General features: G+C 62.5%; 221 protein-coding genes, 3 tRNA genes and 5 pseudogenes (1 of these 229 only partly in view). 132 read left to right on the plus strand and 97 right to left on the minus strand.

Features of this window, described 5'->3' with window-relative positions; genetic code table 11:
• The 4 genes and pseudogenes from NKI05_RS11060 to NKI05_RS11075 all read left to right on the plus strand — a co-directional run.
• Positions 1-254 (plus strand): annotated as a pseudogene (locus tag NKI05_RS11060) (hypothetical protein); the annotation flags it as partial.
• 965 nt (positions 255-1,219) lie between these two features.
• Positions 1,220-1,480, plus strand: a complete 261-nt coding sequence (locus NKI05_RS11065) for a metal-sensing transcriptional repressor (RefSeq protein WP_023684828.1) — start codon at positions 1,220-1,222, stop codon at positions 1,478-1,480.
• The gene (locus tag NKI05_RS11070; RefSeq protein WP_502898760.1) at positions 1,477-2,508 is read left to right on the plus strand and encodes a cation diffusion facilitator family transporter; all 1,032 of its coding nucleotides are present in this window, start codon (positions 1,477-1,479) and stop codon (positions 2,506-2,508) included. The genes NKI05_RS11065 and NKI05_RS11070 overlap by 4 nt, the downstream gene beginning before the upstream one ends.
• Before the next feature lie 39 nt (positions 2,509-2,547).
• Complete coding sequence (locus NKI05_RS11075; RefSeq protein ID WP_352792369.1) at positions 2,548-3,261, plus strand: HoxN/HupN/NixA family nickel/cobalt transporter; 714 nt, start codon at positions 2,548-2,550, stop codon at positions 3,259-3,261.
• Between the two features lie 1,116 nt (positions 3,262-4,377).
• On the opposite strand, the gene NKI05_RS11080 is transcribed toward NKI05_RS11075, so the two are convergent.
• From NKI05_RS11080 to NKI05_RS11090, 3 genes are all read right to left on the minus strand, one after another.
• Positions 4,378-4,671: a helix-turn-helix domain-containing protein gene (locus tag NKI05_RS11080; RefSeq protein WP_081725558.1), complete on the minus strand. Its 294-nt coding sequence runs from the start codon at positions 4,669-4,671 to the stop codon at positions 4,378-4,380.
• A gap of 323 nt (positions 4,672-4,994) precedes the next feature.
• On the minus strand, positions 4,995-5,294 hold the full coding sequence (locus tag NKI05_RS11085) for a DUF1236 domain-containing protein (protein WP_023669226.1): 300 nt from the start codon (positions 5,292-5,294) through the stop codon (positions 4,995-4,997).
• A gap of 1,255 nt (positions 5,295-6,549) precedes the next feature.
• Entirely contained in the window at positions 6,550-6,834 is a 285-nt protein-coding gene (locus tag NKI05_RS11090; protein ID WP_023694089.1) for a hypothetical protein, read from the minus strand.
• Between the two features lie 467 nt (positions 6,835-7,301).
• Between NKI05_RS11090 and NKI05_RS11095 the strand changes: the two are divergent.
• The 3 genes and pseudogenes from NKI05_RS11095 to NKI05_RS11105 form a co-directional block, all read left to right on the plus strand.
• Positions 7,302-7,495: pseudogene (locus NKI05_RS11095) on the plus strand (adenylate/guanylate cyclase domain-containing protein); the annotation flags it as partial.
• Positions 7,496-7,757: 262 nt separating this feature from the next.
• Entirely contained in the window at positions 7,758-8,048 is a 291-nt protein-coding gene (locus NKI05_RS11100; RefSeq protein ID WP_023690232.1) for a hypothetical protein, read from the plus strand.
• Positions 8,041-9,228 (plus strand): site-specific integrase, encoded by a 1,188-nt coding sequence (locus NKI05_RS11105; RefSeq protein ID WP_050587145.1) that lies wholly within the window; start codon positions 8,041-8,043, stop codon positions 9,226-9,228. The genes NKI05_RS11100 and NKI05_RS11105 overlap by 8 nt, the downstream gene beginning before the upstream one ends.
• 45 nt (positions 9,229-9,273) lie before the next feature.
• Here the strand turns inward: NKI05_RS11105 and NKI05_RS11110 are convergent.
• Positions 9,274-9,350: transfer RNA gene (locus NKI05_RS11110), tRNA-Asp, on the minus strand.
• A gap of 218 nt (positions 9,351-9,568) precedes the next feature.
• Here NKI05_RS11110 and NKI05_RS11115 point away from each other — a divergent pair.
• Positions 9,569-9,644 (plus strand) — tRNA-Val (locus NKI05_RS11115).
• Positions 9,645-9,686: 42 nt separating this feature from the next.
• On the opposite strand, the gene NKI05_RS11120 is transcribed toward NKI05_RS11115, so the two are convergent.
• Positions 9,687-10,547 (minus strand): toll/interleukin-1 receptor domain-containing protein, encoded by an 861-nt coding sequence (locus tag NKI05_RS11120; protein ID WP_023815067.1) that lies wholly within the window; start codon positions 10,545-10,547, stop codon positions 9,687-9,689.
• A 529-nt stretch (positions 10,548-11,076) separates the two neighbouring features.
• Positions 11,077-11,640 carry a hypothetical protein gene (locus NKI05_RS11125; protein WP_031203220.1) on the minus strand — a complete coding sequence of 188 codons (564 nt, stop codon included), beginning with the start codon at positions 11,638-11,640 and terminating at the stop codon, positions 11,077-11,079.
• 87 nt (positions 11,641-11,727) lie between these two features.
• Between NKI05_RS11125 and NKI05_RS11130 the strand changes: the two genes are divergently transcribed.
• On the plus strand, positions 11,728-12,549 hold the full coding sequence (locus tag NKI05_RS11130) for a M15 family metallopeptidase (RefSeq protein WP_023815068.1): 822 nt from the start codon (positions 11,728-11,730) through the stop codon (positions 12,547-12,549).
• Here the strand turns inward: NKI05_RS11130 and NKI05_RS11135 are convergent, their stop codons facing one another.
• The 5 genes from NKI05_RS11135 to NKI05_RS11155 all read right to left on the minus strand — a co-directional run bounded on the left by NKI05_RS11135 (position 12,550) and on the right by NKI05_RS11155 (position 17,496).
• Positions 12,550-13,320: an SDR family oxidoreductase gene (locus NKI05_RS11135; RefSeq protein ID WP_023731526.1), complete on the minus strand. Its 771-nt coding sequence runs from the start codon at positions 13,318-13,320 to the stop codon at positions 12,550-12,552.
• Between the two features lie 12 nt (positions 13,321-13,332).
• On the minus strand, positions 13,333-14,328 hold the full coding sequence (locus NKI05_RS11140; protein ID WP_023697543.1) for an ABC transporter permease: 996 nt from the start codon (positions 14,326-14,328) through the stop codon (positions 13,333-13,335).
• A 158-nt stretch (positions 14,329-14,486) separates the two neighbouring features.
• Complete coding sequence (locus NKI05_RS11145; RefSeq protein WP_023684845.1) at positions 14,487-15,527, minus strand: sugar ABC transporter substrate-binding protein; 1,041 nt, start codon at positions 15,525-15,527, stop codon at positions 14,487-14,489.
• Positions 15,528-15,568: 41 nt separating this feature from the next.
• Positions 15,569-16,333: an ATP-binding cassette domain-containing protein gene (locus tag NKI05_RS11150; RefSeq protein ID WP_023815069.1), complete on the minus strand. Its 765-nt coding sequence runs from the start codon at positions 16,331-16,333 to the stop codon at positions 15,569-15,571.
• Positions 16,330-17,496 (minus strand): ROK family transcriptional regulator, encoded by a 1,167-nt coding sequence (locus tag NKI05_RS11155; protein WP_023815070.1) that lies wholly within the window; start codon positions 17,494-17,496, stop codon positions 16,330-16,332. The genes NKI05_RS11150 and NKI05_RS11155 overlap by 4 nt, the downstream gene beginning before the upstream one ends.
• 212 nt (positions 17,497-17,708) lie before the next feature.
• Between NKI05_RS11155 and NKI05_RS11160 the strand changes: the two genes are divergently transcribed.
• Entirely contained in the window at positions 17,709-18,890 is a 1,182-nt protein-coding gene (locus NKI05_RS11160) for a M24 family metallopeptidase (protein ID WP_023815071.1), read from the plus strand.
• Positions 18,891-18,937: 47 nt separating this feature from the next.
• On the opposite strand, the pseudogene NKI05_RS11165 reads toward NKI05_RS11160, so the two are convergent.
• The 3 genes and pseudogenes from NKI05_RS11165 to NKI05_RS11175 form a co-directional block, all read right to left on the minus strand.
• Positions 18,938-19,194, minus strand: a pseudogene (locus NKI05_RS11165) (ABC transporter permease); the annotation flags it as partial.
• Positions 19,195-19,287: 93 nt separating this feature from the next.
• Positions 19,288-20,571: a M23 family metallopeptidase gene (locus NKI05_RS11170; protein ID WP_023690221.1), complete on the minus strand. Its 1,284-nt coding sequence runs from the start codon at positions 20,569-20,571 to the stop codon at positions 19,288-19,290.
• 165 nt (positions 20,572-20,736) lie between these two features.
• Positions 20,737-21,204: a peroxiredoxin gene (locus NKI05_RS11175; protein ID WP_023706427.1), complete on the minus strand. Its 468-nt coding sequence runs from the start codon at positions 21,202-21,204 to the stop codon at positions 20,737-20,739.
• A 184-nt stretch (positions 21,205-21,388) separates the two neighbouring features.
• Here NKI05_RS11175 and NKI05_RS11180 point away from each other — a divergent pair, with 184 nt between their 5' ends.
• A complete protein-coding gene (locus tag NKI05_RS11180; protein ID WP_352792370.1) occupies positions 21,389-24,775 on the plus strand; it encodes a YhdP family protein in 3,387 nt (1,128 codons plus the stop codon).
• A gap of 17 nt (positions 24,776-24,792) precedes the next feature.
• On the opposite strand, the gene tyrS is transcribed toward NKI05_RS11180, so the two are convergent.
• On the minus strand, positions 24,793-26,046 hold the full coding sequence (gene tyrS / locus NKI05_RS11185; RefSeq protein WP_023669134.1) for a tyrosine--tRNA ligase: 1,254 nt from the start codon (positions 26,044-26,046) through the stop codon (positions 24,793-24,795).
• Between the two features lie 254 nt (positions 26,047-26,300).
• On the opposite strand from tyrS, the gene NKI05_RS11190 reads away from it, so the two are divergent.
• The 4 genes from NKI05_RS11190 (at position 26,301) to NKI05_RS11205 (ending at position 29,970) form a co-directional block, all read left to right on the plus strand.
• Positions 26,301-27,035, plus strand: coding sequence for a glycosyltransferase family 2 protein (locus NKI05_RS11190; protein WP_023694104.1), 735 nt, complete (start codon positions 26,301-26,303; stop codon positions 27,033-27,035).
• Positions 27,028-27,360, plus strand: a complete 333-nt coding sequence (locus NKI05_RS11195) for a lipid-A-disaccharide synthase N-terminal domain-containing protein (RefSeq protein ID WP_023669132.1) — start codon at positions 27,028-27,030, stop codon at positions 27,358-27,360. The genes NKI05_RS11190 and NKI05_RS11195 overlap by 8 nt, the downstream gene beginning before the upstream one ends.
• Before the next feature lie 39 nt (positions 27,361-27,399).
• Positions 27,400-29,043 carry an ArnT family glycosyltransferase gene (locus NKI05_RS11200; protein WP_023815074.1) on the plus strand — a complete coding sequence of 548 codons (1,644 nt, stop codon included), beginning with the start codon at positions 27,400-27,402 and terminating at the stop codon, positions 29,041-29,043.
• 66 nt (positions 29,044-29,109) lie between these two features.
• Positions 29,110-29,970, plus strand: coding sequence for a phosphatase PAP2 family protein (locus tag NKI05_RS11205; RefSeq protein ID WP_245261796.1), 861 nt, complete (start codon positions 29,110-29,112; stop codon positions 29,968-29,970).
• Positions 29,971-30,008: 38 nt separating this feature from the next.
• On the opposite strand, the gene NKI05_RS11210 is transcribed toward NKI05_RS11205, so the two are convergent.
• Together NKI05_RS11210 and NKI05_RS11215 are read right to left on the minus strand one after the other, a co-directional pair.
• On the minus strand, positions 30,009-30,656 hold the full coding sequence (locus tag NKI05_RS11210) for an FMN-binding negative transcriptional regulator (protein ID WP_023690215.1): 648 nt from the start codon (positions 30,654-30,656) through the stop codon (positions 30,009-30,011).
• A 212-nt stretch (positions 30,657-30,868) separates the two neighbouring features.
• Positions 30,869-31,543: an alpha/beta hydrolase gene (locus tag NKI05_RS11215; protein WP_023816515.1), complete on the minus strand. Its 675-nt coding sequence runs from the start codon at positions 31,541-31,543 to the stop codon at positions 30,869-30,871.
• Between the two features lie 256 nt (positions 31,544-31,799).
• On the opposite strand from NKI05_RS11215, the gene NKI05_RS11220 reads away from it, so the two are divergent.
• The 9 genes from NKI05_RS11220 (at position 31,800) to sufA (ending at position 39,760) form a co-directional block, all read left to right on the plus strand.
• Entirely contained in the window at positions 31,800-32,963 is a 1,164-nt protein-coding gene (locus NKI05_RS11220; RefSeq protein WP_023816516.1) for a cysteine desulfurase family protein, read from the plus strand.
• Between the two features lie 188 nt (positions 32,964-33,151).
• Complete coding sequence (gene sufB / locus NKI05_RS11225) at positions 33,152-34,669, plus strand: Fe-S cluster assembly protein SufB (RefSeq protein WP_352792371.1); 1,518 nt, start codon at positions 33,152-33,154, stop codon at positions 34,667-34,669.
• Positions 34,670-34,975: 306 nt separating this feature from the next.
• Complete coding sequence (locus NKI05_RS11230) at positions 34,976-35,140, plus strand: hypothetical protein (protein WP_156033695.1); 165 nt, start codon at positions 34,976-34,978, stop codon at positions 35,138-35,140.
• Between the two features lie 4 nt (positions 35,141-35,144).
• The gene (locus tag NKI05_RS11235; protein ID WP_155929798.1) at positions 35,145-35,432 is read left to right on the plus strand and encodes a hypothetical protein; all 288 of its coding nucleotides are present in this window, start codon (positions 35,145-35,147) and stop codon (positions 35,430-35,432) included.
• Entirely contained in the window at positions 35,425-36,180 is a 756-nt protein-coding gene (gene sufC, locus NKI05_RS11240; protein WP_023684862.1) for a Fe-S cluster assembly ATPase SufC, read from the plus strand. The genes NKI05_RS11235 and sufC overlap by 8 nt, the downstream gene beginning before the upstream one ends.
• A 43-nt stretch (positions 36,181-36,223) precedes the next feature.
• Positions 36,224-37,492 carry a Fe-S cluster assembly protein SufD gene (sufD, locus tag NKI05_RS11245; RefSeq protein ID WP_023684863.1) on the plus strand — a complete coding sequence of 423 codons (1,269 nt, stop codon included), beginning with the start codon at positions 36,224-36,226 and terminating at the stop codon, positions 37,490-37,492.
• Positions 37,493-37,624: 132 nt separating this feature from the next.
• On the plus strand, positions 37,625-38,866 hold the full coding sequence (locus NKI05_RS11250; RefSeq protein ID WP_023684864.1) for a cysteine desulfurase: 1,242 nt from the start codon (positions 37,625-37,627) through the stop codon (positions 38,864-38,866).
• A 21-nt stretch (positions 38,867-38,887) separates the two neighbouring features.
• Complete coding sequence (locus tag NKI05_RS11255; protein ID WP_023684865.1) at positions 38,888-39,274, plus strand: SUF system Fe-S cluster assembly protein; 387 nt, start codon at positions 38,888-38,890, stop codon at positions 39,272-39,274.
• A 105-nt stretch (positions 39,275-39,379) separates the two neighbouring features.
• The gene (sufA, locus tag NKI05_RS11260) at positions 39,380-39,760 is read left to right on the plus strand and encodes a Fe-S cluster assembly scaffold SufA (RefSeq protein WP_013532156.1); all 381 of its coding nucleotides are present in this window, start codon (positions 39,380-39,382) and stop codon (positions 39,758-39,760) included.
• A gap of 86 nt (positions 39,761-39,846) precedes the next feature.
• Here the strand turns inward: sufA and NKI05_RS11265 are convergent, their stop codons facing one another.
• Complete coding sequence (locus NKI05_RS11265; RefSeq protein WP_023706439.1) at positions 39,847-40,344, minus strand: GFA family protein; 498 nt, start codon at positions 40,342-40,344, stop codon at positions 39,847-39,849.
• 83 nt (positions 40,345-40,427) lie between these two features.
• Here NKI05_RS11265 and NKI05_RS11270 point away from each other — a divergent pair.
• Positions 40,428-40,752 (plus strand): annotated as a pseudogene (locus NKI05_RS11270) (TfoX/Sxy family protein).
• 203 nt (positions 40,753-40,955) lie between these two features.
• Here NKI05_RS11270 and NKI05_RS11275 read toward each other — a convergent pair.
• Both NKI05_RS11275 and NKI05_RS11280 read right to left on the minus strand, forming a co-directional pair.
• Complete coding sequence (locus NKI05_RS11275) at positions 40,956-41,873, minus strand: pseudouridine-5'-phosphate glycosidase (protein WP_023684866.1); 918 nt, start codon at positions 41,871-41,873, stop codon at positions 40,956-40,958.
• A 70-nt stretch (positions 41,874-41,943) separates the two neighbouring features.
• On the minus strand, positions 41,944-42,888 hold the full coding sequence (locus tag NKI05_RS11280; protein WP_023709317.1) for a carbohydrate kinase family protein: 945 nt from the start codon (positions 42,886-42,888) through the stop codon (positions 41,944-41,946).
• Positions 42,889-43,170: 282 nt separating this feature from the next.
• Here NKI05_RS11280 and recA point away from each other — a divergent pair, with 282 nt between their 5' ends.
• Together recA and alaS are read left to right on the plus strand one after the other, a co-directional pair.
• The gene (gene recA / locus NKI05_RS11285) at positions 43,171-44,274 is read left to right on the plus strand and encodes a recombinase RecA (protein ID WP_023669117.1); all 1,104 of its coding nucleotides are present in this window, start codon (positions 43,171-43,173) and stop codon (positions 44,272-44,274) included.
• A gap of 271 nt (positions 44,275-44,545) precedes the next feature.
• The gene (gene alaS, locus NKI05_RS11290; protein ID WP_352792372.1) at positions 44,546-47,212 is read left to right on the plus strand and encodes an alanine--tRNA ligase; all 2,667 of its coding nucleotides are present in this window, start codon (positions 44,546-44,548) and stop codon (positions 47,210-47,212) included.
• A 116-nt stretch (positions 47,213-47,328) separates the two neighbouring features.
• On the opposite strand, the gene NKI05_RS11295 is transcribed toward alaS, so the two are convergent.
• The 3 genes from NKI05_RS11295 to NKI05_RS11305 are packed head-to-tail and all read right to left on the minus strand — an operon-like array spanning position 47,329 to position 49,731.
• Positions 47,329-47,880, minus strand: coding sequence for a demethoxyubiquinone hydroxylase family protein (locus NKI05_RS11295; protein WP_023816524.1), 552 nt, complete (start codon positions 47,878-47,880; stop codon positions 47,329-47,331).
• A 14-nt stretch (positions 47,881-47,894) separates the two neighbouring features.
• Positions 47,895-48,509: a glutathione S-transferase family protein gene (locus NKI05_RS11300; protein WP_352792373.1), complete on the minus strand. Its 615-nt coding sequence runs from the start codon at positions 48,507-48,509 to the stop codon at positions 47,895-47,897.
• 10 nt (positions 48,510-48,519) lie between these two features.
• Positions 48,520-49,731 carry an NADP-dependent isocitrate dehydrogenase gene (locus NKI05_RS11305; RefSeq protein ID WP_023669114.1) on the minus strand — a complete coding sequence of 404 codons (1,212 nt, stop codon included), beginning with the start codon at positions 49,729-49,731 and terminating at the stop codon, positions 48,520-48,522.
• 217 nt (positions 49,732-49,948) lie between these two features.
• On the opposite strand from NKI05_RS11305, the gene NKI05_RS11310 reads away from it, so the two are divergent.
• From NKI05_RS11310 to murI, 3 genes are all read left to right on the plus strand, one after another.
• Complete coding sequence (locus NKI05_RS11310; protein ID WP_023684872.1) at positions 49,949-50,797, plus strand: RNA methyltransferase; 849 nt, start codon at positions 49,949-49,951, stop codon at positions 50,795-50,797.
• An 81-nt stretch (positions 50,798-50,878) separates the two neighbouring features.
• Positions 50,879-51,487 (plus strand): DUF805 domain-containing protein, encoded by a 609-nt coding sequence (locus tag NKI05_RS11315; protein WP_023690201.1) that lies wholly within the window; start codon positions 50,879-50,881, stop codon positions 51,485-51,487.
• A gap of 145 nt (positions 51,488-51,632) precedes the next feature.
• Positions 51,633-52,421 (plus strand): glutamate racemase, encoded by a 789-nt coding sequence (gene murI, locus NKI05_RS11320; RefSeq protein WP_023684874.1) that lies wholly within the window; start codon positions 51,633-51,635, stop codon positions 52,419-52,421.
• Between the two features lie 84 nt (positions 52,422-52,505).
• Here the strand turns inward: murI and NKI05_RS11325 are convergent, their stop codons facing one another.
• Positions 52,506-53,888, minus strand: coding sequence for an RNB domain-containing ribonuclease (locus NKI05_RS11325; protein WP_023711500.1), 1,383 nt, complete (start codon positions 53,886-53,888; stop codon positions 52,506-52,508).
• 160 nt (positions 53,889-54,048) lie between these two features.
• Here NKI05_RS11325 and NKI05_RS11330 point away from each other — a divergent pair, with 160 nt between their 5' ends.
• On the plus strand, positions 54,049-54,237 hold the full coding sequence (locus NKI05_RS11330; RefSeq protein WP_023684876.1) for a DUF3008 family protein: 189 nt from the start codon (positions 54,049-54,051) through the stop codon (positions 54,235-54,237).
• Between the two features lie 83 nt (positions 54,238-54,320).
• On the opposite strand, the gene NKI05_RS11335 is transcribed toward NKI05_RS11330, so the two are convergent.
• Complete coding sequence (locus tag NKI05_RS11335; protein ID WP_023690200.1) at positions 54,321-54,521, minus strand: hypothetical protein; 201 nt, start codon at positions 54,519-54,521, stop codon at positions 54,321-54,323.
• A gap of 386 nt (positions 54,522-54,907) precedes the next feature.
• Between NKI05_RS11335 and rpsD the strand changes: the two genes are divergently transcribed.
• The 4 genes from rpsD (at position 54,908) to NKI05_RS11355 (ending at position 57,833) form a co-directional block, all read left to right on the plus strand.
• Positions 54,908-55,525: a 30S ribosomal protein S4 gene (rpsD, locus tag NKI05_RS11340; protein WP_023669107.1), complete on the plus strand. Its 618-nt coding sequence runs from the start codon at positions 54,908-54,910 to the stop codon at positions 55,523-55,525.
• Positions 55,526-55,632: 107 nt separating this feature from the next.
• On the plus strand, positions 55,633-56,520 hold the full coding sequence (ttcA, locus tag NKI05_RS11345; protein ID WP_023690199.1) for a tRNA 2-thiocytidine(32) synthetase TtcA: 888 nt from the start codon (positions 55,633-55,635) through the stop codon (positions 56,518-56,520).
• The gene (locus NKI05_RS11350; RefSeq protein ID WP_023816529.1) at positions 56,510-57,337 is read left to right on the plus strand and encodes an inositol monophosphatase family protein; all 828 of its coding nucleotides are present in this window, start codon (positions 56,510-56,512) and stop codon (positions 57,335-57,337) included. The genes ttcA and NKI05_RS11350 overlap by 11 nt, the downstream gene beginning before the upstream one ends.
• Positions 57,338-57,422: 85 nt before the next feature.
• A complete protein-coding gene (locus NKI05_RS11355) occupies positions 57,423-57,833 on the plus strand; it encodes a UCP034077 family protein (RefSeq protein WP_023669104.1) in 411 nt (136 codons plus the stop codon).
• Between the two features lie 63 nt (positions 57,834-57,896).
• On the opposite strand, the gene NKI05_RS11360 is transcribed toward NKI05_RS11355, so the two are convergent.
• Together NKI05_RS11360 and grxD are read right to left on the minus strand one after the other, a co-directional pair.
• Positions 57,897-59,165: a multidrug effflux MFS transporter gene (locus NKI05_RS11360; RefSeq protein ID WP_023684881.1), complete on the minus strand. Its 1,269-nt coding sequence runs from the start codon at positions 59,163-59,165 to the stop codon at positions 57,897-57,899.
• A 118-nt stretch (positions 59,166-59,283) separates the two neighbouring features.
• Positions 59,284-59,619 (minus strand): Grx4 family monothiol glutaredoxin, encoded by a 336-nt coding sequence (grxD, locus tag NKI05_RS11365; RefSeq protein WP_023669102.1) that lies wholly within the window; start codon positions 59,617-59,619, stop codon positions 59,284-59,286.
• Positions 59,620-59,779: 160 nt separating this feature from the next.
• On the opposite strand from grxD, the gene NKI05_RS11370 reads away from it, so the two are divergent.
• Positions 59,780-60,613: a phosphodiester glycosidase family protein gene (locus tag NKI05_RS11370; RefSeq protein WP_023816530.1), complete on the plus strand. Its 834-nt coding sequence runs from the start codon at positions 59,780-59,782 to the stop codon at positions 60,611-60,613.
• 12 nt (positions 60,614-60,625) lie between these two features.
• Here the strand turns inward: NKI05_RS11370 and NKI05_RS11375 are convergent, their stop codons facing one another.
• From NKI05_RS11375 to purL, 3 genes are all read right to left on the minus strand, one after another.
• On the minus strand, positions 60,626-60,859 hold the full coding sequence (locus tag NKI05_RS11375; protein ID WP_010909092.1) for a BolA/IbaG family iron-sulfur metabolism protein: 234 nt from the start codon (positions 60,857-60,859) through the stop codon (positions 60,626-60,628).
• 99 nt (positions 60,860-60,958) lie between these two features.
• Complete coding sequence (locus NKI05_RS11380; protein ID WP_023690196.1) at positions 60,959-61,483, minus strand: hypothetical protein; 525 nt, start codon at positions 61,481-61,483, stop codon at positions 60,959-60,961.
• A complete protein-coding gene (gene purL, locus NKI05_RS11385; protein WP_023816531.1) occupies positions 61,480-63,711 on the minus strand; it encodes a phosphoribosylformylglycinamidine synthase subunit PurL in 2,232 nt (743 codons plus the stop codon). The genes NKI05_RS11380 and purL overlap by 4 nt, the downstream gene beginning before the upstream one ends.
• 187 nt (positions 63,712-63,898) lie before the next feature.
• Here purL and NKI05_RS11390 point away from each other — a divergent pair, with 187 nt between their 5' ends.
• A complete protein-coding gene (locus NKI05_RS11390) occupies positions 63,899-64,063 on the plus strand; it encodes a hypothetical protein (RefSeq protein WP_023669098.1) in 165 nt (54 codons plus the stop codon).
• 30 nt (positions 64,064-64,093) lie between these two features.
• On the opposite strand, the gene NKI05_RS11395 is transcribed toward NKI05_RS11390, so the two are convergent.
• On the minus strand, positions 64,094-65,503 hold the full coding sequence (locus NKI05_RS11395) for an aminotransferase-like domain-containing protein (RefSeq protein ID WP_023816532.1): 1,410 nt from the start codon (positions 65,501-65,503) through the stop codon (positions 64,094-64,096).
• A gap of 93 nt (positions 65,504-65,596) precedes the next feature.
• Here NKI05_RS11395 and NKI05_RS11400 point away from each other — a divergent pair, with 93 nt between their 5' ends.
• Complete coding sequence (locus NKI05_RS11400) at positions 65,597-65,842, plus strand: DUF1127 domain-containing protein (RefSeq protein ID WP_023816533.1); 246 nt, start codon at positions 65,597-65,599, stop codon at positions 65,840-65,842.
• Positions 65,843-65,854: 12 nt separating this feature from the next.
• On the opposite strand, the gene NKI05_RS11405 is transcribed toward NKI05_RS11400, so the two are convergent.
• From NKI05_RS11405 to purC, 5 genes are all read right to left on the minus strand, one after another.
• The gene (locus tag NKI05_RS11405; RefSeq protein ID WP_023816534.1) at positions 65,855-66,499 is read right to left on the minus strand and encodes a Pr6Pr family membrane protein; all 645 of its coding nucleotides are present in this window, start codon (positions 66,497-66,499) and stop codon (positions 65,855-65,857) included.
• A 4-nt stretch (positions 66,500-66,503) separates the two neighbouring features.
• Positions 66,504-66,914: a hypothetical protein gene (locus NKI05_RS11410; RefSeq protein WP_023697575.1), complete on the minus strand. Its 411-nt coding sequence runs from the start codon at positions 66,912-66,914 to the stop codon at positions 66,504-66,506.
• Positions 66,915-66,955: 41 nt separating this feature from the next.
• Positions 66,956-67,624: a phosphoribosylformylglycinamidine synthase subunit PurQ gene (purQ, locus tag NKI05_RS11415; protein ID WP_023711489.1), complete on the minus strand. Its 669-nt coding sequence runs from the start codon at positions 67,622-67,624 to the stop codon at positions 66,956-66,958.
• A 1-nt stretch (position 67,625) separates the two neighbouring features.
• Positions 67,626-67,868: a phosphoribosylformylglycinamidine synthase subunit PurS gene (gene purS, locus NKI05_RS11420; protein WP_023669092.1), complete on the minus strand. Its 243-nt coding sequence runs from the start codon at positions 67,866-67,868 to the stop codon at positions 67,626-67,628.
• 88 nt (positions 67,869-67,956) lie between these two features.
• Positions 67,957-68,751 (minus strand): phosphoribosylaminoimidazolesuccinocarboxamide synthase, encoded by a 795-nt coding sequence (purC, locus tag NKI05_RS11425; RefSeq protein ID WP_013532127.1) that lies wholly within the window; start codon positions 68,749-68,751, stop codon positions 67,957-67,959.
• Between the two features lie 275 nt (positions 68,752-69,026).
• On the opposite strand from purC, the gene NKI05_RS11430 reads away from it, so the two are divergent.
• Both NKI05_RS11430 and NKI05_RS11435 read left to right on the plus strand, forming a co-directional pair.
• On the plus strand, positions 69,027-69,347 hold the full coding sequence (locus NKI05_RS11430; protein WP_023669091.1) for a DUF1476 domain-containing protein: 321 nt from the start codon (positions 69,027-69,029) through the stop codon (positions 69,345-69,347).
• A 127-nt stretch (positions 69,348-69,474) separates the two neighbouring features.
• Positions 69,475-70,248, plus strand: coding sequence for an HpcH/HpaI aldolase family protein (locus NKI05_RS11435; protein WP_023669090.1), 774 nt, complete (start codon positions 69,475-69,477; stop codon positions 70,246-70,248).
• Between the two features lie 19 nt (positions 70,249-70,267).
• Here NKI05_RS11435 and NKI05_RS11440 read toward each other — a convergent pair whose 3' ends face one another.
• Complete coding sequence (locus tag NKI05_RS11440) at positions 70,268-70,822, minus strand: RBBP9/YdeN family alpha/beta hydrolase (RefSeq protein ID WP_023690188.1); 555 nt, start codon at positions 70,820-70,822, stop codon at positions 70,268-70,270.
• A gap of 193 nt (positions 70,823-71,015) precedes the next feature.
• Here NKI05_RS11440 and NKI05_RS11445 point away from each other — a divergent pair, with 193 nt between their 5' ends.
• Positions 71,016-71,831 carry a VOC family protein gene (locus tag NKI05_RS11445; RefSeq protein WP_352792374.1) on the plus strand — a complete coding sequence of 272 codons (816 nt, stop codon included), beginning with the start codon at positions 71,016-71,018 and terminating at the stop codon, positions 71,829-71,831.
• Between the two features lie 15 nt (positions 71,832-71,846).
• On the opposite strand, the gene NKI05_RS11450 is transcribed toward NKI05_RS11445, so the two are convergent.
• From NKI05_RS11450 to NKI05_RS11465, 4 genes are all read right to left on the minus strand, one after another.
• Entirely contained in the window at positions 71,847-72,575 is a 729-nt protein-coding gene (locus NKI05_RS11450; protein WP_352792375.1) for a metallophosphoesterase family protein, read from the minus strand.
• A gap of 7 nt (positions 72,576-72,582) precedes the next feature.
• Positions 72,583-73,884, minus strand: a complete 1,302-nt coding sequence (purB, locus tag NKI05_RS11455) for an adenylosuccinate lyase (protein WP_031205978.1) — start codon at positions 73,882-73,884, stop codon at positions 72,583-72,585.
• A gap of 59 nt (positions 73,885-73,943) precedes the next feature.
• Entirely contained in the window at positions 73,944-74,363 is a 420-nt protein-coding gene (locus NKI05_RS11460; protein WP_245261990.1) for a hypothetical protein, read from the minus strand.
• Between the two features lie 101 nt (positions 74,364-74,464).
• The gene (locus NKI05_RS11465) at positions 74,465-75,190 is read right to left on the minus strand and encodes a DUF2259 domain-containing protein (RefSeq protein WP_023816540.1); all 726 of its coding nucleotides are present in this window, start codon (positions 75,188-75,190) and stop codon (positions 74,465-74,467) included.
• Positions 75,191-75,327: 137 nt separating this feature from the next.
• Here NKI05_RS11465 and NKI05_RS11470 point away from each other — a divergent pair, with 137 nt between their 5' ends.
• Positions 75,328-75,582, plus strand: a complete 255-nt coding sequence (locus NKI05_RS11470) for a DUF2171 domain-containing protein (protein WP_023690182.1) — start codon at positions 75,328-75,330, stop codon at positions 75,580-75,582.
• A gap of 7 nt (positions 75,583-75,589) precedes the next feature.
• Here NKI05_RS11470 and NKI05_RS11475 read toward each other — a convergent pair whose 3' ends face one another.
• Both NKI05_RS11475 and NKI05_RS11480 read right to left on the minus strand, forming a co-directional pair.
• Entirely contained in the window at positions 75,590-76,609 is a 1,020-nt protein-coding gene (locus tag NKI05_RS11475) for a P1 family peptidase (protein WP_023816541.1), read from the minus strand.
• Entirely contained in the window at positions 76,609-77,679 is a 1,071-nt protein-coding gene (locus tag NKI05_RS11480) for a branched-chain amino acid ABC transporter substrate-binding protein (RefSeq protein WP_023816542.1), read from the minus strand. The genes NKI05_RS11475 and NKI05_RS11480 overlap by 1 nt, the downstream gene beginning before the upstream one ends.
• Positions 77,680-77,859: 180 nt before the next feature.
• On the opposite strand from NKI05_RS11480, the gene NKI05_RS11485 reads away from it, so the two are divergent.
• The 8 genes from NKI05_RS11485 to NKI05_RS11520 all read left to right on the plus strand — a co-directional run bounded on the left by NKI05_RS11485 (position 77,860) and on the right by NKI05_RS11520 (position 85,676).
• Entirely contained in the window at positions 77,860-78,387 is a 528-nt protein-coding gene (locus tag NKI05_RS11485; RefSeq protein ID WP_031205980.1) for a flavin reductase, read from the plus strand.
• Positions 78,384-79,313: an AAA family ATPase gene (locus tag NKI05_RS11490; protein ID WP_023700847.1), complete on the plus strand. Its 930-nt coding sequence runs from the start codon at positions 78,384-78,386 to the stop codon at positions 79,311-79,313. Before NKI05_RS11485 ends, NKI05_RS11490 begins: the two co-directional genes overlap by 4 nt.
• A gap of 4 nt (positions 79,314-79,317) precedes the next feature.
• Positions 79,318-80,583: a vWA domain-containing protein gene (locus NKI05_RS11495; RefSeq protein ID WP_023816546.1), complete on the plus strand. Its 1,266-nt coding sequence runs from the start codon at positions 79,318-79,320 to the stop codon at positions 80,581-80,583.
• Between the two features lie 57 nt (positions 80,584-80,640).
• Entirely contained in the window at positions 80,641-80,979 is a 339-nt protein-coding gene (locus tag NKI05_RS11500) for an XdhC family protein (protein WP_023700845.1), read from the plus strand.
• Positions 80,980-80,981: 2 nt separating this feature from the next.
• The gene (locus tag NKI05_RS11505) at positions 80,982-81,686 is read left to right on the plus strand and encodes an XdhC family protein (protein WP_352792376.1); all 705 of its coding nucleotides are present in this window, start codon (positions 80,982-80,984) and stop codon (positions 81,684-81,686) included.
• On the plus strand, positions 81,683-83,293 hold the full coding sequence (locus tag NKI05_RS11510) for an NTP transferase domain-containing protein (RefSeq protein ID WP_023816548.1): 1,611 nt from the start codon (positions 81,683-81,685) through the stop codon (positions 83,291-83,293). The genes NKI05_RS11505 and NKI05_RS11510 overlap by 4 nt, the downstream gene beginning before the upstream one ends.
• 185 nt (positions 83,294-83,478) lie before the next feature.
• Positions 83,479-84,396: an alpha/beta hydrolase gene (locus NKI05_RS11515; protein ID WP_023816549.1), complete on the plus strand. Its 918-nt coding sequence runs from the start codon at positions 83,479-83,481 to the stop codon at positions 84,394-84,396.
• A gap of 74 nt (positions 84,397-84,470) precedes the next feature.
• A complete protein-coding gene (locus NKI05_RS11520; RefSeq protein ID WP_023816550.1) occupies positions 84,471-85,676 on the plus strand; it encodes an epoxide hydrolase family protein in 1,206 nt (401 codons plus the stop codon).
• A 36-nt stretch (positions 85,677-85,712) separates the two neighbouring features.
• Here NKI05_RS11520 and NKI05_RS11525 read toward each other — a convergent pair whose 3' ends face one another.
• Positions 85,713-86,771, minus strand: coding sequence for a DUF1176 domain-containing protein (locus tag NKI05_RS11525; RefSeq protein WP_023816551.1), 1,059 nt, complete (start codon positions 86,769-86,771; stop codon positions 85,713-85,715).
• Positions 86,772-86,895: 124 nt separating this feature from the next.
• Between NKI05_RS11525 and NKI05_RS11530 the strand changes: the two genes are divergently transcribed.
• A complete protein-coding gene (locus NKI05_RS11530) occupies positions 86,896-87,402 on the plus strand; it encodes a DUF1993 domain-containing protein (protein ID WP_023669071.1) in 507 nt (168 codons plus the stop codon).
• A gap of 75 nt (positions 87,403-87,477) precedes the next feature.
• Here NKI05_RS11530 and NKI05_RS11535 read toward each other — a convergent pair whose 3' ends face one another.
• Positions 87,478-87,642 carry a hypothetical protein gene (locus NKI05_RS11535; protein WP_023690170.1) on the minus strand — a complete coding sequence of 55 codons (165 nt, stop codon included), beginning with the start codon at positions 87,640-87,642 and terminating at the stop codon, positions 87,478-87,480.
• Positions 87,643-87,972: 330 nt separating this feature from the next.
• Here NKI05_RS11535 and NKI05_RS11540 point away from each other — a divergent pair, with 330 nt between their 5' ends.
• The 3 genes from NKI05_RS11540 to NKI05_RS11550 all read left to right on the plus strand — a co-directional run bounded on the left by NKI05_RS11540 (position 87,973) and on the right by NKI05_RS11550 (position 91,012).
• A complete protein-coding gene (locus NKI05_RS11540) occupies positions 87,973-88,515 on the plus strand; it encodes a hypothetical protein (RefSeq protein ID WP_023816553.1) in 543 nt (180 codons plus the stop codon).
• A 114-nt stretch (positions 88,516-88,629) separates the two neighbouring features.
• A complete protein-coding gene (locus tag NKI05_RS11545) occupies positions 88,630-89,697 on the plus strand; it encodes an aldo/keto reductase (RefSeq protein WP_023816554.1) in 1,068 nt (355 codons plus the stop codon).
• Between the two features lie 52 nt (positions 89,698-89,749).
• Positions 89,750-91,012, plus strand: coding sequence for a cysteine desulfurase-like protein (locus tag NKI05_RS11550; protein WP_023816555.1), 1,263 nt, complete (start codon positions 89,750-89,752; stop codon positions 91,010-91,012).
• Here the strand turns inward: NKI05_RS11550 and NKI05_RS11555 are convergent, their stop codons facing one another.
• From NKI05_RS11555 to NKI05_RS11575, 5 genes are all read right to left on the minus strand, one after another.
• Positions 91,013-92,044, minus strand: a complete 1,032-nt coding sequence (locus NKI05_RS11555) for a histone deacetylase family protein (RefSeq protein ID WP_023816556.1) — start codon at positions 92,042-92,044, stop codon at positions 91,013-91,015.
• The gene (locus NKI05_RS11560) at positions 92,041-92,553 is read right to left on the minus strand and encodes a GNAT family N-acetyltransferase (protein ID WP_023690165.1); all 513 of its coding nucleotides are present in this window, start codon (positions 92,551-92,553) and stop codon (positions 92,041-92,043) included. The genes NKI05_RS11555 and NKI05_RS11560 overlap by 4 nt, the downstream gene beginning before the upstream one ends.
• A gap of 204 nt (positions 92,554-92,757) precedes the next feature.
• Positions 92,758-93,687 carry a 3,5-dioxohexanoate:acetyl-CoA acetone transferase gene (gene kce, locus NKI05_RS11565; RefSeq protein WP_023816557.1) on the minus strand — a complete coding sequence of 310 codons (930 nt, stop codon included), beginning with the start codon at positions 93,685-93,687 and terminating at the stop codon, positions 92,758-92,760.
• A 10-nt stretch (positions 93,688-93,697) separates the two neighbouring features.
• On the minus strand, positions 93,698-95,071 hold the full coding sequence (locus tag NKI05_RS11570) for an aminotransferase family protein (protein WP_023816558.1): 1,374 nt from the start codon (positions 95,069-95,071) through the stop codon (positions 93,698-93,700).
• A gap of 1 nt (position 95,072) precedes the next feature.
• Positions 95,073-96,704 (minus strand): N,N-dimethylformamidase beta subunit family domain-containing protein, encoded by a 1,632-nt coding sequence (locus NKI05_RS11575; RefSeq protein WP_023816559.1) that lies wholly within the window; start codon positions 96,702-96,704, stop codon positions 95,073-95,075.
• A 169-nt stretch (positions 96,705-96,873) separates the two neighbouring features.
• On the opposite strand from NKI05_RS11575, the gene NKI05_RS11580 reads away from it, so the two are divergent.
• The 6 genes from NKI05_RS11580 to NKI05_RS11605 all read left to right on the plus strand — a co-directional run bounded on the left by NKI05_RS11580 (position 96,874) and on the right by NKI05_RS11605 (position 101,100).
• A complete protein-coding gene (locus tag NKI05_RS11580) occupies positions 96,874-97,122 on the plus strand; it encodes a ParB N-terminal domain-containing protein (RefSeq protein WP_008875526.1) in 249 nt (82 codons plus the stop codon).
• Between the two features lie 117 nt (positions 97,123-97,239).
• Complete coding sequence (locus tag NKI05_RS11585) at positions 97,240-98,196, plus strand: alpha/beta fold hydrolase (RefSeq protein ID WP_352444721.1); 957 nt, start codon at positions 97,240-97,242, stop codon at positions 98,194-98,196.
• 186 nt (positions 98,197-98,382) lie between these two features.
• Positions 98,383-98,781, plus strand: a complete 399-nt coding sequence (locus tag NKI05_RS11590) for a GFA family protein (RefSeq protein WP_031205988.1) — start codon at positions 98,383-98,385, stop codon at positions 98,779-98,781.
• A 116-nt stretch (positions 98,782-98,897) separates the two neighbouring features.
• Positions 98,898-99,095, plus strand: coding sequence for a hypothetical protein (locus NKI05_RS11595; protein ID WP_023816563.1), 198 nt, complete (start codon positions 98,898-98,900; stop codon positions 99,093-99,095).
• 281 nt (positions 99,096-99,376) lie between these two features.
• Positions 99,377-100,441 carry a glycoside hydrolase family 25 protein gene (locus tag NKI05_RS11600; RefSeq protein WP_023816564.1) on the plus strand — a complete coding sequence of 355 codons (1,065 nt, stop codon included), beginning with the start codon at positions 99,377-99,379 and terminating at the stop codon, positions 100,439-100,441.
• A gap of 152 nt (positions 100,442-100,593) precedes the next feature.
• The gene (locus NKI05_RS11605; RefSeq protein ID WP_023700830.1) at positions 100,594-101,100 is read left to right on the plus strand and encodes a DUF2314 domain-containing protein; all 507 of its coding nucleotides are present in this window, start codon (positions 100,594-100,596) and stop codon (positions 101,098-101,100) included.
• On the opposite strand, the gene NKI05_RS11610 is transcribed toward NKI05_RS11605, so the two are convergent.
• Positions 101,097-102,041 (minus strand): LysR family transcriptional regulator, encoded by a 945-nt coding sequence (locus NKI05_RS11610; RefSeq protein WP_050594137.1) that lies wholly within the window; start codon positions 102,039-102,041, stop codon positions 101,097-101,099. The two genes, NKI05_RS11605 and NKI05_RS11610, sit on opposite strands and share 4 nt — an antisense overlap.
• A gap of 65 nt (positions 102,042-102,106) precedes the next feature.
• On the opposite strand from NKI05_RS11610, the gene NKI05_RS11615 reads away from it, so the two are divergent.
• The 3 genes from NKI05_RS11615 to NKI05_RS11625 are packed head-to-tail and all read left to right on the plus strand — an operon-like array spanning position 102,107 to position 103,837.
• A complete protein-coding gene (locus NKI05_RS11615) occupies positions 102,107-102,319 on the plus strand; it encodes a hypothetical protein (protein WP_023731195.1) in 213 nt (70 codons plus the stop codon).
• A gap of 28 nt (positions 102,320-102,347) precedes the next feature.
• Entirely contained in the window at positions 102,348-102,956 is a 609-nt protein-coding gene (locus tag NKI05_RS11620; RefSeq protein ID WP_023694158.1) for a class I SAM-dependent DNA methyltransferase, read from the plus strand.
• On the plus strand, positions 102,953-103,837 hold the full coding sequence (locus tag NKI05_RS11625; RefSeq protein WP_023816566.1) for a DMT family transporter: 885 nt from the start codon (positions 102,953-102,955) through the stop codon (positions 103,835-103,837). The genes NKI05_RS11620 and NKI05_RS11625 overlap by 4 nt, the downstream gene beginning before the upstream one ends.
• A gap of 20 nt (positions 103,838-103,857) precedes the next feature.
• Here NKI05_RS11625 and NKI05_RS11630 read toward each other — a convergent pair whose 3' ends face one another.
• The gene (locus tag NKI05_RS11630; protein ID WP_023700826.1) at positions 103,858-104,799 is read right to left on the minus strand and encodes a phosphoribosylaminoimidazolesuccinocarboxamide synthase; all 942 of its coding nucleotides are present in this window, start codon (positions 104,797-104,799) and stop codon (positions 103,858-103,860) included.
• Between the two features lie 163 nt (positions 104,800-104,962).
• On the opposite strand from NKI05_RS11630, the gene NKI05_RS11635 reads away from it, so the two are divergent.
• From NKI05_RS11635 to NKI05_RS11645, 3 genes are read left to right on the plus strand one after another with little or no spacing between them, the layout of a single operon-like run.
• A complete protein-coding gene (locus NKI05_RS11635; protein WP_023726901.1) occupies positions 104,963-105,934 on the plus strand; it encodes a DUF3592 domain-containing protein in 972 nt (323 codons plus the stop codon).
• A gap of 13 nt (positions 105,935-105,947) precedes the next feature.
• Positions 105,948-106,463: a hypothetical protein gene (locus NKI05_RS11640; RefSeq protein WP_245261988.1), complete on the plus strand. Its 516-nt coding sequence runs from the start codon at positions 105,948-105,950 to the stop codon at positions 106,461-106,463.
• 24 nt (positions 106,464-106,487) lie between these two features.
• A complete protein-coding gene (locus NKI05_RS11645; protein WP_245261989.1) occupies positions 106,488-107,093 on the plus strand; it encodes a hypothetical protein in 606 nt (201 codons plus the stop codon).
• A 29-nt stretch (positions 107,094-107,122) separates the two neighbouring features.
• Here the strand turns inward: NKI05_RS11645 and NKI05_RS11650 are convergent, their stop codons facing one another.
• From NKI05_RS11650 to NKI05_RS11665, 4 genes are all read right to left on the minus strand, one after another.
• Positions 107,123-107,329 (minus strand): type II toxin-antitoxin system HicB family antitoxin, encoded by a 207-nt coding sequence (locus NKI05_RS11650; RefSeq protein ID WP_023816570.1) that lies wholly within the window; start codon positions 107,327-107,329, stop codon positions 107,123-107,125.
• Between the two features lie 475 nt (positions 107,330-107,804).
• Positions 107,805-108,518, minus strand: coding sequence for an ImmA/IrrE family metallo-endopeptidase (locus NKI05_RS11655; RefSeq protein WP_155929802.1), 714 nt, complete (start codon positions 108,516-108,518; stop codon positions 107,805-107,807).
• Positions 108,515-108,820 carry a helix-turn-helix domain-containing protein gene (locus NKI05_RS11660; protein ID WP_155929804.1) on the minus strand — a complete coding sequence of 102 codons (306 nt, stop codon included), beginning with the start codon at positions 108,818-108,820 and terminating at the stop codon, positions 108,515-108,517. Before NKI05_RS11660 ends, NKI05_RS11655 begins: the two co-directional genes overlap by 4 nt.
• 14 nt (positions 108,821-108,834) lie before the next feature.
• On the minus strand, positions 108,835-112,599 hold the full coding sequence (locus NKI05_RS11665; RefSeq protein WP_023816571.1) for a vitamin B12-dependent ribonucleotide reductase: 3,765 nt from the start codon (positions 112,597-112,599) through the stop codon (positions 108,835-108,837).
• 731 nt (positions 112,600-113,330) lie between these two features.
• On the opposite strand from NKI05_RS11665, the gene gltX reads away from it, so the two are divergent.
• The gene (gene gltX, locus NKI05_RS11670) at positions 113,331-114,704 is read left to right on the plus strand and encodes a glutamate--tRNA ligase (RefSeq protein ID WP_023684934.1); all 1,374 of its coding nucleotides are present in this window, start codon (positions 113,331-113,333) and stop codon (positions 114,702-114,704) included.
• On the opposite strand, the gene NKI05_RS11675 is transcribed toward gltX, so the two are convergent.
• A complete protein-coding gene (locus NKI05_RS11675) occupies positions 114,622-115,818 on the minus strand; it encodes a DUF2865 domain-containing protein (RefSeq protein WP_352792377.1) in 1,197 nt (398 codons plus the stop codon). The two genes, gltX and NKI05_RS11675, sit on opposite strands and share 83 nt — an antisense overlap.
• A 204-nt stretch (positions 115,819-116,022) precedes the next feature.
• Between NKI05_RS11675 and NKI05_RS11680 the strand changes: the two genes are divergently transcribed.
• Positions 116,023-116,643, plus strand: a complete 621-nt coding sequence (locus NKI05_RS11680) for a DUF1287 domain-containing protein (RefSeq protein ID WP_023816573.1) — start codon at positions 116,023-116,025, stop codon at positions 116,641-116,643.
• A gap of 5 nt (positions 116,644-116,648) precedes the next feature.
• Here NKI05_RS11680 and NKI05_RS11685 read toward each other — a convergent pair whose 3' ends face one another.
• Together NKI05_RS11685 and NKI05_RS11690 are read right to left on the minus strand one after the other, a co-directional pair.
• Positions 116,649-118,973 (minus strand): NADP-dependent malic enzyme, encoded by a 2,325-nt coding sequence (locus NKI05_RS11685; RefSeq protein ID WP_023816574.1) that lies wholly within the window; start codon positions 118,971-118,973, stop codon positions 116,649-116,651.
• Positions 118,974-119,132: 159 nt separating this feature from the next.
• On the minus strand, positions 119,133-119,912 hold the full coding sequence (locus NKI05_RS11690) for an SDR family oxidoreductase (RefSeq protein ID WP_023816575.1): 780 nt from the start codon (positions 119,910-119,912) through the stop codon (positions 119,133-119,135).
• Positions 119,913-120,032: 120 nt separating this feature from the next.
• Here NKI05_RS11690 and NKI05_RS11695 point away from each other — a divergent pair, with 120 nt between their 5' ends.
• Both NKI05_RS11695 and NKI05_RS11700 read left to right on the plus strand, forming a co-directional pair.
• Complete coding sequence (locus NKI05_RS11695) at positions 120,033-120,848, plus strand: UDP-2,3-diacylglucosamine diphosphatase (RefSeq protein WP_023669040.1); 816 nt, start codon at positions 120,033-120,035, stop codon at positions 120,846-120,848.
• A gap of 104 nt (positions 120,849-120,952) precedes the next feature.
• Complete coding sequence (locus NKI05_RS11700) at positions 120,953-122,167, plus strand: MFS transporter (RefSeq protein WP_352792378.1); 1,215 nt, start codon at positions 120,953-120,955, stop codon at positions 122,165-122,167.
• Here the strand turns inward: NKI05_RS11700 and dgcA are convergent.
• A complete protein-coding gene (gene dgcA, locus NKI05_RS11705) occupies positions 122,138-123,121 on the minus strand; it encodes an N-acetyl-D-Glu racemase DgcA (RefSeq protein WP_023690143.1) in 984 nt (327 codons plus the stop codon). The genes NKI05_RS11700 and dgcA overlap by 30 nt on opposite strands.
• 77 nt (positions 123,122-123,198) lie before the next feature.
• Here dgcA and NKI05_RS11710 point away from each other — a divergent pair, with 77 nt between their 5' ends.
• Genes NKI05_RS11710 through NKI05_RS11725 form a run of 4 tightly spaced genes read left to right on the plus strand, consistent with a single transcriptional unit; the run spans position 123,199 to position 127,273 of the window.
• Entirely contained in the window at positions 123,199-124,386 is a 1,188-nt protein-coding gene (locus NKI05_RS11710; RefSeq protein WP_352792379.1) for an MlaE family ABC transporter permease, read from the plus strand.
• Position 124,387: 1 nt separating this feature from the next.
• Complete coding sequence (locus tag NKI05_RS11715) at positions 124,388-125,206, plus strand: ABC transporter ATP-binding protein (protein WP_023684944.1); 819 nt, start codon at positions 124,388-124,390, stop codon at positions 125,204-125,206.
• A 14-nt stretch (positions 125,207-125,220) separates the two neighbouring features.
• Positions 125,221-126,594, plus strand: coding sequence for an MlaD family protein (locus NKI05_RS11720; RefSeq protein ID WP_023690141.1), 1,374 nt, complete (start codon positions 125,221-125,223; stop codon positions 126,592-126,594).
• A 37-nt stretch (positions 126,595-126,631) separates the two neighbouring features.
• Positions 126,632-127,273, plus strand: coding sequence for an ABC-type transport auxiliary lipoprotein family protein (locus NKI05_RS11725; protein ID WP_502881984.1), 642 nt, complete (start codon positions 126,632-126,634; stop codon positions 127,271-127,273).
• Between the two features lie 34 nt (positions 127,274-127,307).
• Here the strand turns inward: NKI05_RS11725 and NKI05_RS11730 are convergent, their stop codons facing one another.
• Together NKI05_RS11730 and NKI05_RS11735 are read right to left on the minus strand one after the other, a co-directional pair.
• Positions 127,308-128,060, minus strand: a complete 753-nt coding sequence (locus NKI05_RS11730; protein WP_023816580.1) for an RNA ligase family protein — start codon at positions 128,058-128,060, stop codon at positions 127,308-127,310.
• A 6-nt stretch (positions 128,061-128,066) separates the two neighbouring features.
• A complete protein-coding gene (locus NKI05_RS11735; RefSeq protein WP_352792380.1) occupies positions 128,067-134,276 on the minus strand; it encodes an apolipoprotein A-IV repeat region-like domain-containing protein in 6,210 nt (2,069 codons plus the stop codon).
• A gap of 313 nt (positions 134,277-134,589) precedes the next feature.
• Here NKI05_RS11735 and NKI05_RS11740 point away from each other — a divergent pair, with 313 nt between their 5' ends.
• The 3 genes from NKI05_RS11740 (at position 134,590) to NKI05_RS11750 (ending at position 136,542) form a co-directional block, all read left to right on the plus strand.
• Positions 134,590-134,928, plus strand: a complete 339-nt coding sequence (locus tag NKI05_RS11740; protein ID WP_023688665.1) for an Hpt domain-containing protein — start codon at positions 134,590-134,592, stop codon at positions 134,926-134,928.
• A 157-nt stretch (positions 134,929-135,085) separates the two neighbouring features.
• Positions 135,086-135,406: a 2Fe-2S iron-sulfur cluster-binding protein gene (locus tag NKI05_RS11745; RefSeq protein ID WP_023673507.1), complete on the plus strand. Its 321-nt coding sequence runs from the start codon at positions 135,086-135,088 to the stop codon at positions 135,404-135,406.
• A 104-nt stretch (positions 135,407-135,510) separates the two neighbouring features.
• A complete protein-coding gene (locus NKI05_RS11750) occupies positions 135,511-136,542 on the plus strand; it encodes an NAD(P)/FAD-dependent oxidoreductase (protein WP_023673506.1) in 1,032 nt (343 codons plus the stop codon).
• Between the two features lie 20 nt (positions 136,543-136,562).
• Here NKI05_RS11750 and NKI05_RS11755 read toward each other — a convergent pair whose 3' ends face one another.
• Positions 136,563-138,047: an MDR family MFS transporter gene (locus tag NKI05_RS11755; RefSeq protein ID WP_023685984.1), complete on the minus strand. Its 1,485-nt coding sequence runs from the start codon at positions 138,045-138,047 to the stop codon at positions 136,563-136,565.
• 231 nt (positions 138,048-138,278) lie between these two features.
• A complete protein-coding gene (locus NKI05_RS11760) occupies positions 138,279-138,899 on the minus strand; it encodes a DUF922 domain-containing Zn-dependent protease (RefSeq protein WP_023728091.1) in 621 nt (206 codons plus the stop codon).
• Positions 138,900-139,047: 148 nt separating this feature from the next.
• Between NKI05_RS11760 and folP the strand changes: the two genes are divergently transcribed.
• From folP to folK, 3 genes are read left to right on the plus strand one after another with little or no spacing between them, the layout of a single operon-like run.
• Positions 139,048-139,893, plus strand: coding sequence for a dihydropteroate synthase (folP, locus tag NKI05_RS11765; protein ID WP_023673503.1), 846 nt, complete (start codon positions 139,048-139,050; stop codon positions 139,891-139,893).
• A 17-nt stretch (positions 139,894-139,910) separates the two neighbouring features.
• Positions 139,911-140,270 carry a dihydroneopterin aldolase gene (folB, locus tag NKI05_RS11770; RefSeq protein WP_023673502.1) on the plus strand — a complete coding sequence of 120 codons (360 nt, stop codon included), beginning with the start codon at positions 139,911-139,913 and terminating at the stop codon, positions 140,268-140,270.
• Positions 140,254-140,772, plus strand: coding sequence for a 2-amino-4-hydroxy-6-hydroxymethyldihydropteridine diphosphokinase (gene folK, locus NKI05_RS11775; protein ID WP_023685987.1), 519 nt, complete (start codon positions 140,254-140,256; stop codon positions 140,770-140,772). Before folB ends, folK begins: the two co-directional genes overlap by 17 nt.
• Here folK and NKI05_RS11780 read toward each other — a convergent pair.
• Together NKI05_RS11780 and NKI05_RS11785 are read right to left on the minus strand one after the other, a co-directional pair.
• On the minus strand, positions 140,769-141,317 hold the full coding sequence (locus NKI05_RS11780) for a DUF924 family protein (RefSeq protein WP_023673500.1): 549 nt from the start codon (positions 141,315-141,317) through the stop codon (positions 140,769-140,771). The genes folK and NKI05_RS11780 overlap by 4 nt on opposite strands.
• Entirely contained in the window at positions 141,317-143,164 is a 1,848-nt protein-coding gene (locus NKI05_RS11785; RefSeq protein ID WP_023673499.1) for a monovalent cation:proton antiporter-2 (CPA2) family protein, read from the minus strand. The genes NKI05_RS11780 and NKI05_RS11785 overlap by 1 nt, the downstream gene beginning before the upstream one ends.
• A 160-nt stretch (positions 143,165-143,324) precedes the next feature.
• Here NKI05_RS11785 and NKI05_RS11790 point away from each other — a divergent pair, with 160 nt between their 5' ends.
• The 3 genes from NKI05_RS11790 to NKI05_RS11800 all read left to right on the plus strand — a co-directional run bounded on the left by NKI05_RS11790 (position 143,325) and on the right by NKI05_RS11800 (position 146,032).
• Positions 143,325-144,314: an AraC family transcriptional regulator gene (locus NKI05_RS11790; RefSeq protein ID WP_023673498.1), complete on the plus strand. Its 990-nt coding sequence runs from the start codon at positions 143,325-143,327 to the stop codon at positions 144,312-144,314.
• 59 nt (positions 144,315-144,373) lie between these two features.
• A complete protein-coding gene (locus NKI05_RS11795) occupies positions 144,374-145,582 on the plus strand; it encodes an MFS transporter (protein WP_023715852.1) in 1,209 nt (402 codons plus the stop codon).
• Between the two features lie 183 nt (positions 145,583-145,765).
• Positions 145,766-146,032 (plus strand): hypothetical protein, encoded by a 267-nt coding sequence (locus NKI05_RS11800; RefSeq protein ID WP_023685989.1) that lies wholly within the window; start codon positions 145,766-145,768, stop codon positions 146,030-146,032.
• A gap of 344 nt (positions 146,033-146,376) precedes the next feature.
• Here NKI05_RS11800 and NKI05_RS11805 read toward each other — a convergent pair whose 3' ends face one another.
• The 4 genes from NKI05_RS11805 to NKI05_RS11820 form a co-directional block, all read right to left on the minus strand.
• Positions 146,377-146,925 (minus strand): hypothetical protein, encoded by a 549-nt coding sequence (locus NKI05_RS11805; protein ID WP_023673495.1) that lies wholly within the window; start codon positions 146,923-146,925, stop codon positions 146,377-146,379.
• An 82-nt stretch (positions 146,926-147,007) separates the two neighbouring features.
• Entirely contained in the window at positions 147,008-148,069 is a 1,062-nt protein-coding gene (locus NKI05_RS11810; protein ID WP_352792381.1) for a YcjF family protein, read from the minus strand.
• On the minus strand, positions 148,066-149,544 hold the full coding sequence (locus NKI05_RS11815) for a YcjX family GTP-binding protein (protein WP_352792382.1): 1,479 nt from the start codon (positions 149,542-149,544) through the stop codon (positions 148,066-148,068). The genes NKI05_RS11810 and NKI05_RS11815 overlap by 4 nt, the downstream gene beginning before the upstream one ends.
• Before the next feature lie 86 nt (positions 149,545-149,630).
• A complete protein-coding gene (locus NKI05_RS11820; protein WP_023815810.1) occupies positions 149,631-150,134 on the minus strand; it encodes a SixA phosphatase family protein in 504 nt (167 codons plus the stop codon).
• A 69-nt stretch (positions 150,135-150,203) separates the two neighbouring features.
• Here NKI05_RS11820 and NKI05_RS11825 point away from each other — a divergent pair, with 69 nt between their 5' ends.
• Both NKI05_RS11825 and dksA read left to right on the plus strand, forming a co-directional pair.
• A complete protein-coding gene (locus NKI05_RS11825; RefSeq protein WP_023696495.1) occupies positions 150,204-150,383 on the plus strand; it encodes a hypothetical protein in 180 nt (59 codons plus the stop codon).
• Positions 150,384-150,388: 5 nt separating this feature from the next.
• Positions 150,389-150,805, plus strand: a complete 417-nt coding sequence (dksA, locus tag NKI05_RS11830; protein ID WP_023673491.1) for an RNA polymerase-binding protein DksA — start codon at positions 150,389-150,391, stop codon at positions 150,803-150,805.
• A gap of 175 nt (positions 150,806-150,980) precedes the next feature.
• Here the strand turns inward: dksA and NKI05_RS11835 are convergent, their stop codons facing one another.
• Positions 150,981-151,697 carry a flagellar biosynthetic protein FliO gene (locus tag NKI05_RS11835; protein ID WP_023706175.1) on the minus strand — a complete coding sequence of 239 codons (717 nt, stop codon included), beginning with the start codon at positions 151,695-151,697 and terminating at the stop codon, positions 150,981-150,983.
• Positions 151,698-151,902: 205 nt separating this feature from the next.
• Between NKI05_RS11835 and cckA the strand changes: the two genes are divergently transcribed.
• Positions 151,903-154,476, plus strand: coding sequence for a cell cycle histidine kinase CckA (gene cckA / locus NKI05_RS11840; RefSeq protein ID WP_352792383.1), 2,574 nt, complete (start codon positions 151,903-151,905; stop codon positions 154,474-154,476).
• Between the two features lie 84 nt (positions 154,477-154,560).
• Complete coding sequence (locus NKI05_RS11845) at positions 154,561-155,271, plus strand: purine-nucleoside phosphorylase (protein WP_023815808.1); 711 nt, start codon at positions 154,561-154,563, stop codon at positions 155,269-155,271.
• Positions 155,272-155,276: 5 nt separating this feature from the next.
• On the opposite strand, the gene NKI05_RS11850 is transcribed toward NKI05_RS11845, so the two are convergent.
• The gene (locus NKI05_RS11850; protein ID WP_023670924.1) at positions 155,277-155,579 is read right to left on the minus strand and encodes a ribbon-helix-helix domain-containing protein; all 303 of its coding nucleotides are present in this window, start codon (positions 155,577-155,579) and stop codon (positions 155,277-155,279) included.
• Between the two features lie 220 nt (positions 155,580-155,799).
• Here NKI05_RS11850 and NKI05_RS11855 point away from each other — a divergent pair, with 220 nt between their 5' ends.
• The 3 genes from NKI05_RS11855 (at position 155,800) to NKI05_RS11865 (ending at position 158,423) form a co-directional block, all read left to right on the plus strand.
• The gene (locus NKI05_RS11855) at positions 155,800-156,195 is read left to right on the plus strand and encodes a VOC family protein (RefSeq protein WP_023684616.1); all 396 of its coding nucleotides are present in this window, start codon (positions 155,800-155,802) and stop codon (positions 156,193-156,195) included.
• 80 nt (positions 156,196-156,275) lie between these two features.
• Entirely contained in the window at positions 156,276-156,800 is a 525-nt protein-coding gene (locus NKI05_RS11860; protein ID WP_023684617.1) for a twin-arginine translocation pathway signal, read from the plus strand.
• A gap of 51 nt (positions 156,801-156,851) precedes the next feature.
• Positions 156,852-158,423 carry a GMC family oxidoreductase gene (locus NKI05_RS11865; RefSeq protein ID WP_023752196.1) on the plus strand — a complete coding sequence of 524 codons (1,572 nt, stop codon included), beginning with the start codon at positions 156,852-156,854 and terminating at the stop codon, positions 158,421-158,423.
• A 65-nt stretch (positions 158,424-158,488) separates the two neighbouring features.
• On the opposite strand, the gene NKI05_RS11870 is transcribed toward NKI05_RS11865, so the two are convergent.
• A complete protein-coding gene (locus NKI05_RS11870) occupies positions 158,489-160,402 on the minus strand; it encodes a PhoX family protein (protein ID WP_023815807.1) in 1,914 nt (637 codons plus the stop codon).
• 117 nt (positions 160,403-160,519) lie between these two features.
• The gene (locus NKI05_RS11875; protein WP_023706180.1) at positions 160,520-160,915 is read right to left on the minus strand and encodes a hypothetical protein; all 396 of its coding nucleotides are present in this window, start codon (positions 160,913-160,915) and stop codon (positions 160,520-160,522) included.
• A 313-nt stretch (positions 160,916-161,228) separates the two neighbouring features.
• Between NKI05_RS11875 and urtA the strand changes: the two genes are divergently transcribed.
• The 6 genes from urtA (at position 161,229) to NKI05_RS11905 (ending at position 167,722) form a co-directional block, all read left to right on the plus strand.
• Positions 161,229-162,539 carry an urea ABC transporter substrate-binding protein gene (gene urtA, locus NKI05_RS11880; RefSeq protein WP_023684621.1) on the plus strand — a complete coding sequence of 437 codons (1,311 nt, stop codon included), beginning with the start codon at positions 161,229-161,231 and terminating at the stop codon, positions 162,537-162,539.
• 112 nt (positions 162,540-162,651) lie between these two features.
• Positions 162,652-164,268, plus strand: a complete 1,617-nt coding sequence (gene urtB, locus NKI05_RS11885; RefSeq protein ID WP_023742498.1) for an urea ABC transporter permease subunit UrtB — start codon at positions 162,652-162,654, stop codon at positions 164,266-164,268.
• A complete protein-coding gene (gene urtC / locus NKI05_RS11890; protein WP_352792384.1) occupies positions 164,265-165,497 on the plus strand; it encodes an urea ABC transporter permease subunit UrtC in 1,233 nt (410 codons plus the stop codon). Before urtB ends, urtC begins: the two co-directional genes overlap by 4 nt.
• Before the next feature lie 4 nt (positions 165,498-165,501).
• Positions 165,502-166,248, plus strand: coding sequence for an urea ABC transporter ATP-binding protein UrtD (gene urtD, locus NKI05_RS11895; RefSeq protein WP_023670934.1), 747 nt, complete (start codon positions 165,502-165,504; stop codon positions 166,246-166,248).
• A 69-nt stretch (positions 166,249-166,317) separates the two neighbouring features.
• A complete protein-coding gene (urtE, locus tag NKI05_RS11900; RefSeq protein WP_023815806.1) occupies positions 166,318-167,013 on the plus strand; it encodes an urea ABC transporter ATP-binding subunit UrtE in 696 nt (231 codons plus the stop codon).
• Positions 167,014-167,545: 532 nt separating this feature from the next.
• Positions 167,546-167,722 (plus strand): hypothetical protein, encoded by a 177-nt coding sequence (locus tag NKI05_RS11905; protein ID WP_023670936.1) that lies wholly within the window; start codon positions 167,546-167,548, stop codon positions 167,720-167,722.
• Between the two features lie 92 nt (positions 167,723-167,814).
• On the opposite strand, the gene NKI05_RS11910 is transcribed toward NKI05_RS11905, so the two are convergent.
• From NKI05_RS11910 to NKI05_RS11945, 8 genes and pseudogenes are all read right to left on the minus strand, one after another.
• Complete coding sequence (locus NKI05_RS11910) at positions 167,815-168,960, minus strand: GGDEF domain-containing protein (protein WP_352792385.1); 1,146 nt, start codon at positions 168,958-168,960, stop codon at positions 167,815-167,817.
• 315 nt (positions 168,961-169,275) lie between these two features.
• Positions 169,276-170,079 (minus strand): DUF72 domain-containing protein, encoded by an 804-nt coding sequence (locus NKI05_RS11915; RefSeq protein WP_023815805.1) that lies wholly within the window; start codon positions 170,077-170,079, stop codon positions 169,276-169,278.
• A 28-nt stretch (positions 170,080-170,107) separates the two neighbouring features.
• Positions 170,108-170,572, minus strand: coding sequence for a GNAT family N-acetyltransferase (locus tag NKI05_RS11920; protein WP_023688637.1), 465 nt, complete (start codon positions 170,570-170,572; stop codon positions 170,108-170,110).
• Between the two features lie 34 nt (positions 170,573-170,606).
• Positions 170,607-173,528 carry an excinuclease ABC subunit UvrA gene (gene uvrA, locus NKI05_RS11925; protein ID WP_023815804.1) on the minus strand — a complete coding sequence of 974 codons (2,922 nt, stop codon included), beginning with the start codon at positions 173,526-173,528 and terminating at the stop codon, positions 170,607-170,609.
• A gap of 783 nt (positions 173,529-174,311) precedes the next feature.
• The gene (locus tag NKI05_RS11930) at positions 174,312-174,533 is read right to left on the minus strand and encodes a hypothetical protein (RefSeq protein WP_245261915.1); all 222 of its coding nucleotides are present in this window, start codon (positions 174,531-174,533) and stop codon (positions 174,312-174,314) included.
• Between the two features lie 146 nt (positions 174,534-174,679).
• A pseudogene (locus NKI05_RS11935) lies at positions 174,680-175,289 on the minus strand (ATP-dependent Clp protease proteolytic subunit).
• Between the two features lie 29 nt (positions 175,290-175,318).
• On the minus strand, positions 175,319-175,786 hold the full coding sequence (locus NKI05_RS11940; RefSeq protein ID WP_023696505.1) for an SRPBCC family protein: 468 nt from the start codon (positions 175,784-175,786) through the stop codon (positions 175,319-175,321).
• The gene (locus NKI05_RS11945) at positions 175,783-176,097 is read right to left on the minus strand and encodes an ArsR/SmtB family transcription factor (protein ID WP_023670944.1); all 315 of its coding nucleotides are present in this window, start codon (positions 176,095-176,097) and stop codon (positions 175,783-175,785) included. Before NKI05_RS11945 ends, NKI05_RS11940 begins: the two co-directional genes overlap by 4 nt.
• Before the next feature lie 133 nt (positions 176,098-176,230).
• Here NKI05_RS11945 and NKI05_RS11950 point away from each other — a divergent pair, with 133 nt between their 5' ends.
• From NKI05_RS11950 to NKI05_RS11965, 4 genes are all read left to right on the plus strand, one after another.
• Positions 176,231-176,632: a hypothetical protein gene (locus tag NKI05_RS11950; RefSeq protein ID WP_023815803.1), complete on the plus strand. Its 402-nt coding sequence runs from the start codon at positions 176,231-176,233 to the stop codon at positions 176,630-176,632.
• Positions 176,633-176,842: 210 nt separating this feature from the next.
• The gene (gene ssb, locus NKI05_RS11955; protein WP_023715842.1) at positions 176,843-177,373 is read left to right on the plus strand and encodes a single-stranded DNA-binding protein; all 531 of its coding nucleotides are present in this window, start codon (positions 176,843-176,845) and stop codon (positions 177,371-177,373) included.
• Between the two features lie 37 nt (positions 177,374-177,410).
• The gene (locus tag NKI05_RS11960) at positions 177,411-177,809 is read left to right on the plus strand and encodes a DUF2306 domain-containing protein (RefSeq protein ID WP_023726685.1); all 399 of its coding nucleotides are present in this window, start codon (positions 177,411-177,413) and stop codon (positions 177,807-177,809) included.
• Between the two features lie 23 nt (positions 177,810-177,832).
• Positions 177,833-178,258 (plus strand): OsmC family protein, encoded by a 426-nt coding sequence (locus NKI05_RS11965; protein ID WP_023815802.1) that lies wholly within the window; start codon positions 177,833-177,835, stop codon positions 178,256-178,258.
• 10 nt (positions 178,259-178,268) lie between these two features.
• Here the strand turns inward: NKI05_RS11965 and NKI05_RS11970 are convergent, their stop codons facing one another.
• From NKI05_RS11970 to NKI05_RS11980, 3 genes are all read right to left on the minus strand, one after another.
• Positions 178,269-178,898 carry a MarC family protein gene (locus tag NKI05_RS11970; protein ID WP_023670949.1) on the minus strand — a complete coding sequence of 210 codons (630 nt, stop codon included), beginning with the start codon at positions 178,896-178,898 and terminating at the stop codon, positions 178,269-178,271.
• A 106-nt stretch (positions 178,899-179,004) separates the two neighbouring features.
• On the minus strand, positions 179,005-179,382 hold the full coding sequence (locus tag NKI05_RS11975) for a VOC family protein (RefSeq protein WP_023815801.1): 378 nt from the start codon (positions 179,380-179,382) through the stop codon (positions 179,005-179,007).
• Entirely contained in the window at positions 179,375-179,953 is a 579-nt protein-coding gene (locus NKI05_RS11980; protein ID WP_023815800.1) for a hypothetical protein, read from the minus strand. The genes NKI05_RS11975 and NKI05_RS11980 overlap by 8 nt, the downstream gene beginning before the upstream one ends.
• A gap of 86 nt (positions 179,954-180,039) precedes the next feature.
• Between NKI05_RS11980 and NKI05_RS11985 the strand changes: the two genes are divergently transcribed.
• Positions 180,040-180,891: a helix-turn-helix transcriptional regulator gene (locus tag NKI05_RS11985; protein ID WP_023750732.1), complete on the plus strand. Its 852-nt coding sequence runs from the start codon at positions 180,040-180,042 to the stop codon at positions 180,889-180,891.
• 223 nt (positions 180,892-181,114) lie between these two features.
• Positions 181,115-183,910, plus strand: coding sequence for a DNA gyrase subunit A (gene gyrA / locus NKI05_RS11990; RefSeq protein ID WP_023815798.1), 2,796 nt, complete (start codon positions 181,115-181,117; stop codon positions 183,908-183,910).
• Between the two features lie 49 nt (positions 183,911-183,959).
• Here the strand turns inward: gyrA and NKI05_RS11995 are convergent, their stop codons facing one another.
• Positions 183,960-184,106 (minus strand): hypothetical protein, encoded by a 147-nt coding sequence (locus NKI05_RS11995; protein WP_023670953.1) that lies wholly within the window; start codon positions 184,104-184,106, stop codon positions 183,960-183,962.
• A 194-nt stretch (positions 184,107-184,300) separates the two neighbouring features.
• Here NKI05_RS11995 and coaD point away from each other — a divergent pair, with 194 nt between their 5' ends.
• The 7 genes from coaD (at position 184,301) to tgt (ending at position 188,952) form a co-directional block, all read left to right on the plus strand.
• Positions 184,301-184,801, plus strand: coding sequence for a pantetheine-phosphate adenylyltransferase (gene coaD, locus NKI05_RS12000; protein ID WP_023696507.1), 501 nt, complete (start codon positions 184,301-184,303; stop codon positions 184,799-184,801).
• 168 nt (positions 184,802-184,969) lie between these two features.
• Positions 184,970-185,464 carry a peptidylprolyl isomerase gene (locus NKI05_RS12005; protein ID WP_245259922.1) on the plus strand — a complete coding sequence of 165 codons (495 nt, stop codon included), beginning with the start codon at positions 184,970-184,972 and terminating at the stop codon, positions 185,462-185,464.
• 43 nt (positions 185,465-185,507) lie between these two features.
• Positions 185,508-186,020, plus strand: coding sequence for a peptidylprolyl isomerase (locus tag NKI05_RS12010; protein ID WP_023696509.1), 513 nt, complete (start codon positions 185,508-185,510; stop codon positions 186,018-186,020).
• Between the two features lie 12 nt (positions 186,021-186,032).
• Positions 186,033-186,482: a DMT family transporter gene (locus NKI05_RS12015; RefSeq protein WP_023693398.1), complete on the plus strand. Its 450-nt coding sequence runs from the start codon at positions 186,033-186,035 to the stop codon at positions 186,480-186,482.
• The gene (gene queA, locus NKI05_RS12020; RefSeq protein WP_023815797.1) at positions 186,482-187,570 is read left to right on the plus strand and encodes a tRNA preQ1(34) S-adenosylmethionine ribosyltransferase-isomerase QueA; all 1,089 of its coding nucleotides are present in this window, start codon (positions 186,482-186,484) and stop codon (positions 187,568-187,570) included. The genes NKI05_RS12015 and queA overlap by 1 nt, the downstream gene beginning before the upstream one ends.
• Positions 187,560-187,829: a hypothetical protein gene (locus NKI05_RS12025; RefSeq protein WP_023815796.1), complete on the plus strand. Its 270-nt coding sequence runs from the start codon at positions 187,560-187,562 to the stop codon at positions 187,827-187,829. Before queA ends, NKI05_RS12025 begins: the two co-directional genes overlap by 11 nt.
• Positions 187,822-188,952, plus strand: coding sequence for a tRNA guanosine(34) transglycosylase Tgt (gene tgt / locus NKI05_RS12030; RefSeq protein WP_023815795.1), 1,131 nt, complete (start codon positions 187,822-187,824; stop codon positions 188,950-188,952). The genes NKI05_RS12025 and tgt overlap by 8 nt, the downstream gene beginning before the upstream one ends.
• A gap of 6 nt (positions 188,953-188,958) precedes the next feature.
• Here tgt and NKI05_RS12035 read toward each other — a convergent pair whose 3' ends face one another.
• On the minus strand, positions 188,959-189,381 hold the full coding sequence (locus tag NKI05_RS12035; protein ID WP_023670961.1) for a DUF4864 domain-containing protein: 423 nt from the start codon (positions 189,379-189,381) through the stop codon (positions 188,959-188,961).
• Between the two features lie 192 nt (positions 189,382-189,573).
• Here NKI05_RS12035 and NKI05_RS12040 point away from each other — a divergent pair, with 192 nt between their 5' ends.
• From NKI05_RS12040 to NKI05_RS12125, 18 genes are all read left to right on the plus strand, one after another.
• Positions 189,574-190,185 carry a DsbA family protein gene (locus NKI05_RS12040; RefSeq protein WP_023670962.1) on the plus strand — a complete coding sequence of 204 codons (612 nt, stop codon included), beginning with the start codon at positions 189,574-189,576 and terminating at the stop codon, positions 190,183-190,185.
• A 68-nt stretch (positions 190,186-190,253) separates the two neighbouring features.
• Positions 190,254-190,490, plus strand: coding sequence for an Lrp/AsnC family transcriptional regulator (locus tag NKI05_RS12045; RefSeq protein ID WP_023670963.1), 237 nt, complete (start codon positions 190,254-190,256; stop codon positions 190,488-190,490).
• Positions 190,491-190,797: 307 nt separating this feature from the next.
• Positions 190,798-192,210, plus strand: a complete 1,413-nt coding sequence (locus NKI05_RS12050) for a circularly permuted type 2 ATP-grasp protein (protein WP_023815794.1) — start codon at positions 190,798-190,800, stop codon at positions 192,208-192,210.
• Between the two features lie 122 nt (positions 192,211-192,332).
• Positions 192,333-193,274, plus strand: coding sequence for an alpha-E domain-containing protein (locus tag NKI05_RS12055; protein WP_023670965.1), 942 nt, complete (start codon positions 192,333-192,335; stop codon positions 193,272-193,274).
• Positions 193,275-193,359: 85 nt separating this feature from the next.
• The gene (locus tag NKI05_RS12060) at positions 193,360-194,154 is read left to right on the plus strand and encodes a transglutaminase family protein (RefSeq protein WP_023670966.1); all 795 of its coding nucleotides are present in this window, start codon (positions 193,360-193,362) and stop codon (positions 194,152-194,154) included.
• Positions 194,155-194,186: 32 nt separating this feature from the next.
• Positions 194,187-194,918 (plus strand): proteasome-type protease, encoded by a 732-nt coding sequence (locus tag NKI05_RS12065; RefSeq protein WP_023684646.1) that lies wholly within the window; start codon positions 194,187-194,189, stop codon positions 194,916-194,918.
• Positions 194,919-195,007: 89 nt separating this feature from the next.
• Entirely contained in the window at positions 195,008-196,423 is a 1,416-nt protein-coding gene (locus tag NKI05_RS12070) for a pyridoxal phosphate-dependent decarboxylase family protein (RefSeq protein ID WP_023815793.1), read from the plus strand.
• A gap of 14 nt (positions 196,424-196,437) precedes the next feature.
• Entirely contained in the window at positions 196,438-196,884 is a 447-nt protein-coding gene (locus NKI05_RS12075; RefSeq protein ID WP_023693406.1) for a hypothetical protein, read from the plus strand.
• Between the two features lie 115 nt (positions 196,885-196,999).
• On the plus strand, positions 197,000-197,767 hold the full coding sequence (locus NKI05_RS12080) for a DeoR/GlpR family DNA-binding transcription regulator (RefSeq protein ID WP_023670971.1): 768 nt from the start codon (positions 197,000-197,002) through the stop codon (positions 197,765-197,767).
• A gap of 117 nt (positions 197,768-197,884) precedes the next feature.
• Positions 197,885-199,405 (plus strand): glycerol-3-phosphate dehydrogenase, encoded by a 1,521-nt coding sequence (glpD, locus tag NKI05_RS12085; RefSeq protein WP_023815792.1) that lies wholly within the window; start codon positions 197,885-197,887, stop codon positions 199,403-199,405.
• Between the two features lie 38 nt (positions 199,406-199,443).
• Positions 199,444-200,523: an ABC transporter ATP-binding protein gene (locus NKI05_RS12090; protein WP_023684650.1), complete on the plus strand. Its 1,080-nt coding sequence runs from the start codon at positions 199,444-199,446 to the stop codon at positions 200,521-200,523.
• Positions 200,524-200,533: 10 nt separating this feature from the next.
• Entirely contained in the window at positions 200,534-201,625 is a 1,092-nt protein-coding gene (locus NKI05_RS12095; protein ID WP_023815791.1) for an ABC transporter ATP-binding protein, read from the plus strand.
• Complete coding sequence (locus NKI05_RS12100) at positions 201,626-202,492, plus strand: carbohydrate ABC transporter permease (protein ID WP_023670975.1); 867 nt, start codon at positions 201,626-201,628, stop codon at positions 202,490-202,492.
• Between the two features lies 1 nt (position 202,493).
• A complete protein-coding gene (locus tag NKI05_RS12105) occupies positions 202,494-203,408 on the plus strand; it encodes a carbohydrate ABC transporter permease (protein WP_023670976.1) in 915 nt (304 codons plus the stop codon).
• Between the two features lie 67 nt (positions 203,409-203,475).
• The gene (locus tag NKI05_RS12110; RefSeq protein ID WP_023670977.1) at positions 203,476-203,763 is read left to right on the plus strand and encodes a DUF2160 domain-containing protein; all 288 of its coding nucleotides are present in this window, start codon (positions 203,476-203,478) and stop codon (positions 203,761-203,763) included.
• Positions 203,764-203,840: 77 nt separating this feature from the next.
• Positions 203,841-205,568: an ABC transporter substrate-binding protein gene (locus tag NKI05_RS12115; RefSeq protein ID WP_023670978.1), complete on the plus strand. Its 1,728-nt coding sequence runs from the start codon at positions 203,841-203,843 to the stop codon at positions 205,566-205,568.
• Positions 205,569-205,657: 89 nt separating this feature from the next.
• The gene (gene glpK, locus NKI05_RS12120; RefSeq protein WP_352764598.1) at positions 205,658-207,151 is read left to right on the plus strand and encodes a glycerol kinase GlpK; all 1,494 of its coding nucleotides are present in this window, start codon (positions 205,658-205,660) and stop codon (positions 207,149-207,151) included.
• 22 nt (positions 207,152-207,173) lie between these two features.
• Entirely contained in the window at positions 207,174-207,650 is a 477-nt protein-coding gene (locus NKI05_RS12125) for a DUF6882 domain-containing protein (RefSeq protein ID WP_023670980.1), read from the plus strand.
• Between the two features lie 90 nt (positions 207,651-207,740).
• On the opposite strand, the gene NKI05_RS12130 is transcribed toward NKI05_RS12125, so the two are convergent.
• A complete protein-coding gene (locus tag NKI05_RS12130) occupies positions 207,741-208,232 on the minus strand; it encodes a BA14K family protein (protein ID WP_023700775.1) in 492 nt (163 codons plus the stop codon).
• Positions 208,233-208,553: 321 nt separating this feature from the next.
• Here NKI05_RS12130 and NKI05_RS12135 point away from each other — a divergent pair.
• Positions 208,554-208,629: transfer RNA gene (locus NKI05_RS12135), tRNA-Lys, on the plus strand.
• Between the two features lie 47 nt (positions 208,630-208,676).
• Here NKI05_RS12135 and NKI05_RS12140 read toward each other — a convergent pair.
• The 6 genes from NKI05_RS12140 to NKI05_RS12165 all read right to left on the minus strand — a co-directional run bounded on the left by NKI05_RS12140 (position 208,677) and on the right by NKI05_RS12165 (position 214,507).
• Positions 208,677-209,738, minus strand: a complete 1,062-nt coding sequence (locus NKI05_RS12140; protein WP_023700757.1) for an ABC transporter ATP-binding protein — start codon at positions 209,736-209,738, stop codon at positions 208,677-208,679.
• A gap of 37 nt (positions 209,739-209,775) precedes the next feature.
• Positions 209,776-210,597 (minus strand): carbohydrate ABC transporter permease, encoded by an 822-nt coding sequence (locus tag NKI05_RS12145; protein ID WP_023700756.1) that lies wholly within the window; start codon positions 210,595-210,597, stop codon positions 209,776-209,778.
• The gene (locus tag NKI05_RS12150) at positions 210,598-211,536 is read right to left on the minus strand and encodes a carbohydrate ABC transporter permease (RefSeq protein WP_023670984.1); all 939 of its coding nucleotides are present in this window, start codon (positions 211,534-211,536) and stop codon (positions 210,598-210,600) included.
• Positions 211,536-212,873 carry an ABC transporter substrate-binding protein gene (locus tag NKI05_RS12155; protein WP_023806080.1) on the minus strand — a complete coding sequence of 446 codons (1,338 nt, stop codon included), beginning with the start codon at positions 212,871-212,873 and terminating at the stop codon, positions 211,536-211,538. The genes NKI05_RS12150 and NKI05_RS12155 overlap by 1 nt, the downstream gene beginning before the upstream one ends.
• A 66-nt stretch (positions 212,874-212,939) precedes the next feature.
• Complete coding sequence (locus NKI05_RS12160; RefSeq protein WP_023688610.1) at positions 212,940-213,599, minus strand: GntR family transcriptional regulator; 660 nt, start codon at positions 213,597-213,599, stop codon at positions 212,940-212,942.
• A 23-nt stretch (positions 213,600-213,622) separates the two neighbouring features.
• Positions 213,623-214,507 carry a dihydrodipicolinate synthase family protein gene (locus tag NKI05_RS12165; RefSeq protein WP_352792386.1) on the minus strand — a complete coding sequence of 295 codons (885 nt, stop codon included), beginning with the start codon at positions 214,505-214,507 and terminating at the stop codon, positions 213,623-213,625.
• Between the two features lie 571 nt (positions 214,508-215,078).
• Here NKI05_RS12165 and NKI05_RS12170 point away from each other — a divergent pair.
• The 3 genes from NKI05_RS12170 to NKI05_RS12180 all read left to right on the plus strand — a co-directional run bounded on the left by NKI05_RS12170 (position 215,079) and on the right by NKI05_RS12180 (position 218,345).
• Entirely contained in the window at positions 215,079-216,221 is a 1,143-nt protein-coding gene (locus NKI05_RS12170) for a hypothetical protein (protein WP_352792387.1), read from the plus strand.
• Positions 216,222-216,888: 667 nt separating this feature from the next.
• Positions 216,889-217,671, plus strand: a complete 783-nt coding sequence (locus tag NKI05_RS12175; RefSeq protein ID WP_198020860.1) for a glycosyltransferase family 2 protein — start codon at positions 216,889-216,891, stop codon at positions 217,669-217,671.
• A gap of 17 nt (positions 217,672-217,688) precedes the next feature.
• Complete coding sequence (locus NKI05_RS12180; RefSeq protein ID WP_023688606.1) at positions 217,689-218,345, plus strand: TVP38/TMEM64 family protein; 657 nt, start codon at positions 217,689-217,691, stop codon at positions 218,343-218,345.
• Positions 218,346-218,353: 8 nt separating this feature from the next.
• On the opposite strand, the gene NKI05_RS12185 is transcribed toward NKI05_RS12180, so the two are convergent.
• From NKI05_RS12185 to NKI05_RS12195, 3 genes are all read right to left on the minus strand, one after another.
• Positions 218,354-219,679 carry a hypothetical protein gene (locus NKI05_RS12185; protein ID WP_023688605.1) on the minus strand — a complete coding sequence of 442 codons (1,326 nt, stop codon included), beginning with the start codon at positions 219,677-219,679 and terminating at the stop codon, positions 218,354-218,356.
• Between the two features lie 135 nt (positions 219,680-219,814).
• Entirely contained in the window at positions 219,815-220,534 is a 720-nt protein-coding gene (locus NKI05_RS12190; protein ID WP_352792388.1) for a Stf0 family sulfotransferase, read from the minus strand.
• Positions 220,531-221,844, minus strand: a complete 1,314-nt coding sequence (locus NKI05_RS12195; protein WP_352792389.1) for a glycosyltransferase — start codon at positions 221,842-221,844, stop codon at positions 220,531-220,533. The genes NKI05_RS12190 and NKI05_RS12195 overlap by 4 nt, the downstream gene beginning before the upstream one ends.
• Positions 221,845-221,894: 50 nt before the next feature.
• Here NKI05_RS12195 and NKI05_RS12200 point away from each other — a divergent pair, with 50 nt between their 5' ends.
• Positions 221,895-222,318: the 5' end (the start) of a hypothetical protein gene (locus NKI05_RS12200; protein ID WP_245263851.1), read on the plus strand. It continues 485 nt past the right edge of the window; the window shows 424 of its 909 coding nt (coding positions 1-424); the start codon lies at positions 221,895-221,897; the stop codon falls past the right edge of the window.

Raw genomic sequence — 222,318 nt, forward strand, 5'->3', positions numbered from 1 at the left:
GCAACGGTCACGAAGCCGGATACGTTTCGGCTGGCCTGGGCATTTCGATCACAAACGAGATCATCGCACGTGAGTACGCGGCGTTTCAGCTGGGAGTAAGGCCAGTGGAACCGTCCGCGCTCTATCACTACGTAGCGATTTGGCAGAGGGGCAGGACCTTTTCCAACGCCTTGAATGTATCGCTCGAGGCGATAATCACAGCGTTTTCGAAGACGCCGACGAGAGAGCAACAGTTTCTCCAGACGTCGTCCTAGCCGGCCATGGTCTATTTCGGTTGGGACGTGCCGCATAAGCCCAACCGGGAGGCTTTCTGCGAAGTGACGCGAATGGCTAGCCTGAACGGCCAAACCGATAGCGAGCGCTCCGCGAACGGCTGGATCGACGGCCCCTATCCGGCGCAGATGGTGCCGTTGGCCGTTCCCGAAGCGGTGCAGGAATTGGTGGCTTCCAGTCTAGAAGTCCAGTCTCGCCCAATGGGCGGCCCTACGCCGCCTTCAGCGCAGGCAATTGCGGGATTACGCTCACCAGGCAGGGTGCTGGTCTGGACTGGCACTGGCAATCCGAAAAGCGGACAGACCTCCCAGAGCGCCGGCAGCTTGTTGCAGAGCTTGCGCGCTCCACGCCGTCCTTTCATGGCGCGGCGAAGTTTCTGTGTCGCGCTCGCAGGGCAACAACTCGCCGCTCCCTGGATCCTTGGGGAGCGACGAGCGCGGGTTGCTACCGAACCTTCCGCCGTCGTTGAACTATGCTGGATGAGTCCAGCTACTCCAGATCGATTGCCCGCCGGCTCATGCTGGCGGGCTTTTTGCGTCAGCCGGGAACATTCCCGCTCCAAGGCAGTTCGGTCACACCCGGCTCGTTCTTCAGCGGTCCGGCCGGTGACCAAGATGCGTCCATGGTCGGCCCGCGCAGCCTCGGAAGCAGGCGCGGGCCATCCCCATCACAAAGCCCGCTGATCGGACCGACGGGCTTCTTCAGTTTCACCACGCAAAGAAAGGCCCGGTCGTGAACTGACCCCATAAAGTTGGACGGTTCATTGAGTTGGTAGGATTAATGGCTGGTTCCTGTATTGCACAGGGGCCAGCCCTTTCAAGCCCAGATTCCAATTTCCGGAACCATTCAGCGCCATAGGATACACGCTCTGCGGGGTGGCTGATCAAGAGCCGATCTGCGCTCACATCATACTTGACGCATCCTCCCTGGGGGGATACCGGTGGGCATGTCCGAAGGCATCCATAGTTCTCATCCGGCTATCGTGAAGCGCTTAAAGCGCGCACAGGGGCATCTTGCATCCGTGCTTGGCATGTTCGAGGCGCAGCGATCCTGCCTGGACCTGGCGCAGCAACTCCATGCAGTGGAGAGCGCCATCAGCAGCGCAAAGCGAGAACTGATCCACGATCATATCGAACATTGTCTGATCGACACGGAAGCGGGAGGCAACTCGCTGGCAGAGCTCAAGCAACTGGCGAAATACCTATGACCAGTATCGGCGCACGCGTCTTGGATTGGTTCGGCTTCGGGTCACATGATCATGACGCGCATGCTCATGACGATGGCTCGCACGGCCATACGCACGGGGTCATCGACGCAACGATTGCAACCACTGACCGCGGCATCTGGGCCATCAAATGGTCGTTCGTCATCTTGGCCATGACGGCGGCATTGCAGATGGCCGTGGTGTTGGTGTCACGCAGCGTGGCGCTGTTGGCCGATACGATCCACAACATAGGCGACGCCACAACCGCCATTCCGCTCTGGATCGCATTCATGCTGGCACGACGCAAGCCGTCACGGACCTTCAGCTACGGCCTTGGCAGGGTAGAGGATCTGGCCGGTATCATTATCGTGCTGATCATTCTGTTCAGCGCCATCGTCGCCGGGTACCAGGCTATCGAGCGCCTGGTCAGTCCGCAGGCAGTGACTCATCTCGGTTGGCTGACCGCGGCGGGCATTGTCGGCTTCCTCGGGAATGAGGCCGTCGCGGTGTTTCGCATCCGTATCGGCAGGGAAATCAACAGTGCGGCGCTCGTCGCCGACGGCTACCATGCCCGCACCGACGGGCTTACCAGCCTTGCAGTGGTCATCGGCGCCATGGGCGTCTGGCTCGGATTTCCACTGGCCGACCCGATCATCGGGCTTCTCATCACGGTCGCTATATTCGGTATCGTCTGGCAATCGGCGCGCTCAGTGCTCACCCGCATGCTCGACGGCGTCGAGCCGGGCGTGATGGCCGAAATTCAGCATGCCGCTGCGCATGTGCAGGGTGCTCGCGTTGTCGACGCCAAGGCCCGCTGGATTGGCCACAAGTTGCATGCCGACATCGCTATTGCAGCCGACGGAACCTTGCCTCTCTCAGAGGCAAACAAGATCACGGCGGCGCTGGAGAACGAACTGTTCGAACACATGCCGGCGCTCGCAGCTGCCAACATCCGGTTTTTGACCGACCAAGGTGAGCACGAGCATCCGCACTCTCATGATCAGGGCGAACATCACGGCCACCAGCACTGACAACTGCCGGAAACCACTCGCTTTTGCCGGTCTCGGCTGATGTTCCAGGCGCTTGTCGAATTTCAGCGCTCCATATACCTGGCGCTCGCAGATCAGATAAAGCTGCTGTCAGTTGGCGGTGATTGGCTTGCGTTCCTTGCCTTTCTGCCGATGGGCCTCCTGTTCGGTGCGGCACATGCTCTGACGCCCGGCCACAGTAAGGCTGTCTTGGCGACTTACCTTGCAGGTTCGGATGCGAAGGTTTCGCGCGGCCTCCTGGTGTCGATTACGCTGTCCTTCACTCACGTGGCGACAGCGGTGCTGATCGCCGTATTCTCCCTGCCGCTCGTCTCGATTGCATTGGGCAGCGTTGGACGCGCACCACTGCTTGAGGGTGTGAGTCGCGGTCTGCTCGGGCTGATCGGCGTCTGGATGCTTTGGCGTTCGGTGAGCCACGGCCACCATCACAAGCATGAGGGCGAGGCCGTTGGAGTCATGGCCGGTTTGATTCCGTGCCCGCTGACCTTTTTTGTCATGACCTTCGCGATTTCCAGAGGGGTGCCGGGAGCTGGAATTCTGTTCGCAATCACCATGATGGTGGGCGTGGCCCTAACGCTGTCCAGCGTGGCGGTACTGTCGATCTTGTTTCGGGAGCGCCTGGTGCATTTTTTCGACAGCAGGCCACGGCTGTTCGATACCATATCGCGAGCAATCGAAGGCGCAGCGGGCCTTGCCCTCGCCAGCGTAGCGGTCTGGCAACTTACAGCCGGATAGAGCCACAGCTGTCCACAGACCCTCTCCTTTCTTAGGAAAAGGCGATGAGAAGCTGCGGCACGCAAGGCTGCTGGATTTCTGGGAGGATGATGGAAATGGCCGTGCCTAAGAAATAGCGCGCCACCTACGCCTGGATGTACGGCGCCCAAGCGCGCAAGGATGGCAAGGAGCGCGATCGGGCGTCACGCGGCCGCGCACAATCGCCGTGACTGCGACCTCGTCGCCAACTTTGATACTTCCCCGAGCCATGCCCAAGACTTTGGAGCAGCCGGCGCCAGCGTCAAGATGAGGGGGAGCTAATAAAACCCCTCCGCGCCGCGATGCAACATCCAGCGCTAATGCGGATTCCACCTGAAAGATCGATTCCCCAGGTCTTATAATCCGTAATTAGCCTGTTGGAGGTGGAGGGAACTGCGATGGGCGGCACAGTTCAGAACACAAACTCAGACAGTGTGGAGTGGCCGAAGCCTGCTGAGAACGGCTGGTCCGCGTTATAGAGAAGGGCAAGGAAGACAGCCGATCGAGCTCGAATCTTATGCCATGGCCTCTGAGGAAGGCCAACGGATCCGTCTAATCTCGAGAAGTTCGGTCGCGAGGCTTTGCCGGTCCTGTCCCATTCCACTGGATGAACTGCGCGTTCTGGCCGGTGATACGAGCCTTTGAGCTACGGCCGAGTATGGTGAGGCCACGGAGACGATCCGGATCGAAGGGCAAGGAACAGCTTGCCTGCCCCCTTCAGCATTTGGACTTAGGTCTGATTGCTCCGCGTAAATGGCCGAAGCGGAAACATTTCTCCTTCTACTTTGTTGCAGTGGCCGTGCCGCTGAGGAGAACATGCACAGCGCCTCTATCAAATGAACTGCGCGACGTACCTTTAGAATTCCAATGCCCCTCCTGTTCACGCCGTATGGTGAGAAGGGGATCCTGGCTGAAAACGATTGCCGGTTTCAAATGCGATAGTTGCAGGTCCAGAGTGCGGATCGGCTACGAAGAGAAGCTGGCCATATTCGAGCGGCACCTTAGAAAGGTGAGCGCCAGCACAAAGTCAGTGAACAACCGCCCTTGTTAGCGGCCGCTTTAGAGATCGGGTGCAGTGGGTACACGGGCTTTTCCCCGCTATCCTTTTTTCTCCCGGCCCCGCCACCGTCTATTATCGGCGGCTAGGCCGCTATCACCTTCTGAGCGGGCTAGCGATGGAGTGCCTTGGACGGTGAAAACGATTCCGGCATCCTCAAACGCTTTGCGGATGGCGGCGATGTTGTGGGGCCGCGGTTTCCTGTATCCGTTCTCAAGATCGCTGATCACCATCTCGCTAAGATTGGCCTTGGCGGCAAGTCGCACACGCGGCCAGTTCAGTAGGGCTCGTGCTGCTCTGACTTGATCTGCTGAGAGTACGGTTCGGCTGTCCATAGCCAGTCGAACATTTAGTATCGCTAAACTGTTCCCCTTGACCTTCTGCGATTTCTAACGGTGTGAGGCCGGCCTGTCGCAAGCCGTCATCGATTGTGGCTGCAACCTTTCGGACGGTTGTTACCTCGGCACCAACAAGACGTGCTGCCTGCATTCTTGCTTGGAGATCAGCCAAGCGGGCAACCAGGGCTTGCGTCCTCTCGAGTTCAGGGTTCGTCATGTTCATTGTCCAGCTGAGTGGCAATTTGAATTGTCCGGCTGAGTAGCGTTTGAATGCACACACTCGCCACCCAAGGGTGGCGAGCGTGGGTTCGTTAGAAATCTCAGTCGTAAACTTTCACGATCTTGCGGGTGCCCGGATCTACCAGGACCGTGCGGTTGTCGACCACCACGTAACGGTATTTGACGTTCGGGACCTCGTGGATCTCCACAGTTTCCGGCAGAGCTGTCCCGACGTTCAATTCCACGCCGGGAAGGTTCACCGAAGCCAAGGGCTGCTTCTTGACATACTCACGGATGACCGTGTCCTGTTCCGGCTGGATGATAATGTCGTCAGCGGCGGCGGAGCCGATCCCCGCCAAGAGCAACATGGCTGCGGCGGTGTTCACAAAGTGCATCTTCATATCTTCTCTCCTGCAAGGACCGGCACACGACGACCATCGTCCCGCACTGCCCGGCAACCAACTTTGAACCGGGGTAAACGTTCCCGCCTACGCACCTTTGTCTAATCCGATTGGTCTAAAGTCCGACCGTACAACGCAATGGTCTTACCTTTGGACTAGGCGGAACGGATTAGGGCTTCAGCCAGTTGGTTCTCCACAACGGGAGAGAACAAATGGATCAAAGTGTTGGCCAGGCGCGATGGTTGCTCGCACCGATTTTTGCAACAGCCGTTACCTTTCTGGTAATGGCGGTCGTCCTTAGCTGACATGTCTTGGATCGGCGCAGCCAGGTCCCTTCCTGCGCTGATAGGATTCGCGAGTTGCTTGAGCGGCTGGCGAATCCTCTATTTTACCGTGCGCTGGGCCTGCTCCTTCAGCAGGCGGGGCGCTTCGTTCAGCTCATGTAACTTGGGAGGTTTACTATGGATCGGCGATCCTTTTTGACAGCGATATTTGGCGTTGCAGGGGCAGCAGCCTTTGCAAGCGCGGTCCGGCCTATCAACGCATTGGCCGGTGTTCCAGCGGCAAAAAGCGGCATTCTCGAAGAACTCGACGCGCCAGACGCCTTCGACAACGAAGGTACTCACGCGGAAGTGGAGCCGGTCAACCATCGGCGCTACTACGACCAAGATTACGACCAAGATTACGACCCGGACTACGACCCAGATTACTACCACCGGCGCCGCCGCCGCCGGCGCGGCTGGAGAAGAGTCTGCCGTAGTTACTGGCGACACGGGCGCCGTCGGGTCCGGTGCTATCGCCGACGTGGTCCTTCGGTCGTCTTGCGATTTTAGCCAGTTGGCTGCTTCTGCCCATGGCCCGTTCCGGCTGATGTGCTGAGAACGGGCCGGTACGATTCCTTTTTCGTGGCAAACGCAATCCATCTGTCCAAGGGCACTCATCAGCAGGGCCGATGGACCTGACTTACAGCTTGGTGGTGTCGCTGTGGTGCGCCAGGAGCGGTCTGACGATCCCTCTTCTGCAGCCCTTCGGCTGCCGCCAGCCTGGGAAAGCTTTTCGGAACGTTTGGTTCTGGCCGTTAGGCCACGGGGCCAAGCTCAGTCATCAGGACACCCCGCAAGCGATGAGCAGCGGGGCCTGGCAAGGCCCGGCGACCTCCTTTTGACATACGGGGAGAAACCAAGAAGGGCGCCGAGCCTAACCGGCGCTGCTTTCAGGGAGACGACGTCGGACGAGATGAGAGTAGGCGATAATGCTAATCTCTGCGAACCATGCGAATGAAGGAAAGCCGTGTGCGATTCTTCGCTATCCAGCCACGAACCTCTGCCTTTCGGACATGGCGGTCCGTCGCTCGATCGAAGATGAAGAACGCCTGATGTAGCTGCTCGACTTCGTAGAGCCCGACCCGGATCTCGAACCCTGTCTGGCCGGTGGCATCGAAGTCAACGGGACCGATGACAGGGAAGGCGACGACGATGGCGAAGCGGACGACGAGCGCGAAGCCATCGATGCCGAGTATGGCTTCATAGAGGGAGGGCAAGGCCTATAATTGTCCGGTCGAGAATGAATAGCCCGCTGCCTCACGGTGGCTGGCTTCAGTTTTTGTGTGGCACGATGTAGCGACTGCTCACCGCACCCGCCCCTGTGCCCCGCGTGACGACAATCGTGCTATACCCGGCTGGAACGGAACCTGTAGCGGAGGGATCAATCGAACTGCATCGCCCCACGATCTCCCCGTTGGGAGCGCCCTCGAGCCTCACGGCTAACGCCAACTCGCATGTCTCAAGGGATCCGAACATGGACGGTGATGTATCGAGTGGCTTGCAGACTCCCTGGGCGGGACTGCAAGAAAGCAAAATCATCACAGCTGCAGTTGCCGGATCCATTCGTGAAGCTCCGTTGTTCGACGAGCCTCAACGCGGAATAGCGAGCTTTGTTTCGCAGGTGCTAAAATATGAGTTTTCTGGTCTGGCTCACGGTGGCGGACTTTTCATTGTCACAGCTTTCGAGTTCAGCAGCGTTGTGGAAGCAGTCCGCTGCGCGCGTCAAAACGCTATTGCTAAGCACAGTGCCGGGGTGCCCGGTATCGTCGCATTGAGTTCCGGATTGGCATTCACCTGGGTGACGTCGTGCAGGAGCACGATGGCGACCTGATGGGTAGTGGCGTCAACATCGCCGAGGGTATCCGGGTTGCCCGGGCGTAGCGGCTTTGAAGCCGCCGATTATAAGTATTCTCGCCCTGTGGCCGCCGATTCTGCGAATTAAGGATTGGACGAATAGGCATGGGGGAAAAAGGCCGTTATTCTAAGTTCTCATTCACCCTCGATGCAGGAATAACGAGATCACGGAGTAGGAAAATCGCATGCTGTGCGGCGGAGGTGCTGACACGGGCGAAATTCACACCCGCTCAACGACAAGCGCCCATCCGCTGTCCCGATGGACGGTGGATAGAGTTTTGGTGCCATGAGCCAAACCCACACATTACAACCGTCATCTATCCGCTTCCCGGTACAGCCGCGGCTCGTGCCGGCGGTCAAGGCGGCGCGTTATCTCCACCTGACGCTGCGGGAATTCATGGAATTGCTGCCCGCGTTGCAGGATCAAGGCTTTCCCAAGGCCTGCCCAATCACCGGCAACTACGACATGGTTGCGATCGACTCCTGGCTCGATCGACGCTCGGGTCTTGCAGGATCGGGATCCGGCGGGCAGTCTAGCATTGACATTGCAAGAGCGAGGCTGGCGACGCTTGGGTAAGATCAAGTTGAAGCACTACGTCATCCGTAAGGGCAGGTACGGCTACTGGCTGCCGACGCCGAAGATGGTCGAAGCTGGCTTCAGATGCATTTCCTGTGGAATCGACGGGCCTGAGGCTTGGACGATAGCCAGGGAGTGGGAAGACCGCTGGCAGGAACTCCGCAAGGGCAAGGAGCCGTCGCGCCTGCATGTATGGCCAAAGGATTCCATCGGAGACGCCTTTGCACGCTATCGCCGCATGGATGCATGGAAGCGCAAGCCACCGCGCACCCGCGAGGATTGGGAACGCGGCTGGACCTTCATCGAGCCGTACTTCGCCGACCTGCCGCCAGCCGACATCACCCTCGAGCTGCTCGACGACTGGTATGGCCGTCTGCTCCGGGTCAAAGGTGTCGACATCGCCTACCGTGCCGTAAAGACGTGGCGTTCGCTCTATAATGTCATGGCCGGCATGAAGCTATGCCCGCCCGGCTCCGACCCATCGCAGGCGATCCGCCGCCAGACGCCACCACCGCGCCACCAGACCTGGACGGCAGGCGAGGCGGTGCGCATGGTCAAGGGCGCCTGGCGCGCCGGCTACCGCGGACTGGCCTGCGTCATCGCCGTTGCGTGGGACACGAGCTTCTCACCCGTCGACGTGCGCACGCTCACACCGGCGCAGGCAATGCAGACAGCACAGGAATGGGGTTTTCTGATTGCACGCAGCAAGAGTGGCGAGGCGGCTTTCGGCACGCTGTCGTCACGCACGCAGCGCCTGGTGCTGGCCTATGTCGAATCACTAGGCGTCACCCTGCTTGACGATGCGCCGATCTTTCGCTCGCGCGGTTTCGCGCCGGGCCCGAAGGGCGGCCGGCCGCGCGCCGGCGTGCCTTACACCAAGGATTCTCTGGTCGACGACTTTGCCGATCTGCGCACGCTGGTGTTCGGGACATCGGAGAAGCGGCGGCTGATGGACATGCGGCGTTCCGGCGCGGTCGAGGCAAATGCCGGAGGCGCGTCGGTCGAGGCAATCTCGGCCAAGATGGGCAATTCGATCGACGGGAACAAGGCGCTGCAGAAGACCTATATGCCGGTCAATCTGGCCGCCGTCCGCTCAGCTGACGCCAGCCGCCGCAAGGGCAGAAAGCTGCTTGGCCTGGAACGGAACGAATACAGAAAGTTGAAACTCTCCGCAGAATGAGAGTTGAAACTTTTCAAGGGGCGGTAGCTAACCCCTTGAAATTAATGGCGCGAGTGACGGGGCTCGAACCCGCGACCTCCGGCGTGACAGGCCGGCACTCTAACCAACTGAGCTACACCCGCGCATTGGACGAGCACGTGTCAGCCGTGTTCGTCGTTGGGGCGGTGGATAAGGGGTTCGCCACCGGGTGTCAAGCGCAGCTGGACAGCATAAACGCAAACAGGAGAAGGTTTTTTGACGGGCGGCACTTTGCCCGCGAAAACCACTGTGCGGCTAAGCTAGCAGCTGCTCATTTGGCCTTGCGAAGCCGGTTGCGACCGCTTAAAGGTCCGGCCGGAGCGGGCGATTAGCTCAGTTGGTAGAGCGCTTCGTTTACACCGAAGATGTCGGCGGTTCGAGCCCGTCATCGCCCACCACTCAATTTCTTGATAAATCGGTGCTTGCCCGGAGTTACGGTCTCATATCCGGTTGTATGCGTTGTCGGCATTCTGCTTCCTGGCCTTGTCGCGTTCGAAAGGGGTGACGCAGACCAAGTCGCTCTCGAACGCTTCACGCCAGACGTAGCCGTCGCGGCAGGTGCTGTCGCCGTAAGGTCCGCCGGTCGGCGAACGATTGTTGCGGGCATTGGCATTCTGCGCCTGCACCTCGCCGTAGTCGGCAGGACTCACGCACACGCTGTCGCCGAAGATCGCCGATCGCCAGACGAATCCTTCCTTGCACCGTTTGGCCTCGATCGCTGCGGGCTCGATAGGCGACGGCAAAGGGGAGGGCCTCGGCCACAACGCCACCGTTGTCCCGCCGATGCCGAGCGCGATCATCGCGACCAGCCCGTGCAGCAGCCAGAGCCTCGGCCGCCGCGCCGCTGGCTTCGCTATCGCCGACGCAATCGCCGCCATATCGTCGTTGAAGCGCTCGTGGCGGACCTCCATGGCTTGACGCTTGGCCAGGTCCTGCAGATCGGGTGGCAAGGCGCTTTTCTTTGGCATGCTGGCGCCGTTGACGAGCACGGGGATGACGCGCACCCCAGCCTGGAGTGCCGTACGGATCTCCTTGCGCACGAAGTCGTCGGGGGACTCCAGCCGAACCTGGCCCTGCTCATCGGCAAGCGCGGCCCACTGCGGCCCCACGATCGCCAGCATGATTTTGCAGCTGGCCAAACTGCGGGCAAGCGCCACCTCAAAGTCATCGCCGGGGTTGAGCTTGTCGACGTCCATGAAGATGGATGCATCAGGAAGCGCGCGGTTCAGATTATCGTAGACGCGGCCCGCCACGCCGGAATCGGTCTGCCGTCGGTAGTTGATGAATACGTCGCCAAGCAAGGCCCGCCTCTTCCCACATCAACGAGAAGGCCCCAAAATAGCATGAGCGGTGACCTCGCAGCTAGTCTGGCGATAGACTGGCCATTACTGCGGGTGCAGTCCGTTTCATGTCTCGCCAGAGGACACATGCACCGGCCCTTCGCGTCGCACGGTGGACTAAGTACAAGAGGCCACTACGGCGCGTCGCCAAAGCGGAATATACACAAATGTCTTCCGTCTGGATGGCAGCTGCAGAGCAAGTTCGACCCACGCCCGCGACGATCGGCTCCGCACTTCTTCCTGTTTCGGCTCGCCGATGCGGGCAAGCGTGTACTTGTCGACGTTGTTCGCATACGGCTTCGATATCGGCGTAGGTGCCGTGTCACCGTGCCGCGATAAGGGTTCACAGCGGTCGAGTTGACGATAGCGTTCTCAGCGAAGATGTCGGCGGTTCGAGCCCGCCATCGCCCACCATATCCGGCCCGCATATCCCGAATGCCGGGCGCGGCCGCAATGAGCCGCAGCCGCCGTTCTTTCCTGGCGCGCTAGTCTATCGCTTGACGTAGCAGTTCTTCTTCACGCGGCGGATGGGATCCTCGCCAAAGGCGTCGACGCTGCATGTGACGCCGTTCCTGAATACGCCCTGGACGTACTGGCCACGCGCCCCGTATCTCACCACTTTGCGGCCACGGAACTCGCAGAACCGCCCCTCCGAGGCGCAGGCCACCCATCTGCCGCGGCCCTGGCCGTAATCATTATCGCCGTAATTGTCATCATTGCCGTAATTGTCGTCGTCGTTGTCACCATAATCATTACCGCTATCGCGCCTCGCAATATAGCAGGCCTTGTCGCGGCCGGGCGCCGGGTCGCCGAAGACGCGATTCGAGCAAGGCACGGAACGACGATCGAAGAAGCGGGAGGTGGTCTGGCCGCGCGCGCCGTAGACCACTTCCGAGGGGTAGGGCAGGCGGCACGTGCCGCCTTCATCGGCGCATTTCTGCATGCGCTGGGCCGACGCGGTGGCGGGGAAAAGGATAGAAACTGACGAGGCCAGGCCGACCAGGCAAATGAATGTAAACGTCATCCGGATCAAAGCAGTGAAGGTTTTTGACATGATTTTGTCTCCCGTTCGATTCGACCAGCATGGTACAGCTGCCTTGTTAAATGCACGATGAACGAAAGCCCTCGCGGAGGCAGCACAATGATCGACCATCCACGGCGGCTGATGTTACAGCTGCTATTGGCGTTGGCAATCTCTGGTATTGGGCGCTTCGCCTATGCGGGGAATGTGGGCGACGGCGTCGACCAGCCCGCCGCCAAGGCAGCCTTGCTCAAGGCCTATCCCGGCCTTTTCACCATTTCGGGCAATGTCCTGACCTGGACCGACGGCACCACCATGGTGTGGAACGACGGCAAGGCGCGCGACGCCGACGCACTGCTGGAGAGCCCCGACATCGAAGACATGTTTCGCTACGCCTATCCCGGAGCAGCGGAGGGCGCGCTGGTCCCGGCCGAGGATTTCGACCCCGGCCGTATCCGCAACGAACCTTTCTTCGAGAAGCTTTACGGGGCAAGTGCCGCCGAGGTGGGCAAGCACATCGCCAACGTCAAATGGTTGCCGAAGCTCGGCAAGAAGACCGTGCAGGTCACCAGGATTTTCGGCATCAACGACCGGCTGGGCAAGGTCTCCGCTGCGCTTGAGGCGATGCCCGCGGAGCTGAGCCGTTACGGGCTCAAGCCCGGCGGCGGCTTTGTCTGGCGGCCGATCGCCGGCACCGACCGGTTGAGCGTTCACTCGTTCGGAGCGGCCTTCGATATCAATGTCGGCTTCTCCGACTATTGGTACAACAACAGGAACAAAACCAACCCGAAGGCCCACATTCCCTTCAAGAACCGGATTCCGCTGGAAATCGTGGAATTGTTCGAGAAAAACGGCTTCATCTGGGGCGGGCGCTGGTATCACTACGACACCATGCACTTCGAGTACCGGCCTGAGTTGCTGCTGTACAAGAAATCCGGCTGATCACGGCGGCAGCAGCCGGAAATCCTTGCCTTCGGGGAGCAACTGGCCGCCGTCGACGACGATGGTGGTGCCGGTGATGTAGCTGGCATCGTCGGAGGCGAGGAACAGGAAGGCGTTGGCGACGTCGCGCGGACTGCCGAGGCGTCCGAGCGGGATCGAATCCTCCATGTTCTTGATGTAGGCGGCGCCGCGATGCAGCTCGATCGCTTCGGTCAGGATGTTGCCGGGCTCGACGCCGTTGACGGTGATGCCGTAGCCCGAAAATTCCAGCGCCGCCGAGCGGATGAAGCCGTTGATGCCGGCCTTGCTGGCGGCATAGTGGCCGTGGCCGGGGCTGGTGACGTGCGGACCGGTGATCGACGAGGTGTAGAGCATGCGCCCGTAACCTTGCACCTTCATCGGCGCCAGCGCCGCCAGCGTGGCGTTGAACGTGCCGCGCAGATTGACCGCCATCACCCGGTCCCAGTCGTCCGGGCTGGTGTTTTCGATCAGCTGCCAGGGATAGATGCCGGCATTCTGCACGACGATGTCGAGGCGGCCATGGCGGCTCAGCGCCAGCGCCACCGCAGCTTCTGCATCGGCCATTTGCGAGATGTCGGTGCGAATGAAATCCGCGCCGAGCTCGTCCGCGGTCGCCTGGCCGGCTTCGGCCTCGCTGTCGGCCAGGACCAGCCTTGCGCCTTCCTCGGCAAAGCGCAGCGCAATGCCCTTGCCGATGCCGCGTGCGCTGCCGACGATAAGCGCGACCTTGTTCTCAAGCCGTCCTGTCATGCCAGCCGTCTCCTATGCCAGTCTTTGGCGAATGGTTTGCTTGAAGGCGTCGAGCAGCACGGCGGCGAGCACCAAAAGGCCATGGATCACCTGGGTGAAATTCGCCGGCAGGCCCATCAGATTGATCGCCGTGTTGATGGAGGAGAGCAAAAGCACGCCGGCATAGACCCCAGGCAAGGTGCCGACGCCGCCTTTCAGGCTCACGCCGCCGATGACGACGGCGGCAAAGGCGTTGAACAACAGCCCGGTGCCGAGATTGGCGGTGGCGCCCGAGGTGCGGATGGCGAGCAGCCAGCCGGCCAGGCCGGCAATGGCGCCGGCCAGCACGAAGGCGATGATCAAATTGCGGTTGACGCGGATGCCGGCGCGGAAGGTCGCTGTCTCATTGCCGCCGATCATCACGAGGTGGCGGCCGAACGGCGTCTTGGCCATGATCAGCGAGAACAGGACGAAACAGGCGACGGCGATCCAGGCGGTCAGCGGCAGGCCGGCCAGCCGCTGGATGCCGAACCAGCGGATGGCCGGCGCCAGATCCTGTGCCGAGCGGCCGCCGGAAATCACCAGCACCAGGCCGCGCACCCAGATGTAGGACGCCAGCGTAATGATAAAGGCGCTCATCTTCACCTTGACCACCAGATAGCCGTTGAAGGCGCCGATGAGGCCGCCGACGGCGAGCGCAACCAGCAGCGAAACCGGAACCATCAGCCACTGCGGATTGAGCTGTATGCCCATACCGATGCCCGACGAGCAGAACAGGATGCCGACGGTCATGGCGCTGAGTGCGGCCACCGATTCTACCGACAGGTCCATATGGCCGGCAATGATGACCAGCGACAGGCCGATCGACATCACGCCGAGAACGCTCGAGGCCTCGATGATGTTGGCGAAGATGCCGAGCTGGAAATAGTTGGGGACGAAGATGGAAAAGACAACCAGCACAAAGATCAGCATGAACCAGACGAGGTTGTCGAGAACGAACTCCAGGGCTTTGCGGCTGCGCGGGTTCATGGGCTGATCCGGTTGGCGCCCCCGAGAAAATCAGGCTGAGAAATCAACTCGATTTCGTCGGGTTCAGGCGCGGGTTTAGGTTCGCCACGGCGTCCTGGACGCGGCGTCGTGAAGGGCAGGCTCCGGGCCGCAATGGCCCGGAGCGCTTCGCTAAGCGACTATTCGACAGACTTGATCGTGTCCGTCGGCGGCTTCTGGTTGCCCCAGAAGGCCGGATTGTCGACGTTTTCCTTGGTGATGGCGGCGCCCGGGATCTTGATGTTGGGGCCCCAGCTCTCCTTGGTCACGGTCGACTTCAAGCCGAGCACGTCATACTCGCCAGGCTTGATTTCCTGCTTGCCGGCGATCTTGTCCATGAACATGGCGACGGCTGCGGCCTGCGCGTAGAGCGGTTGCTCGACTTCGACATTGAGCCAGCCCTTGCGGATCAGGTCGAGACCGACCGGAGCGCCGTTCGAGCTCATCAACATGACGTCGCCCGGCTTCTTGCCGGCGGCCTCGAGCGAGGCGACGGCTGCAACCGAGAGGTGCGCGGCATGGCTGAAGATCAGGTCGATATCGGGGTTGGCGAGCATCTGGTCGGCAACGATGGTGCCGGCATTGCTGGCTTCCCACTGCATGGCCGGCAGCGAGATGATCTTGACGTCCGGAAACGCCTTCAACTTCTCCTCGAAACCCTTCTGGATGTCGAGCGTGTAGGGATCGCCGGGATCGCCGAGCACCTGCAGGATCTTGCCCTTCACCGAACCGTTCTTGGCGGTCAGAAGTTTTTGCGCCTGCTCGGCCGCGACGTAGCCGATCTCGACCGTGCCCGCGACCGAGGTGAAATCGGATGGGGTCGAGGTGATCTGGCGGTCGAACTCGACCACCGGGATGCCGGCGGCGCGTGCCGCTTCGATGGATGGCTTCAGCGCGTTGAAATCGACGGCGGCCAGGATGATCGCCGCCGGCTTCAGCGCAATGACGTCGTTCATCTGCGATTGCTGCGCATCGGTCTTGTTGTCGGCGTTGAGTGTCTTCACCTCATAGCCGACCTGCTTGAGGAACAGCTCCAGTGCGCTCACCGAGCCGGTCTGGAATTCATCGAGCAGGGTCGGGACCATATAGTAGACGGTGCCCTTGGTCTGGGACATTGCCGGCGTGAGCGAGGCAAGAGCCAGTGCCAGGATACCGAAGACAAGAACAAGTATTCGCTTCATGTCGTTCGCTCCTCTTTTATACCGGACCCCTCTTTTGTCCCTCAACCTGCCGGTCCGGCACCGGCAAGCGTCTCACCGGTGATCATGTTGATCACCGCATCGGGACTTGTTTTGTTGCGTGCGACATCGCCGGCCACGACGCCTTGCCGGATCACCACGATCCGGTCGGCGACCTGGAAGGCCTGTTGCATGATGTGGGTGATGATGACGACGCCGATGCCCTGGTTGGCCACTTGGCGGATCATCTCGAGACCGCGCCGCGTCTGCTCGACGCCGAGGGCCGCGAACGGCTCGTCAAGCAGCACAAGCTTGCCGCCCCAGTGCACGAAGCGGTTGAGCTCGATGGCCTGGCGTTGGCCGCCCGAGAGATGCTCGACATTGGTGCGCAGCGACGGGATGCGGGTGCCGGCACTTGCCAGCGCCTTGCCGACGACGGCCTCCATGGCGCGCTCGTCGAGGATGGGGACACCGAGAACCTTGCGAGTGATTTCGCGGCCCATGAAGAAATTGGCGACGACGTCGACATTGGTGCAGAGCGACAGGTCCTGGTAGACGGTCTCGATGCCGGCAGCCTTGGCCTCGACCGGCGTCTTCGCCAGAAACTCCTTGCCCTCGAACAGCATGCGGCCGGAACTGGGTTCGAGGCCGCCGGCGATGATCTTGACCAGCGTCGACTTGCCGGCGCCATTGTCACCGAGCAGCGCCACGACTTCGCCCTTGCCGATCGAGAAGCTGATGCCCCTCAGCGCATGAATGGCGCCGTAATTCTTGGTGACGTTTTCGAGTACCAGCAGCGGTTCGGTCATGCCGCCACTCCCTTGCTGTGCATGAGGTCGGACCGGCGCTCGCGCTCGGCAATGAACATCTGGCCGAAGCGCGGCGACAGCACGCCCGAAACGGCTAATGCGGCAGCGCCGCGCAGCACCGAATGCTTGCCGCCGGTCGCCACCGTCACGCGCGGTGTCTTGCGGTCGCGCCGCGCCGAGACCGAATTGGGAAGCTGTCCCGCCGCGCCGACCAGCTTTTCGAGCAGGTCGGTGGGCGCAAGCCCGCCGAGGATGACGGTTTCCGGGTCGAACACATTCTCGATGGTGACGATGGCGTTGCGGAAGATCGGCGCGATCTCGGCCACCCAAGCGGCGTCGCTGATGTTGCGGCGGCGACGTGCTTCGAGCGAGAGATACCGTTCGAGGCAGCCGCTGTTACCGCATGGGCAAGGCTCGCCACCGGGAACGGCAGGGATGTGTCCGATTTCGCCGGCATTGCCCCAGGCGCCGCGCATCACCGCGCCGTCATGCACGATGACGCCGCCGAGGCCGACGCCGAAATAGAGGTAGTAGTATTCGGAATAACCGGAGCCGAGACCGTAAAGCCGTTCGCCCATGGCCGCCGCCGCCATGTCGGTTTCGAAGAAGGCCGGCAGCCCGGTCGACGCCGCCAGCCGTTCCGGCAGCGCGACATCCTTCCAGCCGGCCATGGTCGTCGGGCCGACGAAGCTCATCGACTCCACGCCGAACGGTCCAGGCAGCGCCATGCCGATGCCGAGCACGCGCCCGCCGGGCCGCAGCGCGGTCAACTCGGGCACCATCGCGCCGATCAGCTCGAAGGCATGGTCGGGCATCGCATGCGGCGCCTCGCGATGCATGCTCTCGATGACATCGCCGCTGAGATTGATGAGCGCCGCGTCGATCCCCAGCGGGGTGAGGTGGACGCCGACGGCATAGCCGCCCTCGGGGTTGATCCTGAGCGTCGCCGGCGGCAACCCGCGTCCGCGCGGCTCTTCGCGCAGCGACAGCACATAGCCATGCTCTTCGAGTTCGCGAACGATGGTTGATACGGTCTGGACGGTGAGGCCAACGCGGCCGGCAATGTCGCCGCGAGCTATGGGACCGTGAAGGCGGATGGACTCCAGCACGATGCGCCGGTTGTAAGGCCGCCCGAACTCCTGATTGGTTCCCCGCAGTGCCATGTCCCGCGCCCTTTAGGAAGGCTAAGACTTGCACAGGCAATTTATTCAGTCAAATGGAATTCAAAAATAATTCGGAATGGTTCCCAGACGCGGTGCAGGACCTGTCCCATGCGCCGCGCTGGCCGATTGCAGCCGGGCTGAAACCACCGCAATGGTGAATGACGTCAGGCGGGCGCGGGGCTCGCCCGACCAGTGATCCAGCAGGAAAACCGATGATCGAATTGCCTTTTGCGCGCGATGAGTACCAGCGGCGGCTCAAGAAGATCCGCGCCGAGATGGCGGCGCGTGGGCTGGAACTGCTGGTCGTCAACGATGTCGCCAACCAGCATTACATCACCGGCTATGACGGCTGGTCGTTCTACACGCCGCAGATCGTGCTTGTCCCGATCGAAAACGAGGCCGAGCCGGTCTGGATCGGCCGCGCCATGGATGCGGCAGGCGGCTTGCTGACGGCCTGGATGAAGCCGGAGAATGTGGTCGGCTTCCCCGAGGACCACGTGCAGCGCGCCGATCGCCATCCGATGGACTGGATAGCGGCCTGCATCGTCGCCAAGGGCTGGGGCGCGAGACATATCGGCATCGAGCTCGAAGCCTATTATTTCTCACCGAAGGCGCATGCCCGGCTCGTCGCCGGCCTGCCCAATGCGAAATGGCACGACGCCGATCTGCTGGTGAACTGGATCCGCGCCGTCAAATCCGCGCCCGAAATTGCTTATCTGCGCAAGGCGTCGACACTTGCCGAATCGGCGGTTTCGCGGGCCTTCGAAGTCATCGCGCCAGGCGTGCGCGAATGCGATGCGATTGCCGCGATCCAGGCGGCGCAGATTGCCGGCAGTCCAGACTTCGCCGGCGACATCACGGCACTGCCGCCGACCATCCTCGGCGGCGAGAATGCATCGGCTCCGCACATCATGTGGAGCGATCGGCGCTTCGGCAAGGACGAAACGATTGCGCTCGAACTTGCCGGTGTCTGCCGCCGCTATGCCGCAGGCCTCGCCCGAACGATGCAGCTCGGCAAGACGCCGGCCCGTGTCGCCGACACCGCAAAGGCGGTGATCGAAGGCATGGATGCGGTGCTCGACGCGGTCAGACCGGGGACCACAGCCGAAGCGGTCGAGGCCGCTTGGCGCAAGGTTATCCAACGCTACGGACTGAAGAAGGAATCGCGCATCGGCTATTCCATCGGCGTCGCCTATCCCCCGGATTGGGGCGAGCACACGATCAGCCTGCGGCCCGGCGACAAGACCGCGCTGCAACCCGGCAACGTCCTGCACTCCATTCTTGGCATGTGGATGGATGGCTGGGGCATCGAGATCAGCGAGACCATTCTGGTGACCGAGACCGGCCATGAGACGCTGACCAAATTCCCGCGAGACATCCACGTCAAATCGTGACCGGTCAGCCACGACGGACGCCACCGCGACCCGCCTGACGCATCTGCTCAATATTGGATCGTCCGGCGCTCGATCAGCACCACAAGACAAAACAGGACGATCGACAGGCCCGATGACAGCACATCGCCGCGTAGAGGCGGTCCGACTGGTAGTTGAAGGACGCCTGGACGATCAGCGCGCCAAGTCCTTGGTCGGAGCCGATCCATTCGCCGACAATGGCGCCGATCACGGCGGTGGCCGAGGCAATCCTCAGCGATGAGAACAGCATCGGCAAAGCGCGCGGCAGCCGCAGGCTCCAGAACGTGACGCCGGAGCACGCGATGTCGGATTGCCAAACAACAGGATGGTACAACGGGTGAAGGAGGCGGGGGCGTGCAACCAGCCGCCTGGCTTGACCCTACAGATACTGCTCGACCTTCTTGCCGACGGTCAGGAAGCGCAGCGGGTCGATGGCCTCGCCATTGTGGCGGACTTCGTAGTGCAGGTGCGGGCCGGTCGAACGGCCGCTGCTGCCGGTTTTGCCAATGATGTCGCCGGCTGCGAGTTTTTGGCCGACGGCAACGTCGATCTCGCTCAGATGGCCGTAGCGCGTGGCAAAGCCGTTGCCGTGATCGACCTCGACCATGCGGCCATAGCCGCCGTTCCAGCCGGCCTTGGTAACGATTCCGGCCGCCGTGACCTTGGCTGCCATGCCGACCGGCGCGCGGAAATCCATGCCCGAGTGCAGGGCAGCGGTGCCGAGGATGGGGTCAGTGCGCACGCCGAACGGGCTGGTGACGGAGTGGCCCGGCGCCGGGTTGGCGAGCGGCAGCCGCCGCGCCTCTTTCTTCAACTGGTCGAGCGTATCCAGCGCCTCGTCCAGTTCCTTGACCTTGCTGTCGAACATCATCGAGCTGTCAAGCGGGATCAGCGGTCCGCCGACATCGCTTTCGTTTTTGCCGAAATCACTGTCGACCGGCAGACCGGCCGCTTCCAGCGCCTGGGTGATGGCATCGGCGTTCTTGTAGGCGTTGTCGGCCAGGGTTTCGATGCGGGTGAGTTGCTGGCTTTCGATAGCCTTCAGTGAATCATTGATCGAGACGAACAATTTGTCGGCACGGTCCGCAGCCGTTTCGCTGGGCAGCGGATCGGAACGTGTCGACCACAGCGAGAATGGCCTGGTGTCGCCCGAACCAAGGCTGGCGACCGAATAGGCGAGTGGCTCGCCGCCAGTCAGTTCGGCATGTTCGTCGGGTTTTGTTGTCGCTGCGGCATCAGCGGTTGGCGGCGTCCCGACCTCGTTTTCGGCCCGCTCGAGAATCGGGCCGAGGCGGCCATGGCGCTGGCTGAGCTGGCTCTGCCGCTCGATCAATTCGCTGACCTTGGTCTCCATCAGTTTCTGGTCGAGAAGCTGGCGGCTGGTGATGCGGTCGACCTGCGCGCGAAGCGCCGAGATGCGATCCTCATAGGCCTGCTGCATGCGCGCCTGCCGGGCCGTGGTGGCGCCGATCAGATCGTCGCGCAGCACGAGATAGGAGGTCGCCAAGAGATAGCCGATGGCGATCGCCGCCAGTGCCGAGCCGAGAAAGGCGACGAGCCACGGCCGGATGGTGAAATGTCGTATTTCATTGCCCCGCGCAATGATGACCGTATGCGGCTCCTTGCGCCTGCCGAAGACCGCTGACTGACCGGTTAGGTTCACGGGACCAAGCTTTCGTTACGACACCAACGAAGCCCGATTACACATTATTAGGGTTAACAAAGTTTTGCCGTTCGCGGGCGCGCTAGTGACCAACGGTGTCAGCCAACCGCATATATGTCTTATGCCCCTAATGCACTGCGCGGCGTTGGCCAGATCGGTGGCGCCTCAGAGCGCGCGGACCGCCTCCAGCACTGCTTCGGCATGGCCTTTCACCCGGACCTTGCGCCAGATCCCGGCGATCCGCCCGTCCTTGCCGATCAGGAACGTCGCCCGCTCGACGCCCATATAGTTGCGGCCATACATCGTCTTTTCGACCCACAGATTGTAAGCCTCGATCACCTTGCGCTCCTCGTCGGCAACCAGGTCGACGGTGAGATCGTATTTGGTTTTGAACTTGTCGTGCTTCTTCACGCTGTCCGGCGACAGGCCGATCACCACGGCGCCGGCCTTTTCGAACTCCGGCTTCAGCTGCGAAAAGCTGATCGCCTCATTGGTACAACTTGTGGTGTCGTCCTGCGGATAGAAATAAAGTACAACGGGCTTCCCCCGCATCGAGGCAAGGCTGATCGAGCCGCCGCCGTCGCGCGGAAGATCGAATTGCGGCGCAACGTCGCCAACGTCGAGATCAGCCATATCGATGCCCTTGTTTGAGGTTACGCGGCCCTAAATCAAAGAGATAGAGCATGATGTCTGGACAAACGGAAACCGTTTGTCCGAGAAAACCGCCTCACACTTTTCGGCATCATGCTCTAGCCTGCGTCGTTATAGTGTCGGGCGGGGATTCGTCCACGATCGAATTCGCACAACGGAAAATTGCGTGGATCAGGAAGAACCGCAGCACGAGAAAATCCGGTTCAGGCGTGACGAGATCACCGACCTGGGGGCTTTCCCGTCCGCTTGCCGCGTGCCGCCGCTCGGCAAGGCACGGATCGGCCGCGGCTTTCGCATCCTTGCCCGGCTGTTTGCCGGCACTGGAGCCCTTGTGCTGCTGGCGGCGGCCGCCGTCTACGTCATCGGCGCCACCGGCATCGGCAGCGAACGGCTGCGGTTGGAAGCCGAAACGGCGATCGAGAAACTGGCCGGTTTCGACGTCAAAGTCGCCGTCGGTCCTGCCAGCCTGACACTTGACGGATCGAGCTTCATTGCGCTGCAGGTCAAGGATGTCAGCGTCGAGACGGCCGACGGCAAGCCGATGGCCGATGCCGGGCGCGTCCGCTTCGGCATCCGGCTGGTCCCGCTGCTTTCGGGCGAGGTTCGGCTGACCAGCGCCAGGATTTCCGACGCCCATATCGTCACCGCGGCAATGCCGTCGGGTGGTGACTGGATAGCGCGCCTGCGCAATCAAGACGGTCTCATCGATCCGGAAAAACTGGCCGCCGTCGTCTTCAGTGACGTCAATCGTGCACTCGATGCCGTGCGCGAGGATTCGATGCGCCGCATCGATCTCAAAAATGTCGCGTTCGAGCTGCCCGAGGCCGGATCGGTCAAGCTGGTCACGATCGCCAACGCCACGGTGCTGCAGTCAGGCCCCGGCAGCATGGAGTTCTCGTCCGAGGCGGATGTCGATGGCCGCGCGCTCACCGTCACGGCCACCGCCACCCGCGATACGAGCTCGATGCGCGTTACCGCCTTGAACGCCGCCATCGACATGGCGGATGTCGCGGAGACAACGCCGGCGGCCGGCGGGCGAACCGGCGCGATGGCTTTGAAGCTCACGGGATCCGAAGGCTCGGGCGAGACCGATTCGCGGCTGACGGGCTCGCTGTCGCTAACCGGCTCGGTGCTCGACCTCGGCACACGCGGGCTGTTGCCGGCCGATGTCGATGTCGACGCCGCCCTTGTCTCCGGCTCCAACAAGATCGATGTCGGCAGGCTGGTTCTAAAGACCGGGCGCTCGGCGTTCAATTTCGCCGGCTCGATCGGGCCAAAGCCGTCGACCGGCGCGGCCGGCGAGGAGCCTTCCTATCGTTACGACCTGACCAGCGACGGCTCGACGCTGGCGCCTTCGGAATCGCCCGAGCCGGCGCTGAATTTCTTCGCCCGCATCGCCGGCGTCTATCAGATCAAGAGCCGCAAGCTTGTCGCCGACCAGATCGGCATCAGGTCGGGATCGGGGGGCGAAGTGCTGGGAACCGCTGCGGTTTCCTTCATCGACAACGGACCGCCGGGTATCTCGGTGTCGCTCAACGTCCACGACATGGCGGTCTCGCACGTCAAGCAATTGTGGCCCTGGTTCTCGGCCAAGAACGCGCGGCTGTGGGTGCTGCAGAACCTGTTTGGCGGCCGCGTCGTCGATGCCAGCCTGCAGTTCCAGGTCGTGCCGGGGCGTCTCGGCAACGGCGTGCCGCTTTCGGCCGACGAGGTGTTCGGCCGCTTCCAGGTCGAGGGCTCGCGTTTCGACACCGCCGGCCGCATCCCGCCGATACGCGATGCCGTCGGCGTCGTTTCCTTCCACGGCAACGATGTCGACGTCGCGCTGTCCTCGGGCAGCGTCTATATGCCGAGCGGCCGCACCGTGGCGGCAAGCAATGGCACACTGTCGGTAAAGGCGGCAAACCACCCGCCGGTGATCGGCGCGCTCGACATCGACGTCGCCGGCGAGGCGCCGGCCATCGCCGAACTTGCCTCCTACGAACCGATCAACGCCATGCGCCATGTCGGCATCTTGCCGGACGACCTGTCGGGCACGGTGACCGGCCACGTCAAGGCCGACATTCCGTTGCAATCCGGCGTCGACACGTCGAAGCTCGATTGGCTGGTATCGCTCGACTACAAGGACCTGTCGCTCGCCAAGCCGTTCGAAGGCCAGATGGTGACCGATGCCGACGGCTCGATCGAAGTCGGGCCCGGCAAGGCGGTGATCTCTGCCAAGGCGCGGCTGAACGGCATTCCAGCCGAGCTCGATCTGGTCGAGCCGCTCAGGGATGGCGGGCCGCCGCGCAGCCGCAAGGTGGCGCTTGTGCTCGACGACAAGACGCGCGCCATCGCCATGCCTGGCCTGTCGCCGCTGATTTCCGGCACCATCAAGGTGACAATCGACAAGAGCGGCGAAGGCGGCAGCCAGAACGTCGACGTTGACCTGACGAGCGCCAGGCTGGACATTCCCTGGGCAGGCTGGAGCAAGGGGCCGGGCATTGCCGCCAATGCCACTTTTACCATGAGCAAGTCCGGCGATACCACGACGCTGTCCGACTTCGACCTCGACGGAAAGAGCTTTTCGGTCGAAGGCGATGTCGTCCTGGTCAAGGGCGCGCTGTCTTCGGCCCGCTTCAGCAAAGTCGCCTTGAACCGGGGCGACGATGTCGCCGTGACGGTGAAGCGGTCGGGCAAGGGCTTCGCAGTCGATGTCAGCGGCAACGCGCTCGATGCCCGCTCGCTGATCAAGCAGTTCACCTCCGATGTCGATACCGCCACCAAAACCACCGGCACGGACGCGGTTTCGGTTAGCGCCGACGTCAATTCGCTAAGCGGGTTCCATGACGAGGTCCTGTCCAATTTGAAGCTCGACTACAGTGCCGCCGGCTCCAGGGTGAACAGGCTCAAGGTCAGCGCCGCGGCAAGTTCCGGCGCCGCCATCACCATCAGCAATACGGCAGGCAATGGTGCTCGCGCGCTCACCATGAAGTCGGCCGACGCAGGCGCCATATTGCGCTTCCTCAACATCTACGAGCATATGGAAGGCGGATCGATCACGCTGGCGCTCAGCGGCGCAGCCGACGGCCCGATGCGGGGACAGGTCGATTCGAGCAACTTCTTCATCGTCAATGAACCGAAGCTTGCGTCCATCGTATCGACTACGCCAGCCGGCGACAGCCGCAGCCTGAACGAAGCGGTCAAGGGCAAGATCGACACTTCGCGGGTAAAGTTCGAGCGCGGCTTTACCGAGATCGACAAGGGGTCGGGCTATTTGAAATTGGCGAATGGCGTGCTGCGCGGCCCGCGCATCGGCACCACCTTCCAAGGCACGCTCTACGACCAGAACAACAATATGGACATGACCGGAACCTTCATGCCGGCCTATGGCCTCAACCGCATCTTCGGCGAGTTGCCGTTGGTCGGCGTTCTGCTCGGCAACGGCCGCGACCGAGGCCTGATCGGCGTCACCTACCGGCTTAAGGGCAACGCCAACAAGCCGGTGCTGGACATCAACCCGCTATCGGTAATCGCGCCGGGCATTTTCCGGTCGATCTTCGAGTATCGCTGAGGATCCCAGAAGACGGCTCAGGCAGGCCGCACAAGCACGTGCTTTTTCTTGCCCACTGAAAGCTTTGCGACGTTTTCCGGACTCAAATCCTGAGGCGTCACCATCCGCCGGTCGTCCGCCACCGGCTGGTCGTTGAGGCGCACGGCGCCGCCCTGGATATGCCGGCGCGCCTCGCCGTTCGACCCGGCAAGGCCCGCGGTGACCAGCAGCGACAGGATGCCGATGCCAGCTTCCAGCGCTGCGCCATCCACCTCGACGCTCGGCAGGGTTTCGGCCGTCACGCCTTCCTCGAACGTCTTGCGCGCGGTTTCCTCGGCCGCGAGCGCCGCCTCGCGGCCGTGCACGATGGCCGTGGTTTCTGTGGCCAGCACCTTCTTGGCCTCGTTGATCTCCGAGCCGCCAAGGGCGGCCAACCGCGCGATCTCCGAAAGCGGCAGCCGGGTGAAGATCTTCAGGAAGCGCTCGACGTCGGCATCCTCGGTGTTGCGCCAGTATTGCCAGAAATCATAGGGCGAGAAGAGGTCGCCGTTCAGCCACACCGCGCCCTTGGCCGATTTGCCCATCTTGGCGCCCGACGATGTCGTCAGCAGCGGCGTGGTCAGCGCATAAAGCTGCGGCGTGCCCATGCGGTGGCCGAGATCGACGCCGTTGATGATGTTGCCCCACTGGTCCGAACCGCCCATCTGCAGCCGGCAGTCGTGGCGGCGGCTGAGCTCGACGAAATCATAGCCTTGCAGGATCATGTAGTTGAATTCGAGGAAGGACAGCGACTGTTCGCGCTCGAGCCGCAGCCTGACGCTGTCGAAGGTCAGCATCCGGTTGACCGAAAAGTGGCGGCCGACATCGCGCAGGAACTCGACATAGTTGAGCTTCATCAGCCAGTCGGCATTGTTGACCATGATGGCGTCGTTGCCAGTGTCGCCGAAGCGCAGGATGCGGCCAAAAATTCGCTTGATGCCCTCGATGTTGGTGGCGATCGCCTCGGGCGTCAAAAGGCTGCGCTGGTCGTCACGGAAGGACGGGTCGCCGATCATCGAGGTGCCGCCGCCCATCAGTGCGATCGGCCGGTGGCCGGTCTCCTGCATCCAGTAGAGCATGGTCGCCGATATCAGATTGCCGATGTGCAGGCTGGTCGCCGTGGCGTCGTAGCCGACATAGGCGGTCACGGTTTCCTTCGCGAAAAGTTGATCCAGCCCGGTCTCATCCGAAATCTGGTGGATGAAGCCGCGCTCGCTCATGACGCGCAGGAAATCGGACTTGAAGGCGGGCATTGTTTCTTCCTGAAAGCGCCGGGTCCGAACGGCCCGGCATGGCCTGAACGCGGGCGTTTAGCATCCAAGCGCGTCAAGCAAAAGTGGTTTCCGATTTTGCGCCGGCATGGACAGCCTATTCTGCACTGCCGCGCATGCTTGCTTCATCCTGTCGGCTGGCGTAATGAGGCGCCGCGCCAACGGGTTCGATCCGCTGGAACGGCACCGCACGGCATCCACCGAATGCCATATCTTGTGACAGAGCCCGACGCGATATGCCGGACGCATTGATATCCATCGTCATTCCCTGCCGCAACGAGGCGGCGAACCTGCCGCTGCTGATCGACGAGATCGAGGCGGCGATGACCGGGCGCGACTTCGAAATCATCGTCGTCAATGACGGTTCGACTGACGACACCGCTTCGGTGCTTGCCGCTGAAGCCGCCACACGGCCGTTTCCGCTTCGGCAGCTTCGGCACGAAAAATCCGCCGGCCAGTCGCTTTCGGTGCGCTCGGGCGCCTGGGCGGCGCGCGGCTCGATAATCGCCACCATCGACGGCGACGGCCAGAACGACCCGCAATATATCCCCGTGCTGGTCGATGCGCTGCGTCGGGCAGGGCCCGATTTCGGCGCCGCGCAGGGGCAGCGGTTGAAGCGCCGCGACAGCAAGATCAAGCAATTGGCATCGCGTTTCGCCAACTGGCTGCGCGGCGCGATCCTGCATGACGACACCCGCGACACTGGCTGCGGCTTAAAGGCGATCCACACCGATATCTTGCGCAAACTGCCGTTTTTCGACGGTACGCATCGTTTCGTTCCGGCGCTTGTCATCCAGGAAGGCTACCGCGTCGTCCATTGCGACGTCGTCGACCGCTCCCGCCGCCACGGCAAGTCGAATTACGGCATCTTCGATCGCGGCCTGCAGGGCGCGCTCGATCTCGCCGGCGTCTGGTGGCTTCGGCGCCGGCGCCGCAGAATGCCAAAGGTAGAGGAAATCACGCATGGCTAACGTGTTTCAGGAATTGGCGACCTGGCTGCACCAGGTTTTCGTCAAGCAGTTCGACGCCTGGGTTCTGCTCGGCTTCGTTGCCCAGTTCTTCTTCACCATGCGCTTCCTGGTGCAGTGGATCGCTTCGGAAAAGGCCAAGCGCAGCGTCGTGCCGATCGCTTTCTGGTTCTTCTCGCTGTTCGGCGGCGGGCTGCTGCTGGTCTACGCCATCCAGCGTGAGGATCCGGTTTTCATCGCCGGCCAGGCCATGGGCATGGTGATCTATGTCAGAAATTTATGGCTCATCGCCAATGAGCGCAAGGCGGCGATGACCAAGGTCGACTGAGCCACCAGTCCCGCCGAATTCAGTCTGTCCGGTGTCGAAATGAGCAGGAACTACATCTTTCTCTTCCTGTTCAGCCTGATGATGACGGCGTCGGGACTGGCCTCTATGCCGCCGCTCGACCGCGACGAGCCGCGCTTCGTCCAGGCGACCAAGCAGATGACGGAGACCGGCGACTATGTCGACATCCGCTTCCAGGACGCGTCGCGCTACCAGAAGCCGATCGGCATCTACTGGCTGCAATCGGCGGCGGTGACGCTGAGCGGCCAGGGGGCACAGGCGCCGATCTGGATCTACCGGCTGGTCTCGGCGCTGGGCATCGCCATCGCCGTCGTCGCAATCGCCTGGACCGGGGCCAATCTGTTCGGCGCCAATGCCGGTCTTGCCGCCGGCCTGGTCATGGCGGCGATTTTCGCCACCGCCTTCGAAGGCCGCGACGCCAAGACCGACGCGATGCTGCTTGCCTGCTGCGTTCTGGCGCAAGGCGCGCTGGCGCAGATTTATCTGGCATCGCGCCGCGACGAGCCGGTCGCCGGCCATCTGCCGTGGATTTTCTGGGCTGCGCAGGGGGCGGCGATCCTCATCAAGGGGCCGATTGCACCGCTGCTATCGGCGCTGACGGTGCTCACGCTGGTTGCTTTCGAGCGCGACTGGCGCTGGCTGGCGAGGCTGAAAGCCGGGCGTGGGCTGATTCTGGTGCTGTTGATCGTGCTGCCTTGGCTCGCCCTCATCACCTGGAAGAGCAACGGCGCCTTCCTGCAGCAGGCCGTCGGCAAGGATATGCTCGGCAAGGTCGCGCAAGGCGAGGAGTCGCACGGCGTTCCGCCGGGCTTCTACGTGCTGACCTATTGCCTGTTCATGTGGCCGTTCGGCCTTGTGGCGCTCGGCGCTGGACTGCAGGCGCTCAACCGATTGCGCGACGATCCGCGCCTGCGTTTCTGCCTCGCCTGGTACGTTCCGTTCTGGCTCGTCTTCGAATTGATCCCGACGAAACTGCCGCATTATGTGCTGCCGGCCTATCCCGGCATGGCCCTGCTCATCGGCTGGCTTTTGACGCTGACGCCGCAAGAGGCAAATGCGCCGCTCAGGCGCTGGCAGACATGGCTGTGGTGGGCGACCGCATTCGGCACCGTTCTGGTGACAGTCGGTCTCGCCGTGCTTTGCGTCGGTGCGCCGATCTATCTCATGAAGACATTTTTATGGTGGAGCGTTCCGGCCGCCGCGGCAGCATTGGGCGCCGGCTACCTCGCTGTTTCGCGCCAGACGCTGGTGCCGCTGGTCCGCATCGGCGGGGCTGCGGTTTGCGCCGGTATAACCTACGCCCTGCTGTTCGGTGTCATCGTGCCGTCACTGAAACCGATTTGGATGAGCCGGGAAATCGAGGCTGCGGTTCGCGCCGATCGTCCCTGTGAGATGAGCGTGCTCGCCTCCGCGCAATATCACGAACCGAGCCTGGTATTTCTGGTGGGCACAAAGACGGTACTGACCGATGTCGACGGGGTTGCGCAACATCTGCTTGGCGATCCGGCCTGCGCGCTGGGCCTGGCGCCGGTCGGCGACGAAAAACGGCTGGATGACCTGCTGGCGGGGCAAGGCAAGAAGGCCAGCCGCGTCGCCGAGATCGACGGCATCAACTATTCGTCAGGTGATAAACTGTCGCTCGGCCTGTACCGTGTGGCGAACTGACACCTCTTCAATGATCGCGCCGAGATCCGCATGTTGATGAAGTCGCCATCACCGGCGCGTGCCGCTATGCCTGCCATGCTCCGGCAGTCTGTCGCCAATTTCCGCGATACTTTCGGGATTGTACGGCATCGCCTGGCGACGCGCCCGGCGCGCTACCCGAAAATCCTGTGGTCGGTCTGGGTCGTGGCCTGGCTTTTGCTGACGATCGCGGTGTCGCTCCGTTTCGACCATCTTGCAGGGACCATGGCGAGGGAGTGGGCTTCAGGCTCGACCAATGTCTTCCGCATCGCCGCGTTTTTTACCTTCTTCGGCCTCGGCGGCTGGTATCTTGTCCCGTCGGTACTGGTGCTGATTGCGGCGAATCTGACGGATTGGCGCAGCCTTTCCCGGCGCGCGCGGATGACCTTCTACAACTGGACCTGCTTTGCTTTCATGGTGCTGGGTTCGATCGGGCTCTCGGCCATGGTCGTCAACGCGCTGAAATATGGCGTGGGCAGAGCCAGGCCGATGAATTTCGACAAGCTCGGCGATCTGTCGCTGCATCCTTTTTCCATCGAGGCGCGCTTTGCCAGCTTCCCGTCCGGCCATGCCACGACCATGGGTGTCATTTTCGGCATTGCGCTGCTGTTGTTGCCCCAGCGTAGATGGGTGCTGCTGGCTGCAACCTTGTCGGTCGCATCGACCCGAATCTTTATCGGCGCGCACTATCCGAGCGACACTGTCGCCGGATTCGGCCTTGGCTGTGCTGTTGCCATCGTCTGCGCGATGGTGCTTGGCCGGCTGGGATGTATCTTCCGCTACACGGCGTCGGGGTTGCCGGTGGCAAAAACTACGTTCCGCCTATTCCGTCGGGCTCGCAAACCAAACCAAAACGATGCGCCGAGACAGACGAATTTCGGCATTGGAGCAGCGCCGGCAAGCAACTGAATTGCTGACGCCTTTGGAACCATCTAAGACCACCCCAGCTAGCTGTCGATGCCACCCCAACTCCGCACCAGCCGAGCCATGTCAGGCGCGCTGGCGGCTTCCTTCTCCAGCCCTTCGGCGACACCGACGCGGTCGGCGACAGGCCGGTTCTGGCTGACTTTCCACTTGCCGCTGATTTCGGCGATCTCGATCTCAAGCCCGACAATGCCCTTGATTTGCGACTGGATGAAGGTCGGCGGCGCATCGGTCACCGCCCAGGGTGCCTCGCGGGCGCCTTCCTGCGACAGCGTCAGTTCGGTGATCTGCTGTGCGATCCAGGCGGAATCCTCGATCACTCTGACGGTTCCTCGCACCTGGACAATGGCGTAGTTCCAGGTCGGCACGACCTTGCCGGTCTCGCGCTTGGTCTCGTACCAGGACGGCGTCACATAGGCGTCGGCGCCCTGGAAGACGACCAGCACCGGCGATGTCGGATTGTCGGCCAGCTGACGCCATTGCGGGTTGGCCCTGGCCAGATGGGCGCGCAGCCGGCCATTCGGCCCAACCTCTGCATCAAGCAGGAAAGGAATGGCATTGGCGACCGGGCCATCGGTGCCGTTGGAGATCAGCAACCCCAGCGGATGCGTCCGGATCAGCCCGTGCAGGACGTCCGGCCGCGTTTCCTGGAAATGGGGAGGCTGGTACATGATCGGTCATGCCTTCTTGCGCTGGCTAAACCGGCATTGTGCACCGTTCAGCCGAGCCGCGCCACATGTCAGGCTGGCTTCACCGTTTGGATCAGCCGAAATGGCATTGTCGCGCCCATGATGGGCACGACTGTGACGGCATCGGACCGAGAGTTTTTGTTTTGACGCAATTCCGGACGGAAAACCCGTTTACACTTTTCCTGGAATTGCTCTTAGCGCAGCCGCTTCGGCCGCGGATCGGACAATTCGCCGGCCAGCCGTCGGTCGAGATAGTCGGCGCATTCCTCGAGCAGCAGATCGGCGTAGTTGGCGAAGAAGTGGTTGGCGCCTGGCAAGGTCTTCTGCGTGATGGTGATGCCCTTTTGCGTGTGCAGCTTGTCGACCAGGCCCTGCACATCCTTGGGCGGCGCCACCTTGTCGGCATCGCCATGGATGATCAGACCCGATGACGGGCAGGGCGCCAGGAACGAGAAATCATAGGTGTTGGGCTGCGGCGCGATCGAGATGAAGCCCTCGATCTCGGGCCGGCGCATCAGAAGCTGCATGCCGATCCAGGAGCCGAAGGAATAACCGGCCACCCAGCAGCTCTTGGAATCCGGATGCAGCGACTGCACCCAGTCGAGCGCTGCGGCGGCATCCGACAATTCGCCGGTGCCGTGGTCGAATTCGCCCTGGCTGCGGCCGATGCCGCGGAAGTTGAAGCGAAGCGTGGTGAAATCGCGCTTCTGGAACATGTAGAAGAGGTCATAGACGATCTTGTTGTTCATCGTGCCGCCGAATTGCGGATGCGGATGCAACACGATGGCAATCGGCGCGCTCTTCTCCTTGGAAGGTTGGTAGCGGCCCTCCAGGCGGCCGGCCGGACCGGTGAAAATGACCTCAGGCATGAACTACTCCAAATGGCATACGAATGCGCGGCGCCCGGAACAACTCTTTACTCTAGCCCCAGCCCTTCCGGGCCTTGACGCAGGGCAAGCGTCTTCTTAGAAGCTAGTTTAGAATTGTTCAAAACTGGATAGCCAGCCGTGACGGCCCGGCCATCCTCGCCGCAAGCCGCGTAAATAGGACGTCTTGCCTTGCAATTTCAAGGAAATAACGCGCTATCCTTGCGGAAAGGGTCTTGACGGGATCGATTGGGTGAAAATGGCCGCAGCACGCGCCTATCTCGACTACAATGCCAGCGCGCCGCTCATTGCCGAGGCGCGCGAGGCGATGATTGCCGCGCTCGATCTCGTCGCCAATCCGTCGTCGGTGCATGCCGAGGGGCGCGCGGCGCGGCGCCTGATCGACACTGCCCGGCGCGATGTGGCGGCACTTGTCGGCGCCAAGGCCGAGCATGTCGTCTTCACCTCCGGCGCGACGGAAGCCGCATCGACGCTGCTGACACCGGATTGGCGGATGGGCCGTGGCACGGTGCGCATGAGCCGGCTCTATGTCTGCGAGGCCGACCACCCTTGCCTGTTGAACGGCGGCCGCTTCCCGGCAACACAGGTTTCGCGGATCGGCGTCGACGCCGATGGCATCGCTGACCTCGCTCAGCTGACAGCCGCTCTGGCCGCGCATGACAAGGCCGAAGGCCTGCCGTTGGTCGCGATCCATGCGGCCAACAACGAGACCGGCGTCATCCAGCCGATTGATCGCATCGCCGCGATCGTCAAGGCGGCGGGCGGCATTCTGGTGGTCGACGCGGTGCAGGCTGCGGGCCGTGTTCCCATCGATATGTCAGCGGCTTACGCCGACTATTTGATTCTGTCTTCGCACAAGATCGGCGGCCCCAAGGGTGTCGGCGCCGTCGTTGCGGCAGCCGATCTGATGATGCCGAAGCCGCTGATCAATGGCGGCGGCCAGGAAAAGGGCCATCGCGGCGGCACCGAAAACCTTGCGGCCATCGCCGGCTTTGGCGCCGCGGCGCGGCAGGCTTTGGCTGGACTGAAAGACGTCGAAGCGATCGCGCAACGCCGCGGCGAGGTCGAGAAAACACTCAAAACGCTGGTGCCGGACACAGAAATCTTCGGAACCGGCGCGCCAAGGCTTGCCAATACGACATTCTTCGCTATTCCCGGCATCAAGGCCGAGACGGCGCAGATCGCTTTCGATCTGGCTGGCGTTGCGCTGTCGGCGGGATCGGCCTGTTCGTCGGGCAAGGTCGGGCCGAGCCATGTGCTGAAAGCCATGGGTTACGGCGACAGCCTCGGCGCTTTGCGCGTGTCCATCGGCCACGCAACGAGTGCCGGGGATATCGAACTGTTCCGTGCTGCGCTGGCTGGTATTGCCCAGCGCCGGGCGGCCAGGGAACAAGCCGCCTGAGGCGGCGACAAAGAATTCGGGCCCTCGCGGCCTGGTAGAGCCGTGCGTTTGCAAGTGGCCGGGTGAATTCCCGGCCGAGACGCACTATATGAAACTTACGCCGCCTTCGGCGCCTCATGGGCAGCCCTCGGCGATGCCATAGTTTGAAAACTGTCGGGCCTTGACCCCGGCGTGGATGGAGAACGCTTATGCCTGCTGTGCAGGACACGATCGATCGGGTCCGAAAGATCGACGTCGACCAGTACAAATACGGATTCCAGACAGAGATCGCGATGGACAAGGCCCCCAAGGGCCTGAGCGAAGACATTATTCGCTTCATCTCGGCCAAGAAGGATGAACCGTCCTGGATGCTGGAATGGCGTCTGGAAGCCTATCGGCGCTGGCTGACGCTGGAAGAGCCGACCTGGGCGCGCGTCCATTATCCGAAGATCGATTTTCAGGACGTCTATTACTACGCGGCGCCCAAGAGCACGCCCGGCCCGACCTCGCTGAGCGACGTCGATCCCGAGCTGTTGAAGGTCTACGAGAAGCTCGGCATTCCGCTGCGGGAACAAGAAATCCTCGCCGGCGTGCAGAAGACCGACGTCTCCGATCTCGAGGAGCCCAGCGACAACGTCTACAAATCGGGCCGTGTCGCGGTCGACGCGGTGTTCGATTCCGTTTCCGTCGTCACCACGTTCAAGAAGGAGCTGGCGCAGGCCGGCGTCATCTTCTGCTCGATCTCGGAGGCCATCCGCGAGCATCCGGAGCTGGTCCAGAAATATCTCGGCTCGGTCGTGCCGACCTCCGACAATTTCTACGCCACGCTGAATTCGGCTGTCTTCACCGATGGCTCGTTCGTCTTCGTGCCCAAGGGCGTGCGCTGCCCGATGGAGCTGTCGACCTATTTCCGCATGAACGAGAAGAACACCGGCCAGTTCGAGCGCACGCTGATCATCGCCGAGGAGGGGGCTTACGTCTCCTATCTCGAAGGCTGCACGGCGCCGCAGCGCGACGAGAACCAGCTGCATGCCGCCGTCGTCGAACTGGTGGCGCTCGACGATGCCGAGATCAAATATTCGACGGTGCAGAACTGGTACCCCGGCGATGCCGAGGGCAAGGGCGGCATCTACAATTTCGTCACCAAGCGCGGCGACTGCCGCGGCCACCGTTCGAAGATCTCGTGGACACAGGTCGAGACCGGTTCGGCGATCACCTGGAAATATCCGAGCTGCATCCTGCGCGGCGACGATTCCTCCGGCGAGTTCTATTCGATCGCCGTGTCGAACGGCTACCAGCAGGTCGATAGCGGCACCAAGATGATCCATCTCGGCAAGAACACGTCGAGCCGCATCATCTCCAAGGGCATTGCCGCCGGCTTCTCGCAGAACACCTATCGCGGCCAGGTCTCGGCGCATCGCAAGGCGACCAACGCCCGCAACTTCACCAATTGCGATAGTCTCCTGATCGGCGACCAGTGCGGCGCCCACACCGTGCCCTACATGGAAGCCAAGAATTCGACGGCGCAGTTCGAGCACGAAGCGACGACGTCGAAGATTTCCGAGGACCAGAAATTCTACGTCATGCAGCGCGGCATTCCCGAGGAAGAGGCGATCGCGCTGATCGTCAACGGCTTCGTCAAGGATGTTATCCAGCAGCTGCCGATGGAGTTCGCGGTCGAAGCGCAGAAGCTTATCGGCATCAGCCTTGAGGGTAGCGTGGGGTGACAAGGGCGCGCAAACGCGAATCCGTGGAAAAACATGTCTATCTGCGGGATCGAGTGGATAACTGGGAAGCGGGCCTGGGCCTTGCGTTCTGGTTTTGCGCGATAGGGATAGTGCTGCTCGGCGCGGCCTACTCGCCGGATGGCTTTTGGCGAGGACTTTGGCAAGCCCTGACGCAGATGTAGAATAACCGGGCGTAGGCGCTCGGATAGGCAATGCGATGGACACTGGAAGGATAGCGACCCGCCAAGCGTTCAGGACCGTGCACAAGGCATGGGATTGAAACTGAACGTTTGAAAGGAAGTTGAAATGATGGATACGGTTCCGATCGTTTTTTACGCTTTGGTGTGCGGCGCGCTCTGCGCTGTCGCGCCCTCTATCCAGTCGACGCCGCGCCGGATGGCGGCGGGCGCCGTGACCGGGCTGGTCTCGGCAATTATACTGCCGTTTCTGCGCCACTTGGTTGATGGCTGAAGAGATGACCATGACGCTGTCTCGCGACGAGATCTGGTTTGCGGTTCGCTGGCGGCGGCTGTGGGCGGTTCGTCGCGAGGGCAACATCGCCACGATGAAATACGCCGCGGCCGCAGTAGCCTCGGCCCTGGTAGGCGCCGTTTTGGCGGCGTTCGTCCATCCGATGGTCGGCCTTGCGGTTTTCGCGGTGGGGTTCGGCCTGTCCTTCTGGCGGTTCAAAACCCTGCAGCGCCGGCACACCGATTACACAGTCACCTACGACGATTATTTCAGAGAAAAGAACAATGCTTGAGATCAAGAACCTGCATGCCCGCATCGTCGATGACGGCACCGAGATCATCCGCGGCCTGAACCTGACGGTGAAAAACGGCGAGGTCGCCGCCATCATGGGCCCGAACGGCTCGGGCAAATCGACGCTGTCCTATATCCTCGCCGGCCGCGAGGACTATGAGGTCACCGAAGGCGATATCCTCTATAATGGCCAGTCGATCCTCGAAATGGATCCGGCCGAGCGCGCCACCGCGGGCATCTTCCTCGCCTTCCAGTATCCGATGGAGATACCTGGTGTCGCGACCATGGAGTTCCTGAAGGTGGCGATGAACGAGCAGCGCAAGGCGCGCGGCGAGGAGCCGCTAAAAATTCCGGAATTTTTGAAGCGGGTGAAAGAGGCGGCAGCCTCGCTCTCGATGGACATGGCGATGCTGAAGCGGCCGCTCAATGTCGGCTTTTCCGGCGGCGAGAAGAAGCGGGCCGAGATCCTGCAGATGAAGCTGCTGGAGCCAAAGCTCTGCGTGCTCGACGAGACCGATTCAGGCCTAGACATCGATGCGCTGAAGATCGTCTCGGACGGCGTCAACGCGCTGCGTTCGCCCGACCGTGCCATCATCGTCATCACCCACTACCAGCGCCTGCTCGAGCACATCGTGCCCGATAGCGTGCACGTCCTATACAAGGGCCAGGTGATCAAGTCCGGCGACAAGTCGCTGGCGCTCGATCTCGAAGCCAATGGCTATGCCGGCGTGATCGGCGAAGCCGCGTGAGACGCCAGAAGGCCATTTTATGCTGAAAGGCGGGGCAAAACTGATGAATATGCATACACAACCCCAGCGCACGCAGGCCGAAACGGCGCTGATCGACGCCTTTGGCGAGCGTCTGTCGTTGCTGCCGGGTGACGGCGCGGTGATGCTGAAGCGCGACGACGCCATTGAGGCAATCAAGCACGGGCTGCCGACGCGGCGCATCGAATCCTGGCATTACACTGACCTGCGCCGGCTGTTGACTGCGGTGCCGGCGTTCGATCCGACGGCCGCCGCTAAGGGGCTGGCGCCCATCGTCGAAGGTTCCGCCGTGCTGGCAGTTCTAAACGGCGTCTCGAGTGCGAAATTCCCTGCCATCGAAGGCGTGACCGTCCAGCGCCTGTCGGAAAAGCTGACCGACGGCTCGATTGCGCCCGGCCTCGACCCCTATGGCAGCGATGACGCCATCGGCGCGCTGAACACTGCTTTCGTCGCCGACGGCTATTTCGTCGACATCGCCGATGGCGCAGCACTGGAGAAGCCGATCGAATTGCAGAACCTGCAAGCCGGCGGACAGACCCATGTGCGCTTTCCCGTGCGTGTCGGCGCCGGCGCCAAGGCTGCGATCGTCGAGCGTCAGGCGGGCGAGGGCGCGGCTCTGGCCAGCTCCGTCAGCCAGCTGGTGTTGGGCGAGGGCGCCGAGGTGACCTGGCTGATCATCCAGGAACAGCCGGAAACGGCCACCCATCTGGCGCAGTTCAAGGCGCATCTCGGCAAGAATTCGAAGCTGACGCTGTTCTTCATGAATGCCGGCGGCAAGCTTGTGCGCCAGGAGATCGTGGTGAAGACCACGGGCGAAGGCGCCGACTTCAAACTGCGCGGCATCAACCTGCTCGCCGGCGACACCCACACCGACGTGACCATGGTGCTCGACCATGCCGTGCCGCATACGACATCGACGGAAGTGATCCGCAATGTCGTGACCGGCAAGGCGCGCGGCGTCTTCCAGGGCCGCATCAACGTCCACCAATACGCGCAGAAGACCAACGCCAAGATGGCCTGCAACACGCTGCTTTTGTCGGATGATGGCGAGTTCTCGACCAAGCCGGAGCTGGAAATCTTCGCCGACGACGTCATCTGCGGCCACGGCGCGACCGTTACCGAGATCGACCACAACCATCTGTTCTACCTGATGGCTCGCGGCATCGACGAGAAGAGCGCCCGTGGCCTGCTGGTCAAGGCGTTCGTCGCCGAAGTGATCGAGGAACTGGACGACGAAACCATCGTCGAGGCCCTGGAAACAAGGCTGGACGACTGGTTCGTGGCGCATGGGTAGCGCCTCCCCTTCTCCCCTTGTGGGTCCGAAGGACGGGCGAGGCAAGTGACACGCCCCGGGCGGTGGCCGAGCGAAGCTCGGTCGGGTGAGGGGTGCGTGACGAAGTGAGGCGGTGCCTCAAGAGAGCTTGTAATGGACCAGAAGATCGAAACAACCCCATACGACGTCGAGGCGATCCGCCGCGACTTCCCGATCCTGTCGCGCGAAGTCTACGGCAAACCGCTGGTCTATCTCGACAATGGCGCCTCGGCGCAGAAGCCGCAGGTGGTGCTGGATACGATCCAGCACGCCTATTCCCAGGAATACGCCAACGTGCATCGCGGCCTGCATTTCCTGTCGAATGCCGCAACCGACGCTTATGAGAAGGCACGCGAGACGGTGCGCCGTTTCCTCAATGCGCCAAGCACCGACAACATCGTCTTCACCTCGAACACGACCGCGGCGATCAACACCGTGGCTTACGGCTATGGCATGCCCAATATCGGCGCGGGCGACGAGATCGTGCTGTCGATCATGGAGCACCACTCCAACATCGTGCCGTGGCATTTCATCCGGGAGCGGCAGGGCGCCAAGCTGGTCTGGGTGCCGGTCGACGATCTCGGCATCTTCCACATCGAGGAATTCGAAAAGCGGCTGACCGACAAGACCAAGCTCGTCGCCATCACGCATATGTCGAACGCGCTGGGCACGGTAACCCCGATCAAGGAGATCGTGCGCATCGCGCATTCGCGTGGAATTCCCGTACTTGTCGACGGCAGCCAGAGCGCCGTGCACATGCCGATCGACGTCCAGGACCTCGATTGCGATTTCTTCGTCTTCACCGGCCACAAGGTCTACGGGCCCTCCGGCATCGGCGTGCTCTACGGCAAGAAGGACATTCTGCAGGGCATGCGCCCCTTCATGGGCGGCGGCGAAATGATCGAGGAGGTGACTGAAGACATCGTCACCTACAACGAGCCGCCGCACCGCTTCGAGGCCGGCACGCCGCCGATCGTGCAGGCGATTGGCCTGGGTGCAGCATTGGAATACATGGAAAAGGTTGGCCGCGAGCGCATTGCCGCCCATGAGGCCGATCTCAAGACCTATGCGCATGAACGGCTGCGCGCCATCAACTCGCTGCGCATCTTCGGCGACGCGCCGGACAAGGGCGCCATCATTTCCTTCGAATTGCAGGGCATTCATGCCCATGACGTGTCGATGGTGATAGACAGGCAAGGTGTTGCCGTCCGCGCGGGCACCCATTGCGCCCAGCCGCTGTTGAAACGCTTTGGCGTAACCTCCACATGCAGGGCATCGTTCGGCATGTATAATACCAGGGCCGAAGTCGACGCTTTGGCCGATGCGCTGGAAAAAGCGCGCAAGTTCTTCGGGTGACAGGTTCTTTGGATGACGACCATGGATGATGCGAGCCACACCACCGCGCCGGAAGCGGCCGTCAATCCGGTGGTTTCCGCCTCGGCAATTCCCGCCGACGAGCTGGCGCGGCTGACCGACGACATCGTCTCGGCGCTGAAGACGGTCTATGACCCGGAAATACCGGCCGACATCTATGAGCTCGGCCTCATCTACAAGATCGACATCGAGGACAACCGCGCGGTCAAGATCGACATGACGCTGACCGCGCCCGGCTGTCCGGTGGCCGGCGAAATGCCAGGCTGGGTGGAAAACGCCGTCGGCGCCGTCGAAGGCGTCTCCGGCGTCGAGGTCAACATGACCTTCGACCCGCCCTGGTCGCCCGACCGCATGTCGGAAGAGGCGCAGGTGGCGGTGGGCTGGTACTAGGTTGACTGAGGTTGGTGCACTTGCACCAGTGGTAAAACTTCACCATTTTAGGTGAGGAATCATTCGGCAGGCCTTGAACCTGCATGGAATGGAAGAGGAAAAAGAATGGGACGCTTCGCCGTCATCACGATGACCGAAAAGGCAGCCGACCGGGTGCGCGAGATCGTCGCTACGCGCGACAATGCGCATGGCATTCGCCTCGGCATCAAGAAGGGCGGCTGCGCCGGCATGGAATACACGGTCGACTTGGTGACCGAGCCCAACACCAAGGACGACCATATCGAGCGCGACGGCGCGCATGTCTATGTCGCGCCCGAGGCTGCGCTTTTCCTGTTCGGCACCGAGATGGATTTCGAGCAGACGACGCTGCGCACCGGCTTCACCTTCCACAACCCGAACCAGAGTTCGGCCTGCGGCTGCGGCGAATCCGTCGAACTCAAGCCCGCCGACCTGAAGGCGCTGGCTGAGGCGCGCGCTTCGGCCTGATCTTCCTTCTCCCCATGAACGGGAAGAAGGTGTCACGAAGTGCGGATGAGGGGCAGCGCCAACCATCGGAAGTCGCGCTCCGAGCCTCACTTCACCCACATCTTCGTCCGTTTATGCCAGTCGGCGATGGATTCCTCGGGATAGACGTCGAACGCCTTGTCCTTTTTGCCGATCACCGGCTCGACCCAACTCGCCTTGTATTTCAACATCAGATGCACCTTCTCCGGCGGCTTCGGCAACTCGCTGTCGATTGCCGAGGCGAAGGGGTGGACCAGGTCCGGCCATGTCGGATCGTAGAGCCAGAGCGCCGAACCGCACTTCTTGCAGAAATTGCGCTCGCCCGTCGAAATCTCACACTTTGGATGCTCGTCGTCCGCGATCTCGGCCTGGTAGACGCCGAGATTGCGCTTGCCCTTGATTTTCAGCGTCTTGTAATCGGCGCCGAGATTGATGGCGAAGCCGCCGCCGCCCTGCTGCTTGCGGCAGATCGAGCAGTAGCACAGCATGAACGGCACCGGCGTGTTGCTCTCCACCTCGAAATGGACGGCATCGCAGCGGCAGGATCCCTTGAGCAGCAGCGGCATGACAAAACTCCGACGGATGGCTCTCAACTTGCCAGCTTGGTTTTTGGTTGCAGCCATGGCAAGCCCGGTGACATGATTGCGGCATGGACAATGAACGCATCGAAGAGCTGTTCGAAGGCCTCGGCCCGGTCAGTATCCGAAAACTGTTCGGCGGCAAGGGTATCTATTTCGACGGCTTCATCGTCGCCATCGTGCTGCGCGGCGAATTGCTGCTCAAGGCTGACGAGCAAAGCGCGCCCCGATTTCGAAGCCGCCGGCTGCAAGCAATGGACCTATACCGGCACCCGCCACGGCAAGCTGGTCGCGATGCCGTACTGGAGCATTCCCGACGACGCGTTTGATGATCCTGACGAGATGAGGGTGTGGGCGCGCCGGGCGTATGAGGCGGGGCGGCGGGCGGGGAAGTGAACCGGGACCGTCGCGTTTCTTCCCACCCCCCTCTGTCCTGCCGGACATCTCCCCCGCAAGGGGGGAGATCAGTTGTCACATTGGCCTTCGCCAATCACCATCGTTGAAAATGGGAGCCTGCGGCTAAGCTGTTAATCTCCCTCCTTGCGGGGGAGATGGCCGGCAGGCCAGAGGGGGGTGCTGTCCCGCCGACGTAGGCGATCCTACAGCGCCTTGGCAATCCTCGCCGCCAGCCGCGCATTGTTCTCGACCAGCGCGATGTTGGTCTTCAAGCTCCGGCCGCCGGTCAGTTCGAGGATTTTGCCCAACAGGAACGGCGTCACCGCCTTTCCGGTCACATTCTGCACTTCCGCCGCCTTCTGCGCGGCCTCGATATAGCCGGCCATCTCGTCGGCCGGGATTTCATCGTCCTGCGGCACCGGGTTGGCGATCAGCGTGCCGCCGACCAGGCCAAGTGCCGCCCTGGTCTTGTAGAAATGCGCGATCTCTTCCGGTCTGTGCAGGGTCAGCGGCGCGCGGAACGGCGAATGCCGCGACCAGAAGGCCGGCATCGTCTCGCAGCCATGGCCAATCACCGGCACGCCGCGCGTCTCCAGCACTTCCAGGGTCTTTTCGATGTCGAGGATCGCCTTGGCGCCGGCCGAGACGACGATGACCGGGGTGCGCGCCAACTCGTCGAGATCGGCCGAGATGTCGAAGCTTTTTTCCGCGCCCTTGTGGACGCCGCCAATGCCGCCGGTGGCGAACACCTTTATCCCGACCATGTCGGCCGCGATCATGGTGGCGGCGACCGTGGTGCCGCCGGTGCGGCCTTGCGCCACCGCAAAGCCGAGATCGGCGCGCGACAGCTTCATGGCGTCGCCGGTCATCGCCAGCGACTCGCGCTCGCCGTCGGAAAGCCCGATCTTGATGCGGCCGGCGACCACGGCGATCGTCGCCGGCACCGCGCCATTGTCCAGGATTATCTTTTCGACATTGGCGGCCATGGCGCCATTGTCGGGGTAAGGCATGCCATGGGTGATGATGGTGCTTTCCAGCGCCACGACGGGGCGGCCAGCGGCGAGCGCCTCGGCCACGGGCGCGTGGAGGTCGATGAAGGGGCGGGCGCTTTGCGGTGTCATGATGGTCTCCGATCCGGAGATCCGCGCGTCCGCTTGGACGTCGCGCTCCGGCAATGGCAATTGGCCGCCCTCATGCCATTTCCTGCGCGTCGGGCACAAGAGCCAGTGCCTCGGTGAAGGTCGCAATCGTGAAGGCCGGAACCGCGTCGGCGCTTTCAATGGCCAGCGTGGCGGCGGCAACGCCCTCGCGCAATGCCTGGCGCAGGGGCAGGCCGCGCAGCAGGGCAGCGATGGTGGCGCCGGCCAGCGCGTCGCCGGCGCCGGTGACGTCGGCGACTTTTCTCGGCGCCGGCGGCAGGATAGAGAAGGCGCCGGCTTCGTCGAATCCCAGCACCGGGCCGTCGCCCGCCGTCACCACGCCACTGGTGAGGCCGCTGCAGCGCAGTCCGTCGACGGTCTCGCGCTCGGTGGCATTGGCATCGACGCCGGCCAGCACCATGGCCTCGCGCCGGTTCATGAAGACCTGCGCGAGTTCCTTCAGCACCGGTATCAGCCGCACCACCTTGGCCGGCGAAATGGCGATGGCGAACACCGGCTTGCCGGCGGCGAGCCCCACCAGCCGCTCCAGCGCCGTTGATGGCAGATTGGCGTCGCAGAGCACCGCATCGGCCTCGGCGACCACCTCGCGCACCTTGGAGCGGCGGATCTGCTTGGGGAACGCCAAATCGTAGAGCGCCATATCGGCAAAGCCGGTGATCAGCTCGCCGTCGCGATCGATCAGCGCCGTGTAGCTCGGCGTCGTGCGGTCGAGGAAAACCGCCGACAGGTCGGCAATGCCGGAGTCGGCGATGGCGCGCGCAACCGTCTCGGCCGAGGCATCGCCGCCGCGCACCGACAAAAGCGAGGCCGAGACGCCGCGCCGCACCAGGCTGCGCAGCGCGTTGAAGACGCCGCCGCCGACATCCTCGCGCATCGTGCCGGGGTTGGACGCCGCGGGCACGTACGTGCCCGACACCTGGCCGCGGCGATCGATATGGGCGCCGCCCACCGCCAGTATCTTTGCTGATTTCACCATGCCGGCGATATGACCTTTGTTATTCGAGCCGCACAAGCGCTACGCTGTGCGGCGGAGCTTCGCAGGCAAGCCGGCGATTCGGCCGATCGAAACAGCCGGCGCGTCTGGCCCAATGGTGGATACATCCGGAAACGAAACCATGAGACAAAAAAAGAACAAATCCGGATAAAGGTTGCTTTTCAGATATTTGACCCCTCTTGCCAAACGAGAACAAAAGTAGTACAAAATGGGCAGGGATTACGGATTGTCCGGCCTTCATTGACGACCAAGGGGTGATGTATCATGGCTCAGAATTCTTTGCGGCTTGTAGAGGACAAAGCGGTGGACAAATCAAAGGCTCTGGACGCGGCGCTGTCGCAAATCGAGCGCGCCTTCGGCAAGGGCTCGATCATGCGGCTTGGCGCCAACGAGCAGGTCGTCGAGATCGAAACCGTGCCGACCGGATCGCTTGGCCTCGACATCGCGCTTGGCGTCGGCGGCCTGCCGCGCGGCCGCATTGTCGAGATCTACGGGCCGGAAAGCTCGGGCAAGACGACGCTGGCGCTGCACACGGTGGCGGAAGCCCAGAAGAAGGGCGGCATCTGTGCCTTCGTCGATGCCGAGCACGCGCTCGACCCGGTCTATGCCCGCAAGCTCGGCGTCGATCTGGAAAACCTCTTGATCTCGCAGCCGGACACCGGCGAGCAGGCGCTGGAAATATGCGACACGCTGGTGCGTTCAGGCGCCATCGACGTGCTGGTCGTCGATTCGGTGGCGGCGCTGACGCCGCGCGCCGAAATCGAAGGCGAGATGGGCGATTCTCTGCCCGGTCTCCAGGCGCGTCTGATGAGCCAGGCGCTGCGCAAGCTGACCGCCTCGATCTCGCGCTCCAACACCATGGTCATCTTCATCAACCAGATCCGCATGAAGATCGGCGTCATGTTCGGTTCGCCCGAAACCACGACCGGCGGCAACGCGCTGAAATTCTACGCTTCGGTGCGCCTCGACATCCGCCGCATCGGCTCGGTCAAGGACCGCGACGAGGTCGTCGGCAACCAGACCCGCGTCAAGGTCGTCAAGAACAAGCTGGCGCCGCCCTTCAAGGTGGTCGAGTTCGACATCATGTATGGCGAGGGCGTGTCCAAGACCGGCGAACTGGTCGATCTCGGCGTCAAGGCCGGCGTGGTCGAGAAGTCGGGCGCCTGGTTCTCCTACAATTCGCAGCGTCTCGGCCAGGGTCGCGAAAACGCCAAACTGTTCCTGCGCGACAATCCCGACACGGCGCGCGAGATCGAACTGGCACTGCGGCAGAATGCCGGGCTGATTGCCGAGAAGTTTCTCGAAAATGGCGGCCCCGAGCGCGGCGAAAGCGACGACGGCTTCGAGGAAGAATCCGGCGCCATGTAGGGCACGGCCAGAGTTCGGCCATAAATCCAGTCTATTATCCGATGCTTAAGTAACCGAGTTCTTTAGTATTGCGTTTCAAACCGCTGGCCTTCGCGCCGGCGGTTTTCGTTTTTGGGCAGCGTGAAGCCGGCTTGGCAGTTGCCGGATTGGCCCAATTCCGTGTTTCTGGACAGGGTGGGGCGTGCCCGCTAAAAGGCCAAGTCGATCTTCTAAAAAGCAGAGACCAGTGTCCGCCGGCCGCGCCGGCGGTTTTCGCGAAAAGGCAGCAGTCATGAGTGGCGTGAACGAGATCCGGTCGACATTCCTCGACTATTTCCGCAAGGAGGGTCACGAGGTCGTGGCTTCGAGCCCGCTGGTGCCGCGCAACGACCCGACGCTGATGTTCACCAATGCCGGCATGGTGCAGTTCAAGAACGTCTTCACCGGCCTGGAGAAGCGGTCCTATTCGCGCGCCACGACCGCTCAGAAGAGCGTGCGCGCCGGCGGCAAGCACAACGACCTCGACAATGTCGGCTACACCGCGCGCCACCTGACTTTTTTCGAAATGCTCGGCAATTTCTCCTTCGGCGACTATTTCAAGGAGCGCGCCATCGAGCTGGCCTGGAACCTGATTACCAAGGAGTTCGGGCTGAACAAGGACAAGCTGCTGGTCACCGTCTATCACACCGATGACGAGGCGGCCGGCTTCTGGAAGAAGATCGCCGGTTTCTCCGATGACCGCATCATCCGCATCCCGACCTCCGACAATTTCTGGGCGATGGGCGACACCGGACCGTGCGGGCCATGCTCGGAAATCTTCATCGACCGTGGCGAGCACATCTGGGGCGGCCCTCCCGGCAGCCCGGAGGAGGACGGCGACCGCTTCCTTGAATTCTGGAACCTGGTGTTCATGCAATATGAGCAGGTCACCAAGGATGAGCGCATCGACCTGCCGCGGCCGTCGATCGACACCGGCATGGGCCTGGAGCGCATGGCGTCCATCCTGCAAGGGGTGGAGAGCGTCTTCGAGACCGACCTGTTCCGCCACCTGATCGATGCGGCGTCATCGGCGCTCGGGCAGGGCCCGGACAAGGAGACGGTCGCCTCCTTCCGCGTCATTGCCGACCATCTGCGCTCGTCCTCCTTCCTGGTTGCCGACGGCGTGCTGCCGTCGAACGAAGGCCGCGGCTATGTGCTGCGCCGCATCATGCGCCGCGCCATGCGCCATGCGCAGTTGCTCGGCGCCAAGGAGCCGTTGATGTGGAAACTGGTGCCGGCGCTGGTGCGCGAGATGGGCCAGGCCTATCCCGAACTGCTGCGCGGCGAACAGTTGATCACGGAAACGCTGAAGCTCGAGGAGACACGCTTCCGCAAGACGCTGGTGCGTGGCCTCGGCCTGCTCTCGGAGGCGACGGATACGCTGCACGCCGGTGACATGCTGGACGGCGAGACGGCGTTCAAGCTCTATGACACGTACGGCTTCCCGCTCGATCTGACGCAGGACGCACTGCGCCAGCGCAACATCTCGGTCGACCTTGCCGGCTTCACCCATGCGATGGAGCAGCAGAAGGCCGAAGCGCGCAAGCATTGGGCTGGCTCCGGCGACGCGGCCACCGAGACCATCTGGTTTTCTGTACGCGAGAAGGCCGGCGCCACCGAATTCCTCGGCTACGAGACCGAACAGGCGGAAGGCCTCATCCAGGCGCTGGTCAAGGACGGCAAGACCGTCGATAGCGCCGGCAAGGGCGACGTGGTGGCGGTGGTCGTCAACCAGACGCCGTTCTATGGCGAGTCGGGCGGCCAGATGGGCGACACCGGCATCATCTCCGGCGAAGGTTTCTCGATCGAGGTTTCCGACACGCAGAAAAAGGCCGACGGCCTGTTCGTGCATCTGGGCAAGGTGACGAACGGCACGGTCAAGCCAGGTGCAGCCGTCGAGCTGAAGGTTGACCATGCGCGCCGCACCCGGCTGCGTGCCAACCATTCGGCAACGCATCTGATCCATGAGGCGCTGCGCGAGGTGCTGGGCACCCATGTCGCGCAGAAAGGTTCGCTGGTCGCGCCCGAGCGCCTGCGCTTCGACATCTCGCACAACAAGCCGATCTCGGCCGAAGATCTCGAAGAGGTCGAGCGCATGGCCAACGAAATCGTCGTCCAGAACAGCCCGGTGACGACGCGCCTGATGTCGGTCGATGACGCCATTGCCGAGGGCGCCATGGCGCTGTTCGGCGAGAAATATGGTGACGAGGTGCGTGTCGTCTCGATGGGCACCGGCGTGCATGGCGCCAAGGCCAATAGACCCTATTCCGTCGAACTTTGTGGCGGCACCCATGTCCGGGCGACCGGCGATATCGGCCTGGTCCGTGTCGTCTCCGACAGCGCGGTCGCCGCCGGCGTGCGGCGCATCGAGGCGCTGACCGGCGAAGCCGCGCGCAAACATCTCGATGAGCAGGACAGGCGCCTGAAGGCAACTGCGGCCGTGCTGAAGATCTCGCCGGCCGACGTGCCGGCGCGTGTCGAGACGCTGCTCGAGGAGCGCAAGAAGCTCGAGAAGGAGCTGAGCGAAGCGCGCAAGAAACTCGCGCTGGGCGGTGGTGCCGCGGCCGATGCTCCGGCCACCACCGAAACCGTCGCCGGTATCGGCTTCCTCGGCAAAGCGGTTTCCGGCGTGTCGCCGAAGGATTTGAAGCCGCTGGCCGATGCCGGCAAGACTTCGCTCGGCTCAGGCGTCGTCGTCTTCGTCGGTGCGGGCGAAGACAACAAGGCAAGCGTCGTGGTCGCAGTGACGGACGATCTCGTCGGCCGCTTCAGCGCTGTCGATCTTGTGCGCGTTGCCTCGGCCGCATTGGGCGGGCAGGGCGGTGGCGGACGGCCCGACATGGCGCAAGCCGGCGGCCCGGACGCCTCGAAGGCCAATGATGCGATCGCCGCGGTGAGGGCGGCGCTGGAGGCAGCCTGAAAGCCACCCTATGTCGTATCTGGTTCGTGTGCGGCTTTCCGGCCTTCGCCGCCGTGCTTGCCATTCTGTGGCTGATAGTGGCAAGCCTGCAATCAGCTCTTAGACGGTCCGTCTAGCTAGTTCTTTTTCGCCGCTTTCAGGGCGCGCGTCATTCTGCTGGAATCGCCCCAGGTGGACAGCCAGATCAGCACGTCCGTGGCGATCGAAATCAGCGACCGTAAAAAGTTCAGCGCCGGGCCGGGCGATTTCAGCTGCTCTTCGGCGTGGTGGAGATGGGCGAGCTCTTCCTCGCGGATCGCCAGGATGATGCCGTGCAAGTCGTGGTCGCGATTGGCGAGGAAAAACAGCTGATCGTCCAGATGGCGATGCACCGCCGCTTCAACCGCCGCCGTGCAGGCCCAGATGCCTTGCACCCAGCCACCCCAGCTCCAGAACTGCATTACCCGGCACGGTCGCGACCGCCGCGCCGGCATGGCGGCGCGGAACGCAGCCCAATGCGTGCGCTCGTGCCCAAGCATCTCCGACAAGGATGGCACGCAATCCGGCCATAAGCGCCTGGCGACAAGAATCTGCGCCGAATAGATCCTGATCGCACCGAACTCACCGGCGTGGTTGACCCTGACAATTCTGGCGACGGTGAGCGCGTCCTGGCGAGATGGGTCAGCCATGGCCCGAACCCATATCAGCCCGCCACCAGGCTCGGACGTTTTGCGATGCCCTCCCACCAGGCCTGGATGTCGGCGAACGCCGCAAGCAGCTTTTGCCCGTCGGCGACCTTGACGAAATAGGCGATGATGGATGCCGCATGCAGGTCGGCCAGCGTCAGATGGTCCCCGAGCAGCCACGGCCCGGGAGGCTTGAGTGCGGTGAGCACCCGCAGCACCGTTTCCGCCTGGCGCAGCCCGTTGGCGACCAGTGCCTCGTCTGGCGCTTCCTTCTCAAGCCGCTCGACGGCGACGTCCCAGACCATCGATCTGTAGGCATAGGCGTCGAGCATGCCGATGATCTGGTTCATCGTTGCGCGGGTGCGGGCGTCTTTTGGCTGCAGTGCCGGGCCGTCGAACGCCTCGTCGACATAGCGGGCGATTGCGCTGGTTTCGAACAGGCGAAACCCGTCATGCTCGAAGGCCGGAATGCGGCCGAAAGGGTGATGCTCGAAGTACCAGGCGGGAGTGCCCTCGGCGGCAAAGACATCGACCGGCACAAGGTCGTAGTCGATGCCTTTTTCCGCCAGCACGAGGCGGACGATGCGCACATAGACGCTGTAGTCCGCCCCGTAGACGATCGGCTTGGCCATGGCTGCCGGCTTACGCCATCGCCTTCTGCAAATTCTCGTCGATCTTGTCGAGGAAGCCGGTGGTCGACAGCCATGGTTGGTCGGGACCGATCAAGAGCGACAGGTCCTTGGTCATGAAGCCGCTCTCAACCGTCTGGATGCAGACCTTCTCCAGCGTGTCGGCAAATCGCTTCAACTCGGCATTGTCGTCGAGCTTGGCGCGGTGGGCGAGGCCGCGCGTCCAGGCGAAGATCGAGGCGATCGAATTGGTCGAGGTTTCCTCGCCCTTCTGGTGCTGGCGATAGTGGCGCGTCACGGTGCCGTGCGCGGCCTCCGCTTCCACCGTCTTGCCGTCCGGCGTCATCAGCACGGAGGTCATCAGGCCAAGCGAGCCAAAACCTTGCGCCACCGTGTCGGACTGGACGTCGCCGTCATAATTCTTGCAGGCCCAGACGTAGCCGCCAGACCATTTCAGGGCGGAGGCCACCATGTCGTCGATCAGCCGGTGCTCGTACCACAGCTTCTTCGCCTTGAACTCGGCCTCGAATTCAGCCTCGTAGACCTCCTGGAAAATGTCCTTGAAGCGGCCATCATAGGCTTTGAGGATGGTGTTCTTGGTCGAGAGATAAACCGGATAATTGCGCAGCAGGCCGTAATTCAGCGAGGCGCGGGCGAATTCGCGGATGGAGTCGTCGAGATTGTACATCGCCATGGCAACACCGGCGCCGGGTGCGTCGTACACGTCGTGCTCGATCACCTTGCCGTCCTCGCCGACGAACTTGATGGTCAGCTTGCCCTTGCCGGGGAAGCGGAAGTCGGTGGCGCGATACTGGTCGCCGAAGGCATGACGGCCGACGATGATCGGCTTGGTCCATCCCGGCACGAGACGCGGCACGTTCTTCATGATGATCGGTTCGCGGAAAATGGTACCGCCGAGAATGTTACGGATGGTGCCGTTGGGCGACTTCCACATCTTCTTCAGCTTGAATTCCTCGACGCGCTGCTCGTCGGGCGTGATCGTCGCGCATTTCACACCGACGCCCCATTTCTTGATGGCATTGGCCGAATCGATGGTCACCTGGTCGTTGGTGGCGTCGCGGTGCTCGACGCCGAGGTCGTAATATTCGAGCTTCAGGTCGAGATAAGGGTGAATCAGCTTGTCCTTGATGAACTGCCAGATGATGCGGGTCATCTCGTCGCCGTCGAGCTCGACGACCGGGTTCGCCACCTTGATCTTCGCCATGAAAAGAATGCCTCGCTTTTGGGGAACTAAACGGCCTTGCCCGCATGGCTTCGGCCGGGGATGCGGAGCGTATATCAAAGCCTATTTGGCCGCGCAAACGCCGATCCGTGCAGAATGGGTCGTCTGTGCCGCGACCGGTGTTTTGCAAAAGCTTCATTTTGCCGAGCGGATGTGGCAGGGAACGCTGAAATGCCGCAAACAGCAGTTCATTGAGATCATGTCCGCCGTCGATCATCCTGAAATCGCATCCGCCGCCGGGCCGGCGATCATCCTGGTCGAGCCGCAGCTCGGCGAGAATATCGGCATGGTTGCGCGCGCCATGGCCAATTTCGGCCTTGCCGAACTGAGACTGGTCAACCCGCGTGACGGCTGGCCGAGCGAGAAGGCGCGCGCCGCCGCCAGCCGCGCCGACCATGTCATCGATGCCGTAACAGTGTTCGGCGACCTGGCGTCCGCCGTCGCCGACCTCAACTTCGTCTTCGCCACCACGGCGCGGGAGCGCGACGGCTTCAAACCCGTGCGTGGTCCGGTCGAAGCGGGCAGGGCGCTGAGGGCGCGTCAGATGGCCGGCCTGCGCACCGGCATCTTGTTCGGCCGCGAGCGTTTTGGGCTCTACAATGACGAGGTCGGGCTGGCCGACGAGATCGTCACCTTCCCGGTGGATCCCGGCTTTTCGTCGCTCAACATCGCCCAGGCCGTGCTGTTGATGTCCTATGAATGGATGAAGTCGGGCCTGGAAGACGAGACGGCGACCAATTTCTCCAGCCCTGAAATGAAGCCGGCAAGCAAGGAAGAGTTGCACGGGCTGTTTGCCTATCTCGAAGGCGCGCTCGAAGCGCGCGGCTATTTCCGCCCGGCGCCCAAGAAACCCAAGATGGTCGACAATCTGCGCGCCGTCTTGACGCGCGCCGGTTTCGCCGAGCCGGAACTGAAAGTGCTGCGTGGCATCATCTCGTCGCTCGACCGGTTTTCGCCGGCCATGCCGCGCGGTGACGGCTCGCCGGGAGACGATCCAAGGCGTTTGCCGGCCGCTGCGCGAAAACGCCAGGCAGACAAAGAAGATTAGAAATCGCTAAGCTTCGAACGGCTGAAGTAACCGAATTTTATTTGCCTCTCGTCCATTGTTGTCAAAACGGTGGGGTGGCAAATGTTCACGTCCAAAATCGGCCGTATGCGCTTCTTCTTCTATTCGCTCGGCGTAGCCCTGCTCGAGGCCGTTCTTGCTGTGCTGTGCATCGTTGGCACGATCGGCTTTGAGGGGCTGGTCAACTCGGCGCCCGGTCCATCGCGGCAAGGCATGGCAGGCGCGGTTCTGGTCGTTTCCCTCCTGGCCGTGGTCATGCGTGCCAACATCGCCTGGCGACGCAGCCGCGACGCCAACGGCAAAGCCTGGATCCTGTGGTCCTACATCGTGTTCTGCGCCATCTACGCCTTTCTGCAGGCAGGCACGCTGCTGGTCATCGATTTCAAGAACCCGGAAAGCACGTCCAGCGGTTTGAACCTGCTGGCGCTGTCGATCTTTGGCCTTTGGTGCACGATCCTGGTGGCTAAGCCGGTGGCGGGCATCAATATCGACGAACTGACATCGGTTTTCGATTTCGATGGCGATACGCCCATGCCTGCGGGATCCGGTCGGATGGCCAGCAGCACGGCACAGTCTTCCATGCGCAACGCCACACCGGCCACGCGCTCGGTGCCGTCCGCCCAGCCTATGGGCCGCCCGAGGCCCGCCGGCTTCGGCAAGCGCGGGCTCTAGACCGAGGCAAGGTCGTCTTCGCCGGCTTTGCATAGAACTTGCTGACATTCGCCACTTCAAGACCATGATGGTTGCAGATAGAAGAACGGCATTGGCCAATGACCGCCAAGCCTTCTGATCCAGCCTCTTTCATGGTCCGATATCAATGAGCCACCGTCCGATCCTGATGTTCGATTCCGGCGTTGGCGGATTGACCGTGCTGCGCGAAGCGCGCGTGCTGATGCCCGACCGGCGCTTCGTCTACGTCGCCGATGACAAGGCCTTTCCCTACGGCGCGTGGGAAGAGCCGGCGCTGCAGGCCCATATAGTCGAGCTCTTCGCCAAGCTGCTCGACCGTTTTGATCCGGAAATTTCGGTCGTCGCCTGCAATACCGCTTCGACGCTGGTGATCGATGCCTTGCGGGAAAAATTCCCTGGCCATCCCTTTGTCGGCACGGTGCCGGCAATCAAGCCGGCTGCCGAGCGCACCCGGTCCGGGCTGGTCTCGGTGCTGGCGACGCCGGGCACGGTGAAGCGCCAGTACACGCGCGACCTGATCGGCAAATGGGCGCAGAAATGCCATGTCCGGCTGGTCGGCAGCAACAATCTCGCCGGACTGGCCGAGGCCTACATGCGCGAGGGCTTTGTCGACGAGGAGGCCGTGCGTGCCGAGATCGCACCGTGTTTTGTCCAGCATGACGATTTGCGCACGGACATCGTCGTGCTCGCCTGCACGCACTATCCGTTCCTGGCCAATCGCATGCGCAAGACCGCGCCCTGGCCGGTCGACTGGATCGACCCGGCCGAGGCGATTGCGCGGCGCGCTCTGTCGCTGCTTCCGGCTGTCGACGGGCCATTGCCGCAAAGCGAGCCCGACATCGCCGTCTTTACCTCGGGAAAGGCGGACTTCGCCATCAGCCGGCTGATGCAGGGTTTTGGATTGAGCGCACGCTAATGCATGTCGCCCAAAAGTGCGCAGCGGTTTTGGGACAAGGACATGCATAAAAACAAAAAAACTAAAGCGCGTCGCCGACGCGCTTTAGACAGGTTCGAAGACAATGACGCGCCGATCCGGATCGGCCGAAACAAGCCTTAGCGTCAGGCCATCGCCCTGCCTGAACCCTGAGGCCTTCACATTCGCAACGACAGGCATGTCCGAGAGCTGAACGCGCGCACGCTGATCACCGACGTCGGTGACGACGGCCTTGAATGTTTCACCCACACGCCCCCTCAGCATCACCGCCTCGGCAAGGTCGATGGCCGCGTGGTTGATCTGCGAGGCGCGGGCGCCTGCGCGGCCCATCACCTTCGGCAGTCTGGAAAACGCCTCGTTAACGACTTGCGGCACCGGCTGGCCGTTGACGATGGCCAGCACGCATCGCACGACATAGCGATCGGCCAGCCGCCTCAGGGGTGCGGTGGCGTGGGCATAGGTCGCGGCCATCGCCTCGTGCCAGGGGACAACGCCTTCCTCATAGGGCTGGTAGGACGCACCGGAGCCGGCGCGGCGGATTTCCAGCATCAGCGCTGCCTGTTGCATGTTGGCAGGATCGAGGGTTCGCTGATAGTCGGGCAGGCTGGTCGAAGGAGGCCAGGACAGGCCTAAGGCCCGTGCCGCGCTGCGCAGTCTTTGCACTTTGGAAGCATCGGGCGGCGCCATCACCCGGAACAAGCCGGTCCGGTGTGCCAGCATGGCGTCGGCAATCGCCATGTTGGCGGCCAGCGAAAGTGCTGCGTTGTCTTGCTCGGATTGCAGCAGCGGTCTGAACGCAAGCTGGAACGTGCCATCGGCAAGCTGTTCCACCTCCTGCTCGGGCGGGTCGACGCGCGAAGCGCCGCGACGGTCTTCGGCCGCCGCCATGCGCCGCGCGATTTCGGCGAAGCCGACTGGGACGTCGGCGGCCTGCACGCTGTCATAGGCGAGCTTGGCGCGGCTTTGAATGATTGCCCGCTCCGCGCCATCCAGCCTTACCGCTCCGTCGTCGACGATCCGGACCGTGAAGATGACAGCCGGACGCGGACCGCTGGGCAGCAAGCTCGCGGCGCCCTCGGCAAGCACCCGGGGATAGAGCCCGGCCTTGCCGTCCGGCAAATACAGGGTTTCGCCTCGCGCCCAGGCTTCGCGATCCACCGCGTCGCCGTCCGCGACGAACCAGGCTACGTCGGCAATCGCATAGTGCAACAGAAGGTCGCTACCGCTCGCTTCGATCGAAAACGCTTGGTCAAGATCGGTGGAAGCCGCGGGATCGAGCGTCACGAAGGGCATCGCCGTGCGGTCGGCATGCTGGTCGGGCACGCGCCTGGCCGCCGTCTGTGCCATGGCCATTACATCAGGGGGAAATCCCTCCGGCACATGGAACTCGGTGCGGATTTTCGCGAGGCCGGTAGCGAGTGCCTGCGAGGGATCGTTCAACGATTTCATGGCGCCGTCCTACACCGGCGTTGCGGGCACGGGAAGGTGGTTTTGCCGGCAGTTGGCCGACCATGGGCAGACATGAGCGCGGAACGGAAGTTGACCGCCAGCGCTGGAACCGTCGCCGGAGCGCAACGTTTCTTCCTCTGTCAGCAAAGGAGGTGCCGATATGCCTGCAACCTCAAAAGCACAGCAAAAGGCCGCTGGCGCAGCCCTGTCGGCCAAGCGCGGCGAGACCAGGAAGAGCGAACTTCAAGGCGCGTCGAAGTCGATGTACAATTCGATGAGCGAAAAACAGCTCGAGGAATTCGCAGAGACCAAGCGCAAAGGCCTGCCGGAGAAGAAATCGGCAGACTGAAACCTTGAACCGAGTCGATAAACAAAGCCCGTGGCCGAAACCACGGGCTTCTTCGGTTCAGGCCAAGCCCGAAACCCCTGACGTCACCAGCAGCGCTTCACCTTGTAGCGGATGACCTTCTTGTGGCCATGCCGCCAGATGACCTTCTTCTTCACCACGACATGGCAGGTCTGACGATGCTTGTGGCCCTGCCAATGCTTGGCCATCGCTGGCTCGGGCACGGCGATCGACATCGTCCCGGCCAGGACGGCCGCACCGACCAACGAGAGGAAAAACTTCTTCATGCGACTTCGGGCTCCTTTGGCTCCAGTCCCTTCCTAAATGCCGTCGGCGCAACAACCTCCCGCCGCATCCGGCACGGCACTCAACGCCAAAGACGTGATATGGTTGCCGGGCCCAGCGCCAGCGACGCGCTTGACTCTGCTCAAATCTCCGTTTAACGAGCGCACCAACACCGGGCCGCAATGCCCGGTTGTTTCTTTTGCATGGCAAGCCCGGGAAAGCAGGTTTATCGTTTCCTGGGTTTTGTCTAGACTGACGTGTCCCGTGGGTTTTCCGCCGCGTTGCGTGGGAAAACCCTGTCAGGCCTCGAAAACGGAGGCCAGAGGAGGGCGCGTTTCCTTCACCCGGACCATGAGGCTCCGGGTGGTTTGTTTTGAAAGGGAATGCGATGAGCAAGCGCGAATCCGCGAAGTACAAGATCGACCGCCGTCTCGGCGAAAACATCTGGGGCCGCCCGAAGTCCCCGGTCAACAAGCGTGAATACGGCCCCGGCCAGCACGGCCAGCGCCGCAAGGGCAAGCTTTCCGATTTCGGCCTGCAGCTGCGCGCCAAGCAGAAGCTGAAGGGTCACTATGGTGATGTCTCCGAAAAGCAGTTCCGCAAAGTCTATGAAGAGGCTGATCGCCGCAAGGGCGACACCTCCGAGAACCTGATCGGCCTGCTCGAGTCGCGTCTCGACGCGGTCGTCTACCGCTCCAAGTTCGTGCCCACCATTTTCGCGGCTCGCCAGTTCGTCAACCACGGCCACGTCAACGTCAACGGCAAGCGCGTCAACATCGGCTCGTACCGTTGCAAGCCGGGCGACGTCGTCGAAGTGCGCGAAAAGTCGAAGCAGCTGGTCATCGTGCTGGAAGCGGTCGGCCTCGCCGAGCGCGACGTGCCGGACTATATCGAAGTCGATCACAACAAGATGGTCGCGACCTTCTCGCGCATCCCCGGCCTGGCCGACGTACCGTTCGCCGTGCAGATGGAGCCGAACCTGGTCGTCGAATTCTATTCGCGCTGATCGATCGCTTTTCTGCGATACCGGAAAGGGCCGCCCGTCGAGGCGGCCTTTTCTTTGTCGGCCATGTCCGCTAATCCGGCACTCTCGGCTATGGAAAGCGACAAGCCATGAACATGCTGGCAGACATCGAAACAGTTGAACCGATTGCTGAAGGCGGCTTCCATCCGCTGTTTGCCGACGTGCCGTCTTCCGTCGAGTTCAACAAACTGCGCAAGCGGCTGTTGCGGTTGACCCGTCAGGCGGTCGATGATTTCGCCATGGCGAGGCCCGGCGACCGCTGGCTGGTGGCCTTGTCCGGCGGCAAGGATTCCTACGGGCTGCTGGCCGTGCTGCTCGATCTCAAATGGCGCGGGCTGCTGCCGGTCGAGCTGCTGGCCTGCAATCTCGACCAGGGCCAGCCGAATTTCCCGAAGCACATTTTGCCCGATTACCTCGATGCGCATCGCATTCCCCATCGCATCGAGTATCAGGACACCTATTCGGTGGTCACCGACAAGCTGCCTCAGGGCAGCACCTATTGTTCGCTGTGCTCGCGGCTGCGGCGCGGCCATCTCTATCGCATCGCGCGCGAGGAGGGCTGTTCGGCGCTGGTGCTCGGCCACCACCGCGAGGACATTCTCGAAACCTTCTTCATGAATCTAATCCATGGCGGCCGCCTTGCCGCCATGCCGCCAAAGCTGCTCAATGACGACGGCGACGTCATGGTGCTGCGGCCGCTGAGCTACTGCGCCGAGGTCGATCTGGAAAAATTCGCGGCCGCTATGAAATTCCCGATCATTCCCTGCGATCTCTGCGGCAGCCAGGAAGGCCTGCAGCGCAACGCCATGAAGGCGATGCTGGACGACATGGAAAAGCGCATGCCGGGCCGCAAGGACACGATGCTGCGCGCGCTGTCCAACACCAGGCCGTCGCATCTGCTTGACAGAAAGCTGTTCGACTTTGCCGCCCTCAATGGCAGCCTCAGCACAGGACAAGACGTTTCCGATGATATTTGACGACCAAGCGATCGACTGGCTGGCCGAGCTTCTCGCCGATGCAGCCAGGGCCGAAATCATGCCGCGCTTCCGCCGGCTGGGCGAGGGTGACATCAGGCAGAAAACCTCGGCCGCCGACCTGGTGACCGAGGCCGACATCAACGCTGAGCGGCTGATCACGGCCAGGCTGCGCGAGCGCTATCCCACGGCGATGATCGTCGGCGAGGAAGCCTGTTCCGACAGTCCGGCGCTGCTTCAGGGGCTCGGCGATGCCGACCTCGCCTTCGTCGTCGACCCGGTCGACGGCACCTTCAACTTCGCCTCCGGCGTGCCGCTCTTCGGCGTCATGCTGAGCGTCGTCGTCAAGGGCGAAACCGTCGCCGGTATCATCCATGACCCCGTAGGCCGGGACTGGCTGATCGGCGCCAAGTGCGCCGGCAGCCATATCCGCCATGCGCATGGCGCGCTGGAGACGGTGCATGTCGCCGATGCCGTGCCGATCTCGCAGATGACCGGCTCCGTCTCCTGGCAATATCTGGCGGAACCGCAACGCTCGCTCCTGGCGCGCAACCAGACCAAGACCCTGTCGCAGTTCGGCTATCGCTGCGCGGCACATGAATACCGTCTTCTGGCCAGCGGCCATGCCCATTTCGTCGTCTACAACAAACTGATGCCGTGGGACCATCTGGTCGGTGTGCTGATCCACGCCGAGGCCGGCGGCTACACCGCGCGGATCGACGGCAGCGCCTATCTGCCCTCGCATATCGACGGCGGCATTCTTGTCGCCCCGGACAAGGAAAGCTGGCAGGAGTTGCGCAGGGAACTCTGGGCGCAATAATCGGTCCAACTGCTGGTAGAGGCTTTCGTCAAGTATATTGGCTCTGTTATAGTGTCCAATCTCTCGCGAAGTCGGAAGCTGCGAAATGAAACATCGGTCCGCAATTGTTGCAACGGCGCTTGCACTTGCCTTGGCCGCCGCTGGCGCCACTGAGGCAAGATCGCAGGAACGCGCGTGCGGCAGTCGCGATCCCGTCGATACCATAGACGAGATGTTTTCCGCGATCTTTGCCTGTTGGCAGCCGCCGCCTGGAAGTGCTGGCATGACCCTGACGCTGAGTTTCTCAATTCGCAAAAACGGCACGCTGATGGGCAAACCGCGCGCCACTTTCTCCCATATGGGAGATGATGCCTCGCTCAACCGGGTCTTTGTGTCATCCGTGCTCGAAGCTCTCGACAAGGCTCTGCCGATGCCTCTTTCGGACAGCATGGGTGGCGCCATCGCAGGGCGCCCGCTGTTCCCTCGTTTCACGGCAGTGATTGGCGGCGCATCCTGAAACGCGTCGCTTGAAGGTGGCTGCGGTCTGAGACAAATAAAACTCGTAGCGCAGAACAGTTGCTCAATGCAGGTCGGTGACGTGCCCTGAAATGGGTGGGTTGTGCGGCTGGAACATCTTGCCGCGCTCGGCGATCAGGATCATCAGCAGGGCCGCGACCGAGACGCTGCAGAAGCCGGCGGCAAGCGGCGTCACCGTGCCGTTGAAGGCCTGGCCGATCAGCGTGCCGAGGATGCCGCCGAGAAAAGTCTGCATGAAGCCCAGGATGGACGACGCGGTGCCCGCCAGTTGGCCGAGCGGCTCCATCGCGAGCGCGTTGAAATTGGCGCCGAGCGCGCCGAACGGGAGCATCGCGCTGGCGAAGAAGGTGATGAACAGCCAGAGTGGCATCTTCATTTGAAGCGAAACGGTGAGCCAGGCAAGGCTGATCACTAGGAACAACAGCAGTGCGCTCTGCGACAGGCGGCGCATGCCGATGCGGCCGACCAGGCGCGAGTTGAGGTAGTTCGAAAAAGCGAGAACGCCGGCGACACCCGCGAAGATGACAGGAAACAATTCGCCGACATGAAAAATGTCGACATAGATCTGCTGTGCGGAGGCGATGAAGCCGAACATGGCGGCGAAAATGAAGGTGCTGGCAAAGGCGTAGCAAAGCGCCATGCGGTTGGTGAGCACGATGCGGAAACCACCGACGACGGATGAGACTGTCAGCGGCCGGCGGTACTCCGGATGCAGCGTCTCCGGCAGCCGCAGCAGCGACCACGCCGACACGATCAGCGCTCCGACGGCCATGGTGACGAAGATCCAGTGCCATGTTGCGAACAGCATGATGAACTGGCCGATCCCAGGCGCGATCACCGGGATGGCCATGAACACCATGAAGATCAGAGACATCACCTCGGCCATGCGCCGACCGTCGAACGTGTCGCGCACGATCGAGACGGCGATGACGCGGGTCGCCGCCGCACCGATGCCTTGCACCAGCCGGCACAGCAGCAGGACGGCGAATGACGGGGCGATGGCGGCAGCTGCCGCCGCCACGACATAAATCGCCAGCCCGGCAACGAGCGGCGCGCGGCGCCCGAACCGGTCCGAGATCGGTCCGAAGAAAAGCTGTCCGCCACCGAAGCCCAATATATAGGCGGTGATCACATACTGGCGGTGGTTTTCATTCTCAACGCCAAGCGTGGCGCCGATTTGCTGCAGTGCCGGCAGCATGATGTCGATGGCCAGCGAGTTCAACGCCATCAGTGCCGCGCACAGCGCGATGAATTCCCAGCGCGGAATAGGCAATTTGCGTGCCTGTTGCGGCGCTTTTGCTGGCTGGTCCACGGCGGGTCCGATCTTCAAAACGAATATGCGCCGGCATGCCGGCGCATAACTTCGTCCTCACTCCGATAGGGGGAGGTAACATTTTGCCGGGGCGGGGCTGCCCCGTCTCAACTCAGAATCAGGCTGTCGCTTTGACGCTGACGCCCTTGTCGACGAGCAACGTCTGCAGCTCGCCCGCCTGGAACATTTCGCGGATGATGTCGCAGCCGCCGACGAATTCGCCCTTGACGTAAAGCTGCGGGATCGTCGGCCAGTTCGAATATTCCTTGATGCCTTGGCGCAGTTCGGCCGAGGTCAGCACGTCGACGCCCTTATAGTCGGCTCCGATGTAATCGAGGATCTGGACGACCTGGCCGGAAAAGCCGCACTGCGGAAAACCGGGCGTGCCCTTCATGAAAAGGACGACGTCGTTGCCCTTCACTTCGCTGTCGATGTAGTCGTTGATGCCGCTCATGAGATATCCTTTCACGCCTGTGGGAGTCAGGCTCGAAGCATAGCCATCAAATAAACCCATAGATGGGCCGAAACAAGATGTTTGCGCCGCCGTCGCGGAAATGGCGCAAAGGATCGCCTGTCTTGGGCCAAGCATCCCTGCCGATTGCAGCCTCCGGGACATGATGAAAAGACGATATGGCGCCGCCCTTCTGATCGCCATCCTGCTGGCCGCGATTGCCGTTGTCTGGTGGCCGAGACGCCCGGAGCCGCCGCCGCTGGTCATTGGCGGTGACCTGCCCGCGCCTTGCCGGAATGTCGCCTTCGAGGCGGTGACCTATGTCGTCTGCACGGTCGACCTGCGGACCTACAACCTCGCTGTCTTTCACGTCGGTGCCGACGGCAAGCCCTTCGGCTCGCTGGAGGCCTTCGGCAAGGCGGTTGCGGGCGAGGGGAGGCCGGTGCTGCTCGCCATGAATGGCGGCATGTATCACGAGGATTTGTCGCCGGTCGGCCTGCTGGTCGAGAACGGCAGCGAGAAGTCGCCGCTCAACCTTGCCGACGGCGAAGGCAATTTCTTCCTGAAACCGAACGGCGTCTTTCTGGTGGGCAATGACGGCAAGGCGGCTGTCATGGAAAGCAACGCCTATGCGGTTACTAAACGCGATGTTGCCTTCGCCACGCAGTCCGGCCCGATGCTGGTGATCGATGGCAAGATTCACCCACGCTTCGAGCCGAACGGAACCTCGCGCTACATCCGCAACGGCGTCGGCGTGCGCGATGAAAACACCGTTTTGCTGGCGATCTCGCGGTCTGAGGTCAGTTTCGGCAGCTTTGCGCGGCTGTTTCGCGACGCGCTACAATGCCGCAACGCGCTGTTCCTCGACGGCGCGGTCTCCGCGCTGTCGGATGGGAAAAGAATGATCGTCGGCGGAAAATACCCGGCGGGCCCGATCATCTCAGTGTCGGCGAAGCCGATCACGTCAGTGTCGGCGAAGCAGCCGCAGAAACAGTAGGCCAGCCTGGCTTCAGTCCGGCACGCTGGTCTGCAGGGCCAGCGCGTGCAGCACGCCGCCCATATTGCCCTTCAGCGCATCATAGACCATCTGGTGCTGCTGGACGCGGCTCTTTCCGCGGAAGCTTTCGGCCACCACTTCGGCTGCATAGTGATCGCCGTCACCGGCGAGGTCGCGGATCGTCACCTTGGCGTCCGGAATGCCGTCCTTGATCAGTTTTTCGATGTCGTGGGCATCCATTGCCATGGCAAAATCCTGTTCTGGGCGGCTAGGCACGAGTGACTCGCACGGCAGCCTAAAGCCTTTCTGGTCCGGGTTGAAGCCGTTCTGTCGGCGACGCAGTGTCTAAGGGCCATCCTGCCGCGGGTGAACCACACCATCTTCGGTAATGTCGTCGCGGGTCGAGAACCCCCGGCCAAGGCTGAACACCAGGACATAGAGCGGGATGTTGAGCGCCAGGTTGATAATCGGGAGATAGCTGGTCATCTGCCACAAGGGCGAAAAGAATGGTTGGCCATAGCCGTCGCAGATCAGCGATGACCCGTATTCCCACAGCGCGCCGGTAATGACCGCAATGGCAAAGAGCTTGATGCAGGTGGCGACATGCCTTGCGCGCGCCGGGTTCGGCAAAAGGCGGCTCCACACCACCAGGCAGACGATGGGGATCGCATAGATCAGACTTTGCAAGGCCAGCATCTGCAGTGTGCCATTGGCCGCCTCAAGGAACTGGTCACGCCTTTCCAGCAGCGGACAGACCTCGCTCGAGGTCGTCGACAGCAGGAAAAAGACGAACGGCCCGAGGAACCAGAAGAAGAACAGCGACGGCCAGAAGACGACTGCGATCAGCGTCCGGGCTGCCAGGCTGGTCAACTGGACTTGTCCATGAAGTTCGGGAACCAGCCTTCGTGGGCGGCGGTCAATTCGCTGACCGGGATCGCCCTGGCATCGCCGAGCTTCAGTTCGTTTCCACCGGTCGAGCCGATCCATGGCGCAAAGATGCCGAGCTTGCTCTGTTCCTCGCGGATGGCGTCCCATTCCTTGCTCTGCGGATCGACGGACAGCGTCAGGAGGTAGCGGCCCTGGTCTTCGCCGAACCAGACCGGGATCGGGTCGGTGCCGGCGAGCCCCGGAATTGTGGCGCCGATGCCGGACGCCATCGCCATTTCGGCCAGGGCTATCGCCAAGCCGCCATCGGAAAGGTCATGGGCCGCGGTCACGACGCCCGACGCGATCAGCGCGCGGACATGGTCGCCGACGCGCTTTTCGTGCGCGAGGTCGACGGATGGCGGCGGCCCGTCGGTACGGCCATGGATGTCCCTGAAATAGGCGGACTGGCCGAGATGGCTGCCCCAGCTTGCGGGTGCGCCGACCAGCAGGATCATCTGGCCCTCGGCGGCAAAGCCGATACGGGTCATCTTCGACCAGTCGGCAATCAGCCCGACGCCGCCGATGGTCGGCGTCGGCAGGATGCCCTGGCCGTTGGTTTCATTGTAGAGCGAGACATTGCCCGACACGATCGGGAAGCCGAGCGCGCGGCAGGCATCGCCAATGCCTTTCACCGCGCCGACCAGTTGGCCCATGATCTCAGGCCGTTCCGGATTGCCGAAATTGAGGTTGTCCGTCGCCGCCAGCGGCAGCGCGCCGGTGGCGGTAAGGTTGCGCCAGCATTCGGCCACCGCCTGCTTGCCGCCTTCATACGGGTCGGCCTCGCAATAGCGCGGCGTCACGTCGGAGGAGAAGGCGAGCGCCTTGGTCGGATGGCCTTCGACGCGCACCACGCCGGCGTCGCCGCCCGGAAGCTGCAGCGAATTGCCCTGGATCAGCGTGTCGTACTGCTCCCACACCCAGCGCCGCGACGACAGGTCCGGCCCGCCGAGCAGTTTCAACAGCGCATCGGCGACATCGGCCTTCGGCGCATCGCCGGCTGCGAGCGCCGCAGGCTTCTTCGGCTCGACCCAGGGGCGGTCATATTCCGGCGCCTTGTCGCCAAGGTCCTTGATCGGCAGGTTGGCGACCTCGTCACCCTGGTGAATGACGCGGAAGCGCAGATCGTCGGTGGTCTTGCCGACAATGGCGAAGTCGAGGCCCCATTTGTGGAAGATCGCCTCGGCTTCCTTTTCCTTCTCGGGGCGCAGCACCATCAGCATGCGCTCCTGGCTCTCCGACAGCATCATCTCATAGGCGCTCATGCGCTCTTCGCGCACCGGCACCTGGTCGAGGTGAAGCTCGATGCCGAGGTCGCCCTTGGCGCCCATCTCGACCGCCGAACAGGTGAGGCCGGCCGCACCCATGTCCTGGATGGCGATGACGGCGCCGGACGCCATCAGCTCGAGGCAGGCTTCGAGCAGGCATTTTTCGGTGAAGGGATCGCCGACCTGCACGGTCGGGCGCTTCTCGTCGATCTTGTCGTCGAACTCGGCCGAGGCCATCGTGGCGCCGCCGACGCCGTCGCGGCCGGTCTTGGCGCCGAGATAGACGACCGGCAGGCCGATGCCCTTGGCTTCCGACAGGAAGATCGCATCTGTCTTGGCGAGGCCGGCGGCAAAGGCGTTGACCAGGATGTTGCCGTTGTAGCGGGCATCGAAATTGACCTCGCCGCCGACGGTCGGCACGCCAAAGGCGTTGCCGTATCCTCCGACGCCGGAAACCACGCCGCTGACCAGGTGCCTGGTCTTGGGATGGTCGGGTGCGCCGAAGCGCAGAGCGTTCATCGCCGCAATCGGCCGCGCGCCCATGGTGAAGACGTCGCGCAATATGCCGCCGACGCCGGTCGCCGCACCCTGGTAGGGCTCGATGTAGGAGGGATGGTTGTGGCTCTCCATCTTGAAGACGACGCAGTCGCCATCGCCGATATCGACCACGCCGGCATTCTCGCCCGGACCCTGGATGACCTGAGGCCCGGTGGTCGGCAGCGTGCGCAGCCATTTCTTCGAGGATTTGTAGGAGCAGTGCTCATTCCACATCGCCGAGAAGATGCCGAGTTCGGTAAAGCTCGGTTCGCGCCCGACCAGATCGAGGATGCGCTGGTATTCGTCGGGCTTCAGCCCATGCGCGGCTATGAGTTCCGGGGTGATCGGCACGGAATTGGAAATGGTCATGGGCGGCGATTGGTGTCCATGGGAGAGGGGAATTTGAGTCCCCTCATATCGCAAGCTTTGGCGTGATACACCCCATCGGATGACGAAAAACGCCGGAAAACACAAGGCGACGATGGTAGCGGGGCGCCGCTGGGGAACGCTATGGCATCCCGGCCGTTAGGCCTCAAACCAATCAGGAGATTTCGACATGGCCACCAAGCAAGGCAAGAAAGACAATCGCCTCTCCGACAAGGAGGCCATGCATATTGCCGAGACCACCGACGTTTCGCCCAAGCAGGCCAAGGACCTGGCCGAGAAGCACGGCAAGGACAAGGGCGCGAAGGAAGCCAAAAACTTCAAGGCAGAGGGCTGAACCTGAAGATCGGGATACAGGAGGATCGAGTCAGGACGAACTGTCGTAGCCGGCGCGGCCTTCCTCCAGCAGCCGCCGGATCACCGCGACGCCGCCGTTGATGTCCTCGCGCCGCCTTGGCTGCGAGACGCCGAAACGCACGCCGTGAAAAACCTGCTCGGAACGCCCCGCCTTGAACTCGTCCTCGTCGTCGAGGAGCACGCCATTTTCGAGGCATGCGCTCCTGAACGTGCCGGACAGCCAGGGATCGGGCAGCGTCAGCCAGACGAAGGGCACGCTGCCGTGTGACTTGAAGGCGAAACCGGCCAGTGTCTCGCGCACGATGGCGATCCGGGTGGCAATTTCGGCAATGCTGCGTTTGCGGATATCGCCAGCCTGCCCTGACAGCACCAGCCGCGCATTCACCTCCGCCAGCAGGAACGGCATCCCGCCGGTCATCATCTTGTGGGCGACGCGGATGCGATGGCGATAGGCGGGCGGGCAGGAGAGCCAGCCGCCGCGAACACCTGCCGCGACCGATTTCGACAGACCGCCGGCGACAATGGTGCGTTCGGGTGCATATTCGGCGATGAGCGGCGTCGGATCTTCGGTCAGGCCGCCATAGAGATCGTCCTCGATGACGATGACATTGTACGCGCGCGCGACACGAGCGATCGCCTCGCGGCGCGAAACCGACAGGATCGCCAGCGTCGGGTTCTGCACCGTCGGCATCAGGAAGATCATCTTCGGGTGCTTTTGCGCGCAGACGCGTTCGAAATCCTCGGGATCGAGGCCTTCTTCGTCCGATGCCACCAGTGCTATGCGCCGCCCGATCAGCCCGGCGCTGCGGGCGATCTGCGAATAGGTGAGGTGCTCGAAGACGACATAGTCGCCCGGCGTGGTCAGCGCCGCGATCGCCGCCATCACCGCGGCATGGGTGCCCAGTGTGGGAACGATGGTTTCAGCAGCCGGACGGAACGAATTGCGCGACAGCCAGCGGGCGCCGGCCTCGAACCAGCGCTCCGGAAAATCCCTGGTGTAGCTCGAAATCTCGTGCGGGTGATCCTGCACCGTGCGCGAGAGCATGTCAGCGACAATGGCGCCCTGGCCGATGTCGGGCGCGGCCGTGCTGTCGAAACGCAGCTTGCCGGGCGGCGCATCGACATAGCGCGTGCCTTGCACGGCAGGCTCGGCGAATTCGGGTGACGCTTCCGATTGCTGCGCCAGCACATAGGTCCCGCGACCGACTTCGCCGCTCACCAGGCCGCGCTCGCGCAGCAGCTGATAGGCTCGGCCGATCGTGCCGACCGTCGTGCCGATATCATAGGCGAGATCGCGCTGCGGCGGCAATTTTGCCCCGGCATCGATGACGCCCTTGTCGATGTCCGACTCGATGCTGTCGGCAAGGCGCTGGTAAAGCGGGCCGGAACCGATGGTGAGGTCAGGGAGCCAATTTGTCATGGTCACAATTCTGTATATTGCACCAGATCGGGTGTCAATGCATATCAGAACCGTACCAAGATGGGTACAATTTGCAAGGTTGGCAGAAAGACAATGGATACAATCGAGACAATCCGCTGCGCGGGCATTGAATTGGTCGGGCCGCGCCCGTCCAGCCGGCGAGGCTTTGTCGGCCGGATCGTGCATGTGATCAGATCGCTGGCGCGATGGATCGACGTGCTGATCGAGCGCCGTCGCGGCCGCCTGGCTTTGCTCGAAATGACCGACGAGCAGCTCAGGGACATCGGTGTGTCGCGTGACGACGCTCACCGCGAAGGCATCAGGCGATTCTGGGACTAACTTGTAGTCTGGTCAGCGGCGTGTGCCCGGAGCCCTGAGGCGTGAGACGCCCTTATCGGCAAGCACGGCGAGGATGCACAGCACCAGGAAAACACCGGTGACGGCCAGCGCCGCAAGGGCGACGTTGGCCGCGCCGTTTTTCGCAACGTCGAGGAACGGGTAGGGCACTTCGCCTGCGATCGGTGCGCGCGCCAGCGCATAGGCGAGATAGGCGATCGGATAGGCCATCCACCACGAAATGTCGCTCCAGCGTGTCCTGCCGTCAGCGCCTGCAACAAGCCACCACAGCACGAACAGCACCGGCGTCACATAGTGCAGCAGCACGTCACAGAGCAGAAACAGCCCTTGCGGCTGCCAGAGCTGCGCCAGAACCGTGGCATAGACGATGAAGACCAGGGCGATGGAAGCCGCCACGCCCGCCCGCATCCGCGGCCCGGCAAAGGCCGGCAGCCAGGCGTAGCCCGAAGGCGACAGCAGCGAGACATGGACCAGCACTGCACCGATGTTGGTCAGGATGGTGAAGAAGCTGAACAGAAAGACGATGGAGCCGAGAAAACTGCGGCCGGCTTCCATCGATGCCGGGATGGTGATGCACGCTTGCAGGACAAGCCCGGCCAGACCTATGACCAATCCCGCAAACTGCAGGAAGCGGCCCATGGCGTCAGGCGGCCGCGTTGCAGGAGGGGTTGCCCGTTTGCCAGCGCGCAATGTCGGATCCGATGCGCGCGCCGAGCGGATCGTCCATCAGCGGACCGAACACGTCGACGCGGCTGGAATTGCCTTGCGCCTGGACGACCAGCAGCGGCTTGCCGCCATAATGCTTGGCCGGCACCAGCAGGAAGCGGGGCGTGCCGCTGAACGAATTCAGCTCATTGGCCATCTGATAGGATTTGAAGGCGGGATCCTTGCTGGCGATCCAGCATTTGTGGGCCGATATCGCTACCTGTTCCATGGCCAGCAGCGAAGCGCTCTTGCCCGTGGGGACCGGCGCGCTCTTCGGGCTGGACTGGCAGGACGCCAACGCCAAGCCGGCAGCAGCCAGGGGACCTAGGCGAACAATCATCAGTCTCATGGTCAACCGCCCCCGCGTTTTGAAAGGTATTCGAAGAGATATCAGGCGGCGATGCCGAGCGCGCCTTCGAACAGGGCGCGGCCGTCGCTTCCGCCATGCGCTGCCTCGATCAGGTTTTCGGGATGCGGCATCAGGCCGAGCACATTGCCCTTCTCGCTGACGATACCGGCAATGTCGTTCATCGAGCCATTGGGATTGCTGCCCTCGGCATAGCGAAACACCACCTGTCCTTCGCCTTCGAGACGGGCAAGCGTGTCGGCGTCGGCGAAATAATTGCCGTCGTGATGCGCCACCGGCGTGCGGATGATCTGACCCGGCTGGTAGCGGCGGGTGAACATGGTGTTGGCGTTGGCGATTTCGAGCTTCACCTCTCGGCAGACGAATTTCAGCGAGGCATTGCGCATCAGCGCGCCGGGCAAAAGGCCAGCCTCGACCAGGATCTGGAAGCCGTTGCAGACGCCGATGACCATGACGCCCTTGGCCGCCTTTTCCGCCACCGCCCGCATGACCGGCATGCGCGCGGCAATGGCGCCGCAACGCAGATAGTCGCCGAACGAGAAGCCGCCGGGAATGGCGATCAGGTCCACATCAGGGATTTCGGTGTCGGTCTGCCAGACGGTCGCCGGCGCCTGCCCGGAGATCTTGGTCAGCGCCGCAATCATGTCGCGGTCGCGGTTGAGGCCGGGGAGAAGAACGACAGCTGATTTCATATCAAGCGATCTCCACCGCGTAATTCTCGATCACTGTGTTCGCCAGCAGCTTGTCGCACATGGCTTTCAGATCGGCTTCGGCCTTGGCCTTGTCGGTCTCTGAGAGCTCGAGGTCGAAGACCTTGCCCTGCCGCACCTGGCCGACGCCGCCGAACCCCAGTCCGGACAGAGCGTGCTCTATGGCTTTTCCCTGCGGGTCGAGCACGCCGTTCTTGAGGGTGACGGTGATGCGGGCCTTGATCATGCTGGACAGGTTCCTGTTCGAAGACTTAGCAATTCCAGGAAAAGTCTGAAGCGGTTTTTCGTCCGGAATCGCGTCAAGAAATGAAGACTTAGTGCGGCTTGCCTTTGAGGCCATCGGTCGAGGCGACGAGCACCGGGCCGGTCGGGCGCGGCGGCTCGTTCTCGTTCATGATGCCGAGGCGGCGGGCAACTTCCTGATAGGCTTCGACGAGGCCGCCCATATCGCGGCGGAAACGGTCCTTGTCGAGCTTGTCCTGCGTTGCCACGTCCCACAGCCGGCACGAATCCGGCGAGATCTCGTCGGCAACGACGATGCGCATCATGTCGCCCTCGAACAGGCGGCCGCATTCGATCTTGAAATCGACGAGTTGGATGCCGACACCCATGAACAGGCCGGAGAGGAAGTCGTTGACGCGGATGGCCAGCGCCATGACGTCGTCGATCTCCTGCGGGCTTGCCCAGCCGAAAGCGGTGATGTGCTCTTCCGACACCATCGGATCGTCGAGCGCATCGGCCTTATAATAGAATTCGATGATCGAGCGCGGCAGAACGGTGCCTTCCTCGATGCCGAGGCGCTTGGACAGCGAGCCGGCGGCGACATTGCGCACCACCACTTCGAGCGGAATAATCTCGACTTCCTTGATCAACTGCTCGCGCATGTTGAGCCGGCGGATGAAGTGGGTCGGAATGCCCATGCGGTTCAGATGGTTGAAGATGTACTCGGAAATGCGGTTGTTGAGCACACCCTTGCCGTCGATGACCTCATGTTTCTTCTTGTTGAATGCGGTCGCATCATCCTTGAAGAACTGGATAAGTGTGCCCGGTTCCGGTCCCTCATAGAGGATCTTGGCCTTGCCTTCATAAATGCGGCGGCGATTTTTCATCTGATTTTTCTCTGGATTTGCGGGCAGGCGGCAAGCGACCAGTTCCTGTCCGTCTGCCTAAATTGGTGCGGCGACGGGTGGGGTTCAATGCCGGGTCTATCCCAATCACAGCGTTTGCTCAATCGGCAAATCCTTTCCATCGACCGCTTTCAGGAATGAAATGCCGCAGCGCAGCAAGCGATGTAGCATATTGACCGGCCCGCGCCCTTTTGGTTTGTGCTGCGGCAGCACACATATCCATCACCAACGCGAATCGATTTCATCGGAGGGAAGCCATGAGCAGCATGAAAGACCGCGAAGAGGGTTTTGAGCGCAAATTCGCCTTCGACGAAGAACTTCGCTTCAAGGCTTCGGCACGCCGCAACAAGGCGCTTGGCCTGTGGGCAGCCGAAAAGCTGGGCAAGTCCGGCACTGACGCCGACGCCTATGCCAAGGAAGTTGTGGTTTCCGATATCGAGGAAGCCGGCGATCACGACGTATTCCGCAAGATCCGCAAGGATTTCGACGCCGCCGGCGTCGACCAGTCGGATCACCAGATCCGCCGCACCATGGACGAACTGATGGCGCAGGCGATCGAGCAGATCAAGAACACCTAGAGCGAGTAGCGCTGGACCAATCGACCGCCCGGTCCAGCCGGGCGGTTTTTCTTTGCCTTTTCAGCCTTTTCCGGCTGAAACTGTGCGTAGGCCTGTTACAAGGCTCTACCCAACGAGGAAAGCACCCATGTCCCTGAAGTCACGCCTGGCGGCGGATGAAACGCTGTTCACCGCCTGGTCCGGCGTTCCGGACGCTTTGACGGTCGAAATCATCGCCAAGCAGGGTTTTGACGCCGTCACCCTCGATATGCAGCATGGCGGACACCACGAAGACTCGGTCTTGCGCGGCCTGGTGCCGGTGCTGGCCGCCAACAAGCCGGCGCTGGTGCGCATTCCGGTCGGCCGCTTCGACATGGCCAGCCGCGCCCTCGATTTCGGTGCCGAGGCGGTGATTGCACCGATGGTGAATTCGGTGGCCGATGCAAAACTCTTTGCCGCGGCGATGAAATATCCGCCGATGGGCGAGCGCTCCTGGGGCCCGACCTATGCTTTTCCGCGCCATGGCAAAGGCGACCACGCCGAATGGCTGCGCGACACCAATCAACGCACCATGGCCTTTGCCATGGTCGAAACGCGCGCCGCACTCGATGCGCTGGACGGCATCCTCGACACGCCGGGCATTGACGGCATCTTCCTCGGCCCATCGGATTTCTCCATCGCCTGGTCGAATGGCGCCACCGTCAATTCGACGCTGGAAAGCATGATGGAAACCGTCGCCTCCATCGCCGAGCGGACGCGCAAGGCGGGCAAGCATGCGGCAATCTACGTCGTTGAGCCGGCGATTGCCGGCCGCGTCGTGGCGATGGGCTACCGGCTGCTGGCGATGGGCTCGGACCATGCGCTGATTTCGCTCGGCGCAAAGATACTCATCAAAAGCATGAACGATTCGATCAAGGGCTGAGGCGTGGTGCCTTGCCCGGTCAGGCCTTGAGGTCGGTCAGGAACTTGGCGAAGGTCATCGACCCTTCCGGCCACGGGCCGAAGCCGGCATCCTCATTGAGGTGACCGGTTTCGCCGGCATCGATGAACAGCGAACCCCAGGCAGCGGCAATGTCCTCGGCAACCTCGAAGGCGCAGAACGGATCGTTGCGGCTGGCGATGACGATGGACGGGAAGGGCAGCGGTTCGCGCGCATAGGGACCAAAGGTCATCAGGTGACGCGGCCTTATCTCCGGGTTGGCGACGTCGGGCGGCGCGACAAAAAACGCGCCGGCGACCGGCTTCCTGAACTGCGGAATGGCCTGCACCGCGGCCGCCACACCGAGGGAATGGGCAACGATCACCACCGGCCGCTCGGCCTCGTTGACAGCGTTCGCCACGCTCGTCGTCCAGTCCTCGCGCACCGGCTTCGACCACTCCGCCTGTTCGACCCGACGCGCTGTCGACAGTTTCGACTGCCAGCGTGTCTGCCAGTGTTCAGGGCCGGAATTGGTGTAGCCCGGCACGATCAGAATATCTGCGTCTTTGACTTTCATGGCGCTGAGATAGCGAGCGGCCGTGTCTCGTGCAACCCGCGCTGACGCATGCGGTGCATCACAATTGTGAACAACCTGTTCGATTCTTTCCATCTTGTGTGAACGATCAGGATCGACGATTTGAGGCAGGAAGAGATGGACAACAGAATAGACTGGTGGCGCGGCCTGGGATAATGCGCTGAACGGAGGTTTTATGAGCGAACTGCCTTTTGCCGCGACGACCCCCGTCAGCGTGTCACGCGTGGGCCTGAAGGCGCGCGACGCCGAAGGACTTGCCGATTACTACCGGGCTGTTGTCGGCCTGCAGGAATTGAGCCGCGCCGATGGCGCCATCACGCTGGGCGCTGCCGAGCGCCCGCTGCTGGTCATCGAGCCTGACGCAGCGGCCAAGCCCGACGATCTGCGCAGCGCCGGCCTTTTCCACACCGCTTTCCTTCTACCCAGCCGCGCCGATCTCGGCCGTTGGATAAACCATGCCGCCGCCAACAAGATCCGCATCGAGGGCGCCTCCGACCATCTGGTCAGCGAGGCTTTGTACCTGACCGACCCCGAAGGCAACGGCATTGAAATCTATAGGGACCGTCTGCCGCAGGAGTGGAAGTGGAACGGCGACAAGATCGCCATGGCGACCGAGCGGCTGAATCTGGCCGCCGTGGTTGGCAGCGTGCCGGCCGGTGACGCCGGCTGGCAGGGCGCGCCGCAAAACAGCATTATCGGCCATGTCCATCTGCGCGTCGGCCGGCCGGAAGATGCCGAGGCCTGGTGGCACGACGAATTTGACTTCGACACGGTCGCTAAGTATGGAGGGCAGGCGGTGTTCCTGTCGTCGGGAGGCTACCACCATCATATCGGTGGCAATTCGTGGCACAGCGCCGGCGCCGGGCGCCGCGATCCGTCCCGCTCAGGGCTGGCCTGGGTCGAGATGCGCTCGGACAAGACAACCGCTGACATCACACGGGAAGATCCGTGGGGCACGGTGATCCGCACCGTGCCAGGCGCCCCAGGCTGAGCGTCTGCTCGGTTCTTACAAGGAATTGGCGGCGTAGCCCGTCAGCAGCCCATGCGCCCAGCTGTCGAAGCCGGTGGCTGTCGCGCGGCTGGACGTCTCGGTCCAGTCATAATTGACCACGTGATGGCTGAACGACCATTGTCCGTCCTTGCGCGTAGCGAGGGCGTAGCGGGCATGCGGACTGCCGGTCACGGTCAGGCCGGGGAATGCCTGGACGCCGACGCTGCCGGGATTGAGGATTGTCCGGTTGTCCGACAAGCGCACAAGGCGCGGCGTATGTGTATGGCCGCACAAGGTCAGCCCGGCGCCGGCGCTGCCGAGCTTGTGCCTGATCTGCTTTTCATTGGACGGGTGGAAGTGGCTGCCTCCATCTTCCTCGAGCAGGAACACGTTGTCGTCACTCGGGCTGCCGTGGCACAGCAGGATGTCCGGGGCAGGCGACAGGGCGACCGGCAATGCCGAGAGCCAGGTCAATGACGCCTGGGACAGGCGTTGGTGAGTGAAAGCATCGACGTCTTCCAACCCGGAAGCAGGCGGCTCGATCAGCACACGGTCGTGATTGCCGCGCACGGTCGGCCAATTCTGCGCCATCAGATATTGCGCGGTTTCTTCAGGCCATAGCGGCCCGGAAAGACAATCGCCCAGATTGACGATTATGTCGGGAGAAGCGTCTTTGATCTGCGCATGAACCGCCTCAAGCGCGCCCAGATTCCCATGGATGTCGGAAAGGACGGCCAGCCGCATCGAAAACCTATCCGAAAACCCGCTTGAAGATCGTGTCGACATGCTTGGTGTGATAGCCCAGGTCGAATTTCTCGCGGATCTCGGCTTCGGGCAGCGCTGCGGTGACTTCCTTGTCGGCCAACAATTCCTCAAGGAAATCAGCGCCATGTTCCCATACCTTCATGGCGTTGCGCTGCACCAGGCGGTAGGCGTCCTCGCGGCTGACGCCGGCTTGCGTCAGCGCCAAAAGCACGCGCTGCGAATGCACAAGGCCACGGAACTTGTTCATGTTCTTCAGCATGTTGTCGGGATAGACCAGCAATTTGTCGATGACGCCGGTCAACCGCGACAGCGCGAAATCGAGTGTTATCGTGGCGTCCGGGCCGATCATGCGCTCGACCGAGGAATGCGAAATGTCGCGCTCGTGCCAGAGCGCGACATTCTCCATCGCCGGCAAGGCCATGGAGCGCACCATGCGGGCAAGGCCGGTGAGGTTTTCAGTCAGCACCGGGTTGCGCTTGTGCGGCATTGCCGACGAGCCCTTCTGGCCCGGCGAAAAATACTCTTCCGCTTCCAGCACCTCAGTGCGCTGCAGATGGCGGATCTCGGTCGCCAGCCGCTCGACCGACGAGGCGATGACCCCGAGCGTGGCAAAGAACATGGCGTGGCGGTCGCGCGGGATGACCTGCGTCGACACCGGTTCCGGCTTCAGCCCAAGCTTTTTCGCCACATGCTCTTCGACATAAGGGTCGATGTTGGCGAAGGTGCCGATCGCGCCCGATATGGCGCAGGTGGCAATATCCTCTCGCGCGTGCACCAGCCGCTCGCGGCAGCGTGAGAACTCGGCATAGGCCTGCGCCAGCTTGACGCCGAACGTGGTCGGCTCGGCATGAATGCCGTGGCTGCGGCCGATGGTGACGGTGTCCTTGTGCTCGAAGGCCCGGCGCTTCAGCCCGGCGAGCAGGCCGTCGAGGTCGGCCAGCAGGATATCGCTGGCGCGGCCGAGCTGCACCGCAAGGCAGGTGTCGAGAACATCCGATGAGGTCATGCCCTGGTGGATGAAACGCGCATCCGGCCCGACGAATTCGGCGAGATGGGTGAGGAAGGCGATGACGTCGTGCTTGGTGACGGCCTCGATCTCGTCGATCTTGCCGACGTCGAATTGGGCGGCGCCGCCTTTTTCCCAGATGGTTTTGGCGGCTTCCCTGGGAATGACGCCGAGCTCGGCCAGCGCATCGCAGGCATGGGCCTCGATCTCGAACCAGATGCGGAAGCGGGTTTCCGGCGACCAGATGGCGACCATTTCCGGCCGGGAATAGCGAGGGATCATCCGTCAGTCCTGATGTGTCGGTGGTTAAGTGCGCCTCCTATCAGAGGCGGACCGAATGCTCAACGCTGCCGGCGTGCAAACCACACGCTGGCGGCGGCAAGCGCGATGAATCCGAGCGGAAAATAGAGCCTGATACCCAGCACCACGAACTGGTAGAGCGCCGTCAGCGAGGTGAAGACCAGTTCGAACGCCCACCGGGCGGTGAAGGCCTCCGCGTGCCATTCGGCATAGTAGGAGCGGTATTGCAGCGCAAACAACCCGCCGGTGAAGGCGAGCGTCGTGGCAAGCAGGCAGACGAAGGCGGCGGCGAACGCCACCTCCCAATGCCGGTCGAGCGAGACCAGCCGCGCCGCGAACAACCCGACGGGAAAGGCCAATGCCGCGCCGGTCGCAAACAGCAGGGCGACGAAGCGGATCTTTTCCGGGGTCTCCCAATTGTCGAGCCAAAGACCGGTCAGCGCGCTGGCGCCCATGGCCATCGCCCACAGCAAGGCGCCGACAAGCGCCGTGCCCGTCGATGGTACGGCGCGGCTGACGCGATTTCCGGCGCGCTTGCGCCAACTGGATTGATCGAGCGATGTCACAGGCGTCCGGTCACGGCGATCCAGCGAAAATCCGGCCCTTCGAAGCCGTATTGGCGCACCGCGATCAGCACCGCATAGGCGCTGATGCCGTCCATCGAAAATGTCTGCACCGCGCCGATCCTGTAGCCGTTCGGGCAGCCACGGCTTTTCGGGATCGATTTATCCTCATGCAGCAGATGGGTCTGGCCGCCATCCCTGGCCTCGATCCGCAGCAAGCGAAAACCGTTGATCTCGCCTTGGCTCTGGCAGCTTTCGGTGTCATTCATGCCGATCTCGTCCAGCCGGAATTCCAGCGGCGGGTCGACCGGCGAAAAGATCGGCCGTGGGTTGACCACCATGCGGAACGGGTCGGCCGACAATTCGGTCACCGGGTTGAAGCCGGCGGTGATGCCGCGGTTGGCGGTAAGCTCGGCCTGGGCAATGATTGCTTCGCCTTTTTGCCTGGCTTGCTGACGGGCCGTCTCGAGCGAGGCGGTCTCATCCTCCAGCCGGACCCGGATTGGCGTGCCCTTCAGGAACGTGTCGTCGGCGGTGTTGATGTAGTAGCGATTGGCATAGGGAAAGCCCGAACCGTCTGCCACACCATATTCCTCGAAGGTGAAGACGCTGCCATCCTTGCTGAAGCCGAGGATTTCAAGCTCGGCGACATCGCCCGCTCGGGCGGCCATGGCGGATGCGAGATGGACCAGCAGGCAAACGCCAATCAGGACGAGATTTCGCATCGGGGTTCCGCTCCGCCTGCCGTGGTTCGATCGTTCCCTATCACGAGACAGTCAAAACATCGTGCTATTCGAAAGGCGATGCATCCAATTTCGCCTCTGTTTGTTATCGTCGATCGTTTTCAAAAGGAGAACACCCCATGACTGAGGCCAGCAAGATTCGCGAGCATATGGAAGTGGTCGGCGCCGACGGCGTTCACATCGGCACCGTCGACAGGGTCGATGGCGAGCGGATCAAGTTGACCAAGGCCGATAGCGGCGAGGGCACCCATCAGGGGCATCACCACTACATTCCCTTGAGCCTGCTTGCCGAGGTCGAGGGCCAGAAAGTCTGGCTGTCGGCGAATTCGGATGTCGCGGTCAGCTTCGAGGAAGAGGAGTCCGACCCGACCTGACTGAAAGTCAGCGCGACGACCACACCGGAAACAGATCGCCATCGGCCGGCGTCGCGGCATGGATGCCGCGGCTGATGGCGCGCGCCATGGTGGCGCCGGCGGCGGCAAAGAAATCGACGGCATCGTCGGCGCTGAGTTCTATGCCGCTCTTCCCCGTCGCCAGCGCGAACACCAGATCGCCGTCAGCCGGCGTGTGCACGGGCCAGATGGCGCGCACGAAGCCGTCATGCGCTGATATCGCCAGCCGCTTGGCTGCCGCCTTGGTCAGCACGGCATCGGTGGCGATGACGGCGATGGTGGTGTTGCCACCGGCCTCGGCTTGTCCACCGACACGCTTGTCGCGGTATTTCAACAGGATCCGCCTGGCATCGCCCGGCATTGGCGAGGGATAGCCAAGCCCGCCGAACTCATCCCCGATCTCGAAGGGCGCCGCCCAGAAATAGCGGGTCCGCGCGATCGTTACCGAGCCGGTCGGGTTGGCGGCGGCGAGCGCGCCGATGGTGATGCCGCTGTCGAGCACGGTCGAGGCCGAGCCGAGGCCGCCCTTCAGCCCGGAGCTTAGCGCGCCGGTGCCGGCGCCGATTGTGCCGAGCGGAAAGTCGACTGTTGCCGCCTGAGCTGCTTCGTAGCCGAGGTCGCGGTAGGGAGGATAACGGCCCCAATCCTTGTCGCCGCCATTGCGCAGGTCAAACAGGATCGCCGTCGGCACGATCGGCACCCGAGAGCCGCCGACATCGACGCCAATGCCTTTTTCACGCAACGCCGCCTGCACGCCCGACGCGGCGTCGAGGCCGAAGGCCGAACCGCCCGAAAGCACGACGGCATGAACCGCCTCGATGGAATTGTGCGGTTCGAGCAAATCGGTCTCGCGCGTGCCCGGCGCGCCGCCGAGGATCTGCACGCCACCGACCGCCGGTTCGCCGCACAATACGGTGGTGACGCCCGATTTCAGCCTGGCATCCGACGCGTTGCCGACGCGCAAGCCGGCGACATCGGTGATCAGATTGCGCGGCCCGGTGCGAAACATCAATTCGTCTCCGCCGGCACGAAACGCGTCCCGTCGAAGCGGAAGGCGCGATAGAGGTTTTGGCTCAGATCGCCTTTGTCGTCGAAACGCAGCGGACCGATCGCGGTGGTGAAATCATGCCCCGTTAGCGCGTCGGCCAGCCCCTTGCCCGAGGTCTCGGGCGCGGCGGAGGCCGCCTTGGCAATCTCCACCGCCGCATAGGCCGGCAGGGCATAGCCATCCGGCGCGATGTTTTTGGCCGTAAACGCCGCCAGCACCTTGGGATCAGCGACATCTGCCCATTCCGGCGGCGCGATCATCAGCGTGCCGATGGCGTAAGGCACATCGCCGGGTGGCGTGCGCAAATTCTCACCGCCGGCAAAGACAATGCCGGCCTCGAGCTGGCCGGCGTCGCGGCCCATAATGGCGATGTCGTCGCCGTCGCCACCGGCAAAGACATGCGTCGCGCCCGCCTTCTTCAGCCGGCCGATCAGCCCGATCTGGTTGTCGAGCTGGGGCCGGAACGTGTCTGTGAAGACCGGCTTCAGCGCCGCCTGTTCGGCCGCTGCGCGCAGCGTCTCGGCGATTTCGCGGCCATAGATGGTCCCGTCATCGACGATGGCGAACAATTCGCTCTGCCACAGCCGGGTCAGGATGCCGGCCACCGCATTGCGCTCGTCGTCGCCGCGTGGCCCCAGCCGGTAGACCGGCCAGCCGGTTTTGGCGCGGCGATCGGTCAGGCTTTCGGTGCGCACGCCAACGGTGATGACCGGTATGTTGGCGTCCTTGAGGATCGGCAGCGCCGCCTGGATCGCCTCGGTGCAGAGGAAGCCGACGACGATATCGACCTTCGCAGCGGCGAATTCCCTGGCGGCGGTAGCCCCGCCATCGGCGGTGCAGGCATCGTCGACCGTCCTGATCTCGGCGCCGTTGGCTTCTGCTGCCAGGGCAGCACCCGCCTCAATCTGCTTGCCAAGGATCGCCGACGGACCGGACAGGGGCGCGGCGACGCCGACAAGCAGCGTCTGCGCGCCCGCGCTTGCCGGCAGCAGCCAGAGCAGTGCCGCTATTACAGCTGTTGGGGGTCGCATTCTGACGACGAATTCCTCCGTGCCGGTCGCATGCTTCCAGCGTCTCTTCCGCCAAGACCTAAAGGCTGCCCGCCCCAGGCGCAACACGGGAATTTGCGGATTGGCGTCAAGCACTTCGCTTGTGGCCTATTGTGTGCCGCCATATATAACGCTTGGATTCCCGCTTATGGAAAATCATCGGTGTTGAAGTTGAACGACATAGGGCCCCAGGCCTATCGCGACGCGATGGCGCATTTTGCCGGCCATGTCCATGTGGTGACCACCGAAGGGGCCGCCGGCAAACGCGGCACGACGGTGATTGCCGCCTGTTCGGTGTCGGACACGCCGCCGACGGTTCTCGTCTGTCTCAACCGCGAGAATGCCAAGAACGAGCTGTTCATGCAAAACGGCCGGTTTGCGCTGAACACGCTGGCTTCGCACCAGCAGCCCCTATCGGTGGCGTTTTCAGGCCTGACCGGGCTGTCGGCCGATGAGCGTTTCGCGCTTGGCGAGTGGGATGTCATATCGACGGGCGCGCCTACCCTGAAGGGCGCTCTTGCGGTTTTCGACTGCGAATTGATGGACACCAAGGATCTCGCCACCCATCGTGTGCTTTTTGGCAAGGTGACAGGCCTGCGCATGGGCGATAATTTGCGGCCGCTGATCTACCACGCCCGCGACTACCACGTGCTGCAGAGCGGAGCAGAGGCGGCAACGGAGAAAGAATGACCGAGCTGAAACCGCGCCCCGCGCCGCGGACGATCGACGAAACGCTCGATCTCCTGACCGGCGCGGACTACGTCGCGGACCGCTCGCTGGCAACGGTGCTGTTCCTGTCCCTGCGCATGCAGCGGCCGCTGTTCCTTGAAGGGGAGGCCGGCGTCGGCAAGACCGAGATCGCCAAGGTGCTGGCGCAGGCACTCGGCCGCCGGCTGATCCGCCTGCAATGCTATGAAGGGCTCGACGTCTCGTCCGCTGTCTATGAGTGGAATTACGCCGCGCAGATGATAGAGATCCGCATGGAGGAGGCGGCAGGCTCGGTCGACCGCTCCGACATGGAGCGCAATGTCTTTTCCGAAAAATACCTGATCCGCCGCCCGGTGCTCGATGCGCTGACCGGCAAGGCGGGTGCGGCCCCGGTGTTCCTGATCGATGAGCTCGACCGCACCGACGAGGCTTTCGAAGCATTCCTGCTCGAAATCCTGTCCGATTTCCAGGTGACGGTGCCTGAGCTCGGCACCATCAAGGCGGAGGAGCCGCCGATCGTCATCATCACCACCAACCGCACCCGCGAAATCCACGACGCGCTAAAGCGGCGCTGCCTCTATCACTGGGTCGACTATCCCAATGCCGAGCGCGAGCTGGAGATCGTGCGCCGCAAGGTGCCGCAGGCCAACAGCCGACTTTCCGCGGAAGTGGTGTCGTTCATCCAGAAGCTGCGCCGGGTCGAGCTGTTCAAGGCGCCGGGTGTCGCCGAAACCATCGACTGGGCCGGCGCGCTGACCGAACTCGACAAGGTGGCGCTCGATCCCGAAACCGTCTCCGACACGATCGGCGTTTTGTTGAAATACCAGGACGACATTGCCCGCATCGGCGCGGGCGAGGGCCGGCGCATCCTTGATGAGGTCAAGGCCGAACTGGCGGCGGCGGAGTAGGGCAGTGAAGGCGCCGGGTGCTTACCCCAAAGAGACCGACCCCAGAGAGGCGACGGAAGACGGGCGCATCGCCGACAACATCGTCTATTTCGCCCGCACCTTGCGCAAATCCGGCATGCGGGTCGGGCCGGCTTCGGTCAAGGATGGGATCGAGGCGGTGCTGGCAGCCGGCATCGGTTCGCGCGACGATTTCTACTGGACGCTGCATGCCGTGCTGGTGTCGCGGCACGAGGATCACCCTGTTTTCGACGAAGCCTTCCGGCTGTTCTGGAAATCGCGCGAGCTGATCGAGAAACTTCTGGCGATGTTCTCGCCTGTGGCGCCCGACACCAGGGAGAAGCAAAAGCCGCGCGCGGCAGAAAACCGCGTCAGCCAGGCCATGTTCGAAGGCCACGAGAAGAATCGGCCGGTCAGGGAAATCCCGGAGATCGAAGTCGACGCCCGGCTAACCTTCTCCGGGAATGAAGTGCTGCGCGACAAGGACTTTGCCCAGATGAATGCCGACGAGATGGCAGACGCCAAGAAGGCGATTGCCCGGCTGCGGCTGCCGTTCGACATGGTCCGTACCCGGCGCTTCAAGGCAGACCTGCATGGCCGCCGTATCGATCCACGCGCCATGATGCGCTCGGCCGCGCGCACCGGCGGCGAACTGATCCTGCCGAAATTCCGCTCAGCCCGCGAAGTGCATCCGCCGCTGGTGGTTCTCGCCGATATCTCCGGTTCGATGAGCCAGTACACGCGCATCTTCCTGCACTTTCTGCATGCGCTGACCGAAAAACGGCGGCGCGTGCACACCTTCGTCTTCGGCACGCGACTGACCAATCTCACGCGGCAGATGCGCCATCGCGACCCCGATGCCGCCCTTGCCGACTGCTCGGCGGCGGTCAAGGACTGGTCGGGCGGCACCCGCATCGGCGATACGCTGGCGGAGTTCAACAAGCACTGGTCACGCCGCGTGCTCGGGCAGGGCGCGGTGGTGCTGCTGATCACCGACGGGCTGGAGCGCGACGATGTCGCCGGCCTGTCGGAGGAGATGGATCGCCTGCACAAATCCTGCCGGCGGCTGATCTGGCTGAATCCCCTATTGCGCTTCGACGGTTTCGAGGCCCGCGCCCGCGGCGTCAGAGCGATGCTGCCTCATGTCGACGAGTTCCGCTCGGTACACAATCTCGATGGGCTGGCCGACCTCTGCGCCTCGCTGGACAAGAAATCCGCCGCTTCGGTCGATCCGCGTCGCTGGCTGGACGCTGGTGTCAGGCGCGCCGCATAGCCATATTGGATTCCGAAAACAGGCTCCCAGAGAAAACAGACTTTGAGGCAAGCGATCATGGACAACAGCATCTATCTCGATGAGGCCCGCGACCCCTTGATCATCGCGGAAGGCTGGATGAAGGACGGCAAGGATGTCGCCATCGCCACGGTGGTCGAGACCTGGGGTTCGGCGCCGAGGCCGGTCGGCAGCCACTTGGTCATCGACGCCGAAGGCAATTTCCACGGCTCGGTCTCGGGCGGCTGCGTCGAGGGTGCCGTGGTGAGCGAGGCGATGGACGTCATCGACAGCGGCAAGGCCAAAATGCTGGAGTTCGGCGTTGCCGACGAGACCGCCTGGCAGGTCGGCCTGTCCTGCGGCGGCCGCATCAAGGTCTATGTGGAGCGGCTTGGTTAGGCATGGATCCCTACGCTCTCAAAACGCTCAATGCCGAACGCCGGGCCCGCCGCGCCGCGATCCTGGTCACCGATCTCGGCGACGGCCGCGACCGCATCGTGCGCGAAGGCGACCAGGTTGCCGGGGAACTCGGGCAAGCGATCGCCAAGGCTTTCCGCACCGGCAATTCCGGTTCGGTCGAGGCTGAAGGGCGCATCTTCTTCCTCAACGCGCATTTGCCGCAGCCGCGCCTGGTGGTAGTCGGCGCCGTCCATATCAGTCAGGCGCTGGCGCCGATGGCCAGGATCGCCGGCTATCCCCTGGAGATCGTCGATCCGCGCACCGCCTTCGCCACCCCGGACCGTTTTCCCGATGTAGCACTCCATGCCGAATGGCCGGAGGATGTGCTGAAACGCCAGCCGCTCGACAGCTATACGGCGCTCGCCGCCGTCACCCATGATCCGAAGATCGACGATTTCGCACTGAAGGCCGCGCTCGACGCCAACTGTTTCTATGTCGGCGCACTCGGCAGCCGCAAAACACACGCCAGGCGCGTCGAGCGCCTGCTGGCGCTCGGCGCCAGCGCCGACCAGATCGCCCGCATCCACGCACCGATCGGTATCGACATTGGCGCGGCGAACCCGGCCGAGATCGCCGTCGCCGTCCTGGCGCAGACGATCCACGCCTTCCGCTCGCGCGGGCTGGAATCGAAAGGCGCTGCGGCGTGAGATTCGGTCCGGTTCCAATCGACCAGGCGCAAGGCGCGGTGCTGGCGCATGCCACGACGGCCGGCGAGCGGCGTTTCCGCAAGGCGCACAGGCTAAGCACGCAGGACGTGGCCGTGCTGAAGGCGGCCGGCATTACCGAGATCGTCGTGGCGGTGCTTGCCGCCGATGACCTCAGCGAGGATGCGGCGGCCGAAAAGATTGCTGCCAGCATGGCCCCCCGCAACATCGAGGCAAAACCTGCCGCGACCGGCCGGGTCAACCTTCACGCCAAGGCCGCCGGCGTCTTCACCGTCGATGCCACGATGATCGACGCCATCAATGCCGTCGACCCGACCATCACCATCGCCACGCTGGCGCAGCACGCACCTGTCGAGACGGGGCAAATGGTGGCGACGGTCAAGATCATCCCGTTCGCTGTTGCCACGGCTCTGGTCGACAAGGTGACGAAGATCTGCGCCGGCGGCGAGATCTTCGCCGTCAACGCTTACCGGCCGGTGCGCATCGGCGTCATCCAGACGGTTCTGCCCGGCATCAAGGCCGGCGTGCTCGACAAAACGCTGCGCGTCACCGAAGCGCGGCTGGCACGCTCCGGCGGCCGGCTGACGACGGAGCGCCGCACGCCGCACGAGATCGCGCCTGTAGCCGAGGCAGCGGCCGCGCTGGCGCGCGACAACGACATGGTGGTGATCTTCGGCGCCTCGGCGATGAGCGATTTCAACGATGTCGTTCCGGCGGCGATCGAGGCAGCAGGTGGCACGGTGATCCGCGCGGGCATGCCCGTCGATCCCGGCAATCTGCTGGTGCTGGGCACGCTCGACGGCAAGCGCGTCATCGGCGCGCCCGGTTGCGCCCGCAGCCCCAAGGAGAACGGTTTCGATTGGGTGCTCGACAGGCTGATCGCCGGCCTCGACGTCACCGCCAAGGACATCGCCGGCATGGGCGTTGGCGGCCTCTTGATGGAAATCCCGACCCGGCCGCAGCCGCGCGAGCCGCTGCCGGCGAGAGCCGGGCTGAAGGTCGAGATCGTGCTTCTGGCCGCCGGTCGCTCCAGCCGCATGGGCGGGCCGAACAAGCTTCTGGCGCTGTTCGACGGCAAACCGCTGGTGCGCCGGACAGTCGAGCGCGCACTGGCCTCGAAGGCAACCAGCACCGTTGTCGTCACCGGCCACCAGCGTGAGCGGGTGCACCAAGCCTTGACCGGCCTCGACGTGATCTTCGCCGACAATCCGGATTTTGCCGACGGCCTGTCCTCGTCTCTAAAAGCCGGCATTGCCCGCGTTGGAGCCGAGGCGGCCGGCGCCATGATCGTACTCGGCGACATGCCGGGTATCTCATCGGCCGATCTCGACCGGTTGATCGAGGCCTTCCGTAGGGACGGCGGCCGCTCAGTGGTGCGTGCCGCCCATGACGGCCGCCGCGGCAATCCGGTGCTGCTGCCACGCGCGCTGTTTGGAGGCATCGCTCACCTCGAGGGCGACACCGGCGCCCGCCATCTGGTCGAGGCCGAGGGACTGGATGTCATCGACGTCGAGATCGGCGACGGCGCGTCGATCGATGTCGACACCCGCGAGGCGCTGGAAGACGCCGGCGGCGTGCTGCAGGATTGACAAAGCGAAGCCGAAAAACGCATGCCTTTAGCATGGCTCTCTCTTTACTTGCCTCAGCGCTTCTACCCCCCTCTGGCCTGCCGGCCATCTCTCCCTCAAGGGGGGAGATCAGCAGCCTCGATGGCGGCGTCTATCCTGCAGCTTTGAAGATTGGCGGAAGGCGGCGTGATATCCAATCTCCCCCCTTGAGGGGGAGATGGCCGGCAGGCCAGAGGGGGGCGGCCGCGCTCCATAGCCTTCTGATTTCGCTCTTTTTCCTGTTCTCTGCCGCCCACGCCGACGCGCTCGAACTAAAACCCTACAAGGATGACCTCTTCGCCTATCCGGCGACGCTCTCGTCCACGGACAAAGGCGCCTACACCGTCATCGACTATCGCGAGATGCGCGACATCAACGACCGCGACGAGGTGCCGGAAAAGCGCGTGCAGGCTAAGTATACCGACACCGGCGTGCGCAAGGTGCAGCGGGATTTGATGCTGAAAACCGATGCCGGCGATGTCAGGCATGTCGCCGTCGGTAAGACCGAAGGCGCCGGCATCATCGTGCTTTACCTGCACGGGCAGGGCGGCAGCCGCAAGCAGGGCGTCGACGACTTCACCTTCGGCGGCAATTTCAACCGCATCAAGAACCTGATGGCCGGCAATGGCGGCCTCTATCTCTCACCCGATTTCACCGATTTCGGCGACAAGGGCGCGGCCCAGGTCGCGGCGCTGATCGGCCACTATGCCGAGGCCTCGCCGGACGCCAAGATTTTCGTCGCCTGCGGCTCTATGGGTGGTGCGCTGTGCTGGAAGCTGGCCGGCCGCAACGATACGGGACGGCGCATAAACGGGCTGCTGCTGCTCGGCTCGCTGTGGGATGACGGTTTCCTGTCGAGCCCGGCCTACAGGCGCCATGTGCCGGTGTTCTTCGGCCAAGGCAGCAAGGATCCGGTCTTTCCCGTGGAGAAGCAGGAAGCCTTCTTCCGCTCCATCATCGCGAAGTCGAAGGCCTATCCCTATCCGACACACTTCGTCCGTTTTGAAACGGGCACCCACGGCACGCCGATCCGCATGGTGGACTGGCGCCAAACGTTGAACTGGATGCTGTCAAAAGCGCCCTGAGGCATATGGCCCAGAGGTGCCCGTTGGTTTTGGCGATCATGGTTCGGCCGATATCCTTACTGGTGTAGGCTGATATGATCCAACAGATCGGAAGCACAGCGATGGACGCTCACCCCTTCAAGATCCAAATTCCGAACGAACAACTTGAAGATCTCCAGCGCCGGCTTAGCGCAACACGATGGCCAATTCCGCTAAGCGAAGCGGGCTGGAGCGATGGGGCCGAGCTGCCGTTCATCAAGCGTCTTGCGGATTACTGGCGAGACCGCTTCGACTGGAGAGCGCAAGAGGCGCGGCTGAACCGGCTGCCGCAATATCTGACGAGGCTGAACAACCTAGATGTCCACTTTGTCCACCAGCCAGGCAACGGACCGGCGCCGCTGCCGCTGATCATAACGCATGGCTGGCCCGGCTCGTTCATCGAAATGGAACACGTCATTCCATTGCTGGCAGACCCAGCTGCCCATGGTGGTGACCCGGCCGACGCTTTCCACGTGGTAGTTCCCTCTTTGCCCGGATACGGCTTTTCCCAGGCGCCGACGGAACCAGGCTTCCATTCCGGCCGCATCGCGGAGTTATGGGTACAGTTGATGCGCGGGCTCGGCTACGACCGCTTCGCTTCCCAAGGAGGCGACATCGGCGCGGGCGTTTCCGCCTGGATGGCACGGCTCCATTCCGAAAGCGTGCTTGGCGTCCACGTCAATTACATTCCCGGGAGCTATCGGCCACCCTTGGGTGCAGGTCTGCCATCTGTCACCGTTGAGGAGCAGGCCTTTCTGGAAAAGGCCGCGGCCTGGACGGCAACGGAGGGCGCCTATGCCCATCTGCAGGGCACGAAGCCTCAGACGCTTGCTTATGCTCTGACAGACTCGCCGATCGGTCTCGCAGCCTGGATGATCGAGAAGTTCCGTAGCTGGAGCGATTGCGACGGTGACGTGGAGCGCACCTTCGGCATGGACACGCTCCTTACGGATGTTTCGCTCTATTGGTTCAGCAACGCGCTCACCTCGTCCTTGCGGCTCTACAAGGAGAATCGACTGTTCCCTCTTGCGTTCGAGACGCTGGAACGCGTTTCGCCGCCATTTGGGGTAGCGCTTTTCCCTCGCGAGTTGCCGATGCCGCCTCGATCCTGGGTGGCGCGGGTCTTTGACGTTCAGCGATGGACATCGATGCCGCGAGGCGGCCATTTCGCTGCGCTGGAGGAACCGAGTCTTCTGGTCGAGGACATTCGCGCCTTCTTCCGGCCGATGCGTTCCCGGCCTGAAACGAGAAGGCGAATGTGAAGGACTGCTTGAGCGCGGCGGTTCCTGGTAAGATCCCTACGGCGCGGTGTTGTAGTCGACCACCGTCTGCGGGTTCTCCTCGCCATCGTAAGACGCGTCCACATCATATTGGACGAGGGAAAAATCGCCGTTACGGAACAGGTATATCCCCTTGTCCGAGGCGTCGCCGATGCCGCGCCATTTGTTGAACGTGGTCAGCGTCTTGGCGTCTTCGTCATATTCGGAGTTGGCCGCCCAGCCGGTCGTGCGGAAGCCGATGATATCCATGCCCAGCAGTTTGCCGTCGCTGTCATTGTTCTCGTAACGGATATCCATTTCGGGCTCGGTGAACTGCAACTGCCGCACGCCCGATACTTCGTCGGTCATGTAGTAGACCGAACTTGCGTTATAGGCTGCCGCTTGGCAGTAGAACTCGAAAAGCCGCGTTTCCTTGTCGGGATCGCTGGCAGCCGCGTCCTTTGCCTTGTATTTGATCGAAAAGATGTTCGGCTCCTCGCCGAGAAACTGCTTGTCACACTGATCGCCATAATCGGCGGCGAACAGTTTCTTCACGTGCTCGAGTGCGGTGTCCTTCTTCGGCGGCGGCGGCCCGTCACCACAGCTTGGCGGCAGCGCCTCCTCGAAATCGGCCTTGGACGGCTTCAGCGCGCCCTTGTCGATAAAGATCGGTCGGAACGGCGGGGCCTGGATCTGAGCGCTGACCTGGCGCAGCGTGTAGCAGCCGGCGAAGACCGCTTCATTGCCGTCCTTGTCGGTGGCGCGGATGGCGACAGGAACGCTGTAATAGATGCTGCCGGCCGCACCTTCATCGGAAATGGCGCCGGTTTCGACGTCGACCTTGTCGGTGCCGTCATAGCCCTTGACGAAGGTATCAAAATCCTTTGCCGGCTTGGTATCGCCGTAGTAAGCCCAGGCGCGGGCGAATTCGTGCCGGTTGATGGCGCTGTAGAGCGAGCGGATGACGGCTGCGGCGTCCGACCTGTCATCGACGTAAGGGGCTTGGCCATCGGCTGCCGGTTCATCGTCGGCGAACACAGCCTGGCCGGATGCGGCAAGGGAGCAAAAGGCGGCCGCTGCCAGAAAGACGCGTCTCATCGGAGAATCTCCACCACGAAGGAGTCTATCATAGAGATTGCGGCGACGTGGTGACGCTTGAAAAATCCTCCGGGAAGGCGCTACGTCCCGCCGTCGGCGCTTCAGCCGCAATGGAGATTTGAACGTGACACTATCGATGTATGAAGCCTCGGTGCCGGTGTTTTCGGCCAGGCTGAAGGCGCTGTCCGGCGTGCTGTCGGCGGCCGAACAGAATGCAACCGAGCGCAAGATCGACCCGCAGGTGTTTTTGACCGCGAGGTTGGCGCCCGACATGTACGCGCTGGTCAGGCAGGTGCAGGTCGCCACCGACCACGCCAAGGGCGCGCCATCACGGCTGGCCCGTCGCGAGGTGCCGAAATACGAAGACAATGAAGCGACCTTCGCCGAGCTTCAGGCGCGCCTGACCAAGACGCTCGATCTGCTGGCGTCATTCTCGGCCGCCGAATTCGATGGTTCGGATGAAAGGGTGGTCGAATTGAAGTTTGGCCAGCGCGAGGCTTCGATGCCCGGCATGCAGTATCTGCTGCATGTCGCCATGCCCAACTTCTATTTCCACGTGACCACCGCCTACGACATCCTGCGCCACAATGGCGTGCCGCTGACCAAGGGCGCCTATCTCGGTAATCGTTGACGAATTGCGCGTTGCGAGGTTTCCCGGCCGCTGCCGGGAAACCTCGTATGACGCTGGTTCAGCGCCAAGGCTTACTCAACGTAGTGACATTTCGCGCGCGATGCGCGGGAAATCGGCCGGCTTGACGCCGATGTCGGCGCGGTCGGCATTGCTCATCGAGTGCAGCAGCGCCAGGGCGGAACGATAACGCTGATGCTCCTGCGGACGCGGACGGGCAAACATTTCAGTGAAGAACCCCATGATTCGGCCCCTTGTTGATCCTCCACGGCGCCGAATATAGGAAATTTGTGAAGATTGTGCAGTGCAGCATTTGCATGGCAGCCATGCCAGGCGAATTTTTTTCGGCACAATTGGCCCATGCGCTGAAACTTGTGGCGCGTCCCTACCGTATGCATAGACGCTGGCACATGGCCGGCTTTTCCTCGCCACTCCTGGCGAATTTCCGGACTGCATGCAGATGCAGTCCGGCTTTTTGTTGGGTCTTGCGCATCGCCAACCGGGCCCGCCCAAACCTCGCAAACGCCTAAACTGGTTAAAATCAGCGGCATTCATTTTTAACGAGCCGGTTCTATGCTGCGACCGGCTCTGTTCGCACGCTTAAACGAGGGGGAGGCTGACATCGGCGCCAAGCGGGATTTCGCTTCCTTGCTCGACGATCTGTTCGTTGCCTCCGACAAGGATGAGGCGGCGGAAGAGACGAGCGCCCGGCCATCGATCCCGTTCGACTATCTCTCGGTGGCCGACGAGCTTCATTCCGGCCGCATCAAGGTCTCGGGCGAAACGTTCGCCGCCGAATATCGCGAGGCGGGAGCCGATCTCGCCGTAGAATTTGCGGCCCTTCTCGATCATGCCAAGCTGGCGCTGGCCGGCGAAGAGACAATGCCCGAGGAGAAGCTGCCGCCGATCGATCCTGACGCGATCGCCATCGAGCTCGGCCTCGATCATCCCGTCAAGAGCGCTGACCTTGGCCGCATGCGCCGCAGCTTTGCCTTCGCCAACCACCCCGACCGCGTCGCGCCGCATCTGCGCCAGCGCGCAATGATCCGCATGCAGGTGGCCAACATGCTGATCGACGAGGCCAAGCGGCGCGCTTTGGCTGGCGTCCGGCGCTGACTTCCAGGGTTCACGCAAAAGTCGGTCCGCTAAGGGTTGGAGACCGGCGCCGCTTTCCCTATAGATGCGGCTTCCTTCCCGCGTAGCCGCGCAATTCCCGCCGGAGAAAATTCGATGCATAAACGCCGTCTCGGTCGGACCGATCTTCTTGTGACCCAGATCTGCCTGGGGTCGATGACCTGGGGCCAGCAGAACACCGAGGCCGATGGCCATGCGCAGATGGATCTGGCCTTTGCGCGCGGGGTCAATTTCATCGACACGGCCGAGCTCTACCCGATACCGCCCAAGGAGGAGACGCAGGGGCGGACGGAGAAGTTCATCGGCAGCTGGATGAAGGCCAAGGGCAATCGCGACAAGGTCATCCTGGCCTCGAAAGTGGTCGGCCGCACCGCCAACCGCTGGTTTCGTGGCGACCGGCCGTCAAAACTGGTGCGCGCCGACATCTTTGACGCCATCGACAAATCGCTGGCCAAGCTCGGCACCGACTATCTCGACCTCTACCAGATCCACTGGCCGGAGCGCGACATCCCCTGGGGCGCCAACCCGACCCGCGTGGGTGCTGTGCCGCGCCGTGCCGATGCCGTTGGGGCGCCGGCCGGCGAGACGCCGATCGCCGAGACACTCGCAGTCTTCGAGGAGCTGGTGAAGGCGGGAAAGATCCGCCATCTCGGCCTGTCGAACGAAAGCTCCTGGGGCGTCATGCGCTTCATCGCCGAGGCCGACAAGGGCGTCGGCCCGCGCATCGTTTCGCTGCAAAACGCATACAGCCTCGTCAACCGCACATTTGAGGTGAACCTCGCCGAAGTCTGCGACCGCGAAGAGGTTGGCTTTCTCGCCTATTCGCCGCTGGCGCAAGGCTATCTCACCGGCAAATACGATCATGGCGCGCGGCCGCAAGGTTCGCGCTCGCAGCTGTTCAACCGCGGCCAGCGCTATGAGACGCCGAATGCGGCGGAGGCGCAGCTCGAATACAACGAACTGGCGCGCTCCTTCGGCCTCGAACCGGCGCTGTTCGCCAACGCCTATGTCGCCAGCCGACCCTTTGTTACCTCCAGCATCATCGGCGCGACGACGATTGCCCAGCTCGAGATGGCGCTGTCCTCAGTCGACGTGACCTGGACCGACGAGATGCAGAAGGCCGTCGACGCGATCCACCAGCGCGTGGGCAATCCTTGTCCGTAAGCGGGCACTCCGGGCGGAATTCCGTAGAAAACACAAGGGGAAGGGGACAGCAATGGATTTTCCGATCGAGACCGTCAGGGGAAAATTTCCGGCGCTGGACCTGACCGACAAAGGCCGCCGGCGCATCTATCTCGACAATCCGGCCGGCACGCAGGTGCCACAGGCGGTTGCCGATGCGGTGGCGCGCTGCCTCCTCACCACCAACGCCAATCTCGGCGGTTATTTCGAAACCACGCTTGCCGCGCAACAGGTGGTCGACGGCGCCCATGCGGCGATGGCCGATTTCCTGGGTGCAGCGAGCGCTGAGGAAATCATCATCGGCGCCAATATGACGACGCTGACCTATCACATGTCGCGCACGCTCGGCCGCGGCTTCAAGCCGGGCGACGAGATCATCGTCACCCGCATGGATCATGAGGGCAATGTCTCGCCCTGGCTGCAGCTGGCCGAGGACCTCGGCCTTGTGGTGCGCTTCCTGCCCTTCGACGAGAACAGCTGGCAGGTCGAGGAGGCGGCGCTCAGCGCTCTGCTTACCGACAGGACAAAACTCGTTGCGCTGAACTATGCGTCGAACCTCACCGGCTCGATCAACCGGGTCAAGGCGCTGACGGCCATCGCCAAACAGGCCGGCGCGCTCGTCTATGTCGATGCCGTGCAGTTCGCGCCGCACGGGCTGGTCGACGTGCAGGATCTCGGCTGCGACTTCCTGATCTGCTCGGCCTACAAATTCTTCGGCCCGCACATGGGCATATTGTGGGGACGCCGCGACATCATCGATGCGCTGCAACCCTACAAATGCCGTTGCTCTTCCAATGGCCTGCCGGAGCGCTTCGAACTCGGCACGCCGCAGATCGAACTGATGGCCGGGCTTACCGCAGCGGTCGATTACTTCGCCGAACTCGGTGCTGCGGCCGGCGAGGGCGGTTCGCGAAGGCAAAAGATCGCAAAGGCATACGAAGTGTCGATCGCCTACGAAAACCCGCTGGCGCTGAGGCTGATCGATGGGCTGTCCGCCATTGAGGGCCTGACCATCCGCGGCATCACCGATCAGAAGCGTGTCATTGAGCGCGTGCCGACCGTGTCCTTCACCGTCGACGGCATCGTGCCAGAGACGATCGTGCGGCAGATGAATGCCGAGAACATTTTTCTATGGTCGGGTCACAACTACGCCTGGGAGATCGTCCACCATCTCGGCATTCCGGCCGAGCAGGGCGTCGTGCGCATCGGTATTGCGCACTACAACACGGCGGCAGAGATCGACGAGACGTTGGAAAGCGTGCACCGGGAGATCGCCATGCTGAGGCAGCAGCGCTAGTCAGCTATCGCTGTTTGCCGCGAAACCGGTGAGGAACGCCGTGAGATTGTCGCCGAGCGCGTCGCAGAGATAGCCGCCTTCCTGGACGATAATCGTCGGCAGGCCAAGCTTGGCAATTGCCTCGCCGATCCGCGAGAAACCGGGCGTGGTCACCGAAAGCCCGCCGAACGGATCGCCCTCGAACGCATCGAGACCGAGCGCCACGACCAGCGCGTCCGGCGAAAAGGCGCGGATACGCTGGAACGCCACTTCGAGGGCCTCCAGAAACGCCGCGTCGGCTGATTTGCGCGGCAATGGCAGGTTGAAATTATAGCCGAGGCCCGGACCTTCGCCGCGCTCATCGGCATGGCCCCAGAAGAACGGATAGAAGCGCACCGGATCGGCGTGCAGCGACACCGTCAGGACGTCGGAACGCGTATAAAAGATGCCTTGCGTGCCGTTGCCGTGATGCAGGTCGACATCGAGGATCACCACCCGCGCTGCCTGCTTGCGCAACACCTGGGCCGCGACCGCTGAATTGTTGATGAAGCAGAAGCCGCCGGCGACATCGGCAAAGGCATGATGGCCGGGCGGCCGGCAGAGCGCATAAGCGGCAGGCGCGCCTGCCATGACAGCTTCCGCCGCTTCGACCGAGCTCCAGGCGCTCCACAGCGCGCTTTGCCAGGTTTCGGCGGAGATCGGGCAAGCGGTGTCGGCCATGTGGTAGCCGGCCTGGCCGACCGCCGAGGCCGGATAGGACCCTGTGCGGGCCAGTGGATGGATGTTGGGGATGACTTCCGCGGATGCGCCCTCGATGCGCTGCCAGCGCGCAAAAATGTGTTCGAGGAAGGCGAGATACTCCGGCGTATGCACGGCCGCCACCGGGCCTAGGCCATGTTCCCTGGGCCGCTCGATCATCAATCCGGCGGATTTTGCGCCGGCTAACAATCGCTCTACCCGCTCCGGCTGTTCGGGATTGGGCTGCGGCGCACCGCTGGACAGAAAGGCCTTCGGGTCGTGGCGTTTCTGCTCCTCGGCAAAGAAGGCTTTCATTCCGCGTCCCCATCCTGCGCTGCATCGGCAAAGGCGAAAAAGGCATCGCCAACAATCTTCTGCGTCTGCTCGTAGCTCGACCAGGCGATGCCCAGCCGCTCATAAAAAGCCTTGGCGCCGTCATTGTCGGTGTCGACGGACAGCCTGAGATAGGCGCCGCCATCCCGGCGGCAGTCGCGCGCGACCCGGCGCAGCAGTCTTTCGCCGATCTTGCGGCCGCGAAACCGGTCCTCGACATAGAGGTCCTGGATATAGACGCCGGGCCGCCCCATCCATGTCGAGAAGATCGGGAAATGCAGGCAGAGCCCCGCAAAATCGCCGCCGATCTCGGCGATCAGGGTGGAGAAGGCGGGTTTGTCGCCAAAGCCGTAGCGGCGGAGATCGTCGGCAGTGGACGTGATCTCCTGATGCGCGCCGATATGGGTGCCGAGCTTGAGCAGCGCGGCATGGATGGTGTCGACGTCGTCGATGGTGCCGGGGCGGAGGGTGACTTTAGGCGAGGCAGTCACTGGAGGTATGATGCCAAGGCACCCCCCTCTGTCCTGCCGGACATCTCCCCCTCAAGGGGGGAGATCAGCAGTTTCTGCGCTGCCGTCCATCCTGCAACTTTGGAAGTTTGCGAAGGCCGTGGCGACATCCAATCTCCCCCCTTGAGGGGGAGATGTCCGGCAGGACAGAGGGGGGTGCGACTGGGCGCCGCCATCTCAATCATCTCAAAACGCCACCCGGTCCCCACCCTTCAGCGCCAGCATCTCCCGCGCCTCCGCCGGTGTGGCCACCTCCAGCGACAGGCCATCGAGAATGCCACGTATCCTGCGCACCTGGTCGGCGTTGGATTTCGCCAGCTGGCGTCCGTCGTAGAGACTGTCCTCCAGCCCGACGCGGACATTGCCGCCCATCGCCGCTGCGATCGAGATCAGCGGCATCTGGTGGCGGCCGGCGGCGAGCACCGAGAACTGGTAGCTGTCGCCGAACAGCTTGTCGGCAATGCGCTTCATGTGGATGAGATTGTCGGGATCGGCACCGATGCCACCCAGAATGCCGAGCACGAATTGAATGAACAGCGGCCCCGACACCAGCCCGCGGTCGCGGAAATGCGCCAGCGAATAGAGATGGCCGACATCGTAGCATTCGAACTCGAAGCGCGTGCCGCAGCCCTTGCCGAGCTTTTCGAGCACGCCTTCCATATCGGCAAAGGTGTTCTTGAAGATGGTGTCGCGGGTGGCTTCGAGCAGCTTTGGTTCCCACTCGTGCTGCCATTCCCTTGGCTTGTCGAGCATCGGGAACAGCGCGAAATTCATCGAGCCCATGTTCAGCGAACACATTTCCGGCTCGGCCCGCAGTGGTGCCGCCAGCCGCTGGTCGAGCGTCATCAGCGACGAACCGCCGGTGGTGATGTTGATCACCGCATCGGTCGCTTGCTTGATGCGCGGCAGGAACTGCATGAACACCTCGGGATCGGCGGTCGGCCGGCCGTCTTTGGGATCGCGGGCGTGGAGATGCAGGATTGAGGCGCCAGCCTCGGCCGCCGCGATGGCGTCGGTCGCGATCTGGTCCGGCGTCACCGGCAGATAGGGCGACATGGACGGGGTGTGCACCGAGCCAGTGACCGCGCAGGTGATGATGACTTTCCTCGGCGCCATTCTTTAGCCCTCAGCCTTCGACCGGCAGGTCGAGTTCGGCGGCCAGAACTTCCAGCGAATCGCCGATGATGGAAATGATCTGGCCGACCTCTTCAGCCGTGACGATCATCGGCGGCGCCACCATGAAATTGTCGCTGTCGACACCGCCCTTGACCCTGCGGCCGTAGATGATCAGCCCGCGCTCGTAGGCGAGGTCGAGCAGGCGCTGCGTGGCTTTCTTGCCCTGTTCGATCGGCCGTAGAGTTTCGGGATCGGCAACCATCTCGGCGCCGGTGAGCAGGCCTTTGCCTCGGACATCGGCGATGAACGGAAAACGCTTCGCCAGCCCTTTCAGCCCGTCCATCAGCACGTCGCCCATCGCGGCGGCATTGGCGATCAGGTCGAGGCGGTCCATTTCGCCGAGCACGGCGAGCCCGGCCGCGCAGGCGAGCGGATTGCCAGCATAGGTGTGGCCATGCTGGAAGCCGCCCGACGCCAGCAGCGGCTCGACCAGCCGCATCGGGGCGGCCAGCGCGCCGAGCGGCGCATAGCCGGAGCCAAGCCCCTTCGACAGCGCGACGATGTCGGGCTTGCAGTTCCAATGGTCGCCGCCGAGGAATTTACCTGTACGGCCGGCGCCGCTCATCACTTCGTCATGGATGAGCAGGATGCCGTAGTGGTCGCAGATCTCGCGGATACGCGGATAATAGCTGTCGGGCGCCACCAGGGCGGACGTGGCCGCACCGCCGATCGGCTCCATGATGAAGGCGAGCACGCTGTCCGGGCCCTCGGCCTGGATCTTCTCCTCCAGCATGTCGGCATAGCGGACGCCGCGCTGCTCCATCGAAAGATTGTCGCGGTCGCGCCATGCGGTCGGCGCCGGCACAGTCGGCATCACCCGCATCATCGGCGCAAAAGTTTCGGCCAGCGCATCATCGCCGGTGATCGACAGCGAACCCAGCGTGCCGCCATGGTAGGAGGGAAAGCGGGTGATCACCTTCCAACGCTTGTGCTGGCCGGTCGCGACCGCCCATTGCCGCGCCAGCTTGATGCAGGATTCCGTTGCTTCCGAACCGCCGGAGACGAAGAAGATTCGGTCCATGCCCTCCGGCAGTTTGCCGGCGAGTTCCCGCGCCAGTTCTTCCGCCGGTTCGTTCTCGAAATGCAGCCGGTAGGCGAAGGTGGCGCGGTCCATCTGCCGCTTCATGGCGTCGAGCACGTTGCGGTTGGAATGGCCGATATTGGCGACCATCGGCCCGCTCGATCCGTCGATGAAGCGGCGGCCGTCCTGCGTCCACATATAAATGCCTTCGGCGCGGTCGATCAGCGGCCGGCGCAGGCTGGAGAGGTAGAACAGGTGCGAGGGCGCGCGCGTTTCTGAACCAGTTGATGAGGGCTTCTGCATGTCAGGACTTTCCGAGGTAGCGATCGATTACATTCCTGGTCACTCGCTCGACCATGGGATCCTGCCTGAGCAGGCCGGCGACCCATTCGCAGCTTCCGGCGTGGAAAACCTCGCCCTTGCCGCGCGGAAAATTGACGATCATGCCGTTGCCGCGTTTGACCTTTTCCAGATTGGCGTCGGTCGCCTCGCCAAACAGCGTTTCGGCCGTAAAGCGGCCATCCTCGTCGGCGAGAAACTGGTCCTCGATCGGGATATCGGCGCTTTCCTCGACCTGGCTCGCTATGCCGACGGCCAGCACCTGCAGCCCGTCAGGCGCACCGCTGTCCGGTGTCGGATAGGGCAGGCCGCCGCGGATCTCGAAATCGAGCCCGTCGACCTCATAGCCATAGACATGGCTGTCGGCGCCGAGCAGGTCGCCATAGTACATGCCGGTGCCGGCAAAGGCCCAGTGCTCGGGCCGATAGACCGGAAAGCCGCGCACGCCGCGCGGTGCGCATCCGCCCCAGCCGGAATAGACGCCCCTCGTTGCGTTAAGGCCGAAGGTCAGAGCGCCGGGACGGCCGATCTCCGGCGCTTCCCAGGAGTTGGTGGCGCGGGTGACGTCGCCGCCATAGGCCGGGTCTTCGGCCCGCGCGCGGTATTTGTAACAGACCTGCCGGCGGCCTTCGTCCTCGAGCCTTGTCTGCCACATGAAATTGCCGGCAAAGCGCGCCGCATGGCCGCCGCGCTCGACGTAGCTGTCGACGGCGTCCCGCATCTCCCAGGTCCAGTACTCGTCATGGCCGACGAAGACCACACAGTCATAACCATCGAGGATTTCGGGCGAGAAGTGCAAATCGTGCTGGCTGGCGAGATCGACGCCATAGCCGGCGCGCTCGGCAAAGCGGAAGAAGTGGCTGTCATAGCTCGCCCAGCCGGAGGAGGTGTATTTCTTCGAATGTCCGGTGGCGTACGCCCATTCCATGTGCGGATAGCGCGGCACGGTTTTCGGCGGCACCGCGACCTCCAAGGGCACGCGCGGCGCGTCCTTGGGCAGCACGACAAAGCCGCGGCACCACGGCCGCTGCGTCGACACCATGCGCGCATATTGGTCGCGGCCAGGTCCGGTGATACCCTGATAGGCGTTGGAGCCGCCCCAGGTGTTGTAGGACAGCCAGGTGCCCGTCGCCGCCACCTGCAGCACGCGACCGGGCTTTTTGCCGGGCAGGGGCGCGACGATGATGAGGTGATGGCAATGGATGGGCTCGCGCCCGTCCGCCGTCAGTGTCAGCCGATAGGCGCCGGATGGCCAATCGTTGCCTATGCGAAATTCGAAAGACGCCTCCCAGCCGCAGCCTTCGACCGAGCACTGGTCGGGCGTATCCTGCCAGCGCGCCGAAAGCCCCGTTTGCTCGAAGACTTTTGTCTCGCTGCCGCCGTCGCGGACAATGACAATGCTGAAGCGCGGCACTGTCGAACTGACATGCAGCGTCACGGTCTCGCCGGCGCGGTAGGAAAAGCGGTTGGAATAACACCAGATCTCGCCGCGCTCGCCGTCCATTCCCGGCCATTCATAGTAATGGCCGCGCACTGCCTCGCGGCGCTGCTCGGGCGTCAGTCCGAAATCGGGAAATTCGGTCGGCAGTTGGGTCATGAACACCGGAAAAGTGACAGGCCGCCATTTCGGCCATCTGCCGGCCAAGCGTCAAATGGAAACGATCGGGCCAGCAATTGCATACGACACAATTGCTTGGCCGCTCTTGGCCGCACCTGGCAAACCGACTATCTCAGGCGAGGCGGCATTTTCCGCCTCGGGAGCCGGTATGCTGAGAGTGCAGAAGGTCAAGGTCGATGACATCTACGTGCCGACGGCGCGCAAGAAGACGCTTCATCCCGAAACGGTCCGGCACCTGGCCGAAGACATACTGGAAAACGGCATGAAGACGCCGATCCAGGTTCGCCATGACGGCAAGCGCCACATCCTGGTCGAGGGCCTGCACCGGCTGGAAGCCGCCAAATGGCTCGGCGAGACCGAGATCGACGCCTATCTGGTGCAGGCCAAGCGCCACTGAGGCGCGCGACCCGATCGACAACAGCCAAACCGATCATTCTTCCGCGGATTTTTTCGCAGGGCATGTCGGCACGCGGCGTGCTTGCTCGTCCTTGGGGCGGAACCCGAGGAGACCGACATGTCCAGACCAATCTATTTCGCCATTCTTGCCTCGGTCGCTGCCTTGTTCGTAGCGCCCGGCCCAGCCAATGCAGAGGAGACCAAGCCCGCCATGACCACCGAAGCAACAGCCATGCCGAAGCCGGAAAAGTCCGGCCTGCTGCCGATCGACGGCCTGAATTACTACTATGCCGTCTACGGCAAGGGCGAACCGCTGCTTCTGCTGCATGGCGGCCTTGGCACGTCGGACATGTTCGCGCCGCTGCTGCCGAAGCTGGCGGAAAACCGCACCATCATTGCCGTTGACCTGCAGGGCCATGGCCGCACCGCGCTCGGCGAGCGACCCTTCAGCCTTGAGGGGATGGGCGACGACATGGCTGGTATCGTCAAGGCGCTCGGCTATGACAAGGTCGACGTGCTTGGCTATTCGCTGGGCGGCGGCGTCGCCTTCCGTATGGCCGTCCAGCATCCCGAGACGGTGCGCCGGCTGGTCCTGGTCTCGACCGGCTTCGCCGCCAATGGCTTCTATGACGAGATGCGCGGCCAGCAGGCGCAGGTGAGCGCGGCCGCCGCCGATTTCATGAAGGACACGCCGATGTACAAATCCTACGTCGCCGTCGCCCCACGTCCCGACGATTTCCCCAAACTGCTCGATGCGCTGGGCAATTTCATGCGCAAGGATTACGACTATTCCGCCGATGTGGCGAAGCTGAAGATGCCGGTTATGCTGGCCTATGGCGACAGCGACATGTACAAGCCCGAGCACGAGATCAGGTTCTACCAGATGATCGGCGGCGGGCTGAAGGATGCCGGCTGGATGCGTGAGAACCTGTCGCAGAACCGGCTGGCCATCATTCCCAATCGCACCCACTACGACGTATTCTTCGCACCGGAGCTGACGGCCGCGGCACTGCCCTTCCTCAATGGCGAAACCAAGGTGAAGACCTGGGACGAAGTCCTCAGCGAAACGAAATAGCTTGCCTGAAAATACATGCCGGCCGTCTCGAAGAGGCGGTCGGCTTTTTTGTGCCTGCGAAGCTACGGAGCCTTGGCGCAGCCATTGATCCTATCGGCGCAATCGATGGCGCCATCAGGGCTTTTCAATTGACCGAAAGGTACCTGTCGATATCATCAAAGACCTTCAGTGTGATGGGTTCGAATGATGACGAAATACCAGGGCGGATGCCATTGCGGGGCAGTGCGCTACGGCCCCGAGGCGGCGCCGCTCAACCAGCGCGTCTGCCACTGCCGGCGCTGCCAGAAGGTCATAGGCGCGGCGTTCAACGCCCGCCTTTTGTTTCGCATCGACGATGTCACGGTCGAGGGAGAGGTGGCGACGGTCAACACCTCTCCGGACCTCAAGCGCGGCTTTTGCGCCGCTTGCGGCACCACGCTGTTTTCCCGACGCGACTCCGCCGGCATCGTCGGCATCACCACCGGTTCGCTCGACGATCCCTCGCTGTTCAAGCCGGAAATGCTTATGTGGACCGCCTCGAAGCAGCCCTGGCTGCAGCTCGATGACGGCCTGCCGCACCATGAAGGCGCGCCGCCTCCGAACTGACGCCGGCCTTACCGGAAATTAATCCCGAAACCACGACATAGCCGGCAAAGCGTCATTGGCGGGCCATGATTGCCTGCCTATCTGTCGTCTGCGGGCCGGTATCGAGGAGACGACCGATGAGCGACAGAATCAGCACCCTGGACGAGCTTTTGAGCGATCCGATGGTCCTCCTCGTGATGGAGCGTGACCGCGTGCGCCCCGAACAGGTTCGCCTGCTGCTCGAACGTGCCCGCCGCCCGGCCGCCGACGAACCATCGGTGCCGCCGGCGCATGTGGTGGCGAAAAGCTGCATGCAGCAATGGCTGGGAAGGTAAGGGCTTCCCCTTCTCCCCTTGTGGGAGAAGGTGGCCGAGCGAAGCTCGGTCGGATGAGGGGTGTTCCAGGGAACGCCAACGCCTCACTCCGCTGGAACACCCCTCATCCGTCTCGGCGCTACGCGCCGATCCACCTTCTCCCACAGGGGGAGAAGACAAGAGGGCCAATTCCTAACAACTTGATTCAAACTTTGTTGGTAATTTCTCGTTAGTAATCGAGGCCGGTTTGTCCGGCGGCGTCTGTTTGCCTTCGGTCTGTTGTGTTTTGCGTACAGGTCCAGATGCGGATTTCAGGCGTCGTCAGTTTCATGTTGGCATCGCTGTGGCTTGCCGGCTGTTCGTCCACAGCGGGCGTCGATGGCTTGCAACCGTCGAACGAGACGACCAGTTCGGTCGTGCGTCCGAGCGCGCTGGTCACAGCGGCTCCGGCGGAGACCGCCGACCTCGCGCCGATGCGGTCCGACATGGTGGCCGACAACGCTGTGGCCGACAATGCGCCGCCCTTTTCCATGGTCGAGGAAGAAGAGGCCATCGTCGCGGGCACGCCGCAGGGGAGCACCAGACCACAGCTCGAGCCCGCAGCTCTGATGTCTGCGCCGAAGCGGTTGACGCGCGCTGCGCCGGCCATGCTGGCCTCGCCGGTCACCCGCTACGGTTTTCGCGACGCCAAGCCGATCAATTTCGGCAAGGCTTCGCCACGCTACCTTGCCGTCCACGGCGTCGACGTCTCGCGCTGGCAGGGCAATGTCAACTGGGGCAAGCTGCGTGCCCAGGGCGCCAACTTCGCCTACATCAAGGCGACCGATGGCGGCGACCATCTCGACCCGATGTTCATGAAGAACTGGCGCAATGCCGACGCCGCCGGGCTGAAGCGCGGCGCCTATCATTTCTTCTACTGGTGCCGCACTGCGGGCGAGCAGGCCGACTGGTTCATCCGCAATGTGCCGAGGGTCGAAGGCGCGCTGCCACCGGTAATCGATGTCGAGTGGAACGGCGAATCTTCCTGCAAGCGGCGGCCGTCGCGGGCCACCGTGCTGGAAAAGATGAAGGTGTTCATGGACAAGCTGGAGCGCCATTACGGCCAGCGGCCCATCATCTACACCGCACCGGATTTCTATCGCGACAATCTCAAGGGTGCGTTTCTCGATTATCCGTTCTGGCTGCGCGCCGTCGCGCGGCATCCCTCAAAAGTCTATCCCGGCCGCAAATGGCTGTTCTGGCAGTATTCCGGCTCCGGCCTGTCGCACGGCGTGACCGGCCGCATCGACCTCAACGTCTTCCATGGCGACGAGCGCGCCTGGCGGGCATGGGCAGGCGGGCAGACGACCGTCGCCGACGCCGACTGAACGTCAGGCAGGTGCCGGTGCGCCTGCGCTGCCTGCCGCTGCGCCTTGGGTTGAATTTTCAGCGTCTCGCTAACGATCCGCTCACTCTGTCCTTTAGCGGTATCGCAACAGCCTTCCGGTAACGTGCCCGTGATCGGGTTTCGGAGGGGTCTATGCGCAATCCAGTTGTGGCTGTCGCTCTTGCCGCCGCTGTCGGCTACGGGTTTTTTAGCTCGCTCGGCCACATGCCGGGCGGAAGTGGCGCTTCGCTGGCTGAGTCGAAGCAGAACGTCGTGTCTTATTCCACCGAGGACAAGGCGATGCAGGCCGCCAAGGACAGCGGCCGCTCGACCCTCAAGCGCTTCCACGAACTGATGGACGCCGGCACGCCCGGCACCTACACGGTAAAATTCCCGCTGACCCAGAACGGCGCCACCGAGCATATCTGGCTGCAGCTGGTCGGCTACAGCGAAGGCTCTTATATTGGCCTGCTCGCCGACGTGCCGGTCAATGGCAACAAGTACAAGATGGGCGACAGGATGACGGTGACCGAGGCCGACGTCGAGGACTGGATGATCAAGAACGGCAAGGTGATCTATGGCGGCTACACCACGCGCCAGGCGCTTGCGGATATGCCGAAGGAGCAGGTCGCCAAGTACGGGTTGACCTTTAAGGATTAGGCACGGGCGACCTTGATCGTGGCGCCTTGAGGGTTATCGAGCCGTTCGCGTTCGCGTATCTCTGCCGTCTGCGCCAGCACCCAGTCGCGAAACACCTTGATTTTGGGCGCGTTGCGGCGGCTCTCCAGATGCACCAGCCAATAGCCGTCGCCGTCCGATCCAAGCACGCCGAATGGCTGTATCAACTGGCCCTTTTCCAACAGGGCGCTGTAAAGGTTTCTGGTGAGGATCGCGGCGCCCTTGTCGGTCAGCGCCGCCATCGCATCATAGGCCTGCGTACCCAGCTTCGGGCCAGCGATGACGCGATCGGGCTCGAACGGCACGCCGGCAGCCTTGAACCAGATTTCCCACCAGGGATCGTCGGCACAGCATAGCGGCACTTGGTAGAGATCCTCGGGGCGGTGGATGCCGCCGACGCTTTCGGCGAGTCTCGGGCTGAGCATCGGCGTATAGTCCGCCTTGAACAGATAGTGAGCCGTCAGGCCCGGCCATTTTCCACTGCCGGTGCGAATGCCGACATCCATGTCGCCGCGCGTGAAATCGGCCAGCCCGTGCGATGTATTCACCTTCACGGCAAGGTCGGGATGCATCAGCTGGAATGTTCCAAGCCATACGGCCAGCCAGTTCGATGCGAAGGTTTCCATGGTCGTCACCGACAGCACGCCGGTCGCTCCACCCTTGGTCGCGACCCATGCGTCGGCCAGGGTCGAGAATGCGCCTGTTGCGTGCGGCGCCAGCTGCTGTCCGGCCTCGGTCAGCGCGATCTGCCTTGTTTTTCTTATGAAAAGCGGCGTTCCGGCACGTTCTTCCAGCACCTTTATCTGATAGCTGGCAGCTGATTGGGTCATGCCGAGTTCTTCGGCTGCCTTGGTGAAACTGCCCAGCCGGGCTGCGGCTTCAAAGACCCTGATGGCTCCTAATGGTGGTAGTTCCCAGCTCATGACGCATCAATCCCGCTGATGCATACTACGCGACGTTCGATTGGAAACCAAGCCCGGAAAACGGCATGCTGCATTCATCGGATCAAACCCTGGAGGATACGGCAATGACCACCACCATCGCTCTCTACAACACGCTTCGCCGGCCGATGCTCGACCTCTTCACCGCGCCGTTCAGACCTCGCAAGCACGGCCTGCTCGACCGCCGCTCGCTGTCGGATCATTTCCTCAGGGATATCGGTATGCTTGACGGACGCGTGCCTCCCGGCACCATTGGCTAAGCAAGCTCTTTGACCAGGGGAGGGAAAGATGACTGTGTTATCCGAGGATCTGGCGAAGAGCCGACAAACGATCAACGCCTATGAGGACTATGCCGAACGCTACGACGCTCTGGTGCGGCACGTTCCGAACCAAAGAGAACAGAAATGGCTGAAGCGCCTGGTGAAGATCGCCGGCAAAGGCGGCCGCATACTGGAAGTCGGCTCGGGACCCGGATACGACGCGGACTTCGTCGAAGGGCTCGGTGTCCAGGTTCGGCGCACCGACGCAACGAAGCGGTTTCTCGAGTTGCAGGCCGCGCGCGGCAAGCATGGTGAGTTTCTCGATCTCATCACCGACGATCTCGGCGGCCCCTACGACGCGGTGCTCGCATTGTGCGTCCTGATCCACGTGCCGCGCGAGCAGGCCGACCAGGTGCTTGCCAAGATTGCCGGGTCGCTGCGGCCGGGCGGCGCCTTCCTCGTCTCGATGCGCATTGGCGATGGCGAGAAGAGCGGCGAATATCATACGGTCTACTGGCGCAGGGACGACTTCGCGGCCCGCCTCGAAAACGCCGGGCTGGTCCTTGTCGGAGACGAATTCAACGTCGGCCGCGATCGCGAAGAGTGGACCACCTTTCTGGCTGTGAGGCCGTCATGACGCGCCGCGGACTGTTTTTGTGCGTGCTGCTCAGCCTCCTGTGGGGCATTCCCTATTTGTTGATCAAGCTGGCGGTTGCCGAGGTGTCGGTGCCCTTCCTGGTCTTTGCCCGAACAGCCGTCGGCGCCCTGGCGCTGCTGCCCTTCGTCCTTGTCCAGCGCAGTTTCGGATGGCTGAAGACACATTGGCGGGCGGTCGCCGCATTCTGTCTGGTCGAGATGATCCTGCCATGGGGGCTGATCACCCATGGCGAAGTCAGCATCGACAGTTCCACCGCCGGACTGCTGATTGCCATGACGCCGGCCGTAACCGTCGCGCTCTCAAAGCTGATGGGCTCGGATGAGCGGCTGGGGATACGCCGCTGGACTGGCCTTTTCCTCGGTTTTGCCGGTGTCTTCGTGCTGGCGCTGCCGACCTTGGGTGGCGGATTTCTCGCGGTCGTCGAGATTCTCATGGCCGCGGCCTGCTATGCCTCGGGTTCGATCATCGCGTCGCGCTGGCTGAACGATGTGCCGGCTACCTCGCTGACGGCAGTCTGTCTGGCAGGGGCCGCGCTGATCTACGCCGTGCCGGCGGCGTTGGCCTGGCCGGCGGCCGTGCCGTCGACAACGGTGGTTGGCGCAATCCTCGGTCTTGGCGTGTTTTGCACGGCGATCGCCTTCGCCACCTATTTTCTGCTGGTGCGGGAGATCGGCCCCGAACGGGCGGTCGTCATAACCTATGTGGCGCCCGCCGTCTCCGTGGCAGCCGGCGTGCTCGTCCTTTCAGAGCCGCTCGATATCGGCATTGTAGCGGCTTTCGCGCTCATCCTGTGCGGATCATATCTCGGCACGTGGCGCGCTCCGCCAGAACCGTCCGTGTCCGCGACCTCGGCAAGTTGACCGGCGGCCGCCAGCCGCCGTCAGAAATAAGGGCGCAGGTTCTCGCGAATGCGGTCCAGCACCGTCTTTCCCGAGATATCGGCGGTGAAGGTCTTGCCGGTGATGGTCTCAAAGGCCTGCGTATAGACACGCGACGTCTGCTCGATGAGTTCGGCGGGGATTTTCGGAATACGGTCCTTGTAGGGATCGCAGCGCGCGGTTACCCAGGCGCGAATAAAGTCCTTGTCGAAGCTTTGCGGCCGCTCGCCTGCCTTGAAGCGCTCCTCATAGCTTGCCGCAAGCCAGTAGCGGCTGCTATCGGGCGTATGGATTTCATCGGCAAGGATGATGGTGCCATCCTTGTCCGTGCCGAACTCGTATTTGGTGTCGACCAGGATCAGGCCGCGCTTGGCGGCCAGCGCCTTGCCGCGCGCAAACAGCGCCAGCGCATAGCGCGAGACTGTGTCCCATTGCTCTTCCGACAACAGGCCGCGCGTCAAAATCTCGTCGCGCGTCAAGGGCTCGTCATGACCGCCATCGAGCGCCTTGCTGGTCGGTGTGATGATGGCCTGCGGCAGCTTCTCATTGTCGCGCAGTCCGTCCGGCAGGCGGATGCCGTACATATCGCGTTCGCCGTTCTTGTATTTCGTCAGCACCGAAGTGCTGGTGGTGCCGGCGAGATAGTCGCGAACAACGATTTCCACCGGCAGAATGTCGAGCCTGGTGCCGACAACGACATTGGGGTCGGGATAATCGAGCACATGGTTTTGGCAGATGTCCGCCGTTTCCTCGAACCAGTAGCGCGCCGTCTGCGTCAGCAGCTCTCCCTTGAGCGGTATTGCGGTCAGGATCACATCGAAGGCGCTCAGCCGGTCGGTGGCGATGATGATGCGGCGGCCATCCGGCAGATCGTAATTCTCGCGGACCTTGCCTTTGTAGTGGTTCGGGAGTTCCGGAATGAAGGCATCCGAGAGAACGCGCAGTGCTGTCATCCTGGTCTCATGGCTCCTAACAGTTTGGGCGACTCTTAACAAAGTTGAGGGGGCTTCGATACCCGAGGAAGGGCGGTTCGTCCTTTGCGAATAATCAAGACATTGCCTTCGCCGTGCTATCTATTTGCAGCTTCCGGCACTCCTGGGGGACGCGGTGGACGTAGAGCTCAAATTTCTGATTGTCGGATTTGCCTGCGCGATCGCGGGCGGTCTGTCGTTCATCACCTTCGTCAAATGGCGCGAGGTGCAGGCGATGAGCCACTGGCTGCCGGCGCCGGGCAAGATCATCTCGTCGCGCGTCGAGGCGCGCGAAGTCAGAAGGTCGGGCGTCGGCTCGGACAGCAGCGACACCACCGAGATGCGCAATTTTCCGGCGGTCACCTTCGAATACAAGGTCGGTAAAAAGAAATTTCAAAGCTCGCGCTACAGCGTGAAGGAGAATCTGGGGAATTTCGAAGTCACCGAAACCTTGGCGCAGTTTCCCACCGGCGCTGAAGTGACCGTCTTCTACAATCCGGCCGATCCGGGCAAGGCCGTGATCGAACGCACCCTGCCGGACGGCGCCTTCAAGTTCATGGTCAAGCTCTCGGCCGGGCTGGTGATCGGCACGGTGGTGCTGGTGTTTTCGCTCGGTGGCGTGCTGGAGGCGATCCGGCCGCACCTGCCCAAGCCGCAGAACCTCGGCGCCGGAGCGCTGCTGCTGTTCATGGGCCTGATGATCCTGCGCATGGCCTTCGTCCAGAAGTCGCTTGCCGAGCAGGCGGCAAAATGGCGGGTCGCGCCCGGCCGCATCGATTCCTCCGGTCTGCAGGCGCTACGAAACTACAGCGGCCATCGACGCTGGAGCACCGTCTTCAAATCCCGCATCGTTTACAGCTACGGCGTCGCCGGCCAGCGCTACACCTCCGATCGCGTAACCTTCGGCGCCACGGTCACCGCTTCAATGCCCGGCCTCGTCAGCGGCCAAGGGCGCAGCTATGCCGAGGGCAGCAAGGTCGACGTGCATTACGACCCAGCCAACCCCGCCTCGGCAGTGCTCGAATGCAGGGTGCGCGGGCTTTGGCTGCTGTGGGTCTGTTCGGCCGCGTTTCTGGGCGGCGCGGCTTGGCTGGTCGGTTTTATCTGAGGCGCCCACTTTCATGACAAGACATCCAATGATCGTCCGCAGGCTGGCCGTCGTTTGCCTGGCTCTGCTCGGCGCCGTGCAGGCAGCGACCGCAAAAGAATGTCTGCTCAGCCATGCCACCTACCGCGAGCCGCGTTCGGGCGCGGTGATGCAATTCCGGCCGCTGAACAATGAGCCGGCGGCACTGACGGCCGAAGTGTTTTCGGTGACCGTCCCCAACACCGACACGCGCTTGCCGGCCGACATCGCCTGGACCAATGGCAAAAATTCGTTTCCGCTCGGCACCATCCGCTATGCCTGCACCGACGACGACCGCGAAGCGGGGCTGGAGGATGGCAGCGGTCGCTGCCGGATATGGATGGGCCAGGTCTATGCCTTGACCGGAGGCGGCGCCGAGCAGCTGAATTCGCGCGAAGCGACACCGGCGCCGAAAGGGCTGTTGCTGCCCGATTTCGGCGCGGCCTTCACCGAATTTGCCGATTCGCCAATGCCAATCCGGACGGCTCGGCCTGGGACGCCTTCACTTTGACAGGATGCAGCGATGAATAACGCCATGAGACTGATTGTCTGGATCTGCACGCTGTTTGCCTCGGCTACGATATCAGCCGCAGCGCGGGCGGACGAGCTGGCGCCGTCGCGCCCGCCGATCGACAAATGCGTCTGGGAGAAACTGGCCGACAAGACGGTCGGTTTGGCCGCCTGGGTGCAGCGCTGCGATTTCGGTTTTCGCCAGATCCACTTCGAATTCGTCGGCAACGCGCTCGCCATCAAATACAGCGATGGCGGCGCGCCCGATCCGCTGGTCGAGGTGTTCGACATCAAATCAGGCGAAACCGCCGAGGCCGCGGTGTTGCGCCTGTTGCTGGAAAAGACCGACAAATCAGTCAGCGCCCGCTGCGTGCTGACGCCCTACACCGAGGGCACCGTGCCCGCCGGCGTCAAACGCTACACATTCAGCCCCGATGCTGCCTATGCGAAAGAGCTGAAGGCGCTAGCCAATGACGAAGTTCCCGAGCCGCCCTGCGGCGACTGGGGCGAAATGCCGGACGGCATCCAGTATTTCGAGGTACCGGCGGGGCGGAAGGTGCTGTTCGTACGGGCGGGGCAGGACGAGCCGTTGTTTGATGAGCAGACGCTGCGGGTGGTGTCGGCGGGGTAGGTGCTGAGATCCTGATCGCAGGATCTGTCTTATGCTTCGACGTATTCCGCGAGGCTGACGCCTTTCGGCACGTCCAGCCCATCGGCACGCAAGCCTTCGATGTGAAAGCGTATAGCGTCGCGAACTTCGGTTTCCACTTCTGGCACGGTCGCACCGGTCGCGATGCAGCCGGGTAAGTCCGGCACATAGGCAGAGAAATTGTTTCCTGTTTTTTCGATCACTACCGCGTAACGCATTGACCACTCACAGATCGGTTTGATCGATCAGCCTACTCAGGCCTTTCTTCGATTGTATGGAGACTGGTTTGTGGGCTTTAGGGACACCCCTTCCTCAGAAGCCTTCGATTGCACCGCTCCCGGTGTACGGCCAAGCTTTAGGCCGATAATGCGTGTAGGGGTGTTATCTTTCGCCAAAACCTTAAGCTGCTTAATCTCTGCCGGTTGCCATATCTTCCCTGAATTGCGTTCTGTCTTCGGTGTCTTAGCCATTTTATGACCTTTATTTGCGTTGCTGCTTTGTTCTACAAGGGTCTTACGTGCAAGGCAATCTGTCTTGCACGTAACGATTTAGTTTCTCGCAGCTAATTTAGGAATATCCCGTCACTCTGCATGCGGCACTCGCAGGCGTTCCTGCAGAGGGGTTTGGTATCTGGAGCAGTATTGCCCTATAGCCGCGCAGCAGCGGCGGATGCCGTCCATGCGGCGTAAATATCTATGCGTTGAGTGAGCCGCGCTGTGATTGCTTGCCGTTAAAAAATAACGAGAGTTGACCGAGGGGGTCCGGAGTCCGTTCCAACGAAGCTCTTTTTGGGAGTTCGGAAATTACAGCTTTGATCCAATTGCCATCGTTGGACGCAACGGTTTCATTTTTTCGTACTTTAAGCCGACTCAAGTGTCGACTAATTCTAATGGCCTGCTTCTCAGTCAATTTATATGACTTCCGAATTTCGTTTGCTGATTTATATTTTTTGCAAAAGGAATACGGATAAAGGAAGCAAAGAGCAAAAGCTGTTGCTTGCCATTCGGCGCTATTAGGTAGGGGGGTATTTCTGACGCTGTCGCTATATACTGCGTCAGCGTTATTCAGGCCAAGCGCCGCATACCTGTGATGTAGAAACAGGTGCCCAACCTCATGGAGGAGAACTTCCATAGCGAACGCCGACTTATTTGCGGCGGCCTCATAGATGCTCTCGGATACAACGATCCCCAGCGGATCTTCAGAAATGAAGGCGCGCCGCGAGCCCATCGTTACATCGTCTTCTATGAAGAGATAAAGCCCCGGAAAAATCTTAGGTAAATCGATTTCCAGATATCGAATTATATCCAGTTCTCCTTCGCCAGGCCCAAACGCGGACGTCCGAATTGTCTCTGCCAAACGATTGATTTGGTGGAGAGAGGCTCCTTTGGCGACATAGACGTTTTTCATCGCACATCACCGTATCGTGGCTGCGAAACGCGCGTAAGCCTGTAAGTCGGGTCTTGGGCCGCAAGTGCTGCTTCAACCTCTTCGAGATCTAAGCCGAGAACTCCCATCGCCAGCACGACATAGTGCGCAGGGGGTATCTTTTGGCCACTCTCCATAAGAGAAATATCGCGGGGACTTGTATTTACCAGTTTTGCCATTTCAGGTCGGGTCATTGTCATGGCTGTACGCCCTTCGGTACATAGCTGTCCAAAGGGCGTAAGCTGGTAGTGGTCATTCGACGCCACAACTTTTGTTGTAGCCATTTCGGTGCTCCTTCTCAGCTGCACCCGCTCGTAGAACCGCAGGTGTCGCACTTCTCGCAGGTCCCGTTCCGCACCATTGTGAAGTTGTGGCATTCCGAGCATTCGTTGCCGGTATAGCCCTGCATCAAGGATTGCTGACGCCGCGTAGAGGCAAGTGCCTTTGCCTCGGCCGCTTCTTTCGCTGCTTCGTCGGTGAACAGCCCGGTTGGGTCGGCTGCCTCTTCGTAAACGATGTCTTCGACCAATTCCTTGGCCCGCTCCTCATAGTCGCGCTTGTAGGCGATGGCTTCGTCGCTTGCTGGTTTCAGCGCTAGCACGTTGGAGCCCGAGAATGCAGTTGGAGTGACACGGGCAGGGGCCGCAGCGGGTGATCCGGCAAAGCCCTTGGGGTCGCCACCTAAGCCCGTCACCAACTTCACTGGTGACGCGCCGCGGGTAAGGCCCTTCGAGAACGGCGTCGCCTTGCCTTCGTTGATACCGCGTCCGAGCGCCGTCTTGTCGAAATCCGACTGGTCGACATGGGCGAGGTCGTGGCGGCCGAGGTAGGACACGGCGAGTTCGCGGAACACGTAGTCGAGGATCGACGTCGCATTCTTGATCGCGTCGTTGCCCTGCACCATGCCGGCCGGCTCGAATTTGGTGAAGGTGAAGGCCTCGACAAATTCCTCGAGCGGCACGCCGTATTGCAAGCCAAGCGAGATGGCGATGGCGAAGTTGTTCATCATCGCTCGGAAAGCGGCGCCTTCCTTGTGCATGTCGATGAAGATCTCGCCGATGCGGCCGTCGTCGAATTCGCCCGTGCGCAGGTAGACCTTGTGGCCGCCGACGACTGCCTTCTGGGTGTAGCCCTTGCGGCGATTCGGCAGTTTTTCACGATCGCGGTAGAGGCGTTCGATGACGCGCTCGACGATCTTCTCGGTGACCTGCACGGCACGCTGTGAAGCGGGCGCCGCGATCAACTGCTCGACCGCGTCGTCCTCGTCGTCCTCGCTGTCGGCGAGCAGCGACGAATTGAGCGGCTGCGACAGCTTCGAGCCGTCGCGATAGAGCGCGTTGGCCTTCAGCGCCAGCTTCCACGACAGCATGTAGGCGCCCTTGGCGTCTTCCACCGTCGCATCGTTGGGCATGTTGATGGTCTTGGAGATGGCGCCGGAGATGAAAGGCTGTGCCGCCGCCATCATCTGGATGTGGCTGTTGATGGACAGCGAGCGCTTGCCGATCTTGCCGCACGGGCTGGCGCAGTCGAACACCGCGAGATGCTCGGCCTTGAGGAAGGGCGCGCCTTCCAGCGTCATCGCACCGCAGACATGGATGTTGGCGGCTTCGATGTCCTTCCTGGAGAAGCCGAGCGCCGGCAGCATCTCGAACGAGAAGTCGTTGAGCTGCTCGTCGGTGAAGCCGAACGTCTCCTTCACCCAGTCGGCGCCGAGCGTCCACTGGTTGAAGACGAACTTGATGTCGAAGGCCGACTTCAGTGCTGCATTGAGCGCCGCGATCTTGTCGTCGGTGAAGCCCTTCGCCTTGAGCGAGCCGGGGTTGACCGCCGGCGCCTGGTTCATGTTGCCGTGACCGACCGCATAGGCCTCGATCTCGGCGATCTGGCTTTCTGAGTAACCCAGTGTGCGCAGCGCTTCCGGCACGGCGCGGTTGATGATCTTGAAATAGCCGCCGCCGGCAAGCTTCTTGAACTTCACCAGCGCGAAGTCGGGCTCGATGCCGGTGGTATCGCAATCCATGACGAGACCGATCGTGCCGGTCGGCGCAATCACGGTCGCCTGCGCGTTGCGGTAGCCATGCTCCTCGCCGAGTTCGATGGCGCGGTCCCAGGCAGCCTTGGCGTGCGCGGCCAGTTCCTGCTGCTTCAGGTCGGACGCGACCAGCGGCACCGGATTGACGGCGAGCTTCTCGTAGCCCTGCTTTTCGCCATAGGCGGCACGGCGATGGTTGCGCATGACGCGCAGCATGTTCTGCGCATTGCGGTCGTAATCGGCGAAGGCGCCGAGCTCGCCGGCCATCTCGGCCGAGGTGGCATAGGCAGTGCCGGTCATGATGGCGGTGAGTGCTGCGCAGATGGCGCGGCCCTCGTCGGAATCATAGGGGATGCCGGACGTCATCAGCAGGCCGCCAATGTTGGCATAGCCGAGGCCGAGCGTGCGGTATTCGTAGGACTGCTTGGCGATCTCCTTCGACGGGAACTGCGCCATCATCACCGAGATTTCGAGGACGACGGTCCACAGCCGCACCGTGTGCTCGTAGGCGGCGATGTCGATCGTGCCGTCGGCATTGCGGTAGGGCAGCAGGTTGATCGAGGCCAGGTTGCAGGCCGTGTCGTCGAGGAACATGTATTCCGAGCACGGATTGGAGGCCCGGATCGCACCGGCCGAAGCGCAGGTGTGCCAGTCGTTCATCGTCGTGTTGAAATGCAGGCCCGGATCGGCCGAAGCCCAGGCGGCGTAGCCGATCTTTTCCCAGAGGTCGCGTGCCTTCAGCGTCTTCAGCACCTTGCCGTCCTTGCGGGCGGTCAGGTGCCAGTCGGCATCGTCCTCGACGGCGCGCAGGAAATTGTCCTTCAGCGACACCGAATTGTTGGAGTTCTGGCCGGAAACGGTGAGGTAGGCATCGGAATCCCAGTCGGTGTCGTAGGTCTTGAACGACATCGAGGTGTAGCCCTGCTTGGCGAACTGGATGACGCGGTAGATGTAGTTCTCCGGCACGGCCGACTTCTTGGCCGCCTTGATCTCGCGCTTCAGCGCGGTGTTGATCGACGGGTCGAAGCAGTCGTCATCATGGCCTTCGCAGTTGATGCAGGCCTTCATGATCGCTTCGAGATGTTTTTTCACGATCTTGGAGCCGGTGACCAGCGACGCCACCTTCTGCTCTTCATTGACCTTCCAGTCGATGAATTCCTCGATATCGGGATGGTCGGCGTCGACAATGACCATTTTCGCCGCACGACGCGTGGTGCCGCCCGACTTGATGGCGCCCGCCGCGCGGTCGCCGATCTTGAGGAAGCTCATCAGGCCGGACGAACGGCCGCCGCCCGACAGCTTTTCGCCTTCGCCGCGCAGCATCGAGAAATTGGAGCCGGTGCCCGAGCCATATTTGAACAGACGCGCTTCGCGCACCCACAGGTCCATGATGCCGCCTTCGTTGACGAGATCGTCCTGCACGCCCTGGATGAAGCAGGCATGCGGCTGCGGATGTTCGTAGGAGGACTTCGACTTGGTCAGCTTGCCGGTGAACGGGTCGACATAATAGTGGCCCTGGCTCGGGCCATCGATGCCGTAGGCCCAGTGCAGGCCGGTATTGAACCATTGCGGCGAGTTCGGCGCAACGCGCTGGGTGGCGAGCATATAGGCGAGTTCGTCGCGGAAGGCGCTGGCGTCTTCTTCCGACTTGAAGTAGCCGCCCTTGTAGCCCCAATAGGTCCAGGTACCGGCCAGCCGGTCGAAGACCTGGCGGGCGTCGATTTCGGAACCGTAGCGCTCGGCTTCCGGCAGCTTGGCAAGCTCGGCCTCGTCGGCGACGGAGCGCCACAGGAAGGAGGGGACGTCGTTCTCCTCGACCTTCTTCAGGCGCGCGGGCACGCCGGCCTTGCGGAAATACTTCTGCGCCAGGATGTCGGCGGCAACCTGCGAGAACTGCGCCGGCACATCGATATTGTCCAAGCGGAACACCACCGAGCCGTCCGGATTCTTGATCTCCGAAAGCGCCTTGCGGAATTCGATCTCCGCGTAAGCTGATTGGCCTGGCTTGGTGAAACGACGCTCGATGCGCATTGGTCCGGTCCCTTTTGTCTATATATAGCGCTTTTCCCCGGGGATTTCTGCCCCCAATGCGAAACGCGCATGTCCGCCGTCTGCCGGCGTTCGAAAACACCGGCTCTCCTTGGGGCAGTCTTCGTCGCCTTGCTGGTCGAGCTTCTTACGAAGCCGCTGTTCCAACTCTGCGCCGAACCCTGCGGGTCCCTCAAAACTGAATTTTTCCTCGATTCCCTCGACCGAGGGAAATTCACACTATCTAGCGTCGAACCTGCCTGCAAACACTAAATATAGTGTTAACAGACAATTTATTCCAGTCCGACAAATCTCCCTTTTCGCTCCCGAAGCCCCCACGATCCAACGCTTCCGCCAGCCTCGTAAACAGGCGGAAATCGTGGCCAAAACGCACAAAATCCGGGAAAATGACCGGGCTCGAAACTCTCCGGTCGCGCCCTCAACAAGAGCACATGGCACATAAAAGGCGACTCGGTTTGCGTCGTCAAGGATTCGTTTGCGTAGCTTTTGTGACCCCAACATCTTGTGTGTCACATATGTGGATAACGGGGACAAAAAGCGGCTGAGGAAAGCCCGATTCTGCCGGCGTGGACCGCTGGTGAGCGGTTCACCCGAGACAGGCCCGGCCGGATTCTGGCTCACAGCCTTTTCATTTTAGCTGGCGTGCATTATGTCTTTGGCGTCGCGCGGGGGCGCGTCTTGTCAATTCCAAGAGCATCCGTTACGCCCCGCCCATGACAGTTACCGTCCGTTTTGCCCCCTCACCAACCGGCCGCATTCATATCGGCAATGCCCGCACCGCCTTGTTCAACTGGCTGTTTGCCATGAACAACAAGGGCCGTTTCATTCAGCGCTTCGACGACACAGACATTGCCCGCTCGAGGCAGGAATTTTCCGACGCCATCCTCTACGACCTGCACTGGCTGGGGATTTTTCCCGACGCCACCGAATACCAGTCGCGGCGCTTCGAAACTTACGACGCGGCGGTGGAGCGGCTGCAGAGAGCCGGCGTTGTCTATCCCTGCTACGAGACCCCCGAAGAACTCGACCTGCGCCGCAAGGTGCGCCGCACGCGCGGCCTGCCGCCGGTCTATGGCCGCGAGGCGCTGGCGCTTTCGCAGCAGCAGATCGCCGAATACCGCTCCGATGGCCGCCGGCCGCACTGGCGCTTTCTGCTGCCGAATTTCACCAGCGATCCGCTGCAGCCCGAACGCACCGAAGTGCACTGGAACGATCTGGTGCGCGGCGAGGAAACCGTCGATCTGGCCTCACTGTCCGATCCGGTGCTGCGGCGCGAGGACGGCACTTATCTCTACACGCTGCCTTCGGTCGTCGACGACATCGAGATGGGGGTCAGTCATGTCATCCGCGGCGACGACCACGTCACCAACACCGGCGTGCAGATCGCGCTGTTCAAGGCATTGGGCGCCGAGCCGCCTGTCTTCGGCCACCACAATCTCTTGACCACGGCCTCGGGCGAGGGCCTGTCGAAGCGCAGCGGTGCGCTGTCGATCGAAAGCCTGCGCGAGGAGGGCATCGAACCGATGGCTGTGGCTTCGCTGGCCGTCCTTGTCGGCACCTCGGAAAATGTCGCAGCGGTGCATGACATGCCGGCACTGGCCGCGCGCTTCGATCCCGCCGCCACGTCGAAATCGGCGGCCAAATTCGACCCGGACGAGCTGTTCGTGCTCAATCGTGCGCTCATGCACCACATGCCGTTTTCCGAGGCGCGGGATCGGCTGATCGTGCTCGGCATCTCCGGCGACAAGGCCGAGCCGTTCTGGCTGGCGGTGCGCGGCAATCTCGACCGGCTGAGCGACGCGGTCGGCTGGTGGCGCATCCTTGCCGACGGCCCGCAGCCCGCGCCGGAATTTTCCGACGAGGATCGCGACTTCCTGCAGCAGGCCTTCGACCTGTTGCCGGAAGAGCCGTGGACCGGTACGGTCTGGAAAGACTGGACGGCCAGGATCAGGGAAGCCAGCGGCCGCAAGGGCAAGGCGCTGTTCATGCCGCTCAGGCTGGCGCTTACCGGACTTGCTTCCGGGCCGGAGCTTGCAGATCTATTGCCGCTGCTGGGTCGGGAAGGAACGCTGGCCCGACGACCCTGACCTTGCGCTGGTCCGGCGGGATCAGCGACACCGGCGACACCACCGGCTTGACGGCAAGGCGCTTGATGGCGGCGCGGTCGAGCCCGCCTTGTACGTTCGCCAGCGTCTCCGGATCCGCGCCCGGATCGGGTTTGGCCGCCGGCACCGGAATGAACGGCGTGGTCTCAATATCGGGCTGAAACTGCTCGGGCGGTGGCGGGTTGCCGCCGATGATCTTGAAATTTCCGGCCTGCGCGTTGCAGCCACATGCCTGCGGCCGCGACTGGTTGGGTTGTTTGTAGAGATAAGCGGTAGGCAACTCGCTGGAGGGCCTCCCGGTCACCGACGACGTCATGTTGGCCGAATCGTCTTCCATGCCGCGCGAATAGAACACCTGCATTTCGGTGCCGGGGCAGCTCGATTCGCAATTCTTCTGGTCGCGCTCGAAATCGCCGAGCGAAGCCGAGTTCGACATCGGGAAGAAATAGCCGTCGCAGGTGCGCACGCAGCTCGTATGGAACTCGCCGCCAACCGTCGGGAAATCCGGCACGCCGGGCTGATTGAGCACCCGGCGCACATTGCGCTCCTCGCCGGGATCATCGGGCTGATCGAGCGTGTCGATCTGCCGGTTGCCGCCGAAAAGCTGGTCGAACAGATTGCCGTCGTCGGGTTCGCGGCTGGCTTCCTGCAGCGGCTCCCGGCGCGGCGCGGGCTCGTCACGGCAGCCATTGGCGTCGAGCGCGGCCAGGATGCGGCCGCGGTCGCGCCGCGAGCCGCCGCCGGCAAGCTGCGCGCGCTTGGCTTGCAACGCATCGAGATTGGCGTTCATGCGATCGATGCTGCTGTTCAGCGCAGCACATTGGCTGACATTGCGCGAAAACAGCGAAAACCCACAATTCGCATCGCTCGCACGACCGCGCACCTTTGATAGCTGTTCGAACTGGCGGGAGATGGCCTTGTCATACTTCCGCACCATGCTGGAATTGCCGCCGCCATTCGATGAAGAAGCAAGCTCGGCTTCCAGTTGACGGCAAACGCGGGAGGCGGCCTGCGGTTCAGTGGTGGCGACGGCCGAAAGCACAAGCGCGCCGAGCAGCGCAGCCAGATGCTTCAGCCTCCATCGTCCGCCTGTCATTGGCCGAAACCCCGCTTGCCTGCCTGTCTACCGGATTCGCGGTTAACCGTTCCCTCAATCTACAACCAAAGATGGTCTTAGCCCATAGACGCGTTGCAGGAGGCGTTTGGATAGAGCGGCAACTGTGCGATCTCACCGCTGCATGAAAAAGGCGCAATCGCCCCGGAATTATCCCACGATCCAGCAATGCCCCGGGGAGCTGGCATGATCGCGATTACCCGTCGAACCGCGCTGCAGTTCGGTCTGTTGTGCCTGGCGGTGCCCGCCGCCCGGGCGCAGGAAAATCCAGCCGCTCCGGACTGGCGCAGCAAATTGGTCGAAGCCGCGCGTGAGCAGGTCGGCGTCACCACCTTCTACGACCCGGCCTATGTCCGCCTCGGCTATCCCGGCGGCGACGTCGCGCCGGATAGGGGCGTGTGCACGGATGTCATCGTGCGCGCCTATCGCCGCGCCTTCAATCTCGACCTGCAGAAACTGGTGCATGAGGATATGGCCGCCAATTTCGCCGCCTATCCCAAGACCTGGGGCCTGAAAGCGACCGACCGCAACATCGACCACCGACGGGTCGGCAATCTTGCCGCTTTTTTCGGGCGCAACGGAGTTTCCTTGCCCGCCAGCGAGTATCCTCCCGACTTTCAGCCGGGCGATATCGTCACCCAGATGCTGCCCGGCAACCTGCCGCACATCGTCATCGTCTCATCCGAACGCTCGGCGGACGTGCCGGAACGAGCGCTGGTCATCCACAATATCGGGGCGGGCGCCCGCGAGGAGGACACGTTGTTTGCCTTCACGCAGACCGGGTATTACCGTTTCGTGCCTGCCTGACGGCGTCAGTTGAAATCAACCACCGCCTGCGCCTTGTGCGCCGCCTCGACCACCGCAAGCGCCGTCATGTTGACGACGCCGCGCGAGGTCACCGACGGCGTCAAAATATGCGCCGGCTTGTCGGTGCCAAGCAGGATCGGCCCGACATGCAGCGCGTCCATCATCGTGCGCAGCGCGGTCAGCGTGATGTTGGCGGAGTCGAGGTTGGGGAACACCAGGAGATTGGCTTCGCCCTTCAGCCGCGAATGCGGATAGACGCGCTGGCGCAGATGCTCCGACAGGGCTGAATCGGCATGCATCTCGCCGTCGCATTGCAGGTCGGGCGCAACGCGCGCCAGGATCGCCGCTGCCTGCCGCATCTTCAGCGCGCTGGGAGAATCACGCGAGCCGAAATCCGAATGCGACAGCAGCGCTGCCTTCGGCTCGATGCCGAAGCGCTGGATTTCCTCCGCCGCCAATATGGTCATTTCGGCGATTTCCTCGGCCGTCGGGTCGACCGAGACATGGGTGTCGGTGAGGAAGATGATGCCGCGCTGCGAGATCAGCATCGACAGCGTCGACAGGTCGCGGTCCTTGACGCCCGCGCGTGGTCCGATGACCAGCGTCACATTGCGCAGATGCCGCTCGAAACGGCCCTCAAGGCCGCAGATCATGGCGTCGGCGTCGCCGCGTTTGAGGGCCAGTGCCGCAATCACCGTATTGTCGGTGCGCACCATGGTGCGCGCGGCCTCCGTCGTCACGCCGCGCCGACCGGCAAGCTCGATCAACAGGTCGACATAATGGCGGTAGCGCGGATCGTCTTCCGGGTTGATCAGGCCGAAATCGACGCCCGGCTTGATACGCAGGCCGTAGCGCTTCAGCCTGACCTCGATGACGTGCGGGCGGCCGATCAGGATCGGCTCGGCAATGCCTTCCTCCAGCACCACCTGGGCTGCGCGCAACACGCGCTCGTCCTCGCCGTCGGCATAGATGACGCGCTTGGCGGTCGACGCCTTGGCCGACGAAAACACCGGCTTCATCACCAGGCCGGAGCGGAAGACGAAGCGGTTGAGCTGGTCGATATAGGCGGCGAAGTCGGTGATCGGCCGGGTCGCGACGCCGGTGTCGCAGGCAGCCTTGGCCACCGCCGGCGCGATGCGCAGGATCAGGCGGGGATCGAAGGGCGAGGGGATAAGGAAGTCGGGTCCGAAGATCGGCGTCTCGCCGGAATAGGCGCGGGCGGCGACGTCGGATGGTTCTTCGCGGGCAAGCGCGGCGATCGCCCGAACCGCGGCCATCTTCATCTCCTCGTTGATGGCGCTGGCGCCGCAATCCAGCGCGCCGCGAAAGATGTAAGGAAAACAAAGCACGTTGTTGACCTGATTGGGAAAATCGGAACGGCCGGTGCAGATCATCGCGTCGGGACGGGCGGCGCGCGCGACCTCCGGCATGATCTCGGGATTGGGGTTGGCCAGCGCCAGGATCAACGGCTTAGGCGCCATATGCTCAAGCAATTCCGGCTTCAGCACGCCGGCGGCCGACAGGCCGAGAAAAACGTCGGCGCCAGGGATCACATCGGCCAGCGTGCGCGCCTCGGTGTCCTTCACATAGGGGTCTTTCCAGCGATCCATCTCGTCGGTGCGGCCCTTGTAGGCGACGCCGAAGCGGTCGGTGACCCAGATATTCTCTACCTTGGCGCCAAGCGAGACCAACAGGTTGAGGCAGGCGAGCGCTGCCGCACCGGCGCCTGAGGTGACGATCTTGATGTCCGAAATGTTCTTGCCGGCGAATTCCAGCCCGTTGAGCACGGCGGCGGCGACGATGATGGCGGTGCCATGCTGGTCGTCATGGAAGACGGGAATGCCCATGCGGGCCTTCAACTGCGCCTCGACCTCGAAGCATTCGGGCGCCTTGATGTCCTCGAGATTGATGCCGCCGAAAGTCGGTTCCAGCGCCGAGATCGTCTCGACCATGCGCTCTATGCCCGGCGCATCGATCTCGATGTCGAAGACGTCGATGCCGGCGAATTTCTTGAACAGCACCGCCTTGCCTTCCATCACCGGCTTGGAGGCGAGCGGGCCGATATTGCCGAGGCCGAGAACGGCCGAGCCGTTGGAGACGACGCCGACCAGATTGGCGCGCGCCGTGTAGTCGGCGGCGGTCGCCGGATCGTCGCGGATTTCGAGGCAGGGGGCGGCAACACCAGGCGAATAGGCCAGCGCCAGATCGCGCTGGTTGCCGAGTGGCTTGGTCGCCTGGATCTCGAGCTTTCCCGGCCTTGGATGCTTATGGAAGTAGAGGGCGGCTTCGTCGAGGTCCGAGCGTGCCGTTTTCTTGTTCTCGCCTTCCATGCGGCCGCTCCCTCAAACCTGCTTTGCAGCCTTTTAGCACGCAAAAATGGTTTTTCGCGACGCCAAATGACGCAAGGGCGGCTAAAACAACCGGGGCCTAAAAGACCGAATTATTTCAATCGGTTGCGCGGAAATCCTGCTGAGGATGCACTGAGCCCTTTAGAACGCGCTGACATAGAGGCCGCCATCGACCGGGATGTTCTGACCGGTGAGATAGCCGGCATGGACCGAGCACAGGAAGGCGCAGATCTGGCCGAACTCTTCCGGCGTGCCGAGCCGCTTGGCCGGAACGTCGGCGCTGATGCGGGTCTTGCGCGCAGCGGCCGCTGCCGGGTCTTCTATCGTGCCGGCCTCATGCGGGCCGCGCAGCCGGTCGGTGTCGAGCTTGCCCGGCAGCAGGCTGTTGATGGTGACGTTGCGGTCGACCACCGTGCGCGCCACGCCGGCCAGGAACGAGGTCAGCCCGGCTCGCGCGCCGGACGACAGATCGAGGCCGGGAATCGGGACGTAGACCGACAGCGAGGTGATATTGACGATGCGGCCGAAGCCGCGCTTGGCCATGCCGTCGATCACGGCCTGCACCAGTTCGATCGGCGTCACCATGTTCTGCGTCACGCCTTCGAGGATCTTTGCGCGGTCGAGTTCGCGGAAATCGCGCAAGGGCGGGCCGCCATTGTTGTTGACCAGGATATCCGGGTCGGGGCAGGCGGCCAGGATTGCCTTCTGCACCTCGGGTTTCGAGACGTCGCCGACGATCTCGGTCACCTTCACGCCGTAGCGTTCGCGCAGTTCGGCTGCGGTTTTTGCCAGCAGCTCGGCATTGCGGCCGTTGACAACGAGATCGCAGCCGGCCTCGGCCAGCGCCGTGGCGCAGCCGCGGCCAAGCCCTTTGCTCGATGCGCAGACGATGGCCTTCTTGCCCTTGATGCCAAGATCCATGACGATTTTCTCCTGTGAATGGCGCGGCACGCTAGCCCTTTGGCTGGCCCAATCGCAACCGTCATACGGTTGTTGCATGAATCGGGGCATAGCCTGCGCGAAAGCAACGGTGACGATCTGATGTCCGGTACAGAAACCCGCACTTTCCGCAGCATGTTCATATCCGACCTGCATCTCGGATCGAAGGCGGCCAAGGCCGAGTTCCTGATCGATTTCCTGCGGTATCACGACGCCCATATCATCTATCTCGTCGGTGACATCGTCGACGGCTGGCGGCTGCGGCGCAGCTGGCATTGGCCGCAGAGCCACAATGACGTCGTCCAGAAACTGCTGCGCAAGGCGCGCAAGGGCACCTCGATCACCTATATCGCCGGTAATCACGACGAATTCGCGCGCCAGTTCCAAGGCGTGCATTTCGGCGGCATCGTCGTTGCCGACCGCGCCATCCACGAAACCGCCGATGGCAGGCGCCTGCTGGTCATCCACGGCGACCAGTTCGATACCGTCGTCCACAATGCACGCTGGCTGGCCTACCTCGGCGACTACGCCTATGACGCCGCGATGGTGGTCAACCGCGTGGTGACGAGGCTCCGCCATATGCTCGGCCTTCCCTACTGGTCGTTCTCGTCCTGGGCCAAGGTCAAGGTCAAGAAGGCGGTGAACTTCATCGGCTCGTTCCAGACGGTGCTGACCGAGGAGGCCCGCCGCTCGCATGTCGACGGCGTCATCTGCGGCCACATCCATCACGCCGCGATCGAGACTTATGAGGATGTGCAGTACATCAACACTGGCGACTGGGTGGAGAGCTGCACGGCGGTGGTCGAACATTTCGACGGCAAGATGGAGATCATCCACTGGGCGCTGGTGCTGCCCGAAGCACCGGACGAGCCGCTCATCCCCTTGCTGATCGAAGACAGGGTCGTCGAAGCGGCATAACCCTCCTGTTAATCGACTGGCCCAGGCAGTTTCGGACCGCTTTCGCGCATGTTAAGGGATCGATCTGCGTTGCAGCCCTTTGTGCAGCGTAATTGGATCGATTCATGTCGCTGCCGCCGCTCTCGCCCGAACAACTCGTCAAGCCGCGCCATTTCGAACTGCGCATGAGTCTGATCTTCGCGACATTATTCGTGTCGCTGGGAACGCATGTGCCTTATTTCCCGCTGTGGCTGCATGCCCAGGGTTTCCACGCCGAGCAGATCGCCATCATCCTGGCGGCGCCGATGTTCCTGCGCGTGGTGACGACGCCGCTGCTGACCGCGCTGGCGGACCGGGCGAAGGACAGGGCCGATGTCTATATTGCGCTGGTGGCCGCGACGATGGTGCTTTCCGCCGGCTATTTCCTCACTCCCACCTATGCGGCGGTGCTTGCCGTATCGCTGGCGCTGACGGTGGTGTGGACGCCGCATTCGCCGATCGCCGATTCGCTCGCGCTGTCGGGTGTGCGCCGCTTCGGCTCGAACTACACCGCGATGCGCAAATGGGGCTCGATATCCTATCTCTGCGCCAATGTCGCAGGCGGCTTTATCCTCGCCTGGACGAGCCCGCAGGCCGTGCCGGTAATCATCTTTGCGGCATTGTGTGCCGCGCTCGTCGCCGGATTGCTGGCGCCGCGGCTTGGCCGCCCGCGCCGCGCTTCGCCGCTATCTGCCGCCGATATCCAGCATCAGGCGCCGAGCCTTCTCAATCCGTATTTCCTGTATTTCACCCTCGGCGTCGGCATCATCACCGCCAGCCATGCCTTCCTTTACGGCTTTGTCTCCATCTACTGGAAATCGGTCGGCATCAGCGATTCCGTCGTTGGCCTGCTGTGGGCCTGGGGCGTAGTGGCCGAGGTCTGCATGTTCGTGTTTTTCAACCGTATTTTTGCCTCCGTCTCAGTCGTCAAGGTGATGCTGATCGCCGGCGTCGGCTCCATCGTGCGCTGGATCGCCTTTCCGTTGATCTGGCCACTCGGGCTTGGCGTTGCCGGTTTCTTCGGCGTCCAGACCCTGCATTCGGTGTCGGTGGCGATGGTGTTGATCGGCCTGCAGAAGATGATCGGCGAAACGGTTTCGGAAGAACGCACGGGTGCGGCGCAAGGCATTGCCTATTTCTTCAACGGCTTCTTCATGGCGGCGGTGACGCTGGCGTCCGGCCCGCTTTACGAGCGCTACGGCGTCGACGGCTTCCTGGCGATGATCCCGATCGCCATCGTCGGCCTGGTGCTGATCGGGCTCGCCGCGCGTTCAGCCCCACAGCATCCTGTCAGGCGGTGACACCAGCGACCCCTGGTACACGAGGCCGGGCTGGCGGTCGCGGGCAAGCAGCAGCGGACCGTCGAGGTCGACGAAGTCGGCGCCTTGCGCCAAAAGCACTGCCGGCGCCATCGCCAGCGACGTGCCGACCATGCAGCCGACCATCACGCCGAATCCCAGCTCCCGGGCGCGGTTGCGAAGGGTAAGGGCGGCGGTCAGGCCGCCGGATTTGTCGAGCTTGATGTTGACGGCGTCATAGAGGCCGACAAGCGTTTCGAGGTCCTTCGCCTCGTGGACGCTTTCGTCTGCGCAGATCGGCACCGGATGCGCGATGTGGCGCAGGATGGCATCATGGCCGGCGGGAAGCGGCTGTTCGATCAGGGCTATGCCATGTTCGGCGGCGAAAGCGAGATTCTCGATGATGTTGGCATCGATCCAGCCTTCATTGGCGTCGAGGATGATGCGGCTGTCGGGCGCCGCTTCGGTCACGGCGCGGATGCGGGCCATGTCGTTGTCGCCGCCAATCTTGACCTTGAGCAGCGGCCGCCCGGCATTGGCGCGGGCTTGCGCCGCCATTGCCTCCGGCTCGCCCAGCGACAGCGTGTAGGCCGTCTCCAGCGCCGACAAGGGCACAACGTGGATGGCGTCCGCGACCGCAACGCCGCTGATCTTGGCCTCCAGGTCCCACAAGGCGCAATCGATGGCGTTGCGGGCAGCACCCGCCGGCATCGCATCGAGCAGTTCCTTGCGGCTGATGCCGCCTTCTATCTGCCGGCGCATGGCCTCGATGGCGTCGCGCACCCCCTCCATGGTCTCGCCATAGCGCTTGTAGGGGACGCATTCGCCCCATCCGCGATTGTCCCCATCACTGATCGTGCAGGTAATGACTTCGGCTTCGGTCTTCGACCCGCGCGAGATGGTGAAGGTGCCGGCAATGGGAAAACGCTCGGCCTCAACCGAAATGACACGCGCCATAATTTTCTGCTCCGGCTATGCGACAACGCGTCGTCGGCAAATCGACAGGTACGACCCGTCAGGCTAAACAGGACGCCATGTTGACCATCGGCAAACGCGACGCAAGCGGCAACGCCGCCAAGGAGGCCGACCACCAGCCCCGCGTTGCGGTCGGCGAGGAGGGCGGCGTCCTCCGCTGCGCTTTCTCCGGCATCTGGACGACGACGACAGTGGCGCTGATCGACGCCGAGATGCGCAAGATCGAGCAGCGCAAAGGCTTCCAGACGCTCGCTTTGGATCTTTCCCACATCGAGAAGATGGACACCGCCGGCGCCTGGCTGATCGATCGCCTGGTCAGTGTCTTCGAAAAGAAGGGTGTCGAGATCAAGATGCAGGGGCAAAGCGATGTCGCCTCGATCCTGCTCGGCGCCGTTGGCGAAGCTGTCCGGCGCGAGCCCGAATCGCGCGGCGTCCGGCGCCCCAACGTCATCCTCCGCGGGCTGGAGGCGGTCGGCCGCCGCATCTATGAGATGCGCGACGACTTCCTCGCCTCGATGAACATCCTCGGCGCCACCATCGGCGGCGCCCAGATGAAGCTCGGGCGCGGCCATGCCATCAATCCGGCGGCGATCTTCAACCAGATCGATCGCATGGGGGTCGGCGCCATCCCCGTGGTGGTGCTGATGTCGGCGATCGTCGGCGCCATCGTCGCCCAGCAGGGCGCCTACCAGCTCAATTATTTCGGCGCCAACATTTTCGTTGTCGATCTGGTCGGCGTGCTGATCCTGCGCGAACTCGGCGTGCTGATGACCGCCATCATGATCGCCGGCCGCTCCGGCAGCGCCATCACCGCCGAGATCGGCTCGATGAAGATGCGCGAGGAGGTCGACGCGCTGAAGGTCATCGGCCTCAACCCGATCGGCGTGCTGGTGTTTCCGCGCCTGGTGGCGCTGGTGATCGCGCTGCCCTGTCTCACCATCGTCGCCAATTTTGCCGCTCTTGGCGGCGGCATCCTAGCCGCCTGGCTTTATTCCGGTATTGCGCCGACGGCCTTCATCGACCGGCTGCGCGGGGCAATCGATATCAGCACCATCTTCGCCGGGCTGATCAAGGCGCCGTTCATGGCCATGATCATCGGCACCATTGCTTCCGTAGAAGGCATGAAGGTCGGCGGCAGCGCCGAATCGCTGGGTCTGCACGTCACCGCCTCGGTTGTGAAATCGATCTTCGTCGTCATCATCCTCGATGGCCTTTTTGCCATCTTCTACGCATCGATCGAGTTCTGACATGATGCGCAGAAACTCAAAGGCGACCAAGGCTGTGCAGGGAATGGAAGAAGACGATATCGTGCTGTCGGTGCGCGATATCACCGTTGCCCTGGACGACAAGCTGATCCTCGACAAACTGGCGCTCGACATCAAGCGCGGCGAAATCCTCGGTTTCGTCGGCGCCTCGGGCGCCGGCAAATCGGTGCTGCTGCGCACGATTCTCGGCCTGCTGCACAAGCAGTCCGGCACGATCAAGCTGTTTGGTCTCGACCTCGAAAAGGCCAGCGACATCGAGCGGTTGCGCATCGACATGCGCCTTGGCGTGCTTTTCCAGCACGGCGCCCTGTTTTCGGCGTTGACCGTGCAGGAAAACGTGCAGGTGCCGATGCGCGAATATCTCGATCTGCCGAAGAAACTGATGGACGAGCTGGCCTTGCTCAAGATCGAACTGGTCGGCCTGCCGCCGGACGCCGCGCAAAAATTTCCCTCGGAGCTTTCGGGCGGCATGATCAAGCGCGCCGCCCTGGCGCGGGCGCTGGCGCTCGACCCCGACATCGTCTTCCTCGACGAGCCGACGTCCGGCCTCGACCCGATCAGCGCGTCCGAATTCGACGAATTGGTGGTGAAGTTGCGCGATACGATGGATCTGACGGTCTATATGGTGACGCACGATCTCGACACGCTGTTTACCGCTTGCGACCGCGTGGCGGTGCTCGGCAACAAGAAAATCCTGGTCGAAGGCACGATCGACGACATGCTGAAAAGCGAAGAACCGTGGGTCAAATCCTATTTCCGCGGAAAACGCGCTCGGCAACTTGATCTTGCCGCGCGCGCATAGACATAAGTGGGGCAATGGAAACCAGAGCCAACTACGTAATTGTCGGCATTTTCACCCTGGCTGCGATCCTGGCGGCGTTCGGGTTCGTCTATTGGACCGCCCAGATCGGTGATCGCGGCGAGACGGCGGAGCTGCGCGTGCGCATTCAGGGTTCGGCCTCCGGCCTCGGCCCCGGCAGTCTGGTGCTGTTCAACGGCGTCAAGGTCGGGGTGGTCAAGCGCGTCTATTTCGACCGCAATGACCCCAATGCCGCCATTGCTACGACCGAGATCGACCAGACAACGCCGCTCACCAAATCGACGCAGGCCGATATCGGCATCGCCAGCCTTGCCGGCCAGGTCAACATCGAATTGAAGGGCGCCGATCCCAAGGAACCGAACCTGCTGGAAGAGGCGGCAAAGGAAGGCAGGACGGCCGAGATCATCGCCAATCCGTCAGCGGTCACCAACCTGCTGCAGACGGCGCAGAACATCTTCACCCGCGCCGACAAGGTGCTTTCCGACCTAGAAGGTTTCACCAGGGATGTGCGCGGGCCGCTGACCCAGACCGTCAAGAACGCCCAGACATTTTCCGATGCGCTGGCCAGGAATGCCGACGGCATCGACAAGTTCCTGACCGCCGTCAGCGCGCTGTCGGATGAGCTGAAGGGTGTTTCCGGCAAGCTCGACGGCACGCTGAAGGCTGCCGAAGGCCTGCTCAATGCCGTCGACAAGGACAAGATCAAGAGCATCGTCGCCAATGTGGACGCCGTCACCGCCAATCTGAAGGAGACCAGCGGACAGCTCGACGGAGTGATCAAGAACGTCGATACCGCGGTCGGCTCGGTCAACGATTTCGCCACGCGCACGCAAGGCACGCTGGCAAAGGTCGACAATGTGCTCGACGGCATCGATCCGGCGCAGGTGCGCGTGGCGCTCGCCAACATTCAGAAGGCCAGCGAAAATGCCAACAAGGCCGCCGCCGACATCGCCAAGGTGACCGACAAGTTCGCCGACCGGGCCGACGACATCGACGAGACGATCAAGGACGCCAAACAGCTTGCGTCGCGCCTCAACGATGCCTCGGTGCGCGTCGACGGCATCCTGAAAAGGGTCGATACGCTGCTCGGTTCGGGCCAGGCCGACGGCGTCATGGCCGATGCCAGGGACACGCTGAAGTCGTTCAAGCAGGTCGCCGACACGCTGAACGCCCGGCTTGGCACGATCACCGACAACATCGCGCGCTTCTCGGGCCAGGGCCTGTCGAATGTCGAGGCGCTGGTCCAGGACAGCCGGCGTTCGATCAGTCGCATCGAAGAGGCGGTGACCGATCTCAGCCGCAACCCGCAGCGCATCCTGTCGGGCGGCGACGGCGAGGTCCGGCAGTTCGATGGCAGGGCACGGCGTTGACTTCCGTGCCCGCCCGCAGCAATTACATGGACCGCGGATGCGGATTCATCATACGATCCGGGGACAGTGGGGATCACGCGTGACGTTCGGGTTGGGTGGGTATAGATCGGCGGCCGTTTTGCTTGGCCTGACGCTGGCTGGTTGCGCGGCATTGGGAGGCAAGCCGGCGCCGCTCGATACGTTCGAGCTGTCCGCCCCGTCGATCGACGCCCATGGCCACAGCCGCCGCCAGATCCTGATCGCCCAGCCATCCGCGCTCAAGGCGCTGGACAGCCAGAACATCGTCATCAAGCCGTCAGATCGCTCGATCCAGTATCTCAAGGGCGCGCAATGGGCCGACCGGCTGCCGCTGATCGTGCAGGCGAGGCTCGCCGAAACCTTCCAGCGCTCCGGAAGCTTTGCCGGCGTCGGCAAGCCGGGCGAGGGGCTGGCGATCGACTACCAGGTGATCGTCGAGATCCGCTCCTTCGAAGTCCGCGTCAATGGTGGCGAGCATGCCGAGGTCAATCTCTTCGTGCGCATCCTGAACGACCGCAACGGCGAGGTGCGCGCCTCGAAGAGCTTCACCGCATCCGCTCCCGTCTCGGGCAGCGGCAATCCGGCCTATGTCAGCGCGCTCGACAGCGCCTTCGGCGAGGCGGCGAAGGATATTGTGGGCTGGACGGATTCGGTGATCTGAGCGAACCCGGCGAGGCGCTTGAGACCCAGGAACCTTAGCCGCCTGGCAGACGGTTGGTGATCAGTTCTGCCTTCATCCAGTGGGTTTCACTCTGGACATGTCCTGCCCGTACATATTTGCCCATGCGAATGGGCATGTCTGCCTCAGCAAATGCTTCGGCAACCCTAGCCACAAAGCCTTCTTGCTTGGCCTTATCCAGGGACGCAGCCAGATTATCGAAGAGGTTGGGGCTGAAAGGCCCACGATAGAGCGTGGGAACAGGAGTGATGCCCAGTTCCTCAAACCGGGCCAGGGTCAAATCCCACGGTTGAATTTCGGCCCCGATGATCCATGCAAAGCCAAGAAAAAATGACGGCAGCGCATCATACGCAACCGAATGTCGGGCATAGAGGTTCTCGCCGACAATCCGTTCATCGTCAGCAAGTTGCGGTGAAACATTTGCTGCAAATGCCTTCAGCCAGTCTCGGGATGGATGATAACGGCTATCGGGACTGCGCGCGTGAGAGCCATCGCGATGAAGGGTTGTGTTCTCTCCATCCATCTTCTCGGTGACCACAAGATCAGCCACCCTTAGTCCTTCAAGCGACGCCATGACCTTGTCGTCGCTGGTGGCTCCGACCGATATCGGCAGATGAAAGGTGCGACCGTATTTCCTCATGCTGGAGGCATAGCTTGCAGCCCATCGCGCCAGCAAGGGCAGCCTGAGTTCTTTGCGCTCGTCATTGTTCGATCCATGACAAACGAAAAAGGCGGGAAATTTCCCGCCTTTTTCATTTTGATGCAGCAATCGTAGCTAGTGCAAACGGCCGCTCGCATGGGCCAGCATGGTGTAGACCTTGCCGGTGTCCGACGTCAGGTAGGTCTGCGCCATGATGTTGTCGCGGTCGTTGCGCGAGACGTCCTTGAGCAGCTTCTCGAAATCGTCGCAGTAGCGGTCGACAGCGGCGCGGAACTCCGCCTCTGCCTGATATTTGCGGCGGATTTCATCGAAGGTTTGCTGGCCCTTGAGCGTGTAGAGGCGGCGCGTGAACACGTCACGCTCGCCGCGCCGGTAGCGGTTCCACAGCTCGATAGAGGCGTCGTGGTCGATCGCCCGGGCGATATCGACCGAGAGCGAGTTGAGCGACTCCATGACATGCAGCGGCGAGCGCTGGGCGGGAGTTGCGCGCGGTGCTTCCGCGGGCGCTGCCGGCCTGGCGACTTCCTCCTCGCGCGATGCCCCGGTCAGGAGATCGCGCACCCAGCCGCCTTGCGGCGTGCGGGCGTTGGCGTCGCGCTGGCGCGGTGCTTCGGCAGGGCGTTCGATATCGAGCGTGCCACGCAGGCCGCCGAGCGGCGCCTGTGGAGCAGGGCGCTCCGGCTGTGGCGCCGGCGGCGGGCGGCGTACCGGCTCGGCCGGGCGCTGCACTGGCGCCTGCGGCGCCGGGCGCAGGGCGCGCGGTTCGGCATTGTCGCCGCCGCGTCCCGATTTCGCAACGATGTCCGAAAGTTCCTTGAGCGCGTTGATCTGCTCGGCAACGGCACGGCGGATCGCCGAGGTCGATTCCTTGGCCTCTTCCGGCATCTCGATGACGCCCTTCTTGAGCTCGGCGCGGGTGAGGTCGAGCTCGCTCTTGATCGAGCTTGCGGTGCGCCGCATCTCCTCGGTCGCATCGGCGAACCGGCTGGTTGCCGAATCGACCACTTCCGTTATGGCGATGCGGATCTTGTCGGCTGATGCCAGCGTCTTGCCTTCGGCATTCTGCATCGTCTGGCCGACAAGGTTTTCGAACGAACGCATCACCTTCTCGAGGTCTTCCGACTTCTTGACCAGGCCGACGGCGAGATCTTCGAGCGACGATTGCCGCTCAAGCGTGTGCTCCAGATTGCTCTGCGCCGAGCTCAACAGATCCGAAGCCGAGGACAGCAAGCGGCTGTGCTCGTCGAACTTGGTGGCGATCGAGGCCACTTCGCGCAGGGTCGACGACGACAGTTCGGTAAGCCGCGTCGTGTTCGAATCGACCAGGCGTGCCGAGCTGGCGAAGGTCTGCGCGGCCTTTTCGGTGGTTGCCGCGAAGCTTTGCGTGCTGCCGCTCAGACGTTCGTCAACCTGGCCGAGGTTGATCGCCGCCTGTTCGATCAGCTCACCAAGCTGCGAGCTGGAGACGCTCATGCGGCCGATGAGGTCGGCGACGCTATCGGCGAGCGACGAGCGCGCGCCTTCGACGGCCGACAGCGTTTCGGCGGTGCGGCTGGCGAGCGCGTTGACGAGGGCGGCATTTTCGCTGCGCAGCTTCTCGGTCGCGCGTTCGGTGACCTCTTCCATGCTCTTTTGCAGGTCCGAGCCGCCCTGGGCGAAGCGCTCGACCAGCGGCCGCGCGGTTTCGTCCAGGATCTTCGCCATCTCGGCCGAACGCGCCGCCAGCATCGTGTTGAGCTCGCGGGTATTGGTGCCGATTGTCTTGGCAGCGTCGTTGGTGCTTTGGCCGATGTGCTGGCCGACCGCGGTAAAAGTCTCCGCAATCGTGTTGGCGCGCGAGATCAGCTGAGCTTCTGCGCTGGAAACCTGCTCGTTGAGCTTCTGGCCCATCGTCTCCGTCGTATAAAGAAGGCGGTTCTCGACGTTGGCGACCTGTTCCTCGACGCGCGAAGCTGCGGACGCAACGCTCGCGGCCAGCCGCTCATCGGCGCCGGCAAGAGCCTGCTCCATCTCGCGGGCGTGGACGGCAAGTTCCTGGCCGGTCTGGCGTGCACGTTCGGCAACACGCTGCTCGGTGCTGGCGAAGGCGCCGACGATGTTGTCGGCATGCTCGCCGATCGTCGAAGTGGAGTCGGCGATGCGCGACACCAGGCGGTGATCGGCCTCGTCGAAGATGCGGCTGATCTCGGTGGCGCGGGCTGACAGCGCGTCCGAACCCTCGGCGATGCGCGAGATCAGCTGTTGGTCGGCGGCGTCGAAGATGCGGCCAAGGTCCGAGGCGCGGGCGGCCAGCGCTTCGGCGGATTCGCCGATGCGCATGCTCAGCCGCTGGTCGGCACCCTCGAAGTTACGCAGGATGTCGCCGGCGCGGTCGGCCAGCGACTGCGCCGTCTCGACCGCGCGGGCGACCAGCTTCTGGTCGGCGGCGTCGAACGTGCCGGCGATCTCGCCGGCGCGGGCAGCCAGCCGTCCGGCCGTTTCTTCGGCGCGGGCGAGCAGCGAGTTCGACGTCTCGTCATGCCGGGCAAGCAGCACGCTCGTCGTGTCTTCGGCGCGAGCAAGCAAGGCATTCGTCGTATCCTCGGCGCGAGCAAGCAGGGCGCTCGATGTGTCCTCGGCACGGGCGTGCAGACGGCGATCCGCGTCCTCGAAGGTCCGGGCGATGTCCTCGGCCCGGGCCAAAAGGGCGGCCGAGGTCTGCTCGGCACGCTCGGCGATCTTGCGGTCGGCATCACTGAAGGCAGCACCGGCCTGTTCGTGCAGCGCGCTGGTGACTTCCATCACCTTCTCACGGAGCGCGCCGGCAACGAAGACGGCGCTCTTTTCAAGCACGCTGCGGACATTGTCGACACCCACCGACAACGCGCGCTCCATGGTTCCGGCGCGCTCTTCGATGATGCCGGTCTGCTTGCTGAAGGCCTGCTCGATTTTCTCGACATCGGCAGCGATTGCCGCCGAGATATCGGTGCTTCTGCCGGCAATCTGGTCGATATGGCCCGACAGAGAGCGGTCGACGTCCTTGCGTATGTCGGCGAGCTTTGCCAGATCGTCTTCCAGCGCCTGGGTCAACATGTTGCGGCCTTCGGCCAGCTTGCCGACATGGCCGGCGATGATGTCGTCAACCTCACCGCGGCTTGCCGACAGCTTCTGCAGGTCGGCTTCCAGCGCACGTTTCAGGATGTCTCGGCCCTCGGCCAGCTTCTCGACCTGGCCTGCGACCAGTCCGTCGATGCTCGACCGGCTCTCGGCCAGCTTGGCGAGGTCGTCCTCGAGAGCCTTCGACAGCGTCGCGCGATCCCGGACGAGCTTGTCGCTGTGACCCTCGATCAGGCTGTTGACATTTTCCAAATCCGCTTCCAACACCCGTGCGAACTCGCCACGGTTTTCGCTCAGCTTCTGCGACTGGTCGGCAATGGCGCTCCTGATCGCATTGAGATCGGCTTCGAGCGCCCGTGTGAGGATGTCTCGGCCCTCGGCGAGCTTCTCGACCTGTCCGGCGACCAGCCCATCGATGTTGGAGCGGCTCTCCGCCAGCTTGGCGATGTCGTCTTCCAGTGCCTTTGAGAGCGCCGAACGGTCCTGGACGAGCCTGTTTTGATGATCGGCCATGATGCCGCTGACATTGTGCAAATCGTCCTGAAGCGCCTGGGATAGCGTCGAACGATCCTGGACAAGCCGGCTCGAGTGGTCGGTGATCAGGCTGTTCACATTCTGAAGGTCATCCTTAAGCGCCTGGGATAGCGTCGAACGATCCTGAACAAGCCGGTTCGAGTGGTCGGCGATGAGGCTGTTCACATTTTGCAGGTCGGCCTCCAATGCCTTGGAAAGCTGACCGCGCTCTTCCGCCACCTTGTCGGAATGACCCGCGATGGCGCCCTTGATGGTGTTGAGGTCGGCTTCGAGCGCGCGCTTGAGGATATCGCGGCCCTCGGCCAGCTTCTCGACCTGGCCGGCGACTAGCCCGTCGATGCTCGACCGGCTCTCGGCGAGCTTGGCGAGGTCGGCCTCGAGCGTCTGTGACAACAGGCCACGATCGTCGGCAAGCCGGCTCGAATGGTCGGAGAGCAGGCCTCTGATGCCGGACAGGTCGTTCTCCAGCGCCTTGCTGAGTTCGGTGCGGTCCTCGGCCAGTTTCGCCGAGTGGTTCTCGATCACGCCCTTGATGCCGATAATGTCATTTTCGAGCGCCTTGGTCAGGATGGCGCGGCCTTCGGCGATCTTTTCAACCTGGCCGGCGACCAGCCCGTCAATGGAGGCGCGGCTGTCGGCGAGCTTGCCGAGATCGGCTTCCAGGGCGCGCGACAGAATGTTGCGGCCTTCGGCCAGTTTACCGACATGTCCGGCGACCATTTCGTCAATGATCGTACGGGCTTGCACAAGTTTTCCGGAGTCTTCATGCAAAGCCTGGTTGAGCCGGTTGCGGCCTTCTTCAAGCCGCTCGAGATGGCTGCCCAGCGACGCGTCGATGGCGGCGCGCGACTCGTTGACCTTGCGCAGATCCTCTTCCAGGGCGCGCGAGATCAGGTTGCGGCCTTCGGCCAGCTTCTGCACCTGGTTCGTTACGGCCGCATCGATGCCGGCGCGGCCCTCGGCGAACTTCGCCAGGTCCGCCTGCATGGCAGCCGCCATGCGTTCGCGGCTTTCGGACAGCTTGCGGCTGTGGTTTTCGACGGCGTCCTCGATGCCGACACGGGCATCGGCAAGCCGCTGGATGTCGGTGTCGAATGAGCGCGACACGACATGGCGGGCGGCTTCCATGCGGCCGGCGAAATCGCTGGCGCGGGCTTCGAGCATCGACGAGGTCGACGAGACGATGTCGGCCATGTCGGCGCCGATCTGGGTCTTGCCCTGATCGATCATGGCCGACAAATGATCCTTGCTCTCGGCAAAGGTGTGGGCGATCTCGCGGGCGCGCTCGACCAGCGTTTCGTTGATCTGGCGGGCGCGCGCCTCGAGCGCGGCGTTGAGCTTCTGCGTGCCGGTATCGAGTGCTTCGGCGCGGGTCTGAAATTCGCTGATCAGCGCCTGGCCGCGCTCGGCCAGTGTCCGCTCGATGCCGTTCAGGCTGGACTCGAATTCCGAGCTCAGGGTGCGGGCGGCGCCGCCGAGCAGCGACACCATACCGGTGGTGCGGTCGTCGAGCAGGTCGGTCAGCGACCGGGTCAGGCCGTCTGTGGTGTCCGTCAGCTTGGCGATGCGGGTGTCGAGCAGCGAAGCAAAGGCTTCGCCCGACGTCGACAGCCTGTCGGTGATTGAATCCAGCCGGGTTTCGACGGAATCGAAGATCGACATCGAGCTTTCATTGATGCGGTCGATCAGCGTGTCGCCGGAATTCGTGATCGTCATCGACAGCTTGGTCGACGCGTTGAGGATAGAGTCGCGAATAATGTCGGAGGCGGCGCCGATCTCGTCCTTCAGCGTTTCATGCGCGCCGGTGATCGAGGCGCGCACACGCTCGGCATGAGTGACGACGGCTTCGCGCTCGCTGCCCAGCCCGTCGACCAGCGACCGGATGCGCGATTCATTCTCCGAATAGGAGCGTTCGATCTGGTTGACCTCGCTGTGGACCAGAGTTTCGAGCTCGACGGCGCGCGCCAGCGTGCGCTCAATGCCTTCGCCCATCGCCGCCACTTCACGGCGAACGGCCTGGCCGATCATCATCACGCGGTCTTGGGCGAGGTTTTCCGGCTCCGCCAAGCGGAAAGCCACCTCCGTCATCGATTGCGCGGCAATGCGCATTTCCTGCGCGCGGCGGATCATCGCCGCGAAGGCCCAAAACAGGACGACCGGTATGATTGCCGCGATCGCTAGGCCGATCAGTTCAGGGCGGGCCAGGATTTGATCGAACGTACGAATTTTCCAGATGCTGGGGCCAAACAGCAGATTGGCGAGGCCGCCGGCGCCGGCGATCCAGGCCAGCGACACGAACGCCACGACCCAATAGATCGTGCTAGACGCGCGCCGGTTGAGGCTGTGTAGCAGCGTCTTGTAATCTTTCTGGCGGTCATCGTTTGCCGGCTTGAAGCCGGCTGGCTGGGCGCTGTTGCGCGATTCGACCGGGCGCAACTCGGCGGGCTTGGCTGCCGGCTTCGCACTCTGGTTTTGTTGGACGGGCGCGTTTTGAGCGGGGGCGGGCTTCTGGGGGCGGCCTTCGCGCGCCAGTTCGTCCGCGGCCTGCGATATCTGCGCTTCCAGATCTTCCATCGACGCCGCGATATCGAGATCGCCGCTGCCGTCTCCGCTGAGATCGAGGTCTAGTGCCTTTTCGAGTTCCCTGGCTACGTCGCTGTCGAGAGTTCTGGTCGTCGTTGGTTTCTTCGCCATGCCTTCGCTACCCTGTACTAGCTGCCGAGGGACTTCTTATTTTTGCCTGATTCTGGCTCGTCTTATCCCACGCAGGAGGCTGAAAATGGACCTTCGTATCGTAATGACACACAGGGGTAAAGAAAACATGCATTCCGCGAGATACGTAAAACTTTAAATATAAGGTTAACGACAACGTGATCTAACCGCCTCAACGGCAACAATTTTCCAGCCCATTCATTAACGCGTTGGCGACGGAAATCGCCTAGTTTTTTCGGCGATCGGCACAAGGAGTTTCAAATTGGTACGCGGTGAAAGCGGCATTGCCTTCTCAATGCCGGGCGGCGATGCGTCGGGACCGGCCCGTTCGCGCCCAGTGGATCTGGCCCACCTGGCCCGTCAGACTATGGGGGATCGCGCCCTCGAACAGGAGGTATTGGCGCTGTTCGTACAGCAGGCGCTTTCCGTCCGCGACAGAATAGTCGATGCCGATGTCAGGGAGCGACTGCTTCTGGCGCATGGGCTGAAAGGTTCGGCGCGCGGGGTCGGCGCCTTTGCCATCGCCGACTGCGCCACCTCGATCGAACAGCAGCCGGAAGATGCGCGCATCCTCAAGCGCCTCGGCACCCTGATCGAGGAAGTGCGCGATTTCATCGCCGCCATCAGCCGGTAATGGCTGCCGCTCGGCAGCGGCCACCGGGATGAATCGACGGGGCCAGGGCGTGCTTTGGCCAGCTTTCCGAAAAAACGTCACAAAGCGGCGCTTTCGCGCCGCAGTTGACTTGTCCGGTGGAGTGATTATCTCGGCTGGGACTCCCTTCAGGTGACAAATGACCAAGCTGACCTTCATTGCCCATGACGGCACTCCTTTCGATGTCGAGGCCGAAAACGGCTCGACCGTCATGGAGAATGCGATCCGTAGCGCGGTGCCGGGCATCGAGGCAGAATGCGGCGGCGCCTGCGCCTGCGCGACCTGCCATGTCTATGTCGACGAAGCCTGGACGGCCGAGGTCGGCGAGCCGGAGGCGATGGAAGAGGACATGCTGGACTTTGCCTATGACGTCCAGCCGAACTCGCGCCTGTCCTGCCAGATCAAGGTGCGCGACGCGCTTGACGGCCTCGTCGTGCGCGTGCCGGCTCGCCAGGGTTGATCTCCCGTACCATCTGATTTTTCCCGCCGCCGCTTGGCAGCGGGCCAATGCTCATGCAGTCTCGCGCCAGTTTCGCCCCAGTTTGACAATGAGGCTCGCCTGGCATGACCGATGTAATCAAGACGGACGCACTCATTGTCGGGGCGGGGCCGGTCGGCCTGTTCGCCGTGTTCGAACTCGGCCTCTTCGACATGAAGTGCCATCTGATCGATATCCTCGACCGGCCCGGCGGCCAATGCGCCGAACTCTATCCGGAAAAGCCGATCTACGACATTCCAGGCTGGCCCTCGATCTCGGCGCAAGGGCTGGTCGACAGACTGCTGGAGCAGATTCACCCGTTCAAGCCGGATTTTACCTTCAACCGCATGGTCTCCAGCCTGGAAAAGCTGGACGACGGCTCATTTCGGGTCACCACCGACGAGAACGAGGTGTTCGAAGCCAAGGTGGTGGTGATCGCCGCCGGTGGCGGCTCGTTCCAGCCCAAACGGCCGCCCATTCCCGGCATCGAGGCCTATGAGGGCAGGAGCGTCTTCTATTCGGTGCGCCGTATGGAGGAATTCCGCGGCCACGACCTCGTCATCGTCGGCGGCGGCGATTCCGCACTCGACTGGACGCTGAACCTGCAGCCGGTGGCAAAAAGCGTGACACTGGTCCACCGGCGCGCGGAATTCAGGGCGGCGCCCGACAGCGTCAACAAGATGTATGCCATGCAGGAGATGAAGCAGCTGGAGTTCCGGGTCGGCCAGGTGAGCGGCCTGACCGGCGCCGACGGCGAGCTGGCCTCTGCTACCATCAAGGGCGGGCCTGACGGCGACATCGAGGTGCCGTGCACGCGCATGCTGCCGTTCTTCGGCCTGACCATGAAGCTCGGCCCGATCGCCGAATGGGGGCTCAACCTTCATGAGAACCTCATCCCGGTCGATACCGAGAAATTCCAGACTTCGGTGCCAGGCATCTTTGCCGTCGGCGACATCAACTGGTACCCAGGCAAGCTGAAGCTGATCCTGTCGGGTTTTCACGAGGTGGCGCTGATGGCGCAGGCCGCCAAGCGCATCATCAGCCCCGGTGAGCGCATCGTCTTCCAGTACACGACGTCGTCGACCAGCCTGCAGAAGAAGCTCGGCGTCGTGGAGTAGGTCCTACAGGGCTTTCCGAATCACTCCACCAGAACGACTGGCGCCTCGGCGTCGTCGCGGCCGCGCAGTGACTTCTCCGGCATCAGCGCCAGCGTCATCAGCGCCAGCACGAGCGTGACGGCCGCGGCAAGGAAGATCATCATGAAGGGCGTCGCCGAGACGATCTGTCCGGCAGCCGGCGCGCCTTCGCCGGCAAGCGGCAGGCCATAGCCGAGCGCGACCGCGCCGAGCATGGCGACGCCGAGCGCGCTGCCCAGCGAACGCAGGAAGGTCAGCACGCCGGTGGCAACGCCGAGATGCGCGCGGTCGACGGCGTTCTGCACCGATACGGTGGCGACCGGGAAGGTGGTGCCGCTTCCAAGGCCGATGCAGATGGTCAAGAGCTCGACCACCAGCAGCGAGGCGCGGCCGGCGACCAGGCTGAGCACGCCAAGACAGATAATGGCGAAGAGAACGCCGACCATGGCGATACGCTTGTAGTGGAAGAAGCGCGGTATCGTGCGGCCGCTGAAGGTCGCGCCGGCGACCGTTCCGAGCAGCAGGCCGAGCATGGCAAGGCCCGACTGGCTGACCGACAGGCCGATGATCGACTGCAGATAGACCGGCAGGTACACCGACAGGCCGATATTGGCGGCCTGCAGCAGGAACATCGACGCCGTGCCGGCAAGCACGATCGGATTGCTCAGCACTTCAAGCGAAATCAGCGGCTCGGCCGCACGCATCAGCCTGAGCGCGAACGCACCCCAGAAGACCGCCGAACAGGCGAGCAGGCCGACGATCTCGCGGGAGACCCATGGATAGGCGCTGCCGCCCCAGTTGAGGGCCAAAAGCAGCAATGCCGTCGCCACCACCAGAAGCAGCGCGCCCGGCGCGTCGATGCGATGCCGCTTTGCGGCGACCGGCAGTTTGCGCAGCGGCTTGTTGATGATGGCCATGGCCAAGATGCCGAGCGGGATATTGATCCAGAAGATCAGCGACCAATGCAGATGTTCGGCAAATCCGCCGCCGAGCAAAGGCCCGGCGATGCTGGCGACAGCCCAGGTGCCCGAAATCCAGGCGGCATAACGCGCGCGTTCACGCGGCGGCACGAGGTCGCCGATGACGATCTGCGCCAGGGCGAACAGGCCGCCGCCGCCCGCACCCTGGATCGCCCGGCCGACAACCAACACGAACATGTTGGGGGCCATGGCGCTGACCAGCGATCCCAGAAGGAAGATCAGGATCGCCGCATAGACGGTCGGCCGGCGGCCATAGACGTCGGAAATCTTGCCGTAGAGCGGCGCCATGGCCGTCGCCGTCAGGAGATAGCCGGTCACGATCCACGGCAGGTAGTCGGCATGGCCGAGCGAACGCCCGATGGTCGGCATGGCCGGCGCGACGATTGTCTGGTCGAGCGCCGCCAACAGCATCGACAAAAGGATGCCGGCGATGATGACGTTCTTCTCGCTTTCCGTCAGCGGTGCGGCGGGAGGCAGCCTAGCCGGCTTGTCGACAGCTTGGTCCATATCATTTCATCCATAAAGTTTGAGAGCGATTGCGCGGCGCCAAATGGCCGCTCCGCTACGCGCCGCCTCAATTGGTCTTGATCTGGTGTTTCGAAGCTCGCGCCTTGCCAGCCTGACATATCTTGCGAGCCTGACATATGTCGTCCCGTATAGGCCGATTTCGACCTATGCCCGAAAATTTTCTGGGGCTGGCCTCATGTTTCGGCAGAATTGGCTTGGTATCGCCGTGTTTCAGCCGGGCGGAAGCTGGCCGTTCTCGACGCGCTGCATGCGGTAGCGCAGCAGCCGCAGGATGCGGCTTTCGAAATTCACGCCTTCCACGCGGTCGAAGCGCAATTGGTCCTGGTCATGCCTGGCGAGTTCGGCCGCGGTGATCTGCGCCGCCTTCGCCTTTGCCCCGGCGCAGGTCTTTTGCGCAAAGCTCGCGTTCAGCGCGTCTTCGAGCAGACGGCCGTGGTTCTTGGCGATCTCGACATGACGCTCCTCATGGCGCTTGATGTCGGCCGACAGGGTGTCCCAGAACAGCCTGACATCGGGATCGGCCTTGCGCGGCCTGCGCCACTCCGGAAGGATGACCTTGACCTTGACGGTAACGGCGGCCTTGGCGATGCGGCAGGTGTCTGCGGTTTGCGCGTAGCTGATGCGGGTGGTGAACGCCATCTGGGTGGCGCCTGGATGCCGCATCCCGGTGCTTTTCACCTCGGGTCCATGCTTCGACAATTGCGTCTCGATGTCATCGAGCGTGCTGCCGCCGATGGCAAAATAGCTGTAGGTCTTCACCAGATTGGCAGCATTCGCCGGCAGGACGGTCAAAGCCAGCATCAGGGCGCAGAGCAGGGGTCGTTTCATCATGTTGCCTCTTCACTCACCTTGCTTTACGGCCGTTGCCGGCGCAACGGAATTGATCTTCCACCGATCACGCATCGTTGATGGATTGCAAGCGCTCGATGAGCCACATGCCAATGAGCCACATGCCAATGAGACACATGGTTGAAGGACAATGACGACAAGGCGATGGCAACTGGCGCATAAGTGCCATCTCGACCTTGGCGAGAAAGCCATTGTGGTCGGCATTCTCAACGTCACGCCCGACAGTTTTTCGGATGGCGGACTGTTCATCACGCCTGACCAGGCGGTGGCGCAGGCGCACCGCATGGTGGAAGAAGGCGCCGCCGTCGTCGATATCGGCGGGGAATCGACGCGCCCCGGCGCCTCGCCCGTGACGCCTGAAGAAGAGCAGGCCCGCATCCTGCCGGTCATCGCCGCGCTCGCCAGTTCAGGCGAAGCCCTGATTTCGGTCGACACCTATCGCGAGGAAACCGCGCGCCTCGCCGTCGCCGCCGGCGCGCATATCGTCAACGATGTCTGGGGCTTGCAGCGTGAACCCGGCATCGCCCGCGTCGCCGCCGAGACCGGCGCCGGACTGGTCATCATGCATACCGGGCGCGGGCGGCAAAAACTGCCCGACGTCATCGCCGACCAGTTTTTGTTCCTCAAGGCTTCGCTGGAAGTCGCCAGGCGCAGCGGCGTTGCGGACGATCATATCGTACTCGATGCCGGCTTCGGCTTCGCCAAGGAGACGGCTGAGGAAAACCTCGACCTGATGGCGCGGTTTTCCGAGCTTAAGGAGCTCGGTTTTCCCTTGATGGCCGGCACCTCCAGAAAACGCTTCATCGGCACCGTCACCGGCCGCGAAGCCGGCGCGCGCGCCGCCGGGACGGTAGCCACCAGTGTCATTCTGAGGCTGAAGGGCGCCGATCTGTTTCGCGTCCACGATGTCGCAATCAACGTGGACGCACTGGCGGTCGCCGATGCTATGCTGGCGCGCGAAAAGCCAGGACGCTGAGCCCAGGACACTAAGAAATGTACGTCATCCGCATGAAGAACTGCGCCTTCTTTGCCCGGCACGGCGTGCTGGATGAGGAAGAGGCGCTTGGCCAGCGTTTTTATGTCGATGCCGAGTTGACGGTCGAGCCCAGCCGCCCGCTGGAGGATGATTCCATCGAGGACACCGTCAATTACGGCATCGCCTTCACGGTGATTGAAAAGATCGTCACTGGACATCGCCGCTTCCTGATCGAGGCGCTGGCGCTCGAAGTGGCGAAGGCGCTGACTTCACGGTTCCCGCAGATCAGGAAGGCCGAGATCACCGTGCGCAAGCCCAACGCACCGGTGCCCGGCGTGCTCGATTATGTCGAGGTGACCGTTGTCTGGCCAGAGTAACAATAACACGGTCTATCTCAGCCTTGGCGGCAATCTCGGCGATCCCTCGGCCTCGATGGCGGCGGCGCTGCGCCTGCTCGACGCCGACGAGAGCACGCGCGTCGTCGCCGTCTCCTCACTTTACCGCACGCCGCCCTGGGGCAAGCTCGACCAGCCGGATTTCCTCAACGCCGCTGCCGAAATCTCGACCTCGCTGGCGCCAAGGGCGCTGCTCGACCTCTGCCTCGAGGCCGAGCGCAAGCTGAAGCGGGTGCGCGAGGAGCGCTGGGGTCCGCGCCTGATCGACATCGACATATTGGTGTTCGGCGACCGCACAATCCACGAAACCGGGCTGGAGGTGCCGCATCCCCGAATGGTGGAGCGCGCCTTCGTGCTGGCGCCCTTGGCAGAGATCGCGCCGGATCTGGCGGTGGGCGGCAGGAGCGTGACCGAGCGGCTCAGCGCCGTCGATACGTCAGGCATAGAGCGGCTGGCTTCCGGCCGCGATTGGTGGCTGGGTTAACCGGAGAAGCCGCCGCCATCGAGAAATGCCTGTTCGTCCGCCGTCGTCTCGCGGCCAAGCATCTTGTTCCTGTGCGGAAAGCGGCCGAAGCGCTGGATGATGTCGCGGTGCTCGATGGCGTATTTCACATACTCCGGCGCCCTGGCGGTGGTGAGCTCGACCGATCTGTCCTGGTCGGCGGGCAGTTCCGAATGTTCGTAGGGCAGGTACAGGAAGACGCGCAGGTTTTCTTCCAGCGAAAGGTCATGGCCGGCCGCAATCGCCTTGGCGGCAAAGTGCCGTGCCAGCGGATCGGTGGCGTACATATGGCCTGAGCCGCGAAAGCAGTTGCGCGGAAACTGGTCGAGCAGGATCATCAGCGCCAGCGAACCCTCGGCATGCTCCGACCATGCGTCGCACTCGCGCCGCGCGGCGGCAAAGTGCAGGTCGAGAAACCTGCTGCGGAAATCCGCGTCGAAGACGTCGTTCTTCTCGAACCACGCGTCTTCGCCGGCCTCGCGCCAGAATTTGGTGACGGCGAGCGCGCGCTCATCCGATGCGGTCATCAGCTTTCCCCCTGATCGGCGGGCTCGGGCTTGTGCAGCACGCCGGCCGTCTCTTCGTTCAGCGCCTGGCCGGGCCGGCGCGGTTGCGTCAGCGGCGTCGGGATCGGCGTGCCGGTATTGCCCCTGAGGAAACGTTGCCCGGCGCGGACGCCTTCGGCCAGCTGCGTCTCCAGTCGGGCATTGTCGCGCCGTCGCACATCCTCGATGACATCGGCGACATCTTCCGGCTCGACGCCCAAAACCTCGAGCGCGGAACCGCCGAAGACGAGGGCCGATTCGAAGGTCTCGCGCAGCTGGAAGTCGACCCCGGCGCGGATGAGCGACAGCGCGGTGCCACGATCGAAGGCACGCGCCAGGACAGTCAGCAGCGGGAACTCCGCCTTGATCAGTTCCGCCATGCGCACGGCGGCGTCCGGCTTGTCGACGCAGATCAGCACGGCGCGGGCGCGGCCTGCACCTGCGGCGCGCAGAATGTCGAGCCGCGTGCCGTCGCCATAATAGACCTTGAAGCCGAAATCGGCGGCCGCCTGGATCATTTCGACATCATTGTCGATGATCGACACGTCGATGCCGCGCAACAAAAGCGGCTGGCTGGCGATCTGGCCGAAACGGCCGAAGCCGATGACCAGCACACTGCCGGTAAGGCCGTCGGCGATGTCGACGCCTTCAAGCGACTGCTCGTCGCGCGGCGTCACATATTTGAGCGCAATGATGGCCAGCGGCGTCAGCACCATGGAGATGATGATGATCGCGGTCAGCGTTGCGTTGGCCCGGCTGTCGATGATGCCAACCGCCGCCGCGGCCGAATAGAGGACGAAGGCGAATTCGCCGCCTTGCGCCATGATCACGGCGCGTTCCAGCGCTTCACGATGACCGCTCTTCAGCAAGCGGGCGACGAGGTAGATGCCGAGCGCATTCATCGCCATGTAGGCGACGACATAGACGGCGATCAGCCGCCAGTTGTCGGCCACCACATGTAGGTCGAGCGACATGCCGACGGCGAGGAAGAAAAGGCCAAGCAGGATGCCGCGGAATGGCTCGACGTCGGCCTCCAGCTGGTGGCGGAAGGTCGATTCCGACAACAGCACGCCGGCGAGGAAGGCGCCCATCGCCATCGAGAGGCCGGAAAGCTGCATGACCAGCGCCGACCCCAGCACGACCAGAAGGGCTGCCGCCGTCATGACTTCGCGCGCCTTGGCGTCGGCCAGGATGCGGAAGAACGGGTTGAGCAGATAGCGGCCGGCCACCACCAGCCCGACGATGGCGCCAAGACCGATGCCGATTTCGGTCAGCCTTTGCTGCAGGGTCATCTCGCTGCCGCCCGGCGCCAGGAAGGCGACCAGCGCCAGAAGCGGCACGATTGCCAGATCCTCGAGCAGCAGGATGGACACGATGCGCTGGCCCTTGGGGCTGGCCATCTCGCCACGCTCTTCCAGAAGCTGCATGACGATCGCCGTCGAGGTCAGGACAAAGCCGGCGCCGGCAACGAAGGATTGCGCGATCGGAAAGCCGCCGGCGAGACCAACACCGGTGAGCAGCAAGGCGCAGACGCCGACCTGCAGCGCGCCGAGGCCGAAAATCTCGCGGCGCAGGCCCCATAGCCGCGACGGCTGCATCTCCAGCCCGATGATGAACAGGAACATGACCACGCCGAGTTCGGCGACATGCAGGATGGCTTCCGATTCGGAAAAAATGCCAATACCGAACGGGCCGATGACCACGCCCGCGGCGAGATAGCCTAGGATCGAGCCCAGCCCCATGCGTTTGAAGATCGGAACGGCGACGACGCCTGCGGCAAGCAGCGCCACCACCTGAATGAGATCGCTGCCCGATGCTTCCGCTGCCATGCCTCTTGTCCCTGTGTCCGACAGCACTCCTTGCATGCACCGGGAGCGGGAGGCAAGGGCGGGAAGCCTGCCAGGATGGGTAGGGTGCCGTGGCAGCGATTCCCCGGTGGAACAACAGTCTGCGCTTGCCTGTCGGACGGCCGGTATCTATATCTGACAAATGCCTGATTATTCGTCCCGGCCGTCGCCGCTGCCACATATCCCGATGGATGCGCTCAGCGAAGTTCTGCAAGACTTTCGCTTGAGTGGTGTCAACTATGGCCGCTGCGAACTCCGGCACCCATGGAGCATAGACTTTCCGCAACAACAACTGCTTCGTTTTCACTTTGTCGGCCAGGGTCCATGCTGGATTCACACCGAAGCGCAAGGCTGGCAGGAGTTGCGCGATGGCGATCTGGTGCTGCTGCCGCAAGGCATCGCCCATCGGCTGGCGAGTGCGCCGGACGTGGTGGGCGATTCGCTCGAGGGCTGCCAGGTGATCAAGTTGGGCGGCAACGTTTGCGAAGTGATACGGCAGGGAACGGGCGCGACAAGCACCCTTTTCTGCGGCTCCATGTCTCTCGGCTCCTATGCGCTCAATCCGTTGATCACGTTGATGCCGCCTCTCATCAAGGGTTGCGACGTGGCCGGCAATGACCCGATGGTCGGCCCTTTGCTGGCGGCCATGACGGTGGAGGCCGCGCAACCGCAGATGGGCAGCGCCACCATCCTGTCGCGTATGGCGGATTTGCTGACAGCCAGGCTCATCCGGTGCTGGGTCAATTGCAACGGCGCATCGACCACCGGTTGGCTTGCAGCCATCCGCGACCCCCATATAGGCCGCGCTCTGGCGGCCATGCACCGCGACCCCGGCCACAACTGGACGCTGGGAAGCCTCGCCGGCGTGGCAGGCCAATCGCGTTCGATTTTCGCCGAGCGCTTCAGCGCGGTATTGGGGGAGGGTGCCGCACATTATCTCGCCCGCCTGCGAATGCAGCTTGCCCGCGAATTGCTGGGCCAAAACGGCTTGTCGGTTGCCGAAGTCGCTACCCGTTTGGGCTATGATTCCGAGGCGTCCTTCGCCCGCGCGTTCAAGCGCATCACCAATGTCTCGCCAGGCGTTGTGCGTCGCACAATTCCCGGACGAATGGATATGAATTTCGGATTTTAAGGTACATAACATCCGGGCGGACTCGCCTATCTAAGATCTCCAACTGTGGAGATCTTTCCGTGACGGACACAACATTACAGCTTGAAGACGCCGCAATCGGCCTTGATGCCGATGCACCAGCCGCGTGGAGCGCGGCCACATGGTTTGCGGTCCTATCATTGGCGGCCACCAGCTTTGCCCTGGTGTCAGCCGAGTTCTTGCCGGCAGGTCTGTTGACGCCGATGGCGCGCGATCTCGGCATCAGCGAGGGAACTGCCGGACAGGTCGTCACCGCCACCGCTTCCGTTGGCGCCGTGACGGCCATGTTGAGCAATGTTCTCATCGGCCGATTGAACCGCAAGGCGGTGCTGGTTGGCCTCATGGCCCTGGCGGTCGGTTCCAATATTCTTGCGGCGCTGGCGCCCAATTTCTGGCTGCTGTTGCTGGGCCGGGCCGGGTTGGGGATCGCTCTTAGCGCTTTCTGGGCACTTTCCGTTGCCGTCGTGGCGCGGCTGGTCGGCGCCAATGCGACAGGTCGCGGCATGGCGATCGTGACCCTCGGCGTCTCGCTCGCGACCATTGCCGCGCCGTCGATGGGTGCGTTGATCAGCGACTGGCTGGGATGGCGCAGCGCGATGGCCATGACGGCGGGGCTGGCCGCGCTTGCCATGCTGCTGCAGCTTCTCAGCCTGCCGACCTTGCCTGCGGCGGCAAGCAACAGCCTTGCAGACGTCTTTCGGCTGACACGGCGGCGTGGCATCCAACTCGGCATGCTTGCCATTGTTCTGCTGATGACCGGGCATTTTGCCGGCTCGGTCTATGTGCGCCCGTTCCTCGAACAGGTGACGCTCCTCACAACCGGGCCGATTGCCCTGGCGCTGCTCGGGTTCGGCATCGCCGCTGTGATCGGCAATATTGCCGGTGGCCGCCTGGCCGACACCAACATCCACATGGCCCTCGCAGTTACCGCCGCGTTGATGGCGTTTGCGGCACTCGCTTTGGTGCTTTGGGGCGCGCAAACCGGCGTTGCCTTCGGCTTTGTTACGCTGTGGGGCTTCGCCTTCGGCATGGCGCCGGTGGTGCTGCCGACCAATATGTCTCGCGCGGCATCTGATGCGCTGGAAGCAGCAGGCAGCCTGATGGTCACTTCCTTCCAGGTTGCCATCACCGTCGGTGCGGTTGTCGGCGGCTATGTCGTGGACACCTATGGCGCTACGGGACCTTTGACCCTAACCGCCGTCCTTGCCGCGGCGACGGCCGCACTGGCGCTGCTGCAGCCTCGTGGCTGAAACCTCGCTTCGTCTGACACGGGCGGCCTCAATCAGGCCGTCCGCGCCGTTGCAGCAGCGCTGCACAGGTTTATGCGCCGCACACGTTGCGTTTTGCCGCAATCGGCGGCTATGGGACGCCAGGCTTCGGCCGTTGGAAGGCAGCGACGATCAAGTTCTGCCTTCGTGAGGAGAATGACTGACATGAAGAAGTTTTTGCTCGTCGGCGTGGGTGTCGCCATGCTTGCCGCATCGGCCTGTTCGAAGGCGCCTGAATGCACGCAGGAAATCGCGGCCAAGAAGGCGCAGGAAATGACCGCCGCGCTGCAGGAAGCGATCACCAAGGATCCGACCAAGGCCGCCGACCTGACCGCCAAGGTGCAGGCTGTGACGACCAAATATCAGGGCGCCACCACGCCGGCCGACGCCTGCAAGGCCTATGACGATCTGACGGCCGCCATCAAGGGCTGATTCTTCGTTCGGAAATTGAGGAAGGCGGTGGCTCGAGTAGCCGCCGCCTTTTTTGCTGGTGTTCTTAAAGCGCATCGCGCTGACACGGAGGACCGCCGGCACGCACAGGACCATGACACGTTGGCCTTGCTGTGGCTTGGGCCATCGGAGACGCTGACATCGTCGGTTGCGCGCCACATGTCCGGTCGCGGCAGAAAGGTGCCGCCCGAGCGGCCCGTGCTTGAGGAGCGCCAACCTGGCCGCAAGGTGGCGTGTCCTTCCCGACATCGAGCTGAGAGCGGAACAGCTCAGCTAACGCGCAGTGCAACCCCGTTCCGCGCTTTTTTCGGGGAACCGCTTGAGAGTCAGTTTTTGGCGATGGAGCCGACTTCGACGGCGTCGACGCGCTTGAGGCTCATGCCGATGACCGGCACCAGCTGCTGGTCGACGCGCACGGCGATGGTCACCGTCATCGAATTGTCGTCGGGAATGCGGGCCTGCATGACGCCGCGCAGCTGGTTGCGGTTGATGGTGAAGACGACTTTGCGGGCATCGACCACGTTGCCGCCGATGATGTCCAGGCCCGACCCCGCGGCGCCGCCCATGAAATTGCCCTTGTAGTCGCGGCCCTTGCGCTCGACGGTCGCCGACATTTTCTGGGTGAAGACACCGACGCGGCAGTCGCCATCGAGCGTCATGCCGGTCTTGTTGTCCGGCGTCGAGCCGTCGAAGCTGCAGGTGAACTTCGTGCCCTTGTATTTGCCGGCGATGATTTCGCCCGGGCCGACCCATTTGCCTTCAACGGTGCGGAAGAACTGCTTGTCGGGCTCCGCTGCAAAGGCTTTCCCGGTCGGGCCCAGAGGTGCTGCAAGCGCGACCAGGGGCAGGACGCAGGACAAGATTACGCTTTTCATAGACGACACCCGGCAACAAGGAGGCTGTTGTTGGACGACCATGAACAAGATTGGTTAATGCTTGGTGACCGCGAGAGGGCGTTCACTTGGTCGAGGCGGGTGCTTCATTCTCTTTTTTGGCCGCAAACGAGGTCAGCGCCGACAGGAAATCGCCCATACCCGGCCGCCTGCCGGCAATGAAGGGCAGGGGCCGCGCCGTCTCCATGGCAGCGATGCCGATACGCGCCGTCATCATGCCGTTTACCACGCCTTCGCCGAGTTTCGCCGACAGCCGGGCGGCAAGGCCATGGCCGACGATCTGCTGGACGAAGCTGTCGCCGACGGCGATCGAGCCGGTCACCGCCAGATGGGCAAGAACGCTGCGCGCCAGCCGGAAAAAGCCCAGCGTGCCCGGCCTGCCGCCGTAGAGTTCGGACAAGCGGCGGATCAGGCGCCCGGCCTCGAACACGACATAGGCAACGTCTACTAGTGCGCGGGGGCTGACGGCGGTGACCAGCGACACGCGTTTGGCTGTTTCGAGGATCATCACCTTGGCTCTCGCATCGAGCGGCCCGAGAATCTCGGCCTCGGCCAGTCGCACCAGATTGCCGCCGTCGATGATCTCGCCGCGCAATTCGGCCAGGGAGCGCCTGCCGGCCGCGGTTTCGGGTTTCGCAGCGACAAAGGCCGAAAGCTCTTCGACGACGGCCCTTGCAGCCTTCGGATCGTCGCGCGCCACGGCATCGAGCGCCCGCTTTTGCAGTTTTTCGACCTCGGCCAGCCGGGCAATAGCCAGGAATACCCGCACCAGCACGACCGCGAGCGCCAACACGGCAATTGCGGCCATTCCCGCTGCCAGCCACCCCAGCCACTCTGCGCGCTCGAACAGGTCGCGGATGAGTTGGTCGGTCCACAGGCCGACGGCGAGCGAAACCAGCACGCCGACCGCGCCGAAAAACAGGCTGGCAAACAGCGAGCGCGGCGCGGTCGCCGGCGGCGGTTCGGCGGCGACAATGTCGGGTTCCTCGAAGACATCGATCTCGGCCGGCAGGACGACGGCGCGCGACTTGCGTGCCGGCGGCTCGGCATGGGGGCGGCGCGTTTCCTGCTTCGGTTCGGCCTCCGGCTCGATGCGGAAAGCTGCCGGTCTGCGGGGCGCGGTCATGCCAGATGGTCTCCGATCAGGAACTGCAAGGCGCGGTCGAGCCTGATATGCGGCAGCGACAGCGTGACGCCTTCAGCGGTGCGTTCGAGCTTTGGCGGGCGAAAGCGCACGAAACGGATCGCCGGATCGTCGCTGCTCTGCCGGTGGTCGGCTTCGGAAACGTCGAAAACCGCGTCAATTTTCTCCGGCAAGTCCCCGGGAAATATGGCGGTTTCGGCTTTACCATCAAAGGTTTCGCCGTTGATCTTCTCGCCCTTCAGCGGCGTGCCGATGATCACCGGCAGGGTTTCGCGGCCTTGCTTGACCGTGCCTTCGCGCGTCGCGCGCACCGCCGCCATGGCGACCACGTCGACATCGGCGCCGGTGAAATTTGCCCGCGCCACGGCGCGGTCGGCAAGCCGCCGCACGATTGCCTGCAGCCGGTCATGGCTTTCGTGATGCAAATGGTCGGCCTTGGTCGCGGCAACCAGAATGCGGTCGATGCGGCGTGAAAACAGGTCGGTGAGGAAATTGCCTCGGCCAGGACGGAAACAGGAGAGGATTTCGGTCACCGCGCGTTCCAGGTCGGCCATCGCGCCGGGGCCGGCGTTCAGCGCCTGCATGGCGTCGATCACCACGATCTGGCGGTCGAGGCGGGTGATGTGTTCGCGGAAGAACGGTTTCACCACATGCGTCTTATAGGCCTCGTAGCGGCGCTCCATCATCGCTTGCAGCGAGCCGGAGCGCGGCCGTTTCTCACCCTTGAGCAGCAAGGGCGCGAAGGTCAGCGCCGGCGATCCCTCGAGGTCGCCAGGCATCAGGAAACGGCCGGGCGGCAAGGTCGAAAGCGCCCGCTCGTCGAACTTGCAGGCCTTGAGGTAGGCGGCAAAACTCTCGGCGAGGCGCCGCGCCGTCATCTCGTCGGCGTCGGCATTGGGGTCGATCCTCGCCGACAGCGCCCGCCAGTCCTGCGACAGGTCGGCCCGCACCGGCAGCATAGCCATCTCAAAAGCTTCATGCGAAAAATCGGCGAAGGATTTGCCGAGCAGCGGCAGGTCGAGCAGCCATTCGCCGGGGTAGTCGACGATGTCGACCGACAATCGGCCGCTGGAAAACATCCGGTTCCAACCGGAGGCAGACTCATATTCGATGGCGAGCCTGAGTTCCGAAATGGCGCGCGTCGAGTCCGGCCAGACACGGTCGTTGACCAGGGCGGAGATATGGTCCTCGTACTGAAAACGCGGCACGGCATCGTCCGGCTGTTCCTCGAGGAAGGCGCGAGCGATCCGTCCCGACTTCTGCGCCTCGAACAGCGGCAGGCGCCCGCCATGGATGAGATTGTGGACGAGAGCCGAGATGAACACCGTCTTGCCGGCCCGGGACAGTCCGGTGACGCCCAGCCGAAGCGACGGCGAAAAAAGCCCGCTCGCACGCCCCGACAGCGTATCCAGGGCAATTCTCGCTTCGTCGGTGAAAGTGGTCAGCGATGATGCCAAAATCTGTTCTCTCAGGCGTGCTCTTGCGCCCGATATAGGCTTTGCGGTTCAAGTTTGAAATGGCGCCCGGCCTCGGCCGGCTCGGCTCAGAGATCGACGGGCGTCAGGAAGGCTTCGAGGTAGCCCGCGCCTTGCGCAGCCTCGGTGAGGGTGCCGTCGAAGCGCACGACCGCAAGGCCGGAGGTCGGGAAACCATGGTTCATGATGGCCCGAGCAGCCTCTTCGCCGTCGCCCGAGACCGCCATGGCAAGGTCTTCCGTCATCGGATTGTGGCCGATGACCAGCAGCGAGCCGGGGCCGCCATTGCTGCGGATGATGGCGAGGTAGCCGGCGGCATCCTCGCTGTAGAGCGTGTCGAAGAACAGCACCCGGCCGGTATCGGTGTGGCCGGCGATGCCTTCCAGCGTCTGGCGCGCCCGCTTGGCGTTGGAGCAGAGCGTGATATCGGGGATGTAGTTGCGGGCACGCATCGCAGTCCCCATCATTTCGGCATCGGCAATGCCGGATGCGTCGAGCGGGCGATCGAAGTCGCGCACGCCGGGAAGGGCCCAGCCAGCCTTCGCATGCCTCAACAGATACAGTCTGCTCACCGGACCCCCAATGGTGTGCTGCCCACCAATGACACAACTGGATTAGCCACGAGAAAGGCCTGAGGCACAATGGGCGGCGACGCCCAAGCGCAGCGAATCATGTGCGAATTCGCCCGCGCCCTTGCTATGGAAGGCTTTGCTGAGGATCGCCCGCGCGGCATTAACAATTGCGTGAAACGCGCGCGGATTACGCTTGTGCAGCCTTCTCTGCGCGAATATATAGGCGCCAAATTTGGGGTTGTTGGGTGAGTCGAATGAACGATATCGTTACAGCCAATTACGTACCCTCTGAAGACGAGCCGTTCATGAACGAACGGCAGAAATCCTACTTTCGCCTGAAGCTCGTCACCTGGAAGACCGACATACTGCGCGAAGCGCGCGAAACCCTCGAAATCCTGCAGCAGGAAAACGCCAACCATCCCGATCTCGCCGATCGCGCTTCCTCGGAAACCGACCGCGCCATCGAGCTTCGGGCCCGCGACCGCCAGCGCAAGCTCATTTCAAAGATCGATTCGGCGCTGCAGCGCATCGATGAAGGCACATACGGCTATTGCGAGGAAACCGGCGAGCCGATCGCGCTGAAGCGGCTGGATGCGCGTCCGATCGCGACCTTGTCGATCGAAGCGCAGGAGCGCCACGAACGCCGCGAGAAGGTCTATCGCGACGATTGAGCCGCTGCCGTCAGGCAGGACTGTTTCATCAGAAATGGCCGGGTTTCCCGGCCATTTCTGTTTTTGGCCGAAGGGTTTAGTCCGCCCCCAAGTTAAAGCGCGTCGCGCTGAAACGGACGACACGCTTAAGCGGCGTTCGATCGGGAATCGGCAAGATGTGACGGTTCGCCGGGCTTTATCGTTTCTGGCTGGCGAGTTCGCCGAGCAGCTTGGTCATCTCGTCGTCGAGAGACTGCGGTGCCTTCGCAGCCGGCTTGCTTGCCGGTTTGGGGTGCGAATCGTCGAGCGAGACCTCGAGCTCCCGCATCAGGGTATCGTCGATGGACTCATGCTTCGGTGGCGGGGCCTGCCGGGCAGTATTGGCGGCGGAGCCATAGGCCGGCAGCGGTGTCACATTGCTCGCCTGGTAGATTTGAGCCGGTTTCGGCGCCGGCGCGGCCTGGCGCGGCGGAACGGCGGCCGGAGCAGCCCTTACCGGTTGCGGCGGCGGCGCCTGCCTTGCGGGCGTGGCCGGAGCGGGTTGTGCTGCGCGCGGACGCGGCGCCTGTTGCTGCTGGCCAACACCGCCATCGCCGGTCAATGCCGGACGGCGTGGCGCTGCAAGCCTGATATCGCGCTCGACGACAACGTCGGTTGGGCCGCCGATCAAAAGCAGGTGTTCGATGTCGTCGCGACGGATGAGCACCAGCCGGCGGTGGCTGTCGACTGCCGTGGCGTCCATGACCGCCAGCCGTGTCTTGCGGTTCCTGCCGCCGGCAACGAAGGTGCCGAAGGTCAGGTTGCGGATCAGCCTGATGATGATGAGCACGATGACCAGCAGGACAAGGGCAGCAAACGTCCACAGCAGCGCTGCGGCATATCCGGGACCCGCCACATTATCCAGCCACTGCATCGGTGCCCCCAATCGGCTTTTGAAGTGGAGGGACACTAGACCGTTGCGGCCAGCCACCGCAAGTTGCCTTCACGCTTCGTGAACAGCTTGAAAACACCGACGCGTCATTTTTATCCGACATTTGCCGCCAAGGCCTTTTCCGGATTAGGAGAATGTGATTCAACCGGCCGGGGGCGGTGTCGGACAACTCACGAGCAGGGGGCATATGGCCAGGGAAACGCGCGGCGATTTCTATCCGGTACCGATCGTCGATCAGAACACGCGGCCAGGCGCGGTTACCCGGCTCATCGTGTTCATCATCGTCCTGACTGGGGCCGCGATCGTTTTCGGCATTTTCCGCGAGCGTCTTGGCGATCCGTTCCTGCTCGGCATGCTGGGCGTGCTTGCCATGATCGGCGTCGGCTTCCTGTTCGCCACGGCCATCGGCTTCGTGCAGATCGCGCCGCGTTCGACCGGGGACGAACTGTCGAAGGCCTTCGTCGATTCGATGTCGCAGGGCCTGATCGTCACCGACACCAAGGGCCGCGTCGTCTACGCCAACCGGGCCTACGCCGAGATGACCGGTGCCGCGTCGGCCGCCGATCTGAAGACGGTCGAAGGCCTGCTTTCCGATGTCCCCGAAGCTTCGGTGACCATATACCGGCTGGCCTCGGGCTTGCGCGATGGCCAGGCCGGCGACGGTGAGTTCCGGCTAGCACAGTCGATCCGGCCGGGCGGCGCCGAACCCGGCGCGCGCTGGTACCGGGCGCGGGCCCGGACCTTCAGCGTTCCCGGTCAGCGCCTGCCGATGCTTGCCTGGCAGCTTGCCGATATCTCGCAGGAACGGGCCGAGCAGGAGCGTTTCTTCCTCGACTTGCAGAAGGCCATCGACCATCTCGACCATGCGCCGGCCGGTTTCTTCTCGGCCGACCAGGAAGGCCGTGTCACCTACATCAACGCCACGCTCGCCGAATGGCTGGGCATCGATCTGGCGAGCTTCACCCCTGGCGCCGTGACACTCCCGGAAATCGTCGCCGGCGACGGCATGGCGCTGGTGCGCTCGGTCAAGGCCGATCCCGGCACCACCCGCAACGCCGTCATCGATCTCGATCTTACGACGACGACCGGCGAGGCGCTGCCGGTGCGCTTTATGCATCGGGTCTCGGCCAGCCGCGAGGGGACCAACGGTCCCACCCGCACCATCGTGCTCAACCGCACCCAGGGCGAGGACGCATCGGCCGATCTTCGGGCTTCGGAGGTACGCTTCACTCGCTTCTTCAATTCGACGCCGATGGCCATTGCCGCCGTCGACAATGGCGGCCGCATCCTGCGCACCAACGCGCCGTTCCTGTCGCTGTTTTCCTCCGTCGTCGACGGCGACGCGGTTGACCGCCGCGTGCGGCTGGACACCGTGATCCATGAGCGCGACCGGCCGGCCTTTGCCGCCGCCTTCGAGAAGGCGCGGCTGAGGCAGGCCGACATCGAGCCGATCGACACGCTGCTGCCCGGCAATGAGGAGCGTCACATCCGCTTCTACGTCAACGCCGTCGCCGACGGCACCGGCGAGGGCGCCGAGGAATCGGCTATCGTCTATGCCGTCGAGACCACCGAGCAGAAGGCGCTCGAGGGCCAGATGGCGCAGAGCCAGAAGATGCAGGCGGTCGGACAGCTCGCCGGCGGCATCGCCCACGACTTCAACAATGTGCTGACCGCCATCATTATGGCGTCGGATCTTTTGCTGACCAATCACCGGCCGTCGGACCCGTCCTTCCCCGACATCATGAACATCAAGCAGAATGCCAACCGGGCGGCCTCGCTGGTGCGGCAGTTGCTCGCCTTCTCGCGCAAGCAGACATTGCGGCCGGAAGTGCTGAACCTGACCGACGTGCTTGCCGATCTCCGGATGCTGCTTGCCCGCCTGGTTGGCAACGAGATCAAGCTGAAGGTCGACCACGGCCGCGATTTGTGGCCGGTCAAGGTCGATATCGGCCAGTTCGAGCAGGTGGTGGTCAACCTGGCCGTCAACGCGCGCGACGCCATGCCGGCCGGCGGCGACCTCACCGTGCGCACCCGCAACGTCACCGCCGAACAATGCAAGAGCTTCTCCTACCGCGAGCTCACGCCTGCCGACTATGTCGTGGTCGAGGTCGAGGATAGCGGCTCGGGCATTGCCCCGGACGTGCTGAAGAAGATTTTTGAGCCGTTCTTCACCACCAAGGAAGTCGGCAAAGGCACCGGCCTTGGCCTGTCGATGGTCTATGGCATCATCAAGCAGACCGGCGGTTTCATCTTCTGCGATTCCGAAGTCGGCAAGGGTTCGACCTTCCGCATCTTCCTGCCGCGCCATATCGTGGAGGCGAAAAAGCCCGGCGACGTCAGCGAGGCGCCGGCTGCGCCGGTGAAAGCCGCCGACAGCGCCAAGGACCTGTCGGGCTCGGCCACTGTGCTCCTCGTCGAGGATGAAGACGCCGTGCGCATGGGCGGCTCGCGGGCGCTGACCTCGCGCGGCTATACCGTCCATGAGGCCTCCTCGGGCGTCGAGGCGCTGGAAGTCTTCGAAGCGCTCGGCGGCAAGGTCGATATCGTCGTGTCAGACGTGGTGATGCCGGAAATGGACGGACCGACGCTGCTCGGCGAACTGCGCAAGCGCCAGCCCGACATCAAGTTCGTCTTCGTGTCCGGCTATGCCGAAGACGCTTTCGCCAGAAACCTGCCGCCGGACGCGCAATTCGGCTTCCTGCCGAAGCCGTTCTCCCTCAAGCAACTGGCCACCGTGGTCAAGGATGTATTGGAGTCCTAGGGCGCCCTAATTCAAAGCTTGCGCAATGACGTGACACTGCCATGATTGCAGGCGAAACGGGCGGCGGGTTTTGGGGAGCATGTCGTGACGCCGCACAACGAGGCTGCCAGGGGCGACTATGCCGCAACGGTGCTGTTGCCGGGCGATCCGCAACGCGCCGAGTGGATGGCAAAGACATTTCTTGAGGCGCCGCGCTGCGTCAACCGCCGCCGGGGCGCACTCGGCTTCACCGGTCTCTATCGCGGCCGTCCCATCAGCATCCAGGCCACCGGCATCGGTGTCCCGTCCTTCCTGGTCTATGTGCATGAACTCCTGGATGTTCACGGCGTCAAAACGCTGATCCGCACAGGTACTTGCGGCGGCCTGACACCCCGCGTGCCGCTGCGCTCCTTGGTGATCTCGCAGTCGGTGCGCGCCGAAAGCGACCAAAGCGGCCAGGTCTTCGGCCTCTACGATGCTGCAGCCCGGCCCGATCCCGGCCTGTTCGCCCACGCTTTGGCCTGCGCCGCCCAGCTCGGCATTGGCCACCAGGCCGGGCTGACCATCTGCAGCGATGTCTTCTACCACCCTGAAGGGCGCGACCGCTTTGCCGAAGCGCAGGCGCTTGGCGCTCTCGCTGTCGATATGGAAACCAGCGCACTCTACCGAATCGCGGCGCATTTCGGCGCCCGCGCGCTGTCGCTGCTGACCGTCGTCGACAACATCGTGACCGGCGAACAGACTGCCTATTCCGAACGTCAGGCGCTGTTCACCGATATGGCGCGGCTCGGGCTCGACGTTGCGGCGGAAGGCTAGCTTCCTCAGGCCGCTTCGCGCTTCGGCGTCAGCTCATCCATGTCTGGCCGGTGACCGCGCAGATAGAGCGCGCAGGTGGTACGCAGCATTGACGCGAAGTTGGGAATGGCGCCGTTGATCTCGATCGCCTCGTCATAGAGTTTTGAGATGAACTTCGGCGTCGTCAGGCCCTGGCTGTCGGCAATTTCGTCAAGCAGCGCCCAGAACGTTCCTTCAAGCTGGATACTCGTAGAGTGACCGTCGATGCGGATCGACCGGTTGATCTGTCGATAGCCTTCCGGATCCTGCCCGGCAAAAACCCTGCACATCCTTACCTCCCGATATTGTTGGTTTTGGGCGCAGCGTGTCGCGCCTTCAAGTTGTGGTTGTCCCTGCATGTTCGGCCTTGTGGGCCGAATCGGCAATCGGACTTTCGTCTTTAGGCGCAGGCATAGCAGCGATTGCAAATTTAGCCGTGGTAACCGGCTGCCACCACCTTTCGCGCGTGCCGCCCATAATCGCCTCCAACATGCAGCGGCGGAGACTGATTTGGCGAAGGCAATCCATTCAATGATCCGGGTTCTCCAAGAGGCCAGATCCGTCGATTTCTACAGAAACGCTTTCGGGCTCGACGTCGCCGACAGGCTGGATTTCGAGACATTCACGCTGATTTACCTTGCCAACGCCGAAACGGGGTTCGAGCTCGAACTCACCGTGAACAAGGGCCGCACAGAGCCTTATGGGCTTGGCGACGGTTACGGCCATCTGGCGGTCTCGGTGTCCGATCTCGACAGCGAACACGACCGGATCGGCGCGCTCGGCCTCAACCCCAAGAAGATCGTCGAATTCAACCGCGACGGATCGCTGATCGCCCGCTTTTTCTTCATCGAGGACCCCGACGGCTACAAGATCGAGGTTCTGCAGCGTGGAGGGCGCTTCCAGTAGGGGATTATCAGCCGCATTTAGCCGCGCGGCGCCAGCAACGGCGCTGTTCAAGGGCGCAAACAGCAAGCAGGGAGGAACAAATGGTCACGATCTATGACGCGAGGCTCTCACGTCGTGAACTTCTCAAGCGCGGCGGCATCGGCGCGTTGCTCGTCATTTCCGGCAGCGCCGTCATCAGCCCTGAAAATGCCTGGGGGCTCGAGACATCGGCGCTCAAGCCCGAAACCATGGCAACGCTGATCCAGATGGCGCGCGACATCTATCCGCACGATCAGGTGCCCGACAAATACTACGCCATCGCCGTAAAAGGGCATGATGAGCAGGCCGGCAAGGACGCTGCCTACAAGACGATGATCGAAGACGGCATCGCCAACCTCGACAAGAAGTCGGGCGAGGGCGGCTATCGCGGCCTCGGCTGGGAGGAGCAGCGCGTTGCCGTGCTGCAGCAGATCGAGGCGACGCCGTTCTTCCAGTCCATCCGCGGCGGCCTCGTCGTCAGCCTCTACAACCAGCAGGAGGTGTGGCCGATTTTCGGCTACGAGGGCGAATCCTACTCCAAGGGCGGCTACATCGCGCGCGGTTTCGACGACATAGAGTGGCTCTGAGCCCTTCCGTCGTTCTGAAACCCCGCAAACAGGAATTCATGGGAGGAAACCATGGCAGCTTCATTTGATCTCAACAACGACGGCGTGGTCGTGATCGTCGGCTCCGGCGCCGGCGGCGGCACGCTCGGCAACGAACTCGCCCAGAAAGGCGTCGATGTCGTCATCCTCGAGGCCGGCGCGCGCCACGAATACGAGGATTTCATCAACGACGAGTGGGGTTCCTTCAGCCAGCTCGCCTGGACGGACAAGCGCACAACCTCAGGCGACTGGCGGGTGTCGAAGGATTTCCCCAATTTGCCGGCCTGGATCGTCAAATCGGTCGGCGGCTCGACCACGCACTGGGCCGGCGCCTCGTTGCGCTTCCAGAAGCATGAGTTCAGGACGCTCTCGACCTACGGCAAGCTGGAAGGCGCCAACCTGCTGGACTGGCCGGTCACATTGGCCGAGATGGAGCCGTACTACGCCAAGGCGGAAGCCAAGATGGGCGTCACCGGCACCAATGGCTGGCCGCGGCTGCCCGGCAACAACAACTTCAAGGTGCTCAAGGCCGGCGCCGACAAGCTCGGCTATAAGGAATGTCATACCGGCAACATGGCAATCAATTCGGTCGAGCGCGACGACCGCAACTCCTGCCAACAGACCGGCTTCTGCTTCCAGGGTTGCAAATGGGGCGCCAAATGGTCGACGCTCTACACCGAGATTCCCAAAGGTGAGGCGACCGGCCATCTCGAGGTCCGGCCAAACGCCATGGCGATCAAGATCAACCATGACGCTAGCGGAAAAGTGACCGGCGTCGTCTATGCCGACAAGGACGGCAATCTGCAGGAGCAGAAGGCCCGCATCGTCGCCGTCGCCGGCAACTCGATCGAAAGCCCGCGCCTGCTGCTGAACTCCGAGTCAGCGAAGTTTCCGCAAGGGCTTGCCAATTCGTCGGGGCAGGTCGGCAAGAACTACATGCGCCACACCACCGGTTCGGTCTACGCCATCTTCGACCAACCGGTGCATATGTATCGCGGCACCACCATGGCCGGCATTATCCGCGACGAGGCGCGGCACGATCCCTCACGCGGCTTTGTCGGCGGCTATGAATTCGAGACGCTGTCGCTCGGCTTGCCCTTCATGGCCGCCTTCCTCAATCCCGGCGGCTGGGGCCGTTCCTTCACCACCGCGCTCGACCACTATGATCACATGGCTGGCCTGTGGATCGTCGGCGAGGACATGCCGCGCGCGGAAAACCGCGTCACGCTGCACAAGGACGAGAAGGACGCGCACGGTATGCCGATCGCCGACGTGCATTTCGATGATCATCCCAACGACACGGCGATGCGCAACCATGCCTACAAGCAGGCCACAGCGCTTTACGATGCGGTCGGCGCGACGCGCTCCTTCCCGACGCCGCCCTATCCCTCAACCCACAATCTCGGCACAAACCGGATGAGCGAAAAGGCGGAAGACGGCGTCGTCAACAAGCACGGCCAAGCGCACGACATCAAAAACCTGTTCGTGTCGGACGGCAGCCAGTTCACCACCGGTGCGGCTGAAAATCCGACGCTGACGATCGTGTCGCTGGCTATCCGCCAGGCCGAATACATCGCTTCGCAAATGTCGGCCAAGACGATCTGAGCCGTCCTCCGGGATCGCTACGCGGAACGCGCATGGCGCGTTCCGCCCTTTTTTCCTAGGACTCACTATGCGCCGACCGGCTGTCCGTCCTTGCGGCGGATGGCGACGACGGACGGTCGCGGCAGCTGGCCATCCCTGAAGTCGGGCCACAGCGTCTGCGCCTTGTCGAGCGTCTCTGCATCTTCCGCAGGGTGCTGCACCGACAGGAACAAAGTCGTGCCGTCCGGCGTGAAGCATGGGCCGGTCGCTTCGGCGCCATGCGGGCAGGTGAACAGCAGCTTCGGCAGGCCGCGCGCCGCACCTTCGGTGTCGACGCCATAGACGCCGTCCGGCAGGTCGAAATCATTGGCGCCGTCCGTCGCCACCCACAGCCGCCCCGCCGGGTCGAAGGTGATGTTGTCGGGGCAGACGAACCAGCCATTGTCCGACGTATCCGGATGAAAAGTGGCGCCGACCTTGGCATCTTTCGGGTTGCCGCAGAGCACGAACAGGTCCCAGGCATACTTTTCCGCGGTGTGGTCGGCATCCGCGCCGCGGCCGCCGGGCGGGATCAGTTCGACAATATGGCCCCACAGGTTCTCCGGCCGCGTGTTGGCCGGATTGACCTTCGACTGGTCGCGCTTCTTGTTCTTGGTCATCACCGCATAGACGCGGCCGGTCACCGGATTGGTCTCGATGTCCTCGGGCCGGTCCATCGGCGTGGCGCCGAGCGCATCTGCCGCAAACCGCGTCTTCAACAGCACCTCGGCCTGTTCGGCAAAACCGTTCTCGGCGGTAAGCTTGCCCTGGCCGTGCACCAGCGGCAGCCACGTCATCGAGCCATCGGCATCGAAGCGGGCGACCGACAGCACGCCATCGTCGAGCAGATCGGCGCCGGAGGCCGGATTGGCCCTATCATAGGCCTTGGCCGAGACGAAGCGGTACATGTATTCGAAATAGTCGTCATCACCCATATAGACGACGACGTGGCCGTCCTTGTTGAGGACCACGGTCGAGGCCTCATGCGACATGCGGCCAAGTGCCGTGCGCTTCACCGGCCTGGACTTAGGATCGTAAGGGTCGATCTCGACCACCCAGTCGAAGCGGTTGGCCTCGTTCGGTTCCTTGTCGAGGTTGAAGCGGTCATGGAAGCGGCCGCGGCCATAGATATCGGAGCCGTCGAAGCCGTAACGGTCCAGAAGCTCGGCGGTCGGCGCCTTCTTCGGGTCGCCGCCGAAAATGTCGGACACGCCTTCCTCGCAGGTCAGCACCGTGCCCCACGGGGTAACACCGCCGCTGCAATTATAGCTGGTGCCGAGCACTTTCGTGCCAGTCGGGTCGGCCGAAGTTTTCATCAGCGCATGGCCGGCAACCGGTCCGGAAACGGTCATTTCGGTGTTGGCGGTGATGCGGCGGTTGAGCGGGCTGTCCGCCACGGTTTCCCACTTGCCGTCCTTCAACTGCACTTCGACGATCGAATGGCCCATCGCCGCCATGCCGAGATCGACCTGTTCCTTGGTCATCGTCTTGCCGGCATCGTCCTCGGTCATTCCTGGAAACATCACATTGGGCGAGATGTATTCGTTGTTGACGCAGAGCAGGCCATGATCGGAATTTGCCGTACCCTTGGGCAGCGGCATGAAGGCGATGTAGTCGCAATTGTAGCCGAAGCGCTTTTCCTGTTCCTCCGCCGCGACCTTGTTGCCGTCGAATTCGGCGAGGCCGGCTGCAAGCGGATCGCCCCAGCGCGCGACGATGGTCGTCTCATAGCCTTCGGCGGCGGCATGGGTCTTGCCGTAGACCCGTTTCAGCTCGGGAAAGCCGAGCGTCGACTGCGCTGTGGCGGCATGCGTTTCGCCGGCAAACAAGGAGCCGACAAAGCTGCCGCCGGCAATCAGCGCGCCGGAGGCGAGGCTGCCTTTCAAAAGAGACCGGCGCGAGACGCGCTCGGCAATGATTTCGCGGATGACGGGGGAGGATGAAGACGGTGCATTGGCCATGGTGTCTGCCTCTCAGGGTGGATGTTACGGCGCACCGTTGCCCTAGTCTGCTTAGGCAACATTCACATGACATAAGAGGAAGGTTTTGCCGCAACTGGGCGCGGCACTACGCATCGCTCAGCCCTTGGTGCAGGTCGAGGCGGTGAAGGCGCCGTCGGGCTGCTTCAGAATGATGTCGAATGACGGGGCGGTCTCGCCGTCCAGTGTTGCCTGTGTCATGGAGACGGAGTTGCCACCGGTGGTATAGCCGCCCAGCGGCCCGAGCCAGGTTATCTCGCCATTGGCATTCATCTGATAGTTGTAGCCTTGCGTCGCGGTGCCGAATGTCACCGGGCCGGTATAGACATTGCCCTTGATGGTGATGTCGCCGAGGTTGAGGAAGGCGCCGAGCAGGTAGACCTCGCAATGATAGGTGCCGTCCGGAAGCTTGCCCTCGCTGAAATCGGCGCGCGCGGCGCCGCTCGTTGCCATCAGCAGCAGGATGCCGGAAATGCGTGAGATGCGAGATGTCATGACGTCTCTCTTTTGAAGGGCGAGCTTGCCCTGTTTTTGCGCGGTGCCGCAACATTGTTCGCCCGGAAACCACGGCCGGAGATCAAAAACTAGGCATTTGTCTCAATTGGGTGAAAATTAGGCAAAAGTCGTGTGCGCTGCGCAAATTTGCCTCAATCAATTTTTACCGGCTGCCTTTGTTGTTTCTCCAGCTCATATACCAACCGGCTGATAACGCTCGGCTATTACATCTTTATGAGCGGCGCCTTCGCGTTTGGCACGGCAGTTGCTTTGAATTGTCGCGGTGCAATCAAACAGCTTGGGAGTCTTCGGTATGAGGGGTAATTTCTCCACAATAACAAAAATGTTTTCGGCGGGCGTGATCGCCGCCGGCCTGTCGATGTCGTCTCCGGCCAAGGCCGCCGAAGACACGATCAAGGTCGGCATTCTGCATTCGCTATCGGGGACCATGGCGATTTCGGAGACGACGCTGAAAGACGCCATGCTGATGCTCATCGAAGAGCAGAATGCCAAGGGCGGTCTGCTCGGCAAGAAGCTCGAGGCGGTCGTTGTCGATCCGGCCTCCAACTGGCCGCTCTTTGCCGAAAAGGCGCGCGAGCTGATCTCGAAGGACAAGGTCGCCGCCGTGTTCGGCTGCTGGACCTCGGTGTCGCGCAAATCGGTGTTGCCGGTGTTCTCGGAACTCGACAACATCCTGTTCTACCCCGTCCAGTATGAGGGCGAGGAAAGCGAGCGCAACGTGTTCTACACCGGCGCCGCCCCGAACCAGCAGGCGATTCCCGCTGTCGATTATCTCATGAGCGAAGACGGTGGCTCGGTGAAGCGCTGGGTGTTGGAAGGCACCGACTACGTCTATCCCCGCACCACCAACAAAATCCTCGAGGCCTATCTGAAGGCCAAGGGCGTCGCCGCCGAAGACATCATGGTCAACTACACGCCGTTCGGCTTCTCCGACTGGCAGACCGAAGTCTCCGCAATCAAGAAATTCGGCTCGGCCGGCAAGAAGACCGCCGTCGTCTCGACCGTCAATGGCGACGCCAACGTTCCGTTCTACAAGGAACTCGGCAACCAGGGCATCAAGGCCGAGGACATCCCGGTCATGGCCTTTTCGGTCGGTGAGGAAGAACTGGCCGGTCTCGATACCGCGCCGCTGGTCGGCCATCTCGCTGCCTGGAACTATTTCGAGAGCGTCGACACACCCGAAAACAAGAAGTTCATCGCCGACTGGCACAAGTTCATCAAGAATGACAAGCGCACCACCAACGACCCGATGGAAGCTCACTATATCGGCTTCAACATGTGGGTGAAGGCGGTCGAAAAGGCCGGCACCACCGATCCCGACAAGGTCATCGACGCCATGGTCGGCGTGTCCGTGCCGAACCTCACCGGCGGCTATTCGACCATGATGCCGAACCATCACATCACCAAGCCGGTGCTGATCGGCGAGATCCAGGCCGACGGCCAGTTCGAGACCGTGTCGCAGACGCCCGGCCTCGTGATGGGCGACGAATGGTCCGACTATCTGCCCGATTCCAAGGACCTGATTTCGGATTGGCGCGCGCCTCTGTCCTGCGGCAACTTCAACGTTGCCACCGGCAAATGCGGCGGCAAGGGCACGAACTGATCCCTCCCGGGACTGACCGATCGTGGACGCGTCCACGATCGGTACCGCCAAGCGTCCGGGCGCTTCAGCCCGCCCGGACGCGGAATTTCCCCACAGAAGAGTATCTGAACGGATGATCCTGTTGCGCACTCTCGGCCTCATGCTGGTGTTCCTGGTGGCAAGCCTATTGCCGTCGAACGCAGCCGAAGCCGATCTGCGCGCCATCGTCGCCAAATTCGCCACGGGCACGGGCTTTGCCGCCACTGAGGCTGTGGTGCGCGAACTTGCCGCCACCGGCGATCCGCTGGTTGAACGGCCGCTTGCAGCCCTCGCCGAAGGCAATCTCTACATTCGTAAAGCCGATTCAGCCGTCTTCGTCGGCAGTGAGGCCGCCGACAGCGTCACGCTGCTCGACCCGCTGAGCGGCGAGAAAGCCGGCGACGCCGCCAAGGCCGACATCACCAAGATCAAGGTCAACAACACGCTGCGCCGTGTCATCCGAGATGCGCTGGGAACGCTGACGTTGCGCGCGAGAGATCCTTCTGTTCGCATCGCCGCCGCCGACACCATGTTCAAGACCCCCGATGCCGCCAATATCGAGCCGCTCGATGCAGCCATCGCCGCCGAGACCGACGCCAAGGTCAAGGCATTGTTCGAACAGGCGCGCGCGGCATCGGTGCTGGTCTCCGATAAGCCGGAGGCCGACAAGCTTGCCGCCATTGCCCTGATCGGCGCGCGCGGCGACCGCGACGCGGTCTCGCTGCTCACCGCGGTCGAGGCCAATGCGCAAGGCGCGGTCAAGGATGCCGCGACGGCGGCAATCGCCAGCATCAATTCGAGCCTGGCGCTGTGGGATGCCGGCCAGAACATATGGTACGGCATCTCGCTTGGCTCGGTGCTGCTGCTGGCCGCCATCGGCCTCGCCATCACCTTCGGCGTCATGGGCGTCATCAACATGGCGCATGGCGAGATGGTGATGCTCGGCGCCTACACCACCTTCGTCGTCCAGCAGGTGATCCGAACCTCGTTCCCCGGCCTGTTCGACTGGTCGCTGGTGATCGCGCTGCCGCTCGCCTTCCTGGTTGCCGCTTCCGTCGGCCTGATCATCGAGCGCGGCGTCATCCGTTTCCTCTACGGCCGGCCGCTGGAAACGCTGCTCGCAACCTGGGGCGTCTCGCTTGTCCTGCAGCAGGCGGTGCGCTCGATCTTCGGACCGACCAACCAGGAGGTCGGCAACCCCTCCTGGATGTCGGGATCGTTCGATGTCGGCCAACTCGCCGTCACCTGGAACCGCCTCTGGATCCTGGTGTTCGCGCTCACCGTCTTCGGCGTGCTGCTCTTTGTTATGAAGCGCACGCCCTGGGGCCTTCAGATGCGCGCCGTCACCGCCAACCGCCGCATGGCCGCCTCGATGGGCATCAGGACGCCTTGGGTCGATGCGCTGACCTTTGCGCTCGGCTCCGGCATTGCCGGCATTGCCGGCGTCGCGCTCAGCCAGATCGACAATGTCTCGCCCAATCTCGGCCGCGGCTACATCATCGACAGCTTCATGGTCGTGGTCTTCGGCGGCGTCGGCAATCTCTGGGGCACGCTGGTCGGCGCCTTCTCGCTCGGCATCGTCAACAAGGTTCTCGAACCCTATGCTGGCGCCGTGCTCGGCAAGATCGTCGTGCTGGTGCTGATCATCCTGTTCATCCAGAAGCGCCCGCGCGGCCTGTTCGCGCTCAAGGGCAGGGCGGTGGAAACATGATCACGGGACGCTTCTTCGCCGCGGGTGCCGACCGTCGCATCGCCATCACTATTTTCATCCTGCTGACGGCCGCCATTATCGTGCCGCTGCTCAACCTCGCAGTGTCGCCGCAAAGCGCGTTCTATATTCCGTCCTACATCGTCGCGTTGACGGGCAAGTACCTCTGCTATGCATTGCTTGCCTTGGCGCTCGATCTCGTCTGGGGCTATTGCGGCATCCTCTCGCTCGGCCATGGCGCCTTCTTCGCCCTCGGCGGCTATGCGATGGGCATGTACCTCATGCGCCAGATCGGCTCGCGCGGCGTTTACGGCAATCCGATCCTGCCCGATTTCATGGTGTTCCTGAACTACAAGGAATTGCCCTGGTTCTGGACCGGTTTCGACCACTTCTGGTTCGCCGCCATCATGGTGCTGGCGGTGCCCGGCCTGCTCGCCTTCGTCTTCGGCTGGTTCGCCTTCCGCAGCCGCGTCACCGGCGTCTATCTCTCCATCATCACCCAGGCGATGACCCACGCGCTGCTGCTCGCCTTCTTCCGCAACGACATGGGTTTCGGCGGCAACAACGGCTTGACCGATTTCAAGGATATTCTGGGCTTCAACGTGCAGGCCGACGCCACCCGCTCGGCCCTGTTTGCCGCCAGCGCCATCATACTCGCGCTCGCCGTCTTCATCACCTGGGCGATCGTCGGCTCCAAATACGGCAAGCTGCTGATGGCGGTGCGCGACGCCGAGAGCCGCACCCGCTTCCTCGGCTGGCGGGCGGAGAACGTGAAGCTGTTTGCCTTCACCGTCTCGGCTGTCATGGCCGGCATCGCCGGCGCGCTCTATGTGCCGCAGGTCGGTATCATCAATCCCGGCGAATTCGAGCCGTCCAATTCCATCGAAGTCGTGATCTGGGCAGCCGTCGGTGGGCGCGGCACCATTGTCGGCCCGATCGTCGGCGCGCTGCTGGTCAACGCCGGCAAATCCTGGTTCACCGGCCTGCTGCCGGAGTTCTGGCTGTTTGCGCTCGGCGGCCTGTTCGTCGCCGTAACCCTGTTCCTGCCCAAGGGCATCGTCGGCATGTGGGATTCCTGGCGCGGTAACGCTCGGGCGATGCGGGCTGCAGCGATTGCAGAGGAAGCGGGCACAGACCCTGATGCCGCGCCGCCATTGAAGATCGTGCGCAGCGCAGCAACAACGCCCGGTGCCTGGTCCGCGTCCGGGCCTGAACCGCAGCCGGCGGAATAGAGCGATGTCGAAGTCCAACACCATCCTCTATCTCGACGGCGTCTCGGTCTCCTTCGACGGTTTCCGCGCCATCAACAATCTGTCGCTGGTGCTCGACAAGGGCGAGATGCGCGCCATCATCGGTCCCAACGGCGCCGGCAAGACGACGATGATGGACATCGTCACCGGCAAGACCCGGCCCGACGAGGGCGAAGTGTTCTTCGACGGCCAGGTCGATCTGACCCGGCACGACGAGGCGGAGATCGCCATGATGGGCATCGGCCGCAAATTCCAGAAGCCGACCGTCTTCGAAAGCCACAGCGTCGAAGACAATCTGATGCTGGCGCTGAAGGGCCCGCGCTCGATCTTTCCGGCGCTGTTCCATCGCCGCTCGGCCGCCGAAGCCAGACAGATCGACGACATCCTCGGCATCATCCGGCTGGGCGACAAGCGCCACGATCTGGCAGCCAATCTCAGCCATGGCCAGAAACAGTGGCTGGAGATCGGCATGCTGCTGGCGCAGGACCCGAAGCTGCTTTTGGTTGACGAGCCGGTCGCAGGGATGACCGATGCCGAGACCGAGGAAACCGCGCGGCTGCTCAAGGACATAGCGCGCGAGCATTCGGTCATCGTCGTCGAGCACGACATGCATTTCGTGCGCGAACTCGGCGTCAAGGTCACCTGCCTGCATGAGGGCTCGGTGCTGTCGGAAGGCTCGCTCGATTTCGTCTCGGCCGACGAGCGGGTCGTCGAAGTTTATCTCGGGAGATGAGCATGGTCTGGCGGGTGCAATTCCATCGCTTCGACTTTTCGTTCCTCCGCTTCTGGAGAAGTCGCTGACATGCTCGAAGTTTCCAACGCCACGCTCCATTACGGCGCTGCTCAGGCGCTGCGCGGTGTGTCGCTGACGGTGGGTGCCGGCAAGATCACCTGCGTGCTCGGCCGCAACGGCGTCGGCAAGACCAGTTTGATGAGATCGATCGTCGGCCACCACCGGCTGACGAGCGGAAGCGTTGCCTTCGAGGGGAAGGCGCTCGACCGGAGCGCGGCGTATGATCGCGCCCGGTCGGGCATCGCATTCGTACCGCAGGGCAGGGAGATCTTTCCGCTGCTGACGGTGCGCGAAAACCTGGAGTCCGGCTTTGCGCCGTTGAAGCGCGCCGACCGCAACGTGCCGGCGCATGTCTTCGAACTGTTTCCGGTGCTGAAGCAGATGCTGGGGCGGCGCGGCGGCGATCTCTCAGGCGGCCAGCAGCAGCAGCTCGCCATCGGCCGGGCGCTCGTCATGCGGCCGAAACTGCTGGTGCTCGACGAGCCGACCGAAGGCATCCAGCCCTCGATCATCAAGGACATCGGCCGCGCCATCCACTATTTGCGCGATCAGGCCGGCATTGCGGTGCTTCTGGTCGAGCAATATCTCGATTTCTGCCGCGAGCTCGCCGACGAGGTCAACATCATGGACCGCGGCCAGATCGTCCACACCGGCCCGGCCGAAGATCTCGACCGGGCGGACGTCAGGAAGTTTCTGACGGTTTAACGCAGGTCGACGGCTGCACGGATCGTACACGTCGAAGATTGGCTGAAATGCCCACAATCACTTCGTCATTCTAGGGCGGAGCCAAGGAGCGGAGCGACGCGCGCAGACCCTAGAATCCATGCCGCGACATCAGCCAAAGAGTGCCGCGATGCAGAACAAGATCGCTTCTGCGGCACATTGGCCATTCCACATTCTGCACCGTTAATGACGCTTCTTCGTCCCGGCATGGATCCCTGGGTCTTCGCTCCGCTTCGCGTCGCTACGCCCAAGGATGATGAAGTCGCGAAGGTCCGCACCCGTTGCGTCGGACTTTCGTCCGAGGCCGCCACACTCTGGCACGCCGAATACTACATGCTAGTCTTTCCTAGGCCTCGGTGAGTCGGCCGCTTCCGTATCAGTCTGGTTCTGTAGCAGATCGAGGGAATATGCTGGCTCAGCCTGCAAGTTCCACGCAAGCAAGCCACCCTAGCTTCCCTCGCAGTTCTGATTGTCGGTCAATGCGTTCAGATAATCTTGCCAGGAGAATAGGGCTATGGAACGGTTCGTCGAGGACCACCAGAAACGACGGCTGACAGAGCGTGTCGACATCATCACCGCCATCAACATTCTGCGCTCGCAAGGCTACCAGCAGGATGAGCTGATCGGCGAAATCACCAAGGTTTTCTACGTCGACCTCGACACTTACAACGAGATCGTCATAGCGGCCTAAAAGCGCGTCGCGCCTGAACGGCCTCATGCGACGCGCTTTGGGGTGTTGTTTTACGTGTGGTGAGGTTCAGGCCGGCTGAATATCAGCCCAGCCTACCCGGCGCGCCGGAAGGCGAGCACACGATTGCGGCCGCCGCGCTTGGCGCCGTAAAGCGCCTTGTCGGCGGCGCTGAGCACCTTGTCGAATTTGGTGCCGCCCTCGCTGCCGAAGGCGTAGCCGGCGCTGACCGTGCAGGAGAGCAGGCGGGTCTCGGTATCGATCCGGCGCATGGCAAAACTGGCCCGGATGCGCTCGGCTATGAATTCCACCTTTTCAGGCAAGGTGCGATCGAGCACCAATGCAAATTCCTCTCCGCCCATGCGCGCGGCGACATCGCCTGGCTGGAGATTGGCGGTCAAATCCTTGGCGAATAGTTTCAGCACCTCGTCGCCGGTGGCATGGCCGAACTCGTCATTTATGGCCTTGAAGCCGTCGAGATCGAACACGATCACGGCGGTGAAGGACCGGACCGGTGTTTTGCCGTGCAGGTCGAACAAAGCGCGCCGGTTGAGCAGTCCGGTCAGCGGATCGGTCAGCGCTTCGCGGCGATGATGCTGCGCCAAGCGTCCCTGGTTGAGCGCCAGCGAGAGCGCGCCGATGCCGGTCATGCAGGCGATGACGACGATGAGGCTGAAATCCTCGGCCCAGTTGCTCGGCGCATGGCCAAGCACCAGCCTGCCATCCCAGACAAGTGCACCGGAGCACAGCACGAAGGAAATTGCGGTGGCGGTGTAGAGCCCTGCAATGCCGAGGATCGGGGCCGGGAATTCCGTACGACCCTTCCAGTATTCATAGGCCGTCGCAAACAAAAGCAGCGCGGCGAAGGCATTCTCCAGCATGAAGCCCAGCCCGTCATAGCCAAGCGCCATCGGCGGCAAGGCGACTGCCAGCGAGACGCCGGCGCCGACAGCGATGCGCGGCAATGGCGAGCGGCCGGTCGTGAACTGATGGGCCGCGCCCAGCATGGTCGCGAAGCCGAGCAGCAGGAACGTGAAGCTGGCGAGGCCGAGCAGGCGTCCGGGCGCGTCGATATAGGCCTGGTAGGCGAAGGCGTCGGCGACGATCAGAAGCACGCTGACCGCCCAGGTCAGCAGGAATTTTTCCGAGCGCGCGGTAAGCCAAATGCCGAACAGCGTCAGGCCGAGGCAAGCGGCGGAAAACCCGACAGCCAACAGAAGGGAACTGTAGTCGAGCGACATGCCCTCGTCCTTGCGCGCGGCGGCCGGCCTCTAGAAAGGACCCGCACCGGATTTATGCAGGATGGAGGTATCGATAAGGTTACGATGCGCATAAGCTATCACGCTTCGGTTCATCGTAGCAATTCTGGGTTGAAACCCTTTTCAAGGGAAAGCGCTGACCGCTTTCCCGGGAAAACCGTTCCACACTTTTCCTGGAATTGCTCCTAATGCATGTCGCCCAGAAGTGTGCCGCGGTTCTGGGACAACGGCATGCATCAAGACAAAGACTTAAATCGCGTCGTATGAATCCGTTTCAGCGCGACGCGCTTTAACCGATCAGCTCACCCGCTTCATCAGCGCCATGGCGCCGAACGGCGCGCGCACCTTGCCCTCGGTGATGAAGTAGACGAACACGTCGCGCGGTTTCACCGGCGCGTCGAAAGTCGGATCGGCGCGCCGCAGATCTGCCGGCTGCTTGCCTTGCGCCCAGGTCTTCACCCGCGCTGCCCATTCGTCCAGGCCCTTCGGCGTATAGCAATCCGGATTGTCGTCGCTGCCGGTCTGCAGCCGCGCATAGATAAAATCGCCGGTGATGTCGGCGATACCAGGATATTTGGCATGGTCGGCATAGACGATCGCCGCCTTGTATTTGCGCGCCAGGCTCACAAATTCCGGCACGCTGAAACTGTCGTTGCGCACTTCCAGCGCATGGCGCAGCGCGACGCCATCCTGCTTTTCCGGCAGCAGCTTCAGGAAGGCCTCGAAATCGTCGGCGTCGAACTTTTTCGTCGGCGCGAACTGCCAAAGGATCGGGCCCAGCTTGTCGCCCAGCGCGGCAATGCCGGAGCCGAGGAAGCGCGTCATGGACTCGCCGGCTTCGCCAAGCACGCGCCGGTTGGTGACGAAGCGATTGCCCTTCAGCGAATAGACGAAACCGTCCGGCGCCTCGCCCGCCCATTTGACGAAGGTCGGCTCCTTGAAGCTGGAATAGTAGGTGCCATTGACCTCGATGCTCGGTACCTGGCGGGTGGCGTAACTTAGCTGTTTGGCCTTGGAAAGCTTGTCCGGGTAGAAAGACGTATCCCAGGGTTCGAAAGTCCAGCCGCCCATCCCGGCGCGGATTGTTCCTTGGCTGATCATCGTCTTCCTCCCAGTTCTAAAAATGCGGTCAGGCTATTTTTCCAATCGGTTTGATCATGTCGACCACGGTCCATCCGGGACGGTGGGGATTGGCTCGGCGGCCCGTTTCGTGGAAGCCATAGGCCGTATAGATCTCGATGTTCCGCTCCATGCGCGAATTGGTGTAGAGCCGCACCTCCGGCACACCCCATAGCCGCGCCTGTTCCTGGGCGAAGTCGAGCAGCGCGGTGCCGAGTTTCCTGCCCTGGAAAGCGGGGGAGACCGCGACGCTGAAGATCATCGCATGATCGGGATGGCGCTCAATAACGATCAGCCCGGCGAGTTCCGCGCCGCTCTCCAAGAGCCAGACCTCGCCACGCTCGATGCGTGGCGCATAGTCCTCGGTGACTGGGAGCGGCGGCGCGCCTAACAGGGGCGTGTAGTGCTCATAGGCGGTCTGCGTCAGCGAGACGACTGCGTCGAGATCACCGGCAAGCGCCTGTCGGACTGTCATTCAAAGCTCTCCAGGCGCCCGACCGGTCTGTCAGTTACTCCGCCGCTTCGCGCTTGCCTCCGGGCCGCCGCTCCAAAAGCTCCTTCAGGAACTGGCCGGTGTAGCTGCGCTTTTCGCGCACGATGGCTTCCGGTGTGCCCTGTGCCACCAGTTCGCCACCGCCATCGCCGCCTTCGGGGCCGAGGTCGAGCACCCAGTCGGCGGTCTTGATGACTTCGAGATTGTGCTCGATGACCACCACCGTGTTGCCCTGGTCGACCAGTTCGTGAAGCACTTCCAGCAACTTGGCGACGTCGTGGAAGTGCAGGCCGGTGGTCGGCTCGTCGAGGATGTAGAGCGTCTTGCCGGTCGCCTTGCGCGACAATTCCTTGGCGAGCTTGATGCGCTGCGCCTCGCCGCCCGACAGCGTCGTCGCCTGCTGGCCGATATGGATGTAGCCGAGGCCGACCTGCTTCAGCGTCTCCAGCTTGTCGCGCACCCCGGGCACGGCGGCAAAGAAATCGACGCCTTCCTCGACCGTCATGTCCAGGACGTCCGCGATCGACTTGCCCTTGAACACGACATCCAGCGTCTCGCGGTTGTAGCGCTTGCCGTGGCAGACGTCGCACGTGACGTAGACGTCGGGCAGGAAGTGCATCTCGATCTTGATGACCCCGTCGCCCTGGCAGGCCTCGCAGCGGCCGCCCTTCACGTTGAAGGAGAAGCGGCCCGGCTGATAGCCGCGGGCCTTGGCCTCGGGCAACCCGGCAAACCAGTCGCGGATCGGTGTGAAGGCGCCGGTGTAGGTGGCCGGGTTCGAACGCGGTGTGCGGCCGATCGGCGACTGGTCGATGTCGATGACCTTGTCGAGGAATTCGAGGCCCTCGATGCGGTCGTGATCGGCCGGATGCTCGCGCGAGCCCATGATGCGGCGCGACGCCGCCTTGAACAGCGTCTCGATCAGGAAGGTCGATTTGCCGCCGCCAGACACGCCGGTGACGGCGGTAAAAGTGCCGAGCGGGATTTCGGCAGTGACGTTCTTGAGATTGTTGCCGCGCGCGCCGACGATCTTCAGCCGGCGGTTTTTCTTGGCCTCGCGCCTGACACCGGGCGTGGCGACTTCGAGCGCGCCCGACAGATATTTACCGGTGATCGAGTTGGGATTGGCCATCACCTGCTGCGGCGTGCCCTGGGCGATGATCTCGCCGCCATGAATGCCGGCGGCCGGACCCATGTCTACGACATAATCGGCATGCAGCATGGCGTCCTCGTCATGCTCGACGACGATCACCGTGTTGCCGATGTCGCGCAGATGCTTGAGCGTGTCGAGCAGGCGGGCATTGTCGCGCTGGTGCAGGCCGATCGACGGCTCGTCCAGCACATAGAGCACGCCGGTGAGGCCGGAGCCGATCTGCGACGCCAGCCTTATGCGCTGGCTCTCGCCGCCCGACAGCGTGCCGGAATTGCGCGACAGCGTCAGATAGTCGAGGCCGACATCGTTGAGGAAGCGCAGGCGGTCACGGATTTCCTTGAGAACGCGCACCGCGATCTCGTTCTGCTGGTCGTTGAGATGTGGCGGCAGTTCGGTGAACCATTTGTCGGCGTTGCGGATCGACTGCTCGGTGACCTCGCCAATGTGTTTTCCGGCGATTTTGACCGCCAGCGCTTCCGGCTTCAGCCGGTAACCCTTGCAGACCGGGCAGGGCGTCGCCGACATGAAGCGCTCGATCTCCTCGCGCATCCAGGCGGATTCGGTTTCCTTCCAGCGCCGTTCGAGATTGGGAATGACGCCCTCGAACGTCTTGGTCGTCTTGTAGGAGCGCAGGCCGTCATCATATTGGAAGGTGACCTCGCGCTCGCCGGTGCCGCGCAGGACGGCTTCCTTGGCCTCTTCGGTCAGGTCTTTGAACTTGTCGCCGAGCTTGAAGCCATAGGCTTTGCCCAGCGCTTCCAGCGTCTGGGCGTAATAGGGTGAGGTCGACTTCGCCCACGGGCTGACGGCGCCGTCGCGCAGCGAGACGTTTTCGTCCGGCACGATCAGGCTGGCGTCGATGGCGCGCTGGTTGCCGAGGCCGTCGCAGGTCGGGCAGGCGCCGAACGGGTTGTTGAACGAGAACAGCCTGGGCTCGATCTCCGGAATGGTGAAGCCGGAAACCGGGCAGGCGAATTTTTCCGAGAACAGGATGCGCTCATGCGTCTCGTTCTTCGATTTGTTGACCGAGTCCTCGCCGGTCTGGCTGGCGTCGAGCGGCCGGTCGGCGAACTCGGCCACCGCCAGCCCTTCCGCCAGCTTGAGCGCCGTTTCGATGGAATCGGCAAGCCGTGTCGCCAGGTCGCCGCGCACGACGATGCGGTCGACGACGACATCGATGTCGTGCTTGTACTTCTTGTCCAACGCCGGCACATCGGCGATCTCGTAGAAGACGCCGTCGACCTTGACGCGCTGAAAGCCCTTCTTCTGCAGCTCCAGCAGTTCCTTGCGATACTCACCCTTACGGCCGCGCACGATCGGCGCCAGCAGGAAAAGGCGCGTGCCTTCCTCGACCGCCAGCACCCGGTCGACCATCTGTGAAACCGTCTGGCTCTCGATCGGCAGGCCGGTCGCCGGCGAATAGGGGATGCCGACGCGCGCGAACAGCAAGCGCATGTAGTCGTAGATCTCGGTGACGGTGCCGACCGTCGAACGCGGGTTCTTCGACGTGGTCTTCTGCTCGATCGAGATGGCCGGCGACAGGCCGTCGATCTGGTCGACATCCGGCTTCTGCATCATTTCGAGGAACTGGCGCGCATAAGCCGACAGGCTCTCGACGTAACGGCGCTGGCCCTCGGCATAGATGGTGTCGAAAGCAAGCGACGATTTGCCGGAGCCCGACAGGCCGGTCATGACGATCAGGCTGTCACGCGGCAGGTCGAGATCGACATTCTTTAGGTTGTGTTCGCGTGCCCCGCGAATGGAAAGGTATTTATGGTCGGCCATCGCCGGTCGCCGCCTCAGGTCTGGTGTCAGTGGGATCGGCGGGTTTTCCCGGCCATTCCCTATGTAGGTATTTTTGCCGCCACGTCGAGAGACGCCACACTTCTCGACCAAAGCCGTTTAACCGTCTTTCGCGCGAACGGGCAAGCGGAAAGAACAAAGACCGAACACGCTCCTGACAACGCTGTGCAGAAACTGACAAGGGTGTTTCAGAAACTGACCCTGACGTAAGCTCCCGACGATCACATTTTCCGTAACCGGCTATTCAAGGTTGACGCCGTCGAATCAGGGGCGCACTCTGCCGGAGTCAACGGAGCCGGCCGTCTTTGATGGCCTCGCCGCCCATAGCGGCCTGCGAGACGCCGCAGGTTTTTGCGATTTGTGCTTCGGATTGACACCAGTCGCAACGGACATAGGAGCGGAGCATGACGCCACCGGATAGTCCCTTGAGGCTCCACCTGCTAGTGGAGCCGCGGCGGGCATAAGTGCCAGGTAGTTTCAAGGCATTGGAGTGTATGCGTCCAAACGAACGCATCGCGTCAGTCCAACAAACCACCAGACAAACCGTGACCTGCCGAATCCCACAAAAATCAGAGACGGCTAGTCGGATCGTCGGCTGAATGCCGCGAAGCATCCGAAATCAAAGTCGGTATAACACTACCGGCAGTTTGGATTTGGAATCCAAAAAAAGCCCCGACCGTTAGCGGAAGCAACGGCGGGGCTGTTCTTTTGCGAGGAAGTCGTCGGCGCAGGCTTTCTCTCCCGTATAGTAGCTGGGAGAAGGGGCTACCGGCGCGGCGGCTTGATCCCACCCGTGCCGACATCGACAGTGATGCTGCCGGAAATCCTGACATCGGTGTCGCCGATCTTGAACGTGCCGTTCTCGACGGCAGGCAGCGCGTCGTCCGGCTCCGGCTGCGGCGCGGGCTTGGCGATGCGGTAGTCGCCGGCCACGCCGGGCAGGGCGCCTTTCCGCGACGTGCTGGTGCTGCCCCCGGCAAAGGCCATGCTCGATGTCGCCGCCGTGATGGCAATGGCTATGGTCAGTCTGTTCAGGTGGTAGCGCATGGCAAGACTATAGTGCCGCGCTCAAGGCGAGGCCAGACCAGCGGCGTTGAAATTGAGGGAACACCGGCCTGCATTCAATCCGCCGATCAGGCCGCTGCCTGCTTGCGGGTGTCGAAGACGTGGTCGACGAGGCCCCAGTCCTTGGCCTCCTTCGCGGTCATGAAGAAATCGCGGTCGAGTGTGCGTTCGACCTCTTCGTGGGTGCGGCCGCAATGGTGAGCGTAGAGGTCGGCCATGTGCCGCTTGGTGCGCAAAATGCCTTCGGCATGGCGCTGGATGTCGGAGGCCTGGCCCTGGAAGCCGCCCAGAGGCTGGTGCAGCACGATGCTGGCATTGGGCAGCGCGATGCGCCGCCCCGGCGTTCCCGCCATCAGCAGGAAGGAGGCCATCGACGCGGCAAAGCCCATGCACACGGTCGACACCGGGCAGCTGACATATTGCATCGTGTCGTAGATGGCGAAGCCGCTGGTCACCACGCCGCCCGGCGAGTTGATGTAGAGCGAGATCTCCTTGTCGGGATTGTCCGATTCCAGCGACAGGAGCTGGGCGCAGACCAGCGCCGACATGCCGTCATTGATCTCGCCATTGACGAAGATGATGCGCTCGCGCAGCAGCCGCGAGAAAATGTCGAAAGGCACGTTCGCCGCGGCTCGATTGCTCGATCACCATCGGCACCAGATTGGCAAAGCCGCTCATCTCATTGTCTCCGTTTTGATTTTTCCGGGTCAGGCAGCGCGCAGCAACAGGCGTGGCGCGTTGGCGGCGACAGGCGGTTTGGGCTTGTATGCGCGCAGCCAGAGCCGGCAGCCGGCGCCGGCCATCGCGACCGCAGGCGTCAGGACAAACCCGTCATGGACGATGCGCAGATGCGTGCCGCCGGAAACGGTGCGGGCGAGTGTGAAGGTGACGATGCTCTCCAGCTCCTCGCGGTTGGCGTCGCCGGAACGCTCGCGCCAGGAATAGCGCAGCAGGCGCCCCGGTTCGGCATCGAGCACTTCGCACTCGATCGGCTTCTCAGGCCCGGCAAAGGCAAAGCGGCTGCCGGTTTCCGGATTGATGTCGTTCGGCATCATCCATTCCGCCAAGAGGTCCGGCACGGTCAGTGCCCGCCACACTTTTTCCGGTGCGTCCGGCAGATCGCATTCGAAGGCGAGGGCATCCTTGGCGGTCTGCGTCTGCTTTTCGTCGGTCATTGGTCCATGTCCTTCAAAACGGCCTTCAGTCTTTCGATGCGCTCCGGCCAGAATGCGCGGTAGCGTTCGATCCAGCCGAGCAGCGGCTCGAGCCCTTGCGGATCGGCGCGATAGTAGGCGTTGCGGCCGGCGCGTCTTTCGCTGACCAGGCCTGCGCCGCGCAGCACGGCAAGGTGCTGCGACACCGCCGGCTGCGACACGCTCATGCCGGTGCGCAACTCCGACACGCTCATCTCGCCGGAAGTCAGCCGCTCGTAGACGGCGCGTCGCGTCGGGTCGGCCAGGGCGCGAAAAATCTCTGCTTCGATCATGGCAAAAGCATAAGTCGATACTTATCGATTTGGCAAGGGGTGTTTTGAATGCCGCGTATTGATTGGATCCTGCCGGGCCTCTAAGCCGTGGGGAACAAGATGGGCCGATCATCGCGAGGCAGGAGTAGTATTTATGAATTCCAACGTCGATCTTTCGTCCGCCGAGAACCTCAACGAGGCTCTGAGGCTCTATCGCCGCCTCGTACTCGGTATAGGAGCGATCGCCGTCATCGGTTTCGTGGCCGTGATCTTGTTGGCCAAGCTGGGTACGGCGCTATCCCCGCCATACGGGATTTACATCTTCGGCGAAGGATTGGGGACCTGGGGCCTGATCGCGGTGGTAGCGGCGCTCGTCGCTCAGGTGTGGTGGCACGGGCGCGCGATCGGGAAATTGCTGAATGACCCGGCTCTGAAATCTGAACCTGCAGTCGGGCTGATGTCGGCGCCAACCGTGATCGCACAGCGCGCCCATGGCATGGGCATGGAGTGGAGCGGCTTTTTCGGTCCGTTGCCACCAGCTAAAAAACGGCGCTGACGACACCGCTTCTCGCCCCTGCGTGTCAGCTAAATCCACGCGCCCGCGTCGGCGATTGCTGCCATTCCTTGACAATCCGTGGTTAACAGTATAGGAACGAAAAGGGAACAAAAACCTTGTGGGAAAAGCCAGCCGCGGCAAGCCAGGATTGTGCGCGGCCTGTAAGGTGAACGACTTGAAATTTGTTTCGGATGAGCACGGAGAAGTGTCATGGCGGGTAGCGTCAACAAGGTCATTCTGGTCGGTAACCTCGGCGCGGACCCTGAAATCCGCCGCCTGAATTCCGGTGATCCGGTCGTCAACATCCGCATCGCCACGTCGGAAAGCTGGCGCGACAAGAACTCCGGCGAGCGCAAGGAAAAGACCGAATGGCACAACGTGGTCATTTTCAATGACCAGATCGCCAAGGTCGCCGAGCAGTACCTGAAGAAGGGCATGAAGGTTTACGTCGAAGGCCAGCTGCAGACACGCAAATGGCAAGACCAGACCGGCGCCGACAAGTACACGACCGAAGTCGTGCTGCAGAAATTCCGCGGCGAGCTGCAGATGCTCGATTCTCGCGGCGAGGGCGGCGGTCAGGTCGGCAACTATGCCGGCGGCGGCGCGAGCCGTGGCTCGGATTTCGGCCAGTCTGGCCCCAATGAGAGCTTCAACCGCGGCGGCAATAGCGGTGGCGGCGGTTCCAAGGGCGGCGGTGGCGGCGGCTCGTCGCGCGAACTGGACGACGAAATCCCGTTCTGAGCTGACGATAGTCAGCGATATCTGAGGAGAGGGTGCGATGTCGCTCGGACCGCTTCTATCGGCGCGCCCTCCCATTCCATGGCACGCCTTCGCGGCCCTTGCCGCGCTGGCCGTTGGCGCTACGCAACTGGCGCTGCCGAAAGGCACGACGCGTCATCGTGTCGTCGGCTATGCCTGGGCGGCGCTGATGATGGTCGTCGCCATCTCCAGTTTCTGGATCCAGCAGATACGCCTCGTCGGTCCGTTCAGCCCGATCCATCTCTTGTCGATTTTAGTGTTGATCGCCGTGCCGCTTGCGGTCTGGCACGCGCATATGCATCGGGTCGCCAAACATCGCAGGGTGATGATATCGCTGTATGTTTTCGCCCTGATCGGCGCCGGCGTGTTCACGCTGCTGCCGGGGCGGATCATGCACACGGTCGTCTTCGGCCAGTGACGCTTTCTGAAAGGAAGATTGCCGTGAAAGCACGGATTAAATGGGTCGAGGAGCGCACCTTCGTCGGCGAGTCCGGCAGCGGCCACAAACTGGTGCTGGGGACCGCCCCCGGGCCGGAAGGCAAGACGCCAGGTCCGAGCCCGATGGAGCTGGTGCTGATCGGCACCGGCGGCTGCTCGGCCTATGATGTCGTCCACATCCTCGAAAAAGGCCGCGAGGCGATCGAGGACTGTGTTGTAGAACTCGACGCCGACCGGGCCGAAACCGACCCCAAAGTCTTCACCCGCATCCATATGCATTTCATCGTCACGGGCCAGGCGCTGTCGCGCGACAAGGTCCAGCGCGCCATCAACCTGTCGATCGAGAAATACTGCTCGGCCTCGGCCATGCTGGCCAAGACGGCTGTCATCACTCACGATTTCGAGGTCGTCGATACGGCGGTGGAGTAGGGGCTGCCGCTTACCCCGCCATCAGCGCCTTGATGCCATCCGCGACGAACTGAACCGCAAGCGCGGCCAGGATGACGCCGAGCAGGCGGGTTAGGATCGAGCGGCCGGTCTGGCCGAGGATGCGGTCGATGCGCTCCGACAGCACGAACACCAGATAGGTGATGGCAAGGCAGACGAAGATGATGCCGACCAGCGCCGCTTGTGCTGCAAAACCCTGAAACGAGCCCGACAGTAGCACAGTCGCCGAAATCGCACCGGGGCCGGCGATCAGCGGGATCGCCAGCGGGAAGGCCGCGATGTTGTGGATCATGTCCTTGGTGATGGCGACGTCGCCGATCTTCTCCTTGCGATCTTGGCGGCGCTCGAACACCATTTCGAAAGCGATGAAGAACAGCAAAAACCCGCCGGCGACACGGAAAGCCGGCAGCGTGATGCCGAACACCGACAGGATGGACGCCCCGGCCACCGCAAACAGCGCCATCACGAGGAAGCCGATGATCGAGGCGCGCACCGAAACCTGCTGACGTTCCTCGCGGTTCATGCCGCGTGTCACCGCGAGGAAGAGCGGCGCGAGACCTGGCGGGTCGATGGTCACCAGAATGGTGACGAAGGCGTTGAACAGGCTGTCGAAACTCGGCATCGCTGACCCCTCCCGCCGGGCCGGACCCCTGCGCCACCATAGTGGTAGAGCAAAGCCCGACCGGTGGGAACCGTCTGACATGGCGATACCGGAGACGGCGTCAGTGTTAGGCGGCAGCGTTGCAATAGGCCTCCCGGCGATAGCCGTCGGGATCGACGACGAAGGCAGCGTAATAGTTCTCGCCATATTCGGCGCGCAGGCCCGGCGCGCCATTGTCGCTGCCGCCTGCACGCAAGGCGGCGGCATGGAAGGCAACGACACTCTGCCTCGTCGGCGCGGTAAAGCAGAAATGCAGACCGGACTTCTCGTCCGATGACACTGGCCGCTCCGCGTCGTTCACCCACAGCGCCACGGTTTGCGCACCATAACCCAGTGAGCCTGGCGACTGGCTGAGGCAGGAATAACCGAGCGGCTTTAGCGCGGCATCGTAGAAGGGCTTCGAAAAATTGGTGTCGCGGACGCCGATCGAGACATGGTCAAGCATGTTTTTTCACCTTTTTTGCAATATGTTGCGTCATCAGTTCCTGGGCGACGCGGCGCGCCAGGAACTCGACTTCGAGACGCCATGTCTTGCCATCGTCGTGCGAACGCTCGCCGAGCCAGCGGAAGCTGTCTTTGGTGATGCGCGAAAAGCTCCAGCGGACCGAGGAACCAGTGCCGTCGGCGCCGACCTGCACAATTGTGTCGCCTTCGGCGCGACCAAGCTGGCGGCTGTAGTATTGGTTTCGCGGGTCGCTCCAGAAGATGTGCCAGGCATCCGAGCCGGGATCATAGGCCCGCAGCGTTGTGCCATTGAAAGTCCATTTGCCGAGCGAGGGCGAGGGGCCGGCATCCCGCGCGGGCAGGATCCATACGTCCTGGATCGCCCTGCCTTCCAGGACCCAGCCGAAATGCACCTCGCCGCGTCCGGTGAGAACCGTGCCGTCCTCGAGATGGCGCGTGGCATCGAATGTCCAGGCGCCGACGAAGCGGCCGTAGAGATCCAGCTTTTCAGCCAGGCCGGGATTGGGGCCGTCGCTGTGGAGCGCTTCGGCAAAGGAGGATGTACCGCTCATACTTGCTGCCTTCGTTATGTCAGGAGGCTGCAAGCGATAGGCCCGACCGGCTGTCGCGCTTGGGAAAAATTGCTATCTTTCAAGCCATGACGACGAGCGAACAAAACCTGGCATCGGGGCAGGGTTGGTATGTCTGTGACGTGCTGTGCACGGCCGGCGCCGGCGACCGCCCGTTCGAGGAGGCGCACGACACCTTCTGCGTTGCCGCTGTCACCAGCGGCACCTTCCGCTACCGCACCAGGCAAGGCGCCGCCATGCTGGCGCCGGGCGCGATCCTGCTCGGCAATGTCGGCGCCTGCTATGAATGCGGGCATGAGCATGGCGCCGGCGACCGTTGCCTGTCCTTCCACTTCGCTCCGGCCTATCTCGACCGCATCGCCAGCGACGTGCCCGGCGCGAGCAAGCTCGCCTTCGGCGTGCCGCATATGCCGCCTTTGCCGGCGCTCGCATCGCTGCTGGCCGAGGCGGAAGCGGCGCGCGAGATGGTCGACATCGACGCCTTTGAGGAGCTTGGCCTGCGAATTGCCGGCGCAGCACTGGCAGTTGCCGGCGCAGCACTGCCCGTCGCCAGCGATGCGGTGCCTGGCGTTCGACCGCCGAGCCGCCGCGACCAGAAACGGGTTGCCGAGGCGGTGCGGCAGATCGAGCTCAATGCCGACAGGCCGGTCTCGCTTTCCGAGCTTGCCTGCGCGACGGCGACCAGCCCGTATCATTTCCTGCGCACCTTCCGGCAGGTCGCAGGCATGACGCCCTATCAGTTTCTGCTGAGAACCCGGCTGCACCGCGCGGCGGTGCGGCTGCGCATGTCAGGCGATGCCATCTCGGCAATCGCCTTCGAGGCCGGTTTCAACGATTTGTCGACGTTCAACCGCCGTTTCCGGCGCGTCATGGGCGAAACGCCTGGCCACTATCGCGCCCGGCGGGTGGCTACCCGCTGATGCGTCCGCCTGCCTCCTGATACGCTCTTTGCTTTGAAAACGGTCCATCGCAGGCTTTTGCCCTTGCGGCGGCGAAATGCGTTATGGCCAAATCGTCGCAATCAACGGTATCCATTTGAAATTGCCGCCAAAGTTGTCGTTGGAAAACCGCCACGAATATTGGAGTTTCGGCCGTGCTTCCTATATAAGCGGTCAGTGATTCCTGATTAGATTGTGATCCGATTTGACCGACCAAAAACCCCCGCGCGGCGCCGACGGCGGCCCTACCGGCATCGAGCCCATCTCCATCATCGAGGAGATGCAGAGCTCCTACCTCTCTTATGCCATGAGCGTCATCGTCAGCCGTGCGCTGCCCGATGTACGCGACGGCCTGAAGCCGGTTCACCGCCGCATTCTCTATGCGGCGCATGAGAGCGGTTACCACTGGAACCGCAAATATGTGAAGTCGGCCCGCCCGGTCGCCGACGTGATGGGTAAATACCATCCGCATGGCGACGCCTCGATCTACGACGCCTTGGTGCGCATGGCGCAGGACTGGTCGCTGCGCGTTCCGCTGATCGACGGGCAGGGTAATTTCGGCTCCATCGACGGCGATCCGCCGGCGGCGATGCGCTACACCGAATCGCGGCTGACCAAGGTCGCGCATGAACTCTTGGAGGACATCGACAAGGAAACCGTCGATTTCCAGGAGACTTATGACGCATCCGACACCGAACCGAAGGTGCTGCCGGCCCGCTTCCCCAATCTTCTGGTCAACGGTTCCGGCGGCATCGCCGTCGGCATGGCCACCAACATCCCGCCGCACAATCTGGCCGAGATCTGCAACGGCGCCATCGCCATCATCGACAATCCGGCGATCGATTTGCCGGCGCTGATGGAGATCATTCCGGGTCCCGATTTCCCGACCGGCGGCATCGTGCTCGGCCGTTCCGGCATCTACAGCGCCTATGCGACTGGCCGTGGCTCCATCGTCATGCGCGGCAAGGTCAATGTCGAACAGCGCGGAAACGACCGTGAATCGATCATCATCACGGAAGTCCCGTACCAGGTGAACAAGGCCTCGATGATCGAGAAAATGGCCGAGCTGGTGCGCGACAAGCGCATCGAAGGCATTTCCGACATTCGCGACGAAAGCGACCGCCAGGGCTACCGCGTCGTCATTGAGCTGAAGCGCGACGCTGTCGCCGACGTCATTCTCAACCAGCTTTACCGCTTCACGCCGCTGCAGACCTCCTTCGGCGCCAATATGGTGGCGCTGAACGGCGGCAAGCCGGAAGTGATGAACCTGACCGACATGCTGAAGGCGTTTGTCGGCTTCCGCGAAGAGGTGATTAGCCGGCGCACGAAATTCCTGCTGCGCAAGGCGCGCGACCGCGCCCACGTGCTGGTCGGCCTCGCCATAGCCGTCGCCAACATCGACGAAGTGATCAAGCTGATCCGCACCGCGCCCGATCCGCAGACGGCGCGCGAGCAGTTGATGGAGCGGCGCTGGCCCTCCGGGGACGTGGAGTCGTTGATTCTGCTTATCGACGATCCGCGCCATCGCATCAACGAGGATGGCACCTACAACCTCTCCGAGGAACAGGCGCGCGCAATCCTCGAACTGCGCCTGCAGCGCCTGACCGCGCTCGGCCGTGACGAAATCGCCGACGAGCTGAACACCATCGGCGACGAGATCAAGGATTACCTCGACATTCTGTCGTCCCGCGCCCGCATCCAACAGATCGTCAAGGACGAGCTTGCCGCCGTGCGCGACGAGTTCGGCACGCCGCGCCGCACCGAGCTCACCGACGGCGGCGCCGACATGGAAGACGAGGACCTGATCCAGCGCGAGGACATGGTCGTCACCGTCAGCCATTCCGGCTACATCAAGCGCGTGCCGCTGTCGCTCTACCGGGCGCAACGCCGCGGCGGCAAGGGCCGCTCCGGTATGTCGACCAAGGAAGAGGATTTCGTCACCCGGCTGTTTGTGGCCAACACGCATACGCCGGTGCTGTTCTTCTCCTCGCGCGGCATCGTCTACAAGGAAAAGGTCTGGCGGCTGCCAATCGGCAATCCGCAGTCGCGCGGCAAGGCGCTGATCAACATGCTGCCGCTGGAGCAGGGCGAGCGCATCACCACCATCATGCCGCTGCCCGAGGACGAGACCAGCTGGGGCGAACTCGACGTCATGTTCGCCACCACGCGCGGCACCGTGCGCCGCAACAAGCTGTCCGAATTCGTCCAGGTCAACCGCAACGGCAAGATCGCCATGAAGCTGGAGGAGGAGGGCGACGAGATCCTCGGCGTCGAGACCTGCACAGACAATGACGATGTGCTTTTGACCGCCAGCTCCGGCCAGTGCATCCGCTTCCGCGTTGGCGATGTGCGCGTCTTCCAGAGCCGCAATTCGGTCGGCGTGCGCGGCATAAGCATGGCCGAGACCGACCGCATCATCTCCATGTCGGTGATCGAGCATGTCGATGCTTCACCGGCGGAACGCTCCGCCTACCTCAAGCGGGCAGCACTGGAGCGGCGGCTTGCCGCCGAGGTGACCGGCGAGGAAGAAGAGATTGCACTCACCAATGAGGAGATTGGCGAGGAGACCGAGCTTTCCGACAGCCGTTACGAAGAGCTCAAGGCGCATGAGCAGTATGTGCTGACGGTGACCGAATATGGCTACGGCAAGCGCTCGTCATCCTACGATTTCCGCCTGACCGGACGCGGCGGCAAGGGCATCCGCGCCACCGACGTGTCGAAGGTGGCCGAGATCGGCCAGCTGGTGGCGACTTTCCCGGTCGGCAATGACGACCAGATCATGCTGGTTTCGGATGGCGGCACGGTCATCCGGGTGCCGGTCAACGGTATCCGTTTCGCCAGCCGCGCCACCAAGGGCGTGACCATCTTCAACACCGCCGAAGGCGAGAAGGTGGTTTCGGTCGAACGGATTTCGGAGCCGCAGGCCGACGAGGATGTCGAAGAGGGTGTCATTGAGGCCGGCGCCGGAGATGCCGTACCGGACAGCACCGAAGAGGTTTGAGCAACAACGCCGGCCCGATGGGCCGGCGCAAACAAGAACTAGCAATAAATCAGGGGCGACGGTGGGGCCAGCGAGCGCCGAAACCTTCGAACCGCTTTGTGCGGACACGGACGCGCTCTGCCTCGCTATGCAATCCGAATGCGGTGGCGATCAGCATGGCGACGGTCATTGCGGTGGCGAGCATGTAGATCAGCATGTGCGTGTTCTCCTGCGCCTATCCAACGGTTAGATCGGGTTTTGGTTTCATTTTCCGAAGTGCAAACTAGCGAACGCGGCGTGAAGTCTTCGTGATCAAGGCATTCATCTGTCGTTCATGTCTGCGAAAAGGTTCACGCAGATGTTCCCAATCGCATTTGCCTTCCGCCCAATGCCCCGCTAGAAGCACCTCCCATGACCGATCGCATCGCCCTTTATGCCGGCTCCTTCGACCCGCTGACCAACGGCCATCTCGATGTCCTGAAGGCATCGCTGGCTGTCGCCGACACGGTTTATGCGGCGATCGGCACCCATCCCGGCAAGACGCCGCTGTTTTCCTTCGACGAACGGGTGAAGCTGATCGAGGCCGCGACGAACGCCGAATTCGGCCGCGACGGAGCCCGGATCAAGGTCGTCGCCTTTGACGGGCTGGTCATCGACGCGGCCCGCAAGCATGGCGCCTCGATCATGATCCGCGGCCTGCGCGACGGCACCGATCTCGATTACGAGATGCAGATGGCCGGCATGAACGAGACCATGGCGCCGGAACTGCAGACGGTTTTTCTGCCCGCCAGTCCATCGGTACGCACCATTACCGCCACACTTGTGCGCCAGATAGCCTCGATGGGCGGAGACATCCGTCCCTTCGTACCGGCCGCCGTTGCCGGCGCGCTCACCGCCAAATTCGCGAAATAGTGCATGTCGCCCAAAAGTGGATGCCGGTTTTGGGGCAACGACATGCACCCTAACAAAGACCTTCGGAGATCCCTTATGCAGCTGAAAAAGCTCGCCTCGTTCCTCGTCGTGCTTGCCGGTCTCGTGACCGCATCCGTTTCGGCCTTCGCCGCCGAACCGGAAAACACCATGGTCATCACCTTGAAGAACGGCGACGTCACCGTCGCGCTACGCCCCGACCTGGCACCCAAGCATGTCGCCCAGATCAAGAAGCTGGTGCGCGAAGGCGCTTATAACGATGTCGCATTCCACCGCGTCATCAACGGCTTTATGGCGCAGACCGGCGACGTCAAGTTCGGCAACATGAAGAAGGGGTTCAGCCCCGAGGCCGTCGGCACCGGCGGTTCAGACCTGCCCGACCTGCCGGCGGAATTCTCGCAGAGCGAACATTTTAAGCGCGGCACGCTCGGTATGGCCCGTTCGCAGGACCCGAACTCCGCCAATTCGCAGTTCTTCATCATGTTCGCGCCGGCGCCGAACCTCGATGGCCAGTACACCATCGTCGGCAATGTCGTCAGCGGCATAGAGCTGGTGGACAAGATCAAGAAGGGCAACGAGGCGGACAACGGCACGGTCAGCGAGCCCGACCGCATGATCAAGGTACGCATCGCCGCCGACAAGTAAACCTATCAAATCATTCTGTTTTCTGAGATAAAGGATATCCGACATGGCTGAGATCAAGGACCGCGAAAACGCGCTCATCCTGGAAACGACCAAGGGCAAGGTCGTCATCGAACTGTTCCCCGATTTGGCTCCCGGCCACGTCGCCCGCATCAAGGAACTGGCCCGCGAAGGCGCCTATGACGGCGTGGTCTTCCACCGCGTCATCGAAGGCTTCATGGCGCAGACCGGCGACGTGAAGTTCGGCAATTCGTCGAAGCCGACCTTCGCGCCGTCGCGTGCGGGCATGGGCGGCTCGGAAAAGCCGGACCTGAAGGCTGAGTTCTCCAACGCCAACCATGGTCGCGGCACCTGCTCGATGGCCCGTTCGCAGAACCCGAACTCGGCCAATTCGCAGTTCTTCATCTGCTTCGACGATGCCGCTTTCCTCAACCGCCAGTACACGGTCTGGGGTCAGGTCATCGAAGGCATGGACAATGTCGACAAGATCAAGCGCGGTGAGCCGGTAGTCGATCCCGACAAGATCGTGTCGCTGAAGGTCGCGGCCGACGTCAAGTAAGGACAAACGAAGATGATGGGCGTGGTCTGGTCGCTGCTCGGCATCCTGTCAGGCGCCTTCATCGCCGTCCAGGCGCCGATCAACTCGCAGCTGGCGCGCGGCCTGGGGCTCCCGGTCGCGGCTGCTGCGTTTTCGTTCCTGTCGGGCGCGATCGTGCTTGGTATCATCTCCATTGCCGTTGTGCGGCTGCAGGACATCTCGCTCGACTGGAAGGCGCCGGCGCCTTGGCTGTTCATCGCCGGCGGCATGCTCGGCGGTTTCTATGTTACCCTGTCAACCATTCTTACGCCGCGCATCGGTGCAGCCGCGTTGATGGCGTTCCTGGTTGCCGGCCAGTTGCTGGCCGGCATGCTGATCGATCGCGTCGGCTTTCTCGGCGTGGCGGTGCGCGAGATTTCGCTCGGCCGCATCGCCGGCGCGGTGCTGCTGTTGGCCGGAGCGCTGCTCGTCCGGCTCTACTGATGCGCGTCGACCTCTTCGACTTCGACCTGCCTGAGGAGCGCATCGCGCTTCGCCCGGCCGAGCCGCGCGACAGCGCCAGAATGCTGGTGGTCAGGCCGGGCGAGGGTCTTTCGGATCGCACGGTTGGCGACCTTCCGTCCTTGCTCAGGGCTGGCGATGTTCTGGTCTTCAACGACACCAAGGTCATTCCTGCCCAGTTAAGTGGCATCAGGCGGCGCGGCGAAGCGCAGGCGCAGGTGGACGCCACGCTGCATATGCGCATGGCGCCGGACCGCTGGCTGGCCTTCATGCGGCCGGGCAAGCGCATCGCCGCCGGCGACCGCATCCATTTCGGCCATGACGGCAATTCCTGTTTTCTCGGGCAACTCGACGCCACGGTGATCGAGAAGGGCGAGGCCGGCGAGGTGCTGCTCGGTTTCGACCTGTCGGGGCCGTTTCTCGACGAGGCGCTGCATGCCGTCGGCCACATCCCGCTGCCGCCCTATATCGCGTCGAAGCGCGACGACGACGCGCGCGACCTGACCGACTACCAGACCATCTATGCCAAAGAGGAAGGTGCTGTGGCAGCGCCCACCGCCGGCCTGCATTTCACGCCGGAACTGTTTGCAGCACTCGACGCTAAAGGCATCGAACGCCGCTTCGTCACCTTGCATGTCGGCGCCGGCACCTTCCTGCCGGTCAAGGCGGACGACACCGCTGACCACAAGATGCATGCCGAGACCGGCTCGGTCAGCGAAGCAACAGCCGACGCTCTGAATGGCGCCAAGGCGCGGGGCGGGCGCATCATCGCTGTCGGCACGACCTCGCTGCGCCTGCTGGAAAGCGCGGCAAGGCCGGATGGCTCGCTCGCCGCATGGTCGGGCCCGACCGACATCTTCATCACGCCGGGCTATCGGTTCAAGACTGCCGACATGCTGATGACCAATTTCCATCTGCCACGCTCGACGCTGTTCATGCTGGTTTCGGCCTTCAGCGGCCTCGGCACGATGCGCGCGGCCTATGCGCATGCCATCGACAACCGTTACAGATTCTACTCCTACGGAGACGCAAGCCTGCTTTATCGAGCGGAGATGAGCGATGGACGATGACCTGCAAGCCTTTGATCGCGAGAGCCTGATCGCCGAAGTGAAGAAATTGCGTGCCGGCATACGCCAGCATCGAGATGCCACCGGCCACGATTTGTGCTGGCATCACCCCAACCTGTGGGATCTGCTGCCGGAAAGGACCGATCCATCGATTGCCGTGCCGCCCTGGCCGAGATTCATGCGCGGCTGCATCCACTACCGGCAGTCGCTCGACAGGCAGGCGCCAGGCGCGCCTGTCCATGACAAGGAATTCAATGGCTGAGACATTCACCTTCAAGATCCTCGCCACTGACGGCAAGGCGCGGCGCGGTTCCATCACCATGCCGCGCGGCGAAATCCGCACGCCGGCCTTCATGCCGGTCGGCACCGGCGGCACGGTCAAGGCCATGTATATGGACCAGGTGCGCGGCGTCGGCGCCGACATCATCCTGGGCAACACCTATCATCTGATGCTGCGGCCAGGCGCCGAGCGCGTGGCGCGGCTTGGTGGCTTGCATGAATTCGCCCGCTGGCCGCAGCCGATCCTGACCGACAGTGGCGGTTTTCAGGTCATGTCGCTGTCGAAGCTCAGAAAATTGACCGAGAAGGGCGTCACCTTTCGCTCGCACATTGACGGCGCTGCCTACGAGATGTCGCCGGAGCGCTCGATCGAGATCCAGGGCCTGCTCGATTCCGACATCCAGATGCAGCTCGACGAATGCACAGCGCTGCCGGCCGACCTCAAGCAGATCGAGCGCGCGATGGAGCTGTCGCTGCGCTGGGCCGAGCGCTGCAAGACAGCGTTCGGCGACCAGCCCGGCAAGGCCATGTTCGGCATCGTCCAGGGTGGCGACAACGCAGCACTCAGGGTGCGCTCGGCGCAGGCGCTGAGCGCGATGGAGCTGAAGGGCTATGCCGTCGGCGGCCTGGCCGTCGGCGAGCCGCAAGCGGTGATGCTGAATATGCTGGAGATCACCTGTCCGGAATTGCCTGACAACAAGCCTCGATATCTCATGGGCGTCGGCACGCCGGACGACATCGTGAAATCGGTGGCGCGCGGCATCGACATGTTCGACTGCGTGATGCCGACCCGCGCCGGCCGCCATGGCCTGGCCTATACCAGGCGCGGCAAGGTCAATCTCAGGAATGCCCGCCATGCGGACGATCCGCGGCCGCTGGACGAGGAGAGTGACTGCCCGGCGGCACGCGACTATTCACGCGCCTATCTGCATCATCTCGTGCGCTCGCAGGAGGCGCTGGGCGCGATGCTTCTGACCTGGAACAACCTGTCTTACTATCAGAAGCTGATGCAGGACATTCGCGCCGCGATCGAGGCAAAGGCCTTCGAGGCGCGCACATCAGACATTTCAGAGGGATGGGCGAGGGGCGATATTCCGGTGCTATAAGCACATCTAGGTGCTGAGCGAATTCGCTGCGCGCAAGCTGCAGCCGGTGATTTGAAAGCTGCCGTCGGGCTGCTGTTCCAGCGTGTAGACCGCCTCATAGTCCTTGCCGTCGGGCCCAACGATCAGCACTTGCTGGATTAGCGAAGTTGGCCCCATCTGCTCGACCTTGCCGAAGGAATAGCTCTGCGGCTGGCGCACCGGCGGATAGCCGTTGGTCACCATGTTCATGAAGGTGTCGACGGTCGGAAAGATGCGCTTCACATTCGGAGCGGCGAAACTGTACGCCTTGGCGCCATCATTGGCGATGAGTGCCTTCAACTGACCATCGATGACGGCCTGGCCGGCCTTGACTTCCGCATCACCGGCAAGGGCTGCCGAGACGAACAACGCGAACAGCAATGAAACGACTGCGAATGCGATGCGGCGCATGGCCTGTCTCCATTGTCCTCAACAAAACCTGTCCCAGGACGCATCATACCATACGCTTGGCGGAGCCTCACGGTTTCAGCAACCGCAATATTTGCCACGCAAGTGCCACAAGATCATGCTTAAGCCTCCTTTAACGCGAGGCGCGCATCGTAGGGACGGGTGGGGACCCGTTCGCGCAACCAGGGGACGACCATGTTCAAGCAGCCGATCGACCGGCGCCTTTTGCTGAAAGGCGCGGCAAGTCTTGCAGTTTTGGCTCCCTTGCCCGCCTGGGCAAGCACTGGGCCGACCGTCACGGAAGTCGCCTTCGATCCCGCCATTCCAGGGCTCGGCAACCCCGATGGCGACGTCACCATCGCCGAATTCGTCGACTATCAGTGCCCGATCTGCAAACTCGTTTTCGTTGAGCTGAAGAAGTTAATGGACGAGGACAGCGGCATTCGGCTTGTGATGAAGGACTGGCCGATCTTCGGCGACGTGTCGCGCGACGCGGCGCGGGTGACGCTGCTGAGCGGCGAACACTATGCCGCGGCGGTCGATGCGCTGATGACCAACCAGCGCGGCCTTTCGGAACGCCGCACCAACGACATCCTTTCTTCCGTCGGTGTCGATGTGGCGATGGTGCGTGCCGACCTCGCCATCCGTGAACCCGACATCGACGCTGCCCTTGTCCGCACCGAAGCCCAGGCGACGGCTTTCAAGCTGCGCGGCACGCCAGCCCTGGTCATCGGCGGCAACCTGTACCGGCGCGGCATGCCCGTGTCCGAACTGAGACAAGCCGTCGCCAAGGCCCGCTCCGCCTGATGCTTGAAAGCCGGGCGGCAGTCTGCCACAAGGGCCGCTTGAGTGCTGAAGCTTGATCGGGACCGGCAATGAAGACGTTTTTCATGCAGATAAAGTGCGATCTGGGCAAGTCCTATGAGGTCGCCAGCGCGCTCGCCGATGCCGAAATCGCCTCGGAGATCTACTCGACCGCCGGCAATTACGACTTGCTTGCCAAATTCTACGTCGACGACGAGGAAGATGTCGGCCACTTCGTCAACGAGAAAGTGCAGATTATTCCCGGAATCAAGGACACCTTCACGGTCGTCACTTTCCGCGCATTCTAAAGCAATTCCAGGAAAAGTGTGAAGCGGTTTTCCGTCCGGAATTGCGGCAAAGCAAAAAGCCATGGCAGGTCGCCGTTTCCATGAAACGGTGAACTGCTATGGCCGCATCAGGCACTTGCCCGGTGAACTGCTAGAGCCGCATCAGGCACTTGCCCGGCGACAAGGCAGAGCCTGATTAAGGTCCTGTTCCGACTGCCCGAATTTTGGGCAGTCGGAACATACTGATCGCCGATATCCTCCAAATCACCGATTGCGCTTGATTTTCTCCCGCGACGCCAGTGAAATGGCGTCACAGGGGAGTATGCGATTGGCAGCGTTCGATGAAATGCTTCCGGAAGTTTCCGGGCTTAGACAACCGTATACGGCTTACGACCGCTGGCTGAAGGAGCAGGACCCGGCCAGGCTTACCGAAAAGATGCAGGACGCCGAGCGCGTCTTCCGCAAGACCGGCATTACCTTCGCCGTCTATGGCGAGCAGGAAGCCTCCGAGCGGCTGATCCCCTTCGACATCGTGCCGCGCATCATCTCCGGCAATGAATGGCGAAGGCTGACGCAAGGCATCGAGCAGCGCGTGCAGGCGCTGAACGCTTTCCTCGACGACATTTACCACCGCCAGGAAATCCTGCGCGCCGGCCGCGTGCCGAGGGAGCTGATCGCCAGGAACGAGGCGTTCCTGCCGGAAATGATCGGAGTGCGGCCACCGGCCGGCGTCTACACCCACATTATCGGCGTCGATATCGTCCGCATCTCGGAGAACGAGTTCTACGTGCTGGAGGACAATGCGCGCACGCCGTCGGGGGTCTCCTACATGCTGGAGAACCGCGAGACGATGATGCAGCTCTTTCCCGAGCTGTTCCAGCAGATCAAGGTGCGGCCGGTGGAGAATTATCCGCAAATGCTGCGCCAGTCGCTGGCGGCAGTGCGGCCGCAAAGCACCAAGGGCGCACCGACCATTGCCGTGCTGACGCCGGGCAGCTTCAACTCCGCCTATTTCGAACATGCCTTCCTCGCCGACCAGATGGGCGTGCAACTGGTCGAAGGCCAGGATCTGCGCGTTGTAGACGGCCACGTCGCTATGCGCACGACCGAAGGCTACAAGCAGATCGACGTGCTTTACCGGCGCGTCGACGATTCCTTCCTCGATCCGCTGACCTTCCGGCCGGACTCGGCCCTTGGCGTGCCCGGCATCATGGACGTCTACCGCGCCGGCAACATCACCATCGCCAACGCGCCGGGAACCGGCATCGCCGACGACAAGGCGATTTATTCCTACATGCCCGACATCGTCGAGTTCTACACCGGCCGCAAAGCCATCCTCGGCAACATCCCGACCTGGCGCTGCTCGGAGCCCGACAGCCTGAAATACGTGCTCGAACACATCCATGAGCTGGTCATCAAGGAAGTGCACGGCTCCGGCGGCTACGGCATGCTGGTGGGGCCGGCTGCGACCAAGAAGGAATGCCAGGATTTCGCCAAGAAGCTGCAGGCAAAGCCTTCCAACTACATCGCCCAGCCGACGCTGGCGCTGTCGACCTGCCCGATCCTGACAGAAAAAGGCCTGTCGCCGCGCCATGTCGACTTGCGACCCTATGTTCTGGTCTCCGACCGAATCCAGATCGTGCCCGGCGGCTTGACGCGGGTGGCGCTGAAGGAGGGGTCGTTGGTCGTGAATTCCTCGCAAGGCGGCGGGACGAAGGATACGTGGGTGTTGGACGATTAGGTAGACAGTAGGCAGTAGGCAGTAGGCAGTAGAGGGACAAGAAATGCCATATTCCACAGAGATTCAAATGCTTACTAATCCCTACTCACTATTCCCTACTCACTAGCCCGAAGGGTCTTGCCATGCTTCTCGGCCGCACCGCCAACGGGCTCTACTGGATGAACCGTTATATCGAGCGGGCGGAAAACATGGCGCGTCTGGTCGATGCCGGCCTTCGCATGGCGCTGACCCGCACCCAGAGCGCGTCGGAAGAGTGGAATTCGGTGCTGCTCAGCGCCGGCTCCGACGTCACCTTCACGCAGAAATACAAGGACTACACCGCCGCCAATGTCGCCGACTTCCTGCTGCGCGACACCTCGAACCCGTCGAGCACGATGTCGGCGATCGAGACCGCTCGCAACAATGCCCGCATGGTGCGCACCGCGCTGACGCGCGAGACCTGGGAGAGCATCAACGAAGCCTGGATGGCCCTGAAGCGCATGCTGGCAAAGCCGATCGACGAGCGCGACCTGCCGAGTGTGCTCGACGCCATCAAACGCGAGACGGCGCTGATCCGCGGCTCGTTCTACGGCACGATGCTGCGCAACGAGATCTTCGACTTCTCGCAGCTCGGCACCTATGTCGAGCGGGCCGACAACACGGCACGCATCCTCGACGTGAAATACTACGTGCTGCTGCCGTCGATCTCCTGGGTCGGCTCGAGCCTCGACAACTACCAGTGGGAATCGATCCTGCGCTCGGTGTCGGCGCACCGTTCCTATCGCTGGGTCTATGAGGCCGACTACAAACCGACCAATATTGCCGACTATCTGATCCTCAATGTGCGCATGCCGCGTTCGCTGACCTTCTGTTATCGTTTTCTCGCCGAGCATCTGAAGTTCCTGGGCGACGACTATGGCGACCGTCATGCCTGCCACGCCACCGTCGACAGGACACAGGCGATGCTGCAGGCAGGGTCGATCAAGGACATATTCGACACCGGCCTGCACGAATTCCTGGCCAGGTTCATTCAAGACAACACCAAGCTTGGCGAAGAGATCGCACAAGATTACCGGTTCAATTGAGCATGATCGCGAACCGGAGGACCGCGCTAGCGACAAGTGAGACCCGGTTTTCGGATAAGATCATGCTTACAAACGGAAAATAGGCATGCGGCTCAAGATCACCCACCGTACCGAATACCGCTACGACGCGCCGGTGCACTATCTGTTGCAGCGGCTACGCCTGTTACCGGTCAGTGGCCCGACCCAGACCGTGCTGTCCTGGGCGCTGAAGATCGAGGGCGCGCGCGAGGAAGTCCGCTTTAACGACCATTTCGGCAACGATAACAGGCTGTTGAGCGTCGAGGGTGAGCGCGACTTCATCACCGTCGAGGCCTCCGGCGAGGTTGTCACGCGCGACACAGCGGGCGTCTCGGGTCCGCATCACGGCTTTGCGCCGCTGTGGCTGTTCAGCCAGGAGACAGCTTTGACCATCCCCGGCGAGGGCATAAGCGAGCTTGCCGCGGCGGTCGGCAAAGGTACCGACATCGAAAGGCTGCATCGGCTGATGGCGCTGATCGTCGAGCGCGTCGCCTACACGCCGGGCACCACCAGCGTGACGACCCCGGCGGAAGAGGCATTGGCGCTGAAGACCGGCGTTTGCCAGGATCACAGCCACATCTTTGTCACCGCAGCCCGCGTCATGGGTTTTCCGGCCCGCTATGTCAGTGGCTATCTGATGATGGATGCGGCCATCGAGCAGGCGGCAAGCCATGCCTGGGCCGAAGCCCATGTTCAGGGTCTCGGCTGGGTCGCCTTCGACGCCGCCAACGGCATTTCCCCCGATGAACGCTATGTCAGGGTAGCCACCGGCCGTGATTATCGCGACGCCTCGCCGGTGTCGGGAATTCGACTGGGACAGGCGGAGGAACAGCTTGCAGTCACCGTCACGGTAGAGCAGTAGTCTCCGGCAAGATTGCTGCCTGAAGAGATTCCATGACTTATTGCGTCGGCCTCAAGATCGATCGTGGGCTCGTGTTCATGTCGGACACGCGCACCAATGCAGGGATGGATTCGATCTCCACTTTCAAGAAGATGCATGTCTGGGAAGAGCCAGGCGAGCGCGTCATCGTACTGATGTCGGCCGGCAATCTGGCTACGACGCAGGCCGTGGTCAGCCTGCTCGACGAGCGCACCAAGGCGGTGGCGGAACGCCACGCGACGCTGCTCGAGACCCCATCCATGTACCAGACGGTGCGGCTGGTCGGCGACACCGTCAAGGAAGTCATCGCCAGCTCGTCGCCTGCCGGCGAAAAGGCGGATTCCTATTTCAACGCCTCCTTCATCCTCGGCGGCCAGATCAAGGGCAGCCCGCCACGGCTGTTCATGATCTATCCCGAGGGCAATTTCATCGAATCGACCGACGACACGCCGTTCTTCCAGATCGGCGAGACCAAATACGGCAAGCCGATCATCATCCGTGCCTATGAAAGGACGATGAGCCTGGCTGAAACGGTCAAGCTCTTGCTGGTATCGTTCGATTCGACGCTGAAATCGAACCTGTCCGTCGGCCTGCCTCTCGACCTGCTGTTCCTGGAGGAGGACACGTTCACGGTGGGTTTGAAAAAGCGCATCGGCCAGGACGATCGATATTATCGTGCTATTTCCGAAGGCTGGTCGAACGCGTTGAAGACGGCCTTTGCCAGCCTGCCGGATTTTCCGGGCTAGCGCGGGAACCTTCGTCGCGGTTGCCTGTCTCTATTTAACATGTTAATCAAAATTCAAACGGCTGTCTGATCGGCGCGTCGGGAGGATCCATGGACAACGAGCAATTCCGCGACTGGTCGAGGCGCGCCGCCGACTGGGGCGCTGATTACCGCGCCGGCCTTCGCGATCGGCCCGTGCGACCTGCCATAGCGCCGGGCGAGATCTTCAGGAGCATCGAAGCTTCTCCGCCGGAGGCCGCGGAATCGATGGAGACGATCTTCGCCGATTTCGAAGCCAAGATCGTGCCCGGCATGACGCATTGGCAGCATCCGCGTTTCTTTGCTTATTTCCCGGCCAATGCAGCACCCGTCTCGGTGGTTGCCGAATATCTGGTCTCTGCGATGGCCGCGCAGTGCATGCTGTGGCAGACTTCGCCGGCGGCGACAGAGCTTGAGACGCGCATCGTCGACTGGATGCGCCAGGCGCTCGGCCTGCCCGAAGGCTTTTCCGGCGTGATCCAGGACTCCGCATCATCGGCGACGCTGGCCGCCGTGTTGACCATGCGCGAGCGCACGCTCGACTGGCAGGGCAACAAGAAGGGTCTTTCCGGGCAGGGCAGGCTGCGCGTCTATTCCTCCGACCAGGTGCACACCTCGATCGACCGCGCCATCTGGGTCGCCGGCATTGGCGAGGAAAACCTCGTCCGCATTCCCGTCGCCGGCACCTACCGCGCCATGGATACCGCGGCTTTGGAAGCGGCGATTGTTGCCGACCGCGCGGCCGGCCTATTGCCGGCCGGCATCATCGCGTGCGTCGGCGGCACCAGCACCGGCGGCACCGACGACATCGCTGAAGTGGCCGCGGTGGCCAAACGCCAGGGGCTCTATCTGCATATCGACGCCGCCTGGGCCGGATCGGCCATGATCTGCCCGGAATACCGGCATTTCTGGACCGGTGTCGAGGGCGCGGACTCGATCGTCTTCAACCCGCACAAATGGCTGGGCGCGCAATTCGACTGCTCGATCCAGTTCGTCCGCCAGCCGGAGGATCTCGTGCGCACGCTGGCGATCAAGCCGGACTATCTGAAAACTCGCGGCCATGACGGCATCATCAACTACTCCGAATGGTCGGTGCCTCTCGGCCGTCGCTTCCGGGCGCTGAAGCTGTGGTTCCTGCTGCGCGCCCATGGCCTCGAGGCGCTGCGCACCATGATCCGCAATCACGTCGCCTGGAGCGAAGGCATAGCAGCGCGCCTGGCCGAGGAGGAGGATTTCGAGCTCGCCAGCCAGCCGATGCTGTCGCTGTTCTCGTTCCGGCATCGCGCCACATCCGGCGCTGACTGCGACGAGCACAATCTGCGTCTGGTCGACGCCATCAACAATGACGGCCGTATCTACCTGACGCAGACGCGTGTCGATGGGCGGGTCGCCATCCGCTTCCAGGCAGGCCAGTTCGAGACAACCGCGGCCGATGTCGATACCGCCTTCACTGTCATCTGCGAGTGTGCAAGATCCCCGAAGGACTGACAGGGATTGCCCGGGTGGTTGCCGCCGCCGGGGCAAGCCAGCAAGGACTTGCGAGCAAGCATATGGCCGGAAGGGCTGAAGGGGTTAGCCAGAATCTGACGGGCGTCTGGAGCGGGCGCTATTTCTATCCGCGCGAACTGCCGCCGGTTTCCTTCGTTGCAACGCTGATCGAGACGGCAACCAGCTTGACGGGGATGACCCACGAACCGGCGGCGACCAGCACGGCAAGATACGCAAGCCTGCAGGGGCAGCGAGAGGGCAACGCCGTCTCCTTTACCAAGACATACGACAAGGCCGAATTGAAGGCGCACCCGATTCACTACAGCGGCATCATCAACGGTGATGCAACCGAGATCAAAGGCACTTGGCGGATCCCGGGATACTGGTCCGGCAATTTCCTGATGATCCGCTCGCCAGGTAAAGTCGCGGCTGTCACCCGCAAGGTGGCGGAGCGGGTCTGAGCCGTATCTGCCCGGTTCGCCTTTGCAATCATCGATATTTCATTAGCCGGCGTCTCCCTTTTCATTGCTTTCGTTTTCAGCTACAAACAAGAAAAACGAAAACGGGAGGTTCTCAGTGTATTTGTCGCCGCGCCATGCCGAGATCATCCAGATGGCGAAGGACCATGGCCGTGTGCTGGTCGATGACCTCGCCACGCATTTCAACGTGACGCCACAGACCATCCGCAAGGACCTCAACGATCTCTGCGACCAGCGGCTGCTGACGCGCATCCATGGCGGGGCCCTGTTCCCGTCCGGCATCGAGAACATGGAGTATGAGGCGCGCCGCAAGATTGCCGCCGACGAGAAGGAGGCCATCGGCCGCGCGGCGGCCAGGCTGATACCCGACAACGCCTCCCTGTTCATCAACATCGGCACCACGACCGAGTCGGTCAGCAAGGCGCTGCTCGACCATACCGGGCTGATGGTCATCACCAATAATATCAATGTTGCCAACAGGATGCGCATCTATCCTTCGATCGAGGTGGTAATCGCCGGCGGCGTCGTGCGTGGCTCCGACGGCGGCGTTGTCGGCGAGGCCGCGGTCGATTTCATCAGGCAGTTCAAGGTCGACTATGCGGTGATCGGCGCCTCGGCCATCGACCATGACGGCGCGTTGCTCGATTTCGACTTTCGCGAAGTGAAAGTGGCGCAAGCCATTATCGCCAATGCCAGGCATGTCATCCTGGTCTCCGACCAGACCAAGTTCGAACGCACCGCGCCGGTTCGCATCGGCCATCTCTCGCAAGTCAACACCTTCATCACCGACCGTTGCGACATCCCGTCGGTGCGTAAGATCTGCGAGGAAGCGGAGGTTCAATTGATCGAAACGTCGCTCGGCTAGGCTATCGATCACGGTCCCGTTACATTTCGTTTGACATTCGTTCTTATTTCGAAATAATCCCGATACGGTTTCGTAACAACTCAAAAATGCTGCAATGCGAAATCGCGGGAGGGATTTGTGGACGCAGTCCGTGACATCTTCGTCATCGGTGGCGGCATCAATGGCTGCGGCATCGCCCGCGACGCCGTTGGGCGGGGCTTTTCGGTATTTCTCGCCGAGATGAACGATCTTGCCAGCGGAACCTCCTCCGGCTCGACCAAGCTGATCCACGGCGGTCTGCGCTACCTCGAATTCTACGAGTTCCGGCTGGTGCGCGAGGCGCTGATGGAGCGCGAGGTTCTGTGGAAGAACGCGCCGCACATCATCTGGCCGATGCGCTTCGTGCTGCCCTATGCCAAGGGCCTGCGCCCGGCCTGGCTGATCCGGCTCGGCCTGTTCCTCTACGATCATATTGGTGGCCGCAAATTGCTGCCGGCGACCCGGACACTGGACATGTCCAAGGATCCGGCGGGCAAGCCGCTGAAGCCGCTGTTTCACAAGGCCTTCGAGTACTCGGACGGCTGGGTCAACGATGCCCGGCTGGTGGCGTTGAACGCGCGTGACGCCGCCGACCGCGGCGCCACCATCCGCACCCGCACGAAAGTCGTCGGGGCGCGGCGCGAAGCCGATCTATGGGCGATCCGCGTGGAAGACGTGCGGACGGGAGATGCCGACGAGGTCAAGGCCCGGCTGCTGGTCAATGCCGCCGGTCCATGGGTCGACCACGTCCTGTCGACCACCGTGGGCCAGAACGACGTGCACAATGTGCGCCTGGTGCAGGGCAGTCATATCGTCATCAAAAAGAAATTCGATGATCCGCGCGCCTACTTCTTCCAGAACAAGGACGGGCGCATCATCTTCGCCATCCCTTACGAGGAAGAATTTACGCTGATCGGCACCACCGATCGCGACTATCCCGGCGATCCGCATGACGTGAAGATCAGCGACACCGAGATCGACTATCTCTGCGCGGCGGCGAGCGAATATTTTGCTGAAGCCGTGACGCGCCCCGACATCGTCTGGACCTATTCGGCCGTGCGCCCGCTCTACGACGACGGCGCTTCGAAGGCGCAGGAAGCGACCCGCGACTATGTGTTGAAAGCCGATGGCGGCGAGGGCAAGGCGCCGATCGTCAACGCTTTCGGCGGCAAGATCACCACCTACCGCCGGCTGTCGGAATCGATGCTGGAAAAGATCGAAGGTTTTCTCGGCAAGCGCGGCAAGCCGTGGACGGCGAACGCGCCCTTGCCAGGCGGCGATTTCCCGGCCACCGGTTTCGACGCCCAGGTGGCGAAGCTGAAGAGCGCCTATCCTTTCCTCGACCAGCGCCTGGCGCGTCGGTTGACCAGGCTTTACGGCACGCGCGCGCAAGTGCTGCTCGGCCTCGCCAAGTCGAACGCCGATCTCGGCCGCAATTTCGGCGCCGATCTCTATGAGGCCGAGGTACGCTACCTCAGCGAAAACGAATGGGCGCTGACCGCCGAAGATGTATTGTGGCGTCGCACCAAGCGCGGTCTGCATCTCAGCCGCGAACAGGCCTCGGCGCTTGACGAATTCATGCGCGGCATAAGCCGGCGCCATGTCGCGGCAGCGGAATAGGGAAGGCGATTGATGCACAAAGCCTGGGAGGAGGCATCATGCTGGAACTGAGAAACGTGACGAAGATGGTCGGCGCGGTGGAGCATATCCGCGACGTGTCGCTGACGCTTCAGCACGGCTCGCTCAACGTTTTGCTCGGGCCGACACTGTCGGGCAAGACCAGTCTGATGCGGCTGATGGCCGGGCTCGACGTGCCGACCACCGGTTCAGTCTGGTTCGACGGCCAGAATGTCACCGGCATGCCGGTGCAGCAGCGCAAGATCGCCATGGTCTATCAGCAGTTCATCAACTACCCCGCGATGACCGTCTACGAGAACATCGCCTCGCCATTGCGCGTCGCCGGCACCGACCAGGCCAAGATCGACAAGGAAGTCCGCAACGCGGCAGGGCTTCTGAAGCTCACACCCTATCTCGACCGCACGCCGCTCAGCCTGTCCGGCGGACAGCAGCAGCGTACGGCGCTGGCCCGCGCCATCGTCAAGAATGCCAGCCTGGTGCTGCTCGACGAGCCGCTCGCCAATCTCGACTACAAATTGCGCGAGGAGCTGCGCGCCGAACTGCCCAAGATATTTGCCGCCGCCGGCACCATTTTCGTCTACGCCACGACTGAGCCGCATGAAGCCTTGCTGCTCGGCGGCAATACGGCGACGCTGTCCGAGGGGCGGATCACCCAATTCGGGCCGACCATCGACGTCTTCCGCAAGCCGATCGACCTGGTGACGGCGAAAACCTTTGCCGATCCGCCGCTCAACACCATCGTGCTGGCCAAGAAGGGCCCGGATTTCCTGCTCGAGGGCGGCGTCAAGCTGCCGGTGCCGGCCGAACTCGCCGGCATTGCCGACGCCAATTACACGATCGGCTTTCAGCCGCATCATCTGTCGCTGGAGCGGCCCAACGCTGCCGCGGTGCCGGTGCGCGCCAAGGTGACGATCACCGAGATCACCGGCTCGGAAAGCTTCATCCACCTCGATTTTGCCGATGCGCGCTGGGTCATGCTGACCCACGGCATCCGCGATTTCGAGCCGGACGCCGAGATCGAGGTGTTTATCGATCCGCGCCACATCATGGTCTTCGACAGCAACGGCAGCGCCGTCGCCGCGCCGAAGCTTGCGGCCTGAGGGGGAAGAGATGGCGCGCATCGACGTCAACCATGTCAGGCACTCCTACCTGCCCAATCCGCAGAAGGATGCCGATTTTGCGCTGCGGGAAGTGCACCACACATTCGAGGATGGCGGCGCCTATGCGCTGCTTGGGCCCTCGGGTTGCGGCAAGACCACGCTGCTCAACATCATTTCGGGACTTCTGCACCCCTCGCACGGTGAGTTGTTGTTCAACGGCAAGGACGTCACCAAACTGTCGACGCAGGAGCGCAACATCGCGCAGGTGTTCCAGTTCCCGGTCATCTACGACACCATGACCGTTTACGACAATCTTGCCTTCCCGCTGCGCAATCGCGGCGTGCCGGAGGCCGATGTCGACCGCAAGGTGCGCGAGACGCTGGAGATGATCGACCTGGCGTCGTGGGCGAAGAAGAAGGCGAGGGGCCTGACCGCCGACCAGAAGCAGAAGATCTCGCTCGGCCGCGGCCTGGTGCGCTCGGATGTCAATGCCATCCTGTTCGACGAACCGCTGACGGTTATCGATCCGCACATGAAATGGGTGCTGCGATCGCAGTTGAAGCAACTGCACCGCCGCTTCGGCTACACCATGGTCTATGTCACCCATGACCAGACCGAGGCGCTGACCTTCGCCGACCAGGTCGTCGTCATGTATGATGGCGGCATCGTCCAGATCGGCACGCCGGCTGAATTGTTTGAGCGCCCGCGCCACACATTCGTCGGTTACTTCATCGGCTCGCCCGGCATGAACGTCATGCCGGTGGCGATCGACGGCAAGACTGCGACCATTGGCAGTCAGCGCATCGAGTTGCCCGGCGCGCCAAAGACCGCCGCTGGGAGCTCCGGCGCCATCGAACTCGGCATCCGCCCCGAGTATGTCAGGCTCGGCCGCGAGGGCATGGCGGTTAAAATAAGCAAGGTCGAGGATCTCGGCCGCCACAAGGTGGTGCGCGCCAGCCTCGAAGGCCGCGAGATCGCTGCCGTCATCGGCGAGGACGAGAGCGTGCCGGCCGACCCAAAGGTTCGCTTCGATCCGGCCGGCATCAACATCTATGCCGATTCCTGGCTGGTTGAGATGGGGCGTGTCGAGATGGGGGCATAGATGGAAAAGACCTGGAACAACAAGGCCTGGTTCCTGGTGCTGCCGGTGCTGGTGCTGGTGGCGTTCTCGGCCGTCATTCCGCTGATGACGGTCGTCAACTATTCGGTGCAGGACACCTTCGGCAACAACGTCTTCTTCTGGGCAGGCACCCAGTGGTTCGAGGAACTGCTGTCGTCCAGCCGCTTCTGGGAAGCCATGGTGCGCAACCTGATCTTCTCCTTCATCATCCTGGCCATCGAAGTGCCGCTCGGCATCTTCATCGCGCTCAACATGCCGAAGAAGGGTTGGGGCGTGCCGGTCTGCCTGGTGCTTATGTCGTTGCCGCTGCTCATTCCGTGGAACGTCGTCGGCACCATCTGGCAGGTCTTCGGCCGCAACGACATCGGCCTGCTCGGCTACTACGTCAACGCGCTCGGCATCGACTACAATTACGTGCAGGATCCGTTCGACGCCTGGGTCACCATCATCATCATGGACGTCTGGCACTGGACCAGCCTTGTCGTGCTGCTCTGCTATGCCGGCCTGGTTTCGATCCCGGATGCCTTCTACCAGGCGGCCAAGATCGACGGCGCCTCGCGCTGGGCGGTGTTCCGTTATATCCAGCTGCCGAAGATGCAGCGTGTGCTTTTGATCGCCGTGCTGTTGCGCTTCATGGATAGCTTCATGATCTACACCGAGCCCTTCGTCGTCACCGGCGGCGGCCCCGGCAACTCGACCACCTTCCTGTCGATCGACCTCGTCAAGACCGCGCTCGGCCAGTTCGACCTCGGTCCGGCGGCCGCCATGTCGCTGGTCTACTTCCTGATCATCCTGTTGTTGTCGTGGGTGTTCTACACCGTGATGACCAACTACGACGCGGAGCGCTGAGATGAGCGGCGCCAACGAAAGAGCCGACAGAGTGAGCGAAACCACCGCTTCGGGAAAATTGGCGAGCACGCTTTCGCAGGATCAGGTCGCCCGGCTGATGCGCAAGCGCGGCGAGGAATCGCGCTGGTGGTGGATCGTGCCGACGATCTACATCATCGTGCTTCTGCTGCCGATCTACTGGCTCATCAACATGAGCTTCAAGACCAATGCCGAGATCGTCTCCTCGCTGACGCTCTATCCGCATCAGCCTACGATCGCCAACTACGTCACCATCTTTACCGACGCCTCCTGGTACTCGGGCTACATCAACTCGATCACCTATGTGGTGATGAACATGGTGATCTCGGTGGCCGCCGCGCTGCCGGCGGCCTACGCCTTTTCGCGTTACCGCTTCCTCGGCGACAAGCATCTGTTCTTCTGGCTGTTGACCAACCGCATGGCGCCGCCGGCAGTGTTCGCGCTGCCGTTCTTCCAGCTCTATTCGGCTTTCGGCCTGATCGACACCCACATCGCCGTGGCGCTGGCGCACTGCCTGTTCAATGTGCCGCTGGCGGTGTGGATCCTCGAAGGCTTCATGTCGGGCGTGCCCAAAGAGATCGACGAAACAGCCTATATCGACGGCTACTCCTTCCCGCGCTTCTTCGTCAGGATTTTCATGCCGCTGATCGCCAGCGGCATCGGTGTCGCGTGCTTCTTCTGCTTCATGTTCTCATGGGTCGAGCTTTTGATCGCTCGCACGCTGACGACCACCGATGCCAAGCCCATCGCCGCCACCATGACCCGCACCGTCTCGGCCGCCGGCATGGACTGGGGCCTGCTTGCCGCCGCCGGCGTGCTGACGCTGATCCCCGGCGCGCTCGTCATCTGGTTTGTCCGCAACTACATCGCCAAGGGCTTCGCCCTGGGGAGGGTGTGATGAAACAAAAGCACGGGTTCACCCTCACCACCACCGCCAAGGGCTTTGCCTTGGGGAGGGTGTCACCATGAATCTCGACCTCACCTGGATGGCGTGGACGTGGCCGACGGCGGCGTTCTTCGGCACCATTCTTCTGCTGCTGTGCGGCATGGCGTTTTGGGAATTTGCCTCGCCGGGCGGCAATCCGCGTGTCGGCATCCTGCGCTTCGAGACGACGCGCGGCGACCGTCTTTTTCTGTCGCTGCTTGGCAGCGCCTTTATCCATCTCGCTTGGCTGGGTCTTGTCGGATCCAACCTGTGGTGGGCTCTCGCTCTCTCCGTGGTCTACGCCGTCGGCGTGTTCCGCTACGTATAGAGGGGGAAACTGTTGGATCGACCGCGTGCCGGCGGCCGTTCCAGATCGCACTTGAAACCTAAATGTGGAGGAAACCTATGCGACGGCAATTTTTAACATCAACAACTGCCCTTGTCCTGTTGCTCGGGGTAGGCAACGCCTACGCCGGAATGGATGAAGCCAAGGCATTCCTGGACAAGGAAATCGGCCCGCTGTCGACGCTCGACCGCGCCGGCCAGGAAGCAGAAATGCAGTGGTTCATCGATGCCGCGAAGCCTTTCGCCGGCATGGACATCAAGGTCGTGTCCGAAACCATCGCCACCCACCAGTATGAATCGCAGGTGCTGGCGCCCGCCTTTACCGCCATCACCGGCATCAAGATCACGCATGACGTCATCCAGGAAGGCGACGTCGTCGAGAAGATCCAGACCCAGATGCAGACCGGCCAGAACCTCTATGACGGCTGGGTCAACGATTCCGACCTGATCGGCACCCACTGGCGCTACCAGCAGGTCCGCAACCTGACCGACTGGATGGCGGGCGAGGGCAAGGACGTTACCAATCCGAACCTCGACCTGAAGGATTTTATCGGCACCTCCTTCACCACCGCGCCGGACAAGAAGCTCTATCAGCTGCCCGACCAGCAGTTCGCCAACCTCTACTGGTTCCGTTACGACTGGTTCAACGACGAGAAGAACAAGGCCGACTTCAAGGCGAAATACGGCTACGACCTCGGCGTTCCCGTCAACTGGTCGGCCTATGAGGACATCGCCGAGTTCTTCACCGGCCGCGAGATCGACGGCAAGAAGGTCTATGGCCACATGGACTACGGCAAGAAGGACCCGTCGCTCGGCTGGCGCTTCACCGACGCCTGGCTGTCGATGGCCGGCAACGGCGACAAGGGCCTGCCGAACGGCCTGCCGGTCGACGAATGGGGCATCAAGGTCAACGAGAAATCACAGCCGGTCGGCTCCTGCACGGCGCGCGGCGGCGACACCAACGGCCCGGCTGCCGTCTACTCGATCCAGAAATACCTCGACTGGCTGAAGGCCTACGCTCCGGCCGAAGCCCAGGGCATGACCTTCTCCGAATCCGGCCCGGTGCCGGCACAGGGTGCGGTGGCGCAGCAGATATTCTGGTACACCGCCTTCACCGCTTCGATGGTCGACGCCGGCGCCAAGGCGGTGCTGAACGACGACGGTACGCCGAAGTGGCGCATGGCCCCGTCGCCGCATGGCGTCTACTGGAAGGACGGCATGAAGCTCGGCTATCAGGACGTGGGTTCCTGGACGCTGATGAAGTCGACGCCGACCGACCGCGCCAAGGCCGCCTGGCTCTACGCGCAGTTCGTGACCTCGAAGACGGTCGACGTGAAGAAGAGCCATGTCGGCTTGACCTTCATCCGCGAAAGCACGATCCACGACAAGAGCTTCACCGAACGTGCGCCGAAGCTCGGTGGTCTGATCGAGTTCTACCGCTCGCCGGCCCGCGTTCAGTGGTCGCCGACCGGCACCAACGTGCCCGATTATCCGAAGCTGGCACAGCTCTGGTGGCAGGCGATCGGCGATGCCTCGTCCGGCGCCAAGACGGCGCAGGAAGCCATGGACTCGCTCTGCGCCGAGCAGGAAAAAGTCATGACCCGCATCGAGAAGTCGGGCGTCCAGGGCGATATCGGCCCGAAGATGGCCGAAGAGCATGACCTCGCCTACTGGAACGCCGACGCGGTCAAGAACGGCAATCTCGCGCCTCAGCTGAAGATCGAGAACGAGAAGGAAAAGCCGATCACCATCAACTACGACGAACTGGTGAAGAGCTGGCAGAAGTAATCTTGGCGTACGCGCCAGGATCATAGTGAACGGGGAGGCGGCATCTTGCCGTCTCCCCTGTTTGTATAGGCGAGCTACCGGGAGGACTAATGACCGGATACATCCTTGCAATCGACCAGGGTACGACATCGACCAGGGCGATCCTGTTCGACGGCGCGATGAAGGTCGCCGGCAGCAAGCAGCAGGAATTCACGCAGCATTATCCTGCCTCCGGCTGGGTGGAGCATGATCCGGAAGAGATCTGGGCAAGCGTCGTCGCGACGGTCAAAGGCGCGCTGAAGGCCGCCGGCCGCGAGGCCTCGGATGTGGCGGCGATCGGCATCACCAACCAGCGCGAAACCGTCGTCATCTGGGACAAGGCGACCGGCAAGCCGATCCACAATGCCATCGTCTGGCAGGACCGCCGCACCGCGCCGCTGTGCCAGAAGCTGAAAAAACACGGCCTGGAGAAAAAGTTCACCAAAAAGACCGGCCTGCTGCTCGATCCCTATTTCTCCGGCACCAAGATCGCCTGGATGCTGGACAAGGTAAACGGTGCGAGAAAGCGCGCCGAAAAGGGCGAACTGCTCGCCGGCACTATCGACAGTTTTTTGATCTGGCGGCTGACCGGCGGCAAGGTGCATGCGACGGATGCCACCAACGCCTCGCGCACGCTGGTCTATAACATCGAGAAAAATGTCTGGGACGACGAGCTGCTCTCCATCCTGCGCATCCCGGTGGCGATGCTGCCTGAGGTCAAGGATTGCGCCGACGACTACGGCGTGACGGAAAAAAGCCTGTTTGGCGCCGAAATCAAAATCCTTGGCGTGGCCGGCGATCAGCACGCAGCGACCATCGGCCAGGCCTGTTTCGAGCCAGGCATGATGAAATCGACCTATGGCACCGGCTGCTTTGCGCTGCTCAACACCGGCGCCGATCTGGTGCGCTCGAAGAACCGGCTGTTGACCACCATCGCCTATCGGCTGAACGGCAAGACCACCTATGCCTTGGAAGGCTCGATCTTCATCGCCGGTGCCGCCGTGCAATGGCTGCGCGACGGCATCAAGGTGATCGGCAAGGCCGAGCATAGCGGCGTTTTGGCGGCAACCGCCGACCCCACGCAGAACGTCTATCTGGTGCCGGCTTTCGTCGGTCTCGGCGCGCCGCATTGGGACGCCGAGGCGCGTGGCGCGATCTTCGGGCTGACCCGCAACTCTGGCCCGGCGGAGTTCGCCCGCGCGGCGCTGGAATCCGTCGCCTACCAGACGCGCGATCTCCTCGACGCAATGCGCAAGGACTGGAAGGGGGCGTCGGCCAAAACCGTGCTTCGCGTCGACGGCGGCATGGTGGCCTCCGACTGGACCATGCAGCGGCTGGCCGATATCCTCGATGCGCCGGTCGATCGCCCGACCATTCTGGAGACGACGGCGCTGGGTGCGGCGTGGCTTGCCGGCTCGAAAGCAGGCGTGTGGCCGAAGGCGAAGGATTTTGCCAGGAGCTGGGCGCTCGAGCGCCGCTTCAAGCCGGACATGGATGCCACGGTGCGTTCGGCAAAACTGGCCGGCTGGCGCGATGCGGTGCGCCGGACGCTGAGCGTACGGTAGTAAATCGTGGCGGGGGAAGGGGATGAATCCACACTGGTATGTCGCCTGGCGCGACGAGGCTGTCGAACAATTGGATGCAAAGAATGCACGCTTGCAGCAGGCGTTCCGACTCGGCAGTTGGCCTCGCTATGACTATGATCTGACAGAAGGAAAGCTTCTGTTCTCGGACAACGGCATCACCAAGGTCGTCGCCGAAATCCAAATCGCCGGATCGACGAGTGCCAAGGCCAGCAACTGGCTCTGGGCTTGGGCAAATTCAAACCTGCCTGGCGAACTGCTTGCCGACGCAAAGCTGGTTCGGTCATTCGGACAGGAGCATTCCATTGATGAACTGGCTCAATCCTATGCGATAGCTTTGAACAACGACCTGGAAGTGCTCGGCTGGAAGATGACCGCAGTTGCGGTTCGAATCTGCAACGGCCTCGGTGCATACCGTTCTCCGCGTGGTGAAGGCGGAGCCCTGTATCTGATCTTCAAGAGCGTCAATTGGGCCAGCTAATCCGCCGCGCCCGTACCCAAGCAACCTACGGAAAGGCGCGCGCCGGTGCCGGGGCGGGCTTTTCTACACAACACTTGGTACCAACTCAGCTCAATAGGGCGAATTGCACTGCCGACGCGGGCCGTAATTGGGCTGGAATGTGTTGTCCGAAGCGCGGTACGACCGATAGTGGTCGTAGCACCACTGCACATGCGCATCGCCGCGGTTGTTCTCGCTGTTGACGATCGCGCCGGTGATCAAGGCGCCGGTGGCGAAGGCAGCCAGCGGGAACCAGTAGTCGCCGTGACGGCGATAGCCGCGGTGATATTCGCGATAGCCGCGATGGCCATTCCAATAGCTGCCGCCATCATTGTTGCGGGAGAACTGGCGGCCCACGCGGAAATCGCGATTGCCGGAATTGCGGTTGCCATGGCGCATCCACCGCCAGTTGTCATGACGAGAATCGCCCACATTCACGATGTCGGACGAAGTTTCTGATGACTGGGGCACGAACATCTGGGCGGCATTGGCCGGCATAGCGGCGGCCGCGGCAAACGAAATTGACAGGGTGGTCGCCAGTAGACCCGTTGCGATCTTGTTCATGATCTTCTCCTTGAAGGGTGGTTGACGTCCCTTGTGAGACGAAAACGGCCCGCTCGTGCGATGGTTCCCACCAAAACAGTAAGTTGCTGATTTGTAATGTTTCTCGAATTCGGCGCGAGAGAAAAGGCGCGTCTCGCGCGCCAACAGATCGAAGCGGCGACCACGTGCGGGAGCGGCTCACCGGGCTGGTGACGACGCAATTTGCGGCGCGTCTGGCGATGGCTGAAACCCCGGTCGAAGGGCCATCTTTTTCCGGTTGACCGGTCGCGGCACTCTCCCTATGTTCCGCGCAATTTCGAGGGCGGCCTTTAGAGCCCGCGGGAGCGCGTAGCTCAGCCGGTAGAGCAACTGACTTTTAATCAGTAGGTCTCGGGTTCGAACCCCGACGCGCTCACCAGAAATATTTCGTGCGGAAGTTGCCCTGTCAGCAGCCCCCATCGCCCCCTACAATCGCCGCCCGGTCTTGACGTCGAACAGATGAGCGCAGGCGCGGTCGATCTCGATGCGCATCTGCTCGCCCTGTTTCAGTGCCAGCCGCTCGCGGAAAAGGCAGGAGATTTCTTCTCCGGCGCAGTCGACCCTGGCAAAGATTTCCGAACCCGTTGCTTCCAGAAGCACGATCGTGCCGGGGATTCCTTTGGCGGTCGTCGCTCGGATGTGTTCGGGGCGGATGCCGTAGATGAGGTCGCCGCCGGGTATGTTTGCCAGGTCGATGCCTTCCGGCAGCGGCAAGATCAGTCCACCGGCGCTGCGGAAAACACCTTCCTCGACATGGCCGCGAATGAAATTCATCGCCGGCGAGCCGATGAAGCCGGCAACGAAGAGGTTGGCCGGGCGATCGTAGAGATCGAGCGGCGCGCCGATCTGCTCGACAAGGCCGTCATGCAGCACGACGATCTTGTCGGCCATGGTCATGGCCTCGATCTGGTCGTGCGTGACGTAGATGGTTGTGGTTCCCAGCCGCTGGTGCAGTGCCTTGATCTCGCCGCGCATCTGCACGCGCAATTTGGCGTCGAGATTGGACAGCGGCTCGTCGAACAGGAACACCTGCGGGTCGCGCACGATGGCGCGGCCCATGGCGACGCGCTGGCGCTGGCCGCCGGAAAGCTGACGCGGATAGCGGTCGAGCAGCTTGTCCAGGCCGAGAATGCTGGCGGCCCTGCCGACGCGGCCGGCGGTGTCGGCCGGATCGGCTTTCTTGATCTTCAGGGCAAAGCCCATATTGTCGGCCACCGTCATATGCGGATAGAGCGCGTAGTTCTGGAACACCATGGCGATGTTTCGGTCGCGCGCCCTGAGATTGTTGACGACGCGATCGCCAATGGCGATCCTGCCGCCCGAGATCGTTTCCAGTCCGGCAATCATGCGCAGCAGCGTCGACTTTCCGCAGCCCGACGGCCCGACCAGGATGACGAATTCGCCATCGGAGATGTCGACGCTGACATCGTGGATGATCTTGGCGGCTCCGAAAGCCTTCTGGACGTTGTTGATTGTTACCGATGCCATTGGATTTCTCCCGGAATGAGTGATGTCGGGCCGTGCCTCAGCCGCCCTTGACGGCGCCTGCGGTCAGCCCTGCGACGATCTGCCTTTGCGCGAACAGGGTCAGCACCAGCACCGGCAGCGTCACCACAAGTGCTGCGGCGGCGAGCGGACCCCAGCTCACCTGCTCGTAGGAAAGCATGTTGTAGACGGCGACCGGCAGCGTGCGAGTCTCGCGGCTGGCGAGCACAATGCCGAAGACGAAATTGTTCCATGAGAAGATGATCGACAGGATGAAGGCGACGACAATGCCCGGCTTGGCGATGGGCAAGGCGACCAGCCGGAACACCTGCCAGGAACTGGCGCCATCGATGTTGGCCGCTTCTTCCAGCTCCATCGGCGTGGTCTCGAAATAGCCGATCATCACCCAGACCACGATCGGCACCGTCACCACCAGATGGATGATGATCTGCGGCCACAGCGTGCCGAGAATGCCGACCCACTGGAACAGCAGGAACAGCGGAATGAGATAGGAAAGCCCCGGCGTCATGCGGGCGATCATGATGACCACCGCCGAGCGTTCGGCCTTGAGCCGCGCGATGCCATAGCCCGCCGGCACGCCGATCAGCAGCGCCAGCAACGTTGCCGTGCCCGTCACCAGAACCGAATTCCAGAAATAGAGCAGGAAATTGTTCTCCTCGAATACCTTCACATAGTTCGACCAGGCGAGATGTTCCGGGATCAGGATCGGCGGGTAGGCACCGTTGTCGATCTCGAACTTCAGCGACAGCGAGATCATCCAGAGGAAGAACAGGATCGCCGGCGAGACGAAGACCAGAGCCGCGAAAAACAGCCCGATCCGGTTGAGCAGCCGTGAACTCATCTATTTGCCCTCCACCCCGATCCATTGGGAGCGCTGGCGCAGCATCAGCAGGATGAAGGACAGCGCGACGATGACGATGAAGAACACCACGGCCATGGCCGAGCCATAGCCGATGTCGTAGTAGGAGAAGGCGGTGTTGTAGAGATAGATGTTGATGGTTTCCGAGGCCGTGCCCGGTCCGCCCTGGGTCATGGCATAGATGATGTCAAAACTTTTCAGCGCATCGATAGTGCGGATGATCATCGCGATCATCAGGAACGGCGCGATCATCGGCAAGGTGAGATAGCGGAATTGCTGCCAGGCGTTGGCGCCATCGATCTCGGCGCTCTCGAAGGGCTCGCGCGGCACGGAGGCCAAGCCGCCCAGCACGATCAGCATCACCAGCGGCGTCCACTGCCAGGTCTCGACCGCAACCAGGGACGGGATGACCGTCCTGGCATTAAAGATCCATTCCTGCGCCGGGATGCCGACCAGCGACAACAGATAGTTGAGCACGCCGAGCTGGGGATGGAACATCATCGTCCAGACCAGCGCCACGGCGACTGGCGTTGCCATCATCGGCATGACGAAGACGCCGCGCAACAGGCCGCGCAGCGGAAATTTGGCGTCGAAGATCAGCGCCGCGACAGTGCCAAGGAACATCGGCGCCGCGACCGAAAGCGCCGTGTAGGTCAGCGTATGGAAAAGCGATTCCCAGAAGCGTTGGTCGACTGCCAGCCGCAGATAGTTTTCCATCCCGGCAAAGCTTCGCGCCTGGCCGAGGGTCCAGCGGTTGACGCTCATCCACAGTGTGAAGGCCCAGGGAAAGACGATCACGGCGCCGACGACGACGAGCGCCGGGACGACGAAAGGCCAGTAGTTGGGAGCCAGACGGATGGTCTGGCCCCCTTCGATGGCTTGCGTCGTCACCCCGGTGCGTTCTGGGGTGATGGCGGACATCAGCCTTGCTCGCTCCGGTCGAGCACCGGCTGGAACTGCTCGGTGGCCTTCTTCAGTTCCTCTGCCGGATCGGCGCCGGCGATCAGATTGGTCAGCGCCACGCCATAGATGTCGCGGAACTCGGTGACCGGAATGATGACCGGCAGCGACAGCCGGCTGACATTGCCCGAGCCGACCACGGCATCGAGCCAGCTCGCCGGCATGGTGACGCCTTCGCGCACCTTGGGATCTTCCAGCACCGACTTGCGGAACGGCACGCCGGCACCCGCCTGCAGCAGGCGCGCGCCCATGGCGGGCGAAATCGCCCACTGGCAGAAGAGGTAGGCGGCCTCCTTCTTCTCGCTGGCGGCCGTCACGCCGAGGCCGTCGCCAAAGGTGCCGGCGGCATGCGCCTTGGGCCCCTTGGGCATGACGCCGTAGCCGACCTTGCCGACCACTCGTGACTTTTCCGGGTTTTCCATCGGCGGGGCAAAGCCGACGCCATCGAACCACATGCCGATCTTGCCTTGCAGGAAGGCGGACTGGGCTTCGGCCCAGTTGAATCCGGTGACGCCTGGAGGCGCCGACTTGGTCATCAGCCGCTGGTAGAGGCTGGCGGCCTCGACCGCCTCGGGCGAGGTCGTGCGCAGCTTGCCCTTGTCATCGAGCGGCGTCATGTCGTAGCCGAGCATCAGCGACGTCCACACCGGCGTGTTGGCGTTTTTCAGGCCGCGGGCGACAAAGCCGTAGGTGTTGGTCGACGGATCGGTCAGCGTTTCGGCGGCGGCCACCAGCTGCTCGAACGTCTCGGGGTATTTGAGGCCCTTGGCCTCGAACAATTCCTTGTTCCAGTAGACGATCCAGTAATCCACCGAGAACGGCAGCGAGCGCAGCACGCCCTGGCCGTCCTTGGCAAACAGCATGCCGGCATCGGCGAAATCGGTTTCCACCAGCGCAGGATCGGTCAGGGTCGGGTCGGCGAGATAGCCTGATATGTCGGCCAGCCAGTCGCCCTTTTCGAACTGGCGCTTCTGCACGTGGTAGCTCAGATGCACGACGTCGAAGCTCGGTTTGCCGGAGCTCAGTTCGATCACCGTCTTCTGGCGCTGCTGCTGTTCCGGCGTCGCTTCGGCATTGACCTTGATCCCGGTCAGTTCCTCGAACTCGGCGATGTATTTTATCAGCGTGTCGCTGCGCGGGCTTTTCACCAGATTGACGTCAAGCGTCGTTCCCGCAAAGCGCTTCCAGTCGACGCCGGCGGCAAAGCTTGGGCGAACACCGGCAAAGCCGGCGGCGGCAAGGGCGGCGGTTCCCTGGAGGAGTTGCCTCCTGGTTGGGTTGAACAGATTGGACGACATTTTCTTCCTCCCGGTTGTTGTCGTTGTCGATTGCGCCGCAGCGACCGCGGCGCGGCTCATGCTTCCTCAGATTTGCAGCGCCAGCCGGCGCGCCTTTTCGATATGCTGGCTGATGGCCTCGACCGCCTTCCCAGGATCGCGGCTCTGCATCGCATCAATCACCGCCAGGTGCTCGCGCATGACCGGCACGACGCGCCCGTCGATACGGAACCGCTCCTGGTGGATCAGGCGGATCTTCACCGAATTCACCAGATAGGCCTTGGCGATGATCTCGTTGCCCAGCGCATCGATGAACGTGTCGTGCATGGCCCAGTCGATGGTCTGCGCCTTGGCCTCCATCTCCGGCGTCGGGGTTTGCGCCAGCGCCTGGGCAAGCATGTCCTCATGCTCGCGCCGCAAGCGGGCAAGCTCGGCATCGGAGGCGCTTACCGTAAACAGCGCCACCGCTTCACGCTCCATGAACAGGCGGAACTGAAAGGCCTCGCGGATCAGGCTGATGTCTATATGGGCGATCTGCATGCCGCGCTGCGGGATGGTCGTCAGCAGTCCTTCCGCCTCGAGACGCGGCACGATCTCGCGAATGGCGCCGAGCGGCAGTCCGGTGAAGGCAACCAGCTCACGTTGCGACACGAACTGGCCCGGCTTGAAGTCGCGCGCCAGCAAATGCCGCGTGAAGCTGGCATAGGCCTTCTCCCTGAGGGTGGTCGGTTCGTTGCCGTCTTCCATTTCGGCGCGCTTCCCTTTGCCGGTCAGGCCGGTTCCCTGGCAAACAGGCTGTCATAGGCTGCGGCAAGCTGCTGCTGCCCTTGCAACGCAATCGGCTCCAGCGGCGGACGGACCGCCAGCCAGCGCTCGTCGCCGGTCTTGCGCGCCACCATGACCTTTACCGCGGGGGTGACCGGATATTTCAGCAATTCGAGCACAAAACTTTCGACGCGAGGATCGTCGCGCCCGTCCTCGGCCATGGCGCGGATTTCGCCCGGGACGAAATTGGCCATGCCCGAGATTGCACCTTGAGCACCCAGTCGCACCGCACGCGCCAGATGCCTTTCATCGCCGATCAGGATCACCAGATCGCCATAGGCGGCAAGCAGCGCCTCGCTGTAGCTCCAGTTTCCACCGGAATCCTTCACCCCGGCGACCACGTCGGGAAAAGCAGTGCGCAATCGGCCGATCAGGCCAAGCGAAAGCTGCACCATGGTAACCGAAGGGATGTTGTAGAGCAGCACGTCATGGGCGAGGGGGCCAAGCGCGGCAAAGACGGCGGAGAACCAGCCGAAAAGGCCCTCCTCGCCGACATTCTTGAAGTAGCTCGGCGGGGCCAGCAGAATGTTTCGGGCGCCTCGCTGCAAGGCATGCTGTGCCTGTTCGGCGGCGTCTTCGGCGGCGTCGACCAGCACGCCGGCAACGAGTTGATGCGGCAAGATTCCAGCAGCCAGCATGGCTTCGGTCACCGACCGCCGCTCCGTCGTGCCCACCGACGCGCCTTCCCCTGTGGTGCCGAAAAGCGTCACGCTGCCGCAACCCTGCGCCAGGCAACTTTTGGCCTGAGCGATCATGGGATCGGTGGCGATCTGCCCGCGGGCATCGAAAGGCGTGGCGAGAGCGGCCGAAAGGCCAAAGCGTGATGTCACCGGAAGGTCTCCGAAGTAGGTGTGTATGCCGTGCTAGCACACTAACATGTTAGTAGCAAATCGTGCCGGTTTTTTTACGATCAGAGGAGGGGTATGACGGAGGAATGGGATGTGCGGACCGTTTTCGGCACCGATGCGAAGGTGGTCAACTCTATCCAGCGCGCGGCCCTGCGCTTGACGAGGTAGCGGCGGGCTGATCTCATCAAAAGCATCTGGCGCGATGCAATTAGGGGCAACGACGTGATCGGGATCTTAGCGCTGATGCTTTTATGGCTAGGCCCTTCGGCGTATGTCATTTACCGCAAAGGCCTAACGAGGGCGGCTCTTTTTATACCGATTTCCCTCTTTGTTGGCTTGGCTGCCTTTTTCGGTTCTGCGCTTGTTGCACAGGAGCTAGGAGCGGTGGGAATTGCAGTTCCCGTGTTCATGTTGTTGGGAGGGATCGTGACAAACGCAGCCCATCTGAGGTTGGAGATGGGGCTTGGCTAAGTTGGTTGCCAATCGACGGCGCAACCTTGTCGCCACATCAGTCGCTGGCTAAACTCAGCCCTTCCCAGGGGAGGGTTCTGACATGACACTTCAGCTTTCGGCCGATGTTGTCGCTCCTAAGGCGGCGGCGCCTCAAAAGTACCTCTTCGGCCGGGTCGCCGATTTCCTCATGCTGGGCGGCAGCGCCTTTCTCATCCTGCCGGTGCTGTTTCTCGTTCCGCTCGAATATGAAGGTCCGGTGGCCGCAACGATGGTCTTCGTGGCCTATCTCGTGAACTATCCCCACTTCGCCCACTCCTACCAGCTCTTCTACCGCAATTTCGGGCGCAAGGTGACGGGCGACGGCTACGACAGGAGCTTGCAGCTCCGCTACATCTTCGCGGGCATTGTCGTGCCCCTGGTCATGGCCGGGTTCTTTGCCTATGGCGCCGCGGCGGCGAACACGCGCCTGCTCGGCTATGCCACCAACGCCATGTTCTTTTTTGTCGGTTGGCACTACGTCAAGCAGGGCTACGGCATGCTGATGGTGGATGCGGTGCTGAAGCGCAAATTCTTCGACGACCGCGACAAGAAGGTGCTGCTGGTCAACTCCTATGCCGTGTGGATCCTGGCGTGGCTGCAGACGAATACGGCGGTCACCCAGGGCAAATATTATGGCCTGGACTATTACACATTCGCGGCCCCTTCCTGGGTCACCAACATCGCCATGCTGGCGGCCGTTGCGTCGACGGCGGCCACGCTGTTGATGCTGGTCAATCGTTGGCGGAAGAACGGCGGCGGCCTGCCCTATAACGGTTTGGTGGCCTATGTGGCGTCGCTCTATCTCTGGATCTTGATTGCGCGCGTAAACCCGCTTTGGCTGCTGATCGTGCCCGCGCTCCACTCGCTGCAGTATCTCGCCGTGGTCTGGCGCTACCAGACGAACGTCGAGCGAGACAGTTCCGATGCCGAAGGCGATCCGCAGCCGAAAATCCTGTCCTTTCTTGGCCCCCTCTACAGGTTTCGGCTCCTCGGCTTCATCGTCGGCGGCACGGCCCTTGGCTATCTCGGCTTCTGGCTGATCCCATCCGCGCTGACGGCTTTGATTCCCTATGACAGGCAAGTGCTGGGGTCATCGCTGTTCTTCTTCATCGTGCTCATCTTCATCAATGTGCACCATTATTTTCTCGACAATGTGATGTGGCGCCGTGGCAATCCGGAGGTATCGAAGTATCTGTTCCGCTGACTGATGCGCAGACTGTCGAGCCCGGTTTTCGTCAGCTGTCGAGTATGCCATTGCGAGCGTGATCGTCAGTGCAACGGAGAGCCCTGGAATGGCGGAGTGCTTTTCCGAGAGCCGCCTGGAAAAATACCCTGCGGTGGCATCTGTACCGGCGTTGGCGCCGCCGGCGTGCCATCGATCATGAAGATGGACATTGAGGGCAGCGAAGCCGAATGCCTCGAAGCATCCCGCGAAGCTGGGCTGCAAGATGCTATCGGCGCCATTCTGGTTGAAACGCACGACCGGGTGTCGCCAGACATAGCGCGTCGGGTGGAGCGCATTCGCCAGCGCATCGCGCAGGAAACATCCGAAACATCAATCTGGAATGGATCTGACTGCGCGCCGTCGTCGCCCGGCAACCGATGCCCCAGTTTGCTTGATCGGCTAACTTTAGGACAAACCCGACCAGGGAAAGCGCCTTGCGCCGGACCCGCTTTGCCAGCAGGCGCGCGAGTTCTGCCGTCGACTGGATTGGCGGCTCGACATAAACCGGGACCTCAACGGGGACCTCGACCACCACGGTCTCTCGTTCCGGCGTCGTTTGGTGCGGGCGAAAACATTGCGTGGCGTTTTTGCCGCACGTGGTCCGGGAAATGCTAGGCCGGCTTGCGCTATAGGATGATTTCCGGCAATGGAAACGCAACATCGGGGCGCTGGCGTAGAAATGATTGATGGATTGCGTGTGGCGGTGATCATGCCCGCCTATAATGCGTCGGCTACACTGGAGAAGACCTACTTCGCCTTGCCGATGCAATTGATCGACGACGTTATTCTCACGGACGATCTCTCGAAGGACGATACTGTCGGCATTTCGCGACAGCTCGGCATTCACACAATCGAGCATTCGATCAACAAGGGCTACGGTGGCAATCAGAAGACTTGTTACGATGCGGCGCTGCAGCGCGATGCCGATATCGTCGTAATGCTTCATCCCGATTATCAATATTCGCCCAGGTTGGTGCCGGCCATTGCCTCGATGGTCGCCTCTGGCGAGTATGATTACGTCTTTGGTTCGCGCATCTTGGGCAAGGGTGCCCTGCGCGGCGGCATGCCGGTCTATAAATATATCGCCAATCGCTTTCTGACCCTGGTTCAAAACATTCTGATCGGTCAGAAAATGTCGGAGTTTCACACTGGCTTTCGGTGCTGGAGCCGGAAAGCGTTGACCGAGATTCCTTATCACCGGTGCTCGGACGACTTTGTGTTCGACAATGAGATGGTCTGCCAGGCCGTCTATCTCGGCCTGCGTGGTGGCGAGATGTCCTGTCCGACGAGATACTTCCCGGAGGCGTCGTCGATCAACTTTCGGCGTAGCGTCGTCTATGGCCTGGGTGTCTTGAAAACCGCGGCGAAGTTTCGCCTCAGCAAACTGGGCATTCGACAAGATCCGTTATTCGTCGGGAGCAATATCTGATGAGGCGTCGGACACGAATGGCCCTCGGTGTGGCGGGCCTTGCGATGGTTCTCGTCCCCGCGGCGCTGTCGGGCTATCTCGACGATATCTTGCGGATCGCCAAAGCGAGCGTTCAGCAGACAGGGCTGTTCGGTTTCGTTGCGCTGGTCGTGATGCAGTTTCTAGTGGCCGCCACCGGCATATTGCCGGCGTCCCTGCTCGGGATCGCAGGCGGAGCGGTTTACGGATTCGCCGGTGGATCGGCAATGGCGCTCGTCGGGACTTTGGCCGGCGGCATCGTCGGCTACTACGTAGGCCGAAAGGGTCTCCAAAACGTTCCTTTTACCAACACGAAAATTGTTGGCGGCCTCGACAAGGTCAAACAGTTCCTTGCCGCTGACGGCTGGCGATCGGTTTTTCTGATCCGCCTGTCACCGGTCGTTCCCTTTGCCGCCACAAGCATTGCGCTGGGCGCGAGTGGAATTCGCCTCGCCGACTACGTGATAGGAACCGCAGCGTCGCTTCCCGCCCTTTTTGGTTATGTCTATGTCGGTTCATTGCTCGGCAATGCGGCGTCTCTCGAATCGCCTGAGTTTCACCAGGTTTTTTTGCTGATGCTGGCTGGAGGTGTTATTGCAGGCGCGACGTTGGTCGGCAGGTTCGTCATGTACCATCACAATTCCGAAACAACCTGATGTGCTTGTTAGCAGTGGTATTCTCCACAGTCCGGTAGCTGTACTCCGCCTGCTCCGGGGTAATTTACAAGCGTTTGCGACGGTGACGTGAGATGGGTCGTTGCCTGCGAGGACCAACTGGTGTGGGACGGTGTGAAGAACAAGCCGTCGACCATGGCGTTGTAGTCTCGATTTGCGAGGACCGCGCATAGGCAAATAGCAACCGCCGCGACCCTTGTAACCAACCTCCACGAAGACGCCCAAATCGCCAGAACGATCAGAAGTGTTGCAACTGGCGCGAAGTAATACCTGAAGCCAGATCCTGATTGGAGCAGTGACTCGGCACCTCCGACGGCGAGAATCGCAGTAGCCGAAAATTGCAGCGCAACGATCGGGACGAGCAGCAGGATGGGCTGGCGGCGGGCGAGGAAAACTGCAGCTCCAAGCACGCCAAGGAACACGATGGCAGCTGCTATCAGTTCAAGCGTACCCGGTGTCAAGTTGCTGAAAAACAAGGCCGGCCAAAGGATCGCACCACCCACCTTGAGCAGGAACAGGTCTGGCAAGCTTGCAAAACCGAGGAACGTGAACGGCCGTACGGCCAAGCCGGTATTCGTTGCCGGCAACAGTGCGCAGCCGATCTGCGTCGCCAATCCAGGAATAGACCAAACCAGAGGTCGGACAAGATAAGGCTGCCGTAGCACAAAGCCGGCAGCCGCCCATATGATAAGCGCGAAAGCTGCGGGGGTTCCTGTGAACGGCAGCACTAGAAGAAGACCGATATGAACGCGATTGAGCGGCTGTTTGAACGCCAACGACCCAAAAACAAGCGCGGCATAAACAGGTCCCCAGCCTTTGATGTGCAGTGCCGTTCCGAATGTTTCCGATGCGGTGACGCAATAGAGCGCGGTCGCAACCGCCAACAGGATTCCGGTTCGCCACGATATCGATTGCGTTGTGCCGGCGACAACAAATGGAAACAGCAAAGCCACCAGAAGACCGGAGCCGGTGTCAACGACCGGCCACCACTGAAGTCCGGCCGACACCGCAACGGCTGAAGATAGGTTTGCCGCTAGATCGTAGTAATTGCTTGCCGGGTTGAACAGAGCGGCTAACGGACCGTTCGCATAGGCATAGCCGAAGTACAGAGGGCCAATTTCAGCCCAAACCCTGTAGAAGGTAAGCAACGCCGGGGCTCTTGCCGCGACCAGGATCGCAAACAGTATCCCTGCGACGATGGTACACTCGGTCTTGCCCCTGGGGGATAACGAATCGTCTGCCCGGACATAAAGGAAGCTCAACCCTGCAAAGGCGAGAAACTCAACCAAAGTAAATGCATTGAACGGTGTCGACATCTGCCCCCCGGCTGGATGGCGTGGCGCCCCACGCGGTCTGGGGCGGTGATACAGACGGGATGGCGAAGAGTAAATGGCTACTTTTGCTACCCGCTCAGCGGCGCTCCAGACAGCCCGAAGACGAATTCTGCGGAGCTAGATCAAGTCCAGGATGTTCGGGTCGCCGCGCTCTGCCCGGAAGCGGTCTGCCCATTCGAGGTTTGATGCATCCCTTTGCAGCTCAACGGTCACGTTGCCGGGGTCCAGCCTGGAGGGCGGCTTCAGGCCCATCAGCTCGGCGACCTGACTGACGGCGTGGCGAGGGTCCTCGATCATTGTCTCGTATTCGAACCGCAAGGGCTCGATACCGGTGCGCGCAAAGAACATCTCCCAGCGGGCTCGTTCACGAGCAAGGGCGTTGAGCTGGCTCTGGATCAGTCCAGCGTCGAAGACCGGCTTCTGGGCCATCGGTTGGCTCGATCGGTATTGTCCTGTCTGCAGCGCGCGTGCCCAGGAAATCGCTTGGCCAAGCAAGTCGCGTCTGGTGAGCAGAACGAAGCGAAGATTGGGAAGGGCATCGACCCAGTTCACCTTGCCCGAAATCCAGTCGTGCTGGTGGGCAAATAACTTCAAGCCGTAGATGCCGTTGGGAGTGGCGCCCATGGTAAGGATCTTCCAGACCTGGCCGGCGATATCCTTGGGGTAGTCCGGGTCATCGAAATAGCGCCGCCCGCCCCAATTGAAATATTCCAGCGGATGTCCGAGCAGGCCCGTGCCGCTCAGATGCTGGCACAAGAAATTGCTGCCGGATCGTGGCGAGGTGCAGATGCTGTAGCCACTCAATTTATCGCGGTCCAAGCCGTCGAGCCCTGTCAATGTCCGGCCCCTTTACGCGCCCGAAGGAGAAGCTTTCTGATGAACAAGGGGATCATACCGTTGTACAGCCGCTTTATCTCGTCCACAAAATTTGAAAGGTTCGAAAGCTGTTCCTCCACCCGGCTCAGCACAGCCGGGTTGTCGCCCAGCGCGGCGGCTCGCGAGACAGCCTCGTCCAGAACAAGCTGCTGGGTTCTGGCGTTCTGTTCGCCAAGCTTCTCCAAAACTCGCGAGTTCGCGTGGGACTGAGCCAGAAGCGTCGCCAATTCGGGCGCATCCGGCCAGCCGTGCAATTCTTTCACGATATGAAACCATCTTCGGCGTGGATGCGAGACCCCGATCTCTTCGATCCACACGGCGGTCGCAAGCGCGCGCTCATCGGGATCCAGCCCCCTGTCGGATCGCAGCACCTGATCATAGATGCGCAGATGTTCCTCGATAAAATACGCATCGCCGGCCGCCTTCCGAAAATAGGTGGACACCGCCGCGGCATCGTTCGCACCGAAACCGGATATCGCGCCCAGAAGATTTTCGACCGTGGTCGGCTTGGTCAAAAGCCCAACGCCCAGATTGAAGCGACGCCATGCCTCCATGTTTGCGCTGCTGAGCAATCCCGCGAAACCGCGCGCGTCGCAAACCACGACGGAACAGCCGACCGCAGCTGCCTCGATGGCCATCCGGGCGGTTGCGAACACGATGTCGTAACCAAGCAGATCCTGTTCCAGCTGCTGCGAAAACCGCCCGGTGGCTGGACCTAGCTCATCCAGCTGGATGCCACTTCTCGCAAAGGCCTCACGAACCGCCGCCTGGTGCTCGAAATTCTTGGTCAGCAGCAGGCCTCGCGCGGGTCTGGCGGGGAGCGGTGGGCGCTGTTTGAAGCGATTGAGATCGACCGCGTTGTAGACAAGGCTCATCTGGTCGGCCGGTATGCCCCTCGACAGGCATTTGGCTCGGCACGCCTCGTCGACCGCAATCCAATGGCGTATCTGGGGATGCAGCATCGGCGCTTCGACTTCAAAGAAGGCGCTGTGACAGGAAAATACCGCTGGCACGTCGGGAAACCTGGCGAGCGCAGTCAGGCAGGGCGTCAGATGCTGGGCGTGAATGACATCGGGCCTTTCGACGATCTCGGCAATCCGATCGACGACATGATGCCCGCGCCGACGCATTCTATCGGCCATGTCGCCCAGAGTGGGAGCCAGCAGCATGGTCTGATGGCCGGCGTCGCGAAGCCCGTCGGCCAACAGTTCGACGACCGCTTCCGATCCGCTGTTTCGCGACAGGGAGAGATTGGTGATAAGAATTCGCAACGGGCGATTCCTTGCTTGCGCACTACATCTGATATGAGAGAGAAAGGCGCATGAGTTTCTGGCAGCGTCTTAAGTTGAAGCCGCTGACCAAACAAGCTTCGTCAGCATTGTCGCGGCCAAGGTTTGCTCCTGAATTTGTCCCCAGGCCATTCGGCTCGATCGGACCAGAAACTGGATTGGAGCCATTGTTGCCTGAAAAGTCAGGAGAAAAACTGGAAAACGTGCTGATTCTCGCTCACCCCGGGCACGAACTCAGGATCCACCATTGGCTCGAGATCGCCAAACCAAGGGTCTATCTTCTGACCGACGGATCAGGCGGCAAGGAAACATCGCGAACCCGCTATTCGCGCGATCTGGTCGAAGCTGCGGGCGCGACACGCGGCGCGGTGTTTGGGGAAATTCCGGATGGCGCCTGGTACGAAGCGCTGCTGGCCGGGAACCATGATTTCCTGATCGACGTGTTTTCGAGAGTGC

It is taken from the genome of Mesorhizobium sp. M0771, from assembly GCF_040320155.1.
Classification (GTDB): domain Bacteria; phylum Pseudomonadota; class Alphaproteobacteria; order Rhizobiales; family Rhizobiaceae; genus Mesorhizobium.

What these genes read in the sequence shown, in the direction of transcription:
- NKI05_RS11065 (WP_023684828.1), top strand. Translation starts at nt 1,220, where the DNA reads ATGTCCGAAGGCATCCATAGTTCTCATCCGGCTATCGTGAAGCGCTTA.
- NKI05_RS11070 (WP_502898760.1), top strand. Translation starts at nt 1,477, where the DNA reads ATGACCAGTATCGGCGCACGCGTCTTGGATTGGTTCGGCTTCGGGTCA.
- NKI05_RS11075 (WP_352792369.1), top strand. Translation starts at nt 2,548, where the DNA reads ATGTTCCAGGCGCTTGTCGAATTTCAGCGCTCCATATACCTGGCGCTC.
- NKI05_RS11080 (WP_081725558.1), bottom strand. Translation starts at nt 4,671, where the DNA reads ATGGACAGCCGAACCGTACTCTCAGCAGATCAAGTCAGAGCAGCACGA.
- NKI05_RS11085 (WP_023669226.1), bottom strand. Translation starts at nt 5,294, where the DNA reads ATGAAGATGCACTTTGTGAACACCGCCGCAGCCATGTTGCTCTTGGCG.
- NKI05_RS11100 (WP_023690232.1), top strand. Translation starts at nt 7,758, where the DNA reads ATGAGCCAAACCCACACATTACAACCGTCATCTATCCGCTTCCCGGTA.
- NKI05_RS11125 (WP_031203220.1), bottom strand. Translation starts at nt 11,640, where the DNA reads ATGTCAAAAACCTTCACTGCTTTGATCCGGATGACGTTTACATTCATT.
- NKI05_RS11130 (WP_023815068.1), top strand. Translation starts at nt 11,728, where the DNA reads ATGATCGACCATCCACGGCGGCTGATGTTACAGCTGCTATTGGCGTTG.
- NKI05_RS11135 (WP_023731526.1), bottom strand. Translation starts at nt 13,320, where the DNA reads ATGACAGGACGGCTTGAGAACAAGGTCGCGCTTATCGTCGGCAGCGCA.
- NKI05_RS11140 (WP_023697543.1), bottom strand. Translation starts at nt 14,328, where the DNA reads ATGAACCCGCGCAGCCGCAAAGCCCTGGAGTTCGTTCTCGACAACCTC.
- NKI05_RS11145 (WP_023684845.1), bottom strand. Translation starts at nt 15,527, where the DNA reads ATGAAGCGAATACTTGTTCTTGTCTTCGGTATCCTGGCACTGGCTCTT.
- NKI05_RS11150 (WP_023815069.1), bottom strand. Translation starts at nt 16,333, where the DNA reads ATGACCGAACCGCTGCTGGTACTCGAAAACGTCACCAAGAATTACGGC.
- NKI05_RS11155 (WP_023815070.1), bottom strand. Translation starts at nt 17,496, where the DNA reads ATGGCACTGCGGGGAACCAATCAGGAGTTCGGGCGGCCTTACAACCGG.
- NKI05_RS11160 (WP_023815071.1), top strand. Translation starts at nt 17,709, where the DNA reads ATGATCGAATTGCCTTTTGCGCGCGATGAGTACCAGCGGCGGCTCAAG.
- NKI05_RS11175 (WP_023706427.1), bottom strand. Translation starts at nt 21,204, where the DNA reads ATGGCTGATCTCGACGTTGGCGACGTTGCGCCGCAATTCGATCTTCCG.
- tyrS (WP_023669134.1), bottom strand. Translation starts at nt 26,046, where the DNA reads ATGCCCGCCTTCAAGTCCGATTTCCTGCGCGTCATGAGCGAGCGCGGC.
- NKI05_RS11190 (WP_023694104.1), top strand. Translation starts at nt 26,301, where the DNA reads ATGCCGGACGCATTGATATCCATCGTCATTCCCTGCCGCAACGAGGCG.
- NKI05_RS11195 (WP_023669132.1), top strand. Translation starts at nt 27,028, where the DNA reads ATGGCTAACGTGTTTCAGGAATTGGCGACCTGGCTGCACCAGGTTTTC.
- NKI05_RS11200 (WP_023815074.1), top strand. Translation starts at nt 27,400, where the DNA reads ATGAGCAGGAACTACATCTTTCTCTTCCTGTTCAGCCTGATGATGACG.
- NKI05_RS11205 (WP_245261796.1), top strand. Translation starts at nt 29,110, where the DNA reads ATGCCTGCCATGCTCCGGCAGTCTGTCGCCAATTTCCGCGATACTTTC.
- NKI05_RS11210 (WP_023690215.1), bottom strand. Translation starts at nt 30,656, where the DNA reads ATGTACCAGCCTCCCCATTTCCAGGAAACGCGGCCGGACGTCCTGCAC.
- NKI05_RS11215 (WP_023816515.1), bottom strand. Translation starts at nt 31,543, where the DNA reads ATGCCTGAGGTCATTTTCACCGGTCCGGCCGGCCGCCTGGAGGGCCGC.
- NKI05_RS11220 (WP_023816516.1), top strand. Translation starts at nt 31,800, where the DNA reads ATGGCCGCAGCACGCGCCTATCTCGACTACAATGCCAGCGCGCCGCTC.
- sufB (WP_352792371.1), top strand. Translation starts at nt 33,152, where the DNA reads ATGCCTGCTGTGCAGGACACGATCGATCGGGTCCGAAAGATCGACGTC.
- NKI05_RS11230 (WP_156033695.1), top strand. Translation starts at nt 34,976, where the DNA reads ATGATGGATACGGTTCCGATCGTTTTTTACGCTTTGGTGTGCGGCGCG.
- NKI05_RS11235 (WP_155929798.1), top strand. Translation starts at nt 35,145, where the DNA reads ATGACCATGACGCTGTCTCGCGACGAGATCTGGTTTGCGGTTCGCTGG.
- sufC (WP_023684862.1), top strand. Translation starts at nt 35,425, where the DNA reads ATGCTTGAGATCAAGAACCTGCATGCCCGCATCGTCGATGACGGCACC.
- sufD (WP_023684863.1), top strand. Translation starts at nt 36,224, where the DNA reads ATGAATATGCATACACAACCCCAGCGCACGCAGGCCGAAACGGCGCTG.
- NKI05_RS11250 (WP_023684864.1), top strand. Translation starts at nt 37,625, where the DNA reads ATGGACCAGAAGATCGAAACAACCCCATACGACGTCGAGGCGATCCGC.
- NKI05_RS11255 (WP_023684865.1), top strand. Translation starts at nt 38,888, where the DNA reads ATGGATGATGCGAGCCACACCACCGCGCCGGAAGCGGCCGTCAATCCG.
- sufA (WP_013532156.1), top strand. Translation starts at nt 39,380, where the DNA reads ATGGGACGCTTCGCCGTCATCACGATGACCGAAAAGGCAGCCGACCGG.
- NKI05_RS11265 (WP_023706439.1), bottom strand. Translation starts at nt 40,344, where the DNA reads ATGCCGCTGCTGCTCAAGGGATCCTGCCGCTGCGATGCCGTCCATTTC.
- NKI05_RS11275 (WP_023684866.1), bottom strand. Translation starts at nt 41,873, where the DNA reads ATGACACCGCAAAGCGCCCGCCCCTTCATCGACCTCCACGCGCCCGTG.
- NKI05_RS11280 (WP_023709317.1), bottom strand. Translation starts at nt 42,888, where the DNA reads ATGGTGAAATCAGCAAAGATACTGGCGGTGGGCGGCGCCCATATCGAT.
- recA (WP_023669117.1), top strand. Translation starts at nt 43,171, where the DNA reads ATGGCTCAGAATTCTTTGCGGCTTGTAGAGGACAAAGCGGTGGACAAA.
- alaS (WP_352792372.1), top strand. Translation starts at nt 44,546, where the DNA reads ATGAGTGGCGTGAACGAGATCCGGTCGACATTCCTCGACTATTTCCGC.
- NKI05_RS11295 (WP_023816524.1), bottom strand. Translation starts at nt 47,880, where the DNA reads ATGGCTGACCCATCTCGCCAGGACGCGCTCACCGTCGCCAGAATTGTC.
- NKI05_RS11300 (WP_352792373.1), bottom strand. Translation starts at nt 48,509, where the DNA reads ATGGCCAAGCCGATCGTCTACGGGGCGGACTACAGCGTCTATGTGCGC.
- NKI05_RS11305 (WP_023669114.1), bottom strand. Translation starts at nt 49,731, where the DNA reads ATGGCGAAGATCAAGGTGGCGAACCCGGTCGTCGAGCTCGACGGCGAC.
- NKI05_RS11310 (WP_023684872.1), top strand. Translation starts at nt 49,949, where the DNA reads ATGTCCGCCGTCGATCATCCTGAAATCGCATCCGCCGCCGGGCCGGCG.
- NKI05_RS11315 (WP_023690201.1), top strand. Translation starts at nt 50,879, where the DNA reads ATGTTCACGTCCAAAATCGGCCGTATGCGCTTCTTCTTCTATTCGCTC.
- murI (WP_023684874.1), top strand. Translation starts at nt 51,633, where the DNA reads ATGAGCCACCGTCCGATCCTGATGTTCGATTCCGGCGTTGGCGGATTG.
- NKI05_RS11325 (WP_023711500.1), bottom strand. Translation starts at nt 53,888, where the DNA reads ATGAAATCGTTGAACGATCCCTCGCAGGCACTCGCTACCGGCCTCGCG.
- NKI05_RS11330 (WP_023684876.1), top strand. Translation starts at nt 54,049, where the DNA reads ATGCCTGCAACCTCAAAAGCACAGCAAAAGGCCGCTGGCGCAGCCCTG.
- NKI05_RS11335 (WP_023690200.1), bottom strand. Translation starts at nt 54,521, where the DNA reads ATGAAGAAGTTTTTCCTCTCGTTGGTCGGTGCGGCCGTCCTGGCCGGG.
- rpsD (WP_023669107.1), top strand. Translation starts at nt 54,908, where the DNA reads ATGAGCAAGCGCGAATCCGCGAAGTACAAGATCGACCGCCGTCTCGGC.
- ttcA (WP_023690199.1), top strand. Translation starts at nt 55,633, where the DNA reads ATGAACATGCTGGCAGACATCGAAACAGTTGAACCGATTGCTGAAGGC.
- NKI05_RS11350 (WP_023816529.1), top strand. Translation starts at nt 56,510, where the DNA reads ATGATATTTGACGACCAAGCGATCGACTGGCTGGCCGAGCTTCTCGCC.
- NKI05_RS11355 (WP_023669104.1), top strand. Translation starts at nt 57,423, where the DNA reads ATGAAACATCGGTCCGCAATTGTTGCAACGGCGCTTGCACTTGCCTTG.
- grxD (WP_023669102.1), bottom strand. Translation starts at nt 59,619, where the DNA reads ATGAGCGGCATCAACGACTACATCGACAGCGAAGTGAAGGGCAACGAC.
- NKI05_RS11370 (WP_023816530.1), top strand. Translation starts at nt 59,780, where the DNA reads ATGATGAAAAGACGATATGGCGCCGCCCTTCTGATCGCCATCCTGCTG.
- NKI05_RS11375 (WP_010909092.1), bottom strand. Translation starts at nt 60,859, where the DNA reads ATGGCAATGGATGCCCACGACATCGAAAAACTGATCAAGGACGGCATT.
- purL (WP_023816531.1), bottom strand. Translation starts at nt 63,711, where the DNA reads ATGACCATTTCCAATTCCGTGCCGATCACCCCGGAACTCATAGCCGCG.
- NKI05_RS11390 (WP_023669098.1), top strand. Translation starts at nt 63,899, where the DNA reads ATGGCCACCAAGCAAGGCAAGAAAGACAATCGCCTCTCCGACAAGGAG.
- NKI05_RS11395 (WP_023816532.1), bottom strand. Translation starts at nt 65,503, where the DNA reads ATGACAAATTGGCTCCCTGACCTCACCATCGGTTCCGGCCCGCTTTAC.
- NKI05_RS11400 (WP_023816533.1), top strand. Translation starts at nt 65,597, where the DNA reads ATGGATACAATCGAGACAATCCGCTGCGCGGGCATTGAATTGGTCGGG.
- NKI05_RS11405 (WP_023816534.1), bottom strand. Translation starts at nt 66,499, where the DNA reads ATGGGCCGCTTCCTGCAGTTTGCGGGATTGGTCATAGGTCTGGCCGGG.
- NKI05_RS11410 (WP_023697575.1), bottom strand. Translation starts at nt 66,914, where the DNA reads ATGAGACTGATGATTGTTCGCCTAGGTCCCCTGGCTGCTGCCGGCTTG.
- purQ (WP_023711489.1), bottom strand. Translation starts at nt 67,624, where the DNA reads ATGAAATCAGCTGTCGTTCTTCTCCCCGGCCTCAACCGCGACCGCGAC.
- purS (WP_023669092.1), bottom strand. Translation starts at nt 67,868, where the DNA reads ATGATCAAGGCCCGCATCACCGTCACCCTCAAGAACGGCGTGCTCGAC.
- purC (WP_013532127.1), bottom strand. Translation starts at nt 68,751, where the DNA reads ATGAAAAATCGCCGCCGCATTTATGAAGGCAAGGCCAAGATCCTCTAT.
- NKI05_RS11430 (WP_023669091.1), top strand. Translation starts at nt 69,027, where the DNA reads ATGAGCAGCATGAAAGACCGCGAAGAGGGTTTTGAGCGCAAATTCGCC.
- NKI05_RS11435 (WP_023669090.1), top strand. Translation starts at nt 69,475, where the DNA reads ATGTCCCTGAAGTCACGCCTGGCGGCGGATGAAACGCTGTTCACCGCC.
- NKI05_RS11440 (WP_023690188.1), bottom strand. Translation starts at nt 70,822, where the DNA reads ATGAAAGTCAAAGACGCAGATATTCTGATCGTGCCGGGCTACACCAAT.
- NKI05_RS11445 (WP_352792374.1), top strand. Translation starts at nt 71,016, where the DNA reads ATGAGCGAACTGCCTTTTGCCGCGACGACCCCCGTCAGCGTGTCACGC.
- NKI05_RS11450 (WP_352792375.1), bottom strand. Translation starts at nt 72,575, where the DNA reads ATGCGGCTGGCCGTCCTTTCCGACATCCATGGGAATCTGGGCGCGCTT.
- purB (WP_031205978.1), bottom strand. Translation starts at nt 73,884, where the DNA reads ATGATCCCTCGCTATTCCCGGCCGGAAATGGTCGCCATCTGGTCGCCG.
- NKI05_RS11460 (WP_245261990.1), bottom strand. Translation starts at nt 74,363, where the DNA reads ATGGCCATGGGCGCCAGCGCGCTGACCGGTCTTTGGCTCGACAATTGG.
- NKI05_RS11465 (WP_023816540.1), bottom strand. Translation starts at nt 75,190, where the DNA reads ATGCGAAATCTCGTCCTGATTGGCGTTTGCCTGCTGGTCCATCTCGCA.
- NKI05_RS11470 (WP_023690182.1), top strand. Translation starts at nt 75,328, where the DNA reads ATGACTGAGGCCAGCAAGATTCGCGAGCATATGGAAGTGGTCGGCGCC.
- NKI05_RS11475 (WP_023816541.1), bottom strand. Translation starts at nt 76,609, where the DNA reads ATGTTTCGCACCGGGCCGCGCAATCTGATCACCGATGTCGCCGGCTTG.
- NKI05_RS11480 (WP_023816542.1), bottom strand. Translation starts at nt 77,679, where the DNA reads ATGCGACCCCCAACAGCTGTAATAGCGGCACTGCTCTGGCTGCTGCCG.
- NKI05_RS11490 (WP_023700847.1), top strand. Translation starts at nt 78,384, where the DNA reads ATGACCGAGCTGAAACCGCGCCCCGCGCCGCGGACGATCGACGAAACG.
- NKI05_RS11500 (WP_023700845.1), top strand. Translation starts at nt 80,641, where the DNA reads ATGGACAACAGCATCTATCTCGATGAGGCCCGCGACCCCTTGATCATC.
- NKI05_RS11505 (WP_352792376.1), top strand. Translation starts at nt 80,982, where the DNA reads ATGGATCCCTACGCTCTCAAAACGCTCAATGCCGAACGCCGGGCCCGC.
- NKI05_RS11520 (WP_023816550.1), top strand. Translation starts at nt 84,471, where the DNA reads ATGATCCAACAGATCGGAAGCACAGCGATGGACGCTCACCCCTTCAAG.
- NKI05_RS11525 (WP_023816551.1), bottom strand. Translation starts at nt 86,771, where the DNA reads ATGAGACGCGTCTTTCTGGCAGCGGCCGCCTTTTGCTCCCTTGCCGCA.
- NKI05_RS11535 (WP_023690170.1), bottom strand. Translation starts at nt 87,642, where the DNA reads ATGGGGTTCTTCACTGAAATGTTTGCCCGTCCGCGTCCGCAGGAGCAT.
- NKI05_RS11540 (WP_023816553.1), top strand. Translation starts at nt 87,973, where the DNA reads ATGCTGCGACCGGCTCTGTTCGCACGCTTAAACGAGGGGGAGGCTGAC.
- NKI05_RS11545 (WP_023816554.1), top strand. Translation starts at nt 88,630, where the DNA reads ATGCATAAACGCCGTCTCGGTCGGACCGATCTTCTTGTGACCCAGATC.
- NKI05_RS11550 (WP_023816555.1), top strand. Translation starts at nt 89,750, where the DNA reads ATGGATTTTCCGATCGAGACCGTCAGGGGAAAATTTCCGGCGCTGGAC.
- NKI05_RS11555 (WP_023816556.1), bottom strand. Translation starts at nt 92,044, where the DNA reads ATGAAAGCCTTCTTTGCCGAGGAGCAGAAACGCCACGACCCGAAGGCC.
- kce (WP_023816557.1), bottom strand. Translation starts at nt 93,687, where the DNA reads ATGGCGCCGAGGAAAGTCATCATCACCTGCGCGGTCACTGGCTCGGTG.
- NKI05_RS11570 (WP_023816558.1), bottom strand. Translation starts at nt 95,071, where the DNA reads ATGCAGAAGCCCTCATCAACTGGTTCAGAAACGCGCGCGCCCTCGCAC.
- NKI05_RS11575 (WP_023816559.1), bottom strand. Translation starts at nt 96,704, where the DNA reads ATGACCCAACTGCCGACCGAATTTCCCGATTTCGGACTGACGCCCGAG.
- NKI05_RS11580 (WP_008875526.1), top strand. Translation starts at nt 96,874, where the DNA reads ATGCTGAGAGTGCAGAAGGTCAAGGTCGATGACATCTACGTGCCGACG.
- NKI05_RS11585 (WP_352444721.1), top strand. Translation starts at nt 97,240, where the DNA reads ATGTCCAGACCAATCTATTTCGCCATTCTTGCCTCGGTCGCTGCCTTG.
- NKI05_RS11590 (WP_031205988.1), top strand. Translation starts at nt 98,383, where the DNA reads ATGACGAAATACCAGGGCGGATGCCATTGCGGGGCAGTGCGCTACGGC.
- NKI05_RS11595 (WP_023816563.1), top strand. Translation starts at nt 98,898, where the DNA reads ATGAGCGACAGAATCAGCACCCTGGACGAGCTTTTGAGCGATCCGATG.
- NKI05_RS11600 (WP_023816564.1), top strand. Translation starts at nt 99,377, where the DNA reads ATGCGGATTTCAGGCGTCGTCAGTTTCATGTTGGCATCGCTGTGGCTT.
- NKI05_RS11605 (WP_023700830.1), top strand. Translation starts at nt 100,594, where the DNA reads ATGCGCAATCCAGTTGTGGCTGTCGCTCTTGCCGCCGCTGTCGGCTAC.
- NKI05_RS11610 (WP_050594137.1), bottom strand. Translation starts at nt 102,041, where the DNA reads ATGAGCTGGGAACTACCACCATTAGGAGCCATCAGGGTCTTTGAAGCC.
- NKI05_RS11615 (WP_023731195.1), top strand. Translation starts at nt 102,107, where the DNA reads ATGCTGCATTCATCGGATCAAACCCTGGAGGATACGGCAATGACCACC.
- NKI05_RS11620 (WP_023694158.1), top strand. Translation starts at nt 102,348, where the DNA reads ATGACTGTGTTATCCGAGGATCTGGCGAAGAGCCGACAAACGATCAAC.
- NKI05_RS11625 (WP_023816566.1), top strand. Translation starts at nt 102,953, where the DNA reads ATGACGCGCCGCGGACTGTTTTTGTGCGTGCTGCTCAGCCTCCTGTGG.
- NKI05_RS11640 (WP_245261988.1), top strand. Translation starts at nt 105,948, where the DNA reads ATGACAAGACATCCAATGATCGTCCGCAGGCTGGCCGTCGTTTGCCTG.
- NKI05_RS11645 (WP_245261989.1), top strand. Translation starts at nt 106,488, where the DNA reads ATGAGACTGATTGTCTGGATCTGCACGCTGTTTGCCTCGGCTACGATA.
- NKI05_RS11650 (WP_023816570.1), bottom strand. Translation starts at nt 107,329, where the DNA reads ATGCGTTACGCGGTAGTGATCGAAAAAACAGGAAACAATTTCTCTGCC.
- NKI05_RS11655 (WP_155929802.1), bottom strand. Translation starts at nt 108,518, where the DNA reads ATGAAAAACGTCTATGTCGCCAAAGGAGCCTCTCTCCACCAAATCAAT.
- NKI05_RS11660 (WP_155929804.1), bottom strand. Translation starts at nt 108,820, where the DNA reads ATGGCTACAACAAAAGTTGTGGCGTCGAATGACCACTACCAGCTTACG.
- NKI05_RS11665 (WP_023816571.1), bottom strand. Translation starts at nt 112,599, where the DNA reads ATGCGCATCGAGCGTCGTTTCACCAAGCCAGGCCAATCAGCTTACGCG.
- gltX (WP_023684934.1), top strand. Translation starts at nt 113,331, where the DNA reads ATGACAGTTACCGTCCGTTTTGCCCCCTCACCAACCGGCCGCATTCAT.
- NKI05_RS11675 (WP_352792377.1), bottom strand. Translation starts at nt 115,818, where the DNA reads ATGACAGGCGGACGATGGAGGCTGAAGCATCTGGCTGCGCTGCTCGGC.
- NKI05_RS11680 (WP_023816573.1), top strand. Translation starts at nt 116,023, where the DNA reads ATGATCGCGATTACCCGTCGAACCGCGCTGCAGTTCGGTCTGTTGTGC.
- NKI05_RS11685 (WP_023816574.1), bottom strand. Translation starts at nt 118,973, where the DNA reads ATGGAAGGCGAGAACAAGAAAACGGCACGCTCGGACCTCGACGAAGCC.
- NKI05_RS11690 (WP_023816575.1), bottom strand. Translation starts at nt 119,912, where the DNA reads ATGGATCTTGGCATCAAGGGCAAGAAGGCCATCGTCTGCGCATCGAGC.
- NKI05_RS11695 (WP_023669040.1), top strand. Translation starts at nt 120,033, where the DNA reads ATGTCCGGTACAGAAACCCGCACTTTCCGCAGCATGTTCATATCCGAC.
- NKI05_RS11700 (WP_352792378.1), top strand. Translation starts at nt 120,953, where the DNA reads ATGTCGCTGCCGCCGCTCTCGCCCGAACAACTCGTCAAGCCGCGCCAT.
- dgcA (WP_023690143.1), bottom strand. Translation starts at nt 123,121, where the DNA reads ATGGCGCGTGTCATTTCGGTTGAGGCCGAGCGTTTTCCCATTGCCGGC.
- NKI05_RS11710 (WP_352792379.1), top strand. Translation starts at nt 123,199, where the DNA reads ATGTTGACCATCGGCAAACGCGACGCAAGCGGCAACGCCGCCAAGGAG.
- NKI05_RS11715 (WP_023684944.1), top strand. Translation starts at nt 124,388, where the DNA reads ATGATGCGCAGAAACTCAAAGGCGACCAAGGCTGTGCAGGGAATGGAA.
- NKI05_RS11720 (WP_023690141.1), top strand. Translation starts at nt 125,221, where the DNA reads ATGGAAACCAGAGCCAACTACGTAATTGTCGGCATTTTCACCCTGGCT.
- NKI05_RS11725 (WP_502881984.1), top strand. Translation starts at nt 126,632, where the DNA reads ATGCGGATTCATCATACGATCCGGGGACAGTGGGGATCACGCGTGACG.
- NKI05_RS11735 (WP_352792380.1), bottom strand. Translation starts at nt 134,276, where the DNA reads ATGGCGAAGAAACCAACGACGACCAGAACTCTCGACAGCGACGTAGCC.
- NKI05_RS11740 (WP_023688665.1), top strand. Translation starts at nt 134,590, where the DNA reads ATGCCGGGCGGCGATGCGTCGGGACCGGCCCGTTCGCGCCCAGTGGAT.
- NKI05_RS11745 (WP_023673507.1), top strand. Translation starts at nt 135,086, where the DNA reads ATGACCAAGCTGACCTTCATTGCCCATGACGGCACTCCTTTCGATGTC.
- NKI05_RS11750 (WP_023673506.1), top strand. Translation starts at nt 135,511, where the DNA reads ATGACCGATGTAATCAAGACGGACGCACTCATTGTCGGGGCGGGGCCG.
- NKI05_RS11755 (WP_023685984.1), bottom strand. Translation starts at nt 138,047, where the DNA reads ATGGACCAAGCTGTCGACAAGCCGGCTAGGCTGCCTCCCGCCGCACCG.
- NKI05_RS11760 (WP_023728091.1), bottom strand. Translation starts at nt 138,899, where the DNA reads ATGATGAAACGACCCCTGCTCTGCGCCCTGATGCTGGCTTTGACCGTC.
- folP (WP_023673503.1), top strand. Translation starts at nt 139,048, where the DNA reads ATGACGACAAGGCGATGGCAACTGGCGCATAAGTGCCATCTCGACCTT.
- folB (WP_023673502.1), top strand. Translation starts at nt 139,911, where the DNA reads ATGTACGTCATCCGCATGAAGAACTGCGCCTTCTTTGCCCGGCACGGC.
- NKI05_RS11780 (WP_023673500.1), bottom strand. Translation starts at nt 141,317, where the DNA reads ATGACCGCATCGGATGAGCGCGCGCTCGCCGTCACCAAATTCTGGCGC.
- NKI05_RS11785 (WP_023673499.1), bottom strand. Translation starts at nt 143,164, where the DNA reads ATGGCAGCGGAAGCATCGGGCAGCGATCTCATTCAGGTGGTGGCGCTG.
- NKI05_RS11790 (WP_023673498.1), top strand. Translation starts at nt 143,325, where the DNA reads ATGCCTGATTATTCGTCCCGGCCGTCGCCGCTGCCACATATCCCGATG.
- NKI05_RS11800 (WP_023685989.1), top strand. Translation starts at nt 145,766, where the DNA reads ATGAAGAAGTTTTTGCTCGTCGGCGTGGGTGTCGCCATGCTTGCCGCA.
- NKI05_RS11805 (WP_023673495.1), bottom strand. Translation starts at nt 146,925, where the DNA reads ATGAAAAGCGTAATCTTGTCCTGCGTCCTGCCCCTGGTCGCGCTTGCA.
- NKI05_RS11810 (WP_352792381.1), bottom strand. Translation starts at nt 148,069, where the DNA reads ATGACCGCGCCCCGCAGACCGGCAGCTTTCCGCATCGAGCCGGAGGCC.
- NKI05_RS11825 (WP_023696495.1), top strand. Translation starts at nt 150,204, where the DNA reads ATGGGCGGCGACGCCCAAGCGCAGCGAATCATGTGCGAATTCGCCCGC.
- dksA (WP_023673491.1), top strand. Translation starts at nt 150,389, where the DNA reads ATGAACGATATCGTTACAGCCAATTACGTACCCTCTGAAGACGAGCCG.
- NKI05_RS11835 (WP_023706175.1), bottom strand. Translation starts at nt 151,697, where the DNA reads ATGCAGTGGCTGGATAATGTGGCGGGTCCCGGATATGCCGCAGCGCTG.
- cckA (WP_352792383.1), top strand. Translation starts at nt 151,903, where the DNA reads ATGGCCAGGGAAACGCGCGGCGATTTCTATCCGGTACCGATCGTCGAT.
- NKI05_RS11850 (WP_023670924.1), bottom strand. Translation starts at nt 155,579, where the DNA reads ATGTGCAGGGTTTTTGCCGGGCAGGATCCGGAAGGCTATCGACAGATC.
- NKI05_RS11860 (WP_023684617.1), top strand. Translation starts at nt 156,276, where the DNA reads ATGGTCACGATCTATGACGCGAGGCTCTCACGTCGTGAACTTCTCAAG.
- NKI05_RS11865 (WP_023752196.1), top strand. Translation starts at nt 156,852, where the DNA reads ATGGCAGCTTCATTTGATCTCAACAACGACGGCGTGGTCGTGATCGTC.
- NKI05_RS11870 (WP_023815807.1), bottom strand. Translation starts at nt 160,402, where the DNA reads ATGGCCAATGCACCGTCTTCATCCTCCCCCGTCATCCGCGAAATCATT.
- NKI05_RS11875 (WP_023706180.1), bottom strand. Translation starts at nt 160,915, where the DNA reads ATGACATCTCGCATCTCACGCATTTCCGGCATCCTGCTGCTGATGGCA.
- urtA (WP_023684621.1), top strand. Translation starts at nt 161,229, where the DNA reads ATGAGGGGTAATTTCTCCACAATAACAAAAATGTTTTCGGCGGGCGTG.
- urtB (WP_023742498.1), top strand. Translation starts at nt 162,652, where the DNA reads ATGATCCTGTTGCGCACTCTCGGCCTCATGCTGGTGTTCCTGGTGGCA.
- urtC (WP_352792384.1), top strand. Translation starts at nt 164,265, where the DNA reads ATGATCACGGGACGCTTCTTCGCCGCGGGTGCCGACCGTCGCATCGCC.
- urtD (WP_023670934.1), top strand. Translation starts at nt 165,502, where the DNA reads ATGTCGAAGTCCAACACCATCCTCTATCTCGACGGCGTCTCGGTCTCC.
- urtE (WP_023815806.1), top strand. Translation starts at nt 166,318, where the DNA reads ATGCTCGAAGTTTCCAACGCCACGCTCCATTACGGCGCTGCTCAGGCG.
- NKI05_RS11905 (WP_023670936.1), top strand. Translation starts at nt 167,546, where the DNA reads ATGGAACGGTTCGTCGAGGACCACCAGAAACGACGGCTGACAGAGCGT.
- NKI05_RS11910 (WP_352792385.1), bottom strand. Translation starts at nt 168,960, where the DNA reads ATGTCGCTCGACTACAGTTCCCTTCTGTTGGCTGTCGGGTTTTCCGCC.
- NKI05_RS11915 (WP_023815805.1), bottom strand. Translation starts at nt 170,079, where the DNA reads ATGATCAGCCAAGGAACAATCCGCGCCGGGATGGGCGGCTGGACTTTC.
- NKI05_RS11920 (WP_023688637.1), bottom strand. Translation starts at nt 170,572, where the DNA reads ATGACAGTCCGACAGGCGCTTGCCGGTGATCTCGACGCAGTCGTCTCG.
- uvrA (WP_023815804.1), bottom strand. Translation starts at nt 173,528, where the DNA reads ATGGCCGACCATAAATACCTTTCCATTCGCGGGGCACGCGAACACAAC.
- NKI05_RS11930 (WP_245261915.1), bottom strand. Translation starts at nt 174,533, where the DNA reads ATGGCCTTTGCCGGGGGCAGCACCAGCACGTCGCGGAAAGGCGCCCTG.
- NKI05_RS11940 (WP_023696505.1), bottom strand. Translation starts at nt 175,786, where the DNA reads ATGACCGACGAAAAGCAGACGCAGACCGCCAAGGATGCCCTCGCCTTC.
- NKI05_RS11945 (WP_023670944.1), bottom strand. Translation starts at nt 176,097, where the DNA reads ATGATCGAAGCAGAGATTTTTCGCGCCCTGGCCGACCCGACGCGACGC.
- NKI05_RS11950 (WP_023815803.1), top strand. Translation starts at nt 176,231, where the DNA reads ATGAATTCCAACGTCGATCTTTCGTCCGCCGAGAACCTCAACGAGGCT.
- ssb (WP_023715842.1), top strand. Translation starts at nt 176,843, where the DNA reads ATGGCGGGTAGCGTCAACAAGGTCATTCTGGTCGGTAACCTCGGCGCG.
- NKI05_RS11960 (WP_023726685.1), top strand. Translation starts at nt 177,411, where the DNA reads ATGTCGCTCGGACCGCTTCTATCGGCGCGCCCTCCCATTCCATGGCAC.
- NKI05_RS11970 (WP_023670949.1), bottom strand. Translation starts at nt 178,898, where the DNA reads ATGCCGAGTTTCGACAGCCTGTTCAACGCCTTCGTCACCATTCTGGTG.
- NKI05_RS11975 (WP_023815801.1), bottom strand. Translation starts at nt 179,382, where the DNA reads ATGCTTGACCATGTCTCGATCGGCGTCCGCGACACCAATTTTTCGAAG.
- NKI05_RS11980 (WP_023815800.1), bottom strand. Translation starts at nt 179,953, where the DNA reads ATGAGCGGTACATCCTCCTTTGCCGAAGCGCTCCACAGCGACGGCCCC.
- NKI05_RS11985 (WP_023750732.1), top strand. Translation starts at nt 180,040, where the DNA reads ATGACGACGAGCGAACAAAACCTGGCATCGGGGCAGGGTTGGTATGTC.
- NKI05_RS11995 (WP_023670953.1), bottom strand. Translation starts at nt 184,106, where the DNA reads ATGCTGATCTACATGCTCGCCACCGCAATGACCGTCGCCATGCTGATC.
- coaD (WP_023696507.1), top strand. Translation starts at nt 184,301, where the DNA reads ATGACCGATCGCATCGCCCTTTATGCCGGCTCCTTCGACCCGCTGACC.
- NKI05_RS12005 (WP_245259922.1), top strand. Translation starts at nt 184,970, where the DNA reads ATGGTCATCACCTTGAAGAACGGCGACGTCACCGTCGCGCTACGCCCC.
- NKI05_RS12010 (WP_023696509.1), top strand. Translation starts at nt 185,508, where the DNA reads ATGGCTGAGATCAAGGACCGCGAAAACGCGCTCATCCTGGAAACGACC.
- NKI05_RS12015 (WP_023693398.1), top strand. Translation starts at nt 186,033, where the DNA reads ATGATGGGCGTGGTCTGGTCGCTGCTCGGCATCCTGTCAGGCGCCTTC.
- queA (WP_023815797.1), top strand. Translation starts at nt 186,482, where the DNA reads ATGCGCGTCGACCTCTTCGACTTCGACCTGCCTGAGGAGCGCATCGCG.
- NKI05_RS12025 (WP_023815796.1), top strand. Translation starts at nt 187,560, where the DNA reads ATGGACGATGACCTGCAAGCCTTTGATCGCGAGAGCCTGATCGCCGAA.
- tgt (WP_023815795.1), top strand. Translation starts at nt 187,822, where the DNA reads ATGGCTGAGACATTCACCTTCAAGATCCTCGCCACTGACGGCAAGGCG.
- NKI05_RS12035 (WP_023670961.1), bottom strand. Translation starts at nt 189,381, where the DNA reads ATGCGCCGCATCGCATTCGCAGTCGTTTCATTGCTGTTCGCGTTGTTC.
- NKI05_RS12040 (WP_023670962.1), top strand. Translation starts at nt 189,574, where the DNA reads ATGTTCAAGCAGCCGATCGACCGGCGCCTTTTGCTGAAAGGCGCGGCA.
- NKI05_RS12045 (WP_023670963.1), top strand. Translation starts at nt 190,254, where the DNA reads ATGAAGACGTTTTTCATGCAGATAAAGTGCGATCTGGGCAAGTCCTAT.
- NKI05_RS12055 (WP_023670965.1), top strand. Translation starts at nt 192,333, where the DNA reads ATGCTTCTCGGCCGCACCGCCAACGGGCTCTACTGGATGAACCGTTAT.
- NKI05_RS12060 (WP_023670966.1), top strand. Translation starts at nt 193,360, where the DNA reads ATGCGGCTCAAGATCACCCACCGTACCGAATACCGCTACGACGCGCCG.
- NKI05_RS12065 (WP_023684646.1), top strand. Translation starts at nt 194,187, where the DNA reads ATGACTTATTGCGTCGGCCTCAAGATCGATCGTGGGCTCGTGTTCATG.
- NKI05_RS12070 (WP_023815793.1), top strand. Translation starts at nt 195,008, where the DNA reads ATGGACAACGAGCAATTCCGCGACTGGTCGAGGCGCGCCGCCGACTGG.
- NKI05_RS12090 (WP_023684650.1), top strand. Translation starts at nt 199,444, where the DNA reads ATGCTGGAACTGAGAAACGTGACGAAGATGGTCGGCGCGGTGGAGCAT.
- NKI05_RS12095 (WP_023815791.1), top strand. Translation starts at nt 200,534, where the DNA reads ATGGCGCGCATCGACGTCAACCATGTCAGGCACTCCTACCTGCCCAAT.
- NKI05_RS12100 (WP_023670975.1), top strand. Translation starts at nt 201,626, where the DNA reads ATGGAAAAGACCTGGAACAACAAGGCCTGGTTCCTGGTGCTGCCGGTG.
- NKI05_RS12105 (WP_023670976.1), top strand. Translation starts at nt 202,494, where the DNA reads ATGAGCGGCGCCAACGAAAGAGCCGACAGAGTGAGCGAAACCACCGCT.
- NKI05_RS12110 (WP_023670977.1), top strand. Translation starts at nt 203,476, where the DNA reads ATGAATCTCGACCTCACCTGGATGGCGTGGACGTGGCCGACGGCGGCG.
- NKI05_RS12115 (WP_023670978.1), top strand. Translation starts at nt 203,841, where the DNA reads ATGCGACGGCAATTTTTAACATCAACAACTGCCCTTGTCCTGTTGCTC.
- glpK (WP_352764598.1), top strand. Translation starts at nt 205,658, where the DNA reads ATGACCGGATACATCCTTGCAATCGACCAGGGTACGACATCGACCAGG.
- NKI05_RS12125 (WP_023670980.1), top strand. Translation starts at nt 207,174, where the DNA reads ATGAATCCACACTGGTATGTCGCCTGGCGCGACGAGGCTGTCGAACAA.
- NKI05_RS12130 (WP_023700775.1), bottom strand. Translation starts at nt 208,232, where the DNA reads ATGAACAAGATCGCAACGGGTCTACTGGCGACCACCCTGTCAATTTCG.
- NKI05_RS12140 (WP_023700757.1), bottom strand. Translation starts at nt 209,738, where the DNA reads ATGGCATCGGTAACAATCAACAACGTCCAGAAGGCTTTCGGAGCCGCC.
- NKI05_RS12145 (WP_023700756.1), bottom strand. Translation starts at nt 210,597, where the DNA reads ATGAGTTCACGGCTGCTCAACCGGATCGGGCTGTTTTTCGCGGCTCTG.
- NKI05_RS12150 (WP_023670984.1), bottom strand. Translation starts at nt 211,536, where the DNA reads ATGTCCGCCATCACCCCAGAACGCACCGGGGTGACGACGCAAGCCATC.
- NKI05_RS12155 (WP_023806080.1), bottom strand. Translation starts at nt 212,873, where the DNA reads ATGTCGTCCAATCTGTTCAACCCAACCAGGAGGCAACTCCTCCAGGGA.
- NKI05_RS12160 (WP_023688610.1), bottom strand. Translation starts at nt 213,599, where the DNA reads ATGGAAGACGGCAACGAACCGACCACCCTCAGGGAGAAGGCCTATGCC.
- NKI05_RS12170 (WP_352792387.1), top strand. Translation starts at nt 215,079, where the DNA reads ATGACACTTCAGCTTTCGGCCGATGTTGTCGCTCCTAAGGCGGCGGCG.
- NKI05_RS12175 (WP_198020860.1), top strand. Translation starts at nt 216,889, where the DNA reads ATGGAAACGCAACATCGGGGCGCTGGCGTAGAAATGATTGATGGATTG.
- NKI05_RS12180 (WP_023688606.1), top strand. Translation starts at nt 217,689, where the DNA reads ATGGCCCTCGGTGTGGCGGGCCTTGCGATGGTTCTCGTCCCCGCGGCG.
- NKI05_RS12185 (WP_023688605.1), bottom strand. Translation starts at nt 219,679, where the DNA reads ATGTCGACACCGTTCAATGCATTTACTTTGGTTGAGTTTCTCGCCTTT.